This is a genomic window from Pseudomonas sp. LTJR-52, from assembly GCF_003691465.1.
GTDB lineage: Bacteria > Pseudomonadota > Gammaproteobacteria > Pseudomonadales > Pseudomonadaceae > Chryseomonas > Chryseomonas luteola.
Genome location: NZ_CP033105.1, coordinates 1 through 226105, shown reverse-complemented (window position 1 = coordinate 226105; position 226105 = coordinate 1). Strand labels below are relative to the sequence as shown.

Genomic DNA, 226105 nt, shown 5'->3' with positions numbered 1-226105 from the left:
GAGCGTGCAGCAGGAGCATCCTGCGCTGATCGAGAGCGCCTGGGCTGACCTTGAGGCCACGGTCACACGCGATCCTGCCTTCGATACCCCGTTGGAGGTTTTCCTGTTTTCCAAGGGCTTCCTGGCGATCCAGGCCTACCGCCTCGGACACCGGCTCTGGCTCGACGGGAACCGCATGCTGCCGCTTTATATCCAGGCTCGCTGTAACGAGATGCTGGCTGTAGACATCCATCCGGCCAGCCGCATTGGGCAGGGCATCATGCTCGACCATGGTACGGGTATCGTGATTGGCGAGACGGCGGTGGTCGAGGATGACGTGTCCATTCTGCAGGCGGTCACCCTCGGCGGGACGGGCAAGGAGTGTGGTGACCGGCATCCCAAGGTGCGACGTGGTGTGATGATCGGCGCCGGCGCGAAGATTCTGGGCAACATCGAAATTGGCGAAGGAGCCAAAGTTGGGGCGGGCAGCATCGTGCTCAAGCCGGTCGCACCGCATACCACCGTGGTCGGCAACCCGGCCCGACCGGTTGGCACGCCACGCCACGAACAACCGGCACTGGTGATGGATCAGTCGTTCGATCAGGACTGATCCACCGTGTCGGTTAGTTCCAGCGCTCCAATACCGCAGGGAGCTCGTTGAGGCTGCGGATCTCGGCATCCGGCGCATTTTCACTGGACCAGGGCTTGCCTGTAGGGTTGAACCAGATGGCCCGTAGCCCGGCCTGCTGAGCGCCCTGGATGTCATCGACAGGGTTATCGCCTACGTGCACCGCCGCATCGGCGGTCACGCCTGCCCGGCGTAGCGCTTCGTTGAAGGGATGCGGGTCGGGCTTGCCGATACCCAGCTCTTCTGCGCATAGGGCAAAACGGAAATAGTCAGCCAGGCCGATCTCGTGAACATCAGCATTGCCATTGGTCAGTACGCCCAGGTCATAGCGCAGCGATAGCTGTTCCAGCGTCTCGTGCACGTCCTCGTACAGGGTGACCTGCTGACGAGCAGCCAGGTAGATGGCGAAACCGGCTTCGGCCAGCTGCCCGACCTCAGGTTCTTCGTAACCGGCATCCTGCAAGGCCCCATGAATGACGCGGCGGCGCAGTTCGCTGACGCGGTGCCGGAGGCCGGGGTCGCGCTCCAGGAGCCGATCCCTGATCTGCCACAGGTGCTCAACCGGGACCGGTCCCAGCCGTGATGCCTCGGTTTCCATCCAGGTACGAAGCGCATCTTCGGCGCTGTGGATGACCGGGGCTATATCCCAGAGGGTGTCATCGAGATCGAAGGTAATCAGGCGGATAGTCATGTGGATTCTGTTTTTCGCTTGGCACGTGGATGGGCATCATCATAGACCTGTGCCAGGTGCTGGAAATCCAGATGGGTATAGATCTGGGTCGTGGCGATGTCCGCGTGGCCCAGCAACTCCTGTACGGCGCGCAGGTCACGGGAAGTTTCCAGCATATGACTGGCAAAGCTATGGCGCAGCATGTGCGGGTGCAGGTGCTGGCCCAGTTCGCGTACGCCCGCTTCACGGACGCGCAGCTGAATCGCTCTTGGCGTGAGGCGTCGGCCGCTCTGACCGATGAACACGGCATCATCCTGGGCGGCCAGGACACGTTGCGGCAGCCAGCGTTCCATAGCCTCTCGCGCCTTGCTGCCCACCGGGACGATACGCCGCTTGTTGCCCTTGCCGCGAACGCTGATCAGGCCATCTTTAAGGTCCAGATCGACAATATCCAGCCCGACCAGCTCGGACAGGCGCAGACCAGAGGAATAGAAGAGTTCAAGCATCGCCTGGTCGCGCAGGGCAATGAAGTCATCCTCCACAGCGCCATCCAGGAGCTGTGTGGTGCGGTCCACGTCGAGGTTCTTGGGTAGCTGTTTCTGGCCTTTGGGTGCACTGACACCATTGGCGGGGTCATGCTGGCAGACTCCCTCGCGAATGAGGTACTGATAAAAGCCCCGGATGGCCGAGAGCAGACGAGAAAGGCTGCGGCTGGACTGGCCTTTGCGGTGCAGCTGAACGATGAGGGCGCGCAGCCGGCGGGCGTCAAGGTTGTTCCAGTCGGTGAGCTGTTCTTCGTGGCAGAATGCCAGGAGTTTCAGCAGGTCACGGCGGTAGCCGTCAAGGGTATGGACCGACACCTGACGCTCGCTGCGTAGGTGTTGGCAGTAAGCGTCGAGGCGTTCTTCCATGTCAGCGTACCGAGCGAAGAGGAGTGGGAAAGCGCAGCAGGGCGCGAGACAGCACTTCCGCCACATGGGTTAGAAATACCGTGCCTAGCGAGCTCTTGTAATGCTGTGGATCAGGACTTCCAATGGCAAGTACGCCATGCATGCCTTGGTGAATCAAGGGTGCAACCGCGGCCGATCCAACCTCGTCCTGCGCGGCTTCGCCAAACAGAAACTTCAGCTCATGTGAGCGCAACGCCCCGCTGACCGCCTTGCCGCCTGACAGCAGTCCACCAATACACTGGTGCGCCTCGGCGCTGGTTACGCTGCGGCCTACCGGCAAGGGCGATTCGTGGAACAGAATCAGCCCTACATAAGGCACCTTGAACTCATGGCGCAAACTGTCTTCGACTGTGCTGATCACATCTTCCAATGTATTGGCATCCATGAGATCAAGCACGAGACGGCGGGTTTTATCGAACAAGCGGTCGTTATCGCGGGCCACATCCATCAGATGCGCCAGCCGATGACGCATCTCGACGTTGCGGTCGCGCAGCAGACCCAGCTGGCGCTCCACAAGGGAGACCGCCGTGCCGCGCTGGTGTGGAATGCGCATCTCGGCCAGCAGGTCCTCGCGGTCTGCAAAGAAGTCCGGATGCTGTTCCAGCCAGGCCGCAACCTGATCGGCATCCAGCGGGGGCGTTTGGTCTGTCATAAACGTACCTGGCCTTCGTATACACGGACGGCGGGTCCTGTCATGAGCACCGGCTTGCCGGGGCCGGCCCATTCGATATCGAGCAGGCCGCCGGGCAGCTCGATCTGTACAGGCGAATTTAGCCAGCCCTGGCGAATACCCGCAACCACGGCTGCACAGGCGCCGGTCCCGCAGGCCTGGGTTTCACCGGCACCGCGCTCCCAGACGCGCAGGCGCGCCCGGTGTTCATCGATGACCTGGAGAAAACCGATATTGGCCCGGTTCGGAAAACGGGGATGATGCTCAAGTTTGGGGCCGAGTTCATGCACTGGCGCGGTATCGACATTGTCGACCCGCAGGACGCCGTGAGGGTTGCCCATGGACACCGCTGCAAGTTCGACGGTACGACCCTCGACCTGTACCGGGTAGCTGATCGCCTCGGCGTCGGCCTCGAATGGAATCTGCCTGGGCTCAAGGCGCGGCGCACCCATGTCAACCGTCACCTGATTGTCGTTACGCAGCCGCAGCTCGATGATGCCGCCTTTGGTCTCGACCTTGATAACTTTCTTGACCGTCAGACGCTTGTCGAAGACAAAGCGGGCAAAGCAGCGAGCACCATTGCCGCACTGCTCGACCTCTGAGCCGTCGGAGTTGAAAATCCGATAGCGGAAATCGACATCCGGGTTGCTTGGCGTTTCGACGATCAGGAGCTGATCGAAGCCGACCCCCGTGTGCCGATCGCCCCACTGGCGGGCGTGCTTGGGCTGGATATGCGCGTGCTGGCTGATCAGGTCAAGGACCATGAAATCATTGCCAAGCCCGTGCATCTTGGTAAACCGCAATAGCATGAGAGGTCACTCCGGTAGCCGGCTTTCGCCTGCATAGAGTTCCTCGACCGTCTCACGGCGGCGCACTTCGAAGGCCTGCTCGCCATCTACCAGCACCTCAGCCGCACGACCGCGACTGTTGTAATTCGAACTCATGGTAAAGCCATAGGCGCCTGCAGAGCAGACCGCCAGTAGATCACCTTCGGCCAGCGCCAGATCCCGGCCCTTGGCCAAGAAGTCGCCGGTCTCGCAGATCGGGCCGACCAGATCATAGGCACGGGTCTCGCCATCGCGAGGCGTCACGGGCACGACGTCCATCCAGGCTTCATACAAGGCCGGGCGGATCAGGTCGTTCATGGCTGCATCGATAATGGCGAAGTCCTTGTGCTCGGTGTGCTTGAGGTATTCCACACGCGTAAGCAGCACGCCGGCATTGGCCACGATGAAGCGGCCGGGCTCGAAGACCAGAGCGATATTCCTTCCGGCAATGCGCTCGCGGATCGCCTTGATGTAATCGCTCGCCAGAGGCGGCTCCTCGTTGCGGTAGCGCACGCCCAGGCCGCCACCGAGGTCCAGGTGACGAATCGTGATACCACGCTCGGCCAAGCGGTCAATCAGTGCCAGCAAACGATCCAGCGCATCGATGAACGGCTCGAGCGTGGTGAGCTGGGAGCCGATGTGGCAGTCCACTCCGATGATCTCAAGGTTTGGCAGCTCCGCTGCGCGGGCGTATACGGCCTCGGCCTCGGCGATATCGATACCAAACTTATTTTCCTTGAGGCCGGTGGAGATGTACGGGTGTGTGCCGGCATCCACATCAGGATTCACCCGCAGCGAGACGGGTGCCTTGCGGCCCATTTCGGCGGCGACTTCCTGCAGGCGCTCAAGCTCCACCCGGGACTCCACATTGAAGCAGTGCACGCCGACTTCCAGCGCGCGGCGCATGTCGTCTCGGGTCTTGCCGACCCCGGAGAACACCACCTTGGCGGCTTCGCCGCCAGCGGCCAGTACACGCTCCAGCTCGCCACGGGACACGATGTCGAACCCTGCACCCATCCGTGCCAGGACGTTAAGAACGCCCAGGTTGGAGTTGGCCTTGACGGCAAAGCAGACGAGATGAGGCAGCCCGGCCAGCGCATCGGTATAGGCGCGGTACTGGCCCTCGATGTGTGCCCGGGAATACACGTAAGTGGGCGTGCCGAAGCGCTCTGCAATAGCGCTCAGCGGCACACCTTCCGCATGCAGGCTACCTGCGCGGGATGTAAATGACTCCATGGAAGGCTCCCTGGTCAGAACGTGTCGTGGCGATGCTCGTGAGCCGCTTTTTCATCGTCCGGAAGGTACAGGTCACCTTTTTGGCCGCAGCCTGCCAGCAGGCATGCGAAAGCAATTAGAGCAAGGGAAAGGCGCTTCATGGCGAATCCTTTGAAAAGCATGATTGACCCGGAGTATACCCGGCACCTGCCCCCTTGCCTATGTAACGCCGAGCGTGCCTGACAGGCCTGGGCGGTGCAGCCGTCTTTGCGACTGGACGAGGGACTGTCGCCGGGGTAACGTCGAGGTCTTTTCAATACCGATTCAAGGAATCCCATGAGCAGTCTGAGCGAAGCCCGCTTCCACGATCTTGTCGATACTACCCAGCAGGCGGTCGAAGACATCCTCGACGACAGCGATCTGGACCTGGATCTGGAGAACAGCGCTGGTGTCCTCACGATTCGCCTGGAAAACGGCAGTCAGGTCATTCTGAGTCGTCAGCCTCCGCTACGGCAGCTCTGGGTGGCGGCCCGCTCAGGCGGCTATCACTTCGATTATGACGAAGCGGGCAACCAGTGGATCTGCGACAGCACCCAGGAGCCGCTGGGTGAACTTCTGACCCGTGTCGTTCGCGAGCAGACGGGCGATGAGCTCGATTTCAGCCAGCTCTGATCTCGCGTTATCAGGGGAGGACGCCGAATCGGTGGCCTCGCCCTGCATTCGACGCTGTTGCCTGGACGATCACGATATCTGTTTGGGCTGCGGTCGCACACTGGATGACATTCTGGTCTGGGGCGAAGCGTCAGCCGAAGTGCGTCGGGCCATCATTCTGGCCGCACAGGCGCGCAGGGACCATCGATCCAACACTGGCTGACCGGTGGTTCCGTCTACCCTGATCCCTGTGTTACGGTCAGGCCATCCGCAGCCGAAGGGCTGCACTCCCAACGCCGCCCGTGCGGCATCCGTTTCGGCATGAGACATGCTGTTCAGTACCTCGAAGCGCCGCCTGCAGCCGCTGCTGCAAGCGCGTTTCCGACATCCAGCCGCCAAAGGAGGCATCATGCGCCAGATCGCTCAGCCCATCATTACGCAGACTGACTACCAGCAGCTCGACCGCCTGCTCGATAGCCTTGAGGAATTCGGCCCGGCTGCCGAGGCGCTCGAAGAGGAGCTGGAGCGCGCCAAGGTGGTACCGCCTGATGAGGCGGAAGGTGTTGTGACCATGCATTCCCAAGTGCATTGCCGCGAAGAAGGCAGTGGCAAGGAGTACCACCTGCGTCTGGTGTATCCCAACGAAGCCCGGGAAGAAGGCACCGTATCCGTGCTGACGCCCGTGGGCAGTGCACTGCTGGGCCAGACGGTAGGTCAGCGCGTTGAGTGCACGGCACCCGGCGGGAAAACGCTGCACCTGTCGCTACTGGAGCTGGAGCCGACGGCCAAAGCAGTCGGCTACTGATCAGACTGCCATGAATGCCTGGTTGAGCGCCTCTTCCAGCTCTGCCTTAAGCCTCAGGTAGGCCAGGGTGTGCGGGCGAGGCTCGCCAGGCACGTGCAGAAGATCCAGATCCGTCAGGTAGCAGCGGTAACGTTCTCCGGTACGGCGGCGCGCCAGGATATGGCGTGCCACCTCCTGGTACAGCCGTGGGCCGTAGTCGAGCTCGGAAAACTCACGGTGATCGCAGTATAAGGTTACCAGGCGGCGCCCGGCCTTGGTGGCGGTCACAATGGCCTGAACCGCATAGTACGGCACCGTTTCCAGGGGCAGATCAATCTGTCGCCGCTCCAGATGGCGCGCCCGTTGAGGTGCTGGGGGCAGGACCTGGAAATAGTGCATCTCAGCCAGCGGTACCCGACTGGCCTCCAGGGGCACCTGGGCACTCTGTCGACGGTGAATGGAATGCAGGAAACGCTGCAGGGGGGCCAGCAACGTCTGCTCATCATGGAAAGGCAAGCGCTGTGACCAGAGGGCGTTGTGCTCATCCAGTACGTAGACACGTGCCGTTTCACCTTCCTGTCGATAAAACACCTGAATGCTGCCGGTACGGCCCAGCGGCAGGATAAGGCCGAGTTCGTCACCCTCCAATGCATGGGGGTCCAGACTCAGGGGCGTCCATTCCTGCTTTGGAGCGGACAGGTGCAGCAACAGCGAATCCCGGTCGGCCAGGGGCGTATGGCTCAGCTTGCCCTCGCGCAGCTCGAGCATGTGGAAACGCTGCTGGATCTGGAGCAGATAGCGTGTCTTGTGCTCACGCAGCATGGCCGTGCGGACTTCGTCGAACACTGCTTCCACGCGTTCTACAATCAGCGGTGCCCGGTTCCGGCAAAAGCTGCGAATCGACAGGCGAGGCAGTGACTCCTGATCGCCAGAGGGCAGGCTGTTGAAGTACGCGCATAAGCAGTCGAGCAGGGCATTGGCCCCTTCGAAGCGGTTGACGTACAGTTCGTTCCAGCTGTTGAGGGTGATCTGGTCCAGCGTCAGCACCAGGTTTTCACGCATCCCGGCGTAGCCCAGGGCGTCGATACGATCGCTGGTGAGGTAGACGTTGCGCTGACTGTGCTGGTAGAGCGGATCAATCCCTACGTTGATCAGCAGCAACACCTCGCGGGGCGCGGCCGGGCGAAGCAGGACGGCTTCCGGTACGGTGTCCGGTCGGTCGGTGAAGCTCTGCTGGAAACTCTGAATCAGGTTGTTGAGTTCGAACGGGGTAAGGTCGCTCTCGCCGGCATGCAGGGTCAGGCGGGTGGCATTGTCGATAATGCCGTTGTAACGACACCAGGCCAGCAGCTCGGCCAGTTCCCAGGTGCGCTTGAGTGGGGAGTGCGAATGGCACTCTTCTGCCGTCAGGTTGCCACGGTGCAATGACCACGGGCGGCGGCGCTCGCCAAAGGGGCGCTCTTCCTGCACCAGAGTAACGAACTCCTCGGCCAGGTCTGGCGCAATGCCCGGGTTGATAAAGTCGATCTTGCCGGCCTTGCGCTCGAACGCCGCATACAGGCGGCGCCCCAGAATACTCAGGTCGCGCGGGGCAAGGTGGCTTTCAACCTGCTGTTGCTGGGCGAACTGCGCCAGGAAGCGGTAGCTGTGAGTCAGGGCATTGACCAGAATCCGACGCTCGGCGCTGACGTCATCTACCTTCCAGCCCTGGCGCTCGTCCAGCTTGCGCAGCATATGCTCATCCCAGCCCCAGGACTGGGTCAGCTTTTCCATCAGCAGACGTTGCCAGCTCTTGCGGCCTTGCCGGGGCGGACGGCTCAGGGGCTTGCCAACCTTGAGGTACAGGCAACGACGGACCAGTTCGAGCCGATCCAGGTCGCCGCGCAGGAGCAGATATTCTTCCAGGCGCTGGTACACCAGCCTATAGGGATCGACCTGATCGAGATCCGTGACGCCCGAATGGACCAGCTGTTTGAGGCGTCGGCTGAGCGTGACCGTGTGCGGGTGCTCGCAGGCGTACAGCTCGGTCACCATGAGTTTCAGGACTGATTTGTAGGGCGAGCTGATCCCTTTGAATAGTTGCCACAGCCCGGCGCCAATGTATTCGCCTGGAGGGATGTGGTCGATATGGCCGAAATCCAGTACCTCGCGCGCCTTGATGAAGCGATGGTGCAATAGTCGCTGGGTAAAGCCTTCGTAGTCGCTCTCCTCCTGAGCGACCGGCACCTGCCACCATAACGGCGTACGGCCGCCTAGCCAGATGGCGGTGCGATAGAACTCGTCGAGTAGCAGAAAGTGCTGCGCCGTACCGCAATCGTCCGACGTCAGGAGCCCCGGGCGCTGGCCCTGGCTGAACTGGTCGGCATCAATCAGAAAGATATGCAGCTCGGCATTGAGCGAGGCCGCCCAGGTTTCAAGCAGGGCGCACTTGCGCTTCAACTCGGCGAGCGCCTGTGCACTCATGCCGGGGGCATGGCAGAGCCAGATATCCAGGTCGCTGCTGTCGGCCTGGGTCAGGGTGCCCAGGCTGCCCATGAGGTAAAGGCCATGCAGCGGCTCGTCCCGATGTGTACGTGCGGGCTTATAGGCAAACGAGCGGGTAAGGCGACGGGCTTCTGCCAGCTGTTCGTCCGTCGGCTCAAAGCCGGTCAGGCCGGCCGGCGTACTGGCCGAGACATAGCCCGGCAGCATGGGATGGTTGACGTGCAGCAACAGGGGCAGCAGGGTCAATACCGGCTGCTGTCGGCTGGGCAGGCCTTCCAGAGCGCGAACGAGGCGACCTGTGTTGATGGTCAGAAAGCGCGCGCGTACCTGCTTGAGGGCTTTGCGATCAATGCCCTCGTCGTCATCCAGTTGAAGGTCAGGGAAACGGGTCATGACGGGTCCATAGCTAAGCCGCAAGCGTACCAGTCGTACCCATAAAGTACGACTGGTTCACAGTGCGTTCGTCTCGCTGGACGCTACCGCCTGTCCAAAACCACCGGTGGGCGGTCCGCTCTGCGCTACTCCACGTCTGTACCGGTTTCCGGCAGGTCCGGCAGCGCCCGCAGCAATTGTTCGTAGCGGGCCGTGTCGAAGGGGCGGTCTTCGGTCATCATGGTTTCGATCTCGTTGGCCAGCACAATCGCCATCAGGTGGACGATTTCCTCACGTTCGTGCCCTACCAGGGTCAGTTTATTGAGGACGGCCTGTGTAAAAGGCGGTTCGCCGGCCGCCAATTGGTTCTCGATCGCCGAGATCAAATGGGATTCGACAAAGGATTCTTCGTTGTCATCATGGTCAGACATGGTATTGGTTCACTCAGGACAGTTGATGCCAGTCACTGGCAGATAATGGAGTTCAAGCAGCAATGATCACCTGCTACACCCTCGTTAACGGTATGTTAACCCCTAAGACCATCACGCCCGACGAGCCTTTCCCTCAGGATGCCTTGTGGATCGATCTTTTATCGCCTACCGATGAAGAAGAGCAGTTCCTGGAAAAGAGCCTGGCGGTAAACATTCCGACCCGGGAAGAGATGGCCGAAATTGAAGAGTCGTCCCGTCTGTACGAGAGTGAACGTGCCCTGCACATGACGACAACGGTCGTTAGCGGATTCAGTGAACACCAGCCGACGGCCTCGGTGCTCAACTTTGTTTTGACGCCCGAGTGGCTGGTAACGGTGCGTTACGCCGAGCTATCAGCCTTTCGTGCCTTTCGCACCAAGCTCAGCCAGCACCCCGGACTGCACAAGCGCAGCGATACCATTTTCATCTCGCTGCTCGACAGCCTGGTCGACCGGATTGCCGATATTCTCGAATCGGTTCAGGCCCATCATAACCGGCTGGCCAATGCCATTTTCCGGGAGCCCAAGCCTGATGACGAAGGGCCCAAGGCGCCCAAGTCGGATCTGCAATCCATTCTGAAGCAGTTAGGACGCAGCAGCCTGCTGCTGGCCCGGTTGAGTGATAGCCTTCTAGGTATCAATCGATTGCTCAGCTACCTGCGCCGAGCCGCCAGCGAGTGGATCTGTCGTGAAGCCAAAGCCTGGATGAAAACCGTCGAGCGTGACTCCCGCTCGCTGGGGGACTACCAGAACCGCATGAACAACGAAATCAGCTTTCTACTTGATGCCACCCTGGGCCTGATCAATATCGAGCAGAACGGCATCATCAAGGTGTTCTCGATTGCTGCCGTTCTGTTCCTGCCGCCCACGCTGGTCGGTACGGTGTACGGGATGAACTTTGAAAACATGCCTGAACTGAGCTGGCACTTCGGTTATCCCCTTGCCCTGGTAGGCATGGTGGTATCAGCCATCATCCCGTACGCCTGGTTCAAGTTCCGCGGCTGGCTGTAAGGGTCAGGCCGTCGTGCTGACAACGGAGCCCGTGCTACCGCTGGTAGCCTGGAGCAGCGCCGCATAGGCCTGTTGCAGCGAGGCACTGAGGCTGCTGATCTGGGCTTGCGCCGCCTGTACTCGTATCTGCTTTTCCTGCTCGGAGGCATTGCTGGCCTGGGCCTGCTGCAACTCCTTTTGTGCACGCTGCAGCTGTTTTTCCAGATCCTTGATGGTCTTCTTGAGCTTTTCGATCGTGCTATCGGAGTCGCTGCCGCTCTGAACCTGACCGCCACCGGCAGGCGCACCCTTTAGTGTCAGCCCTTGATCGGTTTTCCCGCTCTTTTCCACGGACGTCGCAGAGGTATCAGTGTCTGCAGAAGTGGCAGATGAAGGCGAAGTGGATGGCGGTTGGAAGGCAACGTTCAGCGAGGTGGCGAGTCGGTCGGTTATTGTGGACATGGCATCCTGTCTCTTCGAAAGGGTGCCATGCCATCGACTGGTTATCGCGGAAGTTGATTCAGTATCGATGAGTGGTTGCTAACCGTTACTAGCCGGTCGTAACGGCGTTGTTGGCAACGCTTGTAGAGGCTGACCGATGATCAGCAGCTCACATCCGTAGCCCTTTTACTTAGCCGTACAGCAGATGCAGCGAGACCGCCAGCACCCCCAGAAACGCCCATACCACACTGAAGATAAGCGGGGAGCGCAGCGAAAACAGCAGCGATTTTCGGTAACGGCTGCCATTGAGAGGCTCGTTTCCTGCACCGTAAAGCGGCGTCACGCGGGTTACACAGGGCTCGTTCAGGGAGTCCAGCAGCTCGCATTGTTTACGGTGCCAATGCTCGATTACATCAAAGGCAGCCTTGATGCCAGGCCAGGCGTGGATCGATGTCACCAAACCCAACAATGCCAGCAGAGTAGGCACATATAGGGTGAACTGAGTGCCCCATTGACTGTTGGTATTGCTCATTGAAGACGCGAACGCAATCATCAGGAAGGACTGCGATGATAGATAGGCGTTGGTTCGGTTGGACAACATCGACGACTCGAACTGGATCTCCGCGCGGTAGAAATCAAGCTGCTCCCGGAGGCTGCCAAAGAGTGTTTCCGCCTTGTCCGTACGGGGATGCGCGGCTCCCGTAGGGCTCATCATGTGGATCGCTCCTGCTCAAAAAAGCTCTCTTGTAGGGCTTTTAAGACCGTGTAGAGTTCCGGTTCAAAGGCAACGCGCGAAGTCTTGTACAAGAAAAACTTTTCACCGACGCATTGGGCGTCTACGGTTATCTGGCTTATCTGTCCAATGCCTTGGAGGCATGTCGAATGCTCAAGCTCTATGGGTTTCCCGTCAGCAACTACTACAACATGATCAAGTTTGCGTTGCTCGAAAAGGGGCTGGAATTCGAATCCGTCACGGTTTTCCCCAGCCAGGACGAACAATTTCTTGCGGTCAGCCCCTGCGGCAAGATACCGGTGCTGGAAACCGAACATGGCTTTATCAGCGAAACCAGCGTGATTCTCGAGTACATCGAGGAAACCCAACCGGGAACGCCGCTGTTGCCGACCGATCCGTTCGCGCGTGCCCGCGTGCGTACCCTCATGCGCGAGATCGAACTCTATATCGAGCTGCCGGCGCGTCAGTGTTACCCGGAGGTATTCTTTGGTGCCAAGGTTGACGAAGCTATCAAGGAAAAGGCTCGCCACGAATTAAGGTCTGGTATCGCCACGCTCAAGCGGCAGGGGGTGTTCTCGCCTTATGTGGCAGGCGATACCCTGACCCTGGCCGATGTCTACTTTCTCTACAGCATCGACCTTGCCCGTGGGGTTGCCGAGCAATTGTTCAGCCTCGACTTGATGGCAGGCTTTCCGGCTGCCCAGGCGCTGCTGGATCGCCTGAAGCAGAACGCCCATGTGCAGCAGCTATACGAAGAAAAGGCCCAATCCATGAGCAGTTTTCTGGCCATGGTTCGCAAGCGTCTGGAGAGCGCCTGACCCAAGCGTTTTGTCGATCGCAGGGCACACTCGTCTGGCATGATGGTCAATCCAGCACTTAGCCATCAGTAACGAGGACATTGTCATGCGTATCGGATTCATCGGTTTGGGTGGAATGGGCAAGGGCATGGCCGGCAACCTGATCAAGGCCGGCCATGAGGTCCTGGTCTGGAATCGCTCGCAGCAGGCAGTTCAGGAAATGGTCAGCCAGGGTGCCAAGGCCGCCAGCGAGCCCGCGGACGCATTTGATGCCGAGGTGGTGGTGTCCATGCTGGCGGACGACGCCTCTACCCGCGCCGTCATCCTCGACAGTGGCGCGCTGGACCGTGCCCGCGCGGGGGCGATCCACCTCAGCATGGCCACGCTGTCGGTTGCCTTTGTAGCCGAATTGATCGAGCGTCATGCCAAGGCAGGCGTCGACTACATCTCCGCACCAGTCTTCGGGCGTACCGATGTGGCCGTAGCCGGCAAGCTGAACATTGTTGTGGCTGGCCCGCAGGCTGCGGTGGATAAGGTCCAACCGTTGTTGGATGCCATGGGCCAAACGACATGGCCGCTGGGCGAGGACCCGCTACGGGCCAATATCGTCAAGATTGCCGGTAATTTCATGCTGGCAAGCGCTATCGAGACGATGGGCGAAGCGTCCGCCTTGACCAAGAGTTATGGCGTCGAGCCAGCCGATCTGCTGAATATCCTCACCAACACCCTGTTTGCGGCACCGGCTTACAAGAATTACGGAGCGATGATTGCTGAGCAGCGCTTCGAGCCGGCTGCCTTCAAGCTGACCCTTGGCCTGAAGGATGTCGGGCTGGCGCTGAGTGCTGGTCAGGCGAAGAACGTACCGCTGCCGTTTGGCAGTGTGCTGCGGGATAACCTGCTGGAAGCCGTCGCCCAGGGCGAGGGGCATCTGGACTGGTCTGCATTGGGCGGTCGTGCGCTCAAGCGCTCCGGGCAGGCATAGGCAGAGCAGGGCGCCATCACGTGTATGGCGCCCTGTTCCGATTTACCGGCTCGCCAGTAATTCCCGGCCGCGCTGAACGGCGGCGCGGACCTGCGCCGGTGCGGTGCCGCCGATGTGGTCACGGGCGTTGACCGAGCCTTCCAGGGTGAGGACGTCAAACACGTCCTGCTCAATCTGATCGCTGAAACGGCGCAGCTCTTCCAGACTCATTTCAGCCAGATCCTTGCCGGAATCCACGCCATATTTTACGGCATGTCCCACGATCTCGTGGCAGTCACGGAAGGGCAGCCCCTTGCGCACCAGATAATCAGCCAGGTCGGTAGCCGTGGAGAAACCACGACGGGCGGCTTCACGCATAACGTCGCGCTTGGGCCTGATGGCCGGGATCATATCGGCAAAGGCGCGCAGGGAGTCACGTAGCGTGTCGGCGGCGTCGAACAGCGGCTCCTTGTCTTCCTGGTTGTCCTTGTTGTAGGCCAGCGGTTGGCCCTTCATCAGCGTTAGCAGGCCCGTCAGGGCGCCGAATACACGGCCCGTCTTGCCGCGCACCAGCTCCGGCACATCCGGGTTTTTCTTTTGCGGCATGATCGAGGAGCCCGTGCAGAAGCGGTCGGGCAGATCGATGAACTGGAACTGGGCGCTCGTCCACAGTACTAGCTCTTCAGAGAAGCGCGACAGGTGCATCATGGCCAGCGAGGCAGCCGAGCAGAATTCGATGGCGAAGTCGCGATCGGATACACCATCCAGCGAATTGCCGCCAACGGCCTCGAAGCCTAGCAGCTCACATGTGATCTCGCGTTGGATCGGGTACGTGGTTCCGGCCAGGGCGGCGCTGCCCAGCGGCATGCGGTTCACGCGCTTGCGGCAGTCCACCAGACGCTCATGGTCGCGTGACAGCATCTCGAACCAGGCCAGCAGGTGATGCCCGAACGTCACGGGCTGCGCGGTCTGCAAATGGGTGAAGCCGGGCATGATGGTGTCGGCTTCACGCTCGGCCTGCTCCAGCAGACCCTGCTGCAGGCGAGTGATCTCCGCGAGGATTACATCGATCTCGTCGCGTAGCCACAACCGAATGTCTGTCGCGACTTGATCATTTCGACTGCGACCGGTGTGAAGTTTTTTACCAGTGATGCCGATACGGTCAGTAAGACGGGCTTCGATGTTCATGTGCACGTCTTCGAGATCGACGCGCCACTCGAACTGGCCTGTCTCGATTTCGTGCTGGATCTGGTTCAGTCCGTCTGCGATGGCGTCGCGTTCGGCATCCGTCAATACACCCACTTTGGCCAGCATGGTGGCGTGAGCGATGGAGCCCATGATGTCGTGGCGGTACAGGCGCTTATCGAAGTCGACCGAAGCGGTAAAACGTGCGACGAAGGCGTCGACGGGTTCGCTGAAGCGACCGCCCCAGGATTGATTGGTTTTTTCGTTGCTCATTGGTGGGCTCGCAAATGGCACTGAACGTGAATGGACGTGACGGGATGATAACAGCCTTGCGCTGGTGCAACGTGCACCACAGTTATCCCGTTAACTTTAAAACAACCTTGCCGTTCGTCGGATAGTAGTAAACACTTTGACCATGCCTATCAAATACCTGACCAAGCGCCGGCCTGCACCGGTCGATGAGTTTTTCGTACCGGAGCTATGCGAGTCGGAAGCCCTGCTTGTCCTGATTGTGCTGGCGGAACTGCTGGTCCTGGTGCTCGTTTTGGCCGATCCTCTGACCACATCCTTCAACTGGGTACGGTTGGCGCTGGTCTCGCTGTTCGTGCAATGGAACGTGCTGCTCTCGGCCGCCGTTCTCTGCCGCCTGCGGCCCTTTCTGGCACGCCTGAAGCCGGCATTGGCTGGAGTTATCTGCTGTGCCCTGGTGGTGGGGCTGACCCTGGCCTGCACTGCCGTGGCTGACTGGCTGGAGCTGGCCGGCCCTATGCAGCAGTCCGGCGAGCTTAAGCTGTATGAGCGGCATGCCCTGATCGCGCTGATCATGTCGGCCCTGATGCTGCGGTATTTTTACCTGCAGAGCCAGTGGCGGCGCCAGCAGCAGGCCGAACTCAAGGCCCGGATCGAGTCGCTTCAGGCTCGTATCCGTCCGCATTTTCTGTTCAACAGCCTCAACAGTATTGCCAGCCTGATCGCCATCGACGCCGACAAGGCTGAACGTGCCGTGCTAGACCTGTCCAGCCTGTTCAGGGCAAGCCTGTCCAAGCCTGGAACACGGATTCGTTGGTCGGAAGAACTGGAGCTGTCACGTCGCTACCTGGAGATCGAGAAGCTACGCTTGGGAGATCGTCTTCAGGTCGACTGGCGCATCGATGGTGTGCCGGATGATCTGCCGATCCCGCAGTTGACGCTGCAACCGCTTCTGGAAAACGCCTTGATTTACGGGATTGCGCCGCGGATCGAGGGTGGATGTGTGGTGGTCGAGGCGACCTATGTCGCAGGGATATTCGAATTATCGATGAGCAATCCATTCGATGAGCAGGCCGAGCAACATCCTCGGCCGCCAAAAGGTACGAAACAGGCTTTAACCAATATCGAATCGCGACTAACGGCACTTTTCGGCCCGGGAGCGAGTCTCAAAATCGAACGCCGTGACCAACGGCACATAACCTGTCTTCGCTATCCATGCGAGCGACTCACGCAGGAAGCCTGAGCCTATGAACGTCCTAATCGTCGATGACGAACCGTTGGCGCGCGAGCGTCTGGCCCGTCTGGTTGGGCAACTAGACGGCTATAAAGTCTTGGAGCCCTCCGCCAGCAATGGCGAAGAAGCGTTGGCCCTGGTCGAAAGCCTGAAGCCGGATATCGTATTGCTCGATATTCGTATGCCAGGTCTGGACGGGCTACAAGTAGCTGCCCGACTATGCGAGCGAGAAGCACCGCCTGCGGTTATTTTCGTAACCGCCCATGATGAATTTGCACTGGAGGCCTTCAAGGTCAGTGCCGTGGGGTATCTGGTCAAGCCGGTACGCCAGGAAGATCTTGAGGAGGCCCTGAAAAAAGCCGAACGCCCTAACCGCGTTCAGCTGGCTGCACTGACCAAGCCGCCGTCCAGCGGCGGTCCGGGGCCGCGCAGCCATATCAGCGCCCGGACCCGCAAGGGCATCGAGCTGATTCCGCTGGATGATGTCGTTTATTTCATTGCCGATCACAAATACGTGACCCTGCGTCACGGCAACGGTGAAGTCCTGCTGGACGAGCCGCTGAAGGCGCTGGAAGACGAGTTCGGTGACCGGTTCGTCCGTATCCACCGCAATGCCCTGGTGGCGCGGGAGCGGATCGAGCGCTTGCAGCGTACGCCGCTGGGCCATTTCCAGCTGTATCTGAAAGGGCTCAATGGCGATGCGTTGACGGTCAGCCGACGACATGTAGCCGGTGTACGGCGCCTGATGCAGAACCTGTGACGCTGAGGGGCAGGACCTGCCGTTCTGTGCGCACGGCGCGCGGACGATTGGTCTTGCCTATCAGGCCGAAAGCGGCTTGCGACAGGAGAGCCTGTTATCATTCCGGTCATGTTTCAATCCCGGAATAGGCTCATGAACCGCGAGATTCGCATTGCCACGCGTCAAAGTGCGCTTGCCCTGTGGCAGGCCGAGTATGTAAAGGCCCGTCTGGAGGCAGCCCACCCGGGGTTGCACGTCAGTCTGTTGCCGATGACCAGCCGGGGCGACAAGCTGCTTGATGCACCGCTGGCGAAGATTGGTGGCAAGGGCTTGTTCGTCAAGGAGTTGGAAACGGCGCTGCTCGAAGGCGAGGCCGACATTGCCGTACATTCCATGAAGGATGTGCCGATGGAGTTTCCCGAAGGCCTTGGGCTCTATGCCATCTGCGAGCGGGAAGATGCACGCGATGCCTTCGTTTCCAACACCTATTCCAGTCTGGCGGATCTGCCAGCCGGTAGCATTGTGGGTACTTCCAGTCTGCGCCGTCAGGCCCAGCTGCTGGCCCAACGCCCAGACCTTGAGATTCGTTTCCTAAGGGGCAACGTCAATACGCGCCTTGCCAAGCTGGATGCAGGCGACTATCACGCCATCATTCTGGCAGCGGCCGGGCTGATCCGTCTGGGCTTTCAGGACCGCATCCGTGAATCCATCAGTGTCGAAGACAGCCTTCCGGCAGGTGGACAGGGTGCGGTAGGCATCGAGTGCCGCACGGACGATGCCGAAGTCCACGAACTCCTGAAGCCGCTCCATCATCTGGAGACCGAGCAGCGCGTCATTGCCGAGCGCGCCATGAACCGCCATCTCAACGGCGGCTGCCAAGTGCCCATTGCCTGCTATGCCATCCGCGAAGGCGAAGAGCTCTGGTTGCGTGGCCTGGTGGGTCAACCGGATGGCACCCTGCTGCTGCGCGCCGAGGCGCGGGGATCGGTTATCGACCCGTCTGCACTGGGTATCCAGGTTGCGGATGAGCTACTTGCCCAGGGCGCCGGTGACATTCTGCGGGCCGTTTACGACGAGGCTGCTCAGCCATGACAGCCTGGCGGCTGCTTCTGACCCGTCCGGCCGAAGAGTGTATACCTCTGGCGGCTGCACTGGACGAGCGGGGCATTCACAGCGCCAGCCTGCCGTTACTGGCCATCGAGCCGCTGCCTGAGACACCGGAGCAGCGCACCCTCATGCTGGATCTGGACCGCTACAAGGCGGTCATCGTGGTCAGCAAGCCGGCCGCCCGGCTCGGCCTGGAGCGGCTTGACCAGTACTGGCCGCAGCCGCCTATTAACCAGACCTGGTTCGCCGTAGGCACCGCCACGGCGGATATTCTCGAAGCCTATGGCCTTTCGGTCATCACGCCCGACCAGAGCGAAGACAGCGAGGGCATCCTGGCCTTGCCGCAGCTTGATCAAGCCTTGCAGGAGGCCGATCCCCGCGTGCTGATCCTGCGGGGCGAAGGTGGCCGGGAAACCATGGCCGACACGCTGCGTGAGCGAGGCGTGCAGGTCGACTACCTTGAGTTGTACCGGCGCGTATTGCCGGATCATCCACAAAATGCCCTGACCGAGTGCCTTGCAGCGGAACGCCTCAATGGCATCATGGTCAGCAGTGGGCAGAGTTTCGCGCACCTGCGTACCCTGGCCGGCTCCGCATGGCCGGACGTGTGTTCGGTGCCGCTGCTGGTACCCAGCGAGCGTGTGGCCGAGCAGGCCCGCGCGGCCGGTATCCAGCGTGTCATTACCTGTCATGGCGCCAGTACCGCTGCGGTACTGGCGGCGCTTGAAGAGCATCATCCTTGAATAACCGATCAAAGGAAGGACTTGTGAGCGAAACAGTCACTCCCACTGACGATGCCGTACCGGCATCTGGCGAGACCGTCAACGCGACGCCTCTACCTGCCCCGACTCCGGAAAAGCCCCGGCGTGGCAGTGCCGGGCTGGCTCTGCTGGCATTGCTGGTAGGCGCTGCCGGCCTGGCGGCCGGTGGCTGGAGCCTCTGGCAGACACGGACCCTGCATGAGCAGGATCATGCCCAGCTGGCTCAGCTTGAAGATGCCCGTAGCCTGACGCGTCAGGTCGAGCAGCGTGAGCAGGCCCTGGCCGCTCAGCTGGAAAAACTGCCCAATGCAGAAGATTTCGAAAGCCGCCGCCGGCTGATGAGCCAGCTGCAGGCCGACCAGCAGCACCTGGCCCAGCAGTTCAATGAAGTGGTTGGACAGAGCCGGCAAGTCTGGCGTCTGACCGAGGCCGAGCACCTGATGCGCATGGCCACGCTGCGCCTGACAGCGCTGCAGGATGTGCCTAGCGCGCAAAACCTGCTCCAGGCGGTCGATGAGATTCTCAAGTCGCAGAACGATCCGGGCGCCTTTGCCGTGCGCCAGCAGCTGGCGAACAGTCAGCAGGCGCTGCGCCAGCTGCCGGATCTGGACCGCACCGGCCTGTTCGTTCAGCTGTCCGCTTTGCGAGATCAGGTACAGACGCTTGAGCCGCTGCCGCCGCGCTTTGTGCACCCCGAGGGGGATCAGCCTGGTGTCCAGGCCAGCGAGGAAAACACAAACCGCTTCGTGCGTGCCTGGCAGCGCCTGCGCGAGCGTGTTTCCGGCTACTTCCGGATCGACTTTTCAGCGGACAAGCCCATCAAGCCTCTGCTGGCTGAAGAAAGTCTGGCTCAGGTCCGCCTGGCCATGAATCTGGCTCTTGAGCAGGCTCAATGGGGCGCGCTCAATGGCAACCAGGAGGTCTATCAACGTGCACTGACTCAGGCGCAGGGTGTTCTAGAGGCTCACTTCAACAGTCAGAACGCTGAAAGTCGTGCCATTCGTGATGCGTTAAGCGAGTTGGCTCAGAAGCCTGTGACGCTCAACCCGCCGGATCTCAGCCCGGCGCTGTCGGCTCTTCAGGCGTATATTGCCCGCCGCCAGCAACCTGAATCGACTACTTCTGCCCAGCCTGCACCCCCGGCTGCGTCGCCTGCCCAGGAGGAGCAACTGTGAAACGATTGACCCTGCTGTTCCTATTTGCCGTACTGGTTGCCCTCGGGGTAGCCGTCATCATGGCGGATGAGCCAGGCTATGTGCTGTTCTCCTATAACAGCTTCCGTTACGAGTCGAGCTTCTGGGCGTTCCTCGCCCTGATCGTAGCGGCCGTGATCGTCCTGTACCTGTTGCGGCTGGCCTTGTCGGCCCTTGGCGTTTCGGGCCGAGTGGTCAATCCCTGGTCGCGTTACAACAAGCAGCGCCGTGTCGCCCAGGCCGCTCATCGTGGTCAGCTGGAGCTGGCTGAAGGTGACTGGTCGTCAGCGCTCAAGCACCTGAAGACGGCAGCGGAAAGCGATGCACACCCGCTGACTCACTATTTGGGCGCTGCTCGGGCTGCCAACGAGATGGGGCAGTACGAAGAAAGCGACGCGCTTCTGCAGAAGGCCCGAGAGCGCGAGCCCCATGCCGATGTGGCCATTGGCCTGACCCAGGCTCAATTGCAGATCCATCGGGCGCAGTATTCCGAGGCACTGACAAGCCTGGCGCCTTTGCATGCGAAGTATCCCAAGCATCCCTACGTACTCTCACTGATGCAGCGCCTGTATGTGACCACGCGTGACTGGCCAGCGCTGATCGGGCTGCTACCGGAGTTGCGTAAACAGCGGGTTCTGGGCGAATCGGAGTTAAGTGATCTTGAGCGCCGCGCCTGGTTGGCCTCGCTGGATGAGGTCACCCCCATTGGGGATGAATCACCCATACAGGCGATAACGCGTCAGTGGCAGCAGGTCCCCAGTGCGCTGAAAAGCGACGTGGAAATCGCCCATGCCTACGCGGCTCGTTTGCATGAGCTGAACCGAGAGGATGATGCCGAGGATGTACTGCGTGCTGCCATCAAGCGCAACTACGACGACCGGCTGGTCCGCCTGTACGGCTACATCAAGAGCCGTGACCCGGCCAAACAGCTGCAGTTGGCCGAGGGCTGGCTACGCAACCGTCCAAACGACCCCGTCCTGTTGCTGACGCTGGGCCGTCTGTGTCAGACCAACCAGCTCTGGGGTAAGGCGCGGGATTATCTCGAGGCCAGCCTGAGCGCCCAGCGCACCCCCGAGGCCTGCGGTGAATTGGCGCGTCTTCTGGCCCATCTGGGCGAGACGGACCGCAGCAACCAATTGCTGCTGGAAAGCACCGGCAGCCGTCCGACTCCTCCGGCGCTGCGGGCCTGAGAGGTGTTCAGGCAGGGTCTGGTGCGGTTCTCCACGCCAGACCCTTTATCCCCCTTGAGCACCTCTCATCCGCCCTGCCGCGTATAAGCTGCTTTACTTCGCTTGAAAGGCCGCAACGCTTTCACTACCGTAGCGACCTCTATTTCTTTTGGAGCCGTCCTGCTCGTGACTAGCCCGCGTTTTATTTTTTCGCTAATCGCTATTGCTTGCGCCGTGCTCATGGCCGCCGGCCTTTACCTTGAGCACGTCCTCGGCCTTGAACCCTGCCCGCTCTGTATCGTCCAGCGGATATTCTTCATCATCGCCGGCATCTTGGCGTTCATCGCGGCCCTGCATAATCCGGCTACCCGCGGCCAGCGTGTCTATGCGGCCCTAATCTTTCTGTCTTCGGCCCTGGGCGCTGCGACCGCCGGTCGACAAGTGTGGCTGCAGACGTTACCGGCCGACCAGCTGCCTGCCTGCTTGCCCAGCCTGGATTACATGATGCAGGCCCTGCCATTCCAGGACGTTGTGCGCCTGGTTCTACATGGCACGGCCGATTGCGCCGAAGTGAACTGGACATTGTTTGGCATGAGCGTGCCGGAGTGGAGCCTGCTGGCCTTTACCGGCTTTATTCTGCTTTCGATCTATCAGTTCTTCCGCCGCTCCCGTGGTGTCATTGTCCGATAATCGGAATGCCGTTCAGCAGGTTGCAGGGGTTGCAGTCGATCACTGAACGGCACTACTCTGCTTCGACGGTGTCCGAACAGTCTCTGGTTGGATTAACCGGGTCGAACGCCTTACGACGAAGACCGTCGGGGCTATTGTTTCGCCGCTGAGGAAGAGTTCGTCATGCTTGAACGTTGCCGAAATGCACAAGAACGTTGGGGTGGGGTGCACCAGATGATTGATCGCTGGTTGCAGGAACGTCAAAAACTGGTAACGGCATATCAAGCCCTGCAGCTAGAGCCTCAGTTGGCTCCGATGGTAAACCACAAGGGCCTTGAGCAGCTGTGCGATCTGCTCGTGGACTATGTATCGGCAGGGCACTTCGAAATCTATGAGCAACTGATGAACGAGGCAAAGGCCTTTGATGATCAGCGTGCCATGGAATTTGCTCATACCGTTTATCCACGCCTGCAGGCCTTGACCGAGGCTGCCCTGAATTTCAATGACCGTTGCGACAGTGGCGACTGCCATGAGCCGGCTCGCCTGCTGGTTGAGCTGCAGCAACTGGGCAAACTGCTTGATGAGCGCTTCGAGCTTGAAGACTGCCTGATCGAAGTGCTGCACAATTCGCATCAGTTGCAGCCAATGTCTACGTCCGGTGTGGCCGCCTCCCAACAGCCGGTCTATTGAGTGACGCGCTGATCGATGCGCATGAAAAACCCCGCCCAGGCGGGGTTTTTTGTGCCCGATGGCTTAGCAAAATTCTGCCGGATCCGGGCCCAGGCGCTTGCCTTCATCCAGAGCGGCGATCTTTTGCATGTCATCGCTGTCGAGGCTGAAGTCGAAGATATCGGCGTTTTCACGGATACGTTCGGGATTGGTGGATTTGGGAAAAATAATTGAGCCAAGCTCGACATGCCAGCGCAGGATGACCTGGGCAGGCGTCTTGCCATGCTTTTTCGCCAGCTCCTGGAACAAGGGATGCTTGAGCAGCTCGCCGCCCTGAGCGAGCGGACTCCAGGCTTCGGTCAGGATATTCTTCTGACGGTTCACTTCGCGCAGGTCATTTTGCTGTAGCAGCGGATGAACTTCGATCTGGTTCACCACTGGGGTTACACCAGTCTCCAGAATGATCTGCTCCAGATCTTCCTGGCGGAAGTTGGAGACGCCTACCGAGCGAACGCGACCCTCTTCACGCAGGCGCAGGAACGCTTTCCAGGTATCCAGAAACTTGCCAGCCTTGGGGCAGGGCCAGTGAATGAGGTAGAGGTCTACGTAGTCCAGCTTGAGCTTGGACAGGCTCTCGTCAAAGGCCTTGAGGGTTTCGTCGAAGCCCTGGCGCTCGTTCCACAGCTTGGTTGTCACGAAGAGCTCGCTGCGGTCGATGCCGGATTCGGCGATGCCCTGGCCTACGCCTTCCTCGTTGTTATAGGCAGCCGCTGTATCGATGTGGCGGTAGCCCATTTCGAGGGCTGAGCGGATCAGCTGGGGCGCTTCTTCGTTTGGGGTTTTCCAGGTACCCAGGCCGAACTGGGGAATATGGTGACCGTCATTGAGTTGAAGGCTCGGAATCGAGGACATGATTACTCCTGTGTCGAGATGAAGGGAGTCGTATATTTCCGGCGGTATCGGTGATACGACCGGGGAGGAGCCGTTTCTATCCCGGCGCGTTACGAACGGGCTCGGGAGCATGGGGCAGACGCGCCTCCAACGCCTGGGCCAGATAGCGGACAAAGATCTTGATACGGCGAGGCACGTGCCGGCGGTACGGGTAGACCGCGTAGATGTCGGCACGGGGTGCCTCGTACGCGGTCAGCAGCGGCAGCAGGGCGCCCGAGGCGAGGTGCTCATGGACATCCCACCAGGAGCGCAGGATTAGGCCATGGCCGTCCAGCGCCCATTGCAGGGCAACTTCTCCATCATTGCTCGACAGGCTGCCGCTGACCTTGTGAGCGTACTCACGTCCCTCCTTATGGAAACGCCAGATAGCGTAGTCGCTGCCATCCTGGCGCAGCACGATGCAATTATGTGCACTCAGCTCGGATACCTCATGGGGCGTACCGGCGCGGCTCAGATAGGCTGGAGAGGCACAGAGCAGGCGCGGATTGCCCAGCAGGCGATGGCCGACCAGGCGTGAGTCCGGCGGCTCGCCCATGCGAATACCGATATCCATGCCCTGGTCCAGCAGGCTGAGCGGCTGGCTGGTTAGCTCAAGGGATAGCTCGACATCAGGGTACTCCTGGGCGAAGCGGGACAGGACAGGGGCGAGGTGGCGTCTTCCAAAGCCAAAGGTTGCGTTGATTCTGAGCTGCCCGCGCAAGGTCTGGCGTTGGTTGCCCAAGGCGCTTTCTAGCTCCTCCAACTGCTGGAGAATCGGCCGGGCGCCCTCCAGGTACAGCTCGCCTTCTGCCGTCAGGTCCAGTCGCCGCGTCGTGCGTTGTACCAGCTGAATACCCAGGCGTTGTTCCAGCTGCGTCAGGCGCTTGCTTACTGCAGGGAGTGACAGCCCCAGCTCACGCGCCACGGCGGTAAGGCTGCCCCGTGTGGCGACGCGCTGGAAAAAGCTGAGGTCATCGATGGCGGACATGCAATTCTCTACCTAGATTCAATAATGGCTTTCTTCAAAGGCGAATTGTGTGGATCGGAGGAGTGAATAACACTGGCCGGACTGTGTATCAACTACAAGAGGATTCGCCCATGAGCACGCCCTGTTACCGGATTGCAGTCATTCCCGGCGATGGCATCGGCAAGGAAGTAATGCCTGAGGGCATTCGGGTCATGGATGCCGCTGCAAAGGCATTCAACCTGACGCTGCAATGGGACTGGTTTGATTTTGCCTGTGCGGATTACTACGTGAAGCACGGCAAGATGATGCCGGACAACTGGTTCGAACGGCTCAAGGGCTACGACGCGATTTACTTTGGCGCGGTGGGCTGGCCCGAAGTGGTTCCTGATCATGTCTCCTTGTGGGAGTCGCTGCTGAAATTCCGCCGTGACTTCGACCAGTACGTGAACCTGCGCCCCTGCCGCCTGATGCCGGGCGTGAGAAGCCCGCTGGCCAACCGCAAGCCGGGTGATATCGATTTCTATGTAGTGCGTGAGAATACCGAAGGCGAATACTCCAGCATCGGCGGCAAAATGTTTGCCGGCACCGAGCGCGAAGTGGTTATGCAGGAAACGGTCATGAGCCGTATCGGGGTCGACCGCATCCTCAAGTTCGCCTTCGAGCTGGCGCAGCGACGTCCAAAGAAACACCTGACCTCGGCCACCAAGTCCAACGGCATTTCCATCACCATGCCTTACTGGGACGAGCGGGTGGAAGCCATGGCGGCAGGCTATCCAGAGGTCAAGATCGACAAATACCACATCGATATCCTGACGGCGAACTTTGTGCTGCATCCGGACTGGTTCGACGTCGTCGTGGCAAGCAATCTGTTTGGGGACATTCTTTCCGACCTTGGCCCGGCCTGCACGGGTACGATCGGTATTGCGCCTTCGGCCAATATCAATCCGGACCGCCGCTTCCCCAGCCTGTTCGAGCCCGTCCATGGCTCGGCGCCGGATATCGCAGGCCAGGGGATTGCCAATCCCATCGGACAGATCTGGTGCGGCGCGATGATGCTGGAGCACCTGGGCCACCATGACGCCGGCGCGGCAGTACTGGCCGCCATCGAGACCGTCCTGGCAAAAGGTCCGGACAATGCACCGTTGACACGGGATATTGGCGGGACGGGAACGACCGAGGCGCTTGGCAAGGCCATTGCCGCGCAGTTCTGAAGCATCTGCTCTGGCTCAATAAAAAGCCCCGTCTAGGCGGGGCTTTTCAGTTCCGGTGTAGCTTACGCCCGTCTGGGCAGCATAAAGCTGAGCAGGAAGAGCGCTGCGGCCGAAACCACGATGGAAGGACCGGCCGGCGTGTCCTGATACCACGACAGCGACAGGCCCAGGCACACCGCAATGATCCCCAGCACACTGGCGCCAAAGGCCATTTGCTCGGGGCTGCGGGCATGGCGCTGCGCGGCAGCGGCGGGAATGATGAGCAGCGACGTGATCAGCAGGACGCCGACGATTTTCATCGCGACCGCAATCACGATGGCAATGAGCAGCATCAGGGCCATGCGGATGGCCGTGACCGGCAGGCCTTCCACCTGGGCCAACTCCTCGTGCACGGTAATGGCTAGCAGGGGGCGCCAGAGCGCGGCCAGCGCGGCCAGTACGATCACGCTGCCGATCAGAATCCACCACAGATCGCTCTGGCTGACGGCAAGCAGATCCCCAAAGAGATAGCTCATCAGGTCGATCCGTACGTCCTTCATGAAGGACAGAGCCACCAAGCCCAGCGACAAGGTGCTGTGGGACATGATGCCTAGCAGCGTATCGGCGGCCAGGCCCCGGCGGCGCTGGAGCAATACCAGAAGGACAGCCAGAACGACGCAGCCAACGGTAACCGCCAGGGTCGGGCTGACATCGAGCAAAAAGCCCATTGCCACACCGAGCAGGGCTGCGTGGGAAAGGGTGTCGCCAAAATAGGCCATACGTCGCCAGACCACGAACGAGCCCAGCGGCCCGGCAACAACCGCCAATGCAAGCCCGGCGAGCAAGGCGTAAAGAAGAAAATCAGCCATGCTTGCAGTGTTCACCATGGACGTGGGGTTTCATCACGACGCCGCCATGCAGTTCATGGGCATGGTCGTGGTGATGGTGGTAGATCGCGAGGCTGCGCGCGTCCTGGCCGAACAGTTCGACAAAGGCCGGATCGCCGCTGACTTGCTCGGGATGGCCGGAGCAGCAGATGTGATGATTCAGGCAGACGACCTGATCAGTGGTGCTCATGACCAGATGCAGGTCATGGGAAACCATCAGCACGCCACAGCCGTAGCGGTTGCGTAATTGGGTAATGAGCCGATAGAGCTCCGCCTGACCGCTTACGTCCACACCCTGGACCGGCTCGTCGAGCACCAGCAGCTCGGGCTTGCGCAAGAGCGCACGGGCCAGCAGCACGCGCTGCAACTCGCCTCCGGAAATGGTTTGCAAGGGGCTGTCGAGTAAGTGATCTGCACCTACCTCGGCCAAGGCGCTGGCGGCACTTGTACGGTCTACACCCGGCACGAGCCGCAGGAACCGCAGCACAGAGAGCGGAAGCGTTGCATCTACGTGCAGCTTTTGCGGCATGTAGCCAATCGTCAGGCGTGGCTGACGCCAGACGCTGCCGGTGTCCGGCTTGAGCAGACCCAGCACGGTGCGCACCAGCGTTGTCTTGCCAGCCCCGTTGGGCCCGATCAGCGTGACGATTTCGCCACGCGTGAGGGTCAGGTTTACCTGATCAAGAATGTTCTGCCCGGAAAAGCGCACGCCCACATCGGACAGCTGGATCAGCGCATCGCTCATTGAGCGTCCTGGCAGGCAGAGCAGAGGCCGATGACTTCGACCGTCTGGCCTTCGACCTTGAAGCCGACCGTGCCGGCACCTACCTGAATAGCCTCATGAATGGCTGGCTGTTCAAGCTCGATCGCCACATGGCAATGGCGGCAAATCAGGAACTGACCCTGGTGGGCATGCCCTGGGTGATTGCAGCCAATAAAGGCGTTCAAGGAGGCGATGCGGTGCACCAAGCCGTTTTCGAGCAGGAAATCCAGCGCACGATAAACGGTCGGCGGTGCAGCACGGCGGCCGTCCTGCTCGCTGAGAACCGCCAGGATGTCATAGGCCCCGAGCGGCTTGTGGCTTTGCCAGACCAGCTCCAGCACGCGGCGGCGCAGGTCGGTCAGGCGTACACCGGACTTCGTGCACAGCGATTCGGCCTCACCCAGCGCATGGGTGACGCAATGGGAATGGTCATGCGGGCGAGAAGCCAGAGGGATACTCGTCATTGAAATGAGCCGTTTATGAATAGGGACGTTATTATATTGCAAACGTACTGCTTTGAGACCCTTCCGTGATCCGATCCCTGATTGCCGGCGCTCTGTTCGGCCTGACCGCTTTTGCAGCCTCGGCCCATGCCGAGGTCAACGTACTGACCAGCATCAAACCCTTGCAGCTGATTGCCGCGGCGGTGCAAGAGGGCGTCGATACGCCCGACGTTCTGCTGCCGCCAGGCGCCTCCCCGCACAACTACGCCCTGCGGCCTTCCGACATACGGCGCATCCGCGAGGCGCAGCTGTTCTATTGGATAGGACCGGACATGGAAGTCTTTCTCAAGGATGTGCTGCCCGGCCGGGACAAGCCCAGCGTCGCTATACAGGAGCTACCTGATCTGCACCTGCGGCGCTTCGTCAATTTCAGCGCCGAAGCAGATCACGAGCACGAGCACGAGCACGACCATGGCCATGACGAAGCTTTCGAGCACGACCATGACCATCGTCCCGGCTCCATCGATGCGCACCTGTGGCTCTCGCTGAACAACGCACGCGTGATCGCTGCCAGGATGGCGGCTGATCTTTCGGCCCAGGACAGCGCCAACGCCGACCGCTATAAGGCGAATCTGGCGGCCTTCAACCAGCGGCTCGACCGCCTCGATGGCCAGCTCAAGCAGGATCTGACGCCCTTGACTGGCAAGCCGTATTTCGTCTTTCATGAGGCCTTCGACTACCTTGAAGAAGCCTACGGCCTGTCACACCGTGGTGTATTTGCCATCAGTGGGGATGTGCAGCCGGGCGCCCGCCATGTTGCCGCAATGCGCGCCATGCTGAAGAGCGCCGGGCCCACCTGCGTCTTTACCGAGCCGCCGCTGCGCCCGCGTCTAGCCGATACGCTGAGCCAGGGCCTGCCAGTCACGCTGTCCGAACTGGATCCGCTGGGCGCTGATGCGCCAGTCAATGCCTCCGGTTATGAGACGCTGCTGACCAACCTGACGGGCAAACTGACGGATTGCCTGGGCAAAATTTAGGCAAAGGCGATTTTGACTAGCTGAGTCGTTGAGGCAGGGGCTTCGTACACAGGACGAAGCCCTCGAAAAGCTTACAGCGACAGGGGGAGCCGCAGCGCAACATTCTGGCGCTGGGCGAGACGGTGCTCGAACTCGGCAGGGTCGTGGATCAGCACATCCTGACCGGCAAAGGCCTTGGCGGCAATCAGGCGGGACAGCCAGAAGCGTACGCAGGCAATCCGCAGCATAACCGGCCAGAGTTCGACTTCGAGCGGCGTGAAGCGGCGCTTGGCGGCATAGGCGGCCAGTAATGAGCGGGCGCGCGGATCGTCGAGCGAGCCGTCTTCGCAGGAGCACCAGTCATTCACCGTGATGGCGAGGTCATAGAGCATCCAGCCTGAGCAGGCATTGTAGAAGTCGATTACGCCAGACAGGTGCGGCCCGTCGAACATCACGTTGTCGCGGAACAGGTCGGCATGGAGGTTGGCGCATGGCAGGCTGGGGTTTCGCTCCTGCAGCGCGTGAATCTCATCCAGTGTGTTATGCAACATCGCCCGGGCCGATTCGGGTAGCTCGTTTGCCAGTTGTGGGCCCTGCTCCAGCATCCAGGCGAGACCCCGGTCGCTTGGACGCTCTATGATTCGATCGCGTGTTGCCAAGTGAATGCAGGCCAGCAGCGAGCCGACTTCCTGGCAGTGATGAGGGTTCGGTACGCGCTCATGCTTGCCCGGTAGCCGCGGCTGCAGCAGGGCAGGCTTGCCCTTCAGGGTCCGTAGCCCGTCTCCCGCCTCGGTGCGCAGCGCATACGGCACTGGCAGATCGGCTTCATGCAGCACATCCAGGAGCTGAATGAAAAACGGCAGATCGGCTGCCGGACCGCGCTCGACCAGTGTCAGCACGAACTCACCGCCTTCCAGGCTGATGAAGTAGTTGGTGTTCTCGGACCCTTCGGCAATACCGCGAAAGTCGCGCAGACGGCCAAGGCCGTAGTCTGCCAGGAAAGCTTCAAGCGTCGGGCGGTCGAGCGGGGTAAAGACGGACATGGGGTGAAGCTTTCCTCAAAGCGTCATGGACGAGAACGGCCTGCAAGCCGAAAAACGGCGGGCAGTTTACCGCCTGCTGCGGCCTGAGGAACAGCCACCCGTACCGACAGGGCCGAATAAAATCACCAGCGGAAGATTTCCCATTGGGGAATCAGCATGTCGGGCTGGTCCGAGCGGATGAAATTGCTGTCGCCATCGGCGCGCACCAGAAAATACGGCTTGCCGTGCTTGGGAGTGATTTTGATGGCATACAGAAAACCGTTCACACGGTATTCCTGGATGGTCTTGTCGCCATCATGACGGATAGTTACGTCCGGCTCGGGCGAAGGGTCCTCCTGGGCCAGTACGGGTACGATGGGGGCAGCTAAAAGACCGATGAGTAAAAGTCTGCTGAGCACTCGCATGGTAACCTTGTCCTTTTGAATAGGTCAGAGGAAATTCTACCTCTAGGCCTCGCGAAAAGGTTGATCTCGCTCATGAGCCAAGCGCCTCTCGTCCTGGTGGACGGTTCCTCCTATCTCTACCGTGCCTTCCATGCCCTGCCGCCGTTGATGACATCGACCGGCCGGCCGACCGGCGCCGTGAAAGGCGTCCTCAACATGCTGCTGTCCCTGCGCAGACAATACCCGGACAGCCCCTTTGCCGTAGTCTTCGATGCCAAGGGCCCAACGTTCCGCGATGAACTCTTCGCCGACTACAAGGCCCATCGCCCGGCCATGCCCGATGACCTGCGCAGTCAGGTCGAGCCGCTGCACGCCTGCATTCGCGCCCTGGGCCTGCCACTGCTCAATGTGGAGGGCGTCGAGGCGGACGATGTGATCGGCACTCTGGCCCGGAGCTGCGCAGCCGCTTCTCGTCCGGTGGTGATTTCCACGGGCGACAAGGACATGGCCCAGCTGGTCTGCGAGCATGTCACGCTGGTCAACACCATGAGCGGCAGCGTGCTGGACGTCGAGGGTGTGAAAGAGAAGTTTGGTGTGGGGCCTGAGCACATTATCGACTTCCTGGCACTCATGGGCGACAAGATCGACAACATTCCCGGCGTACCGGGCATTGGCGAGAAGACGGCCTGTGGCCTGCTCAACGGGATTGGCGGCGGCCTGGACGCGCTGTATGCCAATTTGGACAAGGTGGCTACGCTACCGATCCGCGGCGCCAAGTCGCTGGCGGCCAAGCTCGAGCAGCACCGCGATCAGGCGTATCTTTCCTATCAGCTGGCAACCATCAAGATCGATGTTCCGCTCGACGTGAGATTCGATGAACTGATGCCGGAGGAACCGCACCGCGAAGCGCTGATCGCCCTGTACAAGGAAATGGAATTTAAATCCTGGCTGGACGACCTGCTGCGGGAGGCCAAGGACAGCGGCGAGCCGCTGCCGCTGGGTGAAAGCGAGCAGGCGACGCTGGAACTCGATTACCAGACGGTTCTGACCCAGGACGAATTCGACGCCTGGCTGGAAAAGCTGAAGGCGGCCGACCTGTTTGCCCTGGACACCGAAACCAACAGCCTGGACGCTCATCAGGCGGATCTGGCCGGTATCTCGTTCGCGGTAACAGCGGGCGAGGCGGCCTATGTGCCGGTTGCGCACAATTACATGGGGGCACCCGCCCAGCTTGACCGTGACGCCGTACTGGCTGCGCTCAAGCCGCTATTGGAAGACGAGACCAAGCTCAAGGTCATGCAGCACGGCAAGTACGACAAGAACGTTTTTGCCCGCTATGGCATCACCCTGCGTGGCATTGCCTTCGACACCATGCTCGAATCCTACGTGCTGGACGCCACCGCCACCCGTCATGACATGGACAGCCTGGCACTTAAGTACCTGGGCCACAGCACCATCCGCTTCGAGGACATTGCCGGCAAGGGTGCCAAGCAGCTGACCTTCGACCAGATTGCCCTGGAGCAGGCCGGCCCTTACGCCGCCGAAGATGCTGACGTTACCCTGCGGCTGCATCAGGCCCTGTGGCCCAAGCTTGAAGCCGTTCCGGCGCTGGCAGGTGTGCTGAAAGACATCGAGATGCCACTGGTTCCGGTGCTGGCGCGTATCGAGCAGAACGGGGCCTATGTGGATCGCGATCTGCTTGGCGTGCAGAGCCGCGAGCTGGGCGAGAAGATGATCGCGTTGGAAAAAGAAGCCTACGAATTGGCCGGCCAGGAGTTCAACCTGGGCTCGCCCAAGCAGCTCGGCGAGATCCTATTTGTGAAGCTAGGCCTGCCGGTGGTATCCAAGACCGCGTCCGGCCAGCCGTCCACGGCCGAAGCGGTGCTTCAGGAATTGGCCGACCAGGATTATCCGCTGCCCAAGGTCATCATGCAGCACCGCTCGATGAGCAAGCTCAAGAGCACCTATACCGACAAGCTGCCCCAGCAGATCAACCCGCACACCGGGCGTATCCACACCTCTTATCATCAGGCGGTGACGGCGACGGGGCGACTGTCTTCATCCGATCCGAACCTGCAGAATATCCCGATCCGCACCGCGGAAGGTCGCCGCATCCGTCAGGCCTTCATCGCGCCCAAAGGCTATAAGCTGATGGCGGCGGACTATTCGCAGATCGAGCTGCGCATCATGGCGCACTTGGCACAAGACGAAGGCCTGCTGCATGCGTTTCAGAACGATTTGGACGTGCACCGTGCCACGGCTGCCGAAGTCATGGGCGTAAGCCTGGACGAGGTAACCCATGAGCAGCGCCGCCGCGCCAAGGCGATCAACTTCGGCTTGATCTACGGCATGAGTTCGTTTGGCCTGGCCAAGCAGATCGGCGTGGATCGTAAGGAGGCCCAGGCCTATATCGACCGGTACTTTCTGCGCTACCCCGGGGTGCTGGCTTACATGGAGCGCACCCGCGCCCAGGTCGTGGATCAGGGCTATGTGGAAACGCTGTTTGGCCGCCGTCTGTACCTGCCGGATATTCACTCCAAGAACCAGAACATCCGTCGTGGTGCCGAACGTGCAGCGATCAACGCACCCATGCAGGGCACGGCGGCAGACATCATGAAGCGCGCCATGGTGCGTGTGGATGACTGGCTACAGCGTTCGGGTATTGATGCCCGCGTCATTTTGCAGGTACACGACGAACTGGTACTGGAAGTACGGGAAGATCTCGTCGAGACCGTACGTGAAGAGCTCTGTCCGTTGATGAGTGGTGCGGCTGAACTGGACGTACCGCTGCTGGTGGAAGCGGGCGTTGGCTGTAATTGGGACGAGGCGCACTAAGAGGGCAATGCAGAAGGCTCCGCTGGGGCCTTTTGCAGCTTTTTATGGCGAAATAGTGGCTAAAAGGAGCGAATTGGCTAGCAGCTTGAGGTTCAGGAATGAGTCTTCGAAAAAATAACAAGCGGTTATGACATTTTTTCGATGAACGGAGAACTTTTGTGAAGCCGTTCTGTCTGATTTTGTGAATGGCTTGGAGAAGCCCTTCGATGCTCCTTTGCTGTTTAGTGTTGGCAGATTAACGGACCCCGCCCTAGCGGTCCGAACTTAAACCCCGATCTTTTCCCCTCCCCAATGAAGATCGGGGTTTTTTTTGCGTCCGGAAAAGTGCGGCAGAGGTTTTTGCCTGAACAAGAGCGGTAGCGCTTCGATGGACATGTGCTGTCAGCCTATGGCGCACCCACAATTCAGTGCGCCATGCTCCTGTGCTTATTCCACGTCGCTGGCCGCTTCGTCCTCAAGCAGCCCCAGCCATTGAGCCAACACCTTGTGGGCTTCTTCGATCCCCTGACGCTTGGGAGCCGAGAACAGCTGTACGCTGGCGTTGTCGCCCCAGCCTTTCTTGATGTCGCGCTGTACCTTGAGCAGTGCATTCTTGGCTGCGCCAAAAGCCAGCTTGTCGGCCTTGGTCAACAGAACATGGATCGGCATATGGCTTGCCTTGCCCCAGTCCAGCATCAGGAGGTCGAACTCGGTCAGCGGGTGGCGGATATCCATCAGCAAGACGATACCCACAAGGCTCTCACGGCTGCCCAGATAGGCTTCCAGGTGCTGCTGCCAGTGCTGTTTGAGCGGAATCGGGACCTTGGCATAGCCATAGCCAGGCAGGTCGACCAGACGTCGCTCCTCATCCAACTGGAAGAAGTTGAGCATCTGGGTACGGCCAGGGGTTTTGGAGGTACGGGCCAGGCTGGCATGGGTCAGGGTATTGAGTGCACTGGATTTGCCCGCGTTAGAGCGGCCGGCAAAGGCGACTTCGTAGCCAATATCCGGCGGGCACTGGTCCACCCGGGTGGCGCTGATCTGGTAGGTCGCTTGTTGGCAAAGGCCGATAATAGGGTTTTTGAACGTCATAGTAGGTCTCGATGGCGCCGCAGCGCTGCGACTCCCGCTTTCGCTCAGCGGAGCCGTCTCTATAGAATGATGCAGATTCTGTACGCATAGTATGCCTGGGGTCGAGCAGGCTGGCTTGCGTCCCGTACACAGGCGTAATGGATCGACGGATGAAAACACTGATGGTGAGCCTTTTGCTCACTCTGGGAGTCAGCATGACGGCCCAGGCCGCAGGCGATGTTGCCGCCGGACAAAGCAAGTCGATGGTCTGTGGTGCCTGCCATGGTCCCGATGGTAACAGCCCTATACCCAGTTTTCCCAAGATTGCCGGTCAGGGCGAGCGCTATCTGATCAAACAGCTCCACGATATCAAGAGCGGCGCCCGGCCCGTGCCTGAAATGATGGCGTTCATGCCAGGCCTGAGCGATCAGGATATAGAAGACCTGGCGGCCTATTTTGCCTCGCAGAAGCCGGTGATCGGTGCCGCTGACCCTGCGCTTGTGGCTGCTGGCGAAGCGCTTTATCGAGGCGGACGTCTGGAAACGGGTCTGCCTGCCTGTACGGGCTGTCACGCGCCGGATGGTGTCGGCAATCGCCAGGCCGGTTTTCCATTGCTTTCGGGCCAGCACGCCGTTTATACCCTCAAGCAGTTGACCGCCTTTCGCGAAGGACAGCGTACCAATGATGGCGAAGCCATGATGATGCGCAGCATTGCCGGCAAGCTGTCTGACCAGGATATTTCAGCCTTGGCAACCTATATTGAAGGATTGCACTAGAGCTGTTTACGGTGCGTCCCATTGGGTGGGCGCGTTGAGAAGTTGAATCAAGCCTGAATGTCACGTTAAAAAGCGCCGCACCAGCCGTTATTTTGGTGGTTATGACCGCTACAATGGCAGACCCCGTCGCACGCTTCGATTGAAGCATGGCTTTATCCGGCGTGGCCTGCCTGCTGCGGGCTTCGCAGCATGGCCTTTCAGCCCAGGAGTAGATTAATGCGTAACCTGATTCTTACCGCTGTATTAGCCTTTTCCGGCCTGTTTGGTACGTTTGCCAACGCCCAGGAGATTGAGGCTGGCAAGCAATACACGGAAATGAGCAACCCGGTCCCAGTGGCTACACCGGGCAAGATCGAAGTGGTCGAGCTGTTTTGGTATGGCTGCCCGCACTGCTATGCTTTCGAGCCGACGTTGAATGCCTGGGCCAAAAAGCTGCCTGACGATGTGAGTTTCCGTCGCGTGCCGGCCATGTTTGGTGGTGTCTGGAACGTTCATGGCCAGCTGTTCGTGACGCTGGAAGCCATGGGCGTCGAGCAGAAGGTGCATGAGGCGATTTTTGCGACCATTCACAACGGCCAACAGAAACTGGCCACCCCTGAGGAGATGGCGGACTTTCTGGCCAATCAGGGTGTTGATCGCGAGAAATTCCTGAGCACCTACAATTCCTTCGCCGTGAAGGGACAGGTCGAGAAGGACAAGAAACTGGCAATGGCCTACCAGATCAGCGGCGTTCCGACCATGGTCGTCAACGGTAAATACCGCTTTGACCTGGGTAGCGCAGGTGGTCCGGACCAGGCCCTGCAAGTGGCTGATTTCCTGATCCAGAAGGAACGCGCCGCCAAGTAATACCCTGCCGGGCCTGCCATTCTGGCGGGCCCTTCCAGGCGGCGCTGCTGGCTGGATCTTCCATACTGCCCAACCAGCTGGCGCAGACCTGTCGCTATTTACAACCTGTATCACACTTCTGCTGTATACGTTAAAGGCCGGGTTATTTTGGCCGTTACAACTGCCATGAACCTTATCGAAGCGATAACAACCTGTAGCGTCTGCTAAAACATGCATAACGCTTTAGATTTACCCATGCTCTTTTCTCGGGGCCTGACATGAGCCAGGACGATCTCGAACGCTGGAAAAACAAGTACCTGGAGGTCGTCGAGCGCCAGGAAGAAGTGGAGGCGCGCTGGGAAGCGCGTCTTGACCTGGTACGCCGTGGCCTGACCCGCACCAGTATCGCAGCCGAAGGCAACGACAAGGCTGTGGATGAGTGTCTCCATGATCTGCGCAATATCCTGCGCCACGAGAACATGGACGACGAGCTCTCACGCATGATCCCGCGTCTGGAGAAAACTGTACTCGAGTCGGAGCGTCGCCGTAGCGAGCGCGCCGAGCATGCGGCCAAGGCCTTTGCGGACCTGTCTCATATGCTGATGGCGCTACCGCTGCCTCGGGATATCCGCAAGTCGCTGAAGCGCTTTGCCAAGAAGGCGGCCAATTCAGCCGAGCAGCCAGGTGATTTCCCCAAACTGGTGATCGAGTTGAGCCGACTGCAGCGTCAGGCCCTGGAGGCTCAGGCCAATGCCCAGCCCCATAAGCCTGGTTTTCTGGAGCGGCTGCTGGGTAAGGGAAAGGAGGAGGCGCCCGTTGTTGCCAAACCCGTACCGGCCCGGCATGACGAGGCGGATGACGAAGACGAAGACGAGCTGGATGACGATCCAGCTTCGAGCGCTAGCGACTTGCCTGTTGTAGCTGAACCCGCTACGCCTGAGAAAACCGTACCGCCCGAAGCGGAGAAGCCTCAGCCCTCACCTATCCCTTTGCCGATCGAGGTAGCCAGCCCTGCGGTCGAGCAGGAACCGCTTGTCGAGCCGACTGCTCGGGCCGCGCCTGTTGCTGCCATCGCTCCGGATGTACCCAGCGAGACGCCATCCAGCACAGCCATTGAGGCTGAGGGCGATAAGCCTGAGGTCGCTGAGTCAGCAGAAACCGTTGTTGAAACCGCTACTGTCGAAGACGAAAAGCCCGCCGAGCTAGAAGCCACAGTAGAAGAGCCGTCTCAAGTCATGGAAAGTGCTGAGGCCGAGCAGTCTAAAATGGCTACGGCTGAAGTTACGTCAGAAGAGTCCCATTTTGATCTGCCACCACCGCCAGAGCCTGGATACAGCGCTATCGCTCCGCATATCGAGGCGACGCTGATTCATCTGCTGGACGAATTGCAGCTGCCGGACAGCCACAAACCGCAGGCTGAAGCCTTGCGACAGCGCATGTTCGGACGGTTGAACTGGTATGAGCTGGTGCCGTTGCTGGATGACCTGTCGGGCCTGGTGCTTTCGCTCAACGACCAGGGCCATCGCGAGTTCGAGGGCTATCTCAAGCAGCTCAATCAGCGCCTGGACAGCTTCCAGAATCACCTGCAACAGGTCAACGAAGGCCATGACGAGGCTCGTGAGCAAGAGCGTTCCTTCAGCGAAGAGCTCCGTGAGCAGGTCAGTGACTTGCAGACTCATGTGCAAGAAGCCGCTGAGCCGGATAATGTGAAAAAGGCGCTGGAAAGCCGTCTGGATGGCATGCTGACTCACATGGAGCAGTATCAGCAGCAGCGTGAGGCGCGCGAGCTAGAAATGGCCGAGCGGCTGAAAACGCTTTCGGAGCGTGTGGTCAGCATGGAGCAGGAGGCCAACAACTATCGCTCCCACGTCGAAGAGCAGCGCAAGAAAGCCCTGACCGATCCGCTGACCGGACTGCCTAACCGTGCAGCCTGGACCGAGCGCCTGGATGCCGAAGTCTCGCTCTGGCAGCGTTACCATAACAGTCTGCTGCTGGCGGTGATCGACGTGGATCACTTCAAGCGGGTCAACGATGATTTCGGCCATCTGGCGGGAGACAAGGTGCTCAAGATCATCGGTACCCAGTTGAGCAAAAAGCTACGGCGGACCGACTTTATCGCGCGCTTCGGTGGAGAGGAATTTGTCGTCCTGTTGCCTAACACGTCCGTGGAGGAGGGCGAGCCCCTGATTCAGACGTTACGTGCGGCCATTGAAGCCTGCCCGTTCCATTTCAAAGGCGAGCGCGTCACCATAACCTGCTCAGCCGGCCTCACGGCGTTCCAGACAGGCGAAGGCAGCAAGCAGGCTTTCGAACGTGCGGATCAGGCGCTTTACCGCGCCAAGCGCGGAGGGCGGAACCGAATCGAGCTGGCCTGACGGCCTGCCATACCCTACAAAAGTTGTCCGAGGTTCTTGCGTCATGCGTCTGCTACTGCCCTTGTTATTGCTCTTCAGCACCTTGCTCGCCGGTTGTGCCGGCGGGCTTCGCATCAATACGGATCACACGGCCAAAGATCAGGACAGCCGTGTGCAGTACATCGTGCTGCACTACACCGCATCGGACTCACAACGCTCCCTGGCCATGCTGACCCATGGCGGTGTAAGCGCCCACTACATGATTGACCGGGACGGCACGATCTACCGATTGGTCGACGAAAATCGCCGTGCCTGGCACGCCGGGGAAAGCGAGTGGGAAGGGCGGACCTGGCTCAACGCGACGTCCATCGGGATCGAGATGGTAAACCTGGGCTTCCGTGACACGCCCACAGGACGTCAGTGGTATCCCTTCACGGAAGAGCAGATCAATGCGCTTATCCCGCTACTCAAGGATATCCAACAGCGCCACCACCTGGGGCCGAATGCCGTGATTGGCCATAGCGACATCGCACCGTCCCGCAAGCAGGACCCGGGCCCGATGTTCCCTTGGGCGCGTCTGGCCGCTGCCGGTATCATCAACTGGCCAACCCCGGCCATGGTCGCACAGCGGCAGGCCAGCCTGGGTGGCGTTCTCCCTCCGCCTGCGTGGTTCCAGCAGCAGTTGGCCCGTGTTGGTTATGCCGTACCGCAGACCGGCCTGCTGGATAAGGCGACCCGCGATGTGATTGCGGCCTTCCAGATGAAGTACCGCCCAGGTCGATTCGACGGTGAGCCGGATCTGCAGACGGCAGCCTTGCTGCTCAGCCTGCCAACGGGCCGTTAACCTCCCTTCGGGTTCGCGTCACGAACCTTGCCTAGCAGGCGCAGCAGCTGCGCCTGCTCATCGGCTTCAAGCGGTGCAAAGACAGCCTCCAACGCCTGCCGACGGGGTGCCTGCGCGAGCGTAAGTGCGTGCCGGCCTGCATCAGTCAGGTGCACCAGGACCGCCCGGCGGTCATCCGGGTGGGGCTCACGGCGAACCAGTCCGTCACGTTCCAGCGCATCAATGGCATCTGTCAGGGTGCGGGGTGCGTGCTTCAAATGCTCCGCAAGCACACCGGGGCGACAGGGGCCGAGCTTATCCAGAAGGCTCATGACCTTATAACGGGCAAACGAGAGCCCCGAGGCTTGCAGAGCGCTATCCAGATGCTGACGCATGCTGCGCTTGATGTCGTGCAGGGCTTCGGCAATTTCAAAAATGGTTGACATGGCGCATCACTTATCTTGAAGATAGTGAGGAACCTCAATGAATGGGTCCTCTTTAATGACTGCATCATTTCATAGCCGCACGGCAGATTCCAGTACACGTCACGTTTTTCAGCGCGTCCGCCATGAACTCAAACGTCGCTGGGTCCAGGTCGTCCGCCGTGAAAGTCTGGGTGGCGATATGCTGCGCCTGACCTTTGGCGGCCCGGACCTTGCGGATTTCAACAGCCCGGCCTTCGATGACCATATCAAACTGTTTCTTCCAGCCGATGGGGCGCCTATCCGCAGCGTTCCGCTGGATAGGCTTGTGGGCCGCCATTACACGCCGCGCCGCTATGACTCTGCTACCGGTGAACTCGACATCGACTTTTACCTGCACGAAACAGGTGTAGTCACCGCGTGGGCTGCCCAGGCCCAGCCGGGTGACGAGATCGTCATTGGCGGTCCCAGAGGCTCGATGCTTCCGCCCAGCGACTTTGACTGGTATCTGCTGGCCGGTGACGAAACGGCCCTGCCGGCCATGGCGCGCCGTCTTGAGGAACTGCCCGCCGACAAGACAGCTATTGCGCTGGTAGAGGTAGCCCGACCAGGCGGCGAAATCCCTTTGCCGAGTCAGGCGGCCGTGACGCTGATCTGGGTCTACCGCGAGACGACGAGTGATTCGCTGGCGGACTCGCTGGCGCGATTGCAACTGCCAGCAGGTGAAGGCTACGCCTGGATCGCCAGTGAAGCCGGTGCTGCCCGCGCCGCTCGGCAGGTGATGATTGAACAGCACGGACTGCCCCGCGAATGGGTCAAGGCAGCCGGCTACTGGAAACGCGGCGAAAGCGATCAGCACGTGAAGCTTGAAGATTGAACACAACCACCTCCTCCTCAGCTCCTGCGGGCACTGATGGCCTGCCAACGCCCCGGCGCTATCAGGCCATTGCGGCGCTGCTGGCGGCCATCAGCATGACGGTTCTGGATTCGGGCATTGCCAATCTGGCGCTGCCTACCATTGCCCAGGCACTTGATGTTTCAGCGGCGCAGTCGGTCTGGATCGTCAGTGCCTATCAGCTGGCGCTGGTGGCCCTGCTGCTGCCCTTGGCAGCGTTGTCCGAGCGGATCAGTCTGCGCCGTGTATTCGGCGCCGGGGTCTGTCTGTTCAGCCTGGCGTCGCTCGGGTGTGCCCTGGCGCCGGATCTCTTCTGGCTGGTGCTGGCGCGAGCACTTCAGGGCATTGGGGCTGCTGCCATCATGTGTGTCAGCGCTGGCATCGTAAAGCTAACCTATCCCAGGCACCTGCTGGGACGAGGCATCGGTATCAATGCGCTTTGCGTTGCTCTGGGATCGGCTCTGGCACCCAGCCTGGGCGCCGGGATCCTGGCCCTGGGTGGATGGCCCTGGCTGTTTGCGATCAATCTGCCGATAGGACTGGCTGTCCTGATGCTGCTCAAGGCCTTGCCGGATAACCCACGGGCGCAGCGCCGTATCGATCCACTCAGCGCACTGCTCAATGTCGGCTTGTTCTGCGGTGCCATCGGTGGGCTTGAGCGACTGGCAGTAGAGCCCCTGCAAGGTGCTGCGCTATTGCTCGTGGCGGTCGGCTGCCTGTGGGGGTTGTTACGTCGTGAACGGGGTCAGACGGCGCCGCTGCTGCCGGTGGATCTGCTTGAACACTCAGCGTTCCGCCATGCGATCATGGCGTCCATCTGCTCGTTCGCTGCACAAATGCTGTGCTTTCTGGCTATTCCGTTCTACCTGCAGCATCAGTTGGGGCTCATGCCGGTACACGTAGCCTTGCTGATGCTGTCCTGGCCGCTGACGGTAGCCGTGGCCGCTCAGGTCGCCGGGCGTCTGGCGGATCGTTACCGCCCCCAGACACTGTGCATGCTGGGTGGATTGGGTATCGCCCTGGGGTTGGGAATTACCGCGGTCTGGCCGCTGGCACAAGGACAAGGCCCACTGGTGGCTTTCATGATCATCGGCGGGCTGGGCTTCGGCTTTTTTCAGGTGCCCAACAACCGGGTCATGCTGACGTCCACGCCGTCTTCCCGGACCGGAGCGACAGGAGGCATGCAAGCGACTGCACGGCAGACCGGCATGGCTCTGGGCGCCGCCGCGCTAGCCATCCTGCTGCATCTGTGGCCGGAGGGAGCGCCTCGTCTGGGGTTGGCCCTGGCTTCGGCATTGGGTCTGCTGGCGGCCTGGATCAACTGGCACGTGCCCAAGGAAGACAAGGCATGAAAAAGCCGCCCGGTGGGCGGCTTTTGCGTTCAGGTTGGCAGTGTCATGAAGAATTGCGTTCCCTGGCCCGGTCGCGAGACGACACCAATGCGCCCGCCGTGGAGCTGAATGATCTCCTTGCAGAGCGCAAGGCCAAGACCGGCACCGCCTTTCTTGGAGCCAATCTGCACAAACGGCTCGAATACCCGGCCTTGTTGGGCATAGGCGATCCCTTCACCGTTGTCCTGTACAGCCATGAGCAGGCGATCGTTCTGACGCATGGCCTGAAGCGAGACGCGGCCGCCCGCAGGCGTATGGCGAAGGGCATTGCTGATGAGGTTGTCCAGCACCCGGCCCATTTGTGCCGGGTCCAGCGTGACGCGGGGAAGCGGGGTATGCAGCAGTTCCACCACCAGTTCGACCGACTTGTCCCGAGCGGCATCGGCATGCCGTGCGCGGGCCTGATCGAGCAGCTCGCTAACTTCACTCGGGACCTTCTCGGGACGTTGCAGGCCGCTCTGATAGCGTGAGAAGTCCAGCAGGTCGTTGATCAGGCGGACCAGGCGATGGGTTTCCTCATCCACTGTCTGCAGCAGGTAAGCCTCACGCGAGTCTTCGGGAAACTTCAGGCGCTCCTGCAACAGGGCAAAGGCCATGTGCATGCCGGTTACCGGCGTCCGTAGCTCATGGGAGGCTCGCAGGACGAACTCGTTGCGGACCCGGTCGAAGGCGCGCTGCTCAGTCACATCACGCAGGACCATCAAGGCACCAACGCTGCGGCCGTCGGCATGGTTGACCGGCGTGACCGTCCAGGCGAGCAGGCGTGTCTCACCTGCAATATCAATCTGCAGATCTTCCGGGACGGCTTCCAGCGTCTTGCCGGACAGGACACGCTGGACGGCTTCGTCGATATCCGGGCGTTGCAGGGCCGCGCCCAGGAGCTGACCCTGACGCTCGTCATCCCAGCCCAGCTGACGGTTCGCCACCGGGTTGGCATGTTCGATATGCCCGAGGTAGTCCAGGATGATCAGGCCGTAATCGATACTGTCCAGCACCGCCTGAAGACGACGTTGCCCGGCCACCAAGGCCTCGATGTTGGTCTGGCTCAGCTGACGCAGGGACTCGGCCATGGAACCGAAGCGGCGACTTAGCAAGGCCAGCTCGGTCACCTTGGAGGTCGGCAGGGTAATGTCGAAATGCCCTTGGCTGATCTGGTCGGCTGCCTTGGCCAGCGAGTCGATGGGACCGCCAAAGCGACGTGCAATGGTGTTGGCCGTTGCAAATCCAATCCCCAGGATAGCCAGCCCGACGAGCCCCAGCAGGACGGCAATCAGCGTGGCCCGGTTATGGGCGTGTTGCTGGGTACTGTCCATGTCGCTGATAAAGCTGGTCTGCAGGTCATACACCTGATTGCGCAGGCTGTTGACCAGGTCCAGAAAAACCTTGTTTTCCCTGAGCGCAGAGTATCCATCCGGCGGATTGCCCAGCATCTTGTAGTACTGGTTGTACTTGCTCTCGAGCTGACTCAGCTGCTGGATATCGTCCGGATGGCTGACCAGGCTCTGGGTCGTAGCCAGGTAGTTGCGAAACTCCTGATCATGATTGCGAAGCTGATTGGCATCCGGCGCCCCATCCATGAGGGAGTACAGCTCGTTGCTCAGCTCCTGTCGCATGCCCAGTGAGGCGTTGATGAACAGCAGCGTGTGCTTGTTGTAGCTCTCCTGGCTATTGGAGAACTGCAGGACACTGACCAACCCGATAATGAGTCCGAGCAGCGCAACGGTAATGAGCGCGGAAATGCTCAGGAACAGGCGTGTCCTAAGTTTTATCGGAAGCTTCATAGCCCGTACTGCTTGCGTTTACGGTAGAGCGTCGACGAGTCGATGCCGAGAATTTTGGCGGCCTGATCCAACGTCTCGCTTGTCGCCATGACCGCCGCAATATGCGCCTTTTCGAGCGCTTCCAGGCTCATGGTCTCACCCACACGCGGAGCGCTACTGGCGGAGCTGGGCTGTTCGGTCAGGCCAAGGTTGGTAACGTCCACCAGATCCTTGCTGCAGATAATGCTGGCGCGCTCGATTACGTTGCGCAGCTCGCGGACGTTGCCGGGCCAGTCATACTTGCGCAGCGCTTCCTTGGCTTCCTCACTGAATCCATGGGCCGGACGGCCATAGTCCTTGACGAAGCGGGCCAGGAAACGCTCGGCCAGATCAATGATGTCTTCCTTACGCTCGCGAAGCGGCGGCAGGGTCAGCACGATCACGTTCAGGCGGTAGAGCAGGTCTTCGCGGAACTCACCTTCGGCCACCATCTGCTCGAGGTTGCGGTTGGTCGCGGCAAGAATGCGTACATCGGCACGGCGCGTGACCGGATCGCCCACCCGCTCATATTCCTTATCCTGGATGAAGCGCAGCAGCTTGGGTTGCAGGGCAAGCGGGAAATCACCGATTTCGTCGAGAAACAGAGTACCGCCATCGGCTTGGCTGACGCGACCCAGGGTGCTTTCACTGGCTCCGGTAAACGCGCCGCGGGTATGGCCAAACAACTCGCTTTCCATCAGGTCGGCGGACAGGGACGGGCAGTTGATGGTGACAAAGGTCTTCTTGGCGCGACGGCTCCAGGCATGGATGGAGCGGGCCAGCTCACCCTTGCCGGAACCGGATTCGCCCAGAATAAGAATATTGGCGTCGGTCGTAGCGACCTGTCGGGCCGTTTCCAGTATCGACATCATGGCCGGACTACGGGATTCCAGACCCAGGCTGGACTTGCGTACTTCACCTTCGAGCGCTTCAAGGCGAGCGGACAGCTGGCGAAACTCCAGCTGCTTGGCCGCGGCCATGCGCAGCTGATCAGGGCTGCAAGGTTTAACCAGGTAATCGGCAGCACCAGCCTGCATGGCATCGACCGCTGTATCCACCGCCGAATGGGCGGTAACGATGACTACCCGCATCCAGGGTGCCTGGATACGCATCTGTTGCAATACATCCAGACCGTTGTCCTCGCCCAGGCGTAGGTCGAGAAAACAAAGGTCGTATACCTGTCGTAGCAGCAGGGCTTCGGCCTGAGCGGCCGAGTTGGCCGTAGCGACACTATAACCAGCATCTTCAAGGCAGAAACGGAAAGTACGCAGGATCGCTGCCTCGTCATCGACGAGAAGAATCCTTCCGCTCGGTTGATCCATGGAATGTTCTCCGTAGGTACATCCCGCACCTATATAAACAGAAGGGGGCGGGAGGTCTGTGCCTTAGTCAGTTGTAAATCGTGCAAGTTGCAATATGCACGACGAACGATGCAAGTCTTTTGATGAGATGTCATGACGCGCTGACAGCGGGCAGATGGAGGAGGGGCCATGCAAATTGCAGGGAAGCCTCGAAAAACACCAGCCTTACTACCGATCCGGCCAGGAATTCGGTACAGACAACGAGGCACTGACGCTGAGGTTTCGCCTTTTCCTTTAAGGAAGGCAACACAAGTAGAGGCCGTTTGGCTTGAGAAGTTCGCCAGGACGGTCAGTTTTTCTCTATAGGCATCATGCAAAACGCAATGCTTGAAACCCTGCATCTTGCAGTATGCAAGCGGCAGAAAGCGGATCTAATTTTTAACTTATTGATTTTAAAGGATTTTTTTTATTCAAAAACTTGGCATGCCGTCTGCAATATCTCTTGCATAGAGCCTGAAACGGCCAATAACAGTTGAAGGAGTAAACTCATGGTCAGCCAGATTGCACGTAACAATATGATCTGTTCGGCATTCTTCGCAGGTGTAGCAGCAGTGCTGTTCACCACTGGCCATACCTCTACTCCTGTTGCTGCTCCGCAAGCCGTACCTCACATTGAAGTGAAGGCACCGGCGGCCAAGCCCCTGGCAAGCCATGTAAGCGTCGAGCAGCAAAAAGCTATTCCGGCTCAATCTACTGTTGACCGTTTCCCCCGTCAGACTCGCTGGGTTTTCTAAGGAGACGCTTGCGATGTCCGGGACCTACACAACCTTCGCTTTGACCTTCGCCAGTGCGATAGTTCTATTGGGCCTTGTAGCCAGCATGATTTTGATCGGCCGTGCGTTAAAACAGACGGATAGCCGGAACACACGCGATTTAGAAGTATCCATACCGAGGAGCCTATCTTTCTCGGAAAGCGGTGCCAGAGAGTCTCGGATAGGACAGTCGGCCTGGCCTGAGAAAGTAAGTGTTTCTCGATAATCAACTAGAAATCCAAACTAGAAACCAGAGAAAAGTAAGACGAGGAGAATCATCATGCTGAGCTGGGCTATCACGTTTCTAATCATCGCTATCATCGCAGGTGTTTTGGGCTTCGGCGGCATCGCCGGTACAGCAGCAGGTATTGCCAAGATCCTGTTCGTTCTGTTCCTGATCCTGTTTGTGGTGTCCTTCTTCTTCGGTCGCCGCCGACCCTGACACAGGGCCTGCGATTGTCATCAAATCGTAGCCGTAGGCCGGTTTAATGACCTGACCGAACACACGCCCTGACTTGTCGGGGCGTTATAGGCCAAGGGGCTTGGGTGCTTTGCGGTAAGAGGAGCATCCTCAGGGTACAGGGAGTACCTTCGTTGAGACGAGCCAGGCTGGACGATATATCCCCCAGACGTTTTGGGCCTCGACCGTGGGTCTTGAGGACTAAAACGCCTGGGGGACATAATTTTGGGTTACTGCATTTTTACCGCCAGCTTGGCGACATGCTCGCCCTGATGGCTCGCCAGCTGTAATTCCTTCGCACTGGGCAATCGAGAGCCATCGGCTCCTGCCAGCGTGGCTGCGCCGTAAGGCGAACCTCCCTTCACTTCAGTAATATCCGCCAGCATGGGATCGGTATAAGGCATACCGACAATCAGCATGCCGTGGTGCGCCAGCGTGTTCCAAAAGGACGTAATGGTAGTCTCACTACCGCCCCCGGTTCCCGTCGAAACGAACACACTGCCCAGCTTGCCTACCAGAGCACCCTTGACCCACAGACCGCCCGTCTGATCGAGGAAGGTGCGCATCTGGCCCGCCATGTTGCCGAAACGGGTCGGCGTTCCGAAGATGATTGCATCGTAGTCAGCCAGCTCTTGAGGCGTGGCGACCGGCGCTGCCTGATCAAGCTTGGCGCCAGCATTGCGGGCCACGTCTTCAGGCATGGTTTCGGGGACGCGCTTGATCGTCACTTCAACGCCCGGTACACGTCGCGCACCTTCTGCCATGGCTTCAGCCAGGCGCTCGATATGTCCATACATGGAATAGTACAGAACCAGAACTTTCTTCATGTCGTCTCCTTGATTAACACAGAGGGCCGCGTGACGGCCTTTTGATGGCTTAAGAAAGGACAACAGCGGTCAGGAATCGTCGGCAGGTTTCTCTTCCTGAACCATCTCAATTCTGGTTGATACCTATCGACGCGTTCGACTTTTTACAGGCGCAGGGCTGCTCGACCTTCGCCATCGGGAGTCAACCCTCGTATCATCCCCGGCTGGTTTCGGGGAGATGCATCATGCTGAACGGGTTATGGCTGGGCTTTTTCATCGTGGCGGCGATCAGTGCGCTGGGACGATGGTTGATCGGAGACGATGCAGGCGTGTTTGCAGCCATGGTCGAGAGCCTGTTTGCCATGGCCAAGCTGTCGGTAGAGGTGATGATCCTGTTATTCGGCACACTGACGCTCTGGCTGGGTATCCTGCGTATTGCCGAGAAGGCCGGTCTGGTCGAAAAACTGGCCTATGTCCTTGGGCCGCTGTTCCGCCGTTTGATGCCGGAAGTACCTGCCGGCCACCCGGCGCTGGGGCTGATTACGCTCAACTTTGCAGCTAACGGCCTGGGGCTCGATAATGCGGCCACGCCCATTGGCCTCAAGGCCATGCGGGCTTTACAGGATCTGAATCCCAAGCCGGAAACGGCCAGTAATGCACAGATTCTATTCCTGGTGCTCAATGCGTCCTCCCTGACGTTACTGCCCGTCACTATCTTCATGTATCGCGCCCAACAGGGTGCGCCTGATCCAACCCTGGTCTTCCTGCCTATCCTGCTGGCGACCAGTGTCTCCTCACTGGTCGGGCTGCTATCTGTTTCGTTCATGCAACGGCTCAAGCTGTGGGATCCGGTCGTCCTGGCGTGGCTGGGTGGCGGCGCACTGCTTCTGGGCGGCTTCATGAGCATTCTGGTCACCTTGTCGGCAACGGCCCTGGCGGCATTGTCGTCGCTATTGGGTAATCTGGTGCTGTTCGGCCTGATCCTGATGTTCCTGATCTTTGGCGCGCTCAAGCGGGTGCCGGTTTACGAAACCTTTGTTGAGGGTGCAAAAGAAGGATTCGAGGTTGCCAAGAACCTGTTGCCCTATCTGGTTGCCATGTTGTGCGCGGTGGGCGTGTTACGGGCATCAGGCGCACTGGAAATCATTCTTGACGGTGTTCGCCATGCCGTGGGCTGGTTAGGTTGGGACACCCGCTTCGTCGATGCGCTGCCTACAGCACTGGTCAAGCCGTTTTCGGGCAGCGCCGCCCGCGCCATGCTGATCGAGACGATGCAGGCCAAAGGCGTGGACAGTTTTCCAGCCCTGATTGCGGCCACTGTCCAAGGCAGTACCGAGACGACCTTTTATGTGCTGGCTGTCTACTTTGGTTCGGTAGGTATCCAACGGGCTCGCCATGCTGTCGGATGCGCACTATTGGCCGATGGCGCCGGGGTGCTGGCGTCCATCCTGGTCTGCTATTGGTTTTTCGGCTGAGTCATCAATTTTCGAATTCCGCCATCCAGTGCTTGCGAACGATGCGGCGCTGGCGACGGGTCATGAACTGTTCTGTCTGCCGGCTTTCGGCAATTAGTGAACAGTAATGCCCTTTGTACTGACCCAGGCGGAAGCGGCGGCGTACACCGATGGGGTGCCTGTCGGAGCCATAAAATGCGATCACGTGGATTTCCAGACCATCAAAGACCCAGCCTTCCGGCGGGTGCATGCCATTGAGTTCCAGATCGTGTGCAGCGGCTACCCGGGAGATCAATCGTTGAAAGGTGCCAATGTGCGTAAAGTCACCCGTTTTCAGCGGTCCCTGGCGGGTGGCTTTATACAGCTCGGCATCCTGATCGAAATCATCCTCGCTGCTCTCGCGAACATCGGTCACATCCGCCTTGAGCGTACCGCGCGAGGTGTGCAGGTGCACGATCAGCTGGTTAATGAAAATCGGCTCGGCACTCATGTTGGAAAGCAGGCACAGGGCGCCTACCCCCTTGCCGGCGCCGCGGTTGATAATGAGCCGCGGTTGACGCTGGCGCTTGAAGCCGCTCAGCAGCAGCTGTGCATAAAAGATCCATACCAGCAACGTGCAGCCGGAGATGAACAGGGTTAGGACGTCACGGTACTCGCGTAACCAATCCAGCATTGGGCTACCTTTAAGGGAAAATTTGCACCTTATTGGAAGAGCCCCCGGTAGGCTGGTTCCCCGCGTGGTGCCTTTCCGTGACGGGGTACTAGAAACTCAATGTGACGGCCCTAGTCAAAATCAAGAAGGGCATTGCCCGCTCAAGGAGTGAAACCTATGAAAACGCTTGGATTGTTCGTTGCAGCCAGCCTGTTTACAGCCCCGCTCTGGGCGGCACCGTTACCATGCGATCAGCTCAAATCTGAGATCGAGGTAAAGATCCAGGCCGCCGGAGTCAGCTCGTACACGCTGGAAATCGTACCGAACGCAGACGTCACCGATCCCAACATGGTGGTGGGTAGCTGTGAAAACGGCACCAAGAAGATCATTTACCAGCGTAACGATGGCTAGAGCGGAATGCACTGACGCTGACGAACCGTTCCAACCGACTGCCCCCGGCTATCGTGCAGCTCCAGCCGGGGCTGGTCCATGTAGGCTGATGCCTCGATGCGGTAGCGTTCGCCTGCCTTGAAATCACCGTACTGGACGATCATGTAGCAGTTGATCTCCACCGGCTCGTAGCCAAAGCCCATCATGCCGCCGCCCGGAACCATGCCGCCCAGCTCGAACTGATAGCGAACCTGTAGCTCATGCGCGCCGGGCGAGACCTGGAAGTAGCGTCCGTCGTCGAGCCGCTTGCCATCCAGACGATCCGCCATCAGCACGTTGCCTACCGAGGCCATCTGCATGTGCAGATCCACCCAGGCCATATTGGGGTCCTTGGGAGGAAGAGGACTGGCGCAGCCTGCCAGCAGTACGGCGGCGAACAACAGGTGCTTTTTCATGGCCTTTAGCCCGAGCGAGTCTGAGAGTATCGATTAGACATCGCCGCAGCGACTTTCTCCACCCCGTGCGACTTCCTGCTGACTGGCATCGTACAGCTTGGCCCAGGCGCGGAACCCGGCTTGCTCAGCCTGTAGCCGATAGCGTTCGCCCGCCGAGAAATCCTTGTAATGGACATTGAGCAGGCAAGTGCGGACCAGGGGCGTGGCACTGGGGCCGATATTGGCCGGATCGACCTTGAACTGGTAGCGCACCTGAAGATCATGGCTACCGGGTTGCACCTGGAAGTAACGGTTGTCCTCAAGGGTCTGGCGATCGGCTTGCTGGGCTTGGAGCAGATCCGGTTTTTCGGTCTTGAGGTCGATCCAGGCCTGGGAAGGGTCCGGCTTGGGCAGCGGCATCAGGGAACAGGCAGTCAGTGCCAGGGCAGGGCACAACAGGAGAATACGACGCATGAGTGAGCTCCAGACAAAGGTAATGCAACGGGGCAGGATTCTCGGCTTCCTTCCTCAGTGCCGGTTTCCATGGGGCCGATACTCATACTAGAGTGTCGCCTCCTCATACCGGCGCTCCAGGTTATTTACCATGTCCCGTCTCTGGTTAGCCCAAGTCGACCTTAAAAGCTTGAGATGGGTTCCATTTATCGCGGCCCTTTGGCTGTGCGGCTGTTCGTCTGTCGGATATTACGGGCAGATGGCAAAGGGGCAGGCGGCCCTGTTATGGCAGCGCACACCCATCACCCAGGTCATTGATGATCCTTCTACCGATCCGGCCCTGAGGCGTCGCCTTGAGCTGGCCCTGCGCGCCCGTGAGTTCGCCAGTCAGCAATTGGGCTTGCCGGATAACCGCAGCTATCGTCTGTTCGTAAAGCTGGACCGGCCCTACGTTGTCTGGAATGTCTTTGCAGCACCGGAGTTCTCACTCTCGCCCCTGACGCATTGCTTTCCCATTGCCGGTTGCGTGGCGTATCGCGGTTACTACCATGAAGAGGCAGCGCAAAAGGCGGCAGAGCCGCTCAAGGCCAAGGGGTGGGATACCTATGTGGCAGGTGTGCCAGCGTATTCGACGCTGGGATGGTTCGATGACCCGCTGCTCAGCAGCATGCTGCGTTGGGATGACGATCAGTTGATTGCAACGATCTTCCACGAGCTGGCCCATCAGAACCTCTATGTGCAGGACGACACGACCTTTAATGAGTCCTATGCCAACTTCGTCCAGCAGGAAGGGCTGCGCCAGTGGCGTGCGGCTCAAGGGTTACCGCCACCTGATCCGCTCCGCGAACAACAGTACCGGCAATTCGTAGGGCTGATACTGGATACACGTAAGCAGCTTGAATCGCTTTATGCACAGCCGCTTGCAGTCGAGGCGATGCGACAAGCAAAGGGCAAGGTATTTGAGACGATGCGGCGTGACTATGCACAGCTGAGGGATACGCATTGGCGAGGCGATCACCGCTTTGATGCCTGGATGGCGGGTCCGCTAAATAACGCAAAGCTCTTGCCGTTCGGGCTGTATGAGCAGTGGGTGCCGGCCTTTGCTGCCCTGTATGCCGAGCATCCCGGAAACTGGTCAGCCTTTTATGCACGTGTCCGGACGTTGGCAGCGTTACCAGCCGCCGACCGCCAGGCTCGGTTGAAAGTCCTGGCGGAGCGGCAGGCAGAACAAAACGATTAGAGCGGTTCGCTCCAGAGCGTGGCGCTGATCTGACCGGTCTCGCCGGGAGCCAGCACCATCACATCGTCCATGACACGGGCGGTCTCGATGCACAGCATGCGCTGCCAGGCATCATCGGCGAACGGTGTCAGACGCTTGGATTTTTCGATCCAGGGGTTCCATAGGACCGCAGACGAGGTGTTCTTGGTCTCGATGAAAATACGGCGATTCCACTCAGGGTCACGAATCCCCAGGCGTGAGGGCAGACCCTGATAGACGCGGTCCACTTCCTGGTCGATGACCGGCTCGCCGTTCTGGCGCTTGCGCTCCCAGCCGTCGAGGCAATCGTAGTAGTCAGCGTGGGTAAAGCCCTCGATACCGACCTGACGGGAGTCGCTCACGGCAAAGTAGGTATGCAGGGCCTGGCTCAGGGTCAGCGTCTGATCACCAATGTTGCGAGTAGTAAGCGTCATGGTGAGACGATCGCTGACTTCAACCGACAGGGTCAAATCGGCGGCATGGGGCCAGCCAGGCATGTGGGCGGCAGAGGTCTGGTAGTGGAAGTCCAGGCGGACGCGGTCCACATCCACATCCATGTCACCGGTTGCCCACCCGGCCTGACGAACGAGGCCATGCTGCGGGGCGCCTTCTACCTCGGTCAGCATGTGCTGAACGGCCGGCGGGTTACGCTTGATATCGCCAAACCAGGGCCAGCAGACCGGTACGCCGCCACGAATGGGTTGGCCATGAATGAATTCGGCATCCGGATTATCCCAGATGATCGGCTGCTCGCCGTCAAGGCCAAAGCTGAGGATATGGGCGCCCTGGCAGGCAATGACGGCTTCGGCACGGCCGATACGGATACGCCAGCAGGGCAATTCGCCCTTCTGGATCTGTTCAACGAGGGGAGCGGCTTGGGTCATCAATAATTCCTTGGTCGTTATTATCAGTGAGCGCTGGGCCTGTTCGGTTTGGCCGCGTCAATCGGTTCCGGCAGGACATGACAAGACCTGCCGGATAAGGTGAGTAGAGTAGCGCTATCTCGCGCCACGGTGTGCGTTTCGAAGGCTACGACTCATGAAGGTCGGGTGGGGTTTCCATTGAAGCTGCGTGCTCGGTCTCATATCCGGATTCCGCCTGCTCCAGGACGCCATAGGCGATACTGCAGAACAGCGAATTGAGACGCTTCATGTCTGACAGCAGGCCAAGATGTAGCGAGCTGGTCTCGATGCTTTGTACGACCTGATGGTGCAGGCGCTCCACATGGGCGTGGGCGTACCGCCGCTCCAGGACGCGAAAGCGCTGCTTGGCACGCCGCAGGCGACGGGCCGAGTCGGCATCGCCAGACAGAAAGACTGACAGGCATAGCCTCAGGTTGGCCATCAGGTGGCCGTGCAATGCGGCGAGTTCTTCAAGGCCTTGCTCGGAAAAGGAGCGATTGGCCGAGATTTTCTTGTTTTCCAAATCACTGGCCATGCGCTCGATGATATCTCCGGCCTGCTCAAGGTTGATGGCCAGTTCGATGATCTGCGCCCAGCGACGGCTGTCCCGATCCCCCAAATCTTCTCGCGGAATACGGGCCAGATAGAGCTTGATGGCGGTGTAGAGCGCATCAACATCATCATCCAGGCGGCGGACTTCCCGTCCCTGGGCCTTGGTGCCACCGCTTATCAAGGCCATCAGCTCCGTGAGCATATGCTCTACCACATCGCCCATACGCAGCGCCTCACGGGCGGCGTTGGCAAGCGCCAGGGCGGGGGTATCCAGTACGGACGTATCCAGATGACGTGGGTTCATGGTGATGTCTGCCTGCGGCCGATCCGGCAGGACGAGCGTACAGAAGCGCGCCATCGGACGTGTCAGGGGCAGGAACACCACACAGCGGACGAGGTTGTAGAGTACGTGGAAGCCGATCACCAGCTCTGCGGCCGCCAGTTCCCAGTTGTCCATCCAGTCGGCCACGGTGTCGACCCACGGCAGTACCAGCGCGCAGCCGGCCAGCTTGAACAGCAGGCTGCCCAGGGCTACCCGCCGACCGGCTGGGGTCTGGCGGGACGCACTCAACATGGCCAGAAGACCGCTGCCCAGATTGGCACCCACCACCAGGCAGAGAGCCACTTTCAGCGAAATGACGCCTGAGCCGGCCAGCGTTGCCGTCAGCAGGACAGCCGCAAGACTGGAATAGGAAATCATGGCGAACAGAGCCCCGGTCAGGGCGTCGAGCATTTCGTCTCCGGTCAGTGAGGAAAACAGCACCTTGACGCCCGCAGCCTGGGTCATGGGTGTTGCGGCCGCTACGATCAGCTCCAGCGCCAGAATGATCAGTCCCAGCCCGATCGCCACCCGGCCCAATTGTCCGGGGCGGGACTGCTTGTGACCAATGAAAAGAATGACGCCCACCAGGATCAGCAGCGGAGAAAGCCACGACAGATCAAAGGTGAGCACACGGGCCATTAGCGCCGTCCCTACGTCAGCGCCCAACATGATCGCAAGGGCAGGCCTGAGGGTCATAAGCCCCTGGCCTACGAAGGACGTTGCCAGCAGCGCCGTGGCATTGCTGCTTTGCACGAGTGCGGTAACGCCAATGCCAGCGGCAAAGGCTAGCGGGGTGTGACGTACGCTGCGGCTGAGTACGCGACGCAGGTTTGCCCCGTAGACCCGCATGATGCCGGTCCGGACGATGTGCGTTCCCCATACCAGCAGGGCCACCGCAGAAAGAAGGTTCAATAGTGTCAGCATTCAGGCGCCCTCCCGGCGCAACTGCTTCCCGGCTGCCTGGCCAGGCTGTAACAAAAGTTTCACATTCATATGCCATGCAGGCCGCAGCGGCTGCTGAGACGGCAGGACGGTAGTCGGGGCTATACAGGGTTAGTCGCCTGTAAGGAGGATATGTTCACCCTGCAGGAGAAGCGCTTTGCTTCTCCACAGTGCATGAAGGCGGCGTAAACGCTCTGGCTCGATAGACGGAGCGGTCCATGACGGGAGCGTTTTCGCTAAGCATGGCGTCTGACTGATTGTGAATCGACACAAGGTAAGGAGTTCGCGTCAGGTGTGCGTTATAGTCCGCCGCCGCGTCCATATGCCATTTTTACTGCTGCATTTAGAAAACAAATATTAAGAAGATATAAACAGCCGCGGTAAACTGTGCGTTTATGTGGGCGCTTTGCCAGCGTCATATCGATAAATCAGGAGGCACAGCCGCTTATCAGGGCTGACCACGCCTACAGCAATACCCACAAGGTTTCGCGTTAAGTGATCGAATTTCAGAACGTTCAAAAGACCTACCTCGTTTCAGGTCGCCAGGTGCCGGCGCTCCAGTCGACCAACCTGCGCGTCGAGGCGGGCGAAGTCTTCGGCCTCATCGGCCACTCCGGGGCCGGCAAGAGCACCATGCTGCGCCTGATCAACCGGCTGGAAGCACCCAGCGGCGGCCGGATCATTGTGGATGGCGAAGACGTCACCGCGCTGGACAGCGCCGGTCTACGTGCCTTCCGCCGTCGTGTCGGCATGATCTTTCAGCATTTCAATCTGCTGTCATCCAAGACCGTGGCGGCCAATATCGCTATGCCGCTTGAGCTGGCAGGCGGACATTCCCGCGCCGAGATCAACGCGCGCGTGGATGAATTGCTGGCCCGTGTTGGCCTGACTGACCATGCCCGCAAATACCCGGCACAGCTCTCGGGCGGCCAGAAACAGCGGGTCGGCATTGCCCGTGCGCTGGCGACGCGGCCAAAGATCCTGCTGTGCGATGAGGCCACCAGTGCTCTCGACCCGCAGACCACCGGGCAGGTCCTGCAGCTGCTGGCGGAAATCAACCGCGAGTTGGGCCTGACCATTGTGCTCATCACCCATGAAATGGATGTGATCCGTCGCGTCTGTGACCGCGTGGCGGTACTTGATGCCGGCACAGTTGTCGAGCAGGGCACAGTGGCGGATGTCTTCCTGCATCCCAAGCATGCCACCACTCGGCGCTTTGTGTTCGAGGCCGAACACGTGGACGAGGGCGATCTGATGTCGTCCTACAGCCATGTGGAGGGTCGTATCTTGCGCCTGACCTTCCGTGGCGAAGCCACCTATGCGCCCCTCCTGGGTCAGGTAGCCCGGGAAACCGGCGTGGATTACAGCATTCTGGGCGGTCGAATCGACCGTATTCGCGAAGAACCCTACGGCCAGCTGACCATTGCCCTCGTGGGAGGGGATCTGGACGCCGCTCTGGCTCGTTTCGACGCCGCTGATGTAACCGTGGAGGTCATTCGCTGATGGACGCTTTTCTCGCCTTTTTTGCCGATATCGACTGGGCCGAAATCTGGCAGGCTACCCTCGACACCCTGCAAATGCTGGGCTGGTCGATGTTCTTTACCATACTGCTCGGCTTGCCGCTGGGCGTTCTGCTCTTTTTGACCGGCAAGCGCCAGTTGCTGGAACAGCCCATCGTGTATGGCCTGCTGTCGTTCCTGGTGAACGTCCTGCGTTCGATTCCCTTCATTATCCTGTTGATTCTGATGATCCCGATAACCGTATGGCTGATCGGCACCTCGCTGGGCGTCGAGGGTGCTATTCCGCCGCTAGTGGTGGGGGCTGCGCCCTTCCTGGCACGTCTGGTCGAGACGGCGCTGCGCGAAGTGGATCGTGGCATCATCGAGGCAACCCAGGCCATGGGCGCAAGCCTCTGGCAGATTGTGACCCGTACCCTACTGCCCGAGGCCCTGCCTGGCCTGATCGCCGCTGCAACCGTTACAGCGATTGCGCTGGTGTCCTACACGGCCATGGCGGGCGTGATCGGTGGCGGTGGTTTGGGTGATCTGGCGATCCGCTTCGGATACCAGCGCTTCCAGACCAATGTCATGGTGGTCACCGTCGTACTTCTGCTGATCCTGGTACAGGTGCTGCAGATGGTCGGTGACCGCCTGGTTGTAAAGTTCAGCCGCCGCTAACAGGCTGTCCGCCGGGCCTCAAGGTCCGGCGGAAAACACTAGCATTACACGCTGTTCCCTCTTATTTTCGAAAGGAATCCGCTATGTCTCTGAAACGTACCCTGCTTTCCGTTGCGCTTGGTTTTGGTCTGGTGACAGCGGCTCATGCCGAGACCCTGAAGGTGGCAGCGAGCCCTATTCCCCACGCGGAAATCCTTGAGCTGGTCAAACCCCAGCTGGCAAAGGAAGGTGTAGATCTGGAGATCAAGGTCTTCAACGACTATATCCAGCCGGATCGCCAGACCGACCAGAAGCAAGTCGATGCCAACTATTTCCAGAGCAAGCCCTATTACGAGTCCTACCAGAAGAGCAACAAGGACAGTAATCAGGTGCCGGTCGTAGCCGTACACGTCGAGCCGTTTGGCGCCTATTCCCAGAAGATCAAGTCGGTTTCCGAACTGAAGGATGGCGCGACCATTGCCATTCCTAATGATCCGACCAACTCCGGTCGCGCGCTGCTGCTGATTGCCAAGCAGGGTTTGATCACCCTGAAAGACCCGAACAACATCTCTGCTACCCAGCGCGACATCGTCGATAACCCCAAGCACCTGAAGTTTAAGGAGCTTGAGGCCGCTACGCTGCCACGCGTACTGAACCAGGTGGACCTGGCGCTGATCAACGCCAACTATGCGCTGCAGGCCAAGCTGGTGCCGACCAAGGATGCGCTGTTCATCGAAAGCGCCGAGTCGCCCTACGCCAATTACCTGTACACCCGTGCGGAAAAAGCCAACGATCCAGCCATCCAGAAGCTGGCCAAGGCCCTGACCACGCCTGAAGTGAAGAAATTCATTCAGGAGAAATATCAGGGCGGCGTTGTTCCCGCGTTCTGATCGTAATGACCTGATCGGGTATGAGGAGAGGGGTTGAGGGGTAGACCTTGAACCCCCATCTCCTGGACTGATCTGCGTGTCGTTGACATGCTTTTGAATCTGCCGAGGAGTTTGACCATGAAGAAACTGATTGCCGCTGCTGCCCTGCTGGCTGCCGCCGTCACTGCCCATGCGGCAGAAAAGCTGAGCGTGGCGGCAACGCCTGTTCCGCATGCCGAGATTCTGGAATTCGTAAAGCCCCAGCTGGCGAAGGAAGGCGTGGACCTGGACGTCAAGATTTTCACTGACTACGTTCAGCCCAACCTGCAGGTAGCCCAGAAGCGTCTGGATGCCAACTTCTATCAGCACAAGCCTTACCTGGACGAATTCAACAAGAGCCGCGGAACCGATCTGGTGCCGGTCGCTCAAGTGCATGTGGAGCCGTTCGGTATCTACTCCCAGAAGGTCAAAAGCCTGGATGAGATCAAGGAAGGCGCAACCGTTGCCATCCCCAGCGACGCCACCAATGGTGGCCGTGCCTTGCTGCTCCTGGAAAAAGCCGGTCTGATCACGCTCAAGGATAACTCCAATATCCTGGCGACCCCGCGTGACATCGCCACCAATCCCAAGAAGCTCAAGTTCAAGGAGCTGGAAGCCGCTACGCTGCCGCGTGTGCTGAACCAGGTGGACCTGGCGCTGATCAACACCAACTATGCGCTGGAAGCCAAGCTGAACCCGACCAAGGATGCGCTGCTGCTGGAAGGCAAGGAGTCGCCTTATGCCAACCTGCTGGTTGCCCGCCCGGACAACAAGGACAGCGATGCCATGCAAAAGCTGGCCAAGGCCCTGACCAGCCCGGAAACCAAGAAATTCATCGAAGACAAGTACAACGGTGCGGTTGCTCCGGCGTTCTGATCGCTTCGATAACAAAAAGCCCGCCCTGAACCGGCGGGCTTTTTTATGGGTACGATCCGGATTAGCTGGGCTGCATCAGCTCAAGCACAACCCGGTCGGGCCCGTGGATCGTCACGACTTGCCAGCCTTCCCGGGGGCCCTGAGTGATAATCCGGGGCGCTGGCACCTCATACCCCGCCTTGCGAATGTGCACCAGTCGCGCCTCAAGGTCATGGACCTGAAACAGGAGGGGAATGACCGCAGGGATTTCAGGCTCCGGTAGCTGATGCGCAGGAACAGGCTGCTCGATCAGCAGCACACGGTAGTCATGAACTTCAAGCTCGGCAACAGCGGTCGCCTGAGTGCCCGCAAGCGCTTCATCACAGGGGGACTTGCTCTGGCGGATGAGCGTAAAGCCAAGGGCAACCGCCCAAAAATTCAGCGACTCGGCTAGTGACGGAACAACAAGTCTGAGGTGATCGGAACGGCGTAAGATGGTAATAGGCTCGCTTGAAAACATCAAAAATATCCATGGCTAGTCGCCTAAGGGTATCTCGTTGAGCCTGCTAGGCTGAGAACAGGTAAGTAAAGATTGAGTAAAGCCTGTCTCATTTTGAACCTTCGAAGGACTCAGCTTCGGGCACCGGTAAAGCGCCGCGAATCTGCACGATAATGATCATGACCAGCGCCCCCGCAGCCAGCAGCAAAGGCATGGCGTGGCCGGTCAGCCATTGGCTGGCGGCTCCAGTGGTTAAGGGGCCGAGCAGGCAGCCGAAGCCCCAGAGCTGGGCGATACGGGCATTGGCCTGGACCAGCTCGGCGTCCCGGTAACGTTCGCCAATCAGGATCAGGGCGAGGGTGAAAATACCACCGGCGCTGGCACCAAAGATCACCAGTAACGGCCAGATGTCTGTGGTGTGCAGCAGGAGCGGCATGGCGAGGCTGGTCAGCAGCAGTGTGACACCACATGCCTTGAACAGGCCGGTGCGCGAAACGCGATCAGCCAGTGCGCCCAGCGGCAGTTGTAGCAGGGCGTCACCGGTCACAACCGTGCTGGCCATGAGCAGGGCGGTACGCTGGTCGAAGCCCTGGTTCAATGCGTACACCGGCAGCAGTGTCAGCATCATGGCCTCGAAGGCGGCAAATAGCACAACAGCCCAGGCGATGGCGGGGAGTTGCCGGCAAAAGCGCAAAAGGCCGCGGCCAATGGAGCCATGATCGCTGGCTTTGGGCGCACCTCTGCGGCCTACAAGCGCAAGGGAGCCCAGGATGAGCAGGGCGGTACTGATCCAGAAACCGCCGTTGCCTTCAGTGCCAATCAGGGTCAGAACCAGGGGGCCGGTCAGCTGGCTCAGGGCATAGGCGCTGCCATACAACGCCACCAGTTTGCCGCGCCACTGTTCAACGATGATCTGGTTGATCCAGCTTTCACCGAGCACGAAGATCATGGTCAGAATAACACCCAGCAGTAACCGGAGCAGTACCCAGACGCTGTAATAGGGCAGGAGGGACAGCAGCAGTACGGACAGCGCACCCGCCAGAAGGCAGAGCTGCATCAGCCGCGGCGTACCGATACGAGCGGCCAGGCGTCCGGTTATACCGGCCCCCACGATGATGCCGCTGGCCGGCGTGGCCGCCATGAACCCAATGGCGAACGGGCCGTAGCCCCAGTTTTCCAGCCTCAATGATACCAGCGGCATGGTGATGCCCAATGCCAGACCCACACTGATGATGGCGCCCAGCACGGCAAAATAGGTCCCCCAGCGCATGAGCGCTCCTTGTGGTGCAGAGGGTAATAGGACAGCACGTGCCGGCGAGAGTTACGCCTTGTTCAGCTTGCCGAAATGCTCGCAGGCGGCATCGCAGAAACGCCCCAGCCGGTCGACGATATCCGGCGTCAGGCTGACCCAGCGTACCCGGCGGTCAACATCGCCATTGGTTTCAGTCAGATAGCCCCGGTCGATCAGATGCTGAACATATTTGACGGCGGTGCGCCGGCTGATGCTGGGCATGAACGCATAGAGATCGGTTTTACGCAGGGATTGATCCTGCCGCTGCCACATGTTGATGAACAGGTCACAGTAGCTGAGATCGCTTAGCCCCAAATCGCCGAAATGAGCAATCCAGCTGTTGTCCATGGCCAGAATGGCGTGTGCAACAGCGCGGCGTTTGGTTTGACTGAAGCGACGGGTCATGTTCGTTACCGGTAAGTGCAGACAGGCAGGGCCTGTTTGTTGGCTTTCTTGTCTCGGTGGCTAACGCTTGGCACCCACCGTTTACAGGGCAACACAGGTTAAGCGGCTCGCGGCAGCTGACGAGCACGCGCAGTGTAATGGCTGGACGATATCCGCCGGTAGCGTTTGTATACAGGCGCGCGCCTGTTGTGCGCTAGTGGTCATGCGTGACACGCAGGACAGATGAACTAGAGGAGAAAATACGTTTCCGATAGGCTGAGAAGAACCGGTGACATGTGTGATGCCCAGAGCCTCACCGGATCACCAGCCCTGATGAGTTTTTAAGGACACGATAACGATGCGTAAGTGGCAATGTATTGTCTGCGGTTACATTTATGACGAAGCGGCAGGCTGGCCGGATGATGGTATTGCGCCTGGGACCCGTTGGGAGGATGTTCCGGAAGACTGGATGTGTCCGGATTGCGGCGTCGGCAAATCCGATTTTGAAATGATCGAGATTGCCTGATCCGCTCCTTCCCAAGCGGCCGACCGGTTGCTGTCTTCGTCCCGGGTCTGCGTTGATGACAGGCCCGGTGACACATTCAATAATGCGTGAACCTATCTGAGCGGGGCGCCCGGTGACGCCACGCCTGAACCGACGCAGAGAGAACGTTATGAGCGAAATTTTACCCCTGGTCATCATCGGCACAGGGTTGGCGGGCTACAACCTGGCCAAGGAATGGCGCAAGCTCGATAGCCAGACGCCTCTACTCATGATTACGGCCGATGACGGGCGTTCCTATTCCAAGCCCATGCTGTCCAACGGCTATGCCAAGAACAAGCAACCTGATGAGCTGGTCATGGCGGAGCCGGGGGCAATGGCGGAGCAGTTCAATGCCCGAATCTTTACCAATACCCGAGTCACGGCTATCGACCCTGGCCACAAGCGAATCTGGCTGGGTGAGGAAGAGGTTCGCTACGAAAACCTTGTCCTGGCCTGGGGCGCTGAACCTATTCAGGTGCCCGTTGCAGGAGGGTGCGAGGACGCTTTCTTCCCAATCAACGACCTGCAGGACTACGCCCGTTTTCGTCAGGCAGTTGAAGGCAAGCAGCGCGTGCTGATTCTGGGGGCCGGATTGATTGGCTGTGAGTTTGCCAATGACCTGCGAAGCGGCGGCTATGACGTGGATGTGGTCGCACCGTGTGAGCAGGTCATGCCCAATCTTGTTCCTGCCGAGGTGGCAGCAGCCGTTCAGAGCGGGTTGGAAAGCATTGGCGCGCGATTTCACCTGGGGCAGACGGTGACACGGCTGAAGCGCGAAGGGGATGGGTATCTGGCGCACCTTTCCGATGGTGCGACTCTACCGTGCGACGTAGTGGTGTCGGCTGTAGGTCTCAAACCACGGGTTGATCTGGCGCAGGCGGCAGGCCTTGAGGTCGAGCGCGGCATTGTGGTCAATCGCGAGCTGCGTACCTCCCATGAAAACATCTATGCCTTGGGAGACTGCGCCGAAGTGGAAGGGCAAAGCCTGATGTATGTGATGCCGTTGATGGCCTGTGCCCGTGCTCTGGCCCAGACGCTGGCCGCAAAGCCCACGGCAGTTACCTATGGTCCGATGCCGGTAACGGTAAAAACGCCAGCCTGCCCGCTGGTTGTCGCATTGGTCAACAAAGGGGCCAAGGGTGAATGGCGGGTTGAAGGAAGTGGAGCGGATATCAAGGCATTGTGCGTTGATAATGAAGGTAAATTGCTGGGTTATGCCTTGAGCGGAGCAGCCGTCAGCGAAAAATTGGCGTTAAACAAGCAATTACCACCCGTTCTGGCGTAATGACTGAAATACAACGTTACATTCAAGACGCGTCAGTCGTATGGAAAAAGCGCTGAATGCGACTGGCGCGCGGGTTTGGGCCGTGCCATGCTCAGAGTGCCTGCTTAAACGCGGCTGCTCCGCTCCAGACAAGGGGTGGAGAGTACGGATACAACAACAATAAACACCTACAAGAGGCATCTTTATGCGCAAACCGGAACTCGCCAGCGCCATCGCTGAAAAAGTCGGTCTTTCCAAGGAACAGGCCAATACCGTTCTCAATGCCGTGCTTGATGAAATTGCCAATGCATTGCACCGCAAGGATAACGTCACGTTGGTAGGCTTCGGTACTTTCCTTCCCCGCCATCGCGGAGCCCGTACAGGCAAGAACCCGCAAACCGGTGAACCGGTCAAGATTCGCGCCAGCAATACCGTGGCCTTCAAGCCCGGCAAGGCCTTGCGCGACAGCATCAGCTGATCTCTCCTGCATTTGCCCGATGACGGTGTGTCAGGTATGCCTGTCTGGCCTTCTTCCGCCTTCCAGACAGTTTTATCCGGTTCTGACTGTTACAAGGCATTTGCTTTCAACTATCCGGCGGGCACCTCTGTACCCGCCGGACATACAGGCTAGGCGGCCGTCTGCACGGCGCCTGTCGAGGGTGATCCGCCCAGCGAAGCCGCTTTATGGTAGCGACCTTCCAGACGACGCTTGAGCGCGCGAGGCTCAATGATCAGCTTGACGCCATTGGACTCATTGGTCCGTTCCCAGTCTGCCAGCAGCTCCATGCAGGCATGATCGATATAGCTCACGCGATCCAGTGGTACATGCAGGGTCGTACCCGGCTTAACGCCTTCCAGCACCTGAGTGATCTTGGGCACCTTCAGGAAGGTGGCCGAGCCGCTCATGCGCAGTTCTGCCTGGGTCTCGTCTTCCTTGTCATAGACCAGAGCCACTTTAAGGCGTGAGGCCTTGAACGCCAGGGTGGCTACCGACAAGGCGAAGCCTAGAACGACACCCGTGAGCAGGTCGGTAAAGACAATGGTCAGCGCCGTCACGGCATAGATCAGGATAGGCGTACGTCCATACTGCTTCAGGCCTTGCAGCGCCGAAGGACTGGCCAGTTTTACGCCGGTATAGACCAGGACGCCTGCCAAGCTGGCAATCGGGATCTGCTTGAGCACGAAGGGGAGCGCGGCGACGAACGCCAGCAGCCATGCGCCATGCATAATGGCCGATGCACGTGTTTTAGCGCCAGCCTGAACATTGGCTGAGCTACGTACAATCACCCCGGTCATAGGTAGCGCGCCGACGATACCGCACAGCAGGTTACCGACGCCCTGGGCTGACAGCTCACGATCGAACTGGGAGCGGGGCCCCTGGTGCATCCGGTCAACCGCTGCGGCGGACAGCAGCGTTTCGGCACTGGCAATAAACGCCATGGCAACCGCTGCCATGAACAGTGTCGGGTTGGTCAGCATGCCCAGGTCGGCAAAGGTGATCCAGTCAATGGCGTCGCCGAGGTTATCCGGCACGTTGACCCGGTTGACGTCCAGATTCATCCAGAGGCTGGCCATCGTAGCTGCCGTTACGGCGATCAGCGCGCCTGGCAAAAAGCGTAGCGAATGTGGCCGTTTCTTCTCCCAAAGCCACATGATGGCGATGGTGGCGATACCCAGCATGGCCGCATAGGCACCGCTGCCCTCGTGTCCGCCCCATTCACCGGCTGCCTGTACGGCGGCCTTCGGAAAACCGACCAGGTTGGAAAGGCCCGACGCTTGCGGTGAGGCATCGAGCATCACATGGACTTGGGACAAGACAATCAGAATACCGATACCGGCCAACATGCCATACACCACGGCAGGCGAGGTGACGCGGAACCAGGCGCCCAGCCGGGCAAAGCCCGCTGCGACCTGAATGATCCCGGCCAGGATCAGCACCGGCCCGAGGGCCTTCATGCTATGTTGGTTGACCAGCTCGAATACCAGTACGGCAAGCCCTGCGGCCGGGCCGCTGACCTGCAAGGGGGAGCCGGCCAGAAAGCCGACGATGAGGCCACCAATGATGCCGGTCACCAAGCCCTTGGCTGGCGGCATTCCGGAGGCGATGGCGATGCCCATGCACAAGGGCAGGGCAACGAGAAAGACTACCAGCGAGGCCAAGGCATCGCGTGGAAAGGTCTGCTTGAATGATGCTGCAGAAGTGTTTCCGAGCATGGTCCTATCCTCCGTAAAAACGCATAGCAACCTGTGCCAGAACCCTCCCTAACCGGCTCTGGCAAAGTCGTTTACCCACACGAAGACGGACAGCGCCCATAACTGCAGGCAGCCATGGGCCTCGTCTGAAAATGACCAGCTATGTTGTTTTTATTGAGGTGCTGGCGACTTCGGCGCGCAAGGCGCGCCGAAGGCTTGGATCAGTTTGAGTTCAAACGGGGACGTGGCGTGGCGACTGGCATCGGACCTTCTCCATCCAGGGGACGGAAGCGGCCTTCGATAGCGTCGTATGCCTTGATTTCACTGGTTTCGATCGAGTAGACCCAGCCGTGAATGAACAATTGTCCACTTGCCAGACGCGAAGCCACGGATGGATGCGTTTGCAGGTGAGTCAACTGCGCCACAACGTTTTCCTCGGTGAGGAAGTTCAGCTCTCCATCATGAGTGTGTTCACACATCTGGTGGTCGGCAACAACCGTTCTGGCAATTTCAGCATGGCGTAGCCAGGCTCTCACAGTAGGCATTTTTTCCAGCGATGCCGGGTTCAACACCGCTTTCATGGCGCCGCAGTCAGAGTGACCGCAGACAATGATGTGCTGGACACCCAGTGCCGATACGGCGTATTCGATCGCCGTCGAAACACCGCCATTCATTTGCCCATAGGGCGGAACGACGTTGCCAACGTTACGGGTAACGAACAGATCGCCTGGGGAGCTCTGGGTGATCAGCTCAGGCACGATGCGCGAGTCGGCACACGTAATGAACATGGCGCGTGGCGATTGTGCATTGGCCAGCTTTTTAAATAACTCCTCCTGTTCTGGGAACACTTCCTTTCGGAAGCGCTTGAAGCCATCGACAATTTGTTGCAAGGCGTCATCCGCACAAGGGACGTTCATGTTTTTCTCGTTCATGGTCCAACCTCTTTACGTGGACGAAACAACTAACCATTGTCCGATCGGGTACTGCTTGAAGCAGACGTTGCCCACCAACGTCTGGTTACAGCTTAATCCCGAAACCCTCCGGACCACGTAGCGTTGGGCATATGCCCCAGGCTTGAAGCAAGCCTAGAGCGCGAAGCTTAATTCACCCTGAAGAAAAAGTAGTCAAAGGAACAGTTTGAAGATATTTCCAAATTTTATTGCGATCAAATAGCCATCATGTGGTGGCTAATTGCTTAAAAGAGGTTTTTGGAGCTATTGGATTTTTTAAGGCAGGGGTTAAATCTGGAATAGTTCACAGATAAAACATTTTTATTCAATGCTGAAGTGAGCAAATGTCTATTGCGCCACATTGCACGGCTTGAGGTGAGATAAAGGTGTAATGGATTATCAGGTAAAGCAGTACGGCAGTACCAAGATACCGGGCAGGTAGATCATCAACCTGCCCAGCGAAATCCGATCAGCGGATACCGATTCCACGCATGGCCGCGTCCAGCGCGTTAGCACTTAGGTACTGATGATCGGCGCCCAGACCACTCTGCAGGGCCTCTTCCAATGCAGGGCGCAGCCGATTCCACTTGTGCTCATCCTCCATCCACTCGAACAGCTCCTGCCCCAGCGGCTTGATACCCCTGATTTCCGAATCCTTCTCGAACGGATAAGGCGCGTCGATAAAGCCGTTGCGGACCAGTTCATCCGCTGCTTTGAGAATGGCTTCGATGACTTGAGGGTCATCGGCAGATGTGTCCTGACGGCGGGCAACGTCTACCGCAATGGTGCGTACCGAGACGCTGTCCTCGCGGGTGCCTGCTCGTAATACGTCACGGGTGGTATCCCAATCAACCTTCAGCTTTTGCATGGTTCCTCCTGTAATTCAGGTAGTGACTATAACTCCTGACCACAGAAAGAGGCCTTCGGCTCGTTCCAGCGATCGGCAGTCCACCATTAGACCGGCGGCATGGGCAGGGGTGAGTGTCAGGTGGAACGCAAGGTCCAACCGTTTATACGCCTGGTTTTTCTGGAGGCCCTATGCCGTTGCCTGATATCCAGCTGATCGAGTCGGCTGCCTTGCCATATCTGCTTTCCGTGCCTGAGGGCCTGCCACCCACGGAAGGTTGGCCGGTACTCTGTTTTCTGCATGGCTACGATGAGGGCGCACCCATGCTGATCCATAAGGCATTGACCGTGCATGGCCCGCTCAACCCGGGCAATCCGGAACAGGTAAGGGAGACCTTTATTGTGGTGGCGCCACAGATGCCATCCAAGGGTGATCGCTGGCATCGCTTTATTGATGAGGTCGGCAGTATTGTGGTGGACGTGCAAAAGTCCTATTACGGTGATCGCAGGCGGACTTATCTCACTGGCTTCAGCTTTGGTGGAAACGGCGTATTCGATCTGGCGCTCTCCCAGCCTGACTTCTGGGCGGCGTTATGGCCGGTAGACCTGACGCGCGTGCCTCAATCCGATCCTCAACGACCGGTCTGGATCAGTGTCGGCGAGGTGACGCGCCGGGCAACGCCCGCCTTCATCAGCCGCCTGGGCCTGACCTCGGCCGAGACCGCCCAGGAGGAAGATCGCCTGTATCTGGATCAGGGGCAGGACCATGTAGGCGCTGCTCGCTTGGCTTATCGGGACATGCGAATCTACCAGTGGCTGCTGGCCAGGCAGCTGTAACAGAATACAACCTGGCTTGCCGACAGGAAGGATGCTCAAGGCTGAACTACGCTGTGCAGAGGGCTTGATGTGCCCTTCAAGGAGAACCCGCAGTGAGATTTGCCCGACGTATCGCCCTTGCCCTTCCGGCTTGCCTGCTAGCCACACTGACCTTGGCGGCCGAGCCGTCACAGCCACCGTCCAGCCCTGAAAAGACCTCTCAACCGATGCCTGCATCGTCACCAGCCTCGCCAGCCGATACAGGCGCGTCGGGGAGCACGGCTTCAGGCTTGCTGCTGACCATTATCCTGCGGCACGACCAGTCCAAGCCGCTGACCGAAACCAAGCAGGAGCTCAGGCGTCAGGGATTTTTTGACAATTTTCCGCCCCTGGGCACGGAGGTGGTGTCCTGGTATGTGGTGATGGGAATTGGTCAGATCGTGACCCTGCGCGTACCGCCGGACAAACTGCCGGACGTGAACATGGCGGTGGAAAAGGGCGCCTGGGGCTCCTTTCATACAGAGTTCTATCCGACCTATGACTACCGTGAGGCTGCCAAGGGCGAATACAAGTCACTCAAGTAGACAGGGCGGGAGCCGGTGGGCTCCCGCTGTCGCCCATTAGCCGGGATGCGGATGCAGATCTTCTCCACGCTCCTGGGTGGGCAGGCCCAGCTCGGTAAACATGCCTCGGGCAATCTCGCGCTCGCCCATGATAACAACGTTAGCGCCACTTTCTTGCAGGTGCTGCACCAACTCGTCGTAATGGGCGCGGGAAACGATATTGAGGGACGCATTCAGCTCTCGCGCACGCCTCGAGACCTCGCAGGCCTCAATCCCGTTCGGGATGGCGATCAGCAGCGTATGCGCCTGCTCAATATGAGCCTTTTGAAGCACGTTCGGCTGCGCAGCATTACCCAGCACGGCACTGATCTGATCTGCCCGCAGCTCCTCGATATGATCGCGATCATTCTCGATCACTACGAACGGCATGTGTTCACGGCGCAGGCGAGCACTGACCAGCCTGCCAACCCGGCCATGGCCGACCAGAACCACATGATCGGTTTCGGTAATGGGTGGCGGCTCTACTACTTCGGGCGCGTGGGGCGCCTTGGCATTGGGAAGCGCCTGCCCTTCGCGTCGCTCGAGCCATGGCTGGAGACGGTCGATAATGCTGAACAGGGCAGGGTTCAGAATGATGGAAATGATCGCACCGCCCAGAATCAGGTCACGGCCTTCCTCAGGCAGCAGCTCCAGGCTGACGCCCAGGCTTGCCAGGATGAATGAAAACTCACCAATCTGAGCAAGACTTGCTGAAATGGTCAGGGCTACGCTAAGTGGGCGCCGGGCCAGCAGTACGATGATCAGCGCAGCCAGGGACTTGCCAACGATGATGATCAGTACCGTGGCCAACAGGTGCAGCGGGTGCGAGAGCAGCACCTCCGGGTTGAACAGCATGCCGACGGAAAAGAAGAACAGCACGGCAAAGGCTTCACGCAGCGGCAGGGAATTGTCGGCTGCCTCGTGACTGAGTTCCGACTCGTTCAGGACCATGCCGGCAAAAAAGGCACCCAGTGCAAAGGACACGCCGAACAGGACCGATGAGCCAAAGGCAATCCCCATGGCCAGTGCGAGTACGGCGAGGGTAAACAACTCCCGTGATCCGGTGCGGGCAACACGCTTGAGTAGCCACGGGACGACTCTCCGGCCCACGATCAGCATCAGCGCTACGAAGGCGCTCACTTTCACCAGCGTCAGCAGAAGTTGCATGCTCAGGCTAGTGTCGCTTTCGGCGGCCTTGCCGCCCAGCATGCCGGAGAGTGCTGGCAGCAGAACCAGTGCCAGCACCATCATCAGGTCTTCCACAATCAGCCAGCCGACGGCGATGCGACCGCGGCGACTTTCCATCATTTGTCGCTCCTCCATGGCCCTGAGCAGCACCACGGTACTGGCGACCGAGAGTGACAGGCCAAAGACCAGCCCTGTACCCAAACCCCAGCCCAGGAGGTGCGCAAGGCCCATCCCCATAAGCGTGGCTACGGCAATTTGCCCAATGGCACCAGGAATCGCGATTTTGCGGACCGACATCAGGTCCTTGATGGAAAAATGCAGGCCTACGCCAAACATCAGCAGGATCACGCCGATCTCGGACAGCTCATGGGCAATATCACTGTCGGCTACAAAGCCTGGCGTAAAGGGGCCGGCCAATACGCCGGCCAGAAGATAGCCCGCCAGAGGAGGCAGGCGCAGGCGGTTGGCGAGGAGGCCCAGAAAAAAGGCCAGAACCAAGCCGGCGGCCAAGGTAGTAATCAGGGGCATTTCATGCATGCGGTGGCTCCATGTGGGGCTGGGGCAAAAAGAACCCGCAAGGCTTGGAGACCCAGCCTATGGACTGGCCTCACCATGGCGCTCAGATATTCAAGGCATCATGCACGCAGCGATAAAGTACGCACCGTATTGGAGTTATAGCTACAAAAATGCTGGCGCCAAACCTTATAAGGCCAGGCAGGGTGTAGTAAGGACAAGCGGTAAAGGCTGAAAGTTGCCGTTCTCTTTTCAGCGTATCTGAATAAAGCGTTTTCAGGGTTATCTCAGATATTTCCCGATATTACGCATGCTTTACCAGCAAAGGTCAGAACAGTGGCATCTGCTGACCGGGAGGGCTGAACTGGGTGCAGTCCAGCGAGATGCGTGCTTCGCGACGATTCAGGCCCAGGCGGCGCAGGGCGATACGAAATCGCTGCTCAAGCAGATCGGCAAATACCCCTTCGCCATGCATGCGCGTGGTAAAGCGACTGTCGTAGACCTCACCACCTCGGCTTTGGCGAATCAGGCTCATGACGTGGGCCGCACGCTGCGGATAGTGAGCTTCAAGCCATTCCTCGAACAAGGGAGCCACTTCCCGCGGCAGGCGCAGCAGAACATACCCTGCCGAGCGGGCACCGGCGTCATGGGCCGCTTCAAGCAGATGCTCCAGTTCGCGGTCGTTGATCATTGGAATAATCGGGGCGCACATGACGCCAACCGGAACCTCGGCCTCACGCAGGGTGCGAATAACCTTGAGCCGCGCGGACGAGGCCGCTGCCCTGGGCTCCAAGGTACGTTTCAGCTCATCGTCCAGTGTGGTCAGGCTGATCCCGACCTTGATCAGGCCACGGGCCGCCAGCTCGCCCAGCAGGTCGAGGTCACGCAGGATAAGCGTACCCTTGGTGATGATCGTAGCCGGATGCCGATACCGGAGTAGTACCTCAAGCGCCTGGCGCGTCAGGCGCTGCTCGCGTTCGATAGGCTGATAGGGATCGGTATTACCCCCGATGGCGATGGGCTTGCAGACATAACCCGGTTTGGACAGCTCCCTCTCCAGAGTTTCGGCCAGATTGGTCTTGGCAATCAGCCGGGTCTCGAAGTCGAGGCCGGGCGATAGATCCCAATAGGCATGGGTTGGACGGGCATAGCAGTAGATGCAGCCATGTTCGCAGCCGCGGTAGGGATTAAGAGACTGTTCGAAGGGAATGTCCGGTGAGGTATTGTGCGAGATAACCGTCTTGGCCGTTTCCAGCCTAATCTCGGTTGCCTGGGTGGAAGGAAGATCCTGGAACCAGCCATCGTCATAGGCTTCCGAGCGGGTAGGGGCATAGCGGTTGTGCGGATTACTACCGGTCCCCCGACCGCGTGGAGGCTTTTGATGGGTCATAACCTTGTCTCGAAAGATATGCTGTTTGAATATACAGTATATCTTGAGCAGGTATTAAGCCAGAGGGTACGGCAGAAAAGGCAGGACGGCGCGGGACGCCGTCCTGGAGGTCTTACGCGACCGGCGTGAACTGGATGATTTCTACCCAGTAGCCATCGGGGTCCTTGATAAACGCGATGTCTTTCATGCTGCCGTCGGTCAGGCGCTTCTGGAAGGTAACGCCCAGCTCTTCGAAGCGCGCGCAGGCGGCGTGGATATCCGGTACGGCAACGCACAGGTGGCCAAAGCCGCGCGGATCGCTGTTACCACTGTGGTAGCTGAAGTCCGCATCATCTTCGGTGCCGTGGTTGTGGGTCAGCTCCAGAATGCCTGGAATGGACTTGCGCCAGCGGTGACGCTCTTCCGGATCCGTCGGGATCTGGGACTTGTCGGCAATCAGTGCCAGGAAGTACAGGCTGAATTTGGCAGCCGGAAAGTCTTTCTTTTCCAGCATGGTGAAGCCCAGGACACGGGTATAGAAGTCCAGGGACTTCTCGATATCCTTTACCCGGACCATGGTGTGGTTGTAGACGTATTCGGCGGTGGCCGCGTCAGGCTGGGCCGTGACGCCCGGCAGGTTGTTCAGTTCATTCAAGGTCATCGTATTTCTCCAGACGATCAATCCAGACGTTACTTAGATAGCCAGCTTATCACTTTCGCGCCTCGTTTAGGCTGAGTAGACCCTGGCTGTGGCAAATGGCCACGAAGGCCGTTGAGGATCAGGACAATTCCAGCAGAGCCTGCTGCTTTGCCTGCCAGACGATCTCATAGGACCGCAGACGCTCCTTAAAGTCATAGGTCTCGGTATGAATCAGGAGTTCATCGGCTTGGGTGCTTTCCAGCAATTTCTGCAAACCTGCCCGCACCTCATCAGGGCCTCCAATGATGGCCGCTGCATACTGGTCTTCCACGGCCAGCCGCTCTTGAGGCGTCCACTCCATCGTTTCGGGCGGAGGCTTCAGCCGGCTGGAGCGGCCGCGCCCGACATCCAGCGCCTTTTGATACAGGGAGTGCATCAAACGCTTGGCTCTTGACCGGGTATCCGCCGCCATGACGGGAACAGCCACGATGACCCGCGGTCGCGGCTGGTGCAGAGAAGGTTTGAAATACTCGCGATAGGCCGCTATCGCCTCATGCAGGCGGGCCGGTGAAAAATGCGCGGCAAACGCATAGGGCAGCCCAAGCTCAGCGGCCAAGCGAGCACTGATCAGGCTGGAGCCCAGCATCCAGATCGGAACGCTCAGCCCTTCGCCTGGGGCGCGGGTGAAGGGCTGCGTATTCAAGGCTGATTCCGTGCCCTCGTCGAATAGCGCAAGCAGTTCACGGACGCGTTCAGGAAACTCCCGGCTCGCCGTGATCATGTTTACCCGTAGCGCTTCCATGGTGGCGTAATCCCCACCGGGAGAGCGACCTATGCCCAAATCGATGCGGCCTGGGTACAGGATTTCCAGCGTACCGAACTGCTCGGCCACGTATTGAGGGGTATGGTTCGGCAGCATGATACCGCCTGCCCCCACACGGATACGGTGGGTGGCAGCCGCCACCTGCCCAATCAGCACGGCGGTGGCCGAGGCGGCTACACCGTCCATGTTGTGGTGTTCGGACAACCAGTAACGGTGATAACCCCAGCGATCGGCCTGCTCGGCCAGGGTAAGGGTGTTGCGCAGGGCCTCGCCTACCGACTGGCCAGCCGTGACAGGGGCAAGGTCAAGTATCGACAGGCGGGTCTTGGCTAATGTCCGCATGGGCCTCTCCTTGATGATCGGCAGCGCAACAGGCGCTTTCAGACAGAATCCGAGAGTCGCGTACGATGCGCTGCTCAGGCGGGAGAATCAAGGCATGCAGGTGGTTGATGCCAAAAAGATCGCACACGTCTGGCATGTTCAGACCCGATGGAAACGGTTGGACTGAAGGCCCGGATCTGTCGAGCCTTCAGTTGGATCACACCTCGTCGAGTTCAGGATAATGGCGAAAGATGCCATTTTCGCTGAAGGGCAGGCGTCGATCGGAGGCCAGATAGGCCTTGATATTGGGACGCTGGGCTATCCGGGAGACCAGATCGACGACCTTGGGCATATCCGCCTCGATCCGCTGCATGGCCTTGGGCAGGGCATAACGCAGCCCGCTCACGACTTGAAAGAGCGACAGGTCGACATAGGAGAGCGAGTCTCCGACCAGATAACGATCTCCCTTGGGATTGTCCTCTAGAACGTGCTCGAAATAGTCGAGAAACTTGGGGATACGTTCCTTGATGAACCCTTCTGCACGGCGCTTGGCTTCCGCCTTCTGGTCTTCGTAATACAGCGAAGAGCCTATGGGATGATGAATGTCGTGGGCTTCGGTTACAAGGTCAGCAATAGTCAGCTGCAGACCATGGGCCCACAGGCGTGAGGCTTCATCTTCCGGAGCCAGCCCGAGGCGGGGTCCCAGGAACTGCAGGATATTGGCAACATGGGAGACGATCAGATCGCCCGCCTTGAGAAACGGCAGGGCGAAGGGGGGGAAGGGCGTTGCCTCACCGTTCAGATAGGATTCCATGGCAGGCATGCCCAGGCCATCCTCTTCGGAGCCATTGCCCACATCCACGTAGTCAGCGCCGGCTTCTTCCAGCGCGAGGCGGATGAACTCGCCTCGTCCCTGAATGGTGGGCCAGTAATGCAGTTCGTAACGCATTGCTCGTCTCCTTTCAATGAGGGTCTCCCTGTGGGACAGACGATCCCTCCAGGAGTTGTTTGCCTGTTTTCACGAACGAACAGCCGTCACAGTATCGGATTGCTCGGCTTATGGCGGAAAGGCGCGAACAGTCGTTTGATTCTTCTGCGGTGACATCTGCCGCTCAGTCCGGTCTACCCCCTACAAGGCTATGCCTTCACCTTTACAAACAGCCAAGTCCGGTTGCCTGTAGATAAAGTATGAGAGGAGATGGGGATGTTGGGATTCAGTCTTCGTGGGTTGGGCCCGCTGGACGTACTCAAGCGGGCGGTCAAGGAATTCAATGAAGACGATATGGCGACTTATGCTTCGGCATTGGCCTATCAGATGTTCTTTTCGATGTTTCCTTTCATTCTGTTCCTGATCTCGCTGGTGGGCTTTCTGCATCTGCCCGACTTCTTCAACTGGCTACGCGAGCAGGCCAACTATGTCCTGCCGGCGCAGGCACTGGAGCAGGTCAATCCAGTGATCGATCAGCTTCAGCAAAATCAGCAGGGCGGCTTGCTGTCGGTAGGGATCATCGTGGCGCTGTGGTCGGCTTCGGCGGCAGTACGCTCGCTGATGACGGCCCTGAACATGGCCTATGATGTAGAGGAAGGACGACCCGTCTGGAAGCGGTTACCACTGTCGGTGTTTTATACTATCGGGCTGGCGCTGATGCTCATCAGCGCTGCCGCCCTGATGGTTACTGGCCCGCAGTTCCTGAATTGGCTGACCAGCTACATTGGCCTTGAACAGGTCTTTATCACGGTCTGGACTTGGATCCGATGGCCCGTTGCTGTGATCCTCCTGATGCTGGCCGTGGCGATCATTTATTACGCAGCGCCCGATGTGGAGCAGGACTTTCGGTTCATTACACCCGGCTCGGTGCTCGCTGTAGTGGTTTGGATTGCCGCCTCCTTGGGCTTTGCCTTTTACGTCCAGAACTTTGGCAACTACAACGCCATGTATGGCGGGATCGGCACGATTATCGTCATGCTCTTATACCTGTACATCTCATCAGCAGTGCTGCTGTTTGGCGCGGAAATCAACGCGGTGATCGAGCACCACTCCAACGAGGGCAAAGAAAAGGGCGACAAGAAGCTGGACGAGTAAACCGCTTTAGGTCAGGCGGCGTTGCCAGTCCGTATGGGTGAGCCGGTACAGGCAGTGCCGGCGCAAGGGGTGGCCAGCAGGGACACGGGGATGATCGAAGTCTTCCTGGGTATTTCGCATTCCGAGCCGCTCCATCACGGCTCGAGAGCGGTGATTGCTCAAGGCTGTAAAGGCGACGATCTCGTCTAACGCCAGTTGCTTGAACCCGATGCGCAAGGCTTCACGCGCGGCCTCTGAGGCATATCCCTTTCCCCAGTAGGCCCTGGCCAATCGCCAGCCAATTTCCACGCACGGCGAGCAGGGCAGACTTTCTGGAGCATTCAGGCCGGTAAAGCCGATGAATGCGCCTGTCTCTTTCAGTTCGACTGCCCAGAAGCCCCAGCCCTGCTGTTCGATTTTGTCCTGGATACGCTCACGCTCGGCCTCGCTGCCGGCAAAATCCAGTACACCCGAGAGTATTCACGTACTTCTGGATCAGCGTTCAGCGCGGCATAAGGGAGACGGTCTTCGTCACGCCATGGGCGAAGCCGCAGGCGGGCCGCTTCGTAAAGGGCAGGCTCCAGAGGCGGGTGCATATGGCTACCTTTGTTGCAAGGCCGCCACGGTCAGGCCGGACGTGATGAAGGCAATACCCGCGCCCCAATTGAGGCCCCCTACGACGCGTGGGCGATGCTTCAGCCAGCGGGCCAGCCGCGAGGCACAGGAGCCCATGATGGAAAAGCCGATAAAGGTCAGCAAGGCAAACCAGGCGCCGTAGACCAGCATCTGGATCGTCACGGAGCCGCGGGCAGGGCTTACGAACTGGGGTAGAAAGGCCAGGACAAACAGGCCCGGCTTGGGGTTGAGCACAGCCGACAGCAGACCGGTAAGGAAGATGGTTTTCAGCGGCTGGTGATCTGCTGGGGTGAAGGTGATCAGGTTGCGCGAACGCAATACCTTGATCCCCAGCCACAGCAGGTAGGCGGCGCCCACTAGTTTGACGACCCAAAATGCCACGGCTGATGTTTTCATCAGTAGCGTCAGGCCGAAGGTGGCGGCTGTGACGTGAAACAGGATGCCAACGCCTGAGGACAGTCCGGAAACGATGGCGGCCCGGCTACCCTGGCTCAGGCCACGGCCAATGGCAAGCAGATTGTCCGGGCCGGGAGACAGGATCAACAACGCGCAGGCTGCGGTATAGGCGAGCCAGATATCGATTGGAAACATGATCAGTCCTTGGATATTTTCTTGTTCAGACCCAATAGTGATACAGGCGGATAAAGCCACGCCAGATCATACCCAGCCAACCGGGAAACAGGGTGGGCCAGATGAATGCTGCCAGCAAAAATAATCCCAGGCAGCCCCAGAAGTATCCTGTCCCGAGAAATCCGCCCGTGAAAGCCAGCCCCTGATTGAGCGCAAGCCATAGCAGCGCCGCTGTTACCAGGGCAAATGGCAGGGCGGCCAGGAGGCTGATAATGCGGGTTTCGAGTGAGTGTCCGTCGTCCTTGCGGGCCATTGCAACTCCTTATCCATGAAAGCACCTCCAGAGTATGGCAGTGTTCTGGTTGATCCAGCGTGCGGCAGTACCTGAATCGCGCCTATTCAGACGTTGCCCTTGTTGGCTTCGATCAGGCTAGACAATAGCTCGATGGCCCCTTCAGGATGCTCGACTTCGATGATCAGACGTTTGTACTGCTCATCTTCCAGGTCAATGATGATCGCCCGTTCCGCATGGCTGACATCCCAAAATACCTGCTCGCCCTCAAGGTAGAAGGTCCCGGCCGTCAGAATATTCGGAATCTTGGTGCCCGGCGCCTTCCAGCCTTTCCAGCCCTGCAGGACCGTATCGTCCTGGCGAGCCGCCAGGATATGCGATTGGGGGATCGTCAGCTGGCTCTTGAGTGCCCACAGCTTGTGAATGCCTTTGACGGTGAAGACGACGTTATTGCCTTCGATTTCGATCTCGACCATCCGCTGCTCCTCTCATCAGCCCGTTCTACAGTAGGGCTGGCTAATACGTTTCTTGAATAGATAAGGAACAGCGTAGCCGCGGATCGTTCGCCGGGTAGAAAAGTGTCTATGCCGTTTCAAAACAGACAGGCTGGGCCAGAGTGCTCAAGCGTCCGGCACAGAGGATGTTGGCGCTAGATCAGCCCTGTCTGGTGGCTGATACCGTGAAATCAGAAAGCGGCCATCCGGCTGTAACACAACGCGATGGATCTCAGCGAAGCCTTCCTCGAAGCGTGGGCGCTCCAGCCGTTTAAGGGTTCCGAAGAGTCCCGCTGGCGGCACCTGGCGAGCCCGTGCCCGATTTCGCGCCTCGCAGCCGCGCGGGTCCGGCTCGAAAAAATAGCCGATCACAGTAAAGCCGGCCGCTCGAGCGGGCTCGATGTAGCGTGCCCGCTCGGCAGCAGTAGGATTGGTGTTATCGATAACCACCTTCTGTTTGCCTTCCAGGCAGGCCGTCAACAGGAGCCGCTCACGGTGGCGGGTGCGCAGCATGTCCCGGTTGATACGGACATGCGTGTCGAAAAAGCAGCGTTGGTAAAATGTTGATTTGCCTGCGGCCTGTATGCCGATAAACACGATCAGCTCCATGGCACAGCTCAGGCGATCCGGGCATATACGCGGGTGTTGCGTAGCGTGCCGTCCGGTGCCTTGCGCTCATGACGAAGCGTTCCTTCAAGGGTAAAGCCGGCTCGTTCGCAGACTCGACAGGAGGCTGTGTTTTCTTCATCCGTCAGGATCTGGATGCGCTCGGCCTTGAGGTCAGTGAGTGCCAGGTGCGTCATGGCGCTGACCGCTTCGGTGATGTAGCCCTGTCGGCACTGGCTGTCACGGCACCAATAACCGATCTCCATGCTGGGTACGTTCCAGTCGATATGGTGAAAGCTGGCGCAGCCCACCAGCATATCGGTGGTTTTGTCGATCAACAGAAACGGCAGATCCTTGCGTACGATAAAGCTCGATGCCGCAAGGCGGCAGTAGGCTTCGGACGTATCGACTGATGGCTCTGTCATCACCCACGGCAGCGAGGCCGGAAAGCGGCGCAGCGAGGCAAGCGACTCCACCACAGCCGCGTAGACCATAGCACCATCACCGGCACGGGGAACCCGTAGCAACAGACGTTCGGTTTCAAACTGTTCAGGAATGGTGCGCAGCAAGGGAGGAGTCATCGCAGTCCTTGGGGTATGTAATGGTTTAGACGCTGCTGGCCGGGTTGATCAAGGCGTTGAGGACGTGATCCTCCCAGACGCCATTGATCTTGAGATAGGCCCGTGCGTACCCCTCACGCTCGAAACCCAGACGCTTGAGCAGCCGCGCGCTGCGCTCGTTATGGGGAATGTAGTTGGCCATGATGCGATGCAGTCTGCGCTGGGTGAACATATAATCGATGCCGGTCCTGGCCGCTTCGAACATGAACCCCTTGCCCTGATGGCTTTCAGCGATGGAATAACCCAGGTGGCAGGCCAGAAACGAGCCCCGGATGATATTGGAAAAGTTGCAGCAGCCGATGATCGCCTCGGTGCGCTTGTCGACAATGCTGAAACAGCAGGAGGCACCGGCCATGAAATCCTGCAGGTTCAGGCGAATCCGCTGGCGAACCGTCTCGGGTGTATAGAAGGTCTCCTCCCGCAAGGGCTCCCAGATGCGCAGATGCTCGCGGTTTTCAAGCTCGAACCGCCGTCGCCGCACGACATCACGCTCGGTGGGGATGATCAGTCGGACCCGCTCTGCCTCTAACGTCAGGATGCTCATGGACTTTTATCTCTTATAAGCGCCTGAGCGTTATAACCGGAACATCACCCGGTTTTGTAGCGTTTTGGCAGATAAACCTCACCGGGCAAGCTCAAGGCGCATACGCTGTAGCTGATCTTCCCGTCTATCAGGCATGACGCGACCGGGCAGGTCATGTTGCCACTTGAACCCGTGCGCTGCGTATACATGAATCGCCCGCCGATTGGATGTGTAGACATCCAGCTCAAGCGCGATAAAGCCGAATGCCCGGCTGCTTTCGATAAGTGTACCCAACAGGCGTGTGCCAAACCCCTGGTTACGAAAGGCTTTGTGAATCTGCATGCCCAGAAAACCCACTGAATCATCCCGGTCCTTCTGACCACAAATACTGGCCGGAAAGACTTCTCCCGAGCCGATAATCTGGCCCTCATGCTCGATGACCTGATTGGGCCAGCCATGCGCCAGAGCCTGCATCAGGCTTTTCAGAATACGCTCCCGGGCAGGCGGCAGCTGCCGGTGAGTGTACAGCCCCTCCGCGCAGACGCAGGCGAAGAGACTGTAAAAGCCATCAAGGTCGGCAAGCTCCGTCTGGCGTATCAGCATACGAGTCTTTTCAGACGCTGCCCTCGCGCTCCACCACCAGAATGCGCGCCTCGCCTTGAGGGTGTGCGACATGCTCGCAGCCGATTCCGGCAAAGAACACATCTCCTGTTTCCAGGCGTACGAATTTCTCCTCTCCGGCTTCGCGGTAATGCATGTCGACAACGCCGTCGAGAACAGCAAAGACCTCCTCGCCATCGTTGACATGCCATTTGTAGGGCTGATCCGTCCAGTGCAGACGGGTAGTGATTCCGCCCATGTTGGCAATGTCGAGCGCTCCCCAGGCTCGGCTGGCGGTAAAGTGCTTGCTGCGGATGATGTTCATGTAGACCTTGTATGCGGCTCAGGGGTGGAATTGGCCCAACGCGGCCATGAGTGACACGGCCAGCGCAGCGATAGCAGTGGCTCGAACGCAGTTGGCTTGCATCGTCTCGTCCAGACATTTCTGGCCATGAGGATAGCGACCCAAGGTCAGAACCTTGACGATGGGCCAGCCGATACAGAACAGAATGGCCACGAAAAGGGTGCCGAAAACGAACTCCAGAATGAAGTTGCCAATGACACTCAGAAGTCCATCCATGGTTCGCCTGCCTCCATAATCAGTGGTCCTAGACAAAGACCGTTGCCTTGAATGCGTCGAGCGTTTCCGCCTGTGCCGACAGCTCGCGCAGGTGTGGAAAGCTGTCGGCAATAACGGCGTTGGGCGTCATGTGCTGGGTAAAGCGCCACGCTACAGCCGTGGTGATGCCAGCCTGATTGATGTCGTCTGCGCTTGCCTTGAGCGGGCGGCTCGCCACTTCGGCTTCCAGCGTACCGTAGGCAGCCAGCAACTGCCCGGTTACGCGGTCAATCCAGGGTTCATGCACCTTGTCAGCCGGGCGCAGCTTGCGCTCGTAGACGATCTGGACGGTTTTCTCACAGGCGGTCAGGGCGAGCCCGATGATGCGCAGCGCATGCTGACGCTCGTCCAGATCGCGTGGCATGAGGGTGCGTCCCGACTCGGCCGCCAGCGCCTCCACGTAATCCAGGATCAATGTCGAGTCCATCAGCACCGTGCCGTCATCGCACACTAGTGACGGTGCCTTCACGACCGGGTTGATTGACCGGAACTCCTCGAAGGCGCTGAAGACCGAAAGGGGATTGTGCTCGAAGGGCTGGTCCAGCAGGTTCAGCGAGACGGCTACACGACGGACGTAGGGCGAGTCGAACATTCCGATCAGTTGCATGGTGGCTCCTGTGAGGTAGAGGCAAATCCCTTTCCTTATAACGGCTGCCGAGGCGGACTGCACGCGTTGTGCTCGTGCCTTGGATGTCGGATACAAGCCCCTGACGCATGGAGACCGCACTGTGCGCTAGGACAGGCGATCAGAACAGGCATGACCGTTCGTCGCCAGAACTTACTGGTCCACCGGAAGTGTATCCGCTCTAGCCTGCGGTTGCCTGCTGGCCAACGGCTGCCATTGATCTCCAATCCCTCTAAAAGCGCTGAAAATGATCCTCAGCCGCTTCAGTCCGCAGAGTGCCAAGCCGATAGCCTGGAAGTGAAAAGCCGGAATGCCTTCGATTCTGGCGTCTCGCGCAGTGTTGTTAACCCCTGAATAACGATAAACGTACGGGTTACTATCATGACCATCCTCCAACGTGTGATTGGTGGTTTTGTACTGCTGTTGGTACTGCTGCTCTCCATCGTGGGCATCAGCTACCAGAGCACGCATTCCATCAGTGACCGGCTTTCCATCATTACCGGGCAATCGGCGCCGCTCAGTCAGGCGGCCAGTGAGCTCAACGTGCATATCCTGCGCGCCAATCAGGCTGTACTGGCCGTTCTTATCAGCCGTGACGGCCAACAGATTGCCGAAGGCAAGAAGCCCTTCGATGAGAGCCTGGGACGTTTCAATGAGCTCCTGGGAACCACGGCGCGCTACATTGGTGATCGCCCTGAGCTCAAGGAAAACCTGGCCCAGCAGCGTGAGCTGAGCACGGCCTATGCCGAGCAGGCTGCCGCGCTGATGAAGCTGCACGGCCAGCAGGTTGCCTTGAGCATTCAGGCCCGTACGCTACAAGGCTTTGCGACTCAGGAAGGCACGCGGCTGGCCAACGTCCTGCGAGACTATATGGCCAAGCAGCGTGCTAATGGGTCCACTGACAGTGCAGCCGCTGCTGAAGCGCTGCTGCTGGAAGTCGGTAAGACCTATGACCATTTCGCCGGGCATGCCGCCGTTAGTGATATCGACAAGCTCAAGCGCGGCTTGACGCTTCAGGATGAAGTCATTCGTGATCGACTCAAGGCTTTTGTCGCACAGGATGCTCGTACTGGCCGGATCGTGACGGTGATGGTGAACCATCTGTTAAGGGATCTGACCGCTAACGATAGCCTTTTCTACATCTACCAGCAGGACGCAGCGCTGGCAGGGCAGGTTGCAGCCCAGCGTCAGGCTGTAGACGGCAATCTGCAAGCCGTGCTGGGCAAGATCGCTGAGTTTGGCAGTCAGGCCGTTGCCGTGGCCAACAGTGCCAAGGCCGGTGCCGATTCGACCATTTCCACCAGCCGCAGCCTGTTGCTGGTCGCTTGCGTCCTGGCTGTTCTGGCTGCCGTCCTGATCGGTGGTTGGGTATCCCATAGCATTCGGCGTCCGCTGGCAACCTTCCGCGAGGTGCTCAAGCAGGTCACGAGCGGTGACATGCGCGTGCGCTTCGATGTTTCCCGCAAGGATGAGTTTGGCGAGCTGGGCGGCTATCTGAACGAGCTGACCGCCTCCCTGCAGGACACGCTGCGTGAGCTGACCCGCTCGGCCGATAGTCTGGCGCAGACGGCGGACAGCAATGCCGAGATCAGCGAGCGCACCACACGTGCCGTGGATGAGCAGCGCGACCGCCTCAACTCTGCCGCTTCAGCCATGACCGAGATGGAAAGTACCGTGCATGAAGTCGCCAGACGGGCGAACGACACCCGTCAGGCAGTGGACGATACCCACGAGCTGACCAGCAAGGTACAGGAGCGCGTCGCCGAAACCATCAGCAGCATTCGCCTGCAGGCCAACCAGATCAACAAGGCCTCGCTGGAAACCGACGAGCTTCAGGGCTACGGAAAGCAGATCGATGGCATTGTGGACGCGATCCGCACCATTGCCGAGCAGACCAACCTGCTGGCTCTCAACGCGGCCATCGAGGCGGCGCGGGCCGGTGAGCAGGGCCGGGGTTTTGCCGTGGTGGCGGACGAGGTGCGCTCGCTGGCGAGTCGTACACAGACCTCCACCAGCGAGATTCAGAAGATGATCGAGCAGATGCAGGGCAAGATCCACTCGGTCGTGAAGGTCATGAATGAGAGCCAGACCCAGTCCAACGACTGTGTTCGCCTGGCCTCCGGCGCAGATGAGCTGCTGGGCTCCATGAGCAGCGCGGTGAACAGCATCCGTGACATGAACATCCAGATCGCGGCGGCCACTGAAGAGCAAAGCGCGACCGTGCAGGAAACCAGCCGCATGGTCACGTACATCAACGATGCGGCCCAGCTGGCCGCCGAGGGTGCCGAGCGTACCGCACAAAGCAGCCAGGACCTGTCCGAGATGGCTCAGGTGCAGCGTCGGCTACTTCATCATTTCAGCGTGTGAGGCGAACATGAAACATTGGATGACCTCTCTACTCGGTGCCGGCCTGCTCCTGAGCAGTCTGGCCCAGGCCGCCACGCCCCTGATCGGCGTGGGTGTCGCCAAGAACAACGACAACTTCCAGGTCCTGCTGCGCAATAACGTACAGCGCCACGCCAGCAGCCTGGAGGCCGATGTCTTTATGGAAGATGCACAGGACAACGGCACCTTGCAGATGCGCCAGATTCGCAACCTGATCGCCTCCAAGGTGGATGCCATCATCGTGACTGCGGTAGACATGAAGACCGCACCGGAAATGACCCGGCTCGCCAACGAGGCGAAGATCCCGCTGGTTTTCATCAACCGTAATCCCGAACCAGCCGCCTGGGCACCGCAGACTGCGTTCGTCGGTTCGAATGAGATCGAGTCAGGCACCTTGCAAATGGAAGAGCTGGCGCGCCGGGCCAACTACAAGGGCAACGTCGTTATTCTGGTTGGCGATCCAGGCAACAAGGCTTCGAAAATTCGTACCGAAGACGTAGAAAACGTTGTGGCCAAATATCCGAACATGAAGATCGTACAGAAGACCATTGCCCACTGGCAGCGTAGCGAGGCGGCGAGCACTGTCATGGACTGGCTCAAGCAAGGCGTGAGCTTTGACATCATCGCCGCAAATAACGATGAGATGGCTATCGGCGCTGTGATGGGGCTGGAGAAGGCAGGCAAGAATCCCAAGGACTACCTGATAGGCGGTATCGACGGCACACCGGATGCACTCAAGATGATGGATCAGGGCAAGCTGACTGTCAGCGTACTTCAGGATGCGGCAGGGCAGGCCAACGGTGCCGTAGAGGTTGCGTTGCACATGATCCGGGGTGAGCGGGTCGAGCCTGTGAACTGGGTGCCTTTCAAGCTGATCACACCGGAAAACCGCAGTCAGTTCCAGTAACACAGACGAAAAAAGACCGGGCCAGGCCCGGTCTTTTGATATCAGTACCCTGCTGCCGCGCCGTTACTACGGGGATCAAACGCGCCCTCGAATACACCGCTCGGATGGCGTACGGCCGCACCGGCATGGCCCATGGTCTCGCTGAAGGGGGGCAGGCTTTCCACGTCATGACCGCGCGCGCGCAGCGCTTCGAACACGTCTGCCGTAAAGCGGGACTCGAACTTGAGCGTATCGGTGCTTTCGCCCCAGGTCCGGCCTAGTAGCCAGCGAGGCGCAGTGACTGCCTGCTGGAGCGGCTGATTGAAGACGGCGTAGCGGCTGAAAACTGCTGCCTGGGTTTGCGGCTGACCATCGCCACCCATGGTGCCGTACACCAGGGTTCGTCCATCCTGGAGCCGTGCCGCGGCAGGGTTGAGGGTGTGAAAGGGTTTCTTGCCAGGCATGAGGGCCAGCAGATGATTGGGGTCCAGACTGAACGATGCCCCCCGGTTCTGCCAGTTGAGGCCACTGGCTGGCAAGACTACGCCGCTACCGAACTCATGGTAGATGCTTTGGATAAACGAAACGGCCAGCCCGCTCCCATCGATCACCCCCATCCAGATGGTATCGCCCGGCCCTTTGCCTTCGCCCCAGGGCGCCGCTTTTTCCGGGTCGATGGCCCTGGCCAGTTCTTCAAGATAATCCGGGGTGAGGCACGCCTGTGGGTCGATGGTCATGTGCTCGGGATCGGTAATGTGCTCATCGCGTACCCGGAAGGCCAGCTTGGTCGCCTCGACCAGCGTATGAATATGCTCGGCGCTGTCGGCCGTGCAGTTGTCCAGCCCGGCGTGGTCGGCAATACCAAGAATGAGCTGGGAAACCAGGCCCTGGGATGGAGGTGTCAAGTTGTAGACCATCCCGGCGCTGTGCTGAAGCGCCAGTGGCTTTACCCGGCGGGCGCGATAGGCGGCCAGATCATTGAGCGAAACAGGAGAGCCCAGCGCCTCCAGGTCATGGGCGATACTGGCTGCCAGAGCGCCCCGGTAGAAGGTATCCAGTCCCTCTTCCGCCAGCTGATGCAGGGTGGCGGCCAGTCGTGGTTGTCTGAATAGGCTTCCGGCCACGGGTGCCTCGCCATTTTCCAGAAAGGTTTCGGCAAAGCCGGGAACGGATTCCAGCTCGTGCCGCTTGCTGGAGGTGGCAAGATGCTGGGACAGCGTGACCGGAATACCTTCTGCAGCGTAATGGATGGCATCAGCCAGAAGGCGTGGTAATGGCATCTTACCGCCCAGCTCCCCGGAAACCGCCAACGCCTCCTGCCAGCCACCAACTGTGCCCGCAACGGTAAGCGCGGCTTTCGGGCCGCGTGTTGGAATACGATCCATACCCGCGTAATGCTCGAGGGTGGCGTGGCTGCCTGCCGGGCCGCTGGCATCAATGGCAACCGGATCACCTTCAGGCGGAACGATCAGCCAGAAGCCATCCCCACCCAGGCTATTCATATGGGGATAGACAACGGCAATGCTGGCCGCCGCGGCGACCATGGCCTCGATGGCATTGCCACCTTCACGCAGCACGGCCAGGGCCGATTGAGCAGCAAGACTGTGAGGAGCGACGGCAATTCCGCGGGCAGCAACAGTGGTATTAAGCATTCTTCTTTTCCTTGACGAACAAAGGGTCCCGTCGGGAGAGCAGAGAAGGAGACCCCGATTATCTGGAGCCTCCCGGCCACTTCAGTTAAGCGCCGCTGGAGTTCTTGGCGAGCCATTGACGGCGCATGCGTTTGAGCACGAACAGGGCCAGGGCCGCTGTAATCAGGTCAAAGCTGATGGCCACGGCGAACACCGGCATCCAGCTGTCTGTGGACTGGTGGAGCAGGGCGGCCATCGGACCGCCAAAGATGGAGCCGATCCCTTGAGCCATGTACAGGAAACCGTAATTGGTCGTGGCGTTGCGGGTGCCAAAGGTGTCGGTCAGGGTAGAGGGAAACAGGGAGAAGATTTCGCCCCAGCCCAGAAAGACTACACCGGACAGCAATACGAACAGCACAGGGTTATCGCTGGTCAGCAGCCACAGGGTCATGGCAATGCCTTCTGCGAAAAAGGCGAAAGCCATGGTGTTCTCACGGCCATATCGGTCCGAGATCCAGCCAAACAGCGGGCGGGTCAGGCCATTGCAGACACGGTCAATGGTCATTGCGAGCGGCAGTGCAGCCATGCCAAAGACCATGACACCGGTCATGCCAAAATCCTTGGCAAAGCTGGCCATCTGCGACGTTACCATGAGGCCCGAGGTCGACATCATCGCGAACATGGCAAACATGAGCCAGAACAGCGGCGTCTTGAGCATAGCCTTGGGTGCAACGTCCGGTGCGGTGCTAGAGGAAGGGCTGGTGTCGGCAATCCGCTCTGCCAACTCGGCTGGCGGTTGGCGCAGGAACTGTGCGGCGAGCAGGCCGACAATCCCCAGGATCAGACCAAAGGTGACCAGGGTATTTTCCATGCCAGCCGCTGCGAGGCTATTGCTGATGGGAAAGGTCGTGATCATCGCACCCATGCCGTAACCTGCGGCAACCGCACCGGCTGCCAGCCCCCGGTGATCAGGAAACCAGCGAACCATCAAGCCAACGATGCCCACATACACGATGCCGGTTCCCAAGCCCCCCATCAGGCCGTAGGTCAGGTAGATCATGGCGAGTGAATTGGCCTGACTTGCCAGAATCCAGGACAGCCCTGTGAGCGCACAACCAAAGGCGATCAGTTTGCGTAAGCCGAAACGGTCAATCAGAAAACCTTGTACGGGCGAGAAAAACGTTTGCAGGACGATCAGAATGGAAAAGGTAATCTGGATCTGAGCCAGTGAGACACCCAGCTTTTGGGTCAATGGCGCCGTAAACAAGGTCCAGACATATTGCGGGCTTGAAATGGCCATCATGCAGACAACGCCTGCGGCCAGTTGAAACCAGCGAGTGCCCAGAGCGCTGCCTGGCGCGCGACTATCTACCAATATCTTCGTATTCATGAAAGTTTCCGAGGGCTATATAACGATATGAATACGAGAGCAATGGATATGCCAGCTTTATATATTCCTTATGTTTTAAGGCGTTGGCGTTAAAATATAAGGATATGTTCATCCATAAGTATAATTTGCTGCTCTAACTTGGTGCGCTTGGCACTTTTTTGAAGCTATTTAATATCTTTGTGAAATAAAAAAAGCCCGCTTTAAGGGCGAGCTTTTTTGTTCGAAATCAATGGGATGCAGACTTTATAAGTGTGTAAGGTAAATTTGCTCTGCTTCAGGGTAAGTTAAGCATTAGTTTGAATTATATATTCAAATAAGTATCTAATGCATACATATTAAATATCACAGGTTAGAACTTAACCCGATTATGCTTTTCGGGATAGCGCTAAAAAGCCAATGTATAGCGTGAAACGGACATCTTACGGCTTGATGTTTTCCAGACGCATATAACCGCCCTGCCAATGGCGTTTTGCCCCGACGTTAAACGGGCGAGCACAAGCCATTGGCTGGGCGGGGCATAAACATCATAGGTATTGGGTCTGGCCTGAGTGGTCGGCCAATGCCACTACCTGCCCGAATGACAAGGGCACTGGCAGAAACGTCTGCGTGGGCCTTGCTATTAGTTACCGATGCGCAATCGGCTACACGTATAACAATCCAAAAGAAAATCCCCTGTGAAGGCAGAGCGGACTCTTGAGTAAAGGGGTTGTCTAGCCGCTTGGCTGAACAAAGTACGGGCTTTTTCCACGCTTTATTCAGAGCGCTCGTATGGGCAGCAAGACGAAGAGTCGCGCCAAGGCGACAAAATAACGGGCGGCTGTATCAAGCTGGCTTCTGCTCAGCCGATAGCATCGTTATCGCAAAAACCATAGGGCGGTTTTTGCTCACCAACCGCTACCGGAGAACACCAATGAATGCCCCCCAAGACTTCAACGCTGACGCCCAGGCGGCGGAGTTCAATTCACTCTGGTCAGCGATTGATCGCTCCCAAGCCGTCATTGAGTTCAACCTTGACGGCACCATCCTGCGCGCCAACCAGAATTTCCTCGACGCCTTGGGGTATCGGCTTGAGGAGATTGCCGGGCAGCATCACCGGATCTTCTGCGATGCCGAGTACGCCAGCAGCATGTCCTATCGCCAGTTCTGGGAAAAGCTTGGCCGCGGCGAGTTCGATGCAGGGCAGTACAAGCGCCTGGGCAAGGGCGGCCGGGAGGTTTGGATTCAGGCGACCTACAACCCGATTTTCAATGCCGATGGCAAACCGTACAAGGTGGTCAAGTTCGCGTCCGATGTGACCGAGGCTGTATTACGCAGCACCGACCACCAGGGCAAGGTCAATGCTATCGAACGCGCCCAGGCGGTTATCGAGTTCGACCTGACCGGCCATGTGTTGCGGGCCAACGATAATTTCCTGTCTGTGCTGGGCTATAGCCTGGAAGAAATCAAGGGCAAGCATCACCGCATGTTCTGTGACGAAGAACATGCCAACTCCACTGCGTACCATCTGCTTTGGGAAAAGCTTGGCCGTGGTAAGTTCGACACAGGTGTCTACAAGCGCATCAGCAAGGAAGGGCGTGAAATCTGGATTCAAGCGACCTATAACCCGATCCTGGACGCCGAGGGCAAGCCTTACAAGATCGTGAAGTTCGCTACTGATATCACGGCTTTGCAAATCAAGAGTGCCGAGTATGAAGGCAAGATTGCGGCCATTGATCGTAGCCAGGCGGTCATCGAGTTCGATCTGCTGGGCAACATTCTTCATGCCAACCAGAACTTCCTGTCGACCCTGGGCTATCGCCTGGAAGAGATCGTCGGCAAGCACCACCGCATGTTCTGTGAGGAGCATTACGTCACTTCAACCGCGTATCGGGACTTCTGGCAGCGTCTGGGGCAGGGGCAGTTCTTCAGCGACCGTTACATGCGCCTGGGCAAGTTCGGGCAGAAGATCTGGATTCAGGCGACCTATAACCCGATCTTCAATGCCGACGGCCAGCCATACAAGGTCATCAAGTTTGCGACAGACATTACCCAGCAGGTCGAAATGGAGCAGTTGGTCAAGGCCAAGACGCAAGCTATGAGCAGCTCCGTGCAAAACCTGACGCAATCGATCAACCACATTGCCCAGAGCACTGGTGAGGCAAACGGGCTGGCGCGCATGACGCAGGAAGAGGCCGCCCAAGGCGCCGAGACGCTCAAGCGCTCCGTTGAAGCCATGGCCGTTATTGCCAAGTCTGCTGAGGACATCCAGGACATCATTCAGGTTATCAGCGACATCGCCAGCCAGACGAACATGCTGGCCTTCAACGCAGCCATCGAGGCGGCGCGGGCGGGCGAACATGGCCTGGGCTTTTCGGTCGTGGCGGACGAGGTGCGCAAGCTGGCCGAGAAATCGTCCCAGGCGACCAAGGAGATCAACAAGCTGATTCAGGAGTCCTCCAAGCGCATCACGGTGGGTAATGAAATCTCCCGAAGCGTAGGCGAAGCCTTCGAGCGTATCGCCAAGGGTGTAGTGCGTACCACGCGCTCCATCGATGCCATCAACGCCTCGACGGGAGACCAGCTGACGACGGCAGGTGAAGTGAACGAGCTGATTCGTGACCTCAATAACGTCACGTCCGGTGTTGGACAGCGTGGATGACCGCCATCATGACTGGCAGCGCATATGGGGTAGTCCGTGTCGGTGGCATCGAGATCGCCATTCCGGCATCGGCCCTGCAACAAGTGGTGCGCTGGCCTGACCAGGTACAGCCACGTCCGCCGGTAGCGCCTTACATGTGCGGTGTGTTCAGCCTGCGGGGCCGCGCGGTCCCGCTGGTGGACCTACACGTGCTGCTCGGGCTCACACCGGCTGGCGAGGACGGAATGCCCAGCGAAGTGGCACTCCTGCATTATCAGGAAGGACGTTTCGGGATTGGGATTGACGCCGTGGCGGATGTCATCCACATCGATGAAAGGCAACTCAGCGAACTGGGCACCCACAAGCGTGGACAGGGTTTGTTGCCGCGCCTTTTCATGGGCGGCAGCCAGGGCGAGCGCATCATCTACCTGCTTGATATCGAGGCGCTGGCATCGCTGCCGGAGTTGTTCATGGCCTTCGATCATGCACAGGAGTTGCGTGAGCGCGGCCGTACGGCTCGCTTCAAGCTCAAGCATTACATACTGCTGGGCTGTGATGGCCGCCGGTTCTGCCTGGAGGCTACGGCAGTCAGTGAGCTGGTCGAACATCCCCGGATCGATACGACGTTCTTTCAGAGCGAGTATTGCCTGGGTGTCACGGAGCTGCGGGGCACCCCGATTCCAGTGCTCAATCTTTCCCGTATCCTAGGGCTTGAAGAGGTCCCCGGCGAGACCAAAAAACAGCTGCTGGTCATGACAGCCAACGGCCATGCTTTTGGTTTTGCCTTTACCGAACTTCTGGCCATGATGCGGCGCAACCCGGACGATCTTGTGCCTATGCCGCGTTTCGGCCTGCAGCACCCCGCCATGTTTTCCGGGGTCATGAGCGGCGAAGATGGCCATGATGCATTGCTGCTCAACCATACGGCGCTGCTGCGTCGCAAAGATATCCAGGCGTTTTCCAAGATCTTTGAAAACGCCAAGGGCCGCAGCAGCGAGGCCTCAAGTATTATGCCCAAGGCGCGATCCCGGCAGGCTTGTCTGGTATACGAGGCCGGTATCCAGTTTGCATCGCCGCTGCATCAGGTGGATGAGATTCTTCATATCCCCACACAATTCATGCGTCTCAAGCAAGCTCAGGGACATCTGATTGGGATGATCAACGTCCGCGGGCAACAGGTCTCGCTGATCTGCCTGAGCAGCCTGATCAATTCGTCGCCGCGCGAGGCAACCGAAAGCTCGCGTATTCTTTTGGTGACTGGCGAGGCAATGACCTTTGGCTTTGCGGTCTGCCAGATCGATGCAATCGAGACGTTCAACGATTTCGATCCCGGCATGCTCGAAAAGGGTTGGCAAACCCCGACGGGTGATTCCCTCTCCGTTGGGCAGCGGGCGCGAACGCTGGTAAGCATTGGCTCCGGCCTCAATCGCTGGCGCGCTACATTGCTGGACCTGAAAGCCGTGGCACGCGAACTGGAGGCAGAATTAGCCAGCCAGGAAATGCTGCCGGCATAGGACTGGTGCCTGAGGACGAGGTGATCGACAATGCGGCGATTACCTTGTCCGGGAGTCGCCCATGTCCATCCGCTGGATCGCCACACCGCAAACCGATCTCACCGTTCAGACCCTATACGCCATTCTTGCGCTACGTACCGAGGTCTTCGTGGTAGAGCAGAAGTGTCCCTATCAAGAGGTGGACGGCCAGGACCTGACCGGCAATACCTATCACCTCATGGGCTGGGAAGGCGATACGCTGGTGGCTTATCTGCGAGTGCTGGATCCGGTACTGCATGACGGGCAGGTGGTGATTGGTCGCGTCGTAACCGCGCCCGCCGCACGGGGTCGCGGGCTGGGGCATGAGCTGATGAAGCAGGGCCTGATCTTTTGCAAGGCGCACTGGGCCGGTCTTCCCATCTATTTATCTGCCCAGGCGCACCTGCAGGATTACTACGGCCGCTATGGCTTCGAGCCGGTTACAGACATCTACCTTGAAGATGACATCCCGCATATCGGGATGCGTCGTACGGCAACCTCCTGAGATGCTCACCGGCCTGAATCATCTCACCCTGGCCGTGAGCGACTTGGACCGCAGCGTTACCTTTTACCAGGCGCTGCTGGGTGGTCGGCTGGTTGCCCGATGGGCGCAAGGTGCCTATCTGGAGCTGGGATCGCTATGGTTGTGCCTTTCTCTGGGCGCTATCGTGAAAGGACCGCGAACAGACTATACGCACTATGCGTTTTCTATCTCTCAGCCTGACTTTGGGCCTTTCATGGATCGGCTCAAGACGCACGACGTTGACGTCTGGAAAGACAACCGCAGCGAGGGTGACTCGTTCTATTTTCTCGATCCGGATGGGCACAAGCTGGAGCTACATGTCGGCACCTTGGCAACACGCCTGGCGCAGTGCCGTGTCGAACCCTATGCGGGAATGCAATTCTTCGAGTAAGGCTCTATTGCTGCGCGGAGAGTATGAGATCCAAGCTCCCGGCAGGAGCGGTCCGGAAAGGGGGGCTTATTTGGCCGGAGGCTGTGCCTTATCTAATGCAATGAGTTGCTGTTTCCCGTCCGCAATGATTTTATTGAGTTCGGGCGCTATGTTCATCGTGCTGGCCTGGATAGCCTGCATGCTGTTTTGCATGGCAATGGGCATCTTGGTCACCACTGAGCGCCCTTCCTCAGACTGGTAGAACTTCAGCATGGCATCGATTTCGCGCTGGTTGAATGACTTCTTATAGATGTCCGTCATCACAGGCTTCATGTTCTTCCATGACAGCGCCTTCTAGATAACGGCCAGGCTCTTGCGCTGCATATTGTCGACGATCTTCTGCTGTTCGGCAGTCAGCGTCTTGCCCTGCAGGCCCTGCTCAAGAGCGGCCTTGAAATAACTGTCCATCTGGTTCATCGATGAGTCGATCAACTGTGAGGTGTTGGCCACCTTCAGCAGCTCACGGACAGAGCTGTCGCTTGGCGCCGAGTTTGCCGCAAACGCATGTGCAGCTGAAAGCAGGGCAAGGGCAGTGAGGGTCTTTTCATTTCAATTCCTTCTGTACGAGTGACCTCCTTATAGGACAGCAAGCGCGCGTCTCAACACGTCGGGCGCGTAACCATAACGTGCTTAAAATGATTTAAAAATCGAATCCGATCTGAACCCGATTCGGTTCGGTCTTTTTGCGGGGCTTTCGAGGGGAGGCAGTCACATTGCTTTGGGCCTTGGGCGCCTTGAAGACAAGCGTGGTGAAGCGGATTGTTCGCATCGGGTCATCGGGCAGGCGGAGCGTTACCTCGCTACCGTGCTCAGGCTGCTTTTCCGGCGCCTCTTGATAAGCGGGATGAGCCTGGTTTTGTGCACGGACATCGTTGATCGTTCGGGCCAGCCGTTGACCTCTATGAAAAACCAGCAGGATAAGCCGGGCTTCCCGGCTCAACGGATGGGCCAGCAGGTAGTCAAGTTGCTCCCGATACGCCTCGGCATTCTTCCAAAACAGGCAGTCGGCCAGACAGGCGATCCGCTTCCCATGACGCAGGCCAAGTGCGCTATAGCCGACAGGCACAAAGGGCTCGATTGTTTCCGGGCGCTCGAACTGGCCGTTCAGTGCAATACCCAGGTAGTTCCTTAACGGTGCTTCATTCCATGTGGCGAACAGTGATGGGCTGTAAGTCAGCAGCGTAATGGCGCTTTGCAAGGTTTCCACAATCTGCTCATGCTGATCACGGCTCAGTGCTGGCTCCGGCAGGTCGGGCCCATGGCCCATGGGCGGAAGCTCAGGAAACAGCTGCCCCCGTAAGGCAGACGTAAGCCGTGCCAGTGGGCCGTCGGAGCGCTTGTGTAATGGAATACCCAAGGTTTGCGCCAGGGCCTGATGGGAGAGTAGCCGCATGCGGCGGGCATTGATGACCGTCTCCACGGTAGCCGAGAGGCTGTCGTTATAGGCCGCTACCTCCTGTCGAATCCAGGCGAGCGCTTTTTCGATCTCGTTGACTTCACGGTCGATCAGCGCGCGTGCGGCCTGCTCCGCGCCGCGCTTGATCTCGAAAGTTAGAATCAGGGATTGCCCGCTGATCCGTACGGCACCTGACGTACCCGTCCAGGGACCGGCCTGTGCGCCAAACCACTCAGCGTCGCCATCGAAGGGTATATCGATATCGAGTCGATGGCTGGCCGCATTGCCCTCGAAATCCGCATGGTCATCGGTTTCAGCCTGCCACTCATGGCGGCGCAGCGCTGGCGGCTCGATCCGATAGGCCGCGATGAAGTAATCGATCAGTGCATTTGGTGCCGTGTTGAGCAGGCGGTGTTCATCCAGCGCGGCCAATGCCTCGTCGAGGCGGCTCCGCTGGTTATCGAGTCGCTCCCTGGGGTCGAAAGTGGAAAACAGCTCGTCCTGCAACACGTGTGCACTCATTCGCCTGTCCCGGTGACTACTACCCGTCAACATCGTCTTTTATTGGAGCCGGAGAAGGCAAGGGAATATCCCGGACCGACCGTCAATAAAAGGGGCCATATAGGCCCCTTGCGAGCCTTTCGTATCAGGCCTTCTTGAACTCCTCTTCAATGGCTTCCAGCGTCTTGTTCCGGGTCTCGGGCAGGTAGCGGACCACGAACGCAATGGCCAGCAGGCCGAACGCGAAGAACATAAAGAACGTCGTGGAGATACTGAACCACGCCACCAACTGCAGGAAGAAAAAGCCTACCAGGAATGTGGTCAGCCATAGCACGCCGCCGGTAAAGCCCAGCGCCAGGCCCCGGATACGCATGGGAAAGATCTCGGACAGCATCAACCAGGTCACCGGTGAGATGGCCCCTTGCTGGAAGGCCAGAAAGCTGACCGTAAGGCCCAAGATAATAAACGCGCGCTCCGTACCTGGCGCCATGTTCATCGAGACCAGACCGATCAGCAGCAGGCACGTGGTGGTGCCGATCAGGCCGGTGATCAGCATCGGCCGACGGCCGACCCGGCCCAGTAGCCAGATGCCCAGAAAGGTAGCCAGTACGGAGATTACGCCATTGGCGATGTTGGCTGTGAGCGCCGCCTGCGTATCAAAGCCGGACTCCTTCAGGATCTGGGTGCCGTAATACATGATCGAGTTGACGCCGGTGATCTGCTGCACGACGGCGATCCCTATACCAATCAAAAAGATCTTGCGAATCCAGGGCGTTTTCAGGTCTTCCCAGCTACCCTCTTTGGCCTTGGAGTCCTCCTGCGCGGCTTGACGTACTTCCTTGGCCTCCTTGTGGGCCTGATGCTCGGCGCGAACTTCTTTAAGCGTACGCAGCATCTCGCCGAAGCGGCCTTTGGACGCGAGCCAACGGGGACTCTCCGGCATGACCAGCATGCCCAGCCAGAGCACCACAGCTGGAAGCGTGGCAATGACCAGCATCCAGCGCCAGATATGGCTGCCCTCGAAGAAGTGGGCAATCGCAGCGTTGCAGGTAAAGGCCAGTAACTGGCCCGACACGATCATCAATTCATTGCGCGTCACCATCTGCCCGCGCTTGTGCGCAGGCGACATCTCCGCCAGGTAGACCGGAACGGTGACAGAGGCACCACCAACGGCAAGCCCCAGGATGAAGCGGGCCAGCACCATGAACTCGACGTTGGGCGCGAGGGTGCTGCCCAGTGTGCCAAGGATGAAAATGATCGACAGCAAGAGAATGATCTTGCGTCGGCCACGGGCGTCGGAGAGACGGCCGCTGATAGCAGCACCGATGGCACCGCCAAAGACTAGGGAAGACGCCACCAGACTCTCAGAAAAAGGCGTAAGGCCAAAGTCTTCCTTGATGAAGGGAAGCGCGCCATTGATGACGCCGGTGTCATACCCAAACAGCAAGCCGCCAAAGGTTGAGATCGTGGTGATGATCTGCATCTTGCGCTTGTGGTTCGTGGGTGCGTCTGTTGCAGAAGGCGCTGCACTTGCAGGCGAGGCGAGGGGGGATGAGTCTTTTATCATAGGATTCTCTTTACACGTTAAGCCGTGACGCTCATCCAATCCTTGGTTAATCACGAGGCAGTCCAAGGTGCCTTGATACTGAGTGGGCTCGGTAAGAACACATGCTGAGACAGAGAAACTGACTGCCCATGTGACATCGCTAATGCCTTACTGAGCTCACGTTATCGAGCGTATGGGGCTCATAGGGATAGACTGGCGTGCTTGGAGAGTGGTTTCAAAAAAAGCCACTGAGGAATATCTGCATCACAGAATCCTGGGTGAAAGGCTGACGAAGCCCCGGGATGATGGACGTCAGTGATGGCTGCCAGAACACGGCCTGAGGAAGTCAACAGCCGGTAGGGTAAACATCGTCGAAAAGAGGCGATTACTTAATACCGAGTCGGTATCGGACTAGGCAGGTTAGCCAGGCGGCAAAACCGACTGGCTGGCTTGACTCAGTTAAGGCTGACCATTTCCGCCGGAGGCGCCAAAGACTTGTCCTGTGACATAGCTGGCCTCGGTAGAAGCCAACTGCACGTAAAGTGGTGCGATTTCTACAGGCTGGCCGGGACGCTTGAGCGGGGTGTCGCCCCCAAAGCTCTTGAGCTTTTCCATCGTCTGGCCACCGCAGACTTGCAAGGGTGTCCAGAACGGGCCGGGCGCTACGGCATTGACGCGGATACCCTTGTCGGCCAGTTGTTTGGCCAACCCCTTGCTGAAGTTGGCAATGCCGGCCTTGGTCAACGCGTAATCGACCAGATTGGCCGAAGGATCGTAGGCATTGACCGATGATGTATTGATGATCGAAGCGCCTTCCGGCAGATGCGGAATGGCAGCCTTGGTGATCCAGAACATGGCGTACAGGTTGGTCTTGAGCGTCCAGTCGAACTGCTCATTGCTCAGGTCAAGAATCGAATCGTGGCTCTGCTGGCGCGCAGCATTGTTGACCAGGATATCCAATCCACCCAGCTCCTTTACGGCGCGGTCCACCAGCTCGCGGCAGAATGCTTCGTCGCGAATGTCACCGGGAATGGCTACCGCCTTGCGGCCGGCCTGCTGGATCAGCTGAACCACTTCCTTTGCGTCAGGTTCCTCATCCGGCAGGTAGTTGATGGCTACATCCGCGCCTTCGCGGGCAAAGGCGATGGCTGCGGCACGGCCGATACCCGAGTCGCCCCCGGTAATCAGGGCCTTGCGTCCGGCGAGGCGGTTATTGCCTTTGTAGCTTTCTTCACCATGATCAGGCCGAGGCGTCATCTTGCTGGCCAGCCCTGGCCAGGGTTGGGTTTGCTCCTGAAACGGAGGGCGGGGATGGCCGCTCTTGGGATCGCTCAACGGGGCTGGGTCGGCTGCAACCTTGCTATTGGCCGTCTGAGCAAAGGCGGGGGCCGCTGCGGCGGCGGCAATCGTGACAGCCGCACCCTGCATGAGTTTACGGCGAGACGTGGAGAGGTCGTTCGGATTCATGGCTGGCTCCTGAGAATGGGAATAAGCGGTGATCGAAACGGCAAGGCAGCAGTGCCCGTCGGGGCATCTGCCGGGTAAGCACCTGATGCGATGCTTGAATCGTTGTGATCGGGATAGACGTACAGACCGTGCGCATCGTTCCCCAACCAAGGCAATAATGGGCGAATGGTCTGTTCAGGCAAGAGCGTTGAGCTAGAGCGGCTAGACCGGGCCTTTACAGGTAGGGCCCGTTCATGCGCGAGGGTTGAACAATGGACAGGCAAACCTGCCTCGCGCCTGAGAGGCGCAAGCCAGGGTGCAGGGAGGCTTACAGCGTTGGGTCTACTTCACGTACCAGCACATAATGGCGACCGGTTTCGTCTTCACAGTAGTCGTACACATAGAACATCTCGACCACTCCGGCTCCTGGCATGGCAGCCACGAGGTCACCCGGCTCAGGTGTAAAAAAACCTGCCGTGCCCGGCTCGGCTTCGCTCTCGATGCGAGCCGTGGAAAACAATTCGGGGTCCATGTCGCCAAAAAAATCGTCGCGTGTTTCCTGGTCCCAGTCCTCGGGCACCTTGAATTCACCCGTAAACAGGATCTTGGCGTCACCCAGATCGTCGGCATCAACTTCCGGATTTTCGTCCGGGCGGTAGACCGTGCAGTCCAGAACGTTGCTGTCGCTCAGGATGGTTTCCCGTGCGGCAAGACGCTTTTTCGAGCCAAACGAATCTGCCGTATAAGATACGGAATCCGGGCCGTTGGTTATGCGATCGTTGGGACTCATAGCACTCTCCATGGTCATGGTTCTGCCTTCATAGCAGATAAGGCGAAAATTTCCGTGTCTTCCAGTCATTTTGGCGCTTTTTCGTGCCGCAGAACCATCTTTTTTATGTAAGCGTCTGTCTTATGACTGCATATTGATGGGGTTTACGCCTGAGGGCTCTTCAATGACCGTTCAGGCACCGGAGCGGCGAGGGGCAATAAGGGTTGGGATACAAACGCGAACCGGCGCAGTCCAAGTTACAAATTCACTGTTCAGGGTCCGATATGACAGCGCCAGACACAGAAGAGCAGGTAAACGCGCCTGATCCAGAATACGTTCAATGGTTAGTCAACCAGTCGATGCTCTACAAGGCTCGTCAACGTGCCAAGGCGTATGGCGGTCAGGCGCGGCTCTGGATGCATCCCTATGCTGAAACGCGTCCGCGTCGGGCTACGGCCATTGCCTCCGTCTGGTTCACGGCCTACCCCAGCTCAGTGATCACCGGATCAGGCGATTCCGTCATCAAGACACTGGGAAGCGCTCCGCTATGGAATGCCTTGTCTTCCATTGGCGTGCAGGCGATCCATACGGGGCCGACCAAGCTGTCCGGCGGGCTCAAGGGACGGGAGATTACGCCTACCATCGACGGCAACTTCGACCGGATCAGCCTCGACATCGACCCGCTCTACGGAACGGAAGAAGAATTCATCGCCCTGAGCCGAATGGCCTCTGCCCACAACGCGGTAGTCGTGGACGACATCATCCCGGCTCACACTGGCAAGGGCGCCGATTTTCGGCTCGCTGAATTGGGCTATGAAGATTATCCGGGCCTTTACCATATGGTGGAGATCAAGCCGGAAGACTGGGAGCTACTGCCTGAGGTGCCGGAAGGCCGCGATGCAGTCAACCTGTCGCCCGACGTCGTCGATGCCCTGAAAGAAAAGTGCTATATCGTCGGCCAGCTCCAGCGCGTCATCTTTTTCGAACCGGGTGTGAAAGAGACTGACTGGAGTGCCACACCGGTCGTTACCGGTGTGGATGGCAAGAACCGGCGCTGGGTATACCTGCACTACTTCAAGGAAGGTCAACCTTCCCTGAACTGGCTCGACCCCAGTTTCGCTGCACAGCAACTGATCATTGGCGATGCGCTGCATTCGCTGGATGTGCTTGGCGCACGCGGGCTGCGTCTGGATGCCAACGGCTTCCTGGGTGTTGAACGGCGCGCCAACGACAAAGCCTGGTCTGAAGGGCATCCCTTGTCCATCGTCGGCAACCAACTGATTGGGGGCATGGTCCGCAAAGCTGGCGGCTTCAGCTTTCAGGAGCTCAACCTGACCGTGGACGATATTGCGGCCATGGGCCAGGGCGGGGCAGATCTCTCCTACGACTTCATCACCCGTCCGGCCTACCACCACGCCGTGCTGACGGGCGACACCGAATTCCTGCGCCTGATGCTGCGTACCATGCATCAATTCAACATCGACCCGGCGTCACTTATCCATGCCCTACAAAACCACGATGAGCTGACCCTGGAGCTGGTGCACTTCTGGACCCTGCATGCCGACACCAATTTCGTCTACCAGGGCCAGACCTGGCGCGGCAGCATCTTGCGCGAGCATATTCGTGAGGTCATGTATGAGCGTCTTAGCGGTGAGCATGCGCCCTACAACCTGCGGTTTGTCACCAACGGCGTAGCCTGCACCACGGCGAGCGTTATTGCCGCAGCCCTAGGCATCCGCGAACTGGACAGCATGACCGACGAGGACAAGGAACGGATCAAGCGGGTCCATCTGCTCCTTGCCATGTATAACGCCTTGCAACCTGGCGTATTCGCCCTGTCCGGGTGGGATCTGGTAGGGGCGTTGCCCTTGCCGTTCGGTCTGGTGGAAGACCGCATGCGCGATGGCGATACACGATGGATTCAGCGCGGTGCCTATGATCTGGCAGATGCCAATAACGAGGCGACCCATTCCGGTGAAGGTCTGCCCAAGGCCGTCAACCTTTATGGCAGCCTGACCGAGCAGCTGGCCGACCCGGACTCCTTTGCCAACAAGCTCAAGCGCATCCTCTCGGTACGCCAGGCCTATGGCATTGCGTCCAGCCACCAGATTGCGGTGCCGGATGTCGCCTCGCCGGGGCTTCTGGTCATGGTGCACGAGCTGCCCGCCGGGCGTGGCACCCAGATTACCGCGCTCAACTTTGGCGCCACCTCGATCCAGGAAACCATCACTCTGACCAACGTTACGCCGGGGCCGGTCGTGGATATGATCAACGAGACGGTTGAAGGTGATCTCACCGACAACGGTGAGCTGACGATCAATCTGGAAGGGTATGAGGGGCTGAGCCTGCGGATCGTAGGTGCCCTGCCCAACACGCCGTTCGACGTGTAAAGGCTGAAAAGGGCTGCGAGGCAAAATGTATTTGCTCGCAGCCCTTTATAGATTCAATCGTCCCGGGTGAGGACTTCCAGCAGCTCGATCTCGAAGATCAGGTTCGAGTTCGGTTTGATATGCGTGCCAATCTGGCGCTCACCATAGGCCAGGTGCGCCGGCACGAACAGCCTGCGTTTGCCGCCCACCTTCATCCCCATTAACCCGATATCCCAGCCCTTGATGACTCGGCCCGTGCCGATGACGCACTGGAACGGCCGACCCTTTTCGTATGAAGAGTCGAATACGGTGCCATCTTCCAGAGTGCCTCGGTACTGGGTCGTGATCAGGGCACCTTTGACAGCTTCCTTGCCTTCGCCCAGCTGGATATCTTCAATTGTCAGTTCGTCGCTCATGGGGTGTTCTCTGTGTTCGTTGGATTCTGCGGCTTTTCAGGCGTAACCGCAGGTTTGGGCGCTGCGTCCGGCAGGGGAGCGCCTTTTGGCCAAAGCATCCAGATTCGGCCGTCCTGCTTCATATGGCCAGCCAGCTCGCCGGCATCATCACCTGTGCCCCAGAAAAGATCGGCACGGACCTCTCCCGTAATGGCGCCACCGGTATCCTGTGCGGCTACCGGGCGAATCACAGGGCTGCCATCCGGGCGGGTAGTGGATAGCCAGAGCAGGCTGCCCAGCGGAATCACCTTGCGATCAATGGCTACGCTGTAGCCGGGCGTCAATGGAACGTTCAACGAGCCGCGGGGTGCTTCGTTGCTGTCCGGGCGTTGGCTGAAAAACACATAGCTCGGGTTACTGCCCAAGAGTTCCGGCACACGATCCGGGTTGGCCGTGGCCCACTCGCGAATCTTGCTCATGCTGACCTCTTCCTTTTGCAGCAGCCCCTGTTCCACCAGCCAGCGGCCGATAGGCTTGTAGGGATATCCGTTCTGATTTGCGTACCCGATACGCAACTGGCGACCATCTTCTAGTTCAACACGGCCAGAGCCCTGGATCTGTAAGAATTGCAGGTCCATCGGATCACGCAGCCATGCCAGTACAGGGGCATCTACACCCTGCTGCATGATGGTGGCGGCGTCGTCATAGGGTTTGAGCGTCTGGCCTTCGAGTCGGCCTCGCAGGCGTTTCCCCTTGAGTTCAGGGTAAATGCTGGCCAGATCGACGGTAATCAGGTCGGTAGGTGTGCCATAGACTGGCACAGGATGGGCTTCATCCTGCATAAGGCTGCCGTGATAGACCGGCTCGTAATAGCCCGTAATAAGGCCATGGTCGCCTTTCAAGGAGCGCAGGCTGTAGACCTGTAGCTGGCTTTTGAGAAAGTCCCGTACGGCGCGTGGATCATACGGGACCTGCGCGGCTGCCTGACATGGTCCACTCCAAGCCTCGTTGTTCTTGAGCTTCTCGCAGCCTGCCTGCCAAGCCTTGAAGCCTGCCATAAGGTCGGCGTCACTGGTGACAGGAAGATCCTCCCAGCGGACAGGAGTGTAGGTGGCAACTTCCGGCGGTTTGGGCGGCGGCTTTTGCTTGAACTTGGAGCCGTCGTCACAACCGGCCAGCAAGGCTAATAGAGATACGGCGGCACAGGCCATGAGCCGCCAGGGGTAACGATAGGCAAGCACGTCAACTGTTCTTGTCGATAAGTGAGCCGGTAGCTTGGTGAAATCAGGCCGTGACGTCAAATGCCGATCCTGACTTTCCCACCTGCTGAATCATGTTGCAAAACAGTCAGGTAGGCTTGCCGGGGCTGGTTAAATTATAACCAGCTCTATGCGGAAGATCATGGCGTTACAGTGCTCGGAATGCGTTCCAGCGGCATGCGCTGATGTTCTTTCCATACGCCATTTTCCAGGGCGATACGGCCGGTGACATCCAATGTCGGACAGCAGGACGCATCGGCTGCCTTGAAGGTGAGTCCCTGATACCAGAGGTCATCGTTTCGGATAAAAAGGCTACTGATATGCTTGGGAAGTTCTGTTGAGCTCTGCTTGGGCATCGAGTAATCGGCATCGATGAAATAATCACCGCCCGGGCTCTGGCGCAGGATGGCCATCAGCGGCCGAGTTGCGGTAGGCGTACCGCTGCAGCCGACATCCAGCTCGTACACCGCCAGGAAAACCGATTTTCCCTCCAGCTGGTAGGGGATGATATTGCGTGGGTCCATCGAGAAGGAGCAGCCCAGCGACTTGCCGAATTGCTCAATGATAGGCGCTAACGTCTCGGTCCGCTTGGGTTCAGATGCCTGCGCAATGTAATCGGCCAGGTCAACTTTGATATCTGCCAGACCGCTCAGGGGTAAAAGTGACAAAGCCATCCAAAAGGCCTTAAAACGCATTGGGCTTCCTCTCCGTGGAACAGAACGCAAGGATCATTTCAACTGGTCGATATTGACGTGCATAAAGGGCATCGGTTCGGCCGGTGTACAACTATTGTTCAATTTGGAAGCGGATTCGCCTTTTGAAAATGCCGTGCCTGTCGATTGCTCTGTGGACAAAGACCACTAAAACGCTCGAGCGCACATAATGCCTTGCATACAGCCTTACATACAGCGAATGTGCTCGCTGAGTAGCCTATCCATTAGGGCGTACCCTGGTTATCAGAAGGCGTTGCGCTCTTCCAGACAGTCGTCTCCACCCATTTCGAATTCGCGGCAGATTAAAGGGCGATTCTCATAGATGCTGCATCGCATGGTTTCTCGATCCAGCGCGGCGCACCAGCCGTCGTCCAGGCGCGCCATGGTCATCGAGCCCCATTGATCTTCCTCGATAAAGCGCATGGGAACGCCGGTATCCGTAATCAGCATGACTTCCAGACGGCAACACTTGGCCGCACAGGTGTCACAGGTGACACTGGGTTCGGGCTTGGCGGGCGGCGCAGAGGCAGGCAGGTTATGGAGCGGAATCACGTGATCACCGGCGTAAAGGCAGGCTACAAGGTTACCGACAGTTAAGGCCTGCTCAAAACGAAGAATGATCCATCAAGAAGAAAACTGACGGACCGCAGGCCTCTCATGTCTGCCTGCGTTCCGTCAGCGATCGATTACCGGGGCGTCGGATTCTGCTCCGGCTGATTGCCATACGCCGTTTGCCCGATGTCATCGCCCGAGGTGGTGCGATTATCGCTGTTGCGCAGTTTGGCGACGGCATCGGCATCCACCGGACCGCCCTTGTTGCCCCAACTGGTCCGGATAAAGGTCACTACATCCGCTACCTGCTGATCACTCAACCGCCAGCCGAAGGCAGGCATGACGATGGTCGAGGGCGCACTCTTGAGGCCCGGCAGCTTGCCCCCTTCCAGCACAATGTGGATAAGGGACGTCGGGTCTTCCGTCTGCACCACGGTGTTACCGGCCAGTGCCGGGAACGCCCGGGTGTAGCCCAGGCCATCCGAGCGGTGGCAGGCATTGCAGTTATCGATGTAGACCGCTGCGCCGCGTTTGCTTTCATCCCCTTTTACCAGCATTTCCGAAACGGCATTGTTGCGCTGATAGGGCGGGGCGTCCGGATTGACCGGCGAAAGCGTCTTCAGGTAACGGACGATTGCGGTCAGATCCTCGTCGCTCATGTACTGCAGGCTGTGCTCGACCACCTGCGTCATGCCGCCAAAGACGGCCATGTCATCCGAACGGCCTGTCTTGAGGAATTCCACCAGCTGCGCCTCGTCCCATCGGGCAATGCCTTCCTTGTGGTCATTACGCAGGCTTTTGGCAACCCAGCCTTCCAGCGGAGCGCTACCCGCAAGGAAGTCCTTGCCGTCGGCATCGCTGAGGGCTTTTTCCTGCATACCAATGCCGCGAGGTGTGTGGCAGGCACCGCAATGGCCCAGGCCCTCCACCAGATAGGCGCCACGGGCAACCACCGGGTCCATGCCCTGCGCCGGTTTGAAGTCGGCAACCTCCGGCGCGAACAGCTTGCGCCAGACAGCCAGGGGCCAGCGCATCGACAGCGGCCAGGGAATCGCCACGTCCTGGTTGGGCTGAGTCACCGGCTGAACGCCGTGCATGAAGTAGGCGTACAGGGCACGCATGTCCTCTTCGGTGACGCGTGCATAAGAGGGATACGGCATGGCCGGATAGAGCGAATGCCCTTCCTTGGCGATGCCGTGACGTACGGCCTTATCGAAATCCTCGAAACTGTAATTGCCAATGCCGGTTTCCTTATCCGGCGTGATGTTGGTCGAGTAAATGGTGCCAATGGGCGTTCCCATGGGCAGGCCGCCAGCGAAGGGCTTGCCACTGGCTGCTGTATGACAGGCCACACAGTCACCGGCGCGAGCCAGGTATTCGCCCTTCTTGATCAAGGACTGATCCAGGCCGGTTTCCTGAGCGAGGGCGGGCAGGGCGATCAGGCCCAGGGCCAGTGCAGAGATGAATGCTTTCATGGTCGACGTCCTCATGCCTGCACCAGTGGGCCAGGGTTTTTCAGGTACTGCTCGCGAATGGCGCGTGCCGACCAGTAGGTGAGGGCTGCCACAAGGCCTGTCGGGTTGTAGCCCAGCCCCTGTGGGAAAGCCGAGGCGCCCGGAACGAACACGTTGTGCACATCCCAGCTCTGCAGGTAACGGTTGAGGGCGCTGGTCTTGGGGTCGGTGCCCATGATCGCGCCGCCGTTCAGGTGGGTGGTCTGGTAGCTGACCGTATTGAAATGCGTTCCCGGCGCCTTGACCTGTACGTTGATGGCCTTGGGGTTCATGGCTTCGGCGATGCGCTTCATCTTGTCGACCATGAAGTGCGTCATCTTGATGTCGTTTTCCTTCCAGTCGAAGGTCATGCGCAGGAGCGGCATTCCATACGCATCCTTGTAGGTCGGATCAAGGTCTAGATAGTTGTCCCGGTAGGACTGGTGCGCTCCGTGGGCATCCATGGACAGCTGGTGGTTGTAGTAATCGGCCGCCGCCGCCTTCCACTGGCTGCCCCAATTGGGCGTGCCGGGGGGGTTGCTTACACCGGCGATGGGGCGCGTGCCCGCCTGGTTCACCCAGAACGGCGAGCCACCTACAAAACCGTGAGGGCCGTGGTCGAAGTTATCGGCATTGAAGTCATCCACCGCCACGCCATTACCGCCCGCACCGATAAAGGGGTTGGTGAAGTGCTGGTCCTTGTCGAAGTAGGCCTTGATGGTCGCCATGTTCTGGTAGGCGAAGTTTCTGCCGACCACGCCTTCGCCGGTTTTCGGATCATAGGGCTTGCCGATGCCTGAAAGCAGCATCAGCCGCACGTTGTTGAACTGGAAAGCGCCGAGAATGACGATATCGGCCGGCTGCTCAATCTCGTTGCCTTGGGCATCCACATAGGTCACGCCAGTGGCGAGCTTCTTGTCGTCGGTCAGGTTGACCTTCAATACGTGGGCGTCAGCACGCAGTTCGAACTTGGGTTCCTGGCGCAGCGCTGGCAGGATGTTCAGGTTAGGCGAAGACTTGGAGTACATGTAGCAGACGTACCCACTGCAATATCCGCAGAAATTGCACGGCCCCATCTGGCAGCCGTAGGGATTGGTGTAAGGGCCGGAGGTATTAGCCGAGGGCAGGTCATAGGGGTGGTAGCCCACATCCCAGGCGGCCTTCTGAAACAGCTGCGCTGACACCGTATTCTTTTGCGGCGTGAGCGGAAAGTGATCGGAGCGGTCCGGCGCAAAGGGGTTGCCGCCTTTGCCTTTGCCAACCAACTCACCCTTTACCGTCCAGGCCTGACCGGAGGTGCCGAAGACTTTTTCGGCAAAATCGAAGTACGGCTCCAGCTCCTCGTAGGTCACGCCAAAGTCCTGGATGGTCATGCCATCCGGGATGAAATTCTTGCCGTACCGCTCCTCATAGTGACTGCGCAGGCGCAGCTCTACCGGGTCGACCCGCAGATGCACGCCGGACCAGTGCAAACCCGCACCGCCAACGCCATCGCCGGGCAGAAAGGCGCCAAGCTGACGATAGGGTAGTGCCGTCTGGCTCACGTTGTGGCGAATGGTGACGGTTTCCTTGGACGTATCCGCGAACAGCTTCTTGCGGATGCTGTAGGTCAGCTCGTCGATTACCTGTGGGTAGGAACCATCTGGATAAGTATCACGCATTGGGCCACGCTCCAGCGCGACCACGGAAAGACCCGCTTCGGTCAGTTCCTTGGCCATGATGGCCCCAGTCCAGCCAAAGCCTACGATCACCACATCGGCTTTCTGCATCACTTTTGCCATGGATCAAGCCCTCTCGCCGCGGATGGAAACCGGCGGGAAGGGGTACGCCACGTCGCGCTCCACCCAATCCATGAAGTCGGCACGGGCGCCGGGAAAGCCCACCAGCTTCCAGCCCACCATGTCCTTGTTGCCGCCATGGATTGGATCGCAGAAAAAGCCTTCTTTGGTGCTTTGCAACAGGGCGGCAAAAAAGGTCTTGGCAGGAAGCGGGTCGAACTCGGCCTCACCGGCTTCGAACTGACGAAGTACGGCGTCCTGGGTGCCGGTATCCAGCTCGGCAAACGGCTTGCCGTGTTGCTGGCGCGACCAGTCATCCGCAGCCTTGATGCCCAGGCGGAAAACCTGTTGCGGATTGAGCTTGAGCTGGTACCCCATCTCCGAAGGTGCATCGGGTTGGAAAGGGCCCTGCATGTACCATTTCGCCCCTTGGGCGTAAGGCGTGTTCATCTGCCGGTCGATGTACTCCGGTACACCGGCCTCCACCGCACCAGGGCCACGATCATCAGCGGGAATCAGCCGGGCGACGGCGGCATGGATAAACGTCCATTCTTCCGGCGTGAAAAAGGTAGGCTGACAGGCGTCTGCGCGGGCGCTCTGGCCCGGCTTGTCCTCGTCACGCTGTCGCTCCTTCGTCTCGGCCAGAGCCAGGCTGGCGCCGCCTGTAGTGGCAAGTGTCACCACGGGGATCAGGGTTAGAGACTTACGTAGAAAGTCGCGGCGGGCGTTAGACGTATCATCAGCGGACATGAGGGTTCCCATCAGCCATCAGGCTTTAAATGTTAGTAAGCTAAGCATTTAAGTGTAACAATTTGTGCAGATCTGCGACAGATTGCCTCACCATCGACCGGCGCGGCGCAGGCAGGTTCCTGATGACCCTTTAAAACGTATGGATAAAGCTGGATGCTCCTTCAGGCCTGGGTATGCTCAAGCGCTTCCAGAAATCGCTGGAGGATCAGGTTGGGGCGGCGGCCCTTGCGCATCGCGGCACAGAGCGGAATGGAATAGAAGAAACGCTCCGGCTTGAGCGGCCGCAGGACGCCCTGTATCACCCAGCTGGCGGCGTAATGATCTGGCAGATACCCGATATAGCTGCCGGTATGCAGTAGAAAGGCGATCCCTTCGCGGTCTGACGCGGTGGCCGTACAGTTGAGCGTCTGGTGTCGCTCCAACGCCTCGGCCGTCAATCGATAGTTCGGCGCCACAGCATCGGCCATGCGTAGCGCCTCATCCGGGATCTCTTCATCGGGCCGGTGGAACAGAGGATGCTCATGGCCGCAATACAGCTGCGAGCGTTCTTCATAGAGCGCTGTGTATTCCAGGCCGGACAGCGGGTTGATCAGCGGGACCACGCCAATATGCAGCCGTCCGTCCAGCACCCCACGTTCGATTTCGCCCGGCGTCATCATGCCAATGTTTACCCGCACACCCGGCCCCAATGCCTTCAGTTTGCGCAACGCATGGGTCACACGCATTTGTGGCAAGGTGACGAGGTTGTTGATGATGCCGATGTTCAGCTCGCCCCGCAGTTGCTGGTGCAGGGCATTCACTTCACTGCGAAAACCTTCCAAGGCGGCCAGCAGGCTCTGGCTGGCTCGCAGCACTTCCCGGCCTTCATCCGTGAGTGCAAACCCGGCGCGGCCGCGCTGGCACAAGCGCATCCCCAGCCGCTTTTCCAGATCGCCCATGTGCAGGCTGATGGCCGAGCGGGTGATACCCAGAGCGCTTTCTGCCGCTGCAAAGCTGCCGCACTCCGCCACCGTCTTGAACAGACGCAGGAGGCGGATATCGAAATCGCTGACTTGGCCAAGCGGGGCTTTGCGAGGTGCGCTCATTAGGTGAGTTTTTTCTTGAGTAAACGTAAGAAGAATACGCTTTAACTCATCCAAGTTCAGGCTCAAGCTGAGACTTTCGTCGGGACGATTCCTATTGCCCCGTCCAGCTCATGTCTTGTACCCCGAGGCCCTGCATGAACCAGCCCCTGACCGTATCGCCACCACTTGCCAGCGAACTCGACCTGACCCACCACTGGATGCCCTATACCGCCAACCGCGCGTTCAAGAAGGACCCGCGCATTCTGGTGGCGGCCGAGGGTGCGTATCTGACCGACGATCAGGGCCGCAAGCTGTACGACAGCCTGTCTGCCTTGTGGTGTGTGGGTGCGGGGCATGGTCGCAAGGAAATTGCCGAGGCGGTAGGTAAGCAGGCGCTGCAACTCGATTACTCACCGGGCTTTCAGTACGGTCATCCGCTGTCCTTCAAGCTGGCCGAGAAGATTGCCAGCCTGACGCCGGGCGACCTGAACCACGTGTTCTTTGTCAACTCAGGCTCCGAATGCGCCGACACGGCGGTAAAAATGGCCCGCGCCTACTGGCGTCTGAAAGGGCAGGCCACCAAGACCAAGATGATCGGCCGTGCCCGTGGCTACCACGGCGTGAACATTGCCGGCACCAGCCTGGGCGGCATCGGCGCCAACCGCAAGATGTACGGCCAGTTGATGGATGCGGACCACCTGCCGCATACCCTGCTGCCGGGCAACGAGTTCACCAAGGGCATGCCCAAGACCGGCGTCGAGCTGGCGAACGAAATGCTCAAACTGATCGAGCTGCACGATGCCTCCAACATCGCGGCGGTCATCGTCGAGCCTATGTCCGGCTCGGCTGGAGTGATTGTCCCTCCGGAAGGCTATCTGCAACGCCTGCGCGAGATCTGCACCCAGCACAACATCCTGTTGATCTTTGACGAAGTCATTACCGGCTTTGGCCGCACCGGTTCCATGTTTGGTGCGGACAGCTTTGGCGTCACGCCCGACATCATGAACCTCGCCAAGCAGATCACCAACGGCGTGATACCCATGGGCGCGGTGGTGGCGACCACCGAAATTCACGACACCTTCATGAACCAGGGCACGCCGGATTACGCCGTCGAGTTTGGCCACGGCTACACCTACTCGGCGCACCCAGTGGCCTGTGCGGCAGGTCTGGCTGCACTGGAAATTCTGGAGCGGGACAACCTTATTCAGCGTGTAGCCGAACTGGCCCCGCATTTTGAGCAGCGTATCCATGGTGTGCGCGGTGCCAAGCACATCGTCGATATCCGTAACTACGGCTTGGCCGGTGCGATCCAGCTCGCCCCGCGTGATGGCGATGCGATCGTCCGCCCCTACGAGGCCTCTCTGAAACTGTGGAAAGCCGGTTTCTATGTCCGCTTCGGCGGCGATACCCTGCAATTCGGCCCGCCCTTTATCAGCACGCCGGAAGAACTGGACCGCCTGTTCGACGCCGTGGGCGAAGCCCTCAACGCCACGGCCTGATTATTTTTCGTACAGCGGCGCGCTATGGCTACCCGACGCGCCGCCTTTACAAGGAATCCATATGACCACCTTGAACCACCTCATCAATGGCGAAGCCTTTGCCGACAACGGCCGCACGGCAGATGTCTACAACCCTTCGACTGGCGAAGTCATTCATCAGGTGCCGTTGGCCAGCCGCGACACCGTGCAAAAGGCCATCGACGCTGCCAAGGCGGCTTTCCCCGCGTGGCGCAACACCCCACCGGCCAAGCGCGCCCAGGTCCTGTTCCGCTTCAAGCAACTCTTGGAGCAGAACGAGCAGCGCATCGTGCAGTTGATCAGCGAAGAGCACGGCAAGACGCTGGAAGACGCCTCCGGTGAACTCAAGCGCGGTATCGAGAACGTCGAGTACGCCACCGCCGCGCCCGAACTGCTCAAAGGCGAGTACAGCCGCAACGCCGGTCCCACCATTGACAGCTGGTCCGACTTCCAGCCGCTGGGCGTGGTTGCCGGTATCACGCCGTTCAACTTCCCGGCCATGGTGCCGCTGTGGATGTACCCGCTGGCGATTGCCTGCGGCAACTGCTTTATCCTCAAACCCTCCGAGCGCGACCCCAGCTCCACGCTGCTAATTGCCGAACTCCTATATGAAGCTGGCCTGCCCAAGGGTGTGCTCAACGTGGTACATGGCGACAAGGACGCCGTGGATGCGCTGATCCAGGCACCTGAGGTCAAGGCGCTGAGCTTTGTCGGCTCCACCCCGATTGCCGAATACATCTATAAGGAAGGCGCGGCCCGCGGCAAGCGCGTCCAGGCCCTGGGCGGTGCGAAGAACCATGCGGTACTGATGCCTGATGCCGACCTGGACAACGCCGTCAGCGCACTGATGGGCGCTGCCTACGGCTCCTGCGGCGAGCGCTGCATGGCCATCTCCGTAGCAGTGTGTGTGGGCGACCAGATTGCCGATGCGCTGATCGAGCGCCTGACGCCACAAATCCAGAGCCTCAAGGTTGGCCCCGGCACCTGCAAGGGCCTCGATATGGGCCCACTGGTCACCAAGGCCGCGCTGGAAAAAGTCACCGGCTATGTGCAAGACGGCGAAGCGGCGGGTGCCAAGCTGGTCGTCGACGGTCGCAACCTCAAGGTTGCCGACCACAGCAACGGCTTCTTCCTCGGCGGCTGCCTGTTCGACTATGTCACGCCGGAGATGCGTATCTATAAAGAAGAGATCTTTGGCCCGGTGCTGTGCGTGGTGCGCGTCAACAGCCTGGAAGACGCCATCGCGCTGATCAACGCCCATGAATACGGAAACGGCACCTGCATCTTTACCCGCGACGGCGAGTCCGCACGGCTCTTCAGCGATGAGATCGAAGTGGGCATGGTCGGCATTAACGTCCCGCTACCCGTTCCGGTGGCCTACCACAGTTTTGGCGGCTGGAAGCGCTCCATCTTTGGCGACCTCGCCGCCTACGGCCCGGACGGCGTACGCTTCTACACCCGCCGCAAAACCATCACCCAACGCTGGCCGCAACGCGCCAGCCACGAAGCGGCGCAGTTTGCGTTTCCGAGTGGTGGGTGAGTTTATTAACTGATTAAAGGCCTGTGTAAAGGCAGGTCTTTAATCAAAGTCCTAGAGTATGAAAAAATATTTTGTTTCGCATGGTTGCATCTTTAAGAATTTTATCCCAGCTCAAAACTTCAACATATAAATTTAAGTTATCCAGCCACTGAAACCAGCCAAGCCGGTCTGGCATAGGCTTGAAGTTCTTCTCAAAAGTAAGCCAGTATTCTACTTTTTCTGTTATGTCGCAAATTACATAACCATAAAAAGGAGTGTTGCTGCTAATGGATATATTTCTTCCTTCAGGAGTTTTGAATTTTCCAGAGCGTATATTGTTGACGTATCTTATTATTTGTTGAACAGGATCTTCTTTAGCTGAGGTATTTACAAAATCATCTCTTCCAGGACGCTTAAATTCAAAAACGGTAACTGGGTTGCTTGTCTCGTTCTCGCTACGAAATGCGATCCTTTGATTGTAAATTAATAAGTCAGGCCTATCTGACGTTGATTTACTCAATGGTAGGTCGGAGGAAAGAAAGTTAGTAAAGTTCAACCTCTCGTCAATTATCCATAGGTTGTGATCTTTGTAAGATGTGTGATCACTGTCAGATTTGGTTGGAAAGATAATCCTGTGTATAGACTCCTCTGATTCATAACTTCCAGTATTGTTAACTTCCATGGTTTTTTTGAATAAATCCAAGAAAGTTTTTCTTAATGCAATATAGTGGATCAAGTCGTTTTTGCTGGATGTAGCTATTTTTGTTACGAGGTTGACTACTGTTTCTTGTATATTTTTATGATTGTTATCCTTCAGTACCTTTTTTAATTGTTTCTTAATATCGATTTCTAGTTCGTATTTTTCTCTTTGGAGTATGGCTTCAATTTCTTCATTTGTTGGGTTGTAAGGAAATTTATGAAGATCTAGATCCTCTATTAGACTTTTGTGCCATGGTGCTTGAGTATCAATATAGTTAACTATTAATAATCTTTTCTTTTCTTGTCGAGAGGCTATTTCTATATTTATGGCTTTCTCTGTGATTTCCGCAGCTTTCTTTTCTATCGCGGTTTGGCTTACTCCATATAAGAAGTCTTCCTCTTTCTGAAATTCGAAGCTTCCCCTTTCAAGAGAAACGTTATCATCAAGATACTTTCCAAAAACATAAGTCTTAATTATGTAATTACGGCCTCCGTCATTATTTGGAGCAATATCATAAAACTCATCAATAAACTCTGGGATAAAATTATGGATAGGTGTCTCGGTGACTTCTCGTTTATGAGCAACTAGGCTTATCTTGCTTTTTTGGTTTTTTGGTGAGTATATCTTGAAAGATCTTACCTGAAAATCGAAGGTTTCATCCTTGCTATTTATTGAAAAACATTCTGTCGGCAAAGGTATTTCCAGTATAACGCTTTCGGATTTTTTGATATAAGAGTTTAAAATTATCTTTTCGCTTCTATCAGCTTCGGATAAAATTATTTGAGGGCATTCGTAGTCTTTGGTAATGAAGTAAGGAAGTAGTTTTTCTACTAAGCTTCTAGCTATTGTGGAGAGTTTTTTAGGAATGTTTTTGCTTTTGCATTGAGCTAGTCTTAATTCTGTCTTTGAATCTTTTTCTTGAGTTTTTTCTATATTTTCTTTAACAATAATTTCATGCTGCTTCCCCATTGAAAATGACCTTCTTTTATAGGTACCCTCATCAAGGAAAATGCTATCAATATGTAGATTTTCAAAGTATTTTAAGCATGTGAATCTACCAAATCCTTTCCCGCCTATTTTAATTTTATGGTCGCTGTATAAGGTATCAAAGGAATCTCTGTTCTTCTGGTTGAAGCCAACTCCATTGTCAATGATAACTATGTCCTCTATCGCCGAGGTGTCATTATCTTGTTCAATTTGGGGTGAGCGGTAGACTAAAATTTCAATAATGCCTTTTCCTGCCCCTTTCTGCTCAATAGCTTGAATAGAATTAACTATAGCTTCAATGATGGGAGTAAATATAGTTGTGTTGGATTTTATATTTTCAACAAGTCGTTTTATATTTACATGGCTCATTTTTTATTCCGTGCCTTAAAGGTTCTGTAGATTCTATTTATCTGTTAGCTTACCTTCAATTTTATAATTTTGGGTATCGCTTCGCCCAACGCTAATCTATAGCACAGTGCCTTTTGATGGGTTGAGCGTGCAATACCCATCAAAAAAGCAAGCGCTACTGCCTATTTCTCGCCTTTTTTCCCCTGGCGATTCCGCACATACAACGTCCGACGGCTACTAGTCCCATCTTCCTGCACCTCGAAACGCCGTTGCTGGGCCTTGAGCAGTTCGCTAAGTTTCTTGAAGCCATACAGGCGGGGGTCAAAGGCGGGGCGGAGTTTGGTGATGTTTTGGCCAAGGACGCCCAGGCTGGCCCAGCCGTCTTCGTCGGAAAGGTCGTCGATCACTTTGGCGATAAAGTCTACCGGTACCTTTTGTGGTTTGGGCTTGGCGGCGGGTTTGGGTTCTTCGCCTGCGGGCTGCCCTGGCGCACCCGCCTTGTCGGACGGGGTGGACTCGGGGGCAGGCTCGGCGTCGGCGCGCAGGATTTCGGTGTAGATGAATTTGTCGCAGGCGGCAACGAAGGGCTTGGGCGTCTTTTCCTCGCCAAAACCGTAAACCGTCAGGCCTTCTTCACGCAGGCGCATGGCCAGACGGGTGAAGTCGCTGTCGCTGGAGACGAGGCAGAAACCATCGAAGCGCCGCGTGTAGAGCAGGTCCATGGCGTCGATGATGAGGGAGCTGTCAGTCGAGTTCTTGCCCTTGGTATAGGCGAACTGCTGCATGGGCTGGATAGAGTGGTCGAGCAGGACCTGTTTCCATTTGCCCAGCTGCGGGCCGGTCCAGTCACCATAGATGCGCCGCACGCTGGCAACGCCGTATTTGGCGATCTCTTCGAACAGCCCTTCGACGATAGCCGCCGGGGCGTTATCGGCATCGATGAGGACAGCGAGGTGTTTCTGTTGAGGCGACGCACTTCCTTTGCTTGGCATGGCTCGATCCGTGAGAGCAGGATTTCGCTAACATACGCCTAATTTAAAATGTGCGCTACGTCTCGTTTGTCGGATTTCCAGCTAGTCCCCACAGAGGCTTGCGGGCGTCTAGCAGCCTCTTCTGAGAGGCAAAGCCATAACCCTTTCCGCTGCTACAAAAAACCGCCTCTAAGGGCGGTTTTGTTTTTCCGTTAACGCTCGGCAACGGTGGATATGTTCAGGCCTGAGGACTCAGTTTGGTCACGGCCAGAAACTTAGCTTGCAGGTCATTGATCTGCGCGTGTGACACCGAATACTGAACATTGCAGAGCTGAACGTTCAAGGTGTCATTACCTGCCAGATGCTGCATCTGAGCGTTGCTCAGCGTCACGTCGTACGTGACGTTGTAGTCCGACTTGGTGTACTGCTGGTGTTGCACGACATCGGCCTGGAACTGGTCCGTGCCGGAAGTGATCAGCGCAGTGCTGCAATCCGAGTAGGAGGGGTGCTGCGCTGTTGTCGCGAGGCTCAGGACGTATTGCCCGGCAGCGGGCTCGATGCGATTGACGGTCAGCGATCCGCCCTGGGTTCTAGCCGGTGCCTGAACTGTGTTGCTTTCGGGGGCTGCGTTAAACGGGGCACTGATTGCACAGCCCGCCAGTAACAGGGGCGCGATCAGCAAGGCTGCCTTACCGTGTTGGATAAGCGTGTTCATGGTTGCCTCAGCAAGAAGATTCGATACGTTCATTATCGAATCAATCGCTTGATGCTAGAAATGAAGCGCAGAGATAACGACCATTGCGGAAATTGATGTTTCAGGCGCGAAGGCGGTCGATGCATGGCCAAGGTGTTTCAGCACGCTAACACATCCTGCAACGAGCCGGCGTCCAATGTTGGCATAATGACGGTTCGATGACTGCTTTGATCGTTTCGCCTTCACTATGACCAAGCATTACTACGGCCTTGAATGGCTTCGTTTTCTGATGGCCCTTTACATGGTGGTCTACCACCTGGGCGGCCTGTACGGTGACGCACCGTGGCTTTTTCAAAAGCTCGTCGGCATGGGCTTTTACGCGACTAGCACTTTCTTCCTGTTGTCCGGCTTTCTGCTGGCGCATGTCTGCCTGGATGATCAGGGCAAAATGAAGGGCAGCCAGGCCGGTTTTATCGCCCGGCGATTGTGCAATCTCTATCCCATCCACCTGATGACGTTGGCCATCGCGCTGGGTGTACTGGCGATGAATGCCCCCTCGGCAGACGGTGTGCCCGTGTATTACAACCAGCATCCCTACGCGTCGCTGGAGGATGGCGAGGGGCTGGAGGAATTGCTGCCCATCTCCTGGCTCATGGCGGGTATTCACATCCTGATGCAGATTCTGCTGCTTCAGTCTTGGGAGCCACGCTTTCTCTGGCTCAATGGTGCGACCTGGTCCATTTCTGCGCTGCTGTTCTTCTATATCCTGTTCCCCTTGCTCGCACCACGCCTGATGGCGGCGCGCCGCTGGATACTGGTAGGGTTCGCGTTATGGGGCGCTTACCTGCTGGTGCCTTTGTTGGCGACCTGGCTGCATGCCTATGACTATGTGACCGTAGGCGTTATCCATCGCAACCCGGTAATCCGCCTGCCAGAGTTTCTGATTGGCATCATTCTTTATCGCGCCTTGCAGGAGCCTTCTCTGGCCCAACTGGCAGAGCGCTACCGGTACTGCCTGATTGCCGTTGGCTTGAGTGGCCTTTTCATCGGGGCATGGCTCTTGCAGCAGGACGGGCGCCGCTGGTTCTATCTGGTTCACAATGGTCTACTGACGCCTTTTCAGGGTTTGCTACTACTGGCCTGCGCTACCTTCCGCGCACCGGAAAGCGCCTCCCTGCAACAACTGGCCCGGCGGCTGGGTGAGGCATCGCTGTGCATCTTTGCCATCCACACACCCATGATCAGCCTGATCGACCCGTGGACGCGGCATCTGTTGGCCTTCTTTACCCAGGCGCAGGAAGCGGCCAGTGACGCGATCAGTGATGCCGTCAGCGATGTGTTGAGCGATGTGGTCACCATTCCCCTGTGGAGCCTTATCCCTCACCTGATCGTAGTCATTGGCCTGGGGCTGTTGATTCAACGTTTTCTGATCGGCCCCCTGCGCCGTTGGCTGGAGGCGCACCTGCCTCAGAAGTACAGGAAAGGTCGGGGCGCTTAAACGCACTCTGGATTAGCTATAAAAAACCGCCTTCAGAGGCGGTTTTTTATAGAGGCTACCGCGCGTCTGGCGGAGAGCCGGGCGGGGCGCCGTCTTTGGGTGGCGGTGGCATATGCTCAGGCATGGCGGCGAGCCGGCCTTGGAAGTCCTTGCAGACGCCTTTGAGTGCCTTGCCGTCAGGCAGAGTAAGCATGACTGGCGCGCCGACAGGCTTACCTTCGCAAACTTCAAACGCCGCGGGCGGCGGCATACGGTCATACTGGCCGCGGGGCGGCGGCTCCTGATCGGCCAGCGCAACGCTGCCAAACAGGCCCAACGCCAGTGCAGCTGCAGAAAGAAGGGGTGCTTGTTTCATACCCGGTCCTTGTCGTGTTGTTGAGCTATCTAAGCACAGCCCTCCCGGCTGTCATGCCGACTTTACCCAGGCGATACACAGCCGCATAGCAGGCGAAATGGCCGAAAACCCGTTGTAGAGCGGTTTGTACGTCTATTCAGAACAAAAGTAGCCGCGTGAGGCAGATCGCTTCTGTATCAGCGCCTTTACATGGCTTTTACCTACTCGAAACCTTAAATGGCGAGGGCCTCTGCTAGCCTTTTAGCCTTATCAGCCATGCGTATCTGCGGGTGGCTTGGCGCAGAATTCAGGCGGTACAAACAGGTATGTTGCAGCGGTATCTATGGAAGCTTATTCCCAAGGCTCAGCGAAGCTTTCTATTGGGCCGCCTTTCGGTGATCGATCGGCAGGTGGTGAACAAGGTAATGTCGGGGAAGGTAGTCTTTCCCAAACCATTTGCCGACCGAGGCTGCCTGTTCATCCATGTGCCCAAGTGCGCTGGAAGCAGCCTGTGCAAGGCCTTGTTCGATGGCTGGCGACCGGGGCATCTGCCGCTGTATTGGTATGAGCAGCAGTTTCCCGAGGCCTTCGAGCAGAGTTTCAAATTTACCTTTGTGCGCCATCCGCTGGAGCGGGCGTATTCGGCATTTGCCTTTTTAAGGGGAAATGAGCCCATCGCGCGCGATCTTTCTGCATGGCGGTTGATGTCGCGCTATGACAATTTCAATACGTTCGTCGCACAGTGGCTGCATGAGGACAACATCCGGCGGCAGATTCACTTCGCGCCGCAGACCGACTTTCTGACAGATTCCCTGGGGCGGCTGGCAATGGATTTCATTGGGCGCCAGGAGTCGCTTGAGGAAGATTTCGCTCGACTGACGGATATCTTGGACCTGTCGGCGACGCTGCCACATATCAATCCGTCGCGGCAGCGGGAGGCGGGGCCTGCGCATGCCTTTTGTACGGCGCGCACACGGCGGCTGATTCGCCGGGTGTATGCACGTGATTTCGAATTATTAGGTTATGCGTGAGGACACCGATGGGAAGCTGTATCCGGCCTTATGATCTGACCCTGCCCGCCTCGGCGCGTGCACAGGCGTTGGGGCAAAAGCCTTATTGCCTGTGGCTGACCGGGCTTTCCGGTGCGGGCAAGTCTACCCTGGCGAACAGTCTTGATCTGGCACTGCACCAGCGCGGGCTGCATGCCTACGTGCTGGACGGCGATAACCTGCGCAATGGGCTATGCCGTGACCTGGGGATGTCGGCGGCGGAGCGGAGCGAAAATATCCGGCGGATAGCCGAGGTGGCGAAACTAATGGTGGAGGCAGGGTTGGTGGTAATCGTCTCGGCGATTTCACCGTTCCAGGCCGATCGTGATGCCGCGCGGGCCTTGTTCGAGCCGGGCCAATTTCGTTGCGTGTACGTCAGCACATCATTTGAGGAGTGTGCACGGCGTGATCCCAAGGGGCTGTACCGCGCCGCGCGGGAGGGAAGAATCCACAATTTTACCGGGTTCGATAGTCCCTACGAGCCACCTTATGATGCTGATTGCGAAATCGACACAGCGCGCCTGCCTATTCCCGAGGCAACGCAGGCATTGATCGGATTGCTGATGCCGGAGGTCTGAGCTGAACTGGTAAGTGAGACAGCTGAAAGGGTTGAGCGGAGGATGCGTTTCCGAAGTACTTAGAGGTAAGCGGATGGGTAGGGCACGCAATACCCATCCACTGTCCGCCCTGTTACTGACTTCTGTCGTTCCGGTAGCATGCCTGCTTTTTCCAGGCAGAGCGGACGATGGAACAGCGCGGGACGTTGAAGAGCTGGAATGACGAAAAGGGCTTTGGGTTCATCCGGCCGGAGCAGGGCGGGGATGAGGTCTTCGCTCATATTTCAGCGGTACGGGGTGATCGGCGGCCGGTAGCCGGTGAAAAGGTCCTGTATGTCGCGGGGCCTGACGGCAAAGGGCGTCTGCGGGCGGAGCATATTCGTCTGAATGCAGGCATGACGCTGGACAAACCGTCCATCCGTCAACGATCCACGCCTGCCAGAACGGCTTCCCGGTCTGCCCAGGCACCACGTCCGCGTCAACAGCGCCATGACGGTATTCAGGACCTGCCGGTCAAGCTCGTCCTCTTTGCGGTACTTTGCGTGTTGCCTGTTTGGGGAAGTTTGCATGTTCTGTCTACACGATACAGCCTCTTCCCGCTGGCCCTGTATGGCAGCGCAAGCCTGGTGGCCTTCCTGTTCTATTGGCATGACAAGCAGAGCGCACTGAAGGCGCAGCGGCGTATCCCTGAGAAAACCCTGCACATACTTGAGTTGGCCGGCGGTTGGCCGGGTGGTCTTGTGGCGCAACAGGTCTTTCGCCACAAGACCCGCAAGGTGAGCTATCAGGCTGTCTTCTGGATCATCGTGCTGCTGCATGAGGCGTTGTGGGCAGATGAGCTATTTTTCCACCGCTTGCATCTGTTTGACCGCGTGCCTCTGTTCTTTTAAACGAAATGAAACAGCCCGGCATAAAAGCCGGGCTGCAAGGATAGGCACAGTAAGCGATCAGCTCATGCCCAGCCAGTTAGGCAACGCCAGCGAGATCGCCGGGATGTAGGTGATGATCAGAAGGAAGCTGATCAGCAGCATCAGCCACGGCATGGCCGCGCGGATGACGTTGGCCAGCGGCATGCCTGTCACGGCGGATGTTACGAACAGGTTCAGCCCTACCGGCGGCGTGATCAGGCCGATCTCCATGTTTACGACCATGATGATGCCCAAGTGGATCGGATCTATCCCCAACTGCATGGCGATGGGGAATAAGATCGGCGCCAGGATCAAGATGATGGCCGACGGCTCCATGAACGCACCGGCAACCAGCAGCAGGATATTGACCACCAGCAGGAACTGCCAGGGTTGCAAACCCATTTCAACCACCCAGGCGGTAATCTGCTGAGGAATCTGTTCCGTGGTCAATACATGGGCGAACAACATGGCGTTGGCAATGATGAACATCAGCATGATGCTTAGCTTGCCGGACTCCAGCAGCACCTTTGGGCAGTCGCGGAAGGTCATGTCCTTGTACACGAACAGGGCCACGAATCCGGCATAGACCGCCGCGACGGCCGCGGCCTCAGTCGGGGTGAACATACCCGAATAGATCCCGCCGAGGATGATCACCATCAGCAGCAAGCCCCAGATCGCCTTGCGCGCCGTGGTAAGAAGCTCACGCAGCGACGCACGAGGCAAGGCGGGCAGGTTCATCTTTCGGGCGACAATATAGATTGCCACCATCAGCACCACGCCCAGCAGCAGACCGGGGATCACGCCGGCCATGAACAGTTTGCCCACCGACTGCTCGGTAGCCGCCGCATAGACCACCATCACAATGGACGGTGGAATCAGAATGCCCAGGGTGCCCGCATTACAAACGATTCCCGCACCAAAAGCCTGTGGGTAGCCGGAGCGGACCATGCCGGCAATGGCAATGGAACCTACCGCCGCCACCGTGGCCGGAGACGAGCCGGACAAGGCCGCAAACAGCATGCACGCCAGTACGGCCGAGATGGCCAGACCGCCGCGGATGTGGCCTACGCAGGCGTTAGCGAAATCGATCAGCCGCTTTGCCACACCGCCCGTTGTCATGAACGCGCCAGACAGCAGGAAGAACGGAATCGCCAGCAGGGTGTAATGCTCGGACGTCTCGAACAGCTTGATCGCCAGTGAACGAACCGAGTCGGGGCTGAACAGCATGATGGTGACCGAGCCGGCCAGACCCAGCGACACGGCAATCGGAACGCCGATAAACATCAGTGCAAACAGCACGACGAAGAGAAAAATGACGGTCATGGTTTCTCTCCCTCATGCTCTTTGAGTTTCAAGGCATCGGCGGCCTCGTCGGCCAGCCCAAGGCCGGTCTGCTGGTTGCGTATGATCCTGACCAGAATTTCCAGGAAGCGAATGAATACCATGGCATAGCCGAACGGCACGATCAGGGTGATATGCCATTGTTTGATCCCGAAATGGCCCAGGTCCTCTGCGCCAATGCTGGCGCCTAGCAGAGTCTGGACCCAATCGAAGCTGGCAACGGCGATGAGGCCCGCATAACCCAGGCAGCACAGACAGGCGATCAGGCCAATGATGCGCTGAACCGGCTTGCTGGCCAGCTTGACCAGTGCGTCGACACCAATATGGCCTGCCGTGCGCACGCCATAGGCCAGACCGAAAAAGATCAGCCAGGCGAACAGGGCTTTGGTCAGGGCGCTGCTCCAGGTCATGGACTGCGCCATGTCGAGGATTTTGTCACCAATGGCCAGCACCGTTTCGTTGCCGCCCAGGTAGTCGCCCAGGGTATAGAAAGGCGTATAGAAGTTATTGAGGATTACGTAGGTGAAGGTCACAAGCGTCATGGCCGCCAGGAGAAAGGCAATGAAACCTTCCTCGAAGTGGTCCCAGATACGTCGTAGGGCGCTCATCGATTGATCTCCCGCCAAGCAGGGCAGACGTGGGATGGGCCAGCCGAGGGCCGCCCATCCGTCACTGCGCAGGCGGCACTGGGCTCGCCTGCGCTACAGGGGTGTGCTTAGATCTGGTTGGACGCGTCAGCGGCCTTGATCAAGTCAGCACCGATCTCGCCTTCGAACTTCTGCCAAACCGGCTTCATGGCATCGCGCCACTTGGCCCGCTCTTCAGGCGTCAGGGTGATGATCTCGGTGGTCTTGGCATCCAGAATGCGCTGCTTGTCGCCCTGGTTCAGGGCATCAGCCTGCTTGTTCACTTCAGCCGTGACTTCCACAACGATCTTGTCCAGCTCGCTGCGCACATCGGCAGGCAGACCATTCCAGAACTTGGTATTGGTGATCAGCATGTAGTCCAGAAGACCGTGGTTGGACTCGGTGATGTACTTCTGCACTTCATACATCTTCTGGCTGTAGATGTTGGAGTAAGGGTTTTCAGCACCATTGACCACACCGGTCTGCAGGCCCTGATACACCTCGGCAAAGCTCATCTTGCGCGGGTTGGCACGCACCGCCTTGAACTGCTCTTCAAGCACGGCAGACGCCTGGACACGGAACTTCAATCCACGGGCATCCTTGGGTTCGCGTAAAGGCTTGTTGGCAGACAGCTGCTTCAGCCCGTTATGCCAGTACCCCAGCCCGGTGATGTTCTTGTCTTCCATGGACTTGAGCAGATTCTGCCCCGCGGGGCTCTGCTGGAAGCGGTCCACGGCGGCCATGTCATTGAACAGGAAGGGCAGGTCAAATACCTGTATCTGCTTGGTGTAATGCTCGAACTTGGCCAGTGACGGCGCAATGATCTGCACATCACCCAGCAACAGCGCTTCCATTTCCTTGCCGTCGCCGAACAGGGACGAGTTCGGATAGACCTCGACCTTTACCTTGCCGGGCAGCCGCTCTTCCGCCAGCTTCTTGAACAGAATGGCGCCTTGCCCTTTGGGTGTGTGCTCGGCTACGACATGGGAGAACTTGATTACGATGGGATCTGCCGCGTGGGCCAGTCCAGCAGCGCCAAGCGCGAGGGCGCAGGCCAACGCCTTGAGGGTCATCTTGAACATACCTGTGTTCCTTTCTTGTGATTATTGGTGAGGCAGTGAGGGCAGCATGTATATCAGAATTCGTTAATCATTAACGACCTTAGACGGCACACGCAGAGTTTGCCTCTACAAATCATAGGGCAAGCAATATGCCGAGAAACGGTAGGGATCGCTGGTATGCAATATCATGTCACAATGATTTCAAGACAGGCGCTCTAGAGCACCGCCTGGAAGTCTCTTGGGTACCATCGGTCTAGCCCTCTTAACGAGGCGGCAGAGCTTTTGCTAAGCGTTGGCGGTAATCCGCCACTAATGTCGCTAGTTGGCGGTTTTTCGCCACTGCTGGACTGCCTAATTGCGACATATTTTGCTCAGTTGTGTCGTAATTGGCATTTTTTGCTAACTGTTTGAGTTGAAAACCGTGCGTCGATTAAGCGCAGCATTTGCGAATCAGCACTTTTAAGGGCCGATCTTTATTTCCTAGGGGTATCGCACAGCATCAGGTGAGCGCATCGTTTTTACTGTCCGGCTGAACTGGCCTACCTTGCGCGGGACTAAGCGTCCGGGCAGTAATTGACGAAAGCCGATGATCTCTGTGTTTCCCTGTTTTTTTCCGCTCGCTGCGCTAATCCGACGCGTACGGCTGTACCGTCCTTGCTACACAATGCTGCTGGTGGTTTCCCTGCTCTTCACGTTGGGGGGCTGCGGGCAGCTCAGCCATTCCGACATCATGAACAAGGATGATTCGGCTGATGCCGGCGAGTTCTTCCAGACCAATGTGGATCGTATGGCCACGCTGGCGATGCGTGACAACCTCAACAGCCTCTATCGACTGCTGGATAAGCTGTACCGCCGCAATCCGGCCGAGTGGCGCAAGACGGGGCAGCCAACGATCGAGGCGGCAGAAAAGTTCATCCAGACGGCTATCGAGCAGAACCGTGACCTGCCTTCGCTCAATGGCCTGAGGGATATCCAGGCGCTCAGCTATGCCTTGAGTCCCGAGTTTCAGGGCGACCGGGCCGGTGCGTTCATCTATGCCATTGGCACCATGCTGATCACTGCCCACGGCGGTCGGATGGAGTTCTATATCACCGATACGATCAGCGCCGAGTTCATCAACAATGCTGCCCGCAATATCGAAAAGGCAACCTGGATGCTGGGGCAACGCAAGGACTTGCAGGGTAAGCGTTTACTGCTGGCCAATCAGTTGTCCAAGGATGGACGCAACCTGAGCTTTGCGGTGGAGTTTGGCAAGATTGTGGCGCGGCTCGATCTTATCAGCGAGGTGCTGGACGAGCGTTATCGGCGCTTGGGGGTGAGCTACGCACAAAGCCTGCTATTCATGAACTTCCTGCCGGTTCAGTAATGCAGCGTGGCTGCCCTGTCTATTCACAGGGCACGCTAACCAAGGGCGGCAGGATCAGCGAGGCATCAGACCTTTCTCACGAATTCCGACTTGAGCTTCATCGCGCCAATGCCGTCGATCTTGCAGTCGATATCGTGATCGCCTTCAACCAGACGAATATTCTTGACCTTGGTGCCGACCTTCACGACCAGGGATGAGCCTTTCACTTTCAAATCCTTGATGACCGTAACGGTATCGCCGTCCTGCAGCGTATTGCCTACTGAATCCTTGATGACCTTGCCGCCCTCGGAGGCTTCCGCAGTTTCGGTGGCAGACCACTCGTGTCCGCACTCTGGGCAAACGAGCTGGGTGCCGTCTTCGTAGGTGAATTCGGAGTTGCATTGAGGGCAGGGCGGCAATGTGCTCACTGGACTTCCTTGGTGGGCGATAAAGGCCTGACATTATATAGGGTTTTAGCGGTTTCCGCTGGCGCGGTGGTCAGCACCTGTCCACCATAATCGACTCATCGACTGGCGCGATCAGCCTTACACCAAAGAACACAATAATAAGTACGGCAACGCTATCCACATGTATGGTTCGCCGCTCCGAGGTCGGCAAGGCCATATCAGACAAGAGTGTGGGGGCGAGAAGGAAACTGTCTTTGACAGTCTCCTTCCAGAGCGGTCAGCTTATTTCATTAGCGCACGGGTGCGCTCGGCTGCCTTGGTAAAGCCCTTGAGTGACAGCGGGCCATGGGCTTCACCACCGGTGGCGATAGTGGCCGTCACGTTGAGTGCCTTGCCCTTGCGCAGGGCCTTGAGCTGGTTGTTGTCAAACTCCAGCGGGGCGATGCAGCCAACCGGCAGGCAGGTATGGAAATCCACCGTTCGGGTGTCCTGGTCATCCACCTGCAGGCGCACGCCTTTGGTTACGGCAACGCCAAAGGGCAATACCATGAATCCGCCCAAGCCCTCTTTTCCAGGACGCAGCTCGATGGCCAGCATGCGCTGCCCATCCTTGTTGTTGATAACCTGAGACATGGCGCAAACCTTGCCTTCTTCAGGAACGTTCCGGCAGATCACCGACCAGTCACCGTAGGTCTCTGTCGCGGTAGGCTTGCCCTGTGCATCGCCAGGCGCGGTTTGTGCCTGTACCGTAGTGGACAGGCCGGCTCCCGTCAGCAGCATGGTCGAAAAGGCCAGCGCCGGGAGAAAGCCGTTCTGTTTCATGTTTCTTCCTTGCAGTTGTGAAGAGTGATGACGTACAGCATAGGTCATTTGACCCGATTGATGCTGCCCTTATGACGACCCAGGAAGATCAGAATGCCGTCACGGCAGGCTGATGGCGAGGCTACATAATGCCTCATGGCCTCCTCTAGAGGTGGCCGCTTCCTTATCAGACGTGATTGTGAGACCTCCAATGCCCCTCTACCGTGAAGCGACACCCGATGACATCGCTGAAATTTCCAGGCTGGGGCAGCTGCTCAATGACATGCACCACCAAGCTTGGCCGCAGATCTTTGCGTCGGCCGAAGACGTGCGACGTGACGAGGCGAATTGGCGGCGCGCGATTGGGGCGGCGAATGCCACAACCTTTGTGGCGCAAGAGGACAGTGAACTGATCGGGTTCATCAGCGTTTACCTCATCAGTGAAACGCATTCCTTTTTCAATCCAATGCGTTATGCCCACGTAGGCTCGATCTGTGTGGACGAAACGCGCCGGAGAGAGGGCGTTGGCCGTACGTTGATGGTTCTAGCCGAGCAATGGGCCCAAGAGAAAGGTGCAGTGGATATGCGCCTCACCGTGTGGGCCTTCAATGAAGACGCGCAGCGGCTGTACGAGGAGCTGGGTTACGGGATACGGTCGGTTTCGATGGGAAAGCAGCTGTCGTCACGTTAAACGGCTATGGTCTGTAACTGCTAAATTATCCATAAAGTCTTAAGGAGGTGCCGATGCGTTGTTGCATTGCTAGGTTGCTAGGTCTTGTCCTTTCAATCGGTATTACCACTACGGCGTCTGCGGAGACGCTGGTGACCATACTAGGCAAGACTTTCGGTTCGCTTGATTGCCTCTCTGTGCAGGACCCAGATAAGAAATTGGCATGCAATGCGGGTGGGCTGTCCAATGGCAAAGGCTGCAAAAGCCTGTCCAATTCAGCGCTACGGGAGCAATGCCTCGACCAGAAGTTTATTCCTCAAGGCTATGTTTCAAGCAAACCCAAGCCTGCTATGTCGCTGGATAATGCCTCTCTGCACGAGACCGTTAATGAGCAGATAACTCAACCCGTTTCATCTAGCAAGGCCATGAAGGCCATCCCTTTAATGGATGATGAGTCTGCATTGAGTGAAGTGGAGCGCACCTTGAATCTGCACACGCTCCGGTAGTCTGGCATTTTGAAATCAGCCGAACCCTCCTGCGAGGCTCCTGTCAGGACTATAGATACCTTTCTGACAGGAGATGAACATGGCGAAGCTACCTCTCAAGCCTCTCAGCCAACAGGTGATAGTGATTACCGGGGCGTCCAGTGGCATTGGGCTGGTCACAGCCCGCATGGCTGGGCGTGCCGGTGCCAAGGTCGTTGTGGCGGCGCGGAATGAAGAGGCGCTCCAGCAATTGTGCGCCGAGATTCAGCAGCAGGGCGGTCAGGCGGCCTATGTGGTGGCGGATGTTGGCAAGGAAGAGGATGTTTCCCGCATTGCTGAGCAGGCTATCGAGACATTTGGCGATATCGATACCTGGGTCAATAACGCAGGCGTTTCCATTTTTGGCGATTGCCTGGAAGTGACCATCGAAGACATGAAGCGCATGTTCGACACTAATTTCTGGGGTGTCGTCTACGGTTCGCGTCTGGCGGCCAGTTATTTCATCAAGCGTGGCGGCCCGGGTGCGATCATCAATGTGGGCAGCTTTTTCGGTGATCGGGCAACGCCGGTCCAGTCGACCTATTCGACCAGCAAGCACGCCCTGCACGGTTGGACCGATGCCCTGCGCATGGAGCTGGAACACAAGCAGTACCCCATCTCGGTCACGCTGGTGCATCCGGCGCGAATCGATACGCCCTATAACGAGCACGCCCGTAGCTACATGCCCAACCAGCCGGCACACCGAGGCATGATCTATCCCCCGGAGGCGGTGGCCGAGGCTATTTTGTTCGCTGCGGAAAATCCCAAGCGGGATATGTTCGTGGGCAGCGAGGCCAAGGTTCTGGCGTGGCTGTCGGCGCTGTCGCCGCGGCTGACCGACAAGCTGATGAACAAGATCATGTATCACTCCCAGTATGCCGACCGGCCCTCCCGTAGCCGGGAAGACAATGCCTTGTACGAGCCGGGTTATGGGCTGCATGAGCGTGGTACGCACCAGGGCTGCTCGTATCGCTCGCGCAGCTATTACGTGAAAATGTCCAAACACCCGATGATGTCATCGGTGGCGATTGCAGGATTGGGGCTAATGGCGTTGAGGCTGATGAAGCGCTCGTAAAGTCTACCCGGCAAAGACTCAAGGCTTTTGCCGGGTATTAAGCACCAACGCGATACCGCCCAGCACTGCCAGGGCGGTGAGCAAAAGGCGTAACGTCAGGGCTTCGCCCAACAGCAGCGCGCCGGCCAGGGCCGTCAGTACCGGTACGCTGAGCTGTACCGTAGCGGCTTGCAATGAGCCCAGCCCTCGCAGGGCGGTATACCAGAGCGCATATCCCAGTCCCGAGGTAACGGCGCCTGACAGTATGGCGTAGAGCACTCCCATGAGATCCGAGTGGCTATAGGCAATCGAGGCCAGGCTGATAAGCAGCGCCGGAACAGACGCCAGCAGGAAGTTGCCCGCCGTAGCGGCCAGCGGACTGGCAACCCCTCGGCCCTTGAGGGAGTAGAGCCCCCAGGCTACGCCGGATGCCAGCATCAACAGTGCACCCGTCAACGAAGGCGCGGTCGCGCCGGGTAGGAGCAGGACGACCAGCCCACCCAGCGCAAGGAGCAGCCCTGTTGTCGCCCAACGGTTCAGCCGCTCGCCACGTAACAGCCCGATGCTGATCATGGTGACCTGCACTGCCCCAAAGAGCAGCAGTGCACCCGTACCTGCTTCCAGGTGCGTATAGGCAAAGGAAAAGGCCGCCGCATAGATAAAGAGATAGATTGCCGAAGGCCAGTTGCCGGCCGGTTTGCCGTTCTGCTGGCGTAGTAGAAGCCACAGCACGAGTGCGCCTGAAAAAATGCGTAGCGTTGTAAAACTGGCCGGGTCGATTTCAGCGTGCTTGAGCGCCAGACGGCAAAGCAGGGAGTTGCCCGCAAAGGCCAGCATGGCCAGCGCGGTGAAAGTCAGTGTGCGTATTGTTGTAGGCATGCGTGTTCTGCATCAGAAGACGTGCCCAGAGTGTAGGCTGAATTGGCAGGTGTGAAAGCGGATTGCGCGATTAAGGTTTGAGCAGTAGCGGAGCAGCCTGAGCTGCCCCGCCTCAGCATCAGGCCTGTGCCGCGTTCAGTGTCGCCATGTCGATGACGAAGCGGTATTTCACGTCGCCCTTGATCATGCGTTCGTAGGCGTCGTTGATGTTGCGGATATCCAGCATCTCGATATCGCAGGTAATGCCATGCTCGGCGCAGAAATTCAGTACCTCCTGAGTTTCTGCTATGCCGCCGATAAGCGAGCCGGCAATCACGCGGCGCTTCATGACCAGGTTGCCTGCATGAACGGCGGGCTCGATAGGTTCGATCAGACCGACCAGGATATGCACACCGTCAAAGCGCAGGGTTTCGAGGTAGGGGTTCAGGTCATGCTGCACCGGAATGGTGTCGAGCAGGAAGTCGAAACGACCGGCTGCGGCCTTCATCTGGGCCTCGTCGGTAGAAACGATTACATGGTCTGCGCCCTGACGCTTGGCCTCGTCCACCTTGGACAGCGAGCGGGTAAATACGGTGACCTCCGCGCCCATGGCCTTGGCGAACTTGATGCCCATGTGGCCCAGGCCACCCATGCCCAGTACGCCTACCTTGTCGCCTGCCTTTACACCGTAGTGCTTGAGCGGCGAATAAGTGGTGATACCGGCGCACAGGATAGGTGCTGCGGAAGCCAGATCCAGCTTTTCAGGAATGCTCACAACGAAGCGATCGCTGACCACGATGCTGTCGGAGTAGCCACCCATGGTATTGCTGCCATCCACGCGATCCGGGGAAGCGTAGGTCATGGTAGGACCTTCCAGGCAATACTGCTCAAGATCCTTCTGGCATGCTTCGCAATGATGGCAGGAGTCGACCATACAGCCTACGCCAACCAGATCGCCCACCTTGTAGCGGCTGACATCAGTGCCCACAGCGGTCACCTTGCCTACGATTTCGTGGCCGGGCATCAGCGGATACACCGCAATTCCCCATTCGTTACGGGCCTGATGGATATCGGAGTGGCACACACCACAGTACAGGATCTCAATGGCTACATCGTCGTTGCGCGGAGCACGGCGTACAAAGGTGTGCGGGACAAGAGGGGTGGTAGGCGACAGGGCGGCATAGCCGAATGCTTTGGTCATATAGAGCCTCACAAGACAAAAGATAGCGCTTCGAATCTGGCGACTGCCTGGCATAGGCAACGCACATCACCGTTGGGCGATGGCAGGTGCCGCATCAGACTCATCGAAAAGGGGGGAGGCCTATTGTGAGGAATCGGTGAGGAGAGGTCATGACGATTCCTCCTGAGCTTATGCCTATTTCTCCAGTATGTAGGTGTTATAGGCTCTTTACCTTTCTGTTTTTGCGATTATGGTAATGCCTGTTTCTCTTGCCGATGCCGTTTCCATGCAGCTGACCCGCCATCTCGATGCCAATGCCACCCTGGTTTCCCTGATCCAGCCACTTGCCACGCGCGAAGGGTTTTTGCCAACGCCTATGGAGCAGGTTCGAATCGTGACGGCGCGCAGCAATGTGTCACGATCGCCTCAGATCTACGAGCCCAGCCTGATGGTGGTGGCGCAAGGCAGCAAGCTGGCCTATCTCGGCGAGCGAACCCTGGAATACGGTGCCGGCCATTACCTCGTCCAGGCGCTGCCCGTGCCGTTCGAGTGTGAGACGTTCGCAACACCTGAGGCTCCCTTACTGGGAGTGTCCATTGGCATTGACCGAAGCGTATTGGGCGAGCTGGTGCTGGCGATGGGACCAGAAGAGGTTCAGCCGGCCCGTGCGCAGACGCCGGAGTCCATGGTGTCTTCCCCACTCGACACCGCCATGCGGGAGGCGGTGGAGCGACTGCTGCGGTGCCTGCACGATCCGCTGGAATGCCGACTTCTGGGCGCGATGCGCCTGCGCGAGGTCTTGTTCGTGGCGCTGAGGGGGCCACAGGGCGGAGTGCTGAGGGCACTGGTCGAGCAGCGGGGGCAGTTTGCCCGGATCGCGGCCTCGTTGACGTATCTGCATCACCACTACGCCGAGCCGCTGAACGTCGATCAGCTGGCCCGCTGCGCCAACATGAGCACGTCGGCGTTTCATGAGCACTTCAAACGCAGCACCCTGGTGTCACCTGTGCAGTACTTGAAGCGGTTGCGGCTTATCAAGGCACAGCAATTGCTCGTGGCTCAGCGGTTCAATGTCGCCCAGGTAGCGCTCCAGGTTGGCTACCAGAGTGCGTCCCAGTTCAGCCGCGAGTACAAACGTTACTTCGACCACAGTCCGGCGGCCGAGCGCCATGAGCATCCATCTGCCGAGGCCGCCTCGTAAGGCCTGTCAGCTGACGGGGCGGCGAGCGGTAAACAGCGCCACCTTGCCTTCTACAGTGATATCCACCTGCTCAAAATGAGCGCTTAAAGCGCTTTTCAATCCTGGCACGTCGTCATGACGGTTGGAAAAGATGCCCTTGCGGTTATAGACATTCATCAGTGTGCGTCCAAACTCGTTATGCCCGGCTCGGTCGCCCAGGATAGTTGCCCCAAACAAGACGCCTTCAGGTTTCAGGTGCGGCTTCAGGTTGGCAAAGACGCGAACCTTGTCGGTCAGGGTGCCTGGAAGGCAATGCAACAGATAGAAAAGTGAGATGGAATCGAACTGAGCGGGCACAGGCCAGGGCTGCATGACGTCGTGCCGCACGGTTCGTGTCGACACGCGGCTCATCCTGCGCTTGGCAGCAGCAAGGCTGCTGGTATTGAGGTCCATCAGCGTGATATCAGCGGTGTCTGGTAGATCTGCCTTTGCCAGATAAAAGCCGGTCCCCACGCCAACGTCCAGATGCTGCGTACCGACATGACGCTTGAAGAACGGTAATAGAACATCCCGTGTACCGCATTGCCAGGCAAAGCGGTTGGAAATCCCCAGCACCCAGACGTCATACAGGGCCAGGGTCAAGGGAGAATAGACTGCAGCGCCAGACTCTGTATCGATGTTCATCGGTACGGCTCGCCTTGAAGGAGAGCCTGAGCCTAGCCGCGGTCTGGCAGAGCGACAACTCCCAGTATCCAGCGACGGAACCTGGTTCCGTTTCGTTTGTGGCGAGGCCAGTCTGGTCTTGACCGACCCGTTTTTCAGCAATCCCTCCGGTGGAGCCATCTATACCTACCAGGTGCCGGCCCCTGTCGATTCAGGCAGCGTCAACTCGCCCTTGTCCTTGAACCGTACCGTTCCCAAAAGGCCCCCTGCCAGCTTGCCGTGGATGGTATAGGGCACGCTTTTGGTAGGGGTATGCTCGGCAAAGCCCCAGAACTGGCGTACGGCCGAGAAAGCCGAGACGGTAACCGGAACGGTCAGTACCGTCTCGCCATACCGGGGTACGCTGCCGCTCTGGCTGCTGACACCGCTGGCCAGCGGCTGGCCATTGATGTCCATGTCCAGCGCCAGGCCGTTGTAGTCGATGGCTGTATCGTTCGGGTTCTGCACACGCAGCTTCACATTGAAGCGCATTTCCAGCCCTTGTCCTGGCAGCGGCTCGATGCCTGCCACGGCAATTCGCAACGGATCCCGCTGGCCCAGGGTGCTACAGGCTGCAAGACCCAGTAGAAACAAGGCGCCGATCAACAGGCGAGCGCAAGTGCGGTAGGCAGATAACAACATGAAAAGGCTCCGGTCGGCGATACATCACGATACAGGTGGGACCGGTCATTGGTCGCTTCTACTCCTCGTCCACGGGACGATATCGCAAAAGCGTGAACCAGCAAGCCTCGAGCCTTTGTGCAGACTCGAGGTGCACCGGGCTAAAGGGCAGCCGGTAAAGCGTTCTGACGCGCACGAAGGTTTTGCGCCACGCAGGCACCGATTACGAGTATGACCAGAATGGCGCCCAGGATGGCGGAGGAGCCGACCGTACCCAAATCCAGACCACCCTTGTCATGCGCCTTGGTCAGGAAGTCGCCCTGCGTGACGCCAAACGGACGGGTGAGAATAAACGCCATCCAGAACAGCAGAATGGTCGAGAGGCGTGTGAAAAAGTGGGCCAGTACGATCACACCGATAATGCTGCCAATCAGCAGCGCTCCTCCCGCAAAACCCAAGCCCGAGTCGTCGGCTAGGTAATCACCCAGGGCGGTACCCAGCGTGTTAGAGAACAGAATCGTAACCCAGTAGAACAGCTCGGCGTTGAAGGTATGGATCCTGTCGACCGAGAACGATGTACCGCTCAGGCGGCACAGCGCGAAAATTGCAATTAGGATCATGATCAGCACGGCCGAACCGGTGGCGTAGCCCAGCTCCAGGGTTCGATCCATAAAGTCAATTCAGTCGTATTCTGCCGGTTCATGCTCGCCGAGTAGACGTCGTTGTCGGGGCGTACAGGCATCCAGCACCGCCGGATTGAACTGCCAGGCGAGGTAAGGGGAGAACTTCTGAACCACCATGCGCCGGCCATAATGAATCTGGAGAAGATAGCGGGTCCGGTCACGGGTGCGGTTGCGGCTGCCGGCATGCCACAGCTCGCTGCGCAGAAACAGCACGTCGCCCGGCTGGCAGAGCACCGGCTGCGTCTCCCGGCCTTGCCAGTTCGTCTCGCCTTCCAGTGGTTTACGACCTGCGCGGTGGCTGCCTGGAATGACCAGCGTCGGGCACAGGTCCTCGGTGATCTCATCCAGATAGACCTGGGCGGTACAGATCTGCATGGGCAGTTCAAATGTCGGGTCTGCCAGCAGGGACCGGGGCAGTGTCATCGCCAGGTAATCCACGTGTAGGTCTGCGCCGATAAAGCCGGGGTGGCAGCGCCAGGCTGTCTGCCCAATGATATGGCAATCTTCGCCTAGGGACGCTTCGGCCAGTTCGATCACGCCGGGCAGATCCAGGTAAGGCAGCCATACGGGATCGCGATTGAAAACGCATTTGTAATGGTCAACGAGACCGGTGTAGTCCCAATGGATGGGCTCCAGCTGATCAATGGCCGCGCGGATCTCATCGACCAGAGCAGGACTCAGCACACCATGCAGCAAGACGAAACCCTGTTCGTGCATGGCCTGCAGGCGATGATCAGTAGCCGTATGGGCAGGAAGCGGACTCATGGCGATGTTTCATGGACGGTGCTTCATTAGAACCTGCCACGTGGCTCGGGTTGCACCTGAAGGCAATGCTTCATGGTGTCGCAGGCCTGTTGAATAGTCATATATGCGACATTTTTGTGACTGATTCCTCGCTAGAGCCAGGGAAACGTCGTTTCTAGAGTTGAAAAGCCGTCCAAGTATCGCTGATATGGCAGGGTTACTTAGCCTTGCGCTAAATCATTTCAGCAAGTGACAGGCATTATTATGACAATAACGAAACAGTCTTCTTCGGATGGAACCTCCCTTTCCCCGGCGCTGAAACCGCGCCACGTCACCATGCTTTCCATTGCCGGCGTTATCGGTGCCGGGCTCTTTGTGGGCTCAGGTCATGCCATTGCCGCGGCAGGGCCTGCCGTGCTGCTGGCCTATGCCCTGGCTGGAACCCTTGTGGTGCTGGTGATGCGAATGCTCGGTGAAATGGCCGTGGCCTCGCCAGATACCGGCTCCTTTTCGTCCTATGCCCATCAGGCCATCGGACGCTGGGCCGGCTTTACCATCGGCTGGTTGTACTGGTGGTTCTGGGTATTGGTGATTCCGCTCGAAGCGGTGGCGGCTGCGGCCATCCTCAATGCCTGGTTTCCGGCAATTGCCACCTGGCAGTTCGCGCTGGCGATTACAGCCTTTCTGACGGTGACCAACCTCTTCAGCGTCGCCAAGTATGGTGAGTTTGAATTCTGGTTCGCGCTGCTCAAGGTACTCGCGATCATCGCATTCATCGTATTGGGTGCAGTGGCCATGGTCGGGGCACTGCCAGGGCGCGAAGTCAGCGGCCTGGGTACGCTGATGGCTACCCATGGCGGCTTCATGCCCAACGGCTTCAATGCCGTCATCGGGGCACTGCTGACCACCATGTTCAGCTTCATGGGCACCGAGATCGTAACCATTGCTGCGGCCGAGTCGAAAAACCCTTCCAAGCAGATCGGCAAGGCGACCAACTCGGTCATCTGGCGTATCGGTCTGTTCTATATCGTCTCGATCTTCCTGGTCATCTCCATCGTGCCCTGGCAGGACCCACAGCTTCCGGTAGTAGGCTCCTACCAGCGTGCGCTGGAGTTTCTGTCTATTCCCCACGCCAAGCTGATCGTTGATCTGGTGGTGCTGGTCGCGGTGGCGAGCTGCCTGAACTCGGCGCTTTATACGGCATCGCGCATGCTGTTCTCCCTGAGCCGCCGGGGTGATGCACCGGCGGCCTTTGGTCGGACGGCTGCCGGTGGTGTGCCGCGTGCCGCCGTTCTGGCGAGCACTGCTGTGGGCTTTGCAACGACGATCGCCAACTTCACCATGCCAGAGGCCGTGTTCAGCTTCCTGTTGGCAACCTCCGGTGCAGTGGCCCTGCTGGTTTATCTGGTGATTGCCGTGTCGCAGCTGCGCATGCGTCGCAAGCTGAACGCAAGTGGTCAGCCCATCGAGTGCCGCATGTGGTTGTTCCCTTGGCTGACCTGGCTGGTGATCGGCTTCATCATCATGGCGCTGGGTATCATGCTGATGACAGAAGCGCACCGCATGGAAATCCTGGCCACCGGCCTGCTGGCCTTGGTTGTGGTTGCCATCGGTTCCTGGCTAGGCGCCAGGGATCGTAGCAACGCTACCCTGATGACGGCCTCGCAAAGCCGTTGATCCTCCAGGACCGGTAACGAGGGCTCGTTACCGGTCTTCCCTTCCTGGTTTCTTCATTAATAGCTACTCCCTTTTTGTAACGCCGGCACGTCTGATTTATACCGTGCGAGACTGCCTGATCTGTTCGGTTGCTCTCGGCATAGTGGCAAGTCCTGTCAGAAAGAGCTACGCACCGTTTCAGGGCTTTTTTCTGAAACGAAGCGGCAAAAAGGTAGACATTTCTGCGGCGCTTGGGTAAAAAAGGATTATCTCTCGGTGCCAAACGCGCCATGCTGTTATGAAAACGCAGGTCTTGTTTCCATCGGTAACGCAGAAATGCCCATTTATGGTGCGTTGCGTTACAGATTGACCCAATTTGGACCATAACAGTTTCTATTTTTTCGCTTCTGCTCCTGCACAATTCTTCCTGACTGTTTATGGCGGTAACACTTCCGCGGCACGACAATGTGCGCATCTTAAATAGTTAGCTACCTGTCATAAGCAGGAAGGAAAGCATCATGGAACACACCCTACGTTCCAACTCATTTACCGCTTCAAACGCTTCTAAATCCGATACTTCGCTGGTGCTGCGCGTTCTGACAACATTGTCGGTCTGGCATCGTCGTATCGTCAGCCGCAACGAGCTGGCCCGCCTGGATGCCCGTATGCTGGCCGACGCCGGTATCACTGAAGCCCAGCGTTACGAAGAACTGCACAAGCCGTTCTGGCGTTAAGTGTTACGGTTACGCACACCGTAACCGGCAAGACCTGTCGGGAGCCGTCATCGATAGCGGCTCCCATGACATCCCTCCCGCGTTTTTCTTCTCTTTCCTCTCTATTTAGCCGGCCTCTTGCCTTGCCGGATTTTCCTGCGTGCGCGTTTTTCAGCACCGTGCCCGGGCTTCTATTGAATTGCCGGAACCTTGCCTGAGGCTTAAAGTCAGTCGCCTATAACCAGAACAACCCCTGCGCAGCAGACCTTGATGGACGACTCGCGGGTAAATCGCCACGTCGACTGCTGGCATGCATATGGACTGTGAGGGAGGTTAATTGGCAATGCTTTTCTTTTCGCGGCGCGCTAGACCCCTGTTTCAGCGCACTTCCGCGTTGTTTCTGCTAGGGACGGCCCTGACCGGTATGGCAGGCTGCTCGGACGATTCACAACCGGCCCCCAATCCTCCTCACGTAAGAGTCCAGCGTGTAGCCCTGGAAGAGGTAGCGACTACTACCACCCTGACAGGCGATGTGCAGGCGCGTATCCAGACCACACTGTCATTTCGTATCAACGGCAAGATCAATGAGCGTCTGGTCGATGTGGGTGATCACGTCAAGCAGGGGCAGGTTCTTGCCCGTCTCGATCCGCAGGATCAGCGCAACAACGTAGCCGCCGCCGAAGCGCAGGTCTTTTCCCAGCAGTCCAAGGCGAATCTTGCCCGCGTGCAGTTCGAACGGCAAAAGGCGTTGATGCCCAAGGGCTACACCACCCAAAGCCAATATGACGAGGCCCTGGCTGCCCTGAAGGGCGCAGAAAGTGCCTTGAGTGCTGCGCATGCTCAGCTGGACGATGCACGCAAGCAGCTCAGTTATGCCAACCTGGTATCGGCCGCCAGCGGCGTAATCACCGAGCGGCAGGCCGAGGTCGGGCAGGTCGTTCAGGCATCCATGCCGATCTTTACCCTGGCGCAGGAGGGCGACCGCGATGCCGTCTTCAATGTGCAGGAATCGTTACTTGCCCGCGATCCGGGCAACCAGCCTATCGAGGTCGCCCTGTTGAATGATCCGACGGTGCGCACTACCGGCCATGTGCGCGAGGTTTCGCCGGTCATTTCCCAGCAGAGCGGCACCGTGCGTGTGAAGGTGCTGCTCGACAAGGTCCCGCCGCAGATGGCGCTGGGGACAACCGTTACGGCGTCATTGGGTACGCCAGACAAGCAGCGCGTCGTGCTGCCCTGGACAGCGCTCAATGGCACCGTGGAAAAGCCCGCCGTGTGGGTACTGGACGCTGACAACCGCGCCCACCTCAAACCGGTGACAGTTGCCCGGTACATCACCGGACAGGTCATGATCGATGATGGATTGGCACCTGATGACCGCGTCGTGACGGCTGGTGGTCAGCTGCTTTATGACGGACTCAAGGTCGAAGTCGTCGAGGTCACGGGTCATGCGCCCCCTGTTCAGCCTGCTGCCATCCACCCTGGTGATAACGCTAAGGCTCAACAGGGAGCGTCGTCATGAGCAGGGTACGTGTTCTTCTACTGGGCCTCGTGGCGCTGCTGGCCGCGTGCTCCGACAAGCAGGAGCCACCGCCTCCGGTCCGCCCGGTACTGTTCGTTGAGGCCAAACCCCAGCAGGCACGCGCGCTCGGTGCCTTTACCGGGAATATTCAGGCACGGTATGAATCAACCTTGAGTTTTCGCGTAGGCGGGCGCATTGCCCAGCGCAAGGCTGATGTAGGCGATGTGGTGAAGAAAGGCACCTTGCTGGCTGCGCTGGACCCGACCGATCAGCAGAATGCTTACCGCAGCAGCGAGGGTGATCTGGCCCAGGCTCAGGCCCAGTGGATGGACGCCGAGGCTGATGCCAAGCGGCAGCAGGCCTTGTATGCCAAAGGTGTCGGGTCCAAGGCGCAGCTGGATCAGGTCATGGCCCAGTTGCATACGGCTCGCGCTGCACATGATCGTGCCCAGGCCGCCCGGGATCAGGCCCGCAACCAGCTCTCCTACAGTGAGCTGTATACCGATTTCGATGGTGTGATCACGGCCTGGCATGCCGAAACCGGGCAGGTGGTATCCCCTGGTCAGCAGGTAGTCACCCTGGCGCGTCCCGAAGTAAAGGAGGCGGTTGTAGACCTGCCGGCAGGGCTGGCAGAGACACTGCCGGCCGACACGACGTTTACCATCACCTCGCAGTTGGAGCCTTCGGTCTCTACCACCGGCCGCATCCGTGAGCTGGCGCCTCAGGCCGACGCCATGACGCGAACCCGGAGGGTACGACTCACGCTGGCCGAACTGCCCCCAACGTTCCGCCTGGGCTCGCTGGTAACGGTAACGCTAACCAATGATGCGCCCCGTGAGCTTACCGAGCTGCCGGCCAGTGCATTGCTCGAGCGGGATGGCAAAACGTGCGTCTGGATCGTCGACCCTGACACCAAAACCGTTTCACTGCGCGAGGTCCATGTGCTGACCCGAGATGAGCGGAGCATTACGGTCGATAACGGCCTGAACGCGGGCGAGCGGGTCGTGACGGCCGGCGTACACAGCCTCAAACCTGGACAAGACGTAAAAATGGATGTGGAACAGCGCTGATGAAATCCTTCAACCTTTCTGACTGGGCGCTGCGTCACCAGTCCTTTATCTGGTACATCATGTTTGTCGCGCTGTTGATGGGAACCTATTCCTACTTCAACCTTGGCCGCGAAGAGGACCCCTCGTTCACCATCAAGACCATGGTGATCCAGACCCAGTGGCCGGGAGCGACCACCCAGGAAACCCTGGAGCAGGTCACCGACCGGATCGAAAAGAAACTCGAAGAGCTGGATTCGCTGGATTACACCAAGAGCTTTACCCGGCCGGGCTTGAGCACGGTGTTTGTGTACCTGCGCGATACCACCAGCGACAAGGAAATTCCCAATATCTGGTATCAGGTCCGCAAGAAGATTTCTGATATCCAGGGGCAATTTCCGCAAGGGATACAGGGGCCGGCCTTCAATGACGAGTTCGGCGATGTATTCGGCAGCATTTATGCCTTTACTGGCGACGGTATCTCGTATCGGCAGCTGCGCGATTACGTAGAGCGGGTGCGCCTGGACATCCGCGCAGTGCCGGACCTGGGTAAGGTTGAGCTCATGGGGGCGCAGAACGAGGTCATCTACCTCGACTTCTCGACGCGTAAACTGGCAGCACTGGGGCTCGATCAGCGACAGATCATGCAGAGCCTGCAGGCACAGAATGCCGTGACGCCCTCCGGCGTAATCGAGGCCGGTCCAGAACGCGTTTCGGTACGTACCTCCGGTGAATTCAAGTCAGAGAAAGATCTGGAGGCTGTCAACCTTCGGATCAATGACCGCTTCTACCGTCTGGCTGATCTGGCCACCATCCACCGGGATTACGCCGATCCGCCTACATCCCTGTTCCGCTTCAACGGCGAGCCGGCTCTGGGCCTGGCGATTGCCATGCGCAAGGGCGGCAACGTGCAGACCTTTGGTGCGGCGCTGTCCGAACGGATGAAGGCGATTACCGGTGAGCTACCGGTCGGGGTGGGCGTGCATCAGGTGTCCAACCAGGCCGAGGTAGTAGAGAAGGCGTCCAGCAGCTTTACCCATGCGCTGTTCGAGGCGGTCATCATCGTGTTGGTGGTGAGCTTTATCAGCCTGGGTCTGCGTGCCGGGCTGGTGGTGGCCTGCTCAATCCCTCTCGTGCTCGCCATGGTGTTTCTGTTCATGGAATACAGCGGTATCACCATGCAGCGGATCTCCCTGGGCGCCTTGATCATTGCCCTGGGCCTTCTGGTGGATGACGCCATGATCACCGTCGAGATGATGGTGACTCGGCTGGAAGAGGGCGACTCGCTCCACAAGGCGGCCACCTACGCTTATGACCACACGGCCTTTCCGATGCTGACCGGCACGCTGGTCACCGTGGCGGGATTCGTGCCTATCGGCCTCAACAAGAGTACCGCCGGGCAATACACCTTTACGTTGTTTGCCGTGATTGCCGTGGCGCTGATCCTGTCGTGGATCGTGGCGGTGCTGTTCTCACCGGTGATGGGCGTGCACCTGCTACCCAAGTCGCTCAAGCATAAAAAGGAAAAGGGGCCGGGACGACTGGCGCGCTGGTCCCAGAGCTCGCTGGTCTGGTCCATGCGGCACCGCTGGCTGACCATCATCATGACGGTGTTGCTCTTTGCGGCCGCGCTGTTCTGCATGCGTTTCGTGCAGAACCAGTTCTTCCCGTCCTCGGATCGGCCGGAAATTCTGGTGGACTTGAACCTGCTGCAGAACAGCTCCGTGCTGGAAACCCGTGCGCAAATGGATCGTTTCGAGGCATCCCTCAAGGGAGACCCAGACATTGCCCGCTGGAGTTCGTATGTAGGACAGGGCGCGGTGCGCTTCTACCTGCCGCTGGATCAGCAGCTCAATAACCCATTTTATGGACAGGTCGTTATTGTCAGCAAGGACCTGGAGGCCCGTAATCGGTTGATTCCCAAACTCAAGGAGCGACTCAAGAACGAATTTGTCGGACTCGATGGGTATGTACAGCCTCTAGAGATGGGGCCGCCAGTAGGACGGCCGATCCAGTATCGCGTCAGTGGTCCAAGCATTTCCGAGGTGCGTAAGCAGGCGCTGGCATTGGCCAGCGCCATCAGTACCAACCCGCATATCAGCGATATCCTTTTCGACTGGAACGAGCCGGGGCGGATGCTGAAAATCGATGTGAACCAGGACCGTGCCCGCCAGCTGGGGCTATCGTCCCAGGACGTGGCCCAAATCATGAACGGCGTGGTGAGTGGTACGCCCATTACCCAGGTGCGTGACAGCATCTACCTCGTCAACGTGGTAGGGCGCTCTGAAGATGCCGAGCGCAGCTCTATCGAGACCGTGGAAAACCTGCAGATCGTGACGCCCTCGGGCACCTCGATTCCGCTCAAATCTTTTGCCACGGTGGGGTACGAGATGGAGCAGCCGCTGGTATGGCGGCGTAACCGCCAGCCAACCATTACGCTTAAGGCCACTATCGAGGGTTCTATCCAGGCGCCGGATCTGATCAAGGCTCTTCAGCCCAAGATCGATGAGTTCAGAGGTAACCTGCCACTCAACTATCAGGTCAACGTAGGCGGTACCGTAGAGGAAAGCGGCAAGGCGCAAAAGCCCATTGCAAGCGTAATCCCGCTCATGCTGTTCCTGATGGCCACGTTCCTGATGATCCAGCTCCAAAGCGTTCAGAAGATGTTCCTGGTCGCCAGTGTGGCGCCGCTGGGGCTGATCGGGGTCGTACTGGCGCTGGTGCCCACGGGAACGCCGCTGGGCTTCGTGGCCATTCTGGGGGTGCTGGCGTTGATTGGGATCATCATCCGCAACTCGGTCATCCTGGTAACCCAGATTGATGAGTTCGAGCAGGATGGTCATCATCCCTGGGATGCGGTCATCGAGGCGACCAATCATCGACGTCGGCCGATTCTGCTGACAGCCGCCGCCGCCAGTCTGGGCATGATTCCCATCGCCCGTGAGGTCTTCTGGGGGCCGATGGCCTATGCGATGATCGGTGGCATTGTGGCAGCAACCCTGCTCACGCTGCTGTTCCTGCCAGCGCTATACGTGACCTGGTATCGCATCCGCGAACCAAGCAAAGCGCAATGAGAAAAGAAGGAAAAAACGGCAGCTGAACCGCCCCGGAGGGGTCGGGCGGTTCCAGCATGCCACAAGGAGCTATCTCCGGAGCTGCAGCAGGGTACGGGAGGGAGAAACCCAGTGCTAAAAGATTCTCGTCAGGGCTAACGAGAAGAGCACCGGCAGTGCTGCAGCTCACATGGACAAGAATAAAAGCGTAACATCTGGAAATAAATAGGCTGCTAAGCGAAACAGCGTTACGGAGCAGGCAACAATAATGGATACGTTACAAGGCATGCGGATTTTTACCCGGGTGGTCGACGCGGGCAGTTTTACGGCCGCTGCGGCCTTGCTGGATTTATCGACGGCGCAGGTTTCCCGGGTGATTTCCGACCTGGAGACGCATCTACAAACACGGTTGTTGCACCGTACTACCCGCCGGCTGGCGCTAACGGAGGCTGGGGAGCGCTATCTGGAGCGCTGCCGGGGCATTCTCGATTCGGTAGCCGAAGCCGAGGCTGAGGCCAGTGGTGCACACCTTAAGCCTTCCGGCCGGTTGCGCGTACACTCCCTGACTGGCCTGGGAACCGAACACCTGGCGCCTCTGGCGGCGCTCTATGCCGAGCGCTATCCAGATGTCACGCTGGATTTCACCCTGTCCCAGAATCGTCCTGACCTGATCGAAGAAGGCTACGACGTTGCGATTACCATGGATCGGCATCTGCCTGACTCCGAACTGGTCGCCCAACGGCTCGGTGAGGTCTATAGCGTCATCTGTGCCTCGCCCGATTACTTGGCCAAGTGGGGCACGCCCCATCATCCGCGCGATTTGGACCAGCACACGTGCCTGTTGCTTCAGGACCCGACGTTTCCCGAGGAGTGGGTATTTACCAAGCCGGACGAAGAAACGTCGATCAAGCCTCGCTCGATCTATCAGGTAAATGTTGCGGATGCACTGGCCAATACGGCCAAGGCCGGACTCGGCCTGTGCCTGTTGCCCAGCTTTATTGCTGCACCGGCCTTGCGGGAAGGCGGACTCGTGCGGGTATTGCCCGAGTATCGCCTGCGTGAGCGCAGTGTCTATGCGCTGTATCCGTCCCGACGCTTCCTGGATGCCAAGATCAAGGCGTGGGTGGATATCCTCAAGGAAGAGCTACCCAGACGGTTTAGCAACGACGATGACATCGTAGCCATGCATTCCTACTGGGCCATCTGAGCCTGCCTCGCCTGGAATACTTGCGCAATTGGTAAATCTCTATGTACCCAGGCGATATTTTTCAATAATTGTTACGCGTTATCCTAGTGATGAACCCAATCCAAGGGTGTCAGGAGTTCATCATGTTACGTTTGTTTACTGCCTCGATTCTTGCTGTATCTGCTGTTGCTTTTACCCAGGTGAGCTTTGCCCGTGATTCCTACGAGCAGAACTACAAGCTCGTCAACCAGAACCACGCTGTCATAGAGCGCTTCCAGCAGGCGCAACAGACTCAGAAAGCCCAGCAAGACCAGCAGGTTTCCCAGCGTTAATCCCGTTTGGCCCAGGCGCCCGCCGCGCCAAACGTCGTCTTCAGGACCTGCTCGTTTTCGGAGCGTTTCCGCCACTGCCAGAAGTTTCCCCCTTATGGACCATGCTCACGGTGTGAGGATGTGCATTTCCATTGCCTTCAGGCGTGACGCAAGTGCTTGTCGATAGTGCAGGTTCTCAAGGAAAAACCATTCTGCTCCTTTGGTTTTTCATGTTTTAGCCGCATCCCTTGATGCGGCTTTTTTATATCTGCGGTATTTATTGCAGGACTGCTTCAACCGCATCCCTTGCCTACCGGAGAGTACATGTCCCATCAAGACCTCGTTTCCATTCCTGATCGTCTGGCCGCCTTGCGTCAGGTCATGCATGAAGAGGGCGTCGATGCCTGCCTGATTCCGTCCGCCGATCCGCATTTGTCGGAGTACCTGCCCGAGCGTTGGCAAGGGCGGTCATGGCTATCGGGTTTCACGGGCTCGGCCGGTACGCTGATCGTGGCAAAGGATTTTGCTGGCGTCTGGACGGACAGCCGCTACTGGGAACAGGCTCAGGCTGAGCTGGCAGGTTCGGGCGTGGAACTGATGAAGCTGGTGGCTGGCGGCATGCAGGCCCACATCGACTGGATGGCCGAGCATGTACCGACGGGTGGCACCGTGGCGGTGGATGGGGCTGTGCTGTCGCTGGGTGCCGCCGAGGCGCTGCGCAAGGCTTTTGCCGATAAGAACATTTCGCTAAGCACCACTATCGACCTGATCGACCGTATCTGGCCCGAGCGGCCCGCATTGCCTGCGGCGCCGGTATACGCTCACGAGGCGCCATACGCACCGGTATCCCGCACTGAAAAGATGGAGCAGGTACGCAAGGCGATGGCCGAGCAAGGGGCTGACTGGCATTTCATTTCCAGCCTGGATGATATTGCCTGGCTGTTCAACCTGCGTGGTGCCGATGTGTCCTATAACCCGGTCTTTCTGGCCCATGCGTTGATCGGGCCGGGTCAGGTGCAGCTGTTCGTGGGTGCCGGGAAAATTCCGGCGGCTCTTGAGCGCACCCTGAACGAAGCCGGTATCCAGCTGGCCGCCTATGACGCGGCCCATGGTGCTCTGGCGGCGCTGCCTGCCGGGTCGCGTCTGCTGGTCGATCCGGCGCGTGTCACCTACGGCCTGGTGGAAGGCGTGCCCTCCAGCGTCAAGCGCATCGAGGCGATTAATCCATCCACTCTGTTCAAGTCCCGAAAGACGGCAGCCGAAGCACAGCATGTGCGTGAGGCCATGGAGCAGGATGGCGCGGCCTTGTGCGAATTCTTCGCCCAGTTCGAGGCGGCACTTGAGGCCGGGGAGCGGGTGACCGAGCTGACGGTGGATGAGTGGCTGACCGCTGCCCGCGCACGCCGTCCCAATTTCGTCTCCCTGAGTTTCTCTACTATTGCAGGCTATAACGCAGGGGGCGCGCTGCCCCATTACCATGCAACAGAAGAGGCACATTCCGTTATCGAGGGCGACGGCCTCCTGCTGATCGACTCCGGCGGTCAGTACCTAGGAGGCACGACGGATATCACCCGCGTTGTGCCCATTGGCACGCCCAACGACGAGCAGAAGCGTGACTTTACTCGTGTACTCAAGGGCATGATCGCGTTGTCCAGAGCGCGTTTTCCGGCAGGCATCGCGTCGCAGATGCTCGATGCGATTGCCCGTGCGCCCATCTGGGAAGCGGGCATCGATTACGGTCATGGAACCGGGCATGGGGTAGGATACTTCCTGAACGTACACGAGGGGCCGCAATCCATCACGTTCTATGGTCAACCATCCCCCAACAGTGCCATGCGGGAAGGTATGATCACGTCCAACGAACCCGGTATCTACCGGCCCGGGCAATGGGGCGTGCGGATCGAGAACCTGCTGCTCAACGTGGCCGAGCCTGAAACCGAGTTCGGCCAGTTCATGCGTTTCGAAACCTTGACGCTGTGCCCGATCGATACCCGCTGTATCGACCGTACGCTCATGCGTGAAGATGAGATCGGCTGGCTGAACGCCTACCACGCCGAGGTGCGTGAGCGTGTCCGTCCGCTGGTCAGCGGTGCGGCGCGCGATTGGTTGGATACTCGAACCCGGCCGCTATAAGCGTCCGTTTATTTACCGCCATGGAAGTCGGCCACAAGCGGGCTTCCTCGGGCGGTTCTCAAGGAATACCCATGAACGACCATAGTCAGCAATTCGCCAGCGACAACTACTCAGGGATCTGCCCGGAAGCTTGGGCGGCCATGGCCGAAGCCAATCACGGGCACGATACCGCCTATGGTAATGATGCCTGGACGGCCCGCGCCGCAGATCATTTCCGCGAATTGTTTGAAACCGATTGCGAAGTCTTCTTTGCCTTCAACGGTACTGCTGCAAACTCCCTGGCCCTGGCGGCCCTGTGCCAGTCCTATCACAGCGTGATCTGCGCCGAGACGGCCCACGTGGAGACGGACGAATGCGGTGCCCCGGAGTTCTTTTCCAACGGCTCCAAACTCCTGTTGGCCCCGACCACCCAGGGCAAGCTGACGCCTGATGCCATTCGCCAGATTGCCACCAAGCGCAAGGATATTCATTTTCCCAAGCCCCGAGCGGTCAGCATTACCCAGGTCACAGAAGTCGGCACGCTGTATAGCCTCGACGAGCTGAATGCAGTAGCCGATACCTGCCGCGACCTCGGCTTGCGTCTGCATATGGACGGCTCGCGCTTTTCCAACGCGGTGGCAAGCCTTGGCTGCACACCGGCCGAGGTGACGTGGAAGGCCGGCGTTGACGTACTCTGCTTTGGTGGCACCAAGAACGGCATGGCGGTGGGCGAGGCGATCCTGTTCTTCAACCGTGACTTGGCCGAAGACTTTGAGTATCGCTGCAAGCAGGCCGGTCAGCTGGCGTCGAAGATGCGTTTTCTCTCCGCGCCGTGGGTGGGCATCCTCGAAAATAATGCCTGGCTGCGTTATGCCGAACACGCCAACCACTGCGCCCAGCTCCTGGCTGATCTGGTGAAAGACGTGCCCGGGCTGAGTTTGATGTTTCCGGCGCAGGCCAACTCGGTGTTCCTGCAGCTTTCCGAGCCGGCGCTGGAGCGGCTGCGTGCTCGTGGCTGGCGCTTCTATACCTTTATCGGCAGCGGTGGTGCTCGTTTCATGTGTTCCTGGGACACTCAGGAGTCTCGCGTACGTGAGCTGGCTCAGGATATCCGCGACGCCATGCAGTCCTGATCGGGCCTGCGCTCTTGAAAACGCCGTACAGCGATCCTGTACGGCGTTTTTGTTAGTGCGCGATATCTTCCAGCGCCAGATTGCGAGTCTTGGGTCCGAAGCCGCCAATGGTAATCATCACGATCAGCATGCTGGTCACGATAAACGTGATCACGCCCGGCGTACCGAAGTGTTGGAGAAAGAGGCCGATCAGTACACTGCTGAAGACCGTGGAAAGGCGACTGAAGGAATAGCAGAACCCGACAGCTCGGGCACGAATGGGCGTGGGAAACAGCTCGCTCTGGTAGGAGTGGAAGCTAAAGGTCAGCCAGGCGTTGCACAGGGTGATCATCGCCCCACATGCGATCAGACCAGTGGCTGAGCTTTGAAACGCGAACAGGGTGCCGAACAGCATGGTGCCGATTGATGAACCCACGATCTGCCATTTGTTCTCGAAACGGTTGGCGATCTTTACGAACAACAAAGGTCCCAACGGGTAGGCCAGACTGATCACGAAGGCATAGGTCAGACTGTGGGTAACGCTGACGCCCTGGCCAGACAGCAAGGCTGGAAGCCAGTTACCAAAACCGAAGAATCCAATGGCCTGGAAGATGTTGAAGACGATCAGCATGAGGGCGCGCCGGCGGTAGGGCGGCTGCCAGATTTCGGTAAAGCGCCCCTGGGTCTCGAACGTAACCGCTTCGACGTGCGGTTCGGGAAGCAGGGCCTTGATGTCCCTGGCACAGCGGGCTTCCAGGGCCGACAAAACCTGATCCGCCTCGTCCAGACGGCCACGTTGCGCGAGCCAGCGGGGCGACTCGGGCAGGCGTGAGCGCAGCCACCAGATAAACAAGGCGAATACTGCACTGGCCAGTACAACCCAGCGCCAGCCGGAAATCCCGAAGGGGTCCTGCGGCACCAGCCAGGCCGACATCAGGGCGACCGCGGGTACGGACAGGAACTGGACGAAAAAGGCAAAGGCGAAGGCTGACGTACGGATGCGCTTGGGCACCAGCTCGGATAGATAGGCGTCAATAGTGACCAGCTCGATTCCCAGCCCGATACCAACGAAGAACCGCATCACGATAATGCCTAGTGCTGTGCTTTGCAGACCCATGAGCACCGTAGCCGCGGTGTACCAGATAAGCGCAAAGGTAAAGATGCGCCGGCGGCCGAAACGGTCTGCGATGGGACTCAGCAGACTTGCCCCTACGAACAGGCCCAGAAAGGTTGCCGAAGCGAACGCAGCCTGGTCGGCGATACCGAATACACCGGCGCTGCCAGTGGCAAACAGCCCGGCGCGTATCAAGCCAGGGCTGATATAGGCGGTCTGAAACAGGTCGTACAGTTCGAAGAAACCGCCGATGGAAAGCAGGGCGATTAGTCGGCAGAGCGTTGCCGTGGCGGGTAGCCGGTCGATCCGTGCCGAAATTTCGGCGGCACGCCGGTTGGAGAAAGCAGACGCTTCGGTGTCGGCAACCGATGAACCTGTCGTGAGCGAAGAAGAGGACATGCGCGAACATCCACAAAAGGGCGATACGCTCATCCTAGGAGAGTAGTGCTGATCTTAGGTTGCTAAAGATAAGGTTGGAGAGGGTATTTGCGACACCTAAGCATAGGTTCTCAGCGGAAATTGGTGAATCCTGCTTTTCCTGAGCATCTTGTTGGCAATAATAAAAAAGAGCAGAGCCCCTGGAGTCATTCCGAACCAGGGGCCTGTCTGTTACTTCAGATGCTTGTGCAATTCATCACCCGCCTGGGCGATGGCGCTCTGTACCGCAGGAACGTCGTGGAAGACGTTAAGCAAGCCGTAGTCATGGATAAGGCCGTTGTAGCGGACCTGCACCACATCCACCCCGGCTGCATTAAGCTTGCGGGCGTATGCCTCACCCTCATCGCGCAGCACATCGTACTCTGCAGTTTGGACCAGTGCGGGCGGTAAGCCTTTGAGCTGCTCAGTCGTGGCCTGCAGCGGCGAGGCGTGAATCTCCTGGCGCTGCTTGGGATTGGTGGTGTAGTTATCCCAGAACCACTTCATCATGTTGCGGGTCAGGAAGTGCCCTTCGGCATAGGTGTCATACGAGCCGGTGTCGAAGTTGGCATTAGTGACCGGCCAGAGCAGTACCTGATAGCGGAGCTTGGGTGTGCCTTGCTCTTTCGCCATCAGGCTGACGACTGCCGCCATGTTGCCGCCTACGCTGTTACCTGCGACAGCCAGGCGAGAGCCATCTACGTTGATTTCCTTGCCATGCTCGGCGACCCAGCGGGTAGCGGCATAGGCCTGATTAATGGCTACCGGATAATGCGCCTCAGGCGAAGGCGTGTAATTCACGAAAACGGCCACCGCCCCCGAGTTGACCACCAGATCCCGCACCAGACGCTGGTGAGTAGGGAAGTCACCCAGCACCCAGCCGCCACCATGGAAGAACATGAACGCCGGCAGGGTTTTGGTGACACCGGCAGGTCGGACGATGGTCAGCGAAATCCTCTGCCCATCAGCGGTAATAGTCTTCTCGCTCACCTCTACGTTGGACAGATCGACCTTCACGCCTGATTGGGCACCCGTCAGGACAGCACGGGCATCCTTGGGCGAAAGTTGCTCGAGAGGCTTACCCCCGCTCTGGTTCAAGGTGTTCAGAAAACCTTGGGTGGTACGCTCAAGGCCGATGTCATCTGCGGCCAGGGCATGACCAACGACCAGGGAAAGGGCAGAAACAGTGAACAGCTGAGCAAGCATTTTCATGATCCGTTTCTCCAGAGACGCCGCGCTGGGGCGTCCCGCGTCAGGCTTAGACGAGGGTCAGGCGTACATCCACGTTGCCGCGGGTGGCATTTGAGTATGGGCAGACCTGATGGGCCTTCTCGATGATGTCCTGGGCCTTGGCATGATCCAGGCCCGGCACGCTGATGCGCAGTTCGATGTCCAGGGCAAAGCCGGTGGGGATCGGACCGATACCGACTTCTGCCGTCACGCTGAGATCACTGGGCAGCGCCACTTTTTCCTTGGCCGCTACAAACTTCATGGCACCGATAAAGCAGGCCGAGTAACCCGCTGCAAACAGCTGCTCAGGGTTGGTTGCTTCGCCGCCTTGTCCGCCCAGCGCTTTTGGAGTAGCCAGTTTTACATCGAGAATACCGTCGGCGCTGATGGAACGACCGTCACGGCCACCGGTGCTGGTTGCGGAAGTCTTGTACAGAATATTCATATGCATCGCCCTCGGATTAATTTGATTATTGCGATAATCATTTGGTCTTTAAAAAACGCCGTGGAAGTCGTTGCTCGTTACCGCGTTGTCTACAGGAATTAAGTTATTCCGATATTGATTATCGCGCAAACTATTTATTTGCGAGTCCGACGAACGGTTATTCCATGGGTTGGAGGGAGCGTTAGTGCTGCGGCCGCTTAGGCATGCCTTTATTGATTCAGGCTGTCGCGTAGCTTAATCAGGCTGGACCGAAGCTGCCCCATGTCATCATTACCCAGGCCACAGGCCAGTTGTACTGAGCCGTTGATTTCTTCGGCTTTCTTACGCAAGGTCTTCCCGGCAGCCGTCAGCTCGATCGAGAGGTTGCGTTCGTCCTGAAGGCTGCGCTTGCGGGTGACATAGCCTTCCGCTTCGAGCCGCTTGAGTACCGGTGTCAGGGCGCCGGAGTCCTGATGCAGGCGTTTGGCCAATTCCTTGAGCGTGAGACCGTCGCTTTCCCAGAGCACCAGCATCATCAGGTATTGCGGATAGGTCAGGCCGACGGCTTCCAGGAGCGGCTTGTAGACCTTCGTCATGGCGAGGGAGGTGGAATACAGGGCAAAGCAGAGCTGCTGATCAAGTTTCAAACGGTCTTCGTCTTTCATAGGATGGAGGTCTCGCAGGACGGCCCGGCTAATAGAAAAGAGCCATTATTCTAGCGTAGACGCTTCGCCAGGCGGAGCAACAATAAATACAAGGAATTCTGGGGTTGGGTGCCCATGGGGAAGTGGCATCCGGTACGATACGGGCTTGCCCTTGGCTATACCTGTTCGAGACCCCGCCACCCCATGCGAATCCACGTCAGTTTTATCGACCGTGTCGGCATTACCCAGGAAGTGCTGGCGCTTCTGGGGGCGCGCAACCTCAATCTTGATGCGGTCGAGATGGTGCCGCCCAATGTCTATATCGATGCGCCGACTCTGAGTGCCGAGGTGCTGGAAGAGCTGCGTGGTGCACTGCTCACGGTGCGTGGGGTACAGGCTGTCCGAGTGGTGGATATCCTGCCAGGGCAGCGCCGTACGTTGCATCTGGATGCCTTGCTTGCCGCCATGGCCGACCCGGTTCTGGCCGTGGACCGCGAAGGTAGCATTCTGTTGGCCAACCCGGCCTTTGCCGCCATGGTGGACGACCCGTCGCCCCAGGGCGCGACGGTGGCTACGCTGTTCGATGATCCAGCCTTGCAGCGGGAACTGCTGGAGCAGGCCTTTCGGATTCCCATGCGCGAGGTCACCTTGCGCGGGCAGGCACTCCTGCTGGATTCGACCCCAATCAGCGAGGCTGCCGAAGGCAACGCCCAGCGGCTGGCCGGTGGTCTGCTGACGCTTTACGCCCCCAGCCGGATCGGAGCCCGTCTTTCAGCGCTGCGCCATGACCCGGCCGAAGGCTTCGAATCGATCCTGGGCGACTCGGCACCGATACGTGCGCTCAAGGCCCGCGCCCAGCGAGTCGCGGCGCTGGATGCACCGCTGCTGATTCAGGGTGAGACAGGGACGGGTAAGGAGCTGGTAGCGCGGGCCTGTCATACGGTCAGCCCTCGTCGCAATGCGCCGTTTCTGGCACTCAACTGTGCGGCTCTGCCGGAAAGCCTCGCGGAAAGCGAGCTGTTTGGTTATGCACCGGGCGCGTTCACCGGTGCCCAGCGCGGCGGCAAGCCCGGTCTGCTCGAGCTGGCCGACAAAGGCACCGTGTTTCTCGACGAGATTGGGGAGATGTCCCCGTATCTTCAGGCCAAGTTGCTGCGGTTTTTGTCTGACGGTACGTTTCGCCGGGTGGGCGGTGAGCGCGAACTGAAGGTCAATGTACGTATTTTGAGTGCCACGCACCGGGATCTGGAAAAGCGTGTCGCCGAAGGGACCTTTCGGGAGGATCTGTTCTACCGACTCAACGTCCTGAATCTCGACGTGCCGCCGCTGCGTGAGCGTGGGCAGGATATTCTGGTGCTAGCCCGGCATTTCATGCAGCAGGCCTGCGCCCAGATCCAGCGGCCCCCTTGCCGACTGGCGCCGGGAACGTATCCGGCACTTTTGAGCAATCGCTGGCCCGGCAATGTGCGGCAGTTACAGAACGTCATTTTCCGGGCGGCGGCCATCAGCGAAAGCACCGTAGTGGATATTGGCGATCTGGATATTGCCGGCACGGAAGTCGCACGGCAGGTAGACGGCGAGGTAGACAGCCTGGATGAGGCAGTCTCAAGCTATGAGAAAGCCCTGCTCGAAAAACTCTACCCACACTACCCATCCAGTCGTCAACTGGCGGCCCGTCTCAAGACCTCTCACACCGCCATTGCCCACCGGCTGCGCAAGTATGGCATTCCCAGCAAGAGCTGAGTGTTTTTCTACAAGGACACTGTTTGAAGACCTGGGCGAATTCGTCCGCGTCTTGCTGGTCTATGAGCCATAGACCGTTCGCGACGGACCTCCATGGAGGGGCTGTCATTAGTTTCTCAAGGATGAGCGGTGCTTATGCCCCCAAACACGACCCAGTTGTACATGACCAACGCTCACCAAGACCCCGAGCAGCCACCTGCTGCGCTACAGGATGCGCTTGAACGCTACGGCCTGTTAGCCCATCCACGTTTGCCCGAACTTGCCGATATCGCCCGGCGAGCCCAGGAGACCTATTCCGTTTCGCAAGTCGTCATCCACTTATGTGATGCAGAAGGGCTCTGGCTGGCCGCAGAGCAGGGCGTCTGCCCTGCGGCCGAGGCTTATGCGCCCTGGGAGGAGGCATTAACGGCGACCGATATTCTGGAGTTCAGCGAGCCGAGGAGCGATTTGAGCTTTACTCCGCCATCGGCCCTGAATGCCAGTACCGGTTCGTCCTACTATGCAGGGGTTGCGCTGAAAACGGCTGCGGGTGTGCCTGTTGGCGTGCTCAGTCTCATGGACACGGTGCCACGCCGGCTGGATGCTACGCAGCGCCTTTTGCTTCAGGAATTGGCCCGTTCAACTGTGGCGCAACTGGAGATTCACGGCCTGACCGTCGAGCGAAACAGGGCCCGCCAGGCTGAAGAGCAGCAGTATGCAGAACACGCGGCTTCCCAGCGCGAACAGATTCTCGACAGCGCGGTGGATTACGCCATTTTCTGCATGGACCTTGAGGGCCACATCACCACGTGGAACGAAGGTGCTCGTCGTACGCTTGGCTGGGCAGAGGCGGAAGTGCTGGGCAAGCCTGCTGCGATCATCTTCACACCCGAGGACCGCGCTGCCAATATCCCTGAAAAAGAACGCGACACAGCCCTGGAACAGGGGCGCAGCATGGACGAGCGCTGGCATGTGCTCAAAAGCGGACAGCGCTTCTGGGCAAGTGGCGAGCTCATGCCACTTAGGAATACATCCGGTCAGGTCGACGGGTTCATCAAGATTCTCCGTGACCGTACCGAGCAGCGGCTGGCCGCACAGGAACTGCGCGCCAGCCGCGACAGTTATCGCCTGCTGCTGGATTCCATCTCCGAGGGATTCTATTCAATCGACCAGCACGGCGTGGTTACCCTGTGCAACGTCGCTTTCGTCAGGCTGTTCGGCGCCGAAAGTGAAAAGGATATTGTCGGATGGCGCCTGGAGGAGCTGATTGATCCGGCTCATGAGGCGGCACGCCGGGCGATGGCGGACTATCCTATTTATCGCACGGCCCGCGAGGGAACGGCTGAATACGTGGCGGAGGGTGCCTTTTACCGGCGTGACGGTTCCTGCATCCCAGTGGAATATCGGGCCCAGGCTATTTTCCAGGATGGCAAACCACAGGGTGCCATCTGCACGATCGTGGATAATAGCGAGCAGGTCCGCGCCTATGATGGCTGGCGCCGGGCAATGATGATCGTTGAGCAGTCGGATGACTTCATTGGCATCGCTGCGCCGGACGGCCAGGCCTATTTTGTCAACAAGGCCGGACGTCGGATGGTCGGGCTGGCCAGTGAAGAGGCGGTCAGGCAGAGCCATGTGCTGGATTATTTCCTGCCTGAAGACCGTCTCTTTGCCGAGTCGACCATTCTCCCAACCGTTTTGAACGAGGGTAAATGGGTAGGCGAGTTTCGGTTCCGTGATCATCGCACTGGGGCCGGTATCCCGGTTCACTACTCGGTGTTTGCAACACGGGACGAACGAGGCGAGGTCATGGGGATTGCCGCCATCGCCCGGGACCTGTCCGAACAGCGGCGGACCTTACGGCGGCTGGAAGTCAGCGAGACGCGATTGAGGCAGATGACCGATTTGTCACCTGCCATCGTCTGGTTCGGCAATCCTGATGGTTCGCTCAGCTACCTGAACAGTTACTGGTACGACTACACCGGCCAGACCCCGGAAGAGGCCATGCCGATGGGCTGGGCCCAGGTTATCCACCCCGAGGATGCCCAGCGACTTCTGGATGTCTGGCTCGATGCCCGTAGCCGGGGCGTGTTCTATCAGCTTGAAGCACGGCTACGGCGCAAGGACGGGGCCTATCGCTGGTTCGATATCCGTGCGGAGGTCCTGCGTGACGAGGCTGGAAACGTCACCGGCTGGATGGGCAATAACAGTGATATCCATGACCGCAAGGAGGCCGAGGAAGCGTCCCGGCGCCTGACGGAGACCCTTGAGCAGCGGGTGGCCGAGCGTACCGCAGATCTTGACCGCATGTGGCGCCTGACCACCGACGTAATGCTGGTCGCGCGCTTCGATGGCGTCATGATGGCCGCCAACCCGGCCTGGAAGCACCTGTTGGGCTGGCAGGAAGATGAACTGCTGGGCAAGGTGCTGCTGGATTTCGTTCACCCCGACGATGTGGAAAGCACCCTGGCTGAAGTGGGCAAACTTTCCCTTGGGCATACCACACTGCGGTTCGAGAACCGCTATCGGCACAAGGATGGTAGCTACCGATGGCTTTCGTGGACCGCTGTGCCCGATGCGCGCTATATCCATGCGGTTGGCCGTGATATCGAGTCGGAAAAAGTAGCAGCAGCTGAGCTGGCTCAGGCGCAGGAGCAACTCCGCCAGAGTCAGAAAATGGAAGCGGTTGGCCAGCTCACAGGCGGTATTGCCCATGACTTCAACAACCTGTTGACCGGGATCATCGGCTCGCTCGACCTGATCCGCATGCGAATCCAACAGGGCAAATTGGCGGATCTTGACCGCTTCGCCAGCACGGCCATGTCCTCGGCCAGTCGAGCGGCCGCTCTGACGCACCGGCTACTGGCCTTTTCCCGTCGGCAGCCGCTGGTGCCCAAAGTCGTCAATGCCAATGACCTGATCACCGGTATGGATGATCTATTGCACCGCACCATGGGTGAATCGGTGCAGCTGGAAATCGTCAAGACGGGGGCGCTCTGGCTGACCCTGTGTGATCCTCATCAGCTGGAAAACGCCATCCTCAATCTGGCCATCAATGCCCGCGCTGCCATGCCGGACGGGGGCAGGCTGACCATCGAAACCAGCAACACTCATCTGGACGAGGCCTATGCGTCCCGTGACCGGGACATCAAGCCTGGCCAGTACATCTGCATCAGCGTGACCGACACCGGAACCGGGATGACTCCAGATGTTATCGCCAAGGCGTTCGACCCGTTCTTTACGACCAAGCCGCTGGGCGAGGGGACCGGGCTTGGGCTGTCGATGATCTATGGCTTTGCCCGGCAATCGGAAGGGGCAGCCAAGATCTACTCGGAGGTTGGTCGGGGTACGACCATCAAGCTGTACCTGCCGCGCTACTACGGTGAGCGCAGGGAAGAACCTCAGGTCCGGCAGCCGGTATCGTTGAGTCGGCAGTCCGAGGCCAGCGAAGTCGTGCTGGTGGTCGAAGACGAGCATGCTGTCCGCAGCCTGGTGGTAGAGGTCTTGAGTGAGTTGGGTTACTGGGTGCTGGAGGCTGTCGACGGCCCTTCTGGTCTGGAGATACTCAAGTCCGATCTGCGCATCGACCTGCTGGTAACCGACGTTGGTCTACCGGGCATCAATGGGCGGCAGATGGCTGATGCGGCCCGGGTCACGCGGCCAGACCTCAAGGTCCTGTTCATGACCGGGTATGCGGAAAATGCGGTGATTGCCAATGGTTTCCTGGAGCCAAACATGGCCATGATCACCAAGCCTTTCCCGATCGAGATGCTGGCAGCCCGCGTGCAGGACATGGTCCACCGTAGCAAGGGGGAGTGACCAGCGGAGCGGCTGGCGGATAGAGAGCATGGATGAATGGGTGCGAAGTTGCGAAAATGCGCGCCCCCGGCAGGTGCCTTAGCCTGCCGGCTCATTCGTGACAAGGAGTGTCCCATGCTTGCCAGCGTGCTTGACTACCTCAGTGGTCTGCCGGCGTTCGCTATTTATTTCATTCTCTCGCTCGTGCTTCTGGGCGCGTTTGCTTTCACTTTCAGCTGGCTTACTCCACACCGTGAGTGGCAGCTGATTCGCAACAACGTGCCAGCGGCGGCCCTGGCGTTCGGTGGTACGTTGCTGGGGTTTGTCCTGCCGTTGGCCAGCGCGATGCGGGTATCAGTCAGTGCGCTGGACTACCTACTCTGGGCCCTGATCGCAGCAGTCGCTCAGCTGGTTACATTCGTCGTGCTGCGCCTTCTCGTGCCGGGGCTGCCCCAACGGCTCAGCAATAACGAAATGGCCAGCGGTATTCTCGTGGCGACGATGTCTGTATCGATTGGCGTGCTTAATGCCGCTGCCATCAGCGGGTGAGGGCAGGGCATGAAACGCAGCCGAGCTATCCAGCTGGTACTGGTTGGAGTCACACCCCTCATGCTGGCCGGGTGTGATCAACCCAAGCCGGGTTATCTGTACCGATCCGTTGCCGAGTGCATCCGCGACGGCACCTTCACGCCCAGCCTCTGCTCCTCGGAGTATGAATCCTCCCGCGCGGTCCATCACCGCAGTGCGCCGCGTTACGCCTCCCTGGGTGAATGCGAGATCGACTTTGGCACCAATGGTTGCGAGCTGCTGGAACCCCGGTCTTCGTTCTACGTTCCGCTCATGACCGGCTTTCTGCTGGGCCAGCGCCCGCCGCGGGAGAGCGAATCGTCCTCCTCAGGCGGTGCCTCTTATGGTTATTCCAGTAGCGTCAGTGGAGGACAACGCCAGCGCGAGTACACGCGTACCTTTCCCAGCCAGCCGCTGTACCAGTCACGGGACGACCTGGCGCATTACCGCACTGCCAATAACGAGGTGGTCGGTTCACGACCGGGTATCGCTTATCTGAACAAGAGCGCCTATGCCTCCAGCGAGTCTCGGGTCGTCAGCCGGGGCGGCTTTGGTGCACGGGCAGCCTCCTACTCGTCACGGTCGAGCGGATCATGAAGCGGATCGATATGACCGAGCGCCCGGATTGGCGCGAACAGGCGGAGCAGCTTGGCTTTCTGTTCCACACCTTTGATGGCGAACCCTACTGGGATGAGCGGGCCGCGTACCAGTTCAGCCTGAAGCAGATCGAAAACGATCTGGAAGCCCCTACGGCCGAGTTGCATCAGATGTGCATGGCACTGGTCGACGAGATCGTCGGCAGCGAGGCACTGCTCTCGCGTCTGGCTGTACCGGAGTACTTCTGGGCGTGTGCGGCTGCCAGCTGGAAACGTCAGGACCGCCATCTGTATGGCCGTATGGACTTGGCTTATAGCGGTCAGGGACCGGCCAAGCTGTTCGAGCTGAATTACGACACGCCGACCTCGCTGTACGAGGCAGCCTTTTTCCAGTGGCTATGGCTGGAGCAGATGCAACAGGCGGGCAGGCTTCCCGCCGGGGCGGATCAGTACAACAGCATTCAGGAGCAGCTGATCCAGACGATTCGCGCCTTGCGACCGCATCAGCCCCTGTATCTGGCCTCGGTCAGAGAGTCGCTGGAGGATCGCGGCACGGTCGAATATCTGCGGGACTGCGCCACCCAAGCGGGTATTCAGACGCGTTATATCGCTGTAGAGGATATCGGGCTGGACAGGTCACAGGGGTTTGTGGACTTGAACGATGAATTCATCCCGTCACTGTTCAAGCTCTACCCCTGGGAGTTCATGCAGGACGAGGCGTTTGGACATTCTATTCCCAGCTCCTTTACGCAGTTCTATGAGCCGCCGTGGAAGGCGCTGCTCAGCAACAAAGGTATTCTGGCCTTGCTGTGGGAACGACATGAAGGGCATCCCAATCTGCTTCCAGCCTTTTTCGATAAAGAGGCCGGTAGTCCGGTCGCGCCAGGCTGGGTACGCAAGCCGCTGTTCTCTCGGGAGGGTGCCAACATCGAATTGCACAGTCTGGACGGCACGCGTCTGGACGTGCCGGGCCCGTACGCGGGCCCCAGCATCGTGCAGCAATGTCACCCGTTGCCTTGTTTTTCCGATAACTACCCTGTTATTGGCAGTTGGGTGGTAGGTGACACGGCCTGTGGGGTGGGTATCCGTGAGGATGCAACATTAATTACCCAAGACAGCTCGCGCTTCCTGCCCCACTTCATTCTGGATTAAATCTGTATCGAATTCATTGCGCTGTAATGAATTCGATACGACCGCTAAAAAAGCCTTGCCCATTCTGGACTCGCAAGGGCTCTGGCAGAATTCTTTCCATAGGGTGTAGCACTTTCGTTACACCGCCTTTTATTACCTCATTTTCCTGTAGGCCGCGCGTGCTCTGGCATTGCGCCATCGGTAAGGCCTTGGCATCTGCCTTGCTATGAAGGAGGTCAGCTAGTGCCCAGCTGGGTTACCCCTATTCAGGAGTCTGCAATGGTTATGCGCTTTACCGAAGAACACGAATGGCTGCGTCTGGAAGCCGATGGCACTGTAACCGTAGGCATTACAGACTATGCTCAGGATGCGCTGGGCGACTTGGTCTTCGTGCAATTGCCGGAGCTGCGCACCTACGCCAAGGGCGAAGAGGTGGCGGTACTGGAGTCGGTCAAGGCTGCCAGCAACATTGCCATGCCGATCGATGGCGAGATCCTGGAAATCAACGAAGCGCTTGGCGATGCCCCTGAGAAAGTCAATCAGGATCCTCTCGACGCCGGCTGGTTCTTCCGCATGCGTCCTGCCGATCCAGAAGCACTCGGCACGCTGCTCACCGAAGACGGCTACGCTCAATTGATCAAGGCTTGAGGAGGTGACCATGACCGATTTTCGCGACTCATTCAGCACCGCTGACGAATTCATTTCGCGCCACATCGGCCCGCGCGAGCTGGACATCGTGTCCATGCTCGACCTGCTGGGCTACGATTCGCTGGATGCCATGACAGCCAAGGTCATCCCGGATAGCATCAAGGGCACCAGCGTATTGGATTTGCCCCAGGGGCTGTCCGAAGCCGACGCCCTGGCCGAATTGCGTGGCATCGCCCGCAAGAACAAGCTGTTCAAGTCCTTTATCGGGCAGGGCTATTACAACTGCCATACCCCGGCGCCCATCCTGCGCAACCTGCTGGAAAATCCCGCCTGGTACACGGCCTATACGCCTTACCAGCCGGAAATCTCCCAGGGTCGTCTGGAGGCACTGCTGAACTTCCAGACATTGATCGGCGATCTGACCGGGCTTCCTGTAGCCAATGCGTCACTGCTGGACGAGGCCACGGCTGCCGCCGAGGCCATGACATTCTGCCGTCGTCTGTCCAAAAGCAAGGCCGAGGCCTTCTTCGTTTCCCTGCATTGCCACCCGCAGACCATCGATGTGATCCGTACCCGCGCCGAGCCGCTGGGTATTGAAATCGTAGTGGGTGTGGAAACGGACATCGACGATCACGGCCGTTTCTTTGGTGCCCTGTTCCAGTACCCGATGACCACGGGCGAAATCCGCGATTACCGTGAAGTCATCGAGGCCTTCCATCAGGCGGGTGCCCTGGTCGCCGTCGCGGCTGACCTGATGGCCCTGACATTGTTGACCCCACCCGGCGAGTTTAACGCGGATGTCGCTATCGGCACGGCCCAGCGCTTTGGCGTACCGCTCGGCTTTGGCGGCCCGCACGCTGCGTATTTTGCCACTCAGGACAAATACAAGCGTGACATGCCCGGCCGTGTGGTGGGCGTATCCATCGACCGTCATGGCAATCCGGCCTATCGGCTGGCGCTTCAGACCCGTGAGCAGCACATCCGTCGTGAGAAGGCGACGAGCAACATTTGCACAGCTCAGGTCCTGCTGGCCAACATTGCCAGCATGTATGCCGTCTACCACGGTCCGGAAGGTCTCAAGCACATCGCTACGCGCATTCATCGCCTGACTGCCCTGCTGGCGACCGGTCTGCATGCACTAGGCCATCGCACCCAGGAAACCTTTTTCGATACGCTGACGCTGGTATTTGGCGACAAAACCAATGCGATTCACGAAGCGGCCCGCGCCAAAGGCTTCAACCTACGCGTGATCCGTGACACCGACCTGGGGGTTTCGCTGGACGAGACCACCACGGTCGAAGACGTCATGGCCCTGCTGGAGCTTTTCAGCGATGGCCAGCCCGTGCCTTCCCTGGATAGCCTGCTGGACCAGGCCGAGGAGCATTTGCCGGCAACGCTGCGTCGTCAGTCCGCCTTCCTGACGCACCCTGTTTTCTCCCAGTACCGCTCCGAAACCCAGCTGATGCGCTACCTGCGCACCCTGGCGGACAAGGATCTGGCGCTGGACCGCACCATGATCCCGCTGGGCTCCTGCACCATGAAGCTCAACGCGGCCAGCGAGATGATCCCGATCACCTGGGCCGAATTTGGCAATTTGCATCCCTTCGCACCAGCCGACCAGACCGAGGGCTATGCCCAGATGACCGCGGAGCTGGAGCAGATGCTATGCGCCGCTACGGGCTACGACGCCATCTCCCTGCAACCCAACGCCGGCTCCCAGGGTGAATACGCGGGCCTGTTGGCCATTCGCGCTTATCATGAAAGCCGCGGCGATACCCAGCGCGACATCTGCCTGATCCCGTCGTCTGCCCATGGCACCAACCCGGCAACCGCCTCGATGGCCGGTATGCGTGTGGTCGTAGTGGCCTGTGACAGCCGCGGCAATGTGGATGTGGGTGATCTGCGTGCCAAGGCCCAGCAGCACGCTGCCAATCTGGCCGCGCTGATGATTACCTATCCTTCCACTCACGGCGTGTTCGAAGAGGCGATCCGCGAGATCTGCAGCATCGTTCACGAGCATGGCGGTCAGGTCTACATCGATGGCGCCAACATGAACGCCATGGTGGGCCTGTGCGCGCCAGGCAAGTTTGGCGGAGATGTGTCTCACCTGAACCTGCACAAGACCTTCTGCATCCCGCACGGTGGTGGCGGTCCGGGCGTAGGCCCGATTGGCGTGAAATCCCATCTGGCGCCGTTCATGCCGGGTCATGCCGGGCTTGAGCGCAAGGAAGGTGCAGTATCGGCGGCGCCCTACGGCAGCGCGAGTATCCTGCCCATCTCCTGGATGTACATGAAGATGATGGGCGGCGAGGGGCTTACCCGTGCCTCGCAGATTGCGATCCTGAATGCTAACTACATCGCCCGTCGTCTGGAAACCCATTACCCGGTGCTGTACTCGGGTGAAGGCGGCCTGGTGGCGCACGAGTGCATTCTCGATCTGCGTCCGCTCAAGGAAACGAGTGGCGTGACCGTGGACGATGTGGCCAAGCGCCTGATCGACTTTGGCTTCCATGCGCCTACCATGTCCTTCCCGGTAGCCGGCACGCTGATGATCGAGCCGACCGAGAGCGAGTCCAAGGCCGAGCTGGATCGCTTCTGCGACGCCATGATCGCCATTCGCGAAGAGATTCGTGCCATCGAGGCCGGTACGCTGGATGCCAATGACAATCCGCTCAAGAACGCGCCGCATACCGCACGCGAGCTGACCGGCGAATGGACGCATCCCTACAGCCGCGAACAGGCGGTGTACCCGTTGCCATCGCTGGTGAACGGCAAGTACTTCCCGCCCGTGGCGCGTATCGACAACGTATACGGTGACCGCAACCTGATCTGCTCCTGCCCGCCGATCGAGGCGTATCAGGACGCGTGATCCGCAGCGGATGCGTATCACCTTGCCCATCTCCTCCTGCCTATTCCGCAGAAGGAGATGGAGCGCCGTGATGCCTGTCAACTGGCCGGGTACATGGTCTCAACGCGGTTTCACCGTTACGGCTTTTACGGCTTTACTGTAAGGCACGTCCATGCTTGGCGCGGTGTGCCGTTAGCCATGCCTGACCGGCCCTTTTGCTCGCGTTGGACGCGACTGCACGACTCATGAAGGAGTCCCCATGACCGAATCACTGCTCAAAACCCCACTCCATGCCCTGCACCTTGAACTGGGCGCACGCATGGTGCCATTCGCCGGTTATGACATGCCGGTGCAATACCCCCTTGGCGTACTTAAAGAGCACCAGCACACCCGCGCCCAAGCCGGATTGTTCGACGTTTCCCACATGGGCCAGATCCTGCTGACGGGCGACAGTACCGCCGCCGCGCTGGAAGGGCTCGTTCCGGTCGATATCGTAGGCCTGCCGGTAGGCATGCAGCGGTACGCCTTGTTCACCAACGAGCAGGGCGGCATTCTCGACGACCTCATGGTCGCGAACCTGGGCGATTGCCTGTATCTGGTCGTGAATGCCGCGTGCAAGCATCAGGATCTGGCGCACCTCAAAGAGCACATCGGCTCGCGCTGCCATGTCGAGCCCCTGTTCGAAGAGCGGGCGCTCCTGGCCTTGCAGGGACCGGCAGCCGTGACCGTGCTGGCGCGACTGGCGCCGCAGGTGTCCGGCATGACGTTCATGAACATTGCCCGCGTCACGCTGCTGGATTACGACTGCATCGTCAGCCGCAGCGGGTATACCGGTGAAGACGGCTTTGAAATTTCCGTGCCGGTAGAAGGCGCCGAAGCGTTGGCCCGGGCCCTACTGGCCGAGCCGGAAGTACAAGCCATTGGCCTGGGCGCGCGTGACTCCCTGCGTCTGGAGGCAGGCCTGTGCCTGTACGGCCATGATATGGATACGCAGACAACGCCGGTTGAAGCCAGTCTGGTCTGGGCGCTATCCAAGCCGCGTCGTGCAGACGGTGCGAGGGCCGGTGGTTTTCCTGGCGCCGAGACCATCTTTGCCCAGCAACAGAATGGTGTGGCGCGTAAGCGTGTCGGTCTGCTGGTGCAGGAGCGGGTGCCGGTCCGTGAGGGTGCGGAACTGGTGGACGCAAACGGTGCGGTGATCGGAAGGGTGACCAGTGGCGGCTTTGGCCCAACCCTGGGTGCGCCGGTTGCGATGGGTTATGTCGACAGCGCCTATGCAGCGCTGGACACCGAGCTGTTTGCCATGGTGCGCGACAAACCGGTTGCCGTTAAGGTCGCCAGGATGCCTTTCGTACCGCAGCGCTATTACCGAGGATAAGCCTTCCGGTTGTGGCGTTCAGAAAGGCAGGTACAAAAAAGCCGTGCGCGGTCAAACCGGCACGGCTTTCTTACATCCATTGCTTCAGCGATTCAGCAGTTTACGACGGCCATCGGGCCAAACTTCCCACAACTGATCGTTGATCCGCTGGACCTGACTGGTCACGCGGTTGCGCTGTACATCGATAGAGGCCTGGATCGACTGGCTGACAGAACGATCGGCTTGCTGATAGCCCACCCCTTGCATGGCAGGCTGACCCAAAGTGTACTCTCTCATACGCATGTCCTGCTCGTTAAGGGATTGACCGGCGCGCATAGTACGCGCTGTCGCTAGAGACAGGCTAGAGAGGGATTTGCTCACACCGTTAGTCAGAAGCGTGATCGGCAAAGCAAATCAGGCCTTATTAATTCGCTTCGTCATAGGTTTCCACCCTGAACAGGTACGCGACAGCAGCAACGATGACGCAAAACTACCCCCTTATAGGAGCGCTGGGGCTGGGCTGGTAAGGGTACTGCGCTACGCTCAATTGCGGCAGGGCAATGATAAGCGCAGCGCAGAAAAGGTCGATCGGCTTATAGCTTGATCCAGGTCGCTTTAATCTCGGTGTACTTGTCGAAGGCATGCAACGATTTGTCCCGCCCATTGCCCGACTGCTTGAAGCCACCGAAGGGAGCTGTCATGTCACCACCATCATATTGGTTGACCCATACGCTGCCGGCCCGTAGCGCCTTGGCTGACAGATGCGCCTTGGAGATGTCACGCGTCCAGACCGCCGCGGCCAATCCGTACTGGGTGTCGTTGGCGATCTTGATCGCTTCCTCAGCTGTGTCAAAGGTAATGACAGACAATACCGGTCCGAAGATTTCTTCCTGAGCGATCTTCATGGCATTGGAAACGCCATCAAAAATGGTCGGCTCAACGTACACGCCACCGGTTTCCTCCAGGATGCGCTTGCCCCCAGCTACCAGCTGCGCACCGTCAGCGTGACCGGCTTCGATGTAGCCGAGCACGGTATTGAGCTGCTGCGTATCCACCAGGGCGCCGACATTGGTTTCCGGGTCCAGCGGGTGGCCCGGTTTCCAGGTTTTCAACGCCTCGATCACCAACGGCAAGAACTGATCCTTGATCGAGCGTTCGACCAGCAGGCGTGATCCGGCTGTACAGACTTCGCCCTGGTTGAAGGCGATGCCACTGGCTGCTGCCTTGGCGGCTTCCTCCAGGTCTGGTGCATCGGCAAATACGATGTTCGGGCTCTTGCCGCCTGCTTCCAGCCAGACGCGCTTCATGTTGGATTCGCCCGCGTAGATCATCAGCTGCTTAGCGGTGCGGGTCGACCCGGTGAACACAAGGGTGTCTACGTCCATGTGCAGGCCCAGCGCCTTGCCTACGGTATGACCATAGCCTGGCAGCACGTTGAGTACGCCCGCCGGAATGCCGGCCTCGATGGCCAGCTGGGCAATACGGATAGCGGTCAGCGGGGACTTCTCGGAAGGCTTGAGCACGACCGAGTTACCGGTCGCTAGGGCCGGGCCGAGCTTCCAGCAGGCCATCATCAGCGGGAAGTTCCACGGCACGATAGCGGCAACGACACCCACCGGCTCACGCGTAACGAGGCCCAGCTCGTCGTGGGCAGTGGCTGCGACTTCATCGTAGATCTTGTCGATGGCCTCGCCATTCCAGCGCAGGGCGCGGGCGGAGAGTGGAATATCGATGTGATAGGAGTCGCTGATGGGCTTGCCCATATCCAGCGTTTCCAGAAGGCCAAGCTCTGCAGCGTGCTGCTCGAGCAGATCGGCGAAACGGATGATGATCGCTTTGCGCTTGACGGGCGCCATGCGCGACCAGACGCCGGATTCGAACGTGGCACGGGCGCTGGCAACTGCCCGGTCGGCGTCGGCAACATCACAGCTTGCTACCTTGGCCAGAAAGCGGCCGTCGACGGGGCTGATGCAGTCAAAGGTCTCACCGGAGGCGGCATCACAGTATTCGCCCTGGATGAAGGCGCGGCCTTCAATGGTCAGGCTCTGGAAGCGCTGCTCCCATTCGGCGCGGGTTGGCGTGCTCATGCTGGTTTCCTCTCAAACAGGGTAGAAGAGGCGGTGGCCGTGAAGCCTGGCGCATCCGCAAAGCTGTCAGCCACCCTAAACCAGCCCAAGGGTGTTAGCAATATTTAACAAAGCCTTTGTTACAAGGCTGATATGTTCAAATTATTGAACACTTTTGAGCTTAGCGTGTGGCCTCTAGTGTGACCTCGAAGATCAGCGGCGAATAGGGCGGGATCAAATCACCGGCGCCTTCATCGCCATAGGCCTGTGACGAGGGCACCACGATGCGCCATTGCGACCCAACCGGCATCTGGGTCAGGGCTGTGCGCCAGCCGGGAATGACGCTGGACAGCTTGAACCATTGAGGAGTCTGCTGTTCATCGAAAGTGCTGCCATCAGGCAGTTTACCGATATAGCGGACCTGCACCTGGCCATCGGCTTTGGGTTGCGGCCCGGTGCCCTGGCGGATAACGGTTACCAGCACGCCGCCTGGCAATTCCTTCACACCATAACGGGTCTTCTCATTGACCAGAAAGCGGGTTTCCGCCTGCCTGGCGGCTTCCACATTGCTGGATTCCTCCTGCTGGTCGATCGCTTCCTCATGTTGGGCTACCAGCTCATCGATCTTTTTCTGATCCATTGCCAGCGGCTCGCCCTTGTAGGACTGATTCAGGCCTTTGATCAGGTCGTCGATTTGCAAGTCCGGCAACTCGCTTTTCAAGCGGTTGCCGATTTCGGTCCCCAGGCTATAGGCCAGCTCGTCCTTGACCTTGTCCTCGGCGTGCGCCGCCAGAGGAAGGAGCAGACACAGGCTTAACAGCGAAAGGCGTAACATCTACAACATCCTCATGCATGAAGAGCGGCCTGGATAAGCGTATCCAGAGCGCCAGGTTCAGCCGTACCCGCCGGACCGGCCAGTGCGGTCAGCCAGCCAGCCGGGTCAGGCTGGGAATTAAGGGGCCAGCCTACACTGGCCTGCTCCAGTCGTGTAAGCAGTTCGTGCTCGGCGTCCAGCTCCAATTGTTTCAAGCGTTCACGCAGCGCGGCGAGTGCAGTATCGGTTTGCGCGGCTGGCTTCCAGTAAGTGCGTAGCACGCGCAGGGGCTCCACAACAGTCGCCCGCCAGGGGGCCGCCACGATCTCCAATAGCCGCTGGCGCTCAATCATTGGTGCCACGCCTCGGTTGCCCAGCCAGGCACCGGTCAGCAGCAGGCAGACATCCGCGCCGGCGCTCTGTAATGTCAGGCAGGCCTGGGTGACATCGGGTCTGGCATACAGCGCAAGTGCATAGGGCCAGAGCATTTTTTCCATGATAAGAGTCCTGTAGGCAAGGCGGTCCTGTTGACGATGGGCATGACGGTCAGCGAAGAGTGCTTGCCAGCGGGCGCGAAACCGCCTTTACTCGCCAGTTTCCAAAGGCACCGGTGCTGTCCGGCTCGCCTCACTAGGTCAATAGGCTCTACACTCGCCGCCATGATTCGAATACATAACCTTACCTTACAACGTGGCCCACAGCGTTTGCTGGAAGGTGCCGAACTGACGCTGCACCCAGGCCAGAAGGCCGGTCTTGTGGGTGCCAACGGAGCGGGCAAGTCCAGTCTCTTCGCCCTGCTGCGGGGGCAGCTCGTGCCGGATGCCGGTGATTGCCAGCTACCGGCGGCCTGGCGAATTGCCCACATGCGCCAGGAGGTCGATACCCTCGATCGGCTGGCGGTCGACTATGTCCTGGATGGGGATGTTCACCTGCGTGATATTCAGACCGGGCTGGTAGCGGCAGAAGCCGCGCATGACGGCAATGCCCTGGCGCGCCTGCATGCCGAGCTGGAAGCAGCCGATGGGTATACCGCAGACGCCCGGGCCCGCAAACTGCTGGCTGGGCTTGGTTTCATGCCGGAGCAGATGGAGCGCCGTGTAGGCGACTTCTCAGGCGGCTGGCGGATGCGTCTGAACCTTGCACAGGCACTGATGTGTCCTTCCGACCTGCTGCTGCTCGATGAGCCCACCAACCACCTTGATCTCGACGCCATCCTTTGGCTGGAAGACTGGCTCAAGGGCTATCCCGGTACGTTGCTGCTGATCTCCCACGATCGCGACTTCCTCGATGCCGTGGTCGATCAGATCGTTCACCTCGAACAGCAAAAGCTGACGCTTTACCGCGGCGGTTACTCTGCCTTCGAGCGTACCCGTGTCGAGCGGCTGGCCCAACAGCAGCAAGCGTACGAGAAGCAGCAGGCGCAGCGCGCGCACATGGAAAAATTCATTGCGCGCTTCAAGGCGCAGGCTACCAAGGCACGCCAGGCCCAGAGCCGGATCAAGGCCCTGGAGCGGCTGGAAGAATTGGCGCCTGCCCATGTGGATTCGCCGTTCGATTTCAGTTTTCGTGAGTCCGACAAGCTGTCCAATCCGCTGCTGGACCTGAGCGAAGGCCGTCTCGGCTATGGCGACAAGACCATTCTGCACCCGGTCAAGCTGCAACTGGCGCCCGGTGCCCGTATTGGTCTGCTGGGACCGAACGGGGCGGGTAAGTCCACTCTGATCAAGACCCTGGCTGGCGAACTGCAACCGCTGGGCGGCCGCCTGACCTGCGGTGAGAATCTGGCCATCGGCTATTTTGCCCAGCATCAGCTGGACTCGCTTGACCCCAAGGCCAGCCCGCTGTTGCACCTGCAGCGTATCGCGCCGGGTGAGCGTGAGCAGACGCTACGGGATTTCCTCGGAGGATTCGACTTCCGTGGCAATCGCTGCGATGAGGCTGTCCTGAATTTTTCCGGTGGTGAAAAGGCGCGTCTGGCCCTGGCCCTGATTGCCTGGCAAAAGCCCAACCTTCTGTTGCTCGACGAACCGACCAACCACCTGGACCTCGATATGCGCCTGGCGCTGACCATGGCCCTGCAGGAATTCTCCGGCGCGGTGCTGGTGGTCTCCCACGACCGTCATCTGCTCAAGAGCACGACGGATGAGTTTCTCTTGGTCGCCGATGGTCGCGTACAGGCCTTTGACGGCGACCTGGACGATTATGCCCGTTGGCTCGTGGAGTTTCGCGCCCGCCAGCAACCTGTGTCTGCCCCGGATGCCAATGCCGACAAGGTCGACAAGCGAGCCCAGCGCCAGGCAGCGGCTGCGCTGCGCCAGCAGCTCGCCCCGCTCAAGCGCGAGGCAGACAAGCTCGAAAAGGAGCTGGGCAAGGTCCAGGAAAAGCTAGCTGCACTCGAAACACGTCTGGGCGACAGTGGTCTGTATGAAGCATCACGTAAAGAGGAGCTTCGAGTGGCCTTGGCGGAACAGGCACAACTGAAATCACGCGAGAGCGAACTGGAAGAAGGCTGGCTGGAAGCCCTCGAGCGGCTGGAAAGTCTGCAGCTGGAACTGGAGAACGCCTCGTGATCGAAGAACTTCATTCTCTTATTCCGGCAGGTTGGGAGCGCGGCGTCATTCTGGGCGTGCAGGTCCTGGCTATCCTGCTTGCCGGGTATATCCTGCAACGCTTCATCGCACGGGCCATTACCCGCATCGGCGAGCGTTATCACTTGCCGCCGCAGTTCGTACTTGTCATGCGGGGCTTGCTGCGCTGGCTGATCATGGGCAGTGCACTGCTCATGGTTCTAGAACGCTTCGGTGTGTCCGGCTCGGTTCTCTGGGCGGCACTTTCCGGCTTTATCGCGGTGGCTGCAGTTGCGTTCTTTGCCATCTGGAGCGTCCTGTCCAACCTGTTCTGCGCGCTGCTCATCTTTACGGTAGGGCCGTTCCGGCTGGGCGATCGGGTCGAGATCATCGATGCGGCGGACAAGCCCGGCGTGAAAGGACGTGTCGTGGCGATCAACATGCTGTATACCACGCTGGAAGACATGACCGAAGGCGTCAACAGTGAGGAAGCTGCGCTGTTGCAGATTCCCAATTCGCTGTTTTTCCAGAAGGCTGTTCGCCGCTGGCGTGGTACAGACGTACCCTTCACCTTCCTGGATCGCTGATAAAAGGAGTTCCCTATGGCGCTGCATACATGGCTGGCCTTTCTGCTAGCTTGCTGGGTGATCAGTCTTTCCCCTGGCGCAGGCGCCATTGCTTCCATGTCGGCGGGGTTGCGTCATGGTTTCTGGCATGGTTACTGGAACGCTATTGGCTTGCAATTGGGGCTTGCGTTGCAGATTGCCATTGTCGCCGCCGGGGTAGGGGCTCTGCTCGCAACCTCGCAACTAGCGTTCGCGGTAATCAAATGGTTCGGCGTGCTGTACCTGGTCTACCTCGCCATCCGGCAGTGGAAAGCCGCGCCCATGGACTTTTCCAACGCACCCAAACCCGGCGCTACCGCCAGCGCCTCTTCGCTAGTCTTTCGTGGTTTCCTGGTGAATGCCAGCAATCCCAAGGCCGTTGTGTTCATGCTGGCGGTATTGCCTCAGTTCATCAATCCCAGTCAGCCGCTGCTGGCTCAGTACCTGATCATTGGCGCTACCATGGTCACGGTCGACCTGATCGTTATGGCCGGGTATACCGGTCTTGCCGCCAGGGTGCTGCGCGTATTGCGCACGCCACGTCAGCAGCGGCTCACCAACCGCGTCTTCTCTGGATTATTCATGGGCGCTGCCGGGCTGCTGGCCACGGTTCGGCAAGCTGTTAGCTGAGTCTGATACACCGCTAATCCTTTCATGCCAGCCGATCCGCTTGCCAGAGCGGATCGGCTGCCCGTGCCCGGCTATTGCCACCTCTCTGCGCGTCTTCGTGCCACAACCGTCTTGCACAAAAACCTGAAAACAGGGACCTGACAGGCTTGTAACAAAGCATTACAAGTAGAACACTATGGCTAATGCCATCCATTCTTGTTTGGAATCCGTTCATGTTTAAGCTGTACCGGCTGTTTGCTGTACTGTTGTTGCCCCTGCTTGCTTCATTCAGTCCGGCCGTGCAGGCCGAGCCCGCGGATGAGGCCGCCCACGCCTTGCATATCTTGGGCTACCTTGGCGCGGATTATCCCGCCACGGTGAGTAAGGGCGCCGTTATCAAGGAAGCGGAATACCGCGATCAGCTGGATCTCCTGCATACCTTGCAAAGTCTGATCGAAGGTCTGCCGGCGCGTCCTGAACGGACCGAGTTGGAGCAGGGCGTCACCCACCTGCGCGAGGCCATCACGCAAAAGGCCGACGGCGATGCGGTCGGACAGGAGGCGAGGGCGTTAGCCGCTCGACTGGCTCAGCTGTACCACGTGACGCAGGCGCCGGCCATTACTCCGGATCCAACCCGTGGCGCACCGCTTTACGCCCAGCAGTGCGGGGTTTGTCATGGTAACACCGGGGCGGGCGACGGCCCGGCCGGCATCGGTCTGGAACCCCCTCCCGGCGATCTGCGCGATCCGGCGCGAATGGATCACCTGAGCCTCTACGATATCTACAACACTGTCACGCGGGGCATCGACGGCACGGACATGCCTTCCTTTGCCAATCAACTCGATGAGCGTCAGCGCTGGGATGTGGCGTCCTACATTGCAAGCTTTAGTGCCGATCCGACGAACGCGGGTGCGGCCTCGTTCGATCTGGCGCAGCTGGCGGGCCGCACACCTGCCGAAGTGGCCGCCGCACAAGGAGATGAGGTTGCGGCCGCGTTCCGTGCCCAGCGTGCCAAACCGCCTGTACAGCAACGCGGCCCTGCCCAGCTGATCGATTACACCCGGGCAACTCTGGATAAAAGTCTGGCGGTCTATCGCGAAGGCGAACATGACCAGGCTTATGACCTATCGGTGGCAGCCTATCTGGAAGGATTCGAACTGGTGGAAAGCGCCCTGGATAACCTGGACGCGACCCTGCGCAAGGACACCGAAAAAGCGCTCATGGCTTATCGGCAGTCCTTACAGGATGGCCTTGCCGTGGAGGAAGCCCAGGCTCGCCTGGACATAGCCAAGACGAAACTGGCAGCAGCCAGCGACTTGTTGAGCGGCGGTGGCATGTCCACCTCGCTGAGCTTTTTCGCCAGCCTTCTGATCCTTGTCCGTGAAGGTCTGGAAGCCATTCTGGTATTGGCCGCCGTGCTGGCCTTCCTGCGCAAGACCGGCCAGCAGTCCGCTATCCGTAGCGTGAACATCGGCTGGGGCCTGGCCATGCTGGCTGGTGTCGCTACCTGGGCGGTGGCAGCGTATGCGCTCAATATCAGTGGTGCCCAGCGGGAATTGATGGAAGGCATTACCGGCCTGTTCGCCAGCGTGGTGCTGCTGTGGGTCGGCGTCTGGATGCATGATCGCCGCAACGCCGCCGCTTGGCAGGACTACATCAAGAGCAGCCTCGTGGGTGGCGGTGGTCGTTTCGGCTTTGCCGTGCTGGCGTTCTTTTCGGTCTATCGCGAGCTGTTCGAAGTCATCCTGTTCTACGAGACCCTGTGGCTACAGGCCGGTCCGGCAGGTCATGCGGCGGTACTGGGCGGTGCGATTACCGCGGTTGTCCTGCTGGTAGGGCTTGCCTGGATCATCCTGCGAGGCTCCATGCGTCTGCCGCTAGGCCTGTTCTTCAGCGCCAATGCCGTCCTGTTGTGTCTGTTGTCGGTGATTTTCGCCGGGCATGGCGTGGCAGCTCTGCAGGAAGCCGGTGTGATCGGCACCCGTCCGGTACCGTTCTTTGATTTCGACTGGCTGGGTATCCACGCCGATGCCTACACCTTGACCGCCCAGGGCATCGCGATCGTGGCCATTGCGCTACTCTATGCCCGCAGCCGCTATGCCGAACGCCGTCGTGAGGTGTCAGGCGGCTCTGTCGGAAACGCGTAAGAGGTTTACATGCATATCTGGATCGACGCGGACGCCTGTCCGCGGGCTGCCAAAGAGCTGGTCTTCAAGTTTGCCCTGAAGCGCAAGCTCAACGTGATCATGGTGGCCGGGCAACCACAAATCAAACCGCCGTATGCCTGCGTGCGGTTGATCATTGTGGAAAGCGGGATGGATGCGGCAGACGACTACTTGGTCGAGCAGGCCCAACCGGGTGATCTGGTCATCTGCAGCGACGTGCCGCTGGCGGATCGGTTGGTGAAAAAGGGCGTGGATGTGCTCGACCCGCGCGGTAAGGAGTTCGATACCCGTAACATGGGCGAGCGTCTGGCGGTGCGTAACCTGATGACGGACCTGCGCGATCAAGGCCAGATGGGCGGCGGTCAGCCGCCCTATGGGGAAAAGGAAAAGCAGGCCTTTGCCAATTCGCTCGACCGCCTGCTTACTCGGTTGACCCGCTCGGCGTAGAGCCTGCTCAGGCAGGCTCTACGCTCTGCTCCTGCTCAGCTCTTGCCAGCCAGACTTGCAGCTGCGGCAGTGACAAGGGCTTACTGAAGAAATAACCCTGGATGAAGTCGCACTGATTTTCCCTGAGGAAAGTCAGCTGCTCCAGGGTCTCCACACCTTCGGCCACAACTCTGAGCTGCAGTTTGTGCGCCATGGCAATAATCGCGGCAGTAATCTCCATATCGGTCTGCTGATTAGGAATATCACGCACAAACGAGCGATCAACCTTGAGCGTATCGACCTTGAGCTTGCTCAGGTACGCCAGGGAGGAATAGCCACTGCCAAAGTCATCGATCGAAACCTTTACGCCAAGCGCTCGAATTCGTTCTAACAACTCAATCGCCAGGTTGAGGTTATGCATCAGAGCATTTTCAGTCAGCTCGAGCGTTAACGCCTCAGGCGGCAGCTCGGCTTCGCTGAGCGCTTCTTCCACGCGCTTGGGAAGGGTCCGATCGGTAAGGTTTAAAGGCGAGCAGTTTACTGCTACCCGTAGCTCGCCGTAGCCTAGGTCGCGTAGGGTTTTCAGGTCTCGACAGGCACGCCGCATGACCCAATGATCCAGCTCACCAATTTGCCCGCTCAGCTCTGCTACATGGACAAAGCGGTCAGGCCTGATGGGACCAAGCGTCGGATGATTCCAGCGAACCAATGCCTCCAGGCTGGCGGTAGTCCGCGCATCACTGGTAACAATAGGCTGGTAATGTACTTCCAGCGTGCCTTCAGTAATGGCCTGACGCAGTTCCTGCTCCAAGTGAAGCGTTTCCTCCGCCTGGGTCTGCAATTCCGGAGCAAAATGCAGGAAGCGATTACGCCCGTTGCGCTTGCACTGCCCCAAGGCGAGGCCTGCATTGCGCAGCAGTTCATTGGCGGAGCGGCCATCCTTGGGATAGTGGGCAATGCCGATGCTCAGCGTCATGCCTATCTGCTGTCCGCTCAGGTTGAAGGGCGGACGAAGCTGCTCCAACAGCCGCATGGCAAGGTGTTCACTGTGCTCAGGCTGTGCCTCAGGAACCAGGACTAGAAACTCGTTACCCTGACGAGCGACGTGGACGGTGCTATCAAGCACGGCCGTGATGCGTTGGGCAACCTGGGTAAGCAGATCGTCGCCCACGTTGTAGCCCAGGCTGTCATTGATTCGCTTGAAGTGATCCAGATCCAGATTGAGCAGGGCAAGGCCTTCTTCAGGGATGGCCTTGTTGATGATGCGCGCCAGTGTCTGAGTAAAGCTGTAATCGTTCAGAAGCTGGGTAAGCGGATCGAGCAACGTAACCTGACTCAGCGCCGTCGACATCTCTTCCAGGCGTACGCTCTGCTCATGAAAGCGGTGTTCCAGACGAGTAGCTGTCAGGCCTGCACAGATCACGACCAAGGTCAGAAATGCAATGATGGTCCCTAAAAGCCCATGATGGGCATCATGGGCCATCATCATGACCGGCGTATCTTCCGGGACCACTAGCGTTAGTGCGGCCATGCCAGTGAAGTGCATAGACACGATCGCACCGCCCAGAATCAGGCTACCCAGGATCATGAGCAATTGGGTATGGCGACCGGCTTGGTTACGGACGTAAAACGCCATGATCAGTGCCGCCAGAGACGCCAGGATAGCCACCAGGATTGAGGCCAGGAACAGGAACGGGTTGTACACCTGGACACCAACGGAATTGATTGCGGACATTCCGGTGTAGTGCATGGCGGCAATGCCGCAGCCCGCTGCGACCGATGCTGCCAGGTATTCCCAAGTAGCAAGCCGCTCACGGCTGATAAGCCACATGACAACGCAGGACACGGCAACGGCGATGCCTAATGACAGCAATGTCATGCTGTAGCCGTACTGCATGCTGACCGGCGAGGCATAGGACAGCATTGCAATAAAGTGCATTGACCAGATACCACTGCCCAGCGCCAGGCCACCTACACCACACCAGAGCAGACGGTTCTTACTCAAGGCGGCCGACGAGGCGCGTCTGGCCATGTAAAGCGCGGTATAGCCAGCCGCTGTTGCCACCAGATAGGACAGCAGAACCAGAACGAAATGATGATGGTCGGAACCGACCGGTACGAAGCCGTCAGGCAGGGATGTGGCAAGCAACATTATTACAGACTCGAAAGGACATCCTACTGCATCGATATATTCGATATCGCCACGGCAAGGCTACTGAATACGTTGGTAATGGCCTTATCGGCCGCCCGTCGGCCAAGCTTGAGGATGACCGACAGGTAGAGATGGGAAAAGAAAGAAAACTATTTTTTCGGAGCGCGTATCCGGCGCCACAGCCAGAGTACCACGCCCAGAACCAGCAGGGCGCCGAGCACCATCAGTTCGTAGCGCTTGAGATTGCCCAAGGCCCCTTCGAGCACTGCTCCAAAGTGATAGGCCGCCAATCCCAGGACAGTAGCCCAGACAATGGCACCGATACCATTGAGCAGCAGGTAGCGCGCCGGAGGATAGCCCGACATGCCAATGGCCACCGGCATTACCGTTCTCAGGCCGTAGACGAAGCGAAAGCTGAGCACCCATAGATCGGGATGACGGCGAATATGATCCAGCGCCTTGTCTCCCATGGCTTCCCAGCGAGGCTTTCGCTTGAGCAGCTTGCGACCGTGACGGCGACCCAGGAAATACCAGAGCTGGTCGCCTGCATAACTTCCCATGAAGGCCACCATGATGACCGTCTGGATGTTCATGTACTCGCGGAAGGCTAGAAAACCTGCCAGAACCAGAATGGTTTCACCCTCGAAGAACGTGCCGAGGAAAAGGGCGAAATAACCGAAATCATGGAGGAATTGTTGCAGCATCGTCACGACAACAGGGCGAAATGAAGGCGCAGCCTAACTCGGTTAGCCGCCGGAAGGAAGCTATCGCTTCGTCTAACCCTTTTTAAAAACAGGGGATTTGCATAGCGATGTGCCAAGCCGAAGCTAGGGGTCGTCTGCCTTAAACAGGGTTGATAGACATGCCTTATTGTCATCAGTTGTTACCATTCGGTCATGATAGTGACTTATAACTCATCACAATGACTCTGCTTGAGTCCGGGAGTACACCGTGAGTTTCACTTCAGTAAGCCGTTCCTTTCCATTCACGCGGATGCGCCGCCAGCGCCGGGATGACTTTTCCCGCCGTTTGATGCGTGAGCACACGCTGACCGTAGACGACCTGATCCTGCCGATGTTCGTGCTCGACGGCGAAAATCGCCGTGAAAGCGTGCCCTCCATGTTGGGCGTCGAGCGTCTATCCATCGATCTTCTACTGGAAGAAGCGGCTGAGCTTGTAGCATTAGGCATTCCTGCCGTCGCTCTGTTCCCCGTCACACCGCCTGAGAAGAAATCTCTCGATGGTGCCGAGGCTTACAACCCTGACGGTATCGCCCAGCGTGCCACGCGTGCGCTCCGTGAACACTTTCCGGAGCTGGGCGTGATTACCGACGTTGCGCTCGATCCGTTTACCACCCACGGACAGGATGGCATTCTCGATGAGAAGGGCTATGTGCTGAATGACATATCCGTCGAGGTGCTGGTCAGGCAGGCGCTGTCCCATGCGGCCGCAGGTGCCCAGGTCGTTGCGCCGTCGGACATGATGGATGGCCGAGTAGGAGCCATTCGCACGGCCTTGGAAGATGCGGGTTATCACAACGTGCAGATCATGGCCTACTCGGCCAAGTATGCGAGCGCCTATTATGGGCCTTTCCGGGATGCGGTCGGCTCGGCTGCCAATCTGGGCAAAGGCAACAAGGCGACCTACCAGATGGATCCGGCCAACAGTGACGAGGCCTTGCAGGAAGTGGCGGGCGATCTGGCCGAAGGGGCCGATTCCGTCATGGTCAAGCCGGGCATGCCTTACCTGGACATCGTGCGCCGGGTGAAGGACGAGTTCCGTGTTCCGACCTTTGTGTATCAGGTCAGCGGCGAATACGCCATGCACATGGCCGCAATCCAGAACGGCTGGCTATCCGAGGCGGTGATTCTGGAGTCTCTGCTCGCTTTCAAACGTGCCGGCGCTGATGGCATTCTGACTTACTTTGCCAAACGCGCTGCCCAACAATTACGTCAGGAGCGTTAACGCTCCCAAGGAGCTGCCATGAACAGCCAAGGACTCATTGATACTACTGCGCGCACCGAGGAGGCTGCATTGACCGACGCTACGCCCACCGTTGAAACCACGCCTGCGGTCGCGGTGCCAGAAGCACCGGCCGTGCCGGCCTTAAGTGTTGACGACAGCAGCCTGTATATTCATCGGGAACTGTCTCAGCTGCAATTCAACATCCGGGTGCTCGAACAGGCCCTTGATGAGTCCTATCCGCTGCTTGAGCGGCTCAAGTTCCTGCTGATCTTTTCCAGCAACCTGGACGAGTTTTTCGAGATTCGTGTCGCGGGTCTGAAAAAACAGGTCGCCTTTGCCCGCGAGCAGGCCGGTGCCGACGGCTTGCTGCCGCATCAGGCCCTGGCCCGTATCAGCGACATCGTGCATGAGCAGGTGGCACGCCAGTACACCATTCTCAACGATGTGCTGTTGCCGGAGCTGTCCAAGCACCAGATCAGCTTCATTCGTCGCCGCAACTGGGACCTGAAGATCAAGGGCTGGGTACGCAAGTTCTTCCGTGACGAGATCGCCCCGATTATCACACCCATCGGGCTTGATCCCACACACCCGTTCCCGCTCCTGGTCAATAAGAGCCTCAACTTCATCGTTGAGCTGGAAGGGATGGACGCCTTTGGCCGCGACTCGGGTCTGGCCATCATTCCGGCGCCGCGTTCGCTGCCGCGTATCATCAGCGTGCCCGAAGAGATTGGCGGCCCGGGCGACAATTACGTTTTCCTCTCTTCGATGATCCATGCCCATGCCGACGACCTGTTCCCCGGCATGAAGGTAAAGGGCTGCTTCCAGTTCCGTCTGACCCGTAACGCCGACCTGTCGGTGGACGCCGAAGATGTAGACGACCTGGCCCGTGCACTGCGAGGCGAGCTGTTCTCCCGCCGCTACGGGGATGCGGTACGCCTGGAGGTGGTCGAAAGCTGCCCGAAAAACCTTACAGACTATCTGCTCAAGCAGTTCAATCTAGCTGAAAGCGAGCTCTACAAGGTCAACGGCCCGGTAAACCTGACGCGCTTGTTCAGCGTGACGGGACTCGACAGCCACCCCGAGCTGCAGAACGCCCCGCTGACGCCCAGCATTCCCAAGCTACTTCAGAAGAAGGAAAACCTCTTCAATGTACTGGGCAAGATCGATGTGCTGCTAATGCACCCGTTCGAGTCCTTTACGCCTGTGGTTGACCTGCTGCGCCAGGCCGCCAAGGACCCCAGCGTTCTGGCCATCAAGCAGACCCTGTACCGCAGCGGCGCCAACTCGGAAATCGTCGATGCGCTGGTAGAAGCGGCACGCAGCGGCAAGGAAGTCACGGCGGTTATCGAATTGCGTGCGCGTTTCGACGAGGAATCCAACCTGCAACTGGCGAGCCGTCTCCAGCAGGCAGGGGCCGTGGTGATCTATGGGGTGGTCGGCTTCAAGACTCACGCCAAGATGATGCTCATCCTGCGCCGTGAAAATGGTGAGTTGCGGCGTTATGCGCACTTGGGCACCGGTAACTACCATGCCGGCAACGCCAAGCTGTACACCGACTACAGCCTGCTGACGGCCGACATAGCCCTGACCGAAGACGTTCACAAGCTGTTCAACCAGTTGATCGGCATGGGCAAGACGCTGCGCATGAAAAAGCTCCTGCATGCGCCGTTTACGCTCAAGAAGAACCTGCTGGAAATGATCAACCGTGAGGCCGCTGCAGCCGCCGAGGGTCGCCCCGCGCACATCATGGCCAAGGTCAACGGTCTGACCGATCCCAAGGTCATCCGAGCGCTGTACAAGGCAAGCCAGGCGGGTGTGAAGATCGACCTGGTCGTTCGCGGCATGTGCTGTCTGCGTCCGGGCGTACCGGGCGTGTCACATAACATCCAGGTGCGTTCGATCATCGGCCGCTTCCTGGAGCACAGCCGAATCTATTACTTCCTCAATGGGGGAGATGAGCGCATGTACCTGTCCAGTGCGGACTGGATGGAGCGAAACCTCGACATGCGTGTGGAGACCTGCTTCCCGGTGGAAGGCAAAAAGCTCATTTCACGGGTCAAGAAGGATCTGGAAGCCTACCTCACTGACAACACCCAGAGCTGGGTGCTGCAGGAGGACGGGAGTTACCAGCGCATTTCGCCAACAGGCAACCAGAACCCGCGGACTGTGCAGGCGACTCTCATGGAGCGCCTGAGCAGTCCGGGTATCAACACACGGTAAGGGTATAGCCGATCCGCGTCAGCCACTGCGCTTCCTGTTCGAAGTCAGCCTGGGTCAGCGGATTCTGCTCCAGCCAGCCGACTGGGAAGCATACCGCGAGGCTGCGCGGACCTGCCTTGAGCGTCACGATGGGGCGCTCCTGGTTGCTGCGGATATGATGGAACAGAATGGCAAAGCGCAGCAGGATGCACAGGCGGATCAGGCTTTCGCCTTCTTCGTCACCCAGCTCGGCGAAGCGATCTCGCGGGATATTGCGGCGATGGCCGCGTACCAGAAGGGCCAGCATCTGCTGGTCGCGTCGGGAAAACCCAGGTAGATCGGAATGCTCGATCAGATAGGCGCCGTGCTTGTGATAGTGGTAGTGGGCAATGTCCAGCCCGATCTCATGCACGCGCGCTGCCCAGGTCAGCAGTTCCCGGTAGCAAGGATTGCTCAGGTTCCAGGCTTCGGTAACCTGCTCGAAGGCCTTCAGAGCACGGCGCTCGACCCGTTCGGCCTGACGCTTGTCCACGTGGTAGCGCTCTGCCAGGGCTGACAGCGTACGCTCCCGTACATCCTCGTGGTGCTGGCGACCGATCATGTCATAGAGCACACCTTCACGCAGTGCGCCTTCGGACAGGTTCATCTCCTGCAGCTCCAGCGCCTTGAAGATTGCTTCAAGAATAGCCAGGCCGCCCGGTAGAATAGTGCGGCGGTCAGGTTTCACCCCCTCGATATCGAGCTTGTCGATCTCGCCCTGCTTGAAGATCTTGCGCTTGAGCCACTCGATACCTTCGGCATTGACCTCACCCTTGCCGCGTCCGGCGGCCTGGATGGCCAGGGCTACGGCACGGATGGTGCCGGAGGCGCCTACGGCTTCCTGCCAGCCTTTTTCGCGCAGGCTCTGGTCGATGTTCATCAACTCCAGCCGGGCGGCCGTGTAGGCCTGGGCATAGCGGGACGGCGTGATCTTGCCGTCCGCGAAGAACCGCTTGGTATAACTGACGCAGCCCATCTGCAGGCTTTCGCGCTGATGGGTTTCAAAGCGCTGGCCGATAATGAACTCGGTGCTGCCACCACCGATATCAGTCACCAGGCGACGGCCTTCCATATCTGGCATGGTATGGGAAACGCCCAGGTAGATCAGGCGGGCCTCTTCACGGCCGGAGATGACTTCCACGGAATGCCCCAGTACCTGCTGGGCACGCATGATGAAGTCGCTGCGGTTCCTGGCCTCGCGAAGCGCGTTGGTGCCTACGATACGCACGGCGCCCAGCGGCAGGCCGGTGATCAACTGGGCAAAGCGGCGCAGGCATTCGAGCCCGCGTTCCATGGCTTCTTCGCTGAGCATTCGTGATTCGTCCAGCCCAGCGGCCAGCTGAATCTTTTCGCCCATGCGTTCAAGGATACGAATTTCGCCATGGTCAGTCCGCGCCCGAACAATGTGAAAGCTATTGGAGCCAAGATCGATGGCAGCAATCAGGGGAAACGGTTCTGCGGATGAATGCGGCATGCTGACGGTCTCATACATAAACGTCGACAATCGTGCCACGATCGAAGAGGTCTGCCAAACCTCAACGTGCAGTCAGACTGTTTCAGTCGATGGGCTGTGGCCTGGATCAATGAACCGAACCGATGAACTGTGCCCGCCCCGGCGTCCCGGGGTTGGCGAATAATTTCTTGGGATTGCCCAGTTCATGCACCTTGCCTTGATGCATGAACACCTGCACATCGCCCACTTGGCGGCAAGGCGCGTCTCATGAGGCATCATGATCAGTGTCATGCCATCCTGGACCCGCTGCTTCCTGCTAAAGATTCTTGCCTAGGCTGAAAATCACTTAATCAACCTTGCCTTGATCTTAAAAGGAATACGATTGGTGCTGGTTATTGGCTCCAGCACGAGTCTGGTATCCAGCTTCTCGGCACCCGCTGTGCCGTGTCGATGTTGAGACCATGCGGATGAGGCATGCTGCTCCGCTCTAGTGCGCAGCTTCACTGAGAAGGGCAAAACAAGGCGTATTCGTACAGGCAGCCCGCTGATTTTCCGGCGGTCTACCAAGTGGTGTAATTGAGAGGCTTTAGCTGTCCCAATAAAGAGACTTAATGGCTTGTGCCTTCCTGTTAAGCGCTGGCAGGGCTATAGTGGTCGTTCTTTTTTTGTCGTTTCCGAATTCGGAGAAAGTCCATGAGCGAATACATCACCAACGTCAGCGATGCCAGCTTCGAGCAGGACGTGCTCAAGGCTGACGGTCCCGTGCTGGTCGACTACTGGGCCGAATGGTGTGGTCCCTGCAAAATGATTGCGCCGGTTCTGGATGAAATCGCCAAGGACTATCAGGGCAAGCTGAAGGTTTGCAAACTCAACATTGATGAAAACCAGGACACCCCGCCGAAGTATGGCGTACGTGGTATCCCGACGCTGATGCTGTTCAAGAACGGCTCCGTTGAAGCCACCAAGGTGGGTGCGTTGTCCAAATCCCAGCTGGCGGCATTCCTCGATAGCAATATCTGATTTTATTGCTCTCGATCAAAGGCCCTGCGTTTAGCGGGGCTTTTTGTTATTTAGCACTAGACGTCCTGTCTAGCAGGGTGCTACATTCGATCTCGCAACGACACAAACGCGTGTCGCCCTCTGCATGCCTTCGCCGATTCTCTTACTAGAATAACCAACGCGATTCTGTCGTTAGCCGCGGCGAGGCCTCTCAAGCCAAAAGATTCTTACTCCCTCCTTTTCTCAGTTAGCAACGTCTATGAACCTTACCGAACTCAAGCAAAAGCCAATCACGGAACTGTTGGAAATGGCGGAAGCCATGGGCCTGGAAAACATGGCTCGCTCCCGCAAGCAGGACGTGATTTTCTCTCTGCTGAAAAAACACGCAAAAAGCGGTGAAGAGATTTCCGGTGATGGCGTGCTGGAGATTCTGCAGGATGGCTTCGGCTTCCTGCGTAGTGCGGACTCCTCCTACCTGGCCGGTCCCGACGATATCTACGTCTCTCCCAGTCAGATCCGCCGTTTCAACCTGCGCACCGGTGATACCATCATCGGCAAGATTCGCCCGCCGAAAGAAGGCGAGCGTTACTTCGCGCTGCTCAAGGTCGATACCATCAACTATGATCGACCCGAGAATGCGAAGAACAAGATCCTGTTCGAAAACCTGACGCCACTGTTCCCCAACAAGCGCATGACGATGGAAGCCGGTAATGGCTCCACCGAAGACCTTACCGGCCGAGTAATCGACCTGTGCGCGCCGATTGGCAAGGGCCAACGTGGTCTTATCGTCGCTCCGCCGAAAGCGGGCAAGACGCTGATGTTGCAGAATATTGCCAGCAACATCACCCGTAACAACCCCGAGTGCCATCTGATCGTTCTGTTGATCGACGAGCGCCCGGAAGAAGTAACAGAAATGCAGCGTACCGTGCGCGGCGAAGTAGTGGCGTCCACTTTTGACGAGCCGCCAACCCGCCACGTACAGGTTGCCGAAATGGTGATCGAGAAGGCCAAGCGCCTGGTCGAGCACAAGAAAGACGTGGTGATCCTGTTGGACTCCATTACACGTCTGGCACGTGCCTACAACACCGTGATCCCGAGCTCCGGCAAGGTACTGACCGGTGGTGTGGACGCCCATGCGCTCGAAAAGCCCAAGCGTTTCTTCGGTGCGGCACGTAACATCGAAGAGGGCGGTAGCCTGACCATTCTGGCAACAGCTCTGGTCGATACCGGCTCGAAGATGGACGAAGTCATCTACGAAGAATTCAAGGGTACCGGTAACATGGAGCTTCAGCTGGATCGCAAGATCTCCGAGAAGCGCGTATTCCCCGCCATTAACATCAACCGTTCCGGCACCCGCCGCGAAGAGTTGCTGACCGGTGAGGAAGAGCTGCAGCGCATCTGGATTCTGCGCAAGATCCTGCATCCGATGGAAGAGATCGGTGCCATCGAGTTCCTGCTCGACAAGTTGCGTCAGACCAAGACCAACGACGAGTTCTTCGATTCGATGAAGCGCAAGTAAGACTGAAAAGGCCGGGGTTTCCCGGCCTTTTTACATCCCGGGCAGGCTTTTCATTTTCGAAAAGGGGGCCAGGAGCGGTACACTTTCCGCTTCATTCTCTGCCGAGATACCTCCCGCTATGCAATACCGCGACCTTCGCGACTTCATCCGCGGCCTGGAACAGCGTGGCGAGCTGAAGCGCATCCAGACCCCCGTCTCGCCTAACCTCGAAATGACCGAAGTGTGTGACCGTACCCTGCGTCGCAAGGGGCCGGCTCTGCTGTTCGAAAATCCGACCGGATACGACATGCCTGTGCTAGGCAACCTGTTTGGCACACCTGAGCGGGTGGCGATGGGCATGGGTGCAGAGGATGTCGGTGAACTGCGCGAGATTGGCAAGCTGCTGGCATTTCTGAAGGAGCCGGAGCCGCCCAAGGGATTGAAGGATGCCTGGTCAAAGCTGCCGATCTACAAGAAGGTCATCAGCATGGCGCCCAAGGTGATGAAAGACGCCCCTTGCCATGAGGTGATCGAAGAGGGCGAGGCGGTTGATCTGTCCCGCTTGCCGATTCAGCATTGCTGGCCGGGCGATGTCGGTCCGTTGATCACCTGGGGCCTGACCGTTACCAAGGGACCGAACAAGGAACGGCAGAACCTGGGTATCTACCGTCAGCAGGTCATTGGTCGCAACAAGGTCATCATGCGCTGGCTTAGCCATCGTGGCGGCGCCCTGGATTTTCGTGAATGGTGCGCCAAGTATCCAGGCAAGCCCTATCCCGTGGCGGTAGCCCTGGGTGCAGATCCGGCAACGATTCTGGGCGCTGTTACGCCGGTTCCGGATACGCTGTCCGAATATGCATTTGCTGGCCTTCTGCGTGGCAGCCGTACCGAGCTGGTGAAATGCATCGGCAGTGACCTGCAGGTACCGGCCAGCGCCGAGATCATTCTGGAAGGCTTCATCTATCCCGGCGAGATGGCTGATGAGGGGCCTTACGGTGACCATACCGGCTATTACAATGAAGTAGACCGCTTCCCAGTGTTTACCGTCGAGCGTATCACTCGCCGCCGTGACGCGATCTACCACAGTACCTATACCGGACGTCCGCCGGATGAGCCGGCCATTCTTGGTGTGGCATTGAACGAAGTGTTCGTGCCGATCCTGCAAAAGCAATTTCCCGAGATCGTCGATTTCTACCTGCCGCCTGAAGGGTGCTCCTACCGCATGGCTGTGGTCACCATGAAAAAGCAGTACCCAGGCCATGCCAAGCGGGTAATGCTGGGCGTCTGGAGCTTCCTGCGCCAGTTCATGTACACCAAGTTCGTGATCGTGACCGATGATGACATCAACGCTCGGGACTGGAACGATGTGATCTGGGCTATCACGACCCGCATGGACCCCAAGCGCGACACCGTGATGATCGACAATACGCCTATCGACTATCTGGATTTCGCTTCACCGATTTCGGGCCTGGGCTCGAAGATGGGGTTGGATGCCACCAACAAGTGGCCCGGAGAGACCAATCGGGAATGGGGGCGGGCTATCGTCAAGGACGAAGCCGTGGTCAAGCGGGTCGATGAGATCTGGTCCAGCCTGGGGATCGATTGATGGATACTGTTGGCCCGACGGGGATAAGTTGCGCACATTGTGCGTCGAACCCTATGCATACAGAGGAATTTGCAGGCATGGGATTCGTGCAGAGCTATCCCCAGACATCCACTTCCATTCACAAGGCGTCCTGAGATGAAGGTCACGTTACGTCCCTCTGGGGCGGTACTCGAGACGTTACCTGGCGAGCGTATCCTGGATGCGGCACGCAGGCTGGGGTATGAGTGTCCGCACAGCTGCCGCAACGGTAATTGCCATGTCTGTGCAGCCTTGTTGATCGAAGGGCGGGTCAGGCAGCAGAACGATGTCATCGACCACGGTGAGATTTTCGTCTGCCTGGCCGAGCCGCTCGAAACATGCGAGTTGCATTGGGATGGAGTGTTGGCGCCGGGCGAGCTTCCAGTAGGCACCTTTGCCTGTCAGGTCCTGGCATGTGAGGATGTGGGCGGAGATGTACGCCGTGTCCGGCTGCTGGCTCCAGCAGGCAAGCCCCCGCGCTATCACGCTGGACAATACCTGATGCTTGAGCGGGACGATGGCAAGCAGTCGGCCTTTTCGCTGGCATCCGCACCGCATCAGGGGCGTGAGCTGGAGTTGCATATTCTGACGCGTGAAGAGAGTAGTCAGGCGATTATCCAGCAGCTTGAGCGGGAACGCATGGTGCGCGTCCAGCTGCCTTTTGGCGATGCGCATCTGGCCGATCTGCCTCCAGGCCCGCTTGTTCTGATCGCGGCCGGAACGGGAATGGCACAAATGCACAGCCTCATCGAGGATTGCCGTGCGCGCGGCTTCGATCAACCTCTGCACCTGTATTGGGGCGTGCGTCATCCCGATGACTTCTATGCATTACCCCATTGGGAGGAGTGGGAGCAGGACCCCCGTCTTCATTTGAACAAGGTAGTGAGTGACCTGTGTGGGTGGGAGGGGCGTTGCGGCCTTCTGCATGAAGCGGTGCGAGAGGACTTCACCGATATGAAGTCACTGCACGTGTATGCCAGTGGGTCACCTGCCATGGTTTATGCCACATTGGATGCGCTGGTCGAAGGTGGGATGGATCCTCACCAAATGCGGGCCGACGTGTTCGCCTACGCGCCAAGAGAGGCGCTGGGGTTGTAAGCCGGACCGATCCAGCCCGTAGCTGGATCGGTCCGCTACCTTAACTCAATACCGGGTTTTTATGGCGTAGCGTCAAGGCCAGGAACACAATGGCCAATACGCATGACGCGACCAGCAGCATGAAGCCGCCGTCCCAGCCGTACAGGTCCACTGTGTAGCCAACCAGTGCGTTGGCGGCTACCGAGCCCCCCAGGTAGCCGAACAGGCCGGTAAAGCCGGCAGCTGTCCCGGCGGCTTTCTTGGGCACCAGCTCCAGGGCCTGCAAACCGATCAGCATCACCGGGCCGTAGATCAGAAAGCCAATGGCGATCAGTGCGAGCATATCGACCATGGGATTACCTGGCGGGTTGAGCCAGTAAACCACGGTGCCGACTGCCACCAGAGCCATGAACACTACACCGGTGGCGCCACGATTGCCCTTGAACAGTTTGTCCGATAGCCAGCCGCACAGCAGCGTGCCGGGAATACCGGCCCATTCATACAGAAAGTACGCCCAGGATGATTTGTCCACCGTGAAATGCTTGGCTTCCTTCAGGTAGGTAGGCGCCCAATCTAGCACACCGTAACGCAGCAGATAGACGAATACGTTGGCCAGTGCGATGTACCAGAGCATGCGGTTTTTCAGCACGTATTTGACAAAGATGTCCTTTGTACTGAATTCGCGTTCATGGCTCTCGTCGTAGCCTTCCGGGTAGTCCTGCTTGTATTCCTCGATAGGTGGCAACCCACAGGACTGCGGCGTATCGCGCATGGTCAGGAACGCGAAAACTGCAACACCCAGCGCTACGGCCGCCGGAACGTAGAAGGCCGAGTGCCAATCGTTGAACCAGCCGAGCCCCAGCAGAAACAGCGGGCCAATCAGACCACCGCCTACGTTATGGGCAACGTTCCAGACCGAGACCACGCCGCCGCGTTCCTTCTGGGACCACCAATGCACCATGGTTCGCCCGCTGGGTGGCCAGCCCATCCCCTGCGCCCAACCATTGATGAACAGCAGGATGAACATGATGGTCACGCTTGAGGTTGCCCAATGTGCGAAACCGAAAATGAACATCACGCCCGCCGAGACTAGCAGGCCGAAGGGCAGAAAGTAGCGGGGATTCGAGCGGTCGGACACCATGCCCATGAGGAATTTGGAAAGACCATAGGCGATGGCAACGGCCGATAACGCAATACCCAGCTCTCCTCGGCTGTAGCCTTCCTCTACTAAGTAGGGCATCGCCAGAGAAAAGTTTTTGCGCAGAAGGTAATACCCGGCATAACCGATGAAGATACCGGCAAAGATCTGCCAGCGCAGGCGTTTGTAAGCAGGATCGATGCGATCGGAAGGCAGGCGCGCCGTATGCGGGGCCGGACGAAAAATACCAAGCATTTGAGCTCCGAAGATCGTTGTTTTTATGAGAAGAGACGTGCAGGGCAAATATTACAGTTTCATTTCAGAAAAATGACCGATACCGCTGTGCGATAAACGAAAATAAACGCTCGCAAAATGTTGTTTTCCGAACGTGCAGGTCCTAATGGCCGTTCAGTCACAGGTTGTGACGTGTGAACTGAACGCGGTTGGCGTTCTATAAGGGGATGCGTATGCTGCCCCGCCGGACCGCACTTGACCGCACGTGATGGGTCTCAACCATAACCGCCTGTGTTCTGATCGTTATGCCCACCTGGAAGCGCTACGTATCACGTCTGGTTGATCTCGCTACCGTCCTGATCAACCGTTATCCACGCCTGATTGCCCTGGCAGGCTTTGTTTCGGGTGTGTGCAGCTTTTTGCTGGTTGATCGCCAGCATGGCTTTGCGAAGGTAATGGCCATCGTAATGTTGGCCAGCTGGTTATGGCTGATGGTAGAGAACGTGCTGCGTCAGTGGGTGACTAGGCGGTTTGGCTGGAACCTGCCCCCTGGGCTGTTTCGCTACGCAACCCAGATGATTCATCAGGAAAGCCTGTTCTTTGTCCTGCCGTTCCTGTTTGTCACAACCACCTGGAACAGCGGACAGGCCATCTTTACCGGCCTGCTGGCCGCCATGGCTGTCGTATCGATTGTCGACCCGCTGTACTACAAAGCGCTGTCGAGCCGGCGCTGGATCTTTCTGGGCTATCACACGCTGACGTTGTTTGCCGTTCTGCTTACGTCCCTGCCCATCATCCTGCAACTGACCACCACGCAGAGCTACCGGCTGGCATTAGGCGTGGCGGTATTGTTGTCGTTTCCAAGCATTCTTGTGGCGCTCTCGATCCGACGCCTGTGGCAATGGCCTGTCGTGCTTGGTCTGAGCCTGATGGTGGGAGGCCTAGGATGGGTACTGCGTACCTGGGTGCCGCCCGCCACGCTGTGGCTGACCGATGTGGCGGTTACCAGCAGTTTTGACAACCTCAAGCGCGAACCGGGTAAGAGTCTGAAGGAAATCGGTGCCGCCCAGCTGCGTTCACAAGGTCTCTATGCCTATACGGCCATCAACGCGCCCCGTGGGCTGAGTGAGCGGATTTACCATGTCTGGCTGCATAATGGAGATGAGGTCGACCGTATCCCACTCGAGATCAGCGGTGGCCGCGAGGCTGGCTACCGGGCCTGGACACACAAGCAGAACTTCCCGAGTGATGTGGCCGGCCGATGGCAGGTACAGATCATAACCGAGGACGGGCAGATGATCGGCACCTTGCGCTTCGAGGTAACGCCCTAACGGCTGTTTGGGCATGTAATGCAACTGCCAACGCCTGGGAATCCACAGGGATGCCAGGCCGATCAGGGCCGCCCAAGCGCTGCTGACAAAGAGAGCCTTGAGGCCAAGGTGGTGTTGGAGCCATGCGCCCATTATGGCGCCGCCTAGCATGCCGGCCCACGGAATCGCTTGCATCAGCCAGCCTGAGTGGCGCTCATCCAGCAGCCAGCGTCCCAGGCCTCGTCCCAGTCGTGAAAGTGCACCCGTAACATAGGTCAGCCCAATGGACTGCCCGTTCACCTGTTCCACGGCGGCGTTGATCATGCCCATGGCGAGCACAGCGGCTACAAGAGGTAGCAAGACTGCACCTGGAAGACCGCCGGTGGACCAGCCCGCCGCCGCGGCCAACAAGGCCGATGTCAGCAGCAGGAGAGGCAACGCCCGACGGCCGCTCATGCGCACCACGACAATTCCGAGTGCATTGCCGAGGACAAACAGGGCGACAATCAGGAGCAGCCGCAAGAGGGTGGTGCTGTCGCCCAAGGCAACGGCTACGGCCAGTCGCGTCGTATTGCCGCTCATGAAGGATATGTAGTCACCAGCCGACAAGAAGCCAATGGCATCTGTCATGCCAGCCAGGATCGACAAGGCGGCAACCAGTACCAGTCCTACACGGCGATGCCGATGCATGCTCAGGTGGAGAGGTTGGGTGTGAGCATCTGCTGATGAAAGGTCAAGCGTGAGGCGGGTGCTATCCTGTTGTTTCAAGGCGCCATCCTGGGCGGAACCTGTCCGCGACGACTAAAGAGACTGTTTTTATAGTCTGTCATATTCGGGTGGTTGCCCATCTGAATCCTATGGCTTCAGAAATGCACCGTTTAGTCGATAAGCTGTGACAGGCATAGCTATCGGTTGGCTATGCACCACTCTTTTTGTTCGAGGAATTGCCCCGTGAAAGCCCTGCTTGCGTTCGTACTTGCTTTCTCACTCGCTCTGCCAGCCTGGGCGGAGGAAAAAAAGGAGGCCGAAGAGGGCGCCCCGCAACCTAACTACATCAACCTGACGCCCGCGCTGGTCGGTAATTACGGCTCTGGTCCAAAGCTCAAGTACTACAAAGCCGATATTGCCCTGATGACGATGAGTAAGGAAGACTCGGCGCGCGTGTCCTTTCATGAGCCCTTGATCCGCAATCAGCTCATCATGCTGTTCGAGCAGCAGACCGATGAGACCCTGACCGGTGCCGACGCCCGTGAAGCGCTTCGCCAGGCGGCGCTCAAGCAGGTCCAGGACATCATCAATAGCGAAGAAGGCAAACCAATGGTCGAGGACCTGTTGTTCAACAACCTGATCGTTCAGCCCTAAGTCATCGGTAGGCCAGGATGGCCTGCCATTCTTCGTCAGTTACTGGCATGACTGACAGGCGGCTGCCCTTTTGCAGCAATGCAAAACTGCTCAAGGCAGCCACCTCGCGCAGACGCGCCAGTGAAATGACCTGATCGAATACCTCGACAATACTGACGTCGCGGGCAATCCAGGGGTTTTTCTCCAGGGTGGCTTTCGACGAATGGTATGGGCTTTTCGGATCCAGCGCGGTCGGATCAGGAAAGGGATCATTTTCTATGCGGCCAATGCCGGCTACGCCTGGTTCGGGGCAGCTAGAGTGGTAGAACAGGAAGAGGTCCCCGGCAGCCATGGCCCGCATGAAGTTGCGTGCCTGATAGTTACGAACGCCATCCCAACGCCCACTGCCGAGACGTTGCAAATCATGGATGGAAAACTCATCGGGTTCCGATTTCATTAGCCAATAAGGCACGAAGATTGCTCCTGGCAAAACGGTTCTGGACTTTCTGACGGTTGGTTGACGCAATGTTTGCGTCAGAAAACTGGTTAGCGCAGAATGCCGCGGTTTTTGAGTAGCCGTACGGCCTGGCATATAAACAGGCCGGCGGTGTCGTTAATTATGCCAATGAAGGGGTAGGCACATAGATGAAACGCAAGCCGGACTTGCTTTGGGTACTGGTCGCGCTGTTTAGCTTGGGCGTTGTGACGACAGGCTATACCCAAAGTCTCTGGGAAAAGCAGCAGGACAATTCACCGTCCGCTCATGTGATTCAGCAAGTGTCCCGCTGAATCTTCGCAACACGCTGTGGAATACCCTGCGTTGTAGTCTGGCGCAGGGTTCAGGCCTTCTCTTCCTTCCCGTACCATCCCTTATCCGTCACGGTTGCCTTCATCGGCACATCCCAACTGGCCAGGGCCAGCTGATCCACCTTCTGACATTCGTGGGCCAATCCTAACAATTTAGGTGAGCGCCAGGCGATGCGACGTTTGAGATAAGCCAGGCTCCGATCATAAAAGCCGCCACCCATACCCAGGCGACCGCCCTGTGCGTCGAATCCTACCAATGGCATCAGAATCAGATCGAGTGTCCAGGGTTTACGCTGCTGTACCCGATTCGGTCTGGGTTCGACGATCCTGAAGCGATTGCGCACCCAGCGCTCGTGAGGGCGGACACGCTGAAAATGCATACGCGTGGCTGGCCAACGGCTCAATACAGGCAAGAAGGTGGCCTTGCCGCGGCGCTGGGCTGTTCGAAGCAGCGGACGCGGGTCGATTTCACCGTCATTGGGAAGATAAAAGGCAATCTGCCGGGCACGGCGAAACAAGGGATGATGGCTGAGCTGACGATGCAGCTGTCGAGCAGCCTGCTTTTGCTCGTTAGGGCTCAAGGCCCGACGTTTCTGTCGCAGGATTCGGCGCAGGGCCGGACGAGAATGATCAGAAGCTTTGATCATGAGTGAAGGTAGCTCCCCGGAATGCCGCTGCCGGTGTAGCCCTTGAACCCGAGAGTTCAAGGTGGGAGAAGTCGTGGGCCATTAGGCTTTCCGGCGTGCGGACATGCACACAAGCCCAGCGAGCGACCCCCGTGGTGTTGCTTATCGGCTCAGGGACATGACCGACTGGCAAACACACCAGAGAGTGTGTCCAGTATACCCCTTCGCCACGAGAATCAAACCCCCCGTTCGTCCTGCTCTGTTGTCAGAGCCCGGTCGACACGGTCCAGCAGGTCGCGAACGCGCTCGCGCGTGCTGCTGACTTCGAAGTTCACGCCATCCTGGCGATGCAGCAGGTCGTGGGTGATATTGAGGGCTGCCATGACCGCAATGCGGTCGGCGCCAATCACTTTGCCGCTGGCACGGATTTCTCGCATCTTGCCGTCGAGGTAGCGCGCAGTGGTTTCAAGATTGGCGCGCTCGTCCGGTGGACAGCTGATGCAGTAGTCCTTGTCGAGGATGTGGACGGTGACGGTGTCGGTGCTCATGAGTCCTGCTCCAGGGCTTTCAGGCGTAAAATCATCGCTTCGACCTTATGTCGAGCCAAATCGTTCTTTTCGATTAGCTTGGCGCGTTCTTCTCGCCAGCCACGCTCATGGGCGCGCAGCTGGCGATTCTCTTTCCTAAGCTGTTCGATGTGTTCGAGCAGTTGCTCAATTTTATCGGTCAGTACTTGGAGATCGTTTTCGATCGAGGACTCGCGCATGGATGGCTGCTGCTCCGAGCTATACAAGGTTGGCCGGTAACAAGGTCAACGCGTAGGATACAAGGTTCATTCTAGCCATCACGTCGACTAACGACCATAGCCATCCATGACGAGTACATCATCTGCATACGCCGCGTTCACACAATTATTGAGCGAAGCGGCTCTTCCTGTCTCCCCGGCCGAGCTTCATGGCCATCTGATGGGCCGTATCTGCGCCGGCGCCGGGTTTGACGAATCCGACTGGCTCGTCGCCGCTACCGACCTCCTGGGCGGGGCGCCGAGTGACCGCCTGAAGTCAGCATTGATAGGGCTTCTGGGCATGGTACAGCAGGAATTCGCCACCAACGAAGTGGCCATCGTGCTGCTCCTGCCAACCGACGAGGCGCCGCTCAAGGAGCGCCTGGCCGCTATGGCGCAATGGTGCCAGGGCTTCCTGTCCGGCTTTGGGCTGGCCAGTCGTACGGCGGAGCTGTCCAACGAAGCCAAAGAAGTTTTGCAGGATCTTGCCGCCATCGCGCAGGTGCAGGACACGCTCGAGGAGTCCGAGGAGGGCGAAAACGATTACATGGAGGTCACCGAGTATCTTCGTGTGGCGCCTGTCATTCTTTATAGCGAGTACGGCAAGAATCCTTCGCCTGCACCTAAGCCTTCAATCCATTGAGGATTGACCCGGCGGGCGAGGGCGAGCTTTCCGTTAAGGAGTTCGCATGATCCGCATTCCGAAGGCCGAGTTCGCCCGTCGGCGTCGAGCGCTCATGGCCGAGATGGCGGCGGGCAGTATTGCGATATTGCCCGCCGCGCCTGTGCGTGTGCGTAACCGCGATATTGAATATGCCTACCGTCAGGACAGCGACTTTCAATACCTGACCGGCTTTCCCGAGCCGGATGCCGTCATGGCGTTGATTCCGGGGCGGGAACACGGTGAGTACGTGCTGTTCTGCCGGGAGAAGGATCCTGTCCAGGAGATGTGGACGGGCCCGCGCGCCGGTCAGGAAGGCGCGATTCGTCAATACGGGGCTGACGATGCCTTTCCCATCAGCGACATCCACGACATCCTGCCAGGGCTAATCGAAGGGCGGGAGCGGGTCTATTACGCCATGGGCTCAAACCCGGATTTCGATCGCCAGTTACTGGACTGGATCAACCTGATCCGCGCCAAGGCCAACCAGGGGGCACAGCCACCCAAGGAGCTGATTGCACTTGATCCTCTCCTGCATGAAGCCCGTCTCTTCAAGACCGCGGCTGAGATCAAGGTTATGCGTGAGGCGGCAAGTGTGTCAGGTGATGCTCATATTCGGGCCATGCAGGCCTGTCGGCCGGGGCTCAGGGAGTATCATCTGGAGGCGGAGCTTGATTATGCGTTTCGCAAGGGCGGGGCGCGGATGCCAGCCTACGGTTCCATCGTCGCTTCCGGTCGCAACGCCTGTATCATGCACTACCAGCAGAACGATGCGCTGCTCAAGGACGGCGATCTGGTGTTGATCGACGCCGGCTGCGAGATCGACTGCTACGCCAGTGACATTACCCGTACCTTTCCGGTCAATGGTCGGTTTTCGCCTGAACAGAAGGCTATCTACGAGATCGTGCTGGCAGCCAACGAGGCGGCTTTTGCCTGCATCGCGCCCGGGCGCCATTGGGACGAGGCCCATGAGGTCACGGTCCGCATCATTACGGAAGGGCTGGTCGATCTTGGCCTGTTACAGGGTGAGATCAATACCCTGATCGAAGAGGGCGCGTATCGTGATTTTTACATGCATCGGGCCGGACACTGGCTGGGGCTGGATGTACACGACGTTGGCGACTACCGCATCGGTGATCAGTGGCGGATGCTGGAGCCGGGCATGACCATGACGGTTGAGCCGGGCATTTACGTGGCGTCAGACAATCTACGCGTAGCGAAGAAATGGCGGGGCATTGGCGTCCGTATCGAGGATGATGTCGTGGTCAACCGCCACGGCTGCGAAATTTTGAGCCGCCATGTACCCAAGGCGGTCGATGAGATTGAACGATTGATGGCTGATGCCCGTGGCGCTTCGGCGTCCGACGCGGCCGTGTAAGGAGAGAAGACATGCAGCGCTGCACGGTGGCAATCATTGGTGGCGGATTGGTAGGCGCCAGCCTGGCCCTGTCGCTTCAGGAGCTGGCAAGGGTGCGTGGCTGGAAGATCGTGATGGTCGAGCCCTTCGCGCCGGGTGATGCCTTTCAGCCCAGCTATGATGCCCGCTCCTCGGCGCTGTCCTATGGCTCGCGTCTGATTTACGAACGGCTGGGCGTATGGAAGGCCCTGGCCGAGCGCGCCGAGGCGATCAAACACATCCATGTCTCGGATCGTGGACGCTTTGGTGCAGCTCGCCTGGATGCTGTCGAGCAGCGCGTCGATGCGCTGGGCTACGTCATCGAGAATGCCTGGCTGGGGCATTGCCTGTGGCACGCCCTGGACCGTGACATCATTGAATGGCGTTGTCCTGCCGAGGTTCGTCGTCTGGTTGCAGGGCCCGATGGCTATACACTGACCCTGGATGATGACAGTGAGCTGACCTGCGATCTGGCGGTTCTGGCCGATGGCGGCCGCTCGGCGCTGCGCGAGCAGCTGGGCATTCATGTGGAACAGACGACCTATGACCAGACGGCCCTGATTGCCAACATCACCCCGGGTGATCCGCATCAGGGCTGGGCCTTCGAGCGCTTTACCGATACCGGGCCGCTGGCCCTGCTGCCGCTGCCTGAAAACCGCTGCGCCCTGATCTGGACCCGCCCGCAGGCTGATGCAGAACGGCTGGCCGCGATTGATGAGCGATCGTTTCTGGCTGAGCTGCAACAGGCTTTCGGCTATCGACTGGGCACATTCCGGCAGGTAGGCGTACGCCACAGTTATCCGCTGACCCTGATCAAGTCGCAGGAGCAGGTAAGGCCGCACCTTGTGGTTCTGGGCAATGCCGCCCATAGTCTGCATCCGATCGCCGGACAGGGTTTCAACCTGTCGCTACGGGATGTGTCCGCGTTGGCTGAAGCACTGGAAAACAGCGAAGCCAAGCCCGGTGACTTTGCAACCTTGCAACAGTACCTGGAGGGTCAGCGTCTTGATCAGCAGTTGACCATCGGTTTCTCCGACCAGGTAACGAGGCTGTTTTCCAATGGCAATCCGTGGCTGGCGGCGGGGCGTAATGCCGGGCTGATCGGCCTGGAGCTATGGCCCTCTGCAAAGGGGACGTTTGCCCGTCAGGCAATGGGACTCGGGACACGCCCGGCCCATGCCCTGTTTTGATCATTCCTGTCCTGTTAGGTCCATAACCGCTGCAAAGGAGCTTTGACCGTGGAAACCCAAGTAGACATCGCGATTGTCGGTGCCGGCATGGTGGGTAGCGCCCTGGCGCTGGCATTGGAGGGCAGCGGCCTGAAGGTGCTCCTCCTGGACCGCGGTCCGATGACGGTAAAGCCCTTCGACTCCGCCCAGCCCTTTGAGGCGCGTGTCAGTGCCTTATCCGAAGCCAGCCGGCGTATCCTGCAGAACCTCGGGGCCTGGGAGGGTATTGCCTCTCGCCGTACCAGTCCCTATCGACGCATGCATGTCTGGGACGGCTCAGGCACCGGTGCCATTGATTTTACCGCCAGTAGCGTTCATGCCGATGTGCTGGGACACATCATTGAAAACCGTGTCATTCAGGATGCGCTGATGGAGCGTCTGCAGGCCTCCAGTGTCCAGCTGATGCCTGACGCCCGCATGGAGCTGTTGCGTCATTCTGGTGACGATTGGCTGATTCAGCTGGCTGGCGGGCAGGCCGTCCGTACCTCGCTGGTCATTGCGGCGGATGGTGCCCACTCGGCAGTACGGCGTCTGGCCGGTGTCGAGACGCGGGAGTGGGATTATCTGCATAACGCTATCGTGACCAGTGTCCGCTGCGTGCATCCCCACCAGAAAACCGCCTGGCAACGCTTTACGGACGATGGCCCGCTGGCGTTCCTGCCTCTGGATCGCGAGGGGGACTTACATTGGTGCTCGATCGTCTGGTCCTGCACGCCCAAGGAAAGCGAGCGGTTGATGGCGATGGACGACAATGCATTCTGCGCCGCATTGGGTCGTGCATTTGAAAACCGACTGGGCGCGATCGAGCAGTCCGATCCGCGCGTCTGTATTCCGCTGCGCCAGCGCCATGCCAAGCGTTATGTCGAGCCGGGGCTGGCTCTGATTGGCGATGCCGCCCACGTCATTCATCCGTTGGCCGGGCAGGGGGTGAACCTGGGCTTTCTGGACGCCGCTGTGCTGGCTGAGGTCCTGCTGCACGCGCACAAGCGGGGCGAACATTTGGCCGATGTGCGCGTGCTGAGCCGCTATGAGCGCCGTCGCATGCCGCATAACCTTGCCATGATGGGCGCGATGGAAGGCTTTCAGCGCCTGTTCCAGAACGACAGTCTGGCCGTGCGCTGGCTACGTAACACCGGCCTCAAGCTGGTCAACGATCACTTTGAGGCGAAGGCTGTCTTTGTCCGTCAGGCATTGGGCCAGACCGGCGATCTGCCGACACTGGCCCGTGTCTGATGAGGGTAATGACACAACTCGACACATTTGTTGAGACGGCTCGATAAGCGAGAGTCTTTATCATTTGCACCTGTCTTTCACGGAGGTGCTTTACATGCCGTTTCGCAAAGTGGTTGCTGCGTGCGCAGTGTGGCTAACGGCTGGGGTCACCCAGGCGGCTGATGAGGTGGTGGTCTACTCATCGCGAATCGATGAGCTGATAAAGCCTGTGTTTGATGCCTATACCCAGCAGACCGGCGTAAGCGTCAAGTTCATCACCGACAAGGAAGCGCCCCTGATGGCCAGGATCAAGGCAGAGGGCGCCAACACGCCAGCCGATATGCTGATCACCGTCGATGCCGGCAACCTCTGGCAGGCCGAGCAGATGGGTATCCTGCAACCGATGCAGTCGGCCAGCATTGACCAGAACATTCCATCACAGTACCGCTCCTCGACGGGGCGCTGGACGGGGCTCACGCTCCGGGCGCGCACCATTGCATATGCACCGGACCGCGTTTCCGAGGACGAGCTGAGTACCTATGAAGCCTTGGCTGGCCCGGAATGGGAGGGCCGCCTGTGTCTGCGTACCGCCAAGAAGGTGTACAACCAATCGCTGACGGCTACCCTGATCGAAGCCCATGGTGCCGCCAAGACTGAAGAAATCCTGGCGGGCTGGGTACGCAACCTGTCTACCAGCGTTTTCCCGGACGATAACGCCGTGTTGCAGGCTATCGATGCAGGGCAGTGCGATGTGGGTATCGTGAACACCTATTACTACGGCCGGATGCACAAGCAGAACCCTGATTTGGGCGTGAAGCTGTTCTGGCCCAACCAGGACGACCGTGGCGTGCACGTGAATCTGTCGGGTGTTGGCCTGACGCAGCATGCGCCTCATCCAGAAGCCGCCAAGGCTCTGGTCGAATGGATGACCGGCCCTGATGCCCAGGCGCTGTTTGCTGGTATCAACCAGGAGTACCCGGCCAACCCGAGCGTACCGGCTTCGGCAGAGGTTGCCAGCTGGGGCCAGTTCAAGGCCGATACGATTCCTGTCGAGGTCGCAGGGCGGCGTCAGGCAGAAGCCATCAAGATGATGGACCGCGTCGGCTGGAATTGATATCCAGCGCACCGCTATCACGCGGTGCGCCCAGCCCTGTCAGTTACGAATCTACTGCCATACCGTCCTGAGGCGATGCCTAGACCGCACGCCCTTGGACTGCTTTCAGGTATACCCCGTGTCTCATTTCGCTGCTCGCCGCTGGTATGTCATTGCTTTCATGGCAGCAGGTCTGGTGCTCATGCCACTGTGCGTGCTCCTGCTTAGCTGGCAGCACATCGATACCGAGATCTGGTCGCACCTGTGGAGTACGCAGCTGCCCCGCCTGCTAAGCAATACCGTGATGCTTTTGATTGGCGTTGGGGTGGGCGTCACACTGTTGGGGGTAAGCCTGGCTTGGCTGACCAGCCTTTGCGAGTTTCCAGGCCGACGTTGGCTGGATTGGGCCCTAATGTTGCCCTTTGCGATCCCGGCCTATGTATTGGCGTTCGTGTTCGTGGGGCTGCTGGATTTTTCTGGTCCCGTACAGAGCTTTCTGCGCGAGCTGTTTCACATGCGTCTGCGGTTTCCACCAGTGCGATCGACGGGCGGTGTCATCGTCGTCCTGGTGCTGGTGTTCTATCCCTACGTATATCTTTTGGCCCGCAGCGCCTTTCTGGCGCAGGGCAGAGGGCTTACAGAGGCAGCCCGCACACTGGGGCTTTCGCCCTGGCAGGCCTTCTGGCGGATAGCCTTACCGATGGCCTGGCCGGCCATCGGTGCTGGCCTGGCATTGGCCATCATGGAGACGCTGGCCGATTTTGGTGCCGTTTCGGTATTCAATTTCGACACGTTCACCACGGCAATCTACAAGACGTGGTATGGCTTTTTCAGCCTCTCCAGCGCGGCCCAGCTGGCCAGTCTGCTCCTGCTTGGGGTCGGTGTGGTGCTGCTGGGAGAGCGCAGGCTGCGTGGCGTAGCCCGGCCCGCCAATGAGCGGGCTCGTAGCGGCGCGCTGTATCGGCTGACAGGCTGGAAGGCAATCCTTGCCACGGGCTGGTGCAGCCTTGTTTTTGCCTGCGCCTTTGCCGTTCCGGTCGTGCAGCTGGTCGTCTGGTTCTGGCAGCGTGGCCGTTTCGATCTGGATGAGCGCTATGTCGGTTTGATCCTGCATAGCCTGGGGCTGGGGCTGATTGCCGCGCTGCTGGCCGTAAGCGTAGGGTTGCTGCTGGTGTTTGCTCGTCGTCAGGCGCCGCGCCGTACGGTTCGCTCCGCTATCGGGCTCGCCAACCTGGGCTATGCACTGCCGGGCTCGGTACTGGCGGTGGCTATCATGCTAGCCTTCAGTCTGCTGGACCGTGAGCTGATCGTGCCGATGTCCCAGTGGCTGGGCGGTGCGGGCAAGCCGCTTCTGCTGGGAAGTCTGGGTGCGCTGCTGCTGGCTTATCTGATCCGCTTTCTGGCAGTCGCTTACGGGCCGCTGGAGTCCGCTCTGGCGCGTATCCGCCGGTCCCTGCCGGAGGCTTCCCGGAGTCTGGGTATCGGCGGATTGGGGCTGTTCATTCGTGTGTATCTTCCACTGCTGACGCCAGGAGCGCTGTCGGCTGCCTTGTTGGTCTTCGTGGATGTACTCAAGGAGATGCCCGCCACGCTGCTGATGCGCCCGTTCGGCTGGGACACACTGGCTGTACGGATCTTCGAGATGACCAGTGAAGGCGAATGGGCGCGTGCGGCGCTGCCGGCTCTGACGCTGGTCCTGGTAGGGTTGTTGCCGGTCATTGGACTGATTCGTCGTTCGGCACGGCACTGATCGCGTCTGCCGAGGTCTGTGTCTGCCATCAAGACAGACGGGAGAAATTCAAACGCCCGCTTGTCATCTCGAACGACTACAATGCCGGCCGCTGCAGCCAGCCGGACAATAAGGAGATCCCCATGGGACAGCGCACCCCGCTTTACGACTTGCATGTAGCCCTGGGCGCCAAGCTTGTGGATTTCGGTGGCTGGGATATGCCGCTGCACTATGGATCGCAAGTCGAAGAGCATCATCAGGTGCGGCGTGACTGTGGTGTGTTCGATGTCTCCCATATGACCATTGTCGATATCGACGGTGCGCAGGCTGAAAGCTATCTCTCCCGCCTGCTGGTCGGTGACGTGGCGCGTCTTTCCGCGCCGGGCAAGGCGCTGTACTCCATCATGCTCAACGCCCATGGCGGCGTGGTGGACGATCTGATCCTGTATCGCCTCGAACAGGGCTATCGACTGGTTACCAATGCTTCGACCCGCGAAAAGGTGCTCATTTGGCTGGACGTGCAGTCCGAGGGATACGCCGTTACCCTCACGCCCCGCCCGGAGCTGGCTATCCTGGCCATTCAGGGTCCAGAGGCCCGCGAGAAGGTTGCGGATGTAGTCTCGCCGGAGCGCGCCGAGCTGATTCGCTCACTCAAGCCGTTCCAGGCCATGCCGGAGGGAGAATGGTTCATTGCCCGGACCGGCTATACCGGCGAGGATGGACTGGAGATCATCCTGCCTGCGGATGAAGTCGTCAGTTTTATGAATGAGCTAGTAGGGGCCGGAATCGGGCCGGTGGGGTTGGGGGCGCGCGATACGTTACGCCTGGAAGCCGGTTTGAACTTGTATGGTCATGAGATGGATGAGCATGTCTCTCCTCTGGCCTCCAATCTGGACTGGACCATTGCCTGGGCACCGGAAGGACGTGATTTCATTGGCCGCAAGGCCCTTGAGGAAGAGCGTGATGCCGGACCCCGCTCACGGCTGGTCGGCCTTGTGCTGGAGGAGCGAGGTGTGTTGCGCGCGCATCAGGTGGTACGTATCGCCGGTTTTGGCGAAGGCGAGATCACCAGCGGCAGCTATGCGCCTACCCTGGGCAAGTCCATTGCGCTGGCCCGAGTACCGGTAGAGACAGGAGACCGGGCTGAGGTCGAGATTCGTGGGAAATGGCTGCCGGTGCGTGTGGTCAAGCCGTGTTTTGTACGTTTTGGCAAGACACTTATTTGAGCACGTTGACAGGTAATCGGCTATTTTGCGCTTTTTTCACGTCAGGCGTGGCGAGCAGACCATTCGACACGCTACGCTTGGGCTATAACGATTAGCCGATTGCCTTACAAGGAGCCGAACATGAGCACGATTCCCGCTGAACTTCGCTATGCATCCAGCCACGAGTGGGCCCGCCAGGAAAGCGATGGCACTATCACGGTCGGCATTACCGACCATGCCCAGGAGGCGTTGGGTGATGTTGTGTTCATCGAGCTGCCTGAAGTTGGCAAAACATTGGCGGCTGGTCAGGAAGCAGGCGTTGTGGAATCGGTAAAGGCAGCATCGGATATCTATGCACCGGTTTCCGGTGAGGTCATCGCTGTAAACGAGGCGCTGGCTGATGCGCCTGAGCAAGTCAATGCCGACGCCTACACGGCGTGGTTCTTCAAGCTCAAGCCCAGCGATACGGCTGAGCTGGACAAGCTGATGGATGCCGACGCCTATAGCGCCGCTAACGACTGATTCCGTTGAAAGAAAAAGCCCCGCCGGGCGATTCCGGCGGGGCTTTTTCATGGCCGCATGGTTTTACTGCTGTGCCGTCAGGATCTTGGTCGCCAGGTCGATATCGCTGACGGAGCTTCCTGGCGTTGCGTTGCGCATTTCGCGCAGGGCGGCTTCCAGGTAAGGACCGCGAATTTCACCATTGCTCGCGAGGAAGGCGCTGGCGTCGTCCTGGGTTGCAATGACCATCTTGTGGTCGTCACGGCTGCTTAGGTAGGTCGAGCCGGTTGTCGCTCCCGAGGTGGCGACATGACGCCAGAATTTGGCATCGGCCATGGCAGATCCGGCAGCAAACGGCAGCAGTACAAGGGGAACCAATGCAAACTTCTTGAGGCGCATAGCAACATCTCCTTCTAAAGGTTCCCTTTAGATAAGGCGCGGGCCAAACGAGTTCCTTTGAAGGCAAAGTGCCTTCAAAGGACGTGAGCCGCTTGGCTTTCGAGCGGGTACTTGGTTCTAGCTTTAGGGCGCTTGAATCATTTCGTGGATCTTGCTGGCTAACGCATCGATATCGAAGGGCTTGGTCAGCATGTCCATATCCTTCCCCAGGAATTGGCTACGGATCTCGGCATTCTTGGCATAACCGGTAATGAACAGGACTTTCAGATTCGGTCGGTGCTTGCGCGCCACCTCTGCCAGCTGGCGGCCATTCATGCCGGGCAGCCCCACATCACTTACCAGGAGATCGATTCGCTGGTCGCTCTGGAGGAGAGGAATGGCCTGTTCGGCATCGCCGGCCTCGAAGGCGGTATAGCCAAGCTCGGACAGCACTTCGAGTACGATCATGCGTACCGCAGCCTCGTCCTCGACCACCAGTACCGTCTGGCCCTCCTGGGCGCGGGGCATTCCATGGGGTGTTTCGGTCACGAGAGTTTCCATTACAGGGTCGAGGTGGCGCGGCAACAACAAGGTGATGGCTGTTCCTCGTCCCACTTCACTATCGATCCGTACGTTTCCGCCGGATTGCTTGATAAAACCGTAGATCATCGCCAGACCAAGCCCAGTACCTTGTCCAGAGGGCTTGGTGGTAAAGAACGGCTCGAATGCCTTGGTCATGACTTCGGGTGTCATGCCTTGGCCGGTATCTTTGACCTGGATACGAATGTAATCGCCCGGTTCGATGGTTTCACGTCGTGCCGTTTCGGCGTCCAGGGTAGCATTTGAGGTCTCGATGCTCAGGTCACCGCCATCCGGCATAGCATCGCGCGCGTTGATGACCAGATTGAGCAAGGCATTTTCAAGCTGGTGGGCATCGCTGAATGCCATCCACAGCTCAGTGTCCAGGTGTGTTCGGATTTTGATCTGTTCGCCTACGGTGCGTACGAACAGATCACGCAGGGAATCGATAAGCTCGTTCAGATTGACCGGTTTCGTATCCAGGGTTTGACGACGGGCAAATGCCAGCAACCGATGGGTCAACGCTGAGGCTCGGTCGGCTGAAGCTGTGGCGGCATTGATGTAGCGATCCAGATCATCGGTACGACCGCTGATGACACGCATGCGGATAAGATCGAGCGCTCCGACGATTCCGGTCAGCATATTATTGAAATCGTGCGCGATCCCACCGGTAAGCTGGCCGATGGCTTCCATCTTCTGAGACTGGCGCAAGGCCTCTTCCGCACGTTCACGCTCATAAATTTCCGTAATGAGTCGTGTATGGCTTTCGCCCAGCTCTTGCGTACGCTCGGCAATCTTGGCTTCCAGGGCATCGGTTGCTAGACGTGCCTCGGTAATGTCGACATTACAGCCGATGTAACCCAGAAACCCGCCTTTGTCGTCGAAGCGGGGGACAGCCTCGCAGCGCAGCCAGCGAACCTCACCTTGGATGTCTCGCACCCGTATTTCACTGCGGTAGAATTGACGCGCTTCGAAGGCCTGCTGGTACTCGGCAACGCAGTGTTCGCGGTCTTCCTCGAAAATCATGCGTGTCCATCCACCGTCCCGGGCACTTTCATAAGAAAGGCCATATTCGCGTTCGTAGCGGCTGTTGACGAAGAGGGTGTTACCTTCGGCATCCACGGCCCAGATCAGGGCCGGTGCGTTGTCCGCCATCAGCCGGAAGCGCGCCTCGCTCTGCCGGAGCGCCTGTTCAGAGTGGGCCCGCTCGATAGCCGCCCAGACGCGATCGGTGATATCGCGCAAAAAGCTGACTTCCTCATTGGACCAGGAGCGTACCTGGTTATCGCAGATGAACAGATAGGCTGCAAAGCGGCCATGCTCGATCAGAGGGACGCTGACAAAGGCCCTAACATCGTTGGGCTCATACAAGGCTTGATAGTCCCGGGTGCGCGGATCCTGCTCGACATCCTGAACCACAACAGCCTCGCCCCGCTGCAGTTCGTCAAGGTAGGTGCCGTAGTCACTAATATGGAACGTACCGGTCAGGCTAGTTGTACTATGGCTCCAGTCATGGGTAACAACGGCTGTTTCGCCATCAGGCTCGACTTGGGCATAACCAACCCGTGAAACATTCAGGATGTGCGCGAGGGTGTGGGAGACAATACCGCCGATATCGTCGGTGTCGCTTGCCTCACGCAGGGCATCACCCAGCTCTATCAGCGCCGTTTGTCGCTCGGCGGCAGCGGTGCGCTCCTGAATCTGGCGAGTGAGCTCGCGATTGATGGCGTTGAGCGCATCGGCATTCCGGCGCTCCTTGCTGATGTCTCGCGCAATGCCAATGATACGGCGGGTGCCATCCGGGTCGGTCACACGGCGGCCTCTCACGCTTAGCCAGACCGGTTCGGTGCTGCTATGGGCGCGTACGCGAAATTCCAATTGTGCTTCGCTATCGCTATCGCCAGCGGTAGCCGTCCTGAACATAGCCTGGACGCTCTCGCTGTCCTCCGGGTGCAGAATGTTGATGAGCAGATCGGTCACGCTGCGGGAGGCGCTGGCTGGAATACCAGTCATCTCGGTGATTCGGTTGTCCCAGGTGATCACATCGCGGTCGATATCGTAATCCCAGACACCCAGCGCCGCGACATCGACGGCAAGGCTGATCCGTTGTTCAGCCAGCCGCAGGTCTTCTGCAGCACGGGTACGCTCGACAACTACACGGATGCGTTCAGCCACTTCGCGAACCAGCGCAATATCTTCGGCCGACCAGCTGTGCGGGGTGCTGGCATGGACATACAGCACGCCCTTGAGCTGGCCCTTGTCATGCTGGGGAACCAGCATCATGGCGCGAATGGCCCATTGTTCGAGATTTTCCCGCTGGGCATGAGTACGTGGATCGGTAGCCGTATCGTCTATCACGATAATCGCACCGCTAATCAGGTCGGCATTCAAATCCGCACTGAAGTCACTGAGCGAAAAGCTGCCGATTTCTGGAGTAACACTATTATCGTTCCAGCTGCTCTCGGCATTGAGCGCGCCAAAGCGGTCGAGCAGCGCATAGCCGATACGCTGTACGCCCAGTACGTTGCCAAGACTTTGGCCCAGGGCGTCGGCCACGTCGGTAGGCGTCAGGGTGCCGTGCAGGCGGTCCCCCAGTTCAAGCAGGAAGCGCTGGCGGTCGTGGGTACGAATCCGCTCGCTGATATCCATGAACGTGCAGATGGCGCCCTGTAGCTCGCCGTCACGCCAGATGGGCTCGGAGCGGTATTCGACGGGGAAGCGGCTACCGTCCTGGCGGAAAAACCAATCCTGCTCGATATGGTGGGGCGTGCCGGTGTTGGCTGTTTGGAAAATCGGGCATTCGGTTTCTGGGAGCGGCGTCCCGTCTGCACGGCTGTGGTGGATGATGCCGTGCAGGGCTCGCCCGAGAACCTGGCTGCGGTCAGCAAAGCCCAACATGCGCAAGAACGCCTCATTGCACAGGGTGGTCCTGCCCTGCTGATCTACAGAGTAGAACCCTTCGCTGATCGAGTCGATCAAGAGGCGTGTGAAGGCTTCGCTTTCAAGGCGGGCCGCTTCTGCCCGCTTGCGGTCATCAATGTCCAGCGCCACGCCCACCCAGCGCTCGATTTCGCCGGCTGCGTTGAACGCCGGGGTGACGCGCGCTTCAAACCAGCGGTATTGGCCGTCTGCGGCACGGAAGGGCGCCTCGATCTTGGCGGCTGTACGGCGAAGGATGGTGTCACGCCAGGTGCTTTTGACGCGCTGGATATGATCCGGATGGACCGCTCGCATCCAGCTGTCTGGATTCATGTCGTCCGGGTCAAGGCCGGTATAGGTGTACCAATAGCGGTTGGTGTATTCCATGAAACCGTGGCGGTCACCAAACCAGACGATCTGTGGGCTGACATCCATTAAAGCCCGGTAGCGGGCTTCGTTTTGCTCCGCTGTCCGCTGTTGCAGGCGTTCAGCTGTAAGGTCTTGCAGGGTCAGAAGGAATCCGTTGGTCTCGTCCCGCTCGGTCTGCAAGGCGTGGAGACTGTAGCTGGCCTGCAGGATGTGCTTGTCCTTGCGCAGGTAAAGCCCTTCGCCCTGATGATGCCCTTGCTGACGAGCATAGGTCAGCAAGGTCTGGGGAAGCTGGCGGGCTTGGTCTTCGGCCGTGAAGAGCAGTTTCAGCGACTGTCCGCTCAACTCATGCTCATCCCAACCCAGGGCCGATTCGGCGCCAGGGTTGCAGGCCAGTATGCGCCCCTGGTTATCCAGAATCAGCAGTGCCTGACCCGGCTGGTTATGCATCAGCTGACGGTTCATCGACTCGCTGCGTTCGTACGCAGCCTTCACCAGGCGCAGATCCAGGAGCTGCATGACCTGCCGGCCAAGTGCCTCAAGGGATTGCGTTTGGGCTGCAGTCAGAACGCGAGGCTGCCAATCCAGCACACACAGCGTTCCAAGCGGTATGTCGGCAGATGACACCAGTGGGACGCCGGCATAGAAGCGCAGACCGTCTGCGGTCTTGACGAGCGGATTGCTGGCGAAGCGATCATCCCCACGTAGATCAGGAATCACCACCGGGCCTGGGTGCTCAATGGTCTTGGCGCATATGGAGAGATGCAAAGGCATCTCCCGCACGCCAAAGCCTTTTTCAGCCAGAAACCATTCCCGATTCTCGGCTATTAGGTTGATGACAGCGATGGGCGCATGGCAGATCTGCGAGGCCAGCTGGACGATATCGTCAAAGGCAGGCTCCGAGGGGGCGTCGAGGATATCGTAACGGTCAAGCTCTGCGAGTCGCTCGCGTTCGCTCCAGCCTGTTGGCAGTACAGAGGCATTACTCAACACAGGCTCCGCATGATTCATCATCGTCCATAAAACCCATATACAACATCAGGGAATTTCCATTCTGCGTCACTTCATTATGCAGTGATACCCTTTTTTGGCGAAGTTCATAGATCATTCATCGCTCGCTTTGTGGTGTAACGCGGAGGACTTCTTCCATAGTAGTCAAACCTGCCGCAATTTTTTGCGCACCGGAAAGACGAAGGCTTCGCATGCCCTCTTTGAAGGCCTGTCGACGCAGCGCCGTGATATCGGTATCCGGTGAAATCAACTGTCGGGTCGCATCCGAAAGCACCATGATCTCGTACACGCCAGCCCGGCCTCGATAGCCCGTATCACGGCATTCGGAACAGCCTACGGGCTGCATGGCACCCGTGGGAAGCGGCGCGCTCCAGGGACGGGTAAGCTCCTGCCAGTCCTGCTCGTTGAGCTCGATCGGCGCCTTGCAGTGGGGGCAGAGTGTCCGCACCAGACGCTGCGCCATGACGCCCAGCACCGTTGCCCGAATCAGGTAATAGGGCACACCCAGCTCGATCAGGCGGCTGATGGAGCTGGGCGCATCGTTGGTGTGCAGGGTGGAGAGCACCAAGTGGCCAGTGAGGGCTGCCTGGATGGCCATCTCTGCCGTCTCCAGGTCGCGGATCTCACCGATCATGATGATATCGGGGTCCTGACGCATCAGGGCACGCACACCGCTGGCGAAATTTACTTCAATGTTGTGCTGCACCTGCATCTGATTGAACGAGTCCTCGACCATTTCGATCGGGTCCTCGATGGTGCACACGTTGACTTCCGGCGTCGCCAGCTGCTTGAGCGTGGTGTACAGCGTCGTGGTCTTACCGGAACCGGTCGGGCCGGTTACCAGGATGATGCCGTTGGGCTGGCCGGTCATGGCGGACCAGCGGCGCAGGTCATCGGCCGAAAAGCCCAGCTGGTCAAAACTCTTGAGCAACACATCAGGGTCGAAGATACGCATCACCAGCTTTTCGCCAAAGGCGGTCGGCATGGTGGAAAGACGCAGTTCCACTTCCTTGTCGCCAGGCATGCGCGTCTTGACGCGACCATCCTGTGGCTTGCGCTTCTCGGCCACATTCATGCGGCCCAGGTTCTTGATGCGGCTGATAACTGCCAGGGTTACCTGCGCTGGAAACTGGTAAACGCTATGGAGCACGCCGTCGATACGAAAGCGAACGGTACCCTGGTCACGGCGCGGCTCTACGTGAATATCACTGGCGCGCTGTTGGAAGGCGTACTGGAATAGCCAATCCACGATGTTAACGATGTGGGCATCGTTGGCGTCCGGCTCCTGATCGCTGGCGCCCAGGTTGACCAGCTGTTCAAAGTTGCCGACATTAATGCCGCGCTGCTCGACTGCCGAGGCGCCGCTGACCGATTTGGCCAGGCGGAAGAATTCCTGTGTGTAGCGTTGAATGTCGACAGGGTTGGCCACCACACGCTTGATGGGTCGCTTGAGCACATGGGTGAGGTTGCTTTCCCAGCTGCTGACAAACGGCTGGGCGCTGGCAATGGTCACCTCATCGGGAGCAACGGCCACTGCCAGGATCTTGTTGCGCTGGGCAAAGGCATAGGACATCAGTGGCGTGATCGAGGCTACGTCAATCTTCAACGGGTCGATCCGGAAGTAAGGCTGGCCGGAAAACTCTGCCAGCCACTGAGTCAGGGTTTCCAGGTCCAGTTTCTTCCCGGGACGCTTCAAATCTTCTACGTTCTGGGCGGCCAGAAATTCGAGCGGGTGCTGCTGGGGATTATTAGCGCCGCGGCGAATGGTCAGACATTGCTCGGCGGCCTGCTGGTCGACCCGACCTTGTGTAACCAGTTCACGCAGGACGTCGGAGAGCTCCAGCCAACGGTCCTGAGCGGGGGATGCGATAGCGGACATGCAGGTCTCCTCGTCTGTAATGTACTGCTTTAACCTTCGATCGGAGCGCCTGGCCGTACGGATAACGGCAGACAGCAATTTCGTTTGATCGTCAGGCATGCGCTCGGCCGCTTATACACAGCTGAGCCTTTAGCCTATAGGAAGTTCGGTGCGTCCGACGATACGTCAATGAACGCTAGAGAGGCGCCCAGAGGATGGCTGATCATTATATGAACAGCGCCGTCGCGGTGAAATCATGGCGCACCGCCATCAGGGCCGGTGCGCCATGCTGTCTGATTAGCGGGGCAGGGCTTTCCAGGCTGGCAGTGAAATAAGCGTTCTTGCCTGGTTGGCTACTGCGTCGTGTTGCTCATGGGCGATTAGCGCTGGCAGCTTGGCAAGCTCGCCATAGAGACGATCCGTTTCGGGCAGGTCAAGCACCGGACGAGCGAGGCGTAGCCAGACCAGCATACGCTCGACGCGTGGCAACTGCTCTGCTACCAGCTCGGGCTGGTTCATGCCGCGCTGAAGAGGAATGGCATCAGCCTCTTCGCTCAAGGTTCGGGGCAACCACTTGCCCAACGACAGCTGGCCTAGCTTGTTGCCTCGGTCATTACGGGCTTCTGTCCAGCGACGATCATGCAGCCAGCGGGCCGCCACCAACGAGAAGTGGCCCCAGCGTGGCTTTGCCAGCTCGTTGGCAAAGCGCTCTGGTGCCTGCTGACGTGCTTCTTCATCTTCTTGGCCAATGGTTGCAAACGTTTTCCAATCCGCCAGCAGCGCGTCCAGTGCCTGGCGCAGCTCACGGCTGGACGCACGGGGAACTGCCTGGCCCAGACTGCTCAGCAGCGCCCGCAGGTCGACGAGTTGATGTACCCACTCTACAAGCAGACGCCAGTGGCCATTCCAGCGATATTGTTCTGCCAGACGCTGGCTGCTGCCGAGCAGGTGCCAGGCAATGGCCGCGAATGCGTCATCCAGGGTGCTTTCCGCCGTCAAGGTAGGGGGCGTCAGATGCAGGGTGTAGCTGGCTGCATCGTGCAGGCGATAGCCGCGTTCGGCCTTGCTGATGTCGCAAGGCATTAGCGGCAGGTCAGCCGCCAGCTGTTCAGCCAGCTCAAGAAGGTCGGCCGGCTCGCCCTCGCGCAGCTCAAGCTCCAACTCGCAGATGGCTTCCTGATGCTCGCCAGCCAGGACCGCACCCTGGTCCAGCGCTGCCTCTACTACAGCACGGCTCTTGCCGCGTTCCCATGCGATATCGGCATAGTCGCGAGTGAAATCGGTTGTGAAGATCGGCTTGAGCTGATGCTTGTCCAGATTAGCCAGAGCCGCTGGCCAGCATTCAGGGCCCAGCAGGCTGGTGTCCAGGTCTGGACCGCTCAGGTTCCACTCCCACTCGTTGCGCTCGGACAGGCCTGCCATGCTCTGGCCGCGGCTCTTGAGGGTTTGAATGTATTGGTCACCATCTCGACGGACCCGCAGCGCCACTCGGGCATGGGCCAGCTCACGGGTGTCGGTGTCGTAGTATTGGTTGTACAGCTCGCGGCGCTTCCAGCCTTCCTTGTTGCGTTTTTTCAGCACAGGGTGCTCACGCAGGGCAGCGAGGGTTTCGGGAGTCGCGCGTAATTTGATTTCGGTTTCTTTGGCCATGGCAAAAAGGTCTGGTGCCTGAAAGATCTGTGAAGTGAAGCGTTCGACCGGCGCCTTGGCGCAGCGGTATAGCTAGGCCGGCAAGGCTCGCTGGGCTATGAGTCGACTGATTGGGTATCAGTGTATCTAACCCTGCGGCCCATGACAGGAGATTCGCATGGCGCTGGCGTCATCTTTTCGAGGAGCGGCGTTGACCCAGTCATTCAGCACTCTAAGATGGGAGCTAGCCGAAGGAGTACGCCCATGCCTATCCCCGCGCTCAAACAGCAATTCAAGGCCCTGTTGGCCGAATCGTCCGTCAGTTGCACGCAACCACAGCTGGACCAGTCCAACGCGGGCGTCATTACGCAGTTGTCGAGCTGGTTGGGGGATCTGGGCTTTCGCTGTGAGACCCAGGAGATTCTGCCCGGCAAATACAACCTGATCGCGACCTATGGCAGCGGACCGGGTGGGCTGGTTCTATCCGGGCATACTGACACCGTGCCTTACGATGAGCCGCTCTGGGCCAGCGACCCGCTAACACTACGCGAGGCAGATGATCGCTGGTATGGGTTGGGTAGCTGCGACATGAAGGGCTTTTTCGCCTTGGTGATCGAGGCGGTTCGTACGCTGATCGACCAGCCGTTCCGTCATCCCTTGATCATCCTGGCGACCTGTGATGAAGAATGCTCCATGGACGGTGCCCGGGCGATCGCCGAGGCAGGCAGGCCATTGGGGCGTGCCGCGGTGATCGGCGAGCCGACCAGTCTCAGGCCCATCCGCATGCACAAAGGCATCATGATGGAGCGTATCGATATCCTGGGGCAGAGCGGCCATTCGTCTGACCCGAGCCTTGGGCGAAGCGCCATGGAGGCCATGCATGCCGTCATGGGCGAACTCATGGCACTGCGGCAGCAGTGGCAGCATGAGCACCACAACCCTTTTTTCAACGTGCCGCAGCCGACCCTGAATCTGGGCTGTATCCACGGTGGTGACAATCCCAACCGGATCTGCGGGCAGTGTGCGTTGGAGTTTGACCTGCGTCCCCTGCCGGGCATGCAGGCGGACGAGCTGCGCAATCTGATCAAGGGGCGGCTGAGACCGATTGCAGAGCGCCATGCCGTCAAGATCGACTACCAACCCTTGTTTCCGGCGGTTCCACCCTTCGAGCAGTCAGCCACCAGCGAACTGGTCCGCATCGCCGAACAACTCACCGGCTGTGAGGCCCAGGCGGTAGCCTTTGGCACCGAAGCGCCGTATCTTCAGCAGTTGGGGATCGAGACGTTGGTCATGGGGCCTGGGAATATTGCCTGCGCCCATCAGCCAGACGAACATCTGGAGCTTTCCCAGATCGAACCAACCGTAAAGGTGCTTCGTCAATTGATTCACCATTACTGCATAACGCTACCAATAGCCAAGGAGTGACCGTGTTGCTGCGACGACGATGAACGAGCTCTCACCGTTCACCTTTTACTTTTGCTGCACAAGGTTTTCTCTTTAATGCACGATTACGTTAATTGGCTTCGCCACGCGTCTCCCTACATTAATGCTCACCGTGACCGGACCTTTGTGGTCATGCTGCCTGGCGACGGGCTGGAGCATCCAAATTTCGGCAATATCATCCATGACCTCGTGCTGCTGCACAGCCTGGGTGTGCGCCTGGTACTGGTGCATGGCTCGCGCCCACAGATCGAGACGCGACTGGCTGCGCGCGGTATTGCTCCACGTTTTCACCGTGACCTGCGCATCACCGATGCTGCGACGCTGGAGTGCGTGATCGATGCCGTAGGCAGTCTGCGCCTGTCCATCGAGGCCCGTCTGTCCATGGACATGGCTGCCTCCCCCATGCAGGGCGCGCGATTGAGGGTAGCCAGCGGCAACCTCGTCACTGCGCGACCCTACGGTATCCATGACGGTGTCGATTTTCACCATACCGGTGAGGTCCGCCGCATCGACCGCAAGGGCATCAGTCGTCTTCTGGATGAGCGCACCATTGTGCTGCTGTCACCGCTGGGGTATTCGCCCACCGGGGAGATTTTCAATATTGCCTGTGAAGACGTTGCTACCCGTGCCGCTGTCGACCTAGCCGCCGACAAGCTGGTGCTCTATGGCGCCGAGCAAGGTCTGCTGGATGCCGAAGGCAACCTGATCCGCGAGTTGCGTCCTCAACAAGTACCGCCGCATCTGGAGCGGCTTGGTAGTGGTAACTACCAGGCGGAGCTGCTGGATGCGGCCGCTCAGGCCTGCCGGGGTGGGGTGCGCCGCACGCATATCGTGAGCTACGCCGAGGATGGCGCGCTGCTCAACGAACTCTTTACCCGCAGCGGTAGCGGCACGCTGGTGGCGCAGGAGCAGTTCGAGTCCATTCGCGAGGCGGATATTGGCGATGTGGGCGGTCTGATCGAACTGATCCGTCCGCTGGAAGAACAGGGGATTTTGGTACGCCGCTCGCGGGAAGTGCTGGAGCGTGAGATCGACAAGTTCAGTATTGTCGAGCGGGAAGGGCTCATTATCGCCTGTGCCGCGCTGTATCCGATCGCTGACTCAAACGCAGGAGAGCTGGCCTGTCTGGCGGTCAATCCCGACTATCGACATGGTGGGCGGGGGGACGAGTTGCTGGAACGCATCGAGCAGAGGGCCCGCGCTCAAGGCATCAAAACCCTGTTCGTCCTGACGACCCGCACGGCTCACTGGTTTCGCGAGCGAGGCTTTGAGCCCAGCAGCGTCGACCGACTGCCCAGTGCCCGTGCATCGCTGTACAACTATCAGCGCAACTCAAAGATTTTTGAAAAAGCGCTATAGGTGATTCTGGCCGGACAGCCCGGCCAGAGCCCGAACGCTACACGCTCAGCGTGCCGAGGATGCTGGCTTGGTAGGCTGCCGCAAAGGTATCGAAGTCGCCTTGGTCGGCAGTCTCCAGTTCTTCTTGGTCCTTCAATGACTGTTCTGTCATCCGTTCGAAAAGGGCCTGCTGTTCGGGGCTTAGCTCCGCCTGGCGGAAGTAGTCAGCATGGACCTTGCTCTGCCGCAGAGAGAATCCGGCAAAGCTTTCGCCATGCTCGCGCATTTCAGCCAGGACTCGAGCCGAAGGCGTCAGGGCCGGGTTGATAAACTTGTGGCGCTGCTCTTCAACTGATGCATGGTAGGCGCTGCCACCGTAGGCGGTATCCAGCAGTTTGGCACAGCGATCAATGCAGCCCAGCAGCCGCTCGGCCCAGTCCAACATCGAAATCGGAGCGCCCTGGCGTTGTAGGAACAAGCCTGGCTTGCGGCCTTCCTTCACAACCTTGGTAAAGTTCTGCGTACATTCGCCACACTCGCCGTTCAGCGGCGGACTTTCCTCAAGTGCGCAGAACAGCAGGAACGCATCCAGGAAACGTGACTCCATCACGTCGATGCCCAATGGCAGGAACGGATTAATATCCAGGCACCGGACTTCGATGTACTGCACGCCCCGGGCAATCAGTGCCTGAACGGGACGCTCGCCCGTACGGGTAACCCGCTTGGGCCGGATGTTCGAGTAATACTCGTTTTCAATCTGCAGGATATTGGTGTTGAGTTGCACCCACTCACCATCGCGGTGAGTGCCGATTTCAGCGTAAGGCGGGTAGGGCGTTGCCACTGCCTTGCGTAGGCTTTCCGTGTAGCTCTGCAAATCGTTGTAACACGGCGTCAGGCTGGCTTGCGCCTCGCTCTGATAGCCCAGGTCGCTCATGCGCAGACTGGTCGCGTACGGCAGGTACAGCGTGTCGGCATCAAAGGTCTCCAGCTGATGCGGGCGGCCACGCATGAATCCGACATCCAGCGCAGGAGAGGCACCGAACAGATACATCAGCATCCAGCTGTAACGGCGGAAGTTACGGATTAGCGCAATATAGCGGGAGGACTGGTAGTCACGATCGCTACGGGTATCGCCTTCGGCCTGGCGTAACAAGGGCCAGAGCGTTTCCGGCAGCGAAAAGTTGTAATGGATACCAGCAATGCACTGCATGGTCCGACCGTAGCGCACGGCCAGCCCGCGGCGGTAGACATGCTTGAGCTTGCCGATATGGGAATCGCCATAATGGGCAATCGGAATCTGCTCTTCCTCCGGCAGCGGGCACGGCATCGACGGGCTCCACAGGAGCTCACCGTCAAGCTGTCGCGTAGCGAAGCGGTGAATGATGTCGAGCTGCTCAAGCACCTTGGCAGGGTCATGCGCCGTCGGAGTAATGAATTCAAGCAGGGCTTCGGAGTAGTCCGTCGTGATCTGAGGGTGAGTCAGGGCCGAGCCCAGGGCTGCCGGATGAGGTGTCTGAGCCAATTGGCCGTGCTCGTCCACACGCAGGGTTTCACGTTCGATGCCGTGCTGACACTCAGTCAACAGCGACAGATGGGCAGAATCGCCGAGCAGGGCCAGGCGGCGGGTCAAGATATCGCTCAAGATGTTTTCCTTCACTCGACAGTGGCCCCACTATGGGGATGAGTGAGCCGGTGTACAAGTCTGTCGAATAGACTTCAATAGGCCTACCGCGGTTGCATCCGAAAGTGGACGAAGTGCACCGCGGGTACGATCGCCGTTGTGGCAGGGTAAAAGCCCGGCGCAGAGCACGCCGGGCGAACGCATTACAGGCAGGCGAACGTTGCCTGGGCCTTGGCCACCAGCTTATCGTTCTGATGCACTTCCGCTTCGATGACGTGCGTCTTGCGCCCGGGATGGATCACCTTGGCGCGGCAGACGATTTCACCGTCGCTAACGCCCCGAATGTAGTTGACCTTGCACTCCAGGGTCACGCTGCCCGGCTTACCCTCGAACAGGCTGTGGCTCGCCTGTCCAAGCGCCGTATCGATCAGCGAGAACAACGCGCCACCATGCATCTTGCCGTGCAGGTTGAGCAGCTTGTCCTGCATGTTCATCCGGACTTCGGATTCTCCCTGCTCGGCTTTGAGGATACGCATCCCCAGCAGCTGGCTGAATGCACTGTCATTACCTGCCACGGACTGGCTCATGGTTACTTCCTCAATTGTTTGGCGTTGGCAAATAGTGCTGCCATGGCACCACTGGCAGCAGGCTTGCTTTCGTTACGGGGTGCATTACGGTCACGCGATGGGTTGTTGCCAGGCTTGCCGCTGCGGGGTTGCCCGCCACGTTGGCCTTCGACCTTTTCACCAGGCGTATCGCTCATGCGCATGGACAGACCCACACGGTTACGGGGAATGTCCACTTCCATGACCTTGACCTTCACGATATCGCCTGCCTTGACCACTTCGTAGGGGTCTTTGACAAACTTCTCGGACAAGGCGCTGATGTGTACCAAGCCGTCCTGGTGTACACCGATATCGACGAACGCACCAAAGTTGGTCACGTTGGTCACGACACCTTCGAGAACCATGCCGGGCTTGAGATCCTTGAGGGATTCAACGCCTTCCTGGAACTCTGCTGTCTTGAACTCGGGGCGCGGGTCTCGCCCTGGCTTGTCCAGCTCGCTCAGGATATCCGTCACGGTCGGCAGGCCAAAGGTTTCATCGGTAAATTTCTTTGGATCCAGGCGCTTCAGGAAGCTGGAGTCTCCAATCAGGGAGCGAATATCACGGCCGGTATCGGCAGCGATGCGTTCGACGACAGGGTAGGCTTCCGGGTGAACGCCGGAGGCATCCAGTGGATTGCTGCCGCTCATGACCCGCAGGAAGCCTGCAGCCTGCTCGAATGTCTTGTCTCCCAGGCGACTCACTTTCTTCAACTCGTGACGGGACTTGAAAGCACCATTCAGGTCGCGGTAGGCCACGATATTCTGCGCCAGCGTTGCGTTCAGACCGGAGATACGGGCCAGCAGCGCTGCAGAGGCCGTGTTTACGTCCACCCCTACGGCGTTTACGCAGTCTTCCACCACAGCATCCAGGCTACGAGCCAGCTTGAGTTGTGAGACGTCATGCTGGTACTGGCCCACGCCAATGGACTTGGGCTCGATCTTGACCAGCTCAGCCAGCGGATCCTGCAAGCGGCGAGCGATAGATACAGCGCCACGCAAAGAAACATCCAAATCCGGAAATTCCTTGGCTGCAAGTTCGGAAGCCGAGTACACCGAGGCGCCAGCTTCGCTGACCATGATTTTGGTCATCTTGAGGCCCGGGTATTTTTTGATCAGCTCACCCGCCAATTTATCGGTCTCGCGGCTAGCCGTGCCGTTGCCAATGGCAATCAGGTCGACGCCATGCTTGGCACACAGCTTCGCCAGCGTATCGATGGTCTGGTCCCACTGGTTTTTCGGGGCGTGCGGATACACGGTATCGGTGGCCAGCAGCTTGCCGGTTGAGTCGACCACGGCGACTTTCACGCCCGTCCGCAGTCCTGGATCCAGACCCAGCGTGGCACGTGGGCCAGCAGGTGCTGCCAGCAACAGATCATGCAGGTTGCGTGCGAATACGCTGATGGCATCATCTTCAGCCTTTTCACGCAGCTCGCCCAGCAGATCGGTTTCCAGCGAGGTGTACAGCTTGACCTTCCAGGTCCAGCATACGACTTCCGCCAGCCATTTGTCTGCTGCGCGATTCTGATTCTTCACCTCGAAATGCTCGGCAATCATTACCTCGCAAGGGTGCATGGTCCCAGGTGCTTCATCGCCTACCTTGAGCGAGGCACTCAGGATGCCTTCGTTACGGCCGCGGAAGATCGCAAGGGCTCGGTGGGACGGTACATTCCTGAAAAGCTCGTCATGTTCGAAATAGTCACTGAACTTGGCGCCTTCCTGCTCCTTCCCGGTCACCAGACGAGCTGAAAGTGTCGCCTCCTGCTTCAGGAATGCGCGCAGCTTTTCCAGGAGGTCGGCGTCTTCGGCAAAACGCTCCATCAGAATGTATTTGGCACCCTCCAGGGCCGCTTTTACGTCGGCGACGCCTTTGTCCGCATCTACATAGACGGCGGCTTCGGTCTCGGGAGAAAGCATTGGGTCATTGAGCAAGGCATCTGCCAGTGGGCCAAGGCCGGCTTCAAGGGCAATCTGGCCCTTGGTACGACGCTTCTGCTTATAGGGCAGATAAAGGTCTTCAAGACGGGTCTTGGTATCGGCCTGCTTGATCTCGCGGGCTAGCTCCGGCGTGAGTTTACCTTGCTCGTCGATGCTGGCCAGGATCGCCGTGCGACGCTCTTCCAGCTCGCGCAGGTAGCGCAGGCGTTCTTCCAGATGACGCAGATGCGTATCGTCGAGGCTCCCGGTGACTTCTTTTCTATAACGGGCGATGAAAGGAACCGTCGATCCCTCATCGAGCAGCGCCACGGCTGCGGCGACCTGTTGTGGGCGGACGCCGAGCTCTTCGGCGATGCGGGAGTTGATACTGTCCATGAAACCACCTGAAAACCAGAGAAGCGGGCCTGACCGGCAGGCTTGAAGCGCTGCATTATACCCGTCGGGTATCAACGCGCTGCGGCAATTTGCCAAGGATAAGTGTGTGCTTTCAACTTCTTATGCAGGCTAATCCCCCATTCTCAGGAAAAATCTGCTAACAATGGACTGTCCCTCTGCGGACGAGGCCTGCGCCATAATCCACTTCCCTATTTGAAGGAGTTGACATGAGCACCACCCCCGTTACGGAAGGTGAAAAGATTCTGGTCGTAGATGACGATGCTCGTCTGCGTCGCCTGCTCGAGCGTTTTCTGGCCGAGCAGGGCTACCGTGTGCGTACCGTGGAAAGCACCGAGCAGATGGACCGCCTGATGTCCCGTGAGCTTTTCCATCTGGTCGTGCTGGATCTGATGATGCCGGGCGAAGACGGTATGTCGGCCTGCGCCCGTCTGCGTGAGCAGAACAACCAGATCCCGATCATCATGCTGACGGCTAAGGGCGATGAGGGCAGTCGCATCCAGGGGCTTGAGCAGGGCGCCGATGACTATCTGGCCAAGCCTTTCAACCCTCGCGAACTTCTGGCTCGTATCAAGGCCGTTCTGCGCCGGCAAGCACCCCAGGTTCCGGGCGCACCGGGCAGCGAAGATGCCGTCGTGACCTTTGGTGATTATGAGCTTTCACTGGCAACCCGCGAACTCAAACGCGGCGATGAAGTGCATATGCTGACGACAGGTGAATTCGCGGTGCTCAAGGCGCTGGTCCAGCATGCACGCGAGCCGCTGACCCGCGACAAGCTGATGAATTTGGCGCGTGGGCGTGAGTGGGATGCGCTAGAACGGTCGATCGACGTACAGATTTCTCGCCTGCGCCGTATGATTGAACCTGATCCCTCCAAGCCTCGCTATATCCAGACGGTCTGGGGTGTTGGCTACGTATTCGTGCCGGACGGCAACAAGTAACAGTCCGGCACTTAGGGACGCCTTCAGGCGAACAAGCCGTTGTGAACACCTACCAACAGGAAGATGCCCAGCAGCGCTCGATAGACAATGAAGATCCAGGTCGAAAAGCGTTCCAGAAAGCGCATCAGACCCCAGATGGCAGCAAACGCCGAAAGGCTTGCTACCAGGATGCCTACCAGCAGAAGCGACCAGGCTTCTGCCGGGATGGACGCATGCCAGAGTACGACCAGTTCTTTCAAGCCAGCCAGGGCAATCGCGGGCAGGCCCAGCAGGAAAGAAAAGCGGGCTGCTTCTTCACGCTTTAAGTTGAGGAACATGGCGGCAGTCAATGTCGAGCCGGAGCGGGATACTCCTGGAATCAACGCGCCAATTTGTGCAATTCCAACAATCAGGGCATCACGCAGGCGCATTTCACTCATGTCGCGCTTGTGCTTGCAGGTCAGCTCGGCAATGGCCAGCAACGCCGCCATGCCCAGACAGGCATAGCCAATGACATTCAAGCCCCGTAAAGGCGAGTCGCAGGCATTGAGCACAGGGGAAAGCGCAAGCCCGACCACACAGATAGGGATTGTCGCCAGAATGATTGCCATGGCCAGGACAAAGGCGCGACTGTTGTAGTCCTTATGACGAATTGCATTGACGCTGCCGGTGGTAACGGAGCTGACGTCACGCCAGAAATAACTGATGACAGCTGCCAGAGCTGCCATCTGCATTGCAGCGGAAAAGGCGGAACCAGGATCTTGCCAACCTAACAGGGCTGGAACGACACGCATGTGAGCAGTAGAGGAAATTGGCAGGAGCTCGGTGATACCCTGCACAACACCTAGGAAAATAACCTGGGCGTAACTAAGGGAAGCAAAGCCAATGTCCAAGCCGGTATGGCACATATCGGACACGAAATATCTCCAGTGTGGGAGGTCTTTGAAAAGAGTCGGGCAAATGTATCAAAGTGTTTCTTGGCGAAACGAGGCTGTGAGGCATTTAAAAAGCCGTTTTGTTCAGTCACTCAACAAAATCGATGCCTTTTCTATGAAGCAGGTCTTTATAGGATGGCAATATGCTCGGAGCGTCAATGACGTGTGGTTACTATGAAAACGCCTGCCTGGTTTCCTCAAAGCTTCTTCGCACGCTCGCTCTGGCTGGTTCTGATTGCTGTACTGTTTTCCAAGGCGCTGACGCTGGTTTACCTGCTGCTCAACGAAGATGTATTGGTTGATCGCCAATACAGTCATGGCGCTGCACTGACGTTGCGGGCCTACTGGGCCGCTGATCCAGATGACCGTCCCGCTGTCGCCCAGGCATCCGGGCTGCACTATGAATCGCCGGAAACGGTGCCAGCGGGTGAGTATCATTGGCCTTACAGTGAAATTTTCGACCGCCAGATGCAGCAGGAGCTGGGGCCGGATACTCAAGTCAGGGTTCGTGTACAGCAGGGGCCTGCACTTTGGGTGCTGGCGCCATCGCTGGGGCCTGATTGGATCAAGATACCGCTGTACGCTCACCCCCTGCGTGGCCAGCGAATCTGGAGTGTGCTGGGTTGGTTCTTCGGGATTGGCCTGTTTTCTACCGCCGTGGCCTGGGTGTTTGTCGGCCAGCTGAACCGACCACTCAAACGGCTCGTCTATGCCGCCCGCGAGCTGGGTAAAGGGCATAGCGTACGCCTGCCGGAAAGCGATGCGCCAAGCGAGATCATGGAGGTCTATCATGCCTTCAATCAGATGGCTCACGATGTCGAGCAGGCTGGACGCGAGCGTGAGCTGATGTTGGCCGGCGTGTCCCACGACCTGCGCACTCCGCTTACCCGTCTACGCCTCTCAGTCGAATTGCTGCCTGAAATGGACGAAATGACGGAGGATATGGTCCGCGATATCGAGGATATGAACCTGATTCTCGATCAGTTCCTAGCATTTATACGTGATGGACGCGACGAGCCTCTAGAAGAAACGAACCTGAATGACCTGATTCAGGAAACCGTGGCGCCTTACAACCAGAATGAGGAGCGGGTCCGTCTCTCCCAGACCGATGTGCCGCCCGTGGCCTTGCGGCGTGTGTCGATCAAGCGGATGCTGACCAACCTACTGGAAAATGCGTTCAAGCATGGAGGCGGCGCCGTGGAGGTCAGGGCTCACGTAGGTGGAGACTCGACAGCGCCCTATGTTGTGCTGAGCGTTCTGGACCAAGGGCCGGGCATTGATCCCAGTGAGATAGAGGAAATTTTCAATCCCTTCATTCGCGGCAACCGGGCGCGTACCGGCTCTGGTACCGGGTTGGGGCTGGCCATCGTCAGGCGCATTGCCGCCCAGCATGGTGGCAGCGTAGAGCTGCGTAATCGTGAAGGTGGCGGAGTCGAGGCACGAGTCCTGTTGCCACTAGGTCTGCTGCTGCCTCGTACCGCCAGCTGATCTGACGCTACCAGTAGAGTCCGTCATGATCGAGGCGGGCTTCCTGACCATATGGCCAGGCCTGGTTATCCGGGCCGTGTCCACTAGGCAGACCCGAGAACAACGGAACACCATGGGGCTCTAGCCATTCAGCAATAATCTCTTCAAGGCTGTGTACCACACCCTTGCGCGGGCAATCCGTAAAGGTGCCCAGGCATACGGCGCCAAGCCTGGCGCTATCGATACTGTTCAATAACTGCCACAGACTACGCTCGATGCGATAGTACGGCTCACCTACATCCTCCAGGATCAGAATGGCGCCGTCAGGCGCATACAGTCCATAGCCGGTGCCCTCGGTACTAGCCAGTGCCGTCAGGTTGCCGCCAATCAGCGGTCCTTGTATGGACTTGAGCGAGTGATTGACCGGTTGGGCTGGCAGATGCCCTCCGGCCGTTCTCAGCAGTCGATCGAGGCTGCGAAACGAGTCCTCATGACGCAGCTGTTCTTCACCGTCATATCGTTTGGCCAATGCCGTAGCCACTGGACCATGTATTGCAGGCAGACTTTGCCGATGAAAGGCACTGAGCATGATCGAGATATCGGAGAAACCAATCAGCGGTTTAGGGTCAGCCCGCCTGATGCGCTCCCAATCTAGATGCGGTAAAAGCTGAGCACACCCATAACCGCCCCGCAGACACCAGACAGCACTAACCTCTGGATTCTCAAAAGCCGCATAAACATCGGCCAGACGCTGATCCACTGTACCCGCAAGGTAACGATGACGTGCCTGTACGTGCTCGCCTGCAACATACGGAACCTCCATCTCACGCAACCGTGCGTAGGTGGTTTCCAGCGCATCGTTGGCAATTGCTGCCGCTGGCGCGATCAGCGCTACCTTGCCCCCAAAACTGGAGGCATCAAGAAAAGACGTGCTGCCTGTCATTCCTTAGCCTTTGCCTTTGGTACGTGTCAGGTTGGGGCCACTGTTCTTTTCCAGATACTGGATGATCATGCCCGCAATGTCCTGGTTGGTCGTTTGCTCGATGCCTTCCAGGCCCGGTGAAGAGTTCACCTCCATGACCAGCGGACCATGATTGGAGCGAAGAATATCGACACCGGCCACATTCAGCCCCAGCACCTTGGCGGCTCTAATGGCGGCCATACGCTCTTCAGGCGTAATTTTCACCAAGCTTGCCGTGCCGCCGCGATGCAGGTTGGAGCGAAACTCACCGGGCTTGGCCTGGCGCTTCATGGCGGCAATCACCTTGTCACCCACCACGAAGCAGCGAATATCCGCACCGCCTGCCTCGCGAATATATTCCTGTACCATGATGTTCTGCTTGAGTCCCATGAAGGCTTCCAGTACCGACTCGGCAGCCTTTTCGGTTTCACACAGCACCACGCCGATTCCCTGAGTACCCTCCAGCAGCTTGATGACCAGCGGAGCACCACCCACCATGCGGATAAGGTCCGGTACATCATCTGGAGAATGCGCAAAGCCTGTCACCGGCAGGCCAACACCCTTGCGTGACATCAACTGTAGGGAGCGCAGCTTGTCTCGGGCTCGGCTGATGGCGACGGACTCATTAAGCGGGAAGACGCCCATCATTTCGAACTGCCGCAGCACTGCGCAGCCATAAAACGTTACCGATGCCCCAATTCGCGGAATCACGGCATCGAAGTCTTCGAGCGGCTTGCCTCTATAGTGAATCTGCGGTTTGTGGCTTGCGATATTCATATACGCGCGCAACGTATCGATCACGACCATCTGATGACCACGTTGCTCCCCGGCTTCCACCAGGCGACGAGTGGAATACAGGCGAGGATTACGCGACAGCACAGCGATTTTCATGCAGCACCCGGAGCGGGAGAGAGGGATAGGATGGGTTTGTCTTGCGCATAGCTGACGGCCGGATTCACGATCAGGCCACCCTCGACCAAGGCTTTCGAGCCTAGAAGCATGCGGTAACGCATGCTCTTGCGGCAGGCCAGGGTAAATTCCACCGGCCAGGATCGGTTGCCCAGGGCGAGATTGGTTCGAATCACATAGCGGTTCTGAGCATGGCCATTGGAGCTTCGTATGGTCTTCTTGGCTACCAACGGCGCTTCGCAATGCCGGTGCCGGGACTGCACCAGTGTGCCCAGATGGACCGTAAAACGCACCCAGCGTTCACCGTTACGCTCAAAAGGAACGACTTCCGTTGCATGCAGGGCTGAAGTGCTCGCACCTGTGTCGATCTTGGCCCTCAGGCCGATTACGCCCAGGTCCGGCAGGGCGACCCATTCACGTAGGCCGATAATAGCCAGCTCGTCGAGTGTGTCCAAGCGTAATCCTTGAAGTCGGGATCAGTGTCCCCATATCTGCTTATCGATGGAGGCCAGCGCATTGAATGCGGGCTTGGCGAACCAGTAACCCTGCATCAACGTGATACCAACGTCACGCAGGCAATCACGCTCAGCAGCGGTTTCAATACCTTCGGCAATGATCTGGATGTTCAACTCCGTACACATGGAGACGACGCCTCGAACAATGGCCTGTCGGACTCGATCATGATCGATATTGCGAATCAAGGCCATATCCAGCTTGATCAGATCCGGTTGAAAAGTGGCTAGCAGGTTCAAGCCTGAATGTCCGGCACCAAAGTCGTCAATCGCCGTCATGAAGCCGAACTGCCGATATTCTTTCAGGATATGCGTTAGATGCTGGCTGTCACCAATATGCTCGCTTTCAACTGTTTCAAAAATAAGATTGCTCAACGGAAAGTCATGCCGTTTGGCCGCCTCCAGTGTGCTGCGAATGCACAGCTCCGGTCGATAGACGGCATTTGGAAGAAAGTTAATGGAAAGTTTTTCCTTCATTCCAAGCTTTGCTGCGCCTGAAATCGCCTTGGTGCGGCATAACTGATCGAAACGATAGCGGTTATGCGCATCCACCCGCTCAAGCACTGAAAGCGCACCCTGGCCTTCCGGGCCGCGGACCAGCGCCTCATGAGCAAAGATACTGCGTGTGGTTACGTCAACAATAGGCTGATAGGCAAAGGCGAAATCGAATCCGAGGGGTTCACTCTGGTGGCAGCCTTGGCAGCGTGTAGGGTTGGTTAATTCTTCAGGAAAGAAGGTCTTCATGATCGTACCGTTAGAATGCCCGTAACCAGCCCTGGTCTAATGGCAAAAATTGATAAGTATTCGGAGCGTTTTCGTTAATGACGTCTATTCAAGATATAGATGAAAAAGTCCGCCTGGATAAGTGGCTGTGGGCTGCACGGTTCTTCAAGACACGAGCACTGGCCAAGGCTGCTATAGAAGGAGGCAAGGTTCAGTGTCGGGGTGAGCGGTGTAAGCCCAGCAAAGAACCCAAGGTCGGTGATGAGCTGACGATTCGTCAGGGGTTCGATGAGAAGACCGTCATAGTCCTCTCCCTATCTCAACAGCGTCGCGGAGCACCCGAGGCCCAGTTACTGTATCGGGAGACAGAGGAAAGTCTTGAGCGTCGCGAGCGGGCTACGGCCATGCGCAAGGCGGGAGCGCTTGGGTTGGCAACGGATGGAAGGCCAACCAAGAAGCAGCGCCGTCAGATTCATCGATTCCGGGGCGACGCTGATTCTCGGGCCAATGACTAGATGAGCACTCAGTAGTGCTTGACTAGGCTCATCTGCCGGATAACAGGAATATGAGCTGCTACACGAAACAGCGGCGCAGTTAAACGAAGGAACATGCGGCTACCGGCATCGGCCAGAGGCGTATAAACCCCCCAGGCCATTGCCAGTAGTGCAACGGCAATACCGCCCATATAGTCATCCGAAGCCCAGTGAGCACCGGCGACCAGGCGCGGCATCATGAAAAGCATTACCAGTAGCCAAGTGACGACAAGTTGTAATGGGTTGCGCGTAAAAGCCGTTAGAAAGAGGCCCCAGAGCAGAAGAACCGAAGCATGATCCCCCGGAAAGCTGGCGCCGGAGCGATCTTTGAGCTCCCAGGCCTTTTCCCAGGACTGGAAGTAATCGCTCATGTGAATGGCATACGTCAGCATGTCGGATGGACTGGCATGCTGCAGGCCGGCGGCTTCGATAGCCTTGGTGAACAGGTTGCGGATCAGCAGCAAGGCTAGCAGTACCGTAAGCAAGCCGAAGAAGGCGCTACGGACCTGCTCTGGTTTGAACACCCAATTCCCACGTATCGTAAGTGTGAGAAGAATGATGCCCACAACGATGTCGAATGGTCTCAGGCTGGCAACGGCCCAGACGTGTAGCCAGACCGTATTGCTTTCCAGCGGTGCGTTCAGCGCACGGAAGAGATGCGCATCCAGATCCAGAAGAGTGGTGCGTACGGAAGGGATAAGCCAGAGAATAATCAACAGCAGCGCCACGAGGTGGCTGATTAGAAATGCTCGCCATTGCCACTTGGCTTGGAAGAGTGTGGCATTGTCCATAGAATGAAATGAATCCATATGAATAAACAGAAAGCGTGACCGCACGGGAGTGTTGTCACGCTTTTGTCATTTTCCCTGTTCAAGCGTACTTTTGTCATGACCCCATTCGATTACACACAGCGTTTCCTGTTTGAAGACACCGACGTTCGCGGCGAACTTGCATTGCTTGAAAGAAGCTATGTAGAGGTGCTTGCCAAACACCCCTATCCGGAACCCGTCGCGCAGCTGTTGGGTGAAATGCTTGCAGCAGCTGCCTTGCTGTGCGGCACGCTCAAGTTCGACGGTCTGCTGGTATTGCAGGCACGCTCCAGCGGTGCGATTCCTCTATTGATGGTGGAGTGCTCGAGCGCCCGAGAGGTGCGCGGTATCGCCCGCTACAATGCCGACGACATCGCTCCTGATGCCACGCTGAAAGATCTAATGCCCGAAGGTATTCTTGCCATCACGGTCGATCCGACCAACGGTCAGCGTTATCAAGGGATCGTTCCTCTCGAAGGCCAGACGCTCGCTGAATGCCTTTCAGGCTACTTCGCCACGTCCGAGCAGCTGCCTACCCGCTTCTGGCTCAATGCCGATGGACGGCGCGCTCGTGGGCTCCTGCTCCAACAGCTGCCAGCGGACAAACACAAGGACAAAGAGTCGCGCGACGCCAGCTGGGAGCACCTTACAACCCTCGGCAATACGCTGACTGCAGAAGAACTGTTGGGGTTACCCAACGAAACGGTACTTCATCGCCTCTATCATGAAGAAACCGTCAGAGTCTTTGATCCTCAAATCGTCGAATTCCATTGTGGCTGTTCTAGGGAACGTTCTGCCAATGCGCTTGTCTCTGTGGGCCAGGAAGATGTCGAACTGCTATTGCAGGAACAGGGTGGTCAGATAGAAATCGACTGCCAGTTCTGCAATCAGCGATACCTGTTCGACGCTGCCGATGTCACGCAGATTTTTGCAGGCGGTGGAAGCCAAACACCGCAAGAAACCCGTCACTAAGCATTGCATTCAGGAATAGGCTTTCTGGCATAATCGCGCGACTTCGTTTTTTATGTAGCCAAACTCGGGTTAAGCTACAAAACGCAAAAGGACCGGCCGAGGGCCGACGGGGAACTACATGACGCAAGCCAACGTTTATACCGATATTAGCGCCGCGCAGCTGGTAGAAGAGGCGCTTCGGCGCGGCGAGGGTGAGTTAGCCGCCAATGGCTCTCTTGTAGTCAAGACTGGACATCGCACCGGCCGCTCGCCAGCCGACCGCTTCATTGTTGAAGAGTCGTCTACCCGTGATGCCATTGATTGGGGTTCTATCAACCGTCCTTTTCCAGCGGAAAAGTTCGATGCGCTATGGGATCGCGTTTCAACCTATGTAGGTGAGCGGGATCACTTCGTTTCGCATGTGCATGTAGGCTCCGATCCAGAGCACTACCTTGCAGTCAAGATGACTACGGAAACCGCCTGGCACAACCTGTTTGGCCGTTGCCTGTTCATCAATCCGGAAAGTTACAACCCTCAGTCCCGCCAGGAGTGGGAAATCCTTAACGCCCCTTGGTTTGTCTGCGAGCCGGAGCGTGATGGAACCAATTCCGATGGCACCGTCATCATTAACTTTGCTGCTCGCAAGGTATTAATCGCGGGCATGCGTTATGCCGGTGAAATGAAGAAGGCCATGTTCTCGGTGCAAAACTTCCTGCTGCCTGAGCATGATGTACTTCCTATGCACTGTGCGGCCAACATGGGCGAAGAGGGCGACGTTACGCTGTTCTTTGGCCTGTCGGGAACAGGTAAGACGACGCTATCTGCCGATGAAAGCCGTTACCTGATCGGTGACGACGAGCATGGCTGGGGTGTCGGTACTGTCTTTAATATAGAGGGCGGCTGCTATGCTAAGTGTATCGACCTGTCCGAAAAGAATGAGCCTGTCATCTGGAAAGCCATTCAGTTCGGCGCTGTGCTGGAAAACGTGGTGCTTGATCCACAGTCGCGCCAGCCAGATTATTCGGACGATAGTCTGACCCAGAACAGCCGGGCGGCCTATCCTCGTGAGTTGATCGAAAAGCGTGCGGAACTGAATCGCGGTGGCGAGCCTAATGCAGTAATCTTTCTCACCTGCGATCTGACGGGTGTGCTGCCTCCTGTATCTATCCTTAATAACGAGCAGGCGGCTTATCATTTCCTTTCGGGTTACACTGCGCTGGTGGGATCTACTGAAATGGGATCGGGGGCTGGCATCAAATCTACTTTCTCTACCTGTTTCGGTGCACCCTTCTTCCCGCGTCCGGCGGCTGAGTACGCTGAGCTTCTCATCAAACGTATCAATGGGTTCGGCTCCAAAGTTTACCTGGTGAACACCGGGTGGACCGGGGGCGGTTACGGTGTAGGCAAGCGCTTCAATATTCCGACGACACGAGCGGTGATTGCCGCTATTCAAAGTGGCGCGCTGGTCGATGTTGAGACCGAGCATTTGCCCATTATCAACCTTGATGTTCCCAAGGTCGTAGCTGGTGTCGATACTGCATTGCTCAACCCGCGTAACACTTGGGAAGATAAAAATGCCTATGATGAATCGGCCAAGGCGCTGGCAGGTAAGTTCATCGAGAACTTCAAAAAGTTCAGTGGTGTCTCCGAAGCGATCAAGGCAGCTGGTCCACAGTTATAATCGTTAGGCTGAAAACAAAGGGTCGCTTAAGCGACCCTTTGTTTTTTAAGAAAAAAATTCAAGAAAACCGCATTTAATGATTGCATGTGAAAAATTAAATGCATAAAATGCGCCCGCCTTGAACATGTAAGTCCACTGGTTGGCGGTCAAGGCAACGTAAGTTGAGGAAAAGTAAGAAAATCCTTGACACGACGGCAGCAGGCAAATAGAATGCTGCCTCCTTTGGAGGGATTCCCGAGCGGCCAAAGGGATCAGACTGTAAATCTGACGTCTACGACTTCGAAGGTTCGAATCCTTCTCCCTCCACCAAATTGCAAGAGCTACAGGCTCTGCGGGTATAGTTTAGTGGTAGAACCTCAGCCTTCCAAGCTGATGATGCGGGTTCGATTCCCGCTACCCGCTCCAGTTTGTTGTAGTTTGCTCATGTAGCTCAGTTGGTAGAGCACACCCTTGGTAAGGGTGAGGTCAGCGGTTCAAATCCGCTCATGAGCTCCATTATTAAGGGCAGATATGAGAATATCTGCCTTTATTTTATGGCGGCGTTACTTGCTCAATTCTTGATGGGAGAGAGTGTCGATGGCTAAAGAAAAATTTGAACGTAACAAACCGCACGTCAACGTCGGCACCATCGGCCACGTCGACCATGGTAAGACA

General features: G+C 58.5%; 213 protein-coding genes, 3 tRNA genes, 1 other RNA gene and 5 pseudogenes (1 of these 222 cut by a window edge). 108 read left to right on the top strand and 114 right to left on the bottom strand.

Annotation, left to right across the window (positions count from 1 at the left end; translation table 11 throughout):
- A protein-coding gene (cysE, locus tag EAW52_RS01095; protein ID WP_122041106.1) for a serine O-acetyltransferase crosses the window boundary here: on the top strand, positions 1 to 589 show its 3' portion. It extends 206 nt beyond the left edge of the window; 589 of the gene's 795 nt are visible here — the last part of the coding sequence; its start codon lies off the left edge, out of view; the stop codon is at positions 587 to 589.
- A 13-nt stretch (positions 590 to 602) separates the two neighbouring features.
- Here the strand turns inward: cysE and EAW52_RS01090 are convergent, their stop codons facing one another.
- From EAW52_RS01090 to EAW52_RS01065, 6 genes are read right to left on the bottom strand one after another with little or no spacing between them, the layout of a single operon-like run.
- Positions 603 to 1298: an HAD family hydrolase gene (locus EAW52_RS01090; RefSeq protein ID WP_122041105.1), complete on the bottom strand. Its 696-nt coding sequence runs from the start codon at positions 1296 to 1298 to the stop codon at positions 603 to 605.
- The gene (gene xerC, locus EAW52_RS01085) at positions 1295 to 2188 is read right to left on the bottom strand and encodes a tyrosine recombinase XerC (RefSeq protein ID WP_122041104.1); all 894 of its coding nucleotides are present in this window, start codon (positions 2186 to 2188) and stop codon (positions 1295 to 1297) included. The genes EAW52_RS01090 and xerC overlap by 4 nt, the downstream gene beginning before the upstream one ends.
- A gap of 1 nt (position 2189) precedes the next feature.
- The gene (locus EAW52_RS01080; RefSeq protein ID WP_074821270.1) at positions 2190 to 2879 is read right to left on the bottom strand and encodes a DUF484 family protein; all 690 of its coding nucleotides are present in this window, start codon (positions 2877 to 2879) and stop codon (positions 2190 to 2192) included.
- Entirely contained in the window at positions 2876 to 3706 is an 831-nt protein-coding gene (gene dapF / locus EAW52_RS01075; RefSeq protein ID WP_010796520.1) for a diaminopimelate epimerase, read from the bottom strand. Before dapF ends, EAW52_RS01080 begins: the two co-directional genes overlap by 4 nt.
- Positions 3707 to 3712: 6 nt before the next feature.
- Positions 3713 to 4960 carry a diaminopimelate decarboxylase gene (gene lysA / locus EAW52_RS01070; protein ID WP_122041103.1) on the bottom strand — a complete coding sequence of 416 codons (1248 nt, stop codon included), beginning with the start codon at positions 4958 to 4960 and terminating at the stop codon, positions 3713 to 3715.
- 14 nt (positions 4961 to 4974) lie between these two features.
- Positions 4975 to 5100 (bottom strand): lipoprotein, encoded by a 126-nt coding sequence (locus tag EAW52_RS01065; RefSeq protein ID WP_010796522.1) that lies wholly within the window; start codon positions 5098 to 5100, stop codon positions 4975 to 4977.
- 175 nt (positions 5101 to 5275) lie between these two features.
- Here EAW52_RS01065 and cyaY point away from each other — a divergent pair, with 175 nt between their 5' ends.
- The 3 genes from cyaY to rnk all read left to right on the top strand — a co-directional run bounded on the left by cyaY (position 5276) and on the right by rnk (position 6395).
- Positions 5276 to 5611: an iron donor protein CyaY gene (gene cyaY / locus EAW52_RS01060; protein ID WP_122041102.1), complete on the top strand. Its 336-nt coding sequence runs from the start codon at positions 5276 to 5278 to the stop codon at positions 5609 to 5611.
- Positions 5586 to 5813 carry a DUF1289 domain-containing protein gene (locus tag EAW52_RS01055; RefSeq protein WP_122041101.1) on the top strand — a complete coding sequence of 76 codons (228 nt, stop codon included), beginning with the start codon at positions 5586 to 5588 and terminating at the stop codon, positions 5811 to 5813. The genes cyaY and EAW52_RS01055 overlap by 26 nt, the downstream gene beginning before the upstream one ends.
- A 186-nt stretch (positions 5814 to 5999) precedes the next feature.
- Positions 6000 to 6395 carry a nucleoside diphosphate kinase regulator gene (gene rnk, locus EAW52_RS01050; protein WP_074821715.1) on the top strand — a complete coding sequence of 132 codons (396 nt, stop codon included), beginning with the start codon at positions 6000 to 6002 and terminating at the stop codon, positions 6393 to 6395.
- On the opposite strand, the gene EAW52_RS01045 is transcribed toward rnk, so the two are convergent.
- A complete protein-coding gene (locus EAW52_RS01045) occupies positions 6396 to 9251 on the bottom strand; it encodes a class I adenylate cyclase (RefSeq protein ID WP_122041100.1) in 2856 nt (951 codons plus the stop codon).
- A 125-nt stretch (positions 9252 to 9376) separates the two neighbouring features.
- The gene (locus EAW52_RS01040; protein ID WP_122041099.1) at positions 9377 to 9661 is read right to left on the bottom strand and encodes a hypothetical protein; all 285 of its coding nucleotides are present in this window, start codon (positions 9659 to 9661) and stop codon (positions 9377 to 9379) included.
- A 62-nt stretch (positions 9662 to 9723) separates the two neighbouring features.
- On the opposite strand from EAW52_RS01040, the gene EAW52_RS01035 reads away from it, so the two are divergent.
- Positions 9724 to 10710: a magnesium transporter CorA family protein gene (locus EAW52_RS01035; RefSeq protein ID WP_122041098.1), complete on the top strand. Its 987-nt coding sequence runs from the start codon at positions 9724 to 9726 to the stop codon at positions 10708 to 10710.
- 3 nt (positions 10711 to 10713) lie between these two features.
- On the opposite strand, the gene EAW52_RS01030 is transcribed toward EAW52_RS01035, so the two are convergent.
- Both EAW52_RS01030 and EAW52_RS01025 read right to left on the bottom strand, forming a co-directional pair.
- Complete coding sequence (locus EAW52_RS01030) at positions 10714 to 11151, bottom strand: hypothetical protein (RefSeq protein WP_256680702.1); 438 nt, start codon at positions 11149 to 11151, stop codon at positions 10714 to 10716.
- Between the two features lie 169 nt (positions 11152 to 11320).
- Positions 11321 to 11845 (bottom strand): hypothetical protein, encoded by a 525-nt coding sequence (locus tag EAW52_RS01025; RefSeq protein ID WP_122041097.1) that lies wholly within the window; start codon positions 11843 to 11845, stop codon positions 11321 to 11323.
- 167 nt (positions 11846 to 12012) lie between these two features.
- Between EAW52_RS01025 and EAW52_RS01020 the strand changes: the two genes are divergently transcribed.
- Positions 12013 to 12681, top strand: a complete 669-nt coding sequence (locus EAW52_RS01020; RefSeq protein WP_122041096.1) for a glutathione S-transferase family protein — start codon at positions 12013 to 12015, stop codon at positions 12679 to 12681.
- Positions 12682 to 12766: 85 nt separating this feature from the next.
- Positions 12767 to 13642, top strand: coding sequence for an NAD(P)-dependent oxidoreductase (locus EAW52_RS01015; protein WP_010796532.1), 876 nt, complete (start codon positions 12767 to 12769; stop codon positions 13640 to 13642).
- Positions 13643 to 13684: 42 nt separating this feature from the next.
- Here the strand turns inward: EAW52_RS01015 and argH are convergent, their stop codons facing one another.
- Entirely contained in the window at positions 13685 to 15079 is a 1395-nt protein-coding gene (gene argH / locus EAW52_RS01010) for an argininosuccinate lyase (RefSeq protein ID WP_122041095.1), read from the bottom strand.
- A gap of 142 nt (positions 15080 to 15221) precedes the next feature.
- Between argH and EAW52_RS01005 the strand changes: the two genes are divergently transcribed.
- From EAW52_RS01005 to rsd, 8 genes are all read left to right on the top strand, one after another.
- Complete coding sequence (locus tag EAW52_RS01005) at positions 15222 to 16298, top strand: sensor histidine kinase (protein ID WP_122041094.1); 1077 nt, start codon at positions 15222 to 15224, stop codon at positions 16296 to 16298.
- Positions 16299 to 16302: 4 nt separating this feature from the next.
- Positions 16303 to 17049, top strand: coding sequence for a LytTR family DNA-binding domain-containing protein (locus EAW52_RS01000; RefSeq protein ID WP_010796535.1), 747 nt, complete (start codon positions 16303 to 16305; stop codon positions 17047 to 17049).
- Positions 17050 to 17157: 108 nt separating this feature from the next.
- On the top strand, positions 17158 to 18120 hold the full coding sequence (gene hemC, locus EAW52_RS00995) for a hydroxymethylbilane synthase (protein WP_230382228.1): 963 nt from the start codon (positions 17158 to 17160) through the stop codon (positions 18118 to 18120).
- Positions 18117 to 18878 carry a uroporphyrinogen-III synthase gene (locus EAW52_RS00990; protein ID WP_122041093.1) on the top strand — a complete coding sequence of 254 codons (762 nt, stop codon included), beginning with the start codon at positions 18117 to 18119 and terminating at the stop codon, positions 18876 to 18878. Before hemC ends, EAW52_RS00990 begins: the two co-directional genes overlap by 4 nt.
- 23 nt (positions 18879 to 18901) lie before the next feature.
- Positions 18902 to 20071 (top strand): uroporphyrinogen-III C-methyltransferase, encoded by a 1170-nt coding sequence (locus EAW52_RS00985; RefSeq protein WP_256680701.1) that lies wholly within the window; start codon positions 18902 to 18904, stop codon positions 20069 to 20071.
- On the top strand, positions 20068 to 21279 hold the full coding sequence (locus tag EAW52_RS00980) for a heme biosynthesis protein HemY (RefSeq protein WP_122041092.1): 1212 nt from the start codon (positions 20068 to 20070) through the stop codon (positions 21277 to 21279). Before EAW52_RS00985 ends, EAW52_RS00980 begins: the two co-directional genes overlap by 4 nt.
- Positions 21280 to 21438: 159 nt before the next feature.
- Positions 21439 to 21948 carry a disulfide bond formation protein B gene (locus EAW52_RS00975; protein WP_122044681.1) on the top strand — a complete coding sequence of 170 codons (510 nt, stop codon included), beginning with the start codon at positions 21439 to 21441 and terminating at the stop codon, positions 21946 to 21948.
- Between the two features lie 162 nt (positions 21949 to 22110).
- Positions 22111 to 22617: a sigma D regulator gene (gene rsd, locus EAW52_RS00970; protein WP_122041091.1), complete on the top strand. Its 507-nt coding sequence runs from the start codon at positions 22111 to 22113 to the stop codon at positions 22615 to 22617.
- A 63-nt stretch (positions 22618 to 22680) separates the two neighbouring features.
- On the opposite strand, the gene EAW52_RS00965 is transcribed toward rsd, so the two are convergent.
- Both EAW52_RS00965 and EAW52_RS00960 read right to left on the bottom strand, forming a co-directional pair.
- Positions 22681 to 23508 carry an aldo/keto reductase gene (locus EAW52_RS00965; RefSeq protein WP_010796542.1) on the bottom strand — a complete coding sequence of 276 codons (828 nt, stop codon included), beginning with the start codon at positions 23506 to 23508 and terminating at the stop codon, positions 22681 to 22683.
- A 76-nt stretch (positions 23509 to 23584) separates the two neighbouring features.
- Positions 23585 to 24514 carry a LysR substrate-binding domain-containing protein gene (locus tag EAW52_RS00960; RefSeq protein WP_122041090.1) on the bottom strand — a complete coding sequence of 310 codons (930 nt, stop codon included), beginning with the start codon at positions 24512 to 24514 and terminating at the stop codon, positions 23585 to 23587.
- Positions 24515 to 24624: 110 nt separating this feature from the next.
- On the opposite strand from EAW52_RS00960, the gene EAW52_RS00955 reads away from it, so the two are divergent.
- Positions 24625 to 25704 (top strand): tartrate dehydrogenase, encoded by a 1080-nt coding sequence (locus EAW52_RS00955; RefSeq protein WP_122041089.1) that lies wholly within the window; start codon positions 24625 to 24627, stop codon positions 25702 to 25704.
- A 62-nt stretch (positions 25705 to 25766) separates the two neighbouring features.
- Here EAW52_RS00955 and znuB read toward each other — a convergent pair whose 3' ends face one another.
- Genes znuB through EAW52_RS00940 form a run of 3 tightly spaced genes read right to left on the bottom strand, consistent with a single transcriptional unit; the run spans position 25767 to position 27797 of the window.
- Positions 25767 to 26552, bottom strand: a complete 786-nt coding sequence (znuB, locus tag EAW52_RS00950; RefSeq protein ID WP_122041088.1) for a zinc ABC transporter permease subunit ZnuB — start codon at positions 26550 to 26552, stop codon at positions 25767 to 25769.
- Positions 26545 to 27315 (bottom strand): zinc ABC transporter ATP-binding protein ZnuC, encoded by a 771-nt coding sequence (znuC, locus tag EAW52_RS00945; RefSeq protein WP_010796546.1) that lies wholly within the window; start codon positions 27313 to 27315, stop codon positions 26545 to 26547. Before znuC ends, znuB begins: the two co-directional genes overlap by 8 nt.
- Positions 27312 to 27797, bottom strand: a complete 486-nt coding sequence (locus EAW52_RS00940) for a Fur family transcriptional regulator (protein ID WP_122041087.1) — start codon at positions 27795 to 27797, stop codon at positions 27312 to 27314. The genes znuC and EAW52_RS00940 overlap by 4 nt, the downstream gene beginning before the upstream one ends.
- 65 nt (positions 27798 to 27862) lie before the next feature.
- Here EAW52_RS00940 and znuA point away from each other — a divergent pair, with 65 nt between their 5' ends.
- Positions 27863 to 28813, top strand: coding sequence for a zinc ABC transporter substrate-binding protein ZnuA (gene znuA / locus EAW52_RS00935; RefSeq protein ID WP_372238877.1), 951 nt, complete (start codon positions 27863 to 27865; stop codon positions 28811 to 28813).
- A 71-nt stretch (positions 28814 to 28884) separates the two neighbouring features.
- Here znuA and EAW52_RS00930 read toward each other — a convergent pair whose 3' ends face one another.
- Both EAW52_RS00930 and EAW52_RS00925 read right to left on the bottom strand, forming a co-directional pair.
- The gene (locus EAW52_RS00930; protein ID WP_122041086.1) at positions 28885 to 29835 is read right to left on the bottom strand and encodes a homoserine kinase; all 951 of its coding nucleotides are present in this window, start codon (positions 29833 to 29835) and stop codon (positions 28885 to 28887) included.
- 122 nt (positions 29836 to 29957) lie between these two features.
- Positions 29958 to 30239, bottom strand: a complete 282-nt coding sequence (locus EAW52_RS00925) for a DUF2782 domain-containing protein (protein WP_122041085.1) — start codon at positions 30237 to 30239, stop codon at positions 29958 to 29960.
- 72 nt (positions 30240 to 30311) lie between these two features.
- On the opposite strand from EAW52_RS00925, the gene polA reads away from it, so the two are divergent.
- Positions 30312 to 33053 carry a DNA polymerase I gene (gene polA, locus EAW52_RS00920; RefSeq protein WP_122041084.1) on the top strand — a complete coding sequence of 914 codons (2742 nt, stop codon included), beginning with the start codon at positions 30312 to 30314 and terminating at the stop codon, positions 33051 to 33053.
- Between the two features lie 426 nt (positions 33054 to 33479).
- Here the strand turns inward: polA and yihA are convergent, their stop codons facing one another.
- Positions 33480 to 34124 carry a ribosome biogenesis GTP-binding protein YihA/YsxC gene (yihA, locus tag EAW52_RS00915; RefSeq protein ID WP_074821308.1) on the bottom strand — a complete coding sequence of 215 codons (645 nt, stop codon included), beginning with the start codon at positions 34122 to 34124 and terminating at the stop codon, positions 33480 to 33482.
- 149 nt (positions 34125 to 34273) lie between these two features.
- Here yihA and EAW52_RS00910 point away from each other — a divergent pair, with 149 nt between their 5' ends.
- From EAW52_RS00910 to EAW52_RS00895, 4 genes are all read left to right on the top strand, one after another.
- The gene (locus EAW52_RS00910) at positions 34274 to 34879 is read left to right on the top strand and encodes a cytochrome c (RefSeq protein ID WP_122041083.1); all 606 of its coding nucleotides are present in this window, start codon (positions 34274 to 34276) and stop codon (positions 34877 to 34879) included.
- Positions 34880 to 35095: 216 nt separating this feature from the next.
- Positions 35096 to 35725, top strand: coding sequence for a thiol:disulfide interchange protein DsbA/DsbL (locus EAW52_RS00905; protein WP_010796554.1), 630 nt, complete (start codon positions 35096 to 35098; stop codon positions 35723 to 35725).
- Positions 35726 to 35982: 257 nt separating this feature from the next.
- The gene (locus EAW52_RS00900) at positions 35983 to 38079 is read left to right on the top strand and encodes a sensor domain-containing diguanylate cyclase (RefSeq protein ID WP_122041082.1); all 2097 of its coding nucleotides are present in this window, start codon (positions 35983 to 35985) and stop codon (positions 38077 to 38079) included.
- 43 nt (positions 38080 to 38122) lie between these two features.
- Positions 38123 to 38902: an N-acetylmuramoyl-L-alanine amidase gene (locus EAW52_RS00895; protein ID WP_122041081.1), complete on the top strand. Its 780-nt coding sequence runs from the start codon at positions 38123 to 38125 to the stop codon at positions 38900 to 38902.
- Here EAW52_RS00895 and EAW52_RS00890 read toward each other — a convergent pair.
- Positions 38899 to 39327: a MarR family winged helix-turn-helix transcriptional regulator gene (locus EAW52_RS00890; RefSeq protein WP_074821319.1), complete on the bottom strand. Its 429-nt coding sequence runs from the start codon at positions 39325 to 39327 to the stop codon at positions 38899 to 38901. The genes EAW52_RS00895 and EAW52_RS00890 overlap by 4 nt on opposite strands.
- Positions 39328 to 39382: 55 nt before the next feature.
- On the opposite strand from EAW52_RS00890, the gene EAW52_RS00885 reads away from it, so the two are divergent.
- Both EAW52_RS00885 and EAW52_RS00880 read left to right on the top strand, forming a co-directional pair.
- The gene (locus EAW52_RS00885; protein ID WP_162997562.1) at positions 39383 to 40180 is read left to right on the top strand and encodes a siderophore-interacting protein; all 798 of its coding nucleotides are present in this window, start codon (positions 39383 to 39385) and stop codon (positions 40178 to 40180) included.
- Complete coding sequence (locus EAW52_RS00880; RefSeq protein WP_177411885.1) at positions 40177 to 41550, top strand: MFS transporter; 1374 nt, start codon at positions 40177 to 40179, stop codon at positions 41548 to 41550. The genes EAW52_RS00885 and EAW52_RS00880 overlap by 4 nt, the downstream gene beginning before the upstream one ends.
- A gap of 29 nt (positions 41551 to 41579) precedes the next feature.
- Here EAW52_RS00880 and EAW52_RS00875 read toward each other — a convergent pair whose 3' ends face one another.
- Positions 41580 to 43370 (bottom strand): ATP-binding protein, encoded by a 1791-nt coding sequence (locus tag EAW52_RS00875; protein WP_010796560.1) that lies wholly within the window; start codon positions 43368 to 43370, stop codon positions 41580 to 41582.
- Positions 43367 to 44710 (bottom strand): sigma-54-dependent response regulator transcription factor AlgB, encoded by a 1344-nt coding sequence (gene algB, locus EAW52_RS00870; protein WP_010796561.1) that lies wholly within the window; start codon positions 44708 to 44710, stop codon positions 43367 to 43369. The genes EAW52_RS00875 and algB overlap by 4 nt, the downstream gene beginning before the upstream one ends.
- A 527-nt stretch (positions 44711 to 45237) precedes the next feature.
- On the opposite strand from algB, the gene EAW52_RS00865 reads away from it, so the two are divergent.
- A complete protein-coding gene (locus EAW52_RS00865) occupies positions 45238 to 45483 on the top strand; it encodes a hypothetical protein (RefSeq protein WP_010796562.1) in 246 nt (81 codons plus the stop codon).
- Positions 45484 to 45781: 298 nt separating this feature from the next.
- On the top strand, positions 45782 to 45943 hold the full coding sequence (locus EAW52_RS00855) for a DUF1328 domain-containing protein (protein WP_010796564.1): 162 nt from the start codon (positions 45782 to 45784) through the stop codon (positions 45941 to 45943).
- 248 nt (positions 45944 to 46191) lie between these two features.
- On the opposite strand, the gene wrbA is transcribed toward EAW52_RS00855, so the two are convergent.
- Positions 46192 to 46788, bottom strand: coding sequence for an NAD(P)H:quinone oxidoreductase (gene wrbA / locus EAW52_RS00850; protein ID WP_122041078.1), 597 nt, complete (start codon positions 46786 to 46788; stop codon positions 46192 to 46194).
- Between the two features lie 224 nt (positions 46789 to 47012).
- On the opposite strand from wrbA, the gene EAW52_RS00845 reads away from it, so the two are divergent.
- Positions 47013 to 48242, top strand: a complete 1230-nt coding sequence (locus tag EAW52_RS00845) for a nucleoside recognition domain-containing protein (protein WP_010796566.1) — start codon at positions 47013 to 47015, stop codon at positions 48240 to 48242.
- A 4-nt stretch (positions 48243 to 48246) separates the two neighbouring features.
- Here EAW52_RS00845 and EAW52_RS00840 read toward each other — a convergent pair whose 3' ends face one another.
- Positions 48247 to 48894, bottom strand: coding sequence for a hypothetical protein (locus EAW52_RS00840; protein ID WP_256680700.1), 648 nt, complete (start codon positions 48892 to 48894; stop codon positions 48247 to 48249).
- 156 nt (positions 48895 to 49050) lie between these two features.
- Between EAW52_RS00840 and EAW52_RS00835 the strand changes: the two genes are divergently transcribed.
- The gene (locus tag EAW52_RS00835; RefSeq protein ID WP_010796568.1) at positions 49051 to 49284 is read left to right on the top strand and encodes a DUF1161 domain-containing protein; all 234 of its coding nucleotides are present in this window, start codon (positions 49051 to 49053) and stop codon (positions 49282 to 49284) included.
- Here the strand turns inward: EAW52_RS00835 and EAW52_RS00830 are convergent.
- On the bottom strand, positions 49281 to 49718 hold the full coding sequence (locus tag EAW52_RS00830; RefSeq protein WP_122041077.1) for a hypothetical protein: 438 nt from the start codon (positions 49716 to 49718) through the stop codon (positions 49281 to 49283). The two genes, EAW52_RS00835 and EAW52_RS00830, sit on opposite strands and share 4 nt — an antisense overlap.
- Positions 49719 to 49751: 33 nt before the next feature.
- Entirely contained in the window at positions 49752 to 50171 is a 420-nt protein-coding gene (locus EAW52_RS00825) for a hypothetical protein (protein ID WP_122041076.1), read from the bottom strand.
- Positions 50172 to 50301: 130 nt separating this feature from the next.
- Between EAW52_RS00825 and EAW52_RS00820 the strand changes: the two genes are divergently transcribed.
- Positions 50302 to 51390, top strand: a complete 1089-nt coding sequence (locus EAW52_RS00820) for an aminopeptidase (RefSeq protein ID WP_122041075.1) — start codon at positions 50302 to 50304, stop codon at positions 51388 to 51390.
- On the opposite strand, the gene EAW52_RS00815 is transcribed toward EAW52_RS00820, so the two are convergent.
- Together EAW52_RS00815 and EAW52_RS00810 are read right to left on the bottom strand one after the other, a co-directional pair.
- Positions 51387 to 52292, bottom strand: a complete 906-nt coding sequence (locus EAW52_RS00815; RefSeq protein WP_122041074.1) for a D-hexose-6-phosphate mutarotase — start codon at positions 52290 to 52292, stop codon at positions 51387 to 51389. The genes EAW52_RS00820 and EAW52_RS00815 overlap by 4 nt on opposite strands.
- A 145-nt stretch (positions 52293 to 52437) precedes the next feature.
- Positions 52438 to 54108, bottom strand: coding sequence for a Na/Pi cotransporter family protein (locus tag EAW52_RS00810; RefSeq protein ID WP_010796573.1), 1671 nt, complete (start codon positions 54106 to 54108; stop codon positions 52438 to 52440).
- Positions 54109 to 54621: 513 nt separating this feature from the next.
- Here EAW52_RS00810 and EAW52_RS00805 point away from each other — a divergent pair.
- From EAW52_RS00805 to EAW52_RS00790, 4 genes are all read left to right on the top strand, one after another.
- Complete coding sequence (locus tag EAW52_RS00805; RefSeq protein WP_010796574.1) at positions 54622 to 55629, top strand: methionine ABC transporter ATP-binding protein; 1008 nt, start codon at positions 54622 to 54624, stop codon at positions 55627 to 55629.
- A complete protein-coding gene (locus tag EAW52_RS00800; RefSeq protein ID WP_122041073.1) occupies positions 55629 to 56303 on the top strand; it encodes a methionine ABC transporter permease in 675 nt (224 codons plus the stop codon). The genes EAW52_RS00805 and EAW52_RS00800 overlap by 1 nt, the downstream gene beginning before the upstream one ends.
- Before the next feature lie 89 nt (positions 56304 to 56392).
- Positions 56393 to 57172 carry a MetQ/NlpA family ABC transporter substrate-binding protein gene (locus EAW52_RS00795; RefSeq protein ID WP_122044678.1) on the top strand — a complete coding sequence of 260 codons (780 nt, stop codon included), beginning with the start codon at positions 56393 to 56395 and terminating at the stop codon, positions 57170 to 57172.
- A gap of 117 nt (positions 57173 to 57289) precedes the next feature.
- The gene (locus EAW52_RS00790; RefSeq protein ID WP_122041072.1) at positions 57290 to 58066 is read left to right on the top strand and encodes a MetQ/NlpA family ABC transporter substrate-binding protein; all 777 of its coding nucleotides are present in this window, start codon (positions 57290 to 57292) and stop codon (positions 58064 to 58066) included.
- Positions 58067 to 58127: 61 nt separating this feature from the next.
- Here the strand turns inward: EAW52_RS00790 and EAW52_RS00785 are convergent, their stop codons facing one another.
- The 3 genes from EAW52_RS00785 to EAW52_RS00775 form a co-directional block, all read right to left on the bottom strand.
- Entirely contained in the window at positions 58128 to 58565 is a 438-nt protein-coding gene (locus EAW52_RS00785; RefSeq protein WP_122041071.1) for a VOC family protein, read from the bottom strand.
- Between the two features lie 88 nt (positions 58566 to 58653).
- Positions 58654 to 59814: an MFS transporter gene (locus tag EAW52_RS00780; protein ID WP_122041070.1), complete on the bottom strand. Its 1161-nt coding sequence runs from the start codon at positions 59812 to 59814 to the stop codon at positions 58654 to 58656.
- A 51-nt stretch (positions 59815 to 59865) separates the two neighbouring features.
- Positions 59866 to 60240, bottom strand: a complete 375-nt coding sequence (locus EAW52_RS00775; RefSeq protein ID WP_122041069.1) for a MarR family transcriptional regulator — start codon at positions 60238 to 60240, stop codon at positions 59866 to 59868.
- 337 nt (positions 60241 to 60577) lie between these two features.
- Here EAW52_RS00775 and EAW52_RS00770 point away from each other — a divergent pair, with 337 nt between their 5' ends.
- The 3 genes from EAW52_RS00770 to EAW52_RS00760 all read left to right on the top strand — a co-directional run bounded on the left by EAW52_RS00770 (position 60578) and on the right by EAW52_RS00760 (position 62505).
- On the top strand, positions 60578 to 60745 hold the full coding sequence (locus EAW52_RS00770; protein WP_010796583.1) for a rubredoxin: 168 nt from the start codon (positions 60578 to 60580) through the stop codon (positions 60743 to 60745).
- Positions 60746 to 60893: 148 nt separating this feature from the next.
- Complete coding sequence (locus tag EAW52_RS00765; protein WP_122041068.1) at positions 60894 to 62048, top strand: NAD(P)/FAD-dependent oxidoreductase; 1155 nt, start codon at positions 60894 to 60896, stop codon at positions 62046 to 62048.
- A gap of 184 nt (positions 62049 to 62232) precedes the next feature.
- Complete coding sequence (locus tag EAW52_RS00760; protein ID WP_010796585.1) at positions 62233 to 62505, top strand: HU family DNA-binding protein; 273 nt, start codon at positions 62233 to 62235, stop codon at positions 62503 to 62505.
- Positions 62506 to 62654: 149 nt separating this feature from the next.
- Here the strand turns inward: EAW52_RS00760 and EAW52_RS00755 are convergent, their stop codons facing one another.
- The 3 genes from EAW52_RS00755 to EAW52_RS00745 all read right to left on the bottom strand — a co-directional run bounded on the left by EAW52_RS00755 (position 62655) and on the right by EAW52_RS00745 (position 66038).
- Positions 62655 to 64241: a SulP family inorganic anion transporter gene (locus tag EAW52_RS00755; protein WP_122041067.1), complete on the bottom strand. Its 1587-nt coding sequence runs from the start codon at positions 64239 to 64241 to the stop codon at positions 62655 to 62657.
- A gap of 200 nt (positions 64242 to 64441) precedes the next feature.
- Positions 64442 to 65152, bottom strand: coding sequence for a carbonic anhydrase (locus tag EAW52_RS00750; RefSeq protein ID WP_122041066.1), 711 nt, complete (start codon positions 65150 to 65152; stop codon positions 64442 to 64444).
- A gap of 487 nt (positions 65153 to 65639) precedes the next feature.
- Positions 65640 to 66038 carry a hypothetical protein gene (locus tag EAW52_RS00745; protein ID WP_122041065.1) on the bottom strand — a complete coding sequence of 133 codons (399 nt, stop codon included), beginning with the start codon at positions 66036 to 66038 and terminating at the stop codon, positions 65640 to 65642.
- A gap of 170 nt (positions 66039 to 66208) precedes the next feature.
- Between EAW52_RS00745 and EAW52_RS00740 the strand changes: the two genes are divergently transcribed.
- Together EAW52_RS00740 and EAW52_RS26320 are read left to right on the top strand one after the other, a co-directional pair.
- Positions 66209 to 66853: a hypothetical protein gene (locus EAW52_RS00740; protein ID WP_122041064.1), complete on the top strand. Its 645-nt coding sequence runs from the start codon at positions 66209 to 66211 to the stop codon at positions 66851 to 66853.
- A gap of 92 nt (positions 66854 to 66945) precedes the next feature.
- Positions 66946 to 67416: a hypothetical protein gene (locus EAW52_RS26320; RefSeq protein ID WP_256680699.1), complete on the top strand. Its 471-nt coding sequence runs from the start codon at positions 66946 to 66948 to the stop codon at positions 67414 to 67416.
- Between the two features lie 36 nt (positions 67417 to 67452).
- On the opposite strand, the gene ybaL is transcribed toward EAW52_RS26320, so the two are convergent.
- The 6 genes from ybaL to EAW52_RS00710 all read right to left on the bottom strand — a co-directional run bounded on the left by ybaL (position 67453) and on the right by EAW52_RS00710 (position 73237).
- Entirely contained in the window at positions 67453 to 69159 is a 1707-nt protein-coding gene (gene ybaL / locus EAW52_RS00730; protein WP_122041063.1) for a YbaL family putative K(+) efflux transporter, read from the bottom strand.
- A gap of 304 nt (positions 69160 to 69463) precedes the next feature.
- Positions 69464 to 70525 carry a PA0069 family radical SAM protein gene (locus tag EAW52_RS00725; protein WP_122041062.1) on the bottom strand — a complete coding sequence of 354 codons (1062 nt, stop codon included), beginning with the start codon at positions 70523 to 70525 and terminating at the stop codon, positions 69464 to 69466.
- A gap of 112 nt (positions 70526 to 70637) precedes the next feature.
- Positions 70638 to 71165, bottom strand: coding sequence for a lactoylglutathione lyase (gene gloA, locus EAW52_RS00720; RefSeq protein ID WP_122041061.1), 528 nt, complete (start codon positions 71163 to 71165; stop codon positions 70638 to 70640).
- Between the two features lie 118 nt (positions 71166 to 71283).
- Positions 71284 to 72309, bottom strand: a complete 1026-nt coding sequence (locus EAW52_RS00715) for an LLM class flavin-dependent oxidoreductase (RefSeq protein ID WP_122041060.1) — start codon at positions 72307 to 72309, stop codon at positions 71284 to 71286.
- Positions 72272 to 72445 (bottom strand): hypothetical protein, encoded by a 174-nt coding sequence (locus EAW52_RS25815; RefSeq protein ID WP_162997561.1) that lies wholly within the window; start codon positions 72443 to 72445, stop codon positions 72272 to 72274. The genes EAW52_RS00715 and EAW52_RS25815 overlap by 38 nt, the downstream gene beginning before the upstream one ends.
- Before the next feature lie 60 nt (positions 72446 to 72505).
- Entirely contained in the window at positions 72506 to 73237 is a 732-nt protein-coding gene (locus tag EAW52_RS00710; RefSeq protein WP_122041059.1) for a glutathione S-transferase, read from the bottom strand.
- 255 nt (positions 73238 to 73492) lie between these two features.
- Here EAW52_RS00710 and EAW52_RS00705 point away from each other — a divergent pair, with 255 nt between their 5' ends.
- Positions 73493 to 74371, top strand: coding sequence for a YihY/virulence factor BrkB family protein (locus tag EAW52_RS00705; RefSeq protein WP_122041058.1), 879 nt, complete (start codon positions 73493 to 73495; stop codon positions 74369 to 74371).
- 6 nt (positions 74372 to 74377) lie between these two features.
- Here EAW52_RS00705 and EAW52_RS26690 read toward each other — a convergent pair whose 3' ends face one another.
- From EAW52_RS26690 to EAW52_RS00650, 11 genes are all read right to left on the bottom strand, one after another.
- On the bottom strand, positions 74378 to 74731 hold the full coding sequence (locus tag EAW52_RS26690) for a GNAT family N-acetyltransferase (protein WP_372238895.1): 354 nt from the start codon (positions 74729 to 74731) through the stop codon (positions 74378 to 74380).
- A 219-nt stretch (positions 74732 to 74950) separates the two neighbouring features.
- Positions 74951 to 75577, bottom strand: coding sequence for a LysE family translocator (locus EAW52_RS00695; protein WP_122041057.1), 627 nt, complete (start codon positions 75575 to 75577; stop codon positions 74951 to 74953).
- A gap of 25 nt (positions 75578 to 75602) precedes the next feature.
- Entirely contained in the window at positions 75603 to 75869 is a 267-nt protein-coding gene (locus EAW52_RS00690) for a hypothetical protein (RefSeq protein ID WP_122041056.1), read from the bottom strand.
- A gap of 86 nt (positions 75870 to 75955) precedes the next feature.
- Positions 75956 to 76324, bottom strand: coding sequence for a hypothetical protein (locus EAW52_RS00685; protein ID WP_010796600.1), 369 nt, complete (start codon positions 76322 to 76324; stop codon positions 75956 to 75958).
- 144 nt (positions 76325 to 76468) lie between these two features.
- The gene (locus tag EAW52_RS00680; protein WP_122041055.1) at positions 76469 to 76951 is read right to left on the bottom strand and encodes an AAA family ATPase; all 483 of its coding nucleotides are present in this window, start codon (positions 76949 to 76951) and stop codon (positions 76469 to 76471) included.
- Positions 76952 to 76959: 8 nt separating this feature from the next.
- Positions 76960 to 77529, bottom strand: a complete 570-nt coding sequence (locus tag EAW52_RS00675) for a GNAT family N-acetyltransferase (RefSeq protein ID WP_122041054.1) — start codon at positions 77527 to 77529, stop codon at positions 76960 to 76962.
- Positions 77530 to 77554: 25 nt separating this feature from the next.
- Positions 77555 to 78112, bottom strand: a complete 558-nt coding sequence (rimJ, locus tag EAW52_RS00670; protein ID WP_010796603.1) for a ribosomal protein S5-alanine N-acetyltransferase — start codon at positions 78110 to 78112, stop codon at positions 77555 to 77557.
- A gap of 78 nt (positions 78113 to 78190) precedes the next feature.
- On the bottom strand, positions 78191 to 78694 hold the full coding sequence (locus tag EAW52_RS00665) for a GNAT family N-acetyltransferase (RefSeq protein WP_162997560.1): 504 nt from the start codon (positions 78692 to 78694) through the stop codon (positions 78191 to 78193).
- Between the two features lie 10 nt (positions 78695 to 78704).
- Positions 78705 to 79016 (bottom strand): cupin, encoded by a 312-nt coding sequence (locus tag EAW52_RS00660; protein ID WP_122041052.1) that lies wholly within the window; start codon positions 79014 to 79016, stop codon positions 78705 to 78707.
- Between the two features lie 18 nt (positions 79017 to 79034).
- Positions 79035 to 79271, bottom strand: a complete 237-nt coding sequence (locus EAW52_RS00655) for a hypothetical protein (protein ID WP_122041051.1) — start codon at positions 79269 to 79271, stop codon at positions 79035 to 79037.
- A gap of 28 nt (positions 79272 to 79299) precedes the next feature.
- The gene (locus EAW52_RS00650) at positions 79300 to 79917 is read right to left on the bottom strand and encodes a glutathione S-transferase (RefSeq protein ID WP_122041050.1); all 618 of its coding nucleotides are present in this window, start codon (positions 79915 to 79917) and stop codon (positions 79300 to 79302) included.
- 399 nt (positions 79918 to 80316) lie between these two features.
- Between EAW52_RS00650 and EAW52_RS00645 the strand changes: the two genes are divergently transcribed.
- Together EAW52_RS00645 and EAW52_RS00640 are read left to right on the top strand one after the other, a co-directional pair.
- Positions 80317 to 82302: a methyl-accepting chemotaxis protein gene (locus EAW52_RS00645; RefSeq protein WP_122041049.1), complete on the top strand. Its 1986-nt coding sequence runs from the start codon at positions 80317 to 80319 to the stop codon at positions 82300 to 82302.
- Positions 82303 to 82309: 7 nt separating this feature from the next.
- Positions 82310 to 83227 (top strand): substrate-binding domain-containing protein, encoded by a 918-nt coding sequence (locus EAW52_RS00640; protein ID WP_122041048.1) that lies wholly within the window; start codon positions 82310 to 82312, stop codon positions 83225 to 83227.
- Positions 83228 to 83268: 41 nt separating this feature from the next.
- On the opposite strand, the gene EAW52_RS00635 is transcribed toward EAW52_RS00640, so the two are convergent.
- Together EAW52_RS00635 and oxlT are read right to left on the bottom strand one after the other, a co-directional pair.
- A complete protein-coding gene (locus tag EAW52_RS00635; RefSeq protein WP_122041047.1) occupies positions 83269 to 84858 on the bottom strand; it encodes a gamma-glutamyltransferase family protein in 1590 nt (529 codons plus the stop codon).
- 85 nt (positions 84859 to 84943) lie between these two features.
- Positions 84944 to 86227, bottom strand: a complete 1284-nt coding sequence (oxlT, locus tag EAW52_RS00630) for an oxalate/formate MFS antiporter (RefSeq protein ID WP_122041046.1) — start codon at positions 86225 to 86227, stop codon at positions 84944 to 84946.
- Between the two features lie 910 nt (positions 86228 to 87137).
- Here oxlT and EAW52_RS00625 point away from each other — a divergent pair.
- The 5 genes and pseudogenes from EAW52_RS00625 to fos form a co-directional block, all read left to right on the top strand.
- Positions 87138 to 88265: pseudogene (locus EAW52_RS00625) on the top strand (PAS domain-containing protein); the annotation flags it as partial.
- A gap of 3 nt (positions 88266 to 88268) precedes the next feature.
- A complete protein-coding gene (locus tag EAW52_RS26685; protein ID WP_372238894.1) occupies positions 88269 to 88865 on the top strand; it encodes a methyl-accepting chemotaxis protein in 597 nt (198 codons plus the stop codon).
- 8 nt (positions 88866 to 88873) lie between these two features.
- Positions 88874 to 90358, top strand: a complete 1485-nt coding sequence (locus EAW52_RS00620) for a chemotaxis protein CheW (RefSeq protein ID WP_162997559.1) — start codon at positions 88874 to 88876, stop codon at positions 90356 to 90358.
- A gap of 61 nt (positions 90359 to 90419) precedes the next feature.
- Complete coding sequence (locus EAW52_RS00615) at positions 90420 to 90881, top strand: GNAT family N-acetyltransferase (RefSeq protein WP_122041043.1); 462 nt, start codon at positions 90420 to 90422, stop codon at positions 90879 to 90881.
- 1 nt (position 90882) lies between these two features.
- The gene (fos, locus tag EAW52_RS00610) at positions 90883 to 91290 is read left to right on the top strand and encodes a fosfomycin resistance glutathione transferase (protein ID WP_122041042.1); all 408 of its coding nucleotides are present in this window, start codon (positions 90883 to 90885) and stop codon (positions 91288 to 91290) included.
- 66 nt (positions 91291 to 91356) lie between these two features.
- Here fos and EAW52_RS00605 read toward each other — a convergent pair whose 3' ends face one another.
- The 6 genes from EAW52_RS00605 to EAW52_RS00585 form a co-directional block, all read right to left on the bottom strand.
- Positions 91357 to 91602, bottom strand: coding sequence for a DUF2059 domain-containing protein (locus tag EAW52_RS00605; RefSeq protein WP_122041041.1), 246 nt, complete (start codon positions 91600 to 91602; stop codon positions 91357 to 91359).
- A gap of 21 nt (positions 91603 to 91623) precedes the next feature.
- Positions 91624 to 91779 (bottom strand): hypothetical protein, encoded by a 156-nt coding sequence (locus EAW52_RS25810; RefSeq protein WP_162997557.1) that lies wholly within the window; start codon positions 91777 to 91779, stop codon positions 91624 to 91626.
- Between the two features lie 190 nt (positions 91780 to 91969).
- Positions 91970 to 93247, bottom strand: coding sequence for a hypothetical protein (locus EAW52_RS00600; RefSeq protein ID WP_162997556.1), 1278 nt, complete (start codon positions 93245 to 93247; stop codon positions 91970 to 91972).
- A 124-nt stretch (positions 93248 to 93371) separates the two neighbouring features.
- On the bottom strand, positions 93372 to 94793 hold the full coding sequence (locus EAW52_RS00595) for a sugar porter family MFS transporter (protein ID WP_122041039.1): 1422 nt from the start codon (positions 94791 to 94793) through the stop codon (positions 93372 to 93374).
- 438 nt (positions 94794 to 95231) lie between these two features.
- Positions 95232 to 96239: an SDR family oxidoreductase gene (locus EAW52_RS00590; RefSeq protein WP_074821426.1), complete on the bottom strand. Its 1008-nt coding sequence runs from the start codon at positions 96237 to 96239 to the stop codon at positions 95232 to 95234.
- A 307-nt stretch (positions 96240 to 96546) separates the two neighbouring features.
- Positions 96547 to 97008, bottom strand: a complete 462-nt coding sequence (locus tag EAW52_RS00585) for a hypothetical protein (protein WP_010796621.1) — start codon at positions 97006 to 97008, stop codon at positions 96547 to 96549.
- Positions 97009 to 97271: 263 nt separating this feature from the next.
- On the opposite strand from EAW52_RS00585, the gene treS reads away from it, so the two are divergent.
- Positions 97272 to 99377 (top strand): maltose alpha-D-glucosyltransferase, encoded by a 2106-nt coding sequence (gene treS, locus EAW52_RS00580; protein ID WP_122041038.1) that lies wholly within the window; start codon positions 97272 to 97274, stop codon positions 99375 to 99377.
- 53 nt (positions 99378 to 99430) lie between these two features.
- Here treS and EAW52_RS00575 read toward each other — a convergent pair whose 3' ends face one another.
- From EAW52_RS00575 to EAW52_RS00540, 8 genes are all read right to left on the bottom strand, one after another.
- A complete protein-coding gene (locus EAW52_RS00575; protein ID WP_122041037.1) occupies positions 99431 to 99772 on the bottom strand; it encodes an FKBP-type peptidyl-prolyl cis-trans isomerase in 342 nt (113 codons plus the stop codon).
- The gene (locus EAW52_RS00570) at positions 99769 to 100962 is read right to left on the bottom strand and encodes a murein transglycosylase A (RefSeq protein WP_122044676.1); all 1194 of its coding nucleotides are present in this window, start codon (positions 100960 to 100962) and stop codon (positions 99769 to 99771) included. Before EAW52_RS00570 ends, EAW52_RS00575 begins: the two co-directional genes overlap by 4 nt.
- Before the next feature lie 188 nt (positions 100963 to 101150).
- Positions 101151 to 101684 carry a hypothetical protein gene (locus tag EAW52_RS00565; protein WP_162997555.1) on the bottom strand — a complete coding sequence of 178 codons (534 nt, stop codon included), beginning with the start codon at positions 101682 to 101684 and terminating at the stop codon, positions 101151 to 101153.
- 282 nt (positions 101685 to 101966) lie between these two features.
- Positions 101967 to 102275, bottom strand: a complete 309-nt coding sequence (locus EAW52_RS00560) for a YkgJ family cysteine cluster protein (RefSeq protein ID WP_083397806.1) — start codon at positions 102273 to 102275, stop codon at positions 101967 to 101969.
- Between the two features lie 134 nt (positions 102276 to 102409).
- Positions 102410 to 103750 carry a cytochrome c gene (locus EAW52_RS00555; protein ID WP_122041035.1) on the bottom strand — a complete coding sequence of 447 codons (1341 nt, stop codon included), beginning with the start codon at positions 103748 to 103750 and terminating at the stop codon, positions 102410 to 102412.
- An 11-nt stretch (positions 103751 to 103761) separates the two neighbouring features.
- On the bottom strand, positions 103762 to 105549 hold the full coding sequence (locus EAW52_RS00550; RefSeq protein ID WP_122041034.1) for a GMC family oxidoreductase: 1788 nt from the start codon (positions 105547 to 105549) through the stop codon (positions 103762 to 103764).
- A 3-nt stretch (positions 105550 to 105552) separates the two neighbouring features.
- Positions 105553 to 106296: a gluconate 2-dehydrogenase subunit 3 family protein gene (locus EAW52_RS00545; RefSeq protein ID WP_122041033.1), complete on the bottom strand. Its 744-nt coding sequence runs from the start codon at positions 106294 to 106296 to the stop codon at positions 105553 to 105555.
- 161 nt (positions 106297 to 106457) lie between these two features.
- On the bottom strand, positions 106458 to 107381 hold the full coding sequence (locus EAW52_RS00540) for a LysR family transcriptional regulator (protein ID WP_122041032.1): 924 nt from the start codon (positions 107379 to 107381) through the stop codon (positions 106458 to 106460).
- 134 nt (positions 107382 to 107515) lie between these two features.
- Between EAW52_RS00540 and EAW52_RS00535 the strand changes: the two genes are divergently transcribed.
- Positions 107516 to 108859 carry an aspartate aminotransferase family protein gene (locus EAW52_RS00535; RefSeq protein WP_122041031.1) on the top strand — a complete coding sequence of 448 codons (1344 nt, stop codon included), beginning with the start codon at positions 107516 to 107518 and terminating at the stop codon, positions 108857 to 108859.
- Positions 108860 to 108920: 61 nt separating this feature from the next.
- Entirely contained in the window at positions 108921 to 110417 is a 1497-nt protein-coding gene (locus EAW52_RS00530; RefSeq protein ID WP_122041030.1) for a CoA-acylating methylmalonate-semialdehyde dehydrogenase, read from the top strand.
- 43 nt (positions 110418 to 110460) lie between these two features.
- On the opposite strand, the gene EAW52_RS00525 is transcribed toward EAW52_RS00530, so the two are convergent.
- From EAW52_RS00525 to EAW52_RS00515, 3 genes are all read right to left on the bottom strand, one after another.
- Positions 110461 to 112452 carry an ATP-binding protein gene (locus EAW52_RS00525; RefSeq protein WP_122041029.1) on the bottom strand — a complete coding sequence of 664 codons (1992 nt, stop codon included), beginning with the start codon at positions 112450 to 112452 and terminating at the stop codon, positions 110461 to 110463.
- A gap of 161 nt (positions 112453 to 112613) precedes the next feature.
- The gene (locus EAW52_RS00520; protein WP_122041028.1) at positions 112614 to 113423 is read right to left on the bottom strand and encodes an NYN domain-containing protein; all 810 of its coding nucleotides are present in this window, start codon (positions 113421 to 113423) and stop codon (positions 112614 to 112616) included.
- A gap of 217 nt (positions 113424 to 113640) precedes the next feature.
- Positions 113641 to 114117: a hypothetical protein gene (locus tag EAW52_RS00515; protein WP_162997554.1), complete on the bottom strand. Its 477-nt coding sequence runs from the start codon at positions 114115 to 114117 to the stop codon at positions 113641 to 113643.
- 226 nt (positions 114118 to 114343) lie between these two features.
- Between EAW52_RS00515 and EAW52_RS00510 the strand changes: the two genes are divergently transcribed.
- Positions 114344 to 115594, top strand: a complete 1251-nt coding sequence (locus EAW52_RS00510) for an acyltransferase (RefSeq protein WP_122041026.1) — start codon at positions 114344 to 114346, stop codon at positions 115592 to 115594.
- 55 nt (positions 115595 to 115649) lie between these two features.
- Here the strand turns inward: EAW52_RS00510 and EAW52_RS00505 are convergent, their stop codons facing one another.
- Positions 115650 to 115949 (bottom strand): hypothetical protein, encoded by a 300-nt coding sequence (locus tag EAW52_RS00505; RefSeq protein ID WP_122041025.1) that lies wholly within the window; start codon positions 115947 to 115949, stop codon positions 115650 to 115652.
- Positions 115950 to 116254: 305 nt separating this feature from the next.
- Here EAW52_RS00505 and EAW52_RS00500 point away from each other — a divergent pair, with 305 nt between their 5' ends.
- From EAW52_RS00500 to EAW52_RS00490, 3 genes are all read left to right on the top strand, one after another.
- Positions 116255 to 116959, top strand: coding sequence for a sulfotransferase family 2 domain-containing protein (locus EAW52_RS00500; protein ID WP_122041024.1), 705 nt, complete (start codon positions 116255 to 116257; stop codon positions 116957 to 116959).
- Positions 116960 to 116967: 8 nt separating this feature from the next.
- Positions 116968 to 117555 (top strand): adenylyl-sulfate kinase, encoded by a 588-nt coding sequence (gene cysC, locus EAW52_RS00495; protein ID WP_122041023.1) that lies wholly within the window; start codon positions 116968 to 116970, stop codon positions 117553 to 117555.
- 167 nt (positions 117556 to 117722) lie between these two features.
- Positions 117723 to 118424: a cold shock and DUF1294 domain-containing protein gene (locus EAW52_RS00490; RefSeq protein ID WP_122041022.1), complete on the top strand. Its 702-nt coding sequence runs from the start codon at positions 117723 to 117725 to the stop codon at positions 118422 to 118424.
- A 57-nt stretch (positions 118425 to 118481) separates the two neighbouring features.
- Here the strand turns inward: EAW52_RS00490 and dctM are convergent, their stop codons facing one another.
- The 3 genes from dctM to dctP all read right to left on the bottom strand — a co-directional run bounded on the left by dctM (position 118482) and on the right by dctP (position 121491).
- A complete protein-coding gene (gene dctM / locus EAW52_RS00485) occupies positions 118482 to 119765 on the bottom strand; it encodes a C4-dicarboxylate TRAP transporter large permease protein DctM (RefSeq protein WP_122041021.1) in 1284 nt (427 codons plus the stop codon).
- Positions 119762 to 120391: a TRAP transporter small permease gene (locus EAW52_RS00480; protein WP_010796642.1), complete on the bottom strand. Its 630-nt coding sequence runs from the start codon at positions 120389 to 120391 to the stop codon at positions 119762 to 119764. Before EAW52_RS00480 ends, dctM begins: the two co-directional genes overlap by 4 nt.
- Positions 120392 to 120498: 107 nt before the next feature.
- The gene (gene dctP, locus EAW52_RS00475) at positions 120499 to 121491 is read right to left on the bottom strand and encodes a C4-dicarboxylate TRAP substrate-binding protein DctP (RefSeq protein WP_122041020.1); all 993 of its coding nucleotides are present in this window, start codon (positions 121489 to 121491) and stop codon (positions 120499 to 120501) included.
- Positions 121492 to 122056: 565 nt separating this feature from the next.
- Between dctP and EAW52_RS00470 the strand changes: the two genes are divergently transcribed.
- Positions 122057 to 122836: a hypothetical protein gene (locus EAW52_RS00470; protein WP_122041019.1), complete on the top strand. Its 780-nt coding sequence runs from the start codon at positions 122057 to 122059 to the stop codon at positions 122834 to 122836.
- Between the two features lie 65 nt (positions 122837 to 122901).
- On the opposite strand, the gene EAW52_RS00465 is transcribed toward EAW52_RS00470, so the two are convergent.
- Complete coding sequence (locus EAW52_RS00465) at positions 122902 to 123243, bottom strand: zinc ribbon domain-containing protein YjdM (RefSeq protein WP_010796645.1); 342 nt, start codon at positions 123241 to 123243, stop codon at positions 122902 to 122904.
- A gap of 261 nt (positions 123244 to 123504) precedes the next feature.
- Complete coding sequence (locus EAW52_RS00460; protein WP_162997553.1) at positions 123505 to 124044, bottom strand: invasion associated locus B family protein; 540 nt, start codon at positions 124042 to 124044, stop codon at positions 123505 to 123507.
- Between the two features lie 190 nt (positions 124045 to 124234).
- On the opposite strand from EAW52_RS00460, the gene EAW52_RS00455 reads away from it, so the two are divergent.
- From EAW52_RS00455 to EAW52_RS00445, 3 genes are all read left to right on the top strand, one after another.
- A complete protein-coding gene (locus tag EAW52_RS00455) occupies positions 124235 to 124714 on the top strand; it encodes a GNAT family N-acetyltransferase (RefSeq protein WP_162997552.1) in 480 nt (159 codons plus the stop codon).
- A 53-nt stretch (positions 124715 to 124767) separates the two neighbouring features.
- Positions 124768 to 125199, top strand: coding sequence for a hypothetical protein (locus EAW52_RS00450; RefSeq protein WP_122041016.1), 432 nt, complete (start codon positions 124768 to 124770; stop codon positions 125197 to 125199).
- Between the two features lie 79 nt (positions 125200 to 125278).
- The gene (locus tag EAW52_RS00445; protein ID WP_218567917.1) at positions 125279 to 126292 is read left to right on the top strand and encodes an SDR family oxidoreductase; all 1014 of its coding nucleotides are present in this window, start codon (positions 125279 to 125281) and stop codon (positions 126290 to 126292) included.
- Between the two features lie 18 nt (positions 126293 to 126310).
- Here EAW52_RS00445 and EAW52_RS00440 read toward each other — a convergent pair whose 3' ends face one another.
- Both EAW52_RS00440 and EAW52_RS00435 read right to left on the bottom strand, forming a co-directional pair.
- Complete coding sequence (locus tag EAW52_RS00440) at positions 126311 to 127150, bottom strand: DMT family transporter (RefSeq protein ID WP_122041014.1); 840 nt, start codon at positions 127148 to 127150, stop codon at positions 126311 to 126313.
- 118 nt (positions 127151 to 127268) lie between these two features.
- Positions 127269 to 128330 (bottom strand): NAD(P)-dependent alcohol dehydrogenase, encoded by a 1062-nt coding sequence (locus EAW52_RS00435; RefSeq protein WP_122041013.1) that lies wholly within the window; start codon positions 128328 to 128330, stop codon positions 127269 to 127271.
- Between the two features lie 265 nt (positions 128331 to 128595).
- Here EAW52_RS00435 and EAW52_RS00430 point away from each other — a divergent pair, with 265 nt between their 5' ends.
- Positions 128596 to 129510, top strand: a complete 915-nt coding sequence (locus EAW52_RS00430) for an AraC family transcriptional regulator (protein WP_122044675.1) — start codon at positions 128596 to 128598, stop codon at positions 129508 to 129510.
- Between the two features lie 6 nt (positions 129511 to 129516).
- Here EAW52_RS00430 and EAW52_RS00425 read toward each other — a convergent pair whose 3' ends face one another.
- The 4 genes and pseudogenes from EAW52_RS00425 to EAW52_RS00410 all read right to left on the bottom strand — a co-directional run bounded on the left by EAW52_RS00425 (position 129517) and on the right by EAW52_RS00410 (position 132260).
- On the bottom strand, positions 129517 to 130173 hold the full coding sequence (locus EAW52_RS00425) for a trans-aconitate 2-methyltransferase (protein ID WP_122041012.1): 657 nt from the start codon (positions 130171 to 130173) through the stop codon (positions 129517 to 129519).
- Between the two features lie 165 nt (positions 130174 to 130338).
- Entirely contained in the window at positions 130339 to 130833 is a 495-nt protein-coding gene (locus EAW52_RS00420) for an LEA type 2 family protein (protein ID WP_010796655.1), read from the bottom strand.
- A 140-nt stretch (positions 130834 to 130973) separates the two neighbouring features.
- Positions 130974 to 131489 (bottom strand): annotated as a pseudogene (locus tag EAW52_RS00415) (hypothetical protein); the annotation flags it as partial.
- Between the two features lie 3 nt (positions 131490 to 131492).
- A complete protein-coding gene (locus EAW52_RS00410; RefSeq protein WP_122041010.1) occupies positions 131493 to 132260 on the bottom strand; it encodes a phytanoyl-CoA dioxygenase family protein in 768 nt (255 codons plus the stop codon).
- A 243-nt stretch (positions 132261 to 132503) separates the two neighbouring features.
- Between EAW52_RS00410 and gabP the strand changes: the two genes are divergently transcribed.
- The 9 genes from gabP to EAW52_RS00365 all read left to right on the top strand — a co-directional run bounded on the left by gabP (position 132504) and on the right by EAW52_RS00365 (position 144971).
- On the top strand, positions 132504 to 133916 hold the full coding sequence (gene gabP, locus EAW52_RS00405; protein ID WP_010796658.1) for a GABA permease: 1413 nt from the start codon (positions 132504 to 132506) through the stop codon (positions 133914 to 133916).
- A 497-nt stretch (positions 133917 to 134413) separates the two neighbouring features.
- Positions 134414 to 134629: a DUF1127 domain-containing protein gene (locus EAW52_RS00400; protein WP_074821494.1), complete on the top strand. Its 216-nt coding sequence runs from the start codon at positions 134414 to 134416 to the stop codon at positions 134627 to 134629.
- Positions 134630 to 134951: 322 nt separating this feature from the next.
- On the top strand, positions 134952 to 136130 hold the full coding sequence (locus EAW52_RS00395) for an efflux RND transporter periplasmic adaptor subunit (RefSeq protein WP_122041009.1): 1179 nt from the start codon (positions 134952 to 134954) through the stop codon (positions 136128 to 136130).
- Positions 136127 to 137200: an efflux RND transporter periplasmic adaptor subunit gene (locus EAW52_RS00390; protein ID WP_122041008.1), complete on the top strand. Its 1074-nt coding sequence runs from the start codon at positions 136127 to 136129 to the stop codon at positions 137198 to 137200. Before EAW52_RS00395 ends, EAW52_RS00390 begins: the two co-directional genes overlap by 4 nt.
- Positions 137197 to 140250, top strand: a complete 3054-nt coding sequence (locus tag EAW52_RS00385) for an efflux RND transporter permease subunit (RefSeq protein ID WP_122041007.1) — start codon at positions 137197 to 137199, stop codon at positions 140248 to 140250. The genes EAW52_RS00390 and EAW52_RS00385 overlap by 4 nt, the downstream gene beginning before the upstream one ends.
- Before the next feature lie 247 nt (positions 140251 to 140497).
- On the top strand, positions 140498 to 141436 hold the full coding sequence (locus EAW52_RS00380; RefSeq protein ID WP_122041006.1) for a LysR family transcriptional regulator: 939 nt from the start codon (positions 140498 to 140500) through the stop codon (positions 141434 to 141436).
- Between the two features lie 122 nt (positions 141437 to 141558).
- Complete coding sequence (locus EAW52_RS00375; protein WP_122041005.1) at positions 141559 to 141747, top strand: hypothetical protein; 189 nt, start codon at positions 141559 to 141561, stop codon at positions 141745 to 141747.
- 303 nt (positions 141748 to 142050) lie between these two features.
- Positions 142051 to 143859: an aminopeptidase P family protein gene (locus tag EAW52_RS00370; protein WP_122041004.1), complete on the top strand. Its 1809-nt coding sequence runs from the start codon at positions 142051 to 142053 to the stop codon at positions 143857 to 143859.
- Positions 143860 to 143930: 71 nt separating this feature from the next.
- Positions 143931 to 144971, top strand: coding sequence for a low specificity L-threonine aldolase (locus EAW52_RS00365; protein ID WP_122041003.1), 1041 nt, complete (start codon positions 143931 to 143933; stop codon positions 144969 to 144971).
- Between the two features lie 52 nt (positions 144972 to 145023).
- Here the strand turns inward: EAW52_RS00365 and EAW52_RS00360 are convergent, their stop codons facing one another.
- The 4 genes from EAW52_RS00360 to EAW52_RS00345 all read right to left on the bottom strand — a co-directional run bounded on the left by EAW52_RS00360 (position 145024) and on the right by EAW52_RS00345 (position 148800).
- On the bottom strand, positions 145024 to 146463 hold the full coding sequence (locus tag EAW52_RS00360) for an MFS transporter (protein WP_122041002.1): 1440 nt from the start codon (positions 146461 to 146463) through the stop codon (positions 145024 to 145026).
- 210 nt (positions 146464 to 146673) lie between these two features.
- Positions 146674 to 147693, bottom strand: a complete 1020-nt coding sequence (locus EAW52_RS00355) for an alpha/beta hydrolase (protein ID WP_122041001.1) — start codon at positions 147691 to 147693, stop codon at positions 146674 to 146676.
- A gap of 46 nt (positions 147694 to 147739) precedes the next feature.
- Positions 147740 to 148156, bottom strand: coding sequence for an organic hydroperoxide resistance protein (locus tag EAW52_RS00350; RefSeq protein WP_122041000.1), 417 nt, complete (start codon positions 148154 to 148156; stop codon positions 147740 to 147742).
- A gap of 209 nt (positions 148157 to 148365) precedes the next feature.
- Positions 148366 to 148800 carry a MarR family winged helix-turn-helix transcriptional regulator gene (locus tag EAW52_RS00345; protein ID WP_010796670.1) on the bottom strand — a complete coding sequence of 145 codons (435 nt, stop codon included), beginning with the start codon at positions 148798 to 148800 and terminating at the stop codon, positions 148366 to 148368.
- Positions 148801 to 148983: 183 nt separating this feature from the next.
- Here EAW52_RS00345 and EAW52_RS00340 point away from each other — a divergent pair, with 183 nt between their 5' ends.
- From EAW52_RS00340 to gcvT (EAW52_RS00305), 8 genes are all read left to right on the top strand, one after another.
- Positions 148984 to 150522: a sigma-54-dependent transcriptional regulator gene (locus tag EAW52_RS00340; protein WP_122040999.1), complete on the top strand. Its 1539-nt coding sequence runs from the start codon at positions 148984 to 148986 to the stop codon at positions 150520 to 150522.
- A 135-nt stretch (positions 150523 to 150657) separates the two neighbouring features.
- Positions 150658 to 154320 (top strand): PAS domain S-box protein, encoded by a 3663-nt coding sequence (locus EAW52_RS00335; protein WP_256680801.1) that lies wholly within the window; start codon positions 150658 to 150660, stop codon positions 154318 to 154320.
- A 114-nt stretch (positions 154321 to 154434) separates the two neighbouring features.
- Complete coding sequence (locus EAW52_RS00330) at positions 154435 to 154848, top strand: DUF350 domain-containing protein (RefSeq protein WP_122040998.1); 414 nt, start codon at positions 154435 to 154437, stop codon at positions 154846 to 154848.
- Positions 154849 to 154857: 9 nt separating this feature from the next.
- Positions 154858 to 155463 carry a DUF1190 domain-containing protein gene (locus EAW52_RS00325; protein WP_010796674.1) on the top strand — a complete coding sequence of 202 codons (606 nt, stop codon included), beginning with the start codon at positions 154858 to 154860 and terminating at the stop codon, positions 155461 to 155463.
- On the top strand, positions 155460 to 156614 hold the full coding sequence (locus EAW52_RS00320) for a glutathionylspermidine synthase family protein (protein WP_122040997.1): 1155 nt from the start codon (positions 155460 to 155462) through the stop codon (positions 156612 to 156614). The genes EAW52_RS00325 and EAW52_RS00320 overlap by 4 nt, the downstream gene beginning before the upstream one ends.
- A gap of 258 nt (positions 156615 to 156872) precedes the next feature.
- The gene (gcvH, locus tag EAW52_RS00315) at positions 156873 to 157241 is read left to right on the top strand and encodes a glycine cleavage system protein GcvH (protein WP_010796676.1); all 369 of its coding nucleotides are present in this window, start codon (positions 156873 to 156875) and stop codon (positions 157239 to 157241) included.
- A 10-nt stretch (positions 157242 to 157251) separates the two neighbouring features.
- Complete coding sequence (gene gcvP, locus EAW52_RS00310; RefSeq protein ID WP_122040996.1) at positions 157252 to 160110, top strand: aminomethyl-transferring glycine dehydrogenase; 2859 nt, start codon at positions 157252 to 157254, stop codon at positions 160108 to 160110.
- A 238-nt stretch (positions 160111 to 160348) separates the two neighbouring features.
- The gene (gcvT, locus tag EAW52_RS00305) at positions 160349 to 161467 is read left to right on the top strand and encodes a glycine cleavage system aminomethyltransferase GcvT (RefSeq protein ID WP_122040995.1); all 1119 of its coding nucleotides are present in this window, start codon (positions 160349 to 160351) and stop codon (positions 161465 to 161467) included.
- 84 nt (positions 161468 to 161551) lie between these two features.
- Here the strand turns inward: gcvT (EAW52_RS00305) and EAW52_RS00300 are convergent, their stop codons facing one another.
- The 4 genes from EAW52_RS00300 to EAW52_RS00285 form a co-directional block, all read right to left on the bottom strand.
- On the bottom strand, positions 161552 to 161743 hold the full coding sequence (locus tag EAW52_RS00300) for a hypothetical protein (RefSeq protein ID WP_122040994.1): 192 nt from the start codon (positions 161741 to 161743) through the stop codon (positions 161552 to 161554).
- A gap of 296 nt (positions 161744 to 162039) precedes the next feature.
- On the bottom strand, positions 162040 to 163533 hold the full coding sequence (locus tag EAW52_RS00295) for an aldehyde dehydrogenase (RefSeq protein ID WP_122040993.1): 1494 nt from the start codon (positions 163531 to 163533) through the stop codon (positions 162040 to 162042).
- Between the two features lie 160 nt (positions 163534 to 163693).
- The gene (locus EAW52_RS00290) at positions 163694 to 164347 is read right to left on the bottom strand and encodes an FKBP-type peptidyl-prolyl cis-trans isomerase (RefSeq protein ID WP_122040992.1); all 654 of its coding nucleotides are present in this window, start codon (positions 164345 to 164347) and stop codon (positions 163694 to 163696) included.
- Positions 164348 to 164358: 11 nt separating this feature from the next.
- Entirely contained in the window at positions 164359 to 164823 is a 465-nt protein-coding gene (locus tag EAW52_RS00285) for a TIGR02444 family protein (RefSeq protein WP_122040991.1), read from the bottom strand.
- 162 nt (positions 164824 to 164985) lie between these two features.
- On the opposite strand from EAW52_RS00285, the gene EAW52_RS00280 reads away from it, so the two are divergent.
- From EAW52_RS00280 to EAW52_RS00260, 5 genes are all read left to right on the top strand, one after another.
- Positions 164986 to 166896 (top strand): ATP-binding cassette domain-containing protein, encoded by a 1911-nt coding sequence (locus EAW52_RS00280; RefSeq protein WP_122040990.1) that lies wholly within the window; start codon positions 164986 to 164988, stop codon positions 166894 to 166896.
- Positions 166896 to 167480, top strand: a complete 585-nt coding sequence (locus EAW52_RS00275; RefSeq protein ID WP_233432108.1) for a mechanosensitive ion channel family protein — start codon at positions 166896 to 166898, stop codon at positions 167478 to 167480. The genes EAW52_RS00280 and EAW52_RS00275 overlap by 1 nt, the downstream gene beginning before the upstream one ends.
- Before the next feature lie 15 nt (positions 167481 to 167495).
- Positions 167496 to 168128 (top strand): homoserine/homoserine lactone efflux protein, encoded by a 633-nt coding sequence (rhtB, locus tag EAW52_RS00270; protein ID WP_010796685.1) that lies wholly within the window; start codon positions 167496 to 167498, stop codon positions 168126 to 168128.
- A 212-nt stretch (positions 168129 to 168340) separates the two neighbouring features.
- Positions 168341 to 170254, top strand: coding sequence for an FTR1 family protein (locus EAW52_RS00265; RefSeq protein ID WP_122040989.1), 1914 nt, complete (start codon positions 168341 to 168343; stop codon positions 170252 to 170254).
- Between the two features lie 9 nt (positions 170255 to 170263).
- The gene (locus EAW52_RS00260) at positions 170264 to 170719 is read left to right on the top strand and encodes a YaiI/YqxD family protein (protein ID WP_122040988.1); all 456 of its coding nucleotides are present in this window, start codon (positions 170264 to 170266) and stop codon (positions 170717 to 170719) included.
- Between the two features lie 7 nt (positions 170720 to 170726).
- Here EAW52_RS00260 and EAW52_RS00255 read toward each other — a convergent pair whose 3' ends face one another.
- Entirely contained in the window at positions 170727 to 172850 is a 2124-nt protein-coding gene (locus tag EAW52_RS00255) for a bifunctional diguanylate cyclase/phosphodiesterase (protein ID WP_256680698.1), read from the bottom strand.
- Between the two features lie 149 nt (positions 172851 to 172999).
- Positions 173000 to 173554, bottom strand: coding sequence for a DedA family protein (locus EAW52_RS00250; protein WP_010796689.1), 555 nt, complete (start codon positions 173552 to 173554; stop codon positions 173000 to 173002).
- 247 nt (positions 173555 to 173801) lie between these two features.
- On the opposite strand from EAW52_RS00250, the gene hemB reads away from it, so the two are divergent.
- Both hemB and ppk1 read left to right on the top strand, forming a co-directional pair.
- Positions 173802 to 174815, top strand: a complete 1014-nt coding sequence (hemB, locus tag EAW52_RS00245; protein WP_122040986.1) for a porphobilinogen synthase — start codon at positions 173802 to 173804, stop codon at positions 174813 to 174815.
- Positions 174816 to 174833: 18 nt separating this feature from the next.
- On the top strand, positions 174834 to 177035 hold the full coding sequence (gene ppk1 / locus EAW52_RS00240; protein WP_122040985.1) for a polyphosphate kinase 1: 2202 nt from the start codon (positions 174834 to 174836) through the stop codon (positions 177033 to 177035).
- Here the strand turns inward: ppk1 and ppx are convergent.
- Both ppx and EAW52_RS26315 read right to left on the bottom strand, forming a co-directional pair.
- Positions 177022 to 178527, bottom strand: a complete 1506-nt coding sequence (gene ppx / locus EAW52_RS00235; RefSeq protein ID WP_010796692.1) for an exopolyphosphatase — start codon at positions 178525 to 178527, stop codon at positions 177022 to 177024. The two genes, ppk1 and ppx, sit on opposite strands and share 14 nt — an antisense overlap.
- A gap of 106 nt (positions 178528 to 178633) precedes the next feature.
- Positions 178634 to 178818: pseudogene (locus EAW52_RS26315) on the bottom strand (amino acid ABC transporter ATP-binding protein); the annotation flags it as partial.
- A gap of 381 nt (positions 178819 to 179199) precedes the next feature.
- On the opposite strand from EAW52_RS26315, the gene trxA reads away from it, so the two are divergent.
- The 4 genes from trxA to EAW52_RS00210 all read left to right on the top strand — a co-directional run bounded on the left by trxA (position 179200) and on the right by EAW52_RS00210 (position 183725).
- Positions 179200 to 179526, top strand: coding sequence for a thioredoxin TrxA (trxA, locus tag EAW52_RS00225; protein ID WP_010796694.1), 327 nt, complete (start codon positions 179200 to 179202; stop codon positions 179524 to 179526).
- Between the two features lie 238 nt (positions 179527 to 179764).
- Positions 179765 to 181024: a transcription termination factor Rho gene (gene rho, locus EAW52_RS00220; protein ID WP_122040984.1), complete on the top strand. Its 1260-nt coding sequence runs from the start codon at positions 179765 to 179767 to the stop codon at positions 181022 to 181024.
- Positions 181025 to 181142: 118 nt separating this feature from the next.
- Positions 181143 to 182609: a 4-hydroxy-3-polyprenylbenzoate decarboxylase gene (gene ubiD / locus EAW52_RS00215; protein WP_010796696.1), complete on the top strand. Its 1467-nt coding sequence runs from the start codon at positions 181143 to 181145 to the stop codon at positions 182607 to 182609.
- 135 nt (positions 182610 to 182744) lie between these two features.
- The gene (locus tag EAW52_RS00210) at positions 182745 to 183725 is read left to right on the top strand and encodes a CDP-6-deoxy-delta-3,4-glucoseen reductase (protein ID WP_074821551.1); all 981 of its coding nucleotides are present in this window, start codon (positions 182745 to 182747) and stop codon (positions 183723 to 183725) included.
- 40 nt (positions 183726 to 183765) lie between these two features.
- Here the strand turns inward: EAW52_RS00210 and glpT are convergent, their stop codons facing one another.
- Entirely contained in the window at positions 183766 to 185097 is a 1332-nt protein-coding gene (gene glpT / locus EAW52_RS00205) for a glycerol-3-phosphate transporter (RefSeq protein ID WP_122040983.1), read from the bottom strand.
- Between the two features lie 284 nt (positions 185098 to 185381).
- Here glpT and EAW52_RS00200 point away from each other — a divergent pair, with 284 nt between their 5' ends.
- Positions 185382 to 186407, top strand: a complete 1026-nt coding sequence (locus tag EAW52_RS00200; protein WP_122040982.1) for a DUF5924 family protein — start codon at positions 185382 to 185384, stop codon at positions 186405 to 186407.
- 6 nt (positions 186408 to 186413) lie between these two features.
- Here EAW52_RS00200 and EAW52_RS00195 read toward each other — a convergent pair.
- A pseudogene (locus tag EAW52_RS00195) lies at positions 186414 to 187076 on the bottom strand (YoaK family protein); the annotation flags it as partial.
- A 261-nt stretch (positions 187077 to 187337) separates the two neighbouring features.
- Between EAW52_RS00195 and EAW52_RS00190 the strand changes: the two are divergent.
- Positions 187338 to 187748 carry a flagellar basal body-associated FliL family protein gene (locus EAW52_RS00190; protein WP_122040981.1) on the top strand — a complete coding sequence of 137 codons (411 nt, stop codon included), beginning with the start codon at positions 187338 to 187340 and terminating at the stop codon, positions 187746 to 187748.
- Position 187749: 1 nt separating this feature from the next.
- Here the strand turns inward: EAW52_RS00190 and EAW52_RS00185 are convergent, their stop codons facing one another.
- Complete coding sequence (locus tag EAW52_RS00185) at positions 187750 to 188199, bottom strand: EVE domain-containing protein (RefSeq protein ID WP_256680697.1); 450 nt, start codon at positions 188197 to 188199, stop codon at positions 187750 to 187752.
- 173 nt (positions 188200 to 188372) lie between these two features.
- On the opposite strand from EAW52_RS00185, the gene EAW52_RS25805 reads away from it, so the two are divergent.
- On the top strand, positions 188373 to 188516 hold the full coding sequence (locus EAW52_RS25805; RefSeq protein WP_010796704.1) for a hypothetical protein: 144 nt from the start codon (positions 188373 to 188375) through the stop codon (positions 188514 to 188516).
- A gap of 50 nt (positions 188517 to 188566) precedes the next feature.
- On the opposite strand, the gene EAW52_RS00180 is transcribed toward EAW52_RS25805, so the two are convergent.
- From EAW52_RS00180 to EAW52_RS00165, 4 genes are all read right to left on the bottom strand, one after another.
- The gene (locus EAW52_RS00180; RefSeq protein ID WP_122040979.1) at positions 188567 to 189181 is read right to left on the bottom strand and encodes a 5-formyltetrahydrofolate cyclo-ligase; all 615 of its coding nucleotides are present in this window, start codon (positions 189179 to 189181) and stop codon (positions 188567 to 188569) included.
- Between the two features lie 9 nt (positions 189182 to 189190).
- Positions 189191 to 189368, bottom strand: a non-coding RNA gene (ssrS, locus tag EAW52_RS00175) — 6S RNA.
- Between the two features lie 28 nt (positions 189369 to 189396).
- Positions 189397 to 189708, bottom strand: a complete 312-nt coding sequence (locus EAW52_RS00170) for a cell division protein ZapA (RefSeq protein ID WP_010796706.1) — start codon at positions 189706 to 189708, stop codon at positions 189397 to 189399.
- On the bottom strand, positions 189705 to 189926 hold the full coding sequence (locus EAW52_RS00165; protein ID WP_010796707.1) for a TIGR02449 family protein: 222 nt from the start codon (positions 189924 to 189926) through the stop codon (positions 189705 to 189707). The genes EAW52_RS00170 and EAW52_RS00165 overlap by 4 nt, the downstream gene beginning before the upstream one ends.
- 106 nt (positions 189927 to 190032) lie before the next feature.
- Here EAW52_RS00165 and EAW52_RS00160 point away from each other — a divergent pair, with 106 nt between their 5' ends.
- The 8 genes from EAW52_RS00160 (at position 190033) to gcvH (EAW52_RS00125) (ending at position 198991) form a co-directional block, all read left to right on the top strand.
- The gene (locus EAW52_RS00160) at positions 190033 to 190587 is read left to right on the top strand and encodes a UPF0149 family protein (RefSeq protein WP_073450029.1); all 555 of its coding nucleotides are present in this window, start codon (positions 190033 to 190035) and stop codon (positions 190585 to 190587) included.
- Positions 190588 to 190633: 46 nt separating this feature from the next.
- Entirely contained in the window at positions 190634 to 191983 is a 1350-nt protein-coding gene (gene pepP / locus EAW52_RS00155) for a Xaa-Pro aminopeptidase (RefSeq protein WP_122040978.1), read from the top strand.
- Positions 191984 to 191994: 11 nt separating this feature from the next.
- Entirely contained in the window at positions 191995 to 193191 is a 1197-nt protein-coding gene (gene ubiH / locus EAW52_RS00150) for a 2-octaprenyl-6-methoxyphenyl hydroxylase (RefSeq protein WP_122040977.1), read from the top strand.
- A gap of 48 nt (positions 193192 to 193239) precedes the next feature.
- Entirely contained in the window at positions 193240 to 194463 is a 1224-nt protein-coding gene (locus EAW52_RS00145) for a 2-octaprenyl-3-methyl-6-methoxy-1,4-benzoquinol hydroxylase (RefSeq protein WP_122040976.1), read from the top strand.
- 94 nt (positions 194464 to 194557) lie between these two features.
- Positions 194558 to 195556: an extracellular solute-binding protein gene (locus EAW52_RS00140; RefSeq protein WP_122040975.1), complete on the top strand. Its 999-nt coding sequence runs from the start codon at positions 194558 to 194560 to the stop codon at positions 195554 to 195556.
- A 118-nt stretch (positions 195557 to 195674) separates the two neighbouring features.
- Entirely contained in the window at positions 195675 to 197285 is a 1611-nt protein-coding gene (locus EAW52_RS00135) for an iron ABC transporter permease (protein WP_122040974.1), read from the top strand.
- Positions 197286 to 197407: 122 nt separating this feature from the next.
- Entirely contained in the window at positions 197408 to 198490 is a 1083-nt protein-coding gene (gene gcvT, locus EAW52_RS00130; protein WP_122040973.1) for a glycine cleavage system aminomethyltransferase GcvT, read from the top strand.
- Between the two features lie 120 nt (positions 198491 to 198610).
- The gene (gcvH, locus tag EAW52_RS00125) at positions 198611 to 198991 is read left to right on the top strand and encodes a glycine cleavage system protein GcvH (protein ID WP_010796715.1); all 381 of its coding nucleotides are present in this window, start codon (positions 198611 to 198613) and stop codon (positions 198989 to 198991) included.
- 63 nt (positions 198992 to 199054) lie between these two features.
- Here the strand turns inward: gcvH (EAW52_RS00125) and EAW52_RS00120 are convergent, their stop codons facing one another.
- The 4 genes from EAW52_RS00120 to EAW52_RS00105 form a co-directional block, all read right to left on the bottom strand.
- Complete coding sequence (locus tag EAW52_RS00120; RefSeq protein WP_122040972.1) at positions 199055 to 199369, bottom strand: DUF2388 domain-containing protein; 315 nt, start codon at positions 199367 to 199369, stop codon at positions 199055 to 199057.
- A 123-nt stretch (positions 199370 to 199492) separates the two neighbouring features.
- Positions 199493 to 204205, bottom strand: a complete 4713-nt coding sequence (locus EAW52_RS00115; protein WP_162997551.1) for a PAS domain S-box protein — start codon at positions 204203 to 204205, stop codon at positions 199493 to 199495.
- A 118-nt stretch (positions 204206 to 204323) separates the two neighbouring features.
- Positions 204324 to 206105, bottom strand: coding sequence for a GspE/PulE family protein (locus EAW52_RS00110; RefSeq protein ID WP_122040970.1), 1782 nt, complete (start codon positions 206103 to 206105; stop codon positions 204324 to 204326).
- 276 nt (positions 206106 to 206381) lie between these two features.
- Positions 206382 to 207734 (bottom strand): inorganic triphosphatase, encoded by a 1353-nt coding sequence (locus EAW52_RS00105; protein ID WP_122040969.1) that lies wholly within the window; start codon positions 207732 to 207734, stop codon positions 206382 to 206384.
- Positions 207735 to 207977: 243 nt separating this feature from the next.
- Between EAW52_RS00105 and argE the strand changes: the two genes are divergently transcribed.
- Positions 207978 to 209138 carry an acetylornithine deacetylase gene (gene argE / locus EAW52_RS00100; RefSeq protein ID WP_074821597.1) on the top strand — a complete coding sequence of 387 codons (1161 nt, stop codon included), beginning with the start codon at positions 207978 to 207980 and terminating at the stop codon, positions 209136 to 209138.
- A gap of 75 nt (positions 209139 to 209213) precedes the next feature.
- Positions 209214 to 210515: an amino-acid N-acetyltransferase gene (argA, locus tag EAW52_RS00095; RefSeq protein WP_122040968.1), complete on the top strand. Its 1302-nt coding sequence runs from the start codon at positions 209214 to 209216 to the stop codon at positions 210513 to 210515.
- Between the two features lie 37 nt (positions 210516 to 210552).
- On the opposite strand, the gene gshA is transcribed toward argA, so the two are convergent.
- From gshA to EAW52_RS00080, 3 genes are all read right to left on the bottom strand, one after another.
- Entirely contained in the window at positions 210553 to 212136 is a 1584-nt protein-coding gene (gene gshA, locus EAW52_RS00090; protein WP_122040967.1) for a glutamate--cysteine ligase, read from the bottom strand.
- A gap of 182 nt (positions 212137 to 212318) precedes the next feature.
- Positions 212319 to 212702 (bottom strand): PaaI family thioesterase, encoded by a 384-nt coding sequence (locus EAW52_RS00085; RefSeq protein ID WP_122040966.1) that lies wholly within the window; start codon positions 212700 to 212702, stop codon positions 212319 to 212321.
- 2 nt (positions 212703 to 212704) lie between these two features.
- Positions 212705 to 215032, bottom strand: coding sequence for a Tex family protein (locus EAW52_RS00080; RefSeq protein WP_122040965.1), 2328 nt, complete (start codon positions 215030 to 215032; stop codon positions 212705 to 212707).
- A gap of 227 nt (positions 215033 to 215259) precedes the next feature.
- Here EAW52_RS00080 and ompR point away from each other — a divergent pair, with 227 nt between their 5' ends.
- A complete protein-coding gene (gene ompR / locus EAW52_RS00075) occupies positions 215260 to 215991 on the top strand; it encodes a two-component system response regulator OmpR (RefSeq protein ID WP_010796726.1) in 732 nt (243 codons plus the stop codon).
- 23 nt (positions 215992 to 216014) lie between these two features.
- Here the strand turns inward: ompR and EAW52_RS00070 are convergent, their stop codons facing one another.
- On the bottom strand, positions 216015 to 216878 hold the full coding sequence (locus EAW52_RS00070) for an undecaprenyl-diphosphate phosphatase (protein ID WP_219854971.1): 864 nt from the start codon (positions 216876 to 216878) through the stop codon (positions 216015 to 216017).
- A 201-nt stretch (positions 216879 to 217079) separates the two neighbouring features.
- On the opposite strand from EAW52_RS00070, the gene EAW52_RS00065 reads away from it, so the two are divergent.
- Positions 217080 to 218393, top strand: a complete 1314-nt coding sequence (locus EAW52_RS00065; protein ID WP_074821627.1) for an ATP-binding protein — start codon at positions 217080 to 217082, stop codon at positions 218391 to 218393.
- A gap of 7 nt (positions 218394 to 218400) precedes the next feature.
- Here EAW52_RS00065 and EAW52_RS00060 read toward each other — a convergent pair whose 3' ends face one another.
- From EAW52_RS00060 to EAW52_RS00045, 4 genes are read right to left on the bottom strand one after another with little or no spacing between them, the layout of a single operon-like run.
- Positions 218401 to 219315, bottom strand: coding sequence for an LD-carboxypeptidase (locus tag EAW52_RS00060; RefSeq protein WP_122040964.1), 915 nt, complete (start codon positions 219313 to 219315; stop codon positions 218401 to 218403).
- A 3-nt stretch (positions 219316 to 219318) separates the two neighbouring features.
- Positions 219319 to 220224 carry a 30S ribosomal protein S6--L-glutamate ligase gene (gene rimK / locus EAW52_RS00055; protein ID WP_010796730.1) on the bottom strand — a complete coding sequence of 302 codons (906 nt, stop codon included), beginning with the start codon at positions 220222 to 220224 and terminating at the stop codon, positions 219319 to 219321.
- The gene (locus tag EAW52_RS00050; protein ID WP_256205724.1) at positions 220221 to 220670 is read right to left on the bottom strand and encodes an ATP-dependent zinc protease; all 450 of its coding nucleotides are present in this window, start codon (positions 220668 to 220670) and stop codon (positions 220221 to 220223) included. The genes rimK and EAW52_RS00050 overlap by 4 nt, the downstream gene beginning before the upstream one ends.
- A 48-nt stretch (positions 220671 to 220718) precedes the next feature.
- Positions 220719 to 221498: an EAL domain-containing protein gene (locus EAW52_RS00045; protein ID WP_122040963.1), complete on the bottom strand. Its 780-nt coding sequence runs from the start codon at positions 221496 to 221498 to the stop codon at positions 220719 to 220721.
- Positions 221499 to 221575: 77 nt separating this feature from the next.
- Here EAW52_RS00045 and EAW52_RS00040 point away from each other — a divergent pair, with 77 nt between their 5' ends.
- Positions 221576 to 221992, top strand: a complete 417-nt coding sequence (locus EAW52_RS00040; protein ID WP_010796733.1) for an RNA-binding S4 domain-containing protein — start codon at positions 221576 to 221578, stop codon at positions 221990 to 221992.
- Positions 221993 to 222000: 8 nt separating this feature from the next.
- Here EAW52_RS00040 and EAW52_RS00035 read toward each other — a convergent pair whose 3' ends face one another.
- Positions 222001 to 222801: a phosphatase PAP2 family protein gene (locus EAW52_RS00035; RefSeq protein ID WP_122040962.1), complete on the bottom strand. Its 801-nt coding sequence runs from the start codon at positions 222799 to 222801 to the stop codon at positions 222001 to 222003.
- Between the two features lie 96 nt (positions 222802 to 222897).
- On the opposite strand from EAW52_RS00035, the gene hslO reads away from it, so the two are divergent.
- The 6 genes and pseudogenes from hslO to EAW52_RS00005 all read left to right on the top strand — a co-directional run.
- Entirely contained in the window at positions 222898 to 223791 is an 894-nt protein-coding gene (gene hslO, locus EAW52_RS00030; RefSeq protein WP_122044673.1) for an Hsp33 family molecular chaperone HslO, read from the top strand.
- 118 nt (positions 223792 to 223909) lie between these two features.
- The gene (locus tag EAW52_RS00025) at positions 223910 to 225451 is read left to right on the top strand and encodes a phosphoenolpyruvate carboxykinase (RefSeq protein WP_074821650.1); all 1542 of its coding nucleotides are present in this window, start codon (positions 223910 to 223912) and stop codon (positions 225449 to 225451) included.
- Between the two features lie 224 nt (positions 225452 to 225675).
- Positions 225676 to 225760, top strand: a tRNA-Tyr gene (locus EAW52_RS00020).
- A gap of 22 nt (positions 225761 to 225782) precedes the next feature.
- Positions 225783 to 225856, top strand: a tRNA-Gly gene (locus EAW52_RS00015).
- Positions 225857 to 225870: 14 nt separating this feature from the next.
- Positions 225871 to 225946: transfer RNA gene (locus EAW52_RS00010), tRNA-Thr, on the top strand.
- Positions 225947 to 226027: 81 nt separating this feature from the next.
- Positions 226028 to 226105, top strand: a pseudogene (locus EAW52_RS00005) (elongation factor Tu); the annotation flags it as partial.

Excerpts from the sequence above, each read along its gene's own strand:
- EAW52_RS00690 (WP_122041056.1), bottom strand. The coding sequence starts at position 75,869 with ATGGCCCGCAAGGACGACGGACACTCACTCGAAACCCGCATTATCAGC.
- treS (WP_122041038.1), top strand. The coding sequence starts at position 97,272 with ATGACAGCGCCAGACACAGAAGAGCAGGTAAACGCGCCTGATCCAGAA.
- EAW52_RS00525 (WP_122041029.1), bottom strand. The coding sequence starts at position 112,452 with ATGAGCCATGTAAATATAAAACGACTTGTTGAAAATATAAAATCCAAC.
- EAW52_RS00555 (WP_122041035.1), bottom strand. The coding sequence starts at position 103,750 with ATGAAAGCATTCATCTCTGCACTGGCCCTGGGCCTGATCGCCCTGCCC.
- gcvH (WP_010796715.1), top strand. The coding sequence starts at position 198,611 with ATGAGCACGATTCCCGCTGAACTTCGCTATGCATCCAGCCACGAGTGG.
- lysA (WP_122041103.1), bottom strand. The coding sequence starts at position 4,960 with ATGGAGTCATTTACATCCCGCGCAGGTAGCCTGCATGCGGAAGGTGTG.
- EAW52_RS26685 (WP_372238894.1), top strand. The coding sequence starts at position 88,269 with ATGGAGCAGTTGGTCAAGGCCAAGACGCAAGCTATGAGCAGCTCCGTG.
- EAW52_RS00565 (WP_162997555.1), bottom strand. The coding sequence starts at position 101,684 with ATGGCTTTGTCACTTTTACCCCTGAGCGGTCTGGCAGATATCAAAGTT.
- EAW52_RS00430 (WP_122044675.1), top strand. The coding sequence starts at position 128,596 with ATGCAGCTGACCCGCCATCTCGATGCCAATGCCACCCTGGTTTCCCTG.
- EAW52_RS01025 (WP_122041097.1), bottom strand. The coding sequence starts at position 11,845 with ATGATGAGCCCTACGGGAGCCGCGCATCCCCGTACGGACAAGGCGGAA.
- EAW52_RS00460 (WP_162997553.1), bottom strand. The coding sequence starts at position 124,044 with ATGAAACAGAACGGCTTTCTCCCGGCGCTGGCCTTTTCGACCATGCTG.
- EAW52_RS00350 (WP_122041000.1), bottom strand. The coding sequence starts at position 148,156 with ATGAATATTCTGTACAAGACTTCCGCAACCAGCACCGGTGGCCGTGAC.
- EAW52_RS00930 (WP_122041086.1), bottom strand. The coding sequence starts at position 29,835 with ATGTCCGTCTTTACCCCGCTCGACCGCCCGACGCTTGAAGCTTTCCTG.
- ubiD (WP_010796696.1), top strand. The coding sequence starts at position 181,143 with ATGCAATACCGCGACCTTCGCGACTTCATCCGCGGCCTGGAACAGCGT.
- EAW52_RS00605 (WP_122041041.1), bottom strand. The coding sequence starts at position 91,602 with ATGAAGCCTGTGATGACGGACATCTATAAGAAGTCATTCAACCAGCGC.
- EAW52_RS00210 (WP_074821551.1), top strand. The coding sequence starts at position 182,745 with ATGAAGGTCACGTTACGTCCCTCTGGGGCGGTACTCGAGACGTTACCT.
- EAW52_RS00620 (WP_162997559.1), top strand. The coding sequence starts at position 88,874 with ATGACTGGCAGCGCATATGGGGTAGTCCGTGTCGGTGGCATCGAGATC.
- fos (WP_122041042.1), top strand. The coding sequence starts at position 90,883 with ATGCTCACCGGCCTGAATCATCTCACCCTGGCCGTGAGCGACTTGGAC.
- EAW52_RS00745 (WP_122041065.1), bottom strand. The coding sequence starts at position 66,038 with ATGCAAAAGCTGAAGGTTGATTGGGATACCACCCGTGACGTATTACGA.
- EAW52_RS00660 (WP_122041052.1), bottom strand. The coding sequence starts at position 79,016 with ATGAACATCATCCGCAGCAAGCACTTTACCGCCAGCCGAGCCTGGGGA.
- EAW52_RS00065 (WP_074821627.1), top strand. The coding sequence starts at position 217,080 with ATGAAAACGCCTGCCTGGTTTCCTCAAAGCTTCTTCGCACGCTCGCTC.
- EAW52_RS00855 (WP_010796564.1), top strand. The coding sequence starts at position 45,782 with ATGCTGAGCTGGGCTATCACGTTTCTAATCATCGCTATCATCGCAGGT.
- EAW52_RS00750 (WP_122041066.1), bottom strand. The coding sequence starts at position 65,152 with ATGAACGAGAAAAACATGAACGTCCCTTGTGCGGATGACGCCTTGCAA.
- wrbA (WP_122041078.1), bottom strand. The coding sequence starts at position 46,788 with ATGAAGAAAGTTCTGGTTCTGTACTATTCCATGTATGGACATATCGAG.
- EAW52_RS00905 (WP_010796554.1), top strand. The coding sequence starts at position 35,096 with ATGCGTAACCTGATTCTTACCGCTGTATTAGCCTTTTCCGGCCTGTTT.
- EAW52_RS00835 (WP_010796568.1), top strand. The coding sequence starts at position 49,051 with ATGAAAACGCTTGGATTGTTCGTTGCAGCCAGCCTGTTTACAGCCCCG.
- EAW52_RS00180 (WP_122040979.1), bottom strand. The coding sequence starts at position 189,181 with ATGATCAAAGCTTCTGATCATTCTCGTCCGGCCCTGCGCCGAATCCTG.
- EAW52_RS00585 (WP_010796621.1), bottom strand. The coding sequence starts at position 97,008 with ATGAGTCCCAACGATCGCATAACCAACGGCCCGGATTCCGTATCTTAT.
- EAW52_RS00255 (WP_256680698.1), bottom strand. The coding sequence starts at position 172,850 with ATGTTGCTTGCCACATCCCTGCCTGACGGCTTCGTACCGGTCGGTTCC.
- EAW52_RS00330 (WP_122040998.1), top strand. The coding sequence starts at position 154,435 with ATGCTTGCCAGCGTGCTTGACTACCTCAGTGGTCTGCCGGCGTTCGCT.
- EAW52_RS00760 (WP_010796585.1), top strand. The coding sequence starts at position 62,233 with ATGCGCAAACCGGAACTCGCCAGCGCCATCGCTGAAAAAGTCGGTCTT.
- EAW52_RS00170 (WP_010796706.1), bottom strand. The coding sequence starts at position 189,708 with ATGAGCACCGACACCGTCACCGTCCACATCCTCGACAAGGACTACTGC.
- EAW52_RS01090 (WP_122041105.1), bottom strand. The coding sequence starts at position 1,298 with ATGACTATCCGCCTGATTACCTTCGATCTCGATGACACCCTCTGGGAT.
- EAW52_RS00295 (WP_122040993.1), bottom strand. The coding sequence starts at position 163,533 with ATGAGCACGCCAACCCGCGCCGAATGGGAGCAGCGCTTCCAGAGCCTG.
- pepP (WP_122040978.1), top strand. The coding sequence starts at position 190,634 with ATGATCCGCATTCCGAAGGCCGAGTTCGCCCGTCGGCGTCGAGCGCTC.
- xerC (WP_122041104.1), bottom strand. The coding sequence starts at position 2,188 with ATGGAAGAACGCCTCGACGCTTACTGCCAACACCTACGCAGCGAGCGT.
- EAW52_RS00875 (WP_010796560.1), bottom strand. The coding sequence starts at position 43,370 with ATGAAGCTTCCGATAAAACTTAGGACACGCCTGTTCCTGAGCATTTCC.
- EAW52_RS01045 (WP_122041100.1), bottom strand. The coding sequence starts at position 9,251 with ATGACCCGTTTCCCTGACCTTCAACTGGATGACGACGAGGGCATTGAT.
- ybaL (WP_122041063.1), bottom strand. The coding sequence starts at position 69,159 with ATGCATGAAATGCCCCTGATTACTACCTTGGCCGCCGGCTTGGTTCTG.
- EAW52_RS00280 (WP_122040990.1), top strand. The coding sequence starts at position 164,986 with ATGATTCGAATACATAACCTTACCTTACAACGTGGCCCACAGCGTTTG.
- gcvP (WP_122040996.1), top strand. The coding sequence starts at position 157,252 with ATGACCGATTTTCGCGACTCATTCAGCACCGCTGACGAATTCATTTCG.
- rho (WP_122040984.1), top strand. The coding sequence starts at position 179,765 with ATGAACCTTACCGAACTCAAGCAAAAGCCAATCACGGAACTGTTGGAA.
- EAW52_RS00825 (WP_122041076.1), bottom strand. The coding sequence starts at position 50,171 with ATGCGTCGTATTCTCCTGTTGTGCCCTGCCCTGGCACTGACTGCCTGT.
- EAW52_RS00375 (WP_122041005.1), top strand. The coding sequence starts at position 141,559 with ATGTTACGTTTGTTTACTGCCTCGATTCTTGCTGTATCTGCTGTTGCT.
- gloA (WP_122041061.1), bottom strand. The coding sequence starts at position 71,165 with ATGACCTTGAATGAACTGAACAACCTGCCGGGCGTCACGGCCCAGCCT.
- EAW52_RS00635 (WP_122041047.1), bottom strand. The coding sequence starts at position 84,858 with ATGCTTAATACCACTGTTGCTGCCCGCGGAATTGCCGTCGCTCCTCAC.
- EAW52_RS25815 (WP_162997561.1), bottom strand. The coding sequence starts at position 72,445 with ATGCCAGACGTGTGCGATCTTTTTGGCATCAACCACCTGCATGCCTTG.
- EAW52_RS00160 (WP_073450029.1), top strand. The coding sequence starts at position 190,033 with ATGACGAGTACATCATCTGCATACGCCGCGTTCACACAATTATTGAGC.
- EAW52_RS00640 (WP_122041048.1), top strand. The coding sequence starts at position 82,310 with ATGAAACATTGGATGACCTCTCTACTCGGTGCCGGCCTGCTCCTGAGC.
- EAW52_RS00060 (WP_122040964.1), bottom strand. The coding sequence starts at position 219,315 with ATGACAGGCAGCACGTCTTTTCTTGATGCCTCCAGTTTTGGGGGCAAG.
- rimJ (WP_010796603.1), bottom strand. The coding sequence starts at position 78,112 with ATGAGCATCCTGACGTTAGAGGCAGAGCGGGTCCGACTGATCATCCCC.
- rimK (WP_010796730.1), bottom strand. The coding sequence starts at position 220,224 with ATGAAAATCGCTGTGCTGTCGCGTAATCCTCGCCTGTATTCCACTCGT.
- EAW52_RS00425 (WP_122041012.1), bottom strand. The coding sequence starts at position 130,173 with ATGAACATCGATACAGAGTCTGGCGCTGCAGTCTATTCTCCCTTGACC.
- EAW52_RS00655 (WP_122041051.1), bottom strand. The coding sequence starts at position 79,271 with ATGGATGGACTTCTGAGTGTCATTGGCAACTTCATTCTGGAGTTCGTT.
- argH (WP_122041095.1), bottom strand. The coding sequence starts at position 15,079 with ATGAGCAACGAAAAAACCAATCAATCCTGGGGCGGTCGCTTCAGCGAA.
- argE (WP_074821597.1), top strand. The coding sequence starts at position 207,978 with ATGCCTATCCCCGCGCTCAAACAGCAATTCAAGGCCCTGTTGGCCGAA.
- EAW52_RS00410 (WP_122041010.1), bottom strand. The coding sequence starts at position 132,260 with ATGAGTCCGCTTCCTGCCCATACGGCTACTGATCATCGCCTGCAGGCC.
- gcvT (WP_122040995.1), top strand. The coding sequence starts at position 160,349 with ATGACCGAATCACTGCTCAAAACCCCACTCCATGCCCTGCACCTTGAA.
- ppx (WP_010796692.1), bottom strand. The coding sequence starts at position 178,527 with ATGCCGCATTCATCCGCAGAACCGTTTCCCCTGATTGCTGCCATCGAT.
- EAW52_RS00675 (WP_122041054.1), bottom strand. The coding sequence starts at position 77,529 with ATGACTCCTCCCTTGCTGCGCACCATTCCTGAACAGTTTGAAACCGAA.
- EAW52_RS00800 (WP_122041073.1), top strand. The coding sequence starts at position 55,629 with ATGGACGCTTTTCTCGCCTTTTTTGCCGATATCGACTGGGCCGAAATC.
- polA (WP_122041084.1), top strand. The coding sequence starts at position 30,312 with ATGAGCCAAGCGCCTCTCGTCCTGGTGGACGGTTCCTCCTATCTCTAC.
- EAW52_RS00600 (WP_162997556.1), bottom strand. The coding sequence starts at position 93,247 with ATGAGTGCACACGTGTTGCAGGACGAGCTGTTTTCCACTTTCGACCCC.
- EAW52_RS01015 (WP_010796532.1), top strand. The coding sequence starts at position 12,767 with ATGCGTATCGGATTCATCGGTTTGGGTGGAATGGGCAAGGGCATGGCC.
- EAW52_RS00080 (WP_122040965.1), bottom strand. The coding sequence starts at position 215,032 with ATGGACAGTATCAACTCCCGCATCGCCGAAGAGCTCGGCGTCCGCCCA.
- EAW52_RS00665 (WP_162997560.1), bottom strand. The coding sequence starts at position 78,694 with ATGCTGATACGCCAGACGGAGCTTGCCGACCTTGATGGCTTTTACAGT.
- ompR (WP_010796726.1), top strand. The coding sequence starts at position 215,260 with ATGAGCACCACCCCCGTTACGGAAGGTGAAAAGATTCTGGTCGTAGAT.
- EAW52_RS00045 (WP_122040963.1), bottom strand. The coding sequence starts at position 221,498 with ATGAAGACCTTCTTTCCTGAAGAATTAACCAACCCTACACGCTGCCAA.
- EAW52_RS00575 (WP_122041037.1), bottom strand. The coding sequence starts at position 99,772 with ATGAGCGACGAACTGACAATTGAAGATATCCAGCTGGGCGAAGGCAAG.
- glpT (WP_122040983.1), bottom strand. The coding sequence starts at position 185,097 with ATGCTTGGTATTTTTCGTCCGGCCCCGCATACGGCGCGCCTGCCTTCC.
- EAW52_RS00785 (WP_122041071.1), bottom strand. The coding sequence starts at position 58,565 with ATGTTTTCAAGCGAGCCTATTACCATCTTACGCCGTTCCGATCACCTC.
- EAW52_RS00265 (WP_122040989.1), top strand. The coding sequence starts at position 168,341 with ATGTTTAAGCTGTACCGGCTGTTTGCTGTACTGTTGTTGCCCCTGCTT.
- EAW52_RS00480 (WP_010796642.1), bottom strand. The coding sequence starts at position 120,391 with ATGAGCGCCCTACGACGTATCTGGGACCACTTCGAGGAAGGTTTCATT.
- ppk1 (WP_122040985.1), top strand. The coding sequence starts at position 174,834 with ATGAACAGCCAAGGACTCATTGATACTACTGCGCGCACCGAGGAGGCT.
- EAW52_RS00650 (WP_122041050.1), bottom strand. The coding sequence starts at position 79,917 with ATGCAACTGATCGGAATGTTCGACTCGCCCTACGTCCGTCGTGTAGCC.
- EAW52_RS00840 (WP_256680700.1), bottom strand. The coding sequence starts at position 48,894 with ATGCTGGATTGGTTACGCGAGTACCGTGACGTCCTAACCCTGTTCATC.
- EAW52_RS00830 (WP_122041077.1), bottom strand. The coding sequence starts at position 49,718 with ATGAAAAAGCACCTGTTGTTCGCCGCCGTACTGCTGGCAGGCTGCGCC.
- EAW52_RS01080 (WP_074821270.1), bottom strand. The coding sequence starts at position 2,879 with ATGACAGACCAAACGCCCCCGCTGGATGCCGATCAGGTTGCGGCCTGG.
- EAW52_RS00105 (WP_122040969.1), bottom strand. The coding sequence starts at position 207,734 with ATGGCCAAAGAAACCGAAATCAAATTACGCGCGACTCCCGAAACCCTC.
- EAW52_RS00550 (WP_122041034.1), bottom strand. The coding sequence starts at position 105,549 with ATGGCAAAAGTGATGCAGAAAGCCGATGTGGTGATCGTAGGCTTTGGC.
- EAW52_RS00775 (WP_122041069.1), bottom strand. The coding sequence starts at position 60,240 with ATGACCCGTCGCTTCAGTCAAACCAAACGCCGCGCTGTTGCACACGCC.
- EAW52_RS00445 (WP_218567917.1), top strand. The coding sequence starts at position 125,279 with ATGGCGAAGCTACCTCTCAAGCCTCTCAGCCAACAGGTGATAGTGATT.
- EAW52_RS00085 (WP_122040966.1), bottom strand. The coding sequence starts at position 212,702 with ATGAGCCAGTCCGTGGCAGGTAATGACAGTGCATTCAGCCAGCTGCTG.
- EAW52_RS00910 (WP_122041083.1), top strand. The coding sequence starts at position 34,274 with ATGAAAACACTGATGGTGAGCCTTTTGCTCACTCTGGGAGTCAGCATG.
- hemC (WP_230382228.1), top strand. The coding sequence starts at position 17,158 with ATGTTTCAATCCCGGAATAGGCTCATGAACCGCGAGATTCGCATTGCC.
- EAW52_RS00070 (WP_219854971.1), bottom strand. The coding sequence starts at position 216,878 with ATGTGCCATACCGGCTTGGACATTGGCTTTGCTTCCCTTAGTTACGCC.
- EAW52_RS00470 (WP_122041019.1), top strand. The coding sequence starts at position 122,057 with ATGATCTCTGTGTTTCCCTGTTTTTTTCCGCTCGCTGCGCTAATCCGA.
- EAW52_RS00925 (WP_122041085.1), bottom strand. The coding sequence starts at position 30,239 with ATGCGAGTGCTCAGCAGACTTTTACTCATCGGTCTTTTAGCTGCCCCC.
- EAW52_RS00300 (WP_122040994.1), bottom strand. The coding sequence starts at position 161,743 with ATGAGAGAGTACACTTTGGGTCAGCCTGCCATGCAAGGGGTGGGCTAT.
- EAW52_RS00040 (WP_010796733.1), top strand. The coding sequence starts at position 221,576 with ATGACGTCTATTCAAGATATAGATGAAAAAGTCCGCCTGGATAAGTGG.
- yihA (WP_074821308.1), bottom strand. The coding sequence starts at position 34,124 with ATGACGTTCAAAAACCCTATTATCGGCCTTTGCCAACAAGCGACCTAC.
- EAW52_RS00900 (WP_122041082.1), top strand. The coding sequence starts at position 35,983 with ATGAGCCAGGACGATCTCGAACGCTGGAAAAACAAGTACCTGGAGGTC.
- EAW52_RS00810 (WP_010796573.1), bottom strand. The coding sequence starts at position 54,108 with ATGCTGACACTATTGAACCTTCTTTCTGCGGTGGCCCTGCTGGTATGG.
- EAW52_RS01020 (WP_122041096.1), top strand. The coding sequence starts at position 12,013 with ATGCTCAAGCTCTATGGGTTTCCCGTCAGCAACTACTACAACATGATC.
- EAW52_RS00440 (WP_122041014.1), bottom strand. The coding sequence starts at position 127,150 with ATGCCTACAACAATACGCACACTGACTTTCACCGCGCTGGCCATGCTG.
- EAW52_RS01055 (WP_122041101.1), top strand. The coding sequence starts at position 5,586 with ATGAGCTCGATTTCAGCCAGCTCTGATCTCGCGTTATCAGGGGAGGAC.
- cyaY (WP_122041102.1), top strand. The coding sequence starts at position 5,276 with ATGAGCAGTCTGAGCGAAGCCCGCTTCCACGATCTTGTCGATACTACC.
- EAW52_RS00450 (WP_122041016.1), top strand. The coding sequence starts at position 124,768 with ATGCGTTGTTGCATTGCTAGGTTGCTAGGTCTTGTCCTTTCAATCGGT.
- EAW52_RS00530 (WP_122041030.1), top strand. The coding sequence starts at position 108,921 with ATGACCACCTTGAACCACCTCATCAATGGCGAAGCCTTTGCCGACAAC.
- EAW52_RS00290 (WP_122040992.1), bottom strand. The coding sequence starts at position 164,347 with ATGTTACGCCTTTCGCTGTTAAGCCTGTGTCTGCTCCTTCCTCTGGCG.
- EAW52_RS00845 (WP_010796566.1), top strand. The coding sequence starts at position 47,013 with ATGCTGAACGGGTTATGGCTGGGCTTTTTCATCGTGGCGGCGATCAGT.
- algB (WP_010796561.1), bottom strand. The coding sequence starts at position 44,710 with ATGGATCAACCGAGCGGAAGGATTCTTCTCGTCGATGACGAGGCAGCG.
- EAW52_RS00725 (WP_122041062.1), bottom strand. The coding sequence starts at position 70,525 with ATGACCCATCAAAAGCCTCCACGCGGTCGGGGGACCGGTAGTAATCCG.
- EAW52_RS00520 (WP_122041028.1), bottom strand. The coding sequence starts at position 113,423 with ATGCCAAGCAAAGGAAGTGCGTCGCCTCAACAGAAACACCTCGCTGTC.
- trxA (WP_010796694.1), top strand. The coding sequence starts at position 179,200 with ATGAGCGAATACATCACCAACGTCAGCGATGCCAGCTTCGAGCAGGAC.
- EAW52_RS00765 (WP_122041068.1), top strand. The coding sequence starts at position 60,894 with ATGAGCGAAATTTTACCCCTGGTCATCATCGGCACAGGGTTGGCGGGC.
- gcvT (WP_122040973.1), top strand. The coding sequence starts at position 197,408 with ATGGGACAGCGCACCCCGCTTTACGACTTGCATGTAGCCCTGGGCGCC.
- EAW52_RS00120 (WP_122040972.1), bottom strand. The coding sequence starts at position 199,369 with ATGCGCCTCAAGAAGTTTGCATTGGTTCCCCTTGTACTGCTGCCGTTT.
- EAW52_RS00740 (WP_122041064.1), top strand. The coding sequence starts at position 66,209 with ATGCCGTTGCCTGATATCCAGCTGATCGAGTCGGCTGCCTTGCCATAT.
- EAW52_RS00435 (WP_122041013.1), bottom strand. The coding sequence starts at position 128,330 with ATGACCAAAGCATTCGGCTATGCCGCCCTGTCGCCTACCACCCCTCTT.
- argA (WP_122040968.1), top strand. The coding sequence starts at position 209,214 with ATGCACGATTACGTTAATTGGCTTCGCCACGCGTCTCCCTACATTAAT.
- EAW52_RS00895 (WP_122041081.1), top strand. The coding sequence starts at position 38,123 with ATGCGTCTGCTACTGCCCTTGTTATTGCTCTTCAGCACCTTGCTCGCC.
- EAW52_RS00535 (WP_122041031.1), top strand. The coding sequence starts at position 107,516 with ATGAACCAGCCCCTGACCGTATCGCCACCACTTGCCAGCGAACTCGAC.
- EAW52_RS00645 (WP_122041049.1), top strand. The coding sequence starts at position 80,317 with ATGACCATCCTCCAACGTGTGATTGGTGGTTTTGTACTGCTGTTGGTA.
- EAW52_RS00590 (WP_074821426.1), bottom strand. The coding sequence starts at position 96,239 with ATGAATCCGAACGACCTCTCCACGTCTCGCCGTAAACTCATGCAGGGT.
- EAW52_RS00285 (WP_122040991.1), bottom strand. The coding sequence starts at position 164,823 with ATGGAAAAAATGCTCTGGCCCTATGCACTTGCGCTGTATGCCAGACCC.
- EAW52_RS00695 (WP_122041057.1), bottom strand. The coding sequence starts at position 75,577 with ATGTTTCCAATCGATATCTGGCTCGCCTATACCGCAGCCTGCGCGTTG.
- EAW52_RS00035 (WP_122040962.1), bottom strand. The coding sequence starts at position 222,801 with ATGGACAATGCCACACTCTTCCAAGCCAAGTGGCAATGGCGAGCATTT.
- EAW52_RS00685 (WP_010796600.1), bottom strand. The coding sequence starts at position 76,324 with ATGGTCGAGATCGAAATCGAAGGCAATAACGTCGTCTTCACCGTCAAA.
- EAW52_RS00595 (WP_122041039.1), bottom strand. The coding sequence starts at position 94,793 with ATGATAAAAGACTCATCCCCCCTCGCCTCGCCTGCAAGTGCAGCGCCT.
- EAW52_RS00990 (WP_122041093.1), top strand. The coding sequence starts at position 18,117 with ATGACAGCCTGGCGGCTGCTTCTGACCCGTCCGGCCGAAGAGTGTATA.
- EAW52_RS00890 (WP_074821319.1), bottom strand. The coding sequence starts at position 39,327 with ATGTCAACCATTTTTGAAATTGCCGAAGCCCTGCACGACATCAAGCGC.
- EAW52_RS00380 (WP_122041006.1), top strand. The coding sequence starts at position 140,498 with ATGGATACGTTACAAGGCATGCGGATTTTTACCCGGGTGGTCGACGCG.
- EAW52_RS00140 (WP_122040975.1), top strand. The coding sequence starts at position 194,558 with ATGCCGTTTCGCAAAGTGGTTGCTGCGTGCGCAGTGTGGCTAACGGCT.
- EAW52_RS00710 (WP_122041059.1), bottom strand. The coding sequence starts at position 73,237 with ATGCGTTACGAACTGCATTACTGGCCCACCATTCAGGGACGAGGCGAG.
- EAW52_RS00510 (WP_122041026.1), top strand. The coding sequence starts at position 114,344 with ATGACCAAGCATTACTACGGCCTTGAATGGCTTCGTTTTCTGATGGCC.
- EAW52_RS00940 (WP_122041087.1), bottom strand. The coding sequence starts at position 27,797 with ATGACGAGTATCCCTCTGGCTTCTCGCCCGCATGACCATTCCCATTGC.
- EAW52_RS01035 (WP_122041098.1), top strand. The coding sequence starts at position 9,724 with ATGATCACCTGCTACACCCTCGTTAACGGTATGTTAACCCCTAAGACC.
- EAW52_RS00250 (WP_010796689.1), bottom strand. The coding sequence starts at position 173,554 with ATGCTGCAACAATTCCTCCATGATTTCGGTTATTTCGCCCTTTTCCTC.
- EAW52_RS00965 (WP_010796542.1), bottom strand. The coding sequence starts at position 23,508 with ATGTCCTCGATTCCGAGCCTTCAACTCAATGACGGTCACCATATTCCC.
- EAW52_RS00820 (WP_122041075.1), top strand. The coding sequence starts at position 50,302 with ATGTCCCGTCTCTGGTTAGCCCAAGTCGACCTTAAAAGCTTGAGATGG.
- dapF (WP_010796520.1), bottom strand. The coding sequence starts at position 3,706 with ATGCTATTGCGGTTTACCAAGATGCACGGGCTTGGCAATGATTTCATG.
- znuB (WP_122041088.1), bottom strand. The coding sequence starts at position 26,552 with ATGGCTGATTTTCTTCTTTACGCCTTGCTCGCCGGGCTTGCATTGGCG.
- EAW52_RS00325 (WP_010796674.1), top strand. The coding sequence starts at position 154,858 with ATGAAACGCAGCCGAGCTATCCAGCTGGTACTGGTTGGAGTCACACCC.
- EAW52_RS00865 (WP_010796562.1), top strand. The coding sequence starts at position 45,238 with ATGGTCAGCCAGATTGCACGTAACAATATGATCTGTTCGGCATTCTTC.
- EAW52_RS00615 (WP_122041043.1), top strand. The coding sequence starts at position 90,420 with ATGTCCATCCGCTGGATCGCCACACCGCAAACCGATCTCACCGTTCAG.
- EAW52_RS00365 (WP_122041003.1), top strand. The coding sequence starts at position 143,931 with ATGAACGACCATAGTCAGCAATTCGCCAGCGACAACTACTCAGGGATC.
- EAW52_RS00200 (WP_122040982.1), top strand. The coding sequence starts at position 185,382 with ATGCCCACCTGGAAGCGCTACGTATCACGTCTGGTTGATCTCGCTACC.
- EAW52_RS00360 (WP_122041002.1), bottom strand. The coding sequence starts at position 146,463 with ATGTCCTCTTCTTCGCTCACGACAGGTTCATCGGTTGCCGACACCGAA.
- EAW52_RS01000 (WP_010796535.1), top strand. The coding sequence starts at position 16,303 with ATGAACGTCCTAATCGTCGATGACGAACCGTTGGCGCGCGAGCGTCTG.
- EAW52_RS01005 (WP_122041094.1), top strand. The coding sequence starts at position 15,222 with ATGCCTATCAAATACCTGACCAAGCGCCGGCCTGCACCGGTCGATGAG.
- EAW52_RS00780 (WP_122041070.1), bottom strand. The coding sequence starts at position 59,814 with ATGCGCTGGGGGACCTATTTTGCCGTGCTGGGCGCCATCATCAGTGTG.
- EAW52_RS25805 (WP_010796704.1), top strand. The coding sequence starts at position 188,373 with ATGAAACGCAAGCCGGACTTGCTTTGGGTACTGGTCGCGCTGTTTAGC.
- EAW52_RS00755 (WP_122041067.1), bottom strand. The coding sequence starts at position 64,241 with ATGCTCGGAAACACTTCTGCAGCATCATTCAAGCAGACCTTTCCACGC.
- EAW52_RS00340 (WP_122040999.1), top strand. The coding sequence starts at position 148,984 with ATGCGAATCCACGTCAGTTTTATCGACCGTGTCGGCATTACCCAGGAA.
- EAW52_RS00570 (WP_122044676.1), bottom strand. The coding sequence starts at position 100,962 with ATGGCCTGTGCCGCCGTATCTCTATTAGCCTTGCTGGCCGGTTGTGAC.
- EAW52_RS00260 (WP_122040988.1), top strand. The coding sequence starts at position 170,264 with ATGCATATCTGGATCGACGCGGACGCCTGTCCGCGGGCTGCCAAAGAG.
- EAW52_RS01065 (WP_010796522.1), bottom strand. The coding sequence starts at position 5,100 with ATGAAGCGCCTTTCCCTTGCTCTAATTGCTTTCGCATGCCTGCTGGCA.
- dctP (WP_122041020.1), bottom strand. The coding sequence starts at position 121,491 with ATGTTCAAGATGACCCTCAAGGCGTTGGCCTGCGCCCTCGCGCTTGGC.
- EAW52_RS00505 (WP_122041025.1), bottom strand. The coding sequence starts at position 115,949 with ATGAAACAAGCACCCCTTCTTTCTGCAGCTGCACTGGCGTTGGGCCTG.
- hslO (WP_122044673.1), top strand. The coding sequence starts at position 222,898 with ATGACCCCATTCGATTACACACAGCGTTTCCTGTTTGAAGACACCGAC.
- rsd (WP_122041091.1), top strand. The coding sequence starts at position 22,111 with ATGCTTGAACGTTGCCGAAATGCACAAGAACGTTGGGGTGGGGTGCAC.
- EAW52_RS00110 (WP_122040970.1), bottom strand. The coding sequence starts at position 206,105 with ATGTCCGCTATCGCATCCCCCGCTCAGGACCGTTGGCTGGAGCTCTCC.
- EAW52_RS00320 (WP_122040997.1), top strand. The coding sequence starts at position 155,460 with ATGAAGCGGATCGATATGACCGAGCGCCCGGATTGGCGCGAACAGGCG.
- EAW52_RS00025 (WP_074821650.1), top strand. The coding sequence starts at position 223,910 with ATGACGCAAGCCAACGTTTATACCGATATTAGCGCCGCGCAGCTGGTA.
- EAW52_RS00345 (WP_010796670.1), bottom strand. The coding sequence starts at position 148,800 with ATGAAAGACGAAGACCGTTTGAAACTTGATCAGCAGCTCTGCTTTGCC.
- EAW52_RS00370 (WP_122041004.1), top strand. The coding sequence starts at position 142,051 with ATGTCCCATCAAGACCTCGTTTCCATTCCTGATCGTCTGGCCGCCTTG.
- EAW52_RS01030 (WP_256680702.1), bottom strand. The coding sequence starts at position 11,151 with ATGTCCACAATAACCGACCGACTCGCCACCTCGCTGAACGTTGCCTTC.
- EAW52_RS00815 (WP_122041074.1), bottom strand. The coding sequence starts at position 52,292 with ATGACCCAAGCCGCTCCCCTCGTTGAACAGATCCAGAAGGGCGAATTG.
- EAW52_RS00705 (WP_122041058.1), top strand. The coding sequence starts at position 73,493 with ATGTTGGGATTCAGTCTTCGTGGGTTGGGCCCGCTGGACGTACTCAAG.
- ubiH (WP_122040977.1), top strand. The coding sequence starts at position 191,995 with ATGCAGCGCTGCACGGTGGCAATCATTGGTGGCGGATTGGTAGGCGCC.
- oxlT (WP_122041046.1), bottom strand. The coding sequence starts at position 86,227 with ATGAATACGAAGATATTGGTAGATAGTCGCGCGCCAGGCAGCGCTCTG.
- EAW52_RS00335 (WP_256680801.1), top strand. The coding sequence starts at position 150,658 with ATGCCCCCAAACACGACCCAGTTGTACATGACCAACGCTCACCAAGAC.
- EAW52_RS00770 (WP_010796583.1), top strand. The coding sequence starts at position 60,578 with ATGCGTAAGTGGCAATGTATTGTCTGCGGTTACATTTATGACGAAGCG.
- EAW52_RS00545 (WP_122041033.1), bottom strand. The coding sequence starts at position 106,296 with ATGTCCGCTGATGATACGTCTAACGCCCGCCGCGACTTTCTACGTAAG.
- rhtB (WP_010796685.1), top strand. The coding sequence starts at position 167,496 with ATGGCGCTGCATACATGGCTGGCCTTTCTGCTAGCTTGCTGGGTGATC.
- EAW52_RS01040 (WP_122041099.1), bottom strand. The coding sequence starts at position 9,661 with ATGTCTGACCATGATGACAACGAAGAATCCTTTGTCGAATCCCATTTG.
- EAW52_RS00390 (WP_122041008.1), top strand. The coding sequence starts at position 136,127 with ATGAGCAGGGTACGTGTTCTTCTACTGGGCCTCGTGGCGCTGCTGGCC.
- gabP (WP_010796658.1), top strand. The coding sequence starts at position 132,504 with ATGACAATAACGAAACAGTCTTCTTCGGATGGAACCTCCCTTTCCCCG.
- EAW52_RS00885 (WP_162997562.1), top strand. The coding sequence starts at position 39,383 with ATGACTGCATCATTTCATAGCCGCACGGCAGATTCCAGTACACGTCAC.
- EAW52_RS00400 (WP_074821494.1), top strand. The coding sequence starts at position 134,414 with ATGGAACACACCCTACGTTCCAACTCATTTACCGCTTCAAACGCTTCT.
- EAW52_RS00715 (WP_122041060.1), bottom strand. The coding sequence starts at position 72,309 with ATGCGGACATTAGCCAAGACCCGCCTGTCGATACTTGACCTTGCCCCT.
- EAW52_RS00540 (WP_122041032.1), bottom strand. The coding sequence starts at position 107,381 with ATGAGCGCACCTCGCAAAGCCCCGCTTGGCCAAGTCAGCGATTTCGAT.
- EAW52_RS00960 (WP_122041090.1), bottom strand. The coding sequence starts at position 24,514 with ATGTCCGCCATCGATGACCTCAGCTTTTTCCAGCGCGTCGCCACACGG.
- dctM (WP_122041021.1), bottom strand. The coding sequence starts at position 119,765 with ATGACCGTCATTTTTCTCTTCGTCGTGCTGTTTGCACTGATGTTTATC.
- EAW52_RS00680 (WP_122041055.1), bottom strand. The coding sequence starts at position 76,951 with ATGGAGCTGATCGTGTTTATCGGCATACAGGCCGCAGGCAAATCAACA.
- EAW52_RS00395 (WP_122041009.1), top strand. The coding sequence starts at position 134,952 with ATGCTTTTCTTTTCGCGGCGCGCTAGACCCCTGTTTCAGCGCACTTCC.
- EAW52_RS00455 (WP_162997552.1), top strand. The coding sequence starts at position 124,235 with ATGCCCCTCTACCGTGAAGCGACACCCGATGACATCGCTGAAATTTCC.
- rnk (WP_074821715.1), top strand. The coding sequence starts at position 6,000 with ATGCGCCAGATCGCTCAGCCCATCATTACGCAGACTGACTACCAGCAG.
- EAW52_RS00355 (WP_122041001.1), bottom strand. The coding sequence starts at position 147,693 with ATGAAAATGCTTGCTCAGCTGTTCACTGTTTCTGCCCTTTCCCTGGTC.
- gcvH (WP_010796676.1), top strand. The coding sequence starts at position 156,873 with ATGGTTATGCGCTTTACCGAAGAACACGAATGGCTGCGTCTGGAAGCC.
- EAW52_RS00790 (WP_122041072.1), top strand. The coding sequence starts at position 57,290 with ATGAAGAAACTGATTGCCGCTGCTGCCCTGCTGGCTGCCGCCGTCACT.
- EAW52_RS00955 (WP_122041089.1), top strand. The coding sequence starts at position 24,625 with ATGAGCACGCCCTGTTACCGGATTGCAGTCATTCCCGGCGATGGCATC.
- EAW52_RS00420 (WP_010796655.1), bottom strand. The coding sequence starts at position 130,833 with ATGTTGTTATCTGCCTACCGCACTTGCGCTCGCCTGTTGATCGGCGCC.
- cysC (WP_122041023.1), top strand. The coding sequence starts at position 116,968 with ATGGGAAGCTGTATCCGGCCTTATGATCTGACCCTGCCCGCCTCGGCG.
- EAW52_RS00165 (WP_010796707.1), bottom strand. The coding sequence starts at position 189,926 with ATGCGCGAGTCCTCGATCGAAAACGATCTCCAAGTACTGACCGATAAA.
- znuC (WP_010796546.1), bottom strand. The coding sequence starts at position 27,315 with ATGAGCGATGCGCTGATCCAGCTGTCCGATGTGGGCGTGCGCTTTTCC.
- EAW52_RS00515 (WP_162997554.1), bottom strand. The coding sequence starts at position 114,117 with ATGAACACGCTTATCCAACACGGTAAGGCAGCCTTGCTGATCGCGCCC.
- EAW52_RS00500 (WP_122041024.1), top strand. The coding sequence starts at position 116,255 with ATGTTGCAGCGGTATCTATGGAAGCTTATTCCCAAGGCTCAGCGAAGC.
- EAW52_RS00490 (WP_122041022.1), top strand. The coding sequence starts at position 117,723 with ATGGAACAGCGCGGGACGTTGAAGAGCTGGAATGACGAAAAGGGCTTT.